Annotated in this window: 211 protein-coding genes and 1 other RNA gene (2 of these 212 running past the window's edge); 81 read left to right on the forward strand and 131 right to left on the reverse strand. The window is 48.5% G+C overall.

Annotated elements, in window-relative coordinates; all coding sequences use genetic code 11:
• From rsmE to AC5SV9_RS02220, 8 genes are all read left to right on the forward strand, one after another.
• Positions 1–81 carry the end of a 16S rRNA (uracil(1498)-N(3))-methyltransferase gene (gene rsmE, locus AC5SV9_RS02185; protein ID WP_475151616.1) on the forward strand. 648 nt of this gene lie to the left of the window's left edge, so 81 of the gene's 729 nt are visible here — the last part of the coding sequence; the start codon falls outside the window, past its left edge; it ends in the stop codon at positions 79–81.
• 10 nt (positions 82–91) lie between these two features.
• Positions 92–1054: a glutathione synthase gene (gshB, locus tag AC5SV9_RS02190; RefSeq protein WP_475151619.1), complete on the forward strand. Its 963-nt coding sequence runs from the start codon at positions 92–94 to the stop codon at positions 1052–1054.
• Positions 1055–1077: 23 nt separating this feature from the next.
• Positions 1078–1635, forward strand: a complete 558-nt coding sequence (locus tag AC5SV9_RS02195) for a YqgE/AlgH family protein (RefSeq protein ID WP_475151621.1) — start codon at positions 1078–1080, stop codon at positions 1633–1635.
• Positions 1635–2051, forward strand: coding sequence for a Holliday junction resolvase RuvX (gene ruvX / locus AC5SV9_RS02200; protein ID WP_226765648.1), 417 nt, complete (start codon positions 1635–1637; stop codon positions 2049–2051). The genes AC5SV9_RS02195 and ruvX overlap by 1 nt, the downstream gene beginning before the upstream one ends.
• A complete protein-coding gene (locus tag AC5SV9_RS02205; protein ID WP_475151623.1) occupies positions 2035–2289 on the forward strand; it encodes a DUF1653 domain-containing protein in 255 nt (84 codons plus the stop codon). Before ruvX ends, AC5SV9_RS02205 begins: the two co-directional genes overlap by 17 nt.
• 120 nt (positions 2290–2409) lie before the next feature.
• Positions 2410–2658: a superinfection immunity protein gene (locus tag AC5SV9_RS02210; protein ID WP_475151626.1), complete on the forward strand. Its 249-nt coding sequence runs from the start codon at positions 2410–2412 to the stop codon at positions 2656–2658.
• 42 nt (positions 2659–2700) lie between these two features.
• On the forward strand, positions 2701–3807 hold the full coding sequence (locus AC5SV9_RS02215; RefSeq protein WP_475151627.1) for a sensor histidine kinase: 1107 nt from the start codon (positions 2701–2703) through the stop codon (positions 3805–3807).
• Positions 3800–4513 (forward strand): LytR/AlgR family response regulator transcription factor, encoded by a 714-nt coding sequence (locus AC5SV9_RS02220; protein ID WP_475151629.1) that lies wholly within the window; start codon positions 3800–3802, stop codon positions 4511–4513. Before AC5SV9_RS02215 ends, AC5SV9_RS02220 begins: the two co-directional genes overlap by 8 nt.
• Before the next feature lie 11 nt (positions 4514–4524).
• Here the strand turns inward: AC5SV9_RS02220 and AC5SV9_RS02225 are convergent, their stop codons facing one another.
• Positions 4525–5409 carry a tRNA/rRNA methyltransferase gene (locus AC5SV9_RS02225; RefSeq protein WP_475151630.1) on the reverse strand — a complete coding sequence of 295 codons (885 nt, stop codon included), beginning with the start codon at positions 5407–5409 and terminating at the stop codon, positions 4525–4527.
• Between the two features lie 220 nt (positions 5410–5629).
• Between AC5SV9_RS02225 and AC5SV9_RS02230 the strand changes: the two genes are divergently transcribed.
• Positions 5630–6085: a hypothetical protein gene (locus AC5SV9_RS02230; protein WP_475151631.1), complete on the forward strand. Its 456-nt coding sequence runs from the start codon at positions 5630–5632 to the stop codon at positions 6083–6085.
• Positions 6082–6588, forward strand: coding sequence for a hypothetical protein (locus AC5SV9_RS02235; protein ID WP_475151633.1), 507 nt, complete (start codon positions 6082–6084; stop codon positions 6586–6588). The genes AC5SV9_RS02230 and AC5SV9_RS02235 overlap by 4 nt, the downstream gene beginning before the upstream one ends.
• 91 nt (positions 6589–6679) lie before the next feature.
• Here AC5SV9_RS02235 and AC5SV9_RS02240 read toward each other — a convergent pair whose 3' ends face one another.
• Positions 6680–8287, reverse strand: a complete 1608-nt coding sequence (locus AC5SV9_RS02240) for a serine hydrolase domain-containing protein (RefSeq protein WP_475151635.1) — start codon at positions 8285–8287, stop codon at positions 6680–6682.
• A gap of 255 nt (positions 8288–8542) precedes the next feature.
• Here AC5SV9_RS02240 and AC5SV9_RS02245 point away from each other — a divergent pair, with 255 nt between their 5' ends.
• From AC5SV9_RS02245 to AC5SV9_RS02255, 3 genes are all read left to right on the forward strand, one after another.
• On the forward strand, positions 8543–10153 hold the full coding sequence (locus tag AC5SV9_RS02245; protein WP_475151637.1) for a LytTR family DNA-binding domain-containing protein: 1611 nt from the start codon (positions 8543–8545) through the stop codon (positions 10151–10153).
• A gap of 176 nt (positions 10154–10329) precedes the next feature.
• Positions 10330–11166, forward strand: coding sequence for a 23S rRNA (adenine(2030)-N(6))-methyltransferase RlmJ (locus AC5SV9_RS02250; RefSeq protein ID WP_475151640.1), 837 nt, complete (start codon positions 10330–10332; stop codon positions 11164–11166).
• A gap of 3 nt (positions 11167–11169) precedes the next feature.
• Positions 11170–11946, forward strand: coding sequence for a S1/P1 nuclease (locus tag AC5SV9_RS02255; protein WP_475151641.1), 777 nt, complete (start codon positions 11170–11172; stop codon positions 11944–11946).
• Here the strand turns inward: AC5SV9_RS02255 and AC5SV9_RS02260 are convergent.
• From AC5SV9_RS02260 to imuA, 5 genes are read right to left on the reverse strand one after another with little or no spacing between them, the layout of a single operon-like run.
• On the reverse strand, positions 11925–13046 hold the full coding sequence (locus AC5SV9_RS02260) for a dienelactone hydrolase family protein (protein ID WP_475151643.1): 1122 nt from the start codon (positions 13044–13046) through the stop codon (positions 11925–11927). The genes AC5SV9_RS02255 and AC5SV9_RS02260 overlap by 22 nt on opposite strands.
• Complete coding sequence (locus tag AC5SV9_RS02265; protein WP_475151644.1) at positions 13046–13591, reverse strand: hydrolase; 546 nt, start codon at positions 13589–13591, stop codon at positions 13046–13048. The genes AC5SV9_RS02260 and AC5SV9_RS02265 overlap by 1 nt, the downstream gene beginning before the upstream one ends.
• Before the next feature lie 11 nt (positions 13592–13602).
• The gene (locus AC5SV9_RS02270; protein ID WP_475151647.1) at positions 13603–16674 is read right to left on the reverse strand and encodes an error-prone DNA polymerase; all 3072 of its coding nucleotides are present in this window, start codon (positions 16672–16674) and stop codon (positions 13603–13605) included.
• Positions 16675–16685: 11 nt separating this feature from the next.
• Complete coding sequence (locus AC5SV9_RS02275) at positions 16686–18083, reverse strand: Y-family DNA polymerase (protein ID WP_475151649.1); 1398 nt, start codon at positions 18081–18083, stop codon at positions 16686–16688.
• Position 18084: 1 nt separating this feature from the next.
• Positions 18085–18753, reverse strand: coding sequence for a translesion DNA synthesis-associated protein ImuA (imuA, locus tag AC5SV9_RS02280; RefSeq protein ID WP_475151651.1), 669 nt, complete (start codon positions 18751–18753; stop codon positions 18085–18087).
• Positions 18754–18890: 137 nt separating this feature from the next.
• Here imuA and AC5SV9_RS02285 point away from each other — a divergent pair, with 137 nt between their 5' ends.
• Complete coding sequence (locus AC5SV9_RS02285; RefSeq protein ID WP_475151654.1) at positions 18891–19199, forward strand: hypothetical protein; 309 nt, start codon at positions 18891–18893, stop codon at positions 19197–19199.
• On the opposite strand, the gene rlmC is transcribed toward AC5SV9_RS02285, so the two are convergent.
• Positions 19196–20341 (reverse strand): 23S rRNA (uracil(747)-C(5))-methyltransferase RlmC, encoded by a 1146-nt coding sequence (gene rlmC / locus AC5SV9_RS02290; RefSeq protein WP_475151657.1) that lies wholly within the window; start codon positions 20339–20341, stop codon positions 19196–19198. The two genes, AC5SV9_RS02285 and rlmC, sit on opposite strands and share 4 nt — an antisense overlap.
• A 136-nt stretch (positions 20342–20477) precedes the next feature.
• On the opposite strand from rlmC, the gene egtB reads away from it, so the two are divergent.
• Both egtB and egtD read left to right on the forward strand, forming a co-directional pair.
• Positions 20478–21722 carry an ergothioneine biosynthesis protein EgtB gene (gene egtB / locus AC5SV9_RS02295; RefSeq protein ID WP_475151662.1) on the forward strand — a complete coding sequence of 415 codons (1245 nt, stop codon included), beginning with the start codon at positions 20478–20480 and terminating at the stop codon, positions 21720–21722.
• On the forward strand, positions 21722–22702 hold the full coding sequence (gene egtD, locus AC5SV9_RS02300) for an L-histidine N(alpha)-methyltransferase (RefSeq protein WP_475151664.1): 981 nt from the start codon (positions 21722–21724) through the stop codon (positions 22700–22702). Before egtB ends, egtD begins: the two co-directional genes overlap by 1 nt.
• Positions 22703–22719: 17 nt before the next feature.
• On the opposite strand, the gene pbpC is transcribed toward egtD, so the two are convergent.
• Positions 22720–25089, reverse strand: a complete 2370-nt coding sequence (gene pbpC, locus AC5SV9_RS02305; protein ID WP_495473529.1) for a penicillin-binding protein 1C — start codon at positions 25087–25089, stop codon at positions 22720–22722.
• Between the two features lie 15 nt (positions 25090–25104).
• On the reverse strand, positions 25105–30951 hold the full coding sequence (locus tag AC5SV9_RS02310) for an alpha-2-macroglobulin (protein ID WP_475151668.1): 5847 nt from the start codon (positions 30949–30951) through the stop codon (positions 25105–25107).
• Between the two features lie 260 nt (positions 30952–31211).
• Here AC5SV9_RS02310 and AC5SV9_RS02315 point away from each other — a divergent pair, with 260 nt between their 5' ends.
• On the forward strand, positions 31212–31568 hold the full coding sequence (locus AC5SV9_RS02315; RefSeq protein WP_475151671.1) for a hypothetical protein: 357 nt from the start codon (positions 31212–31214) through the stop codon (positions 31566–31568).
• Between the two features lie 37 nt (positions 31569–31605).
• Here AC5SV9_RS02315 and thpR read toward each other — a convergent pair whose 3' ends face one another.
• Positions 31606–32154 carry an RNA 2',3'-cyclic phosphodiesterase gene (gene thpR, locus AC5SV9_RS02320; RefSeq protein ID WP_475151674.1) on the reverse strand — a complete coding sequence of 183 codons (549 nt, stop codon included), beginning with the start codon at positions 32152–32154 and terminating at the stop codon, positions 31606–31608.
• A gap of 93 nt (positions 32155–32247) precedes the next feature.
• Here thpR and AC5SV9_RS02325 point away from each other — a divergent pair, with 93 nt between their 5' ends.
• Positions 32248–34002 carry a PAS domain-containing protein gene (locus AC5SV9_RS02325; protein ID WP_475151676.1) on the forward strand — a complete coding sequence of 585 codons (1755 nt, stop codon included), beginning with the start codon at positions 32248–32250 and terminating at the stop codon, positions 34000–34002.
• Between the two features lie 17 nt (positions 34003–34019).
• On the opposite strand, the gene AC5SV9_RS02330 is transcribed toward AC5SV9_RS02325, so the two are convergent.
• The 10 genes from AC5SV9_RS02330 to AC5SV9_RS02375 all read right to left on the reverse strand — a co-directional run bounded on the left by AC5SV9_RS02330 (position 34020) and on the right by AC5SV9_RS02375 (position 45039).
• A complete protein-coding gene (locus AC5SV9_RS02330) occupies positions 34020–36260 on the reverse strand; it encodes a YgiQ family radical SAM protein (RefSeq protein ID WP_475151909.1) in 2241 nt (746 codons plus the stop codon).
• A gap of 150 nt (positions 36261–36410) precedes the next feature.
• Positions 36411–37175, reverse strand: coding sequence for a hypothetical protein (locus AC5SV9_RS02335; RefSeq protein ID WP_475151679.1), 765 nt, complete (start codon positions 37173–37175; stop codon positions 36411–36413).
• Positions 37176–37377: 202 nt separating this feature from the next.
• Positions 37378–37662, reverse strand: coding sequence for a NadS family protein (nadS, locus tag AC5SV9_RS02340; RefSeq protein WP_475151681.1), 285 nt, complete (start codon positions 37660–37662; stop codon positions 37378–37380).
• 177 nt (positions 37663–37839) lie between these two features.
• Entirely contained in the window at positions 37840–38415 is a 576-nt protein-coding gene (locus AC5SV9_RS02345) for a hypothetical protein (protein WP_475151683.1), read from the reverse strand.
• Positions 38416–38636: 221 nt separating this feature from the next.
• Positions 38637–38921, reverse strand: a complete 285-nt coding sequence (gene nadS, locus AC5SV9_RS02350; protein ID WP_475151687.1) for a NadS family protein — start codon at positions 38919–38921, stop codon at positions 38637–38639.
• Positions 38922–39051: 130 nt separating this feature from the next.
• Positions 39052–39663, reverse strand: coding sequence for a DUF1240 domain-containing protein (locus AC5SV9_RS02355; RefSeq protein ID WP_273023576.1), 612 nt, complete (start codon positions 39661–39663; stop codon positions 39052–39054).
• Complete coding sequence (locus AC5SV9_RS02360; RefSeq protein ID WP_475151695.1) at positions 39654–40580, reverse strand: hypothetical protein; 927 nt, start codon at positions 40578–40580, stop codon at positions 39654–39656. Before AC5SV9_RS02360 ends, AC5SV9_RS02355 begins: the two co-directional genes overlap by 10 nt.
• Before the next feature lie 316 nt (positions 40581–40896).
• The gene (locus AC5SV9_RS02365) at positions 40897–41409 is read right to left on the reverse strand and encodes a GNAT family N-acetyltransferase (RefSeq protein ID WP_475151699.1); all 513 of its coding nucleotides are present in this window, start codon (positions 41407–41409) and stop codon (positions 40897–40899) included.
• A gap of 181 nt (positions 41410–41590) precedes the next feature.
• On the reverse strand, positions 41591–44041 hold the full coding sequence (locus AC5SV9_RS02370) for a M1 family metallopeptidase (protein ID WP_475151704.1): 2451 nt from the start codon (positions 44039–44041) through the stop codon (positions 41591–41593).
• Between the two features lie 194 nt (positions 44042–44235).
• A complete protein-coding gene (locus AC5SV9_RS02375; protein WP_475151708.1) occupies positions 44236–45039 on the reverse strand; it encodes a TlpA family protein disulfide reductase in 804 nt (267 codons plus the stop codon).
• Positions 45040–45226: 187 nt separating this feature from the next.
• On the opposite strand from AC5SV9_RS02375, the gene AC5SV9_RS02380 reads away from it, so the two are divergent.
• Positions 45227–45541 (forward strand): DUF6172 family protein, encoded by a 315-nt coding sequence (locus AC5SV9_RS02380; protein ID WP_475151711.1) that lies wholly within the window; start codon positions 45227–45229, stop codon positions 45539–45541.
• A 45-nt stretch (positions 45542–45586) separates the two neighbouring features.
• Positions 45587–46855 (forward strand): DEAD/DEAH box helicase, encoded by a 1269-nt coding sequence (locus AC5SV9_RS02385; RefSeq protein ID WP_475151714.1) that lies wholly within the window; start codon positions 45587–45589, stop codon positions 46853–46855.
• Between the two features lie 51 nt (positions 46856–46906).
• Here AC5SV9_RS02385 and AC5SV9_RS02390 read toward each other — a convergent pair whose 3' ends face one another.
• Both AC5SV9_RS02390 and AC5SV9_RS02395 read right to left on the reverse strand, forming a co-directional pair.
• Entirely contained in the window at positions 46907–47491 is a 585-nt protein-coding gene (locus AC5SV9_RS02390) for a HutD/Ves family protein (protein ID WP_475151717.1), read from the reverse strand.
• A 43-nt stretch (positions 47492–47534) separates the two neighbouring features.
• Positions 47535–47924 (reverse strand): winged helix-turn-helix transcriptional regulator, encoded by a 390-nt coding sequence (locus AC5SV9_RS02395; RefSeq protein WP_475151722.1) that lies wholly within the window; start codon positions 47922–47924, stop codon positions 47535–47537.
• A gap of 120 nt (positions 47925–48044) precedes the next feature.
• Between AC5SV9_RS02395 and AC5SV9_RS02400 the strand changes: the two genes are divergently transcribed.
• Genes AC5SV9_RS02400 through AC5SV9_RS02410 form a run of 3 tightly spaced genes read left to right on the forward strand, consistent with a single transcriptional unit; the run spans position 48045 to position 49260 of the window.
• Positions 48045–48668 carry a glutathione binding-like protein gene (locus AC5SV9_RS02400; RefSeq protein ID WP_475151725.1) on the forward strand — a complete coding sequence of 208 codons (624 nt, stop codon included), beginning with the start codon at positions 48045–48047 and terminating at the stop codon, positions 48666–48668.
• Positions 48669–48670: 2 nt separating this feature from the next.
• Positions 48671–49048 (forward strand): nuclear transport factor 2 family protein, encoded by a 378-nt coding sequence (locus AC5SV9_RS02405; RefSeq protein WP_331925161.1) that lies wholly within the window; start codon positions 48671–48673, stop codon positions 49046–49048.
• Complete coding sequence (locus AC5SV9_RS02410) at positions 49048–49260, forward strand: tautomerase family protein (RefSeq protein ID WP_331925160.1); 213 nt, start codon at positions 49048–49050, stop codon at positions 49258–49260. Before AC5SV9_RS02405 ends, AC5SV9_RS02410 begins: the two co-directional genes overlap by 1 nt.
• Before the next feature lie 63 nt (positions 49261–49323).
• Here AC5SV9_RS02410 and AC5SV9_RS02415 read toward each other — a convergent pair whose 3' ends face one another.
• Both AC5SV9_RS02415 and AC5SV9_RS02420 read right to left on the reverse strand, forming a co-directional pair.
• Complete coding sequence (locus tag AC5SV9_RS02415) at positions 49324–50142, reverse strand: DUF417 family protein (protein WP_475151734.1); 819 nt, start codon at positions 50140–50142, stop codon at positions 49324–49326.
• Between the two features lie 91 nt (positions 50143–50233).
• Positions 50234–51127 carry a LysR family transcriptional regulator ArgP gene (locus tag AC5SV9_RS02420; protein WP_475151739.1) on the reverse strand — a complete coding sequence of 298 codons (894 nt, stop codon included), beginning with the start codon at positions 51125–51127 and terminating at the stop codon, positions 50234–50236.
• Positions 51128–51219: 92 nt separating this feature from the next.
• Here AC5SV9_RS02420 and AC5SV9_RS02425 point away from each other — a divergent pair, with 92 nt between their 5' ends.
• Positions 51220–51819: a LysE/ArgO family amino acid transporter gene (locus AC5SV9_RS02425; protein ID WP_475151742.1), complete on the forward strand. Its 600-nt coding sequence runs from the start codon at positions 51220–51222 to the stop codon at positions 51817–51819.
• A gap of 10 nt (positions 51820–51829) precedes the next feature.
• Here the strand turns inward: AC5SV9_RS02425 and AC5SV9_RS02430 are convergent, their stop codons facing one another.
• The 5 genes from AC5SV9_RS02430 to AC5SV9_RS02450 all read right to left on the reverse strand — a co-directional run bounded on the left by AC5SV9_RS02430 (position 51830) and on the right by AC5SV9_RS02450 (position 55566).
• On the reverse strand, positions 51830–52051 hold the full coding sequence (locus AC5SV9_RS02430) for a hypothetical protein (protein WP_475151745.1): 222 nt from the start codon (positions 52049–52051) through the stop codon (positions 51830–51832).
• On the reverse strand, positions 52051–52587 hold the full coding sequence (locus AC5SV9_RS02435) for an RNA polymerase sigma factor (protein ID WP_475151748.1): 537 nt from the start codon (positions 52585–52587) through the stop codon (positions 52051–52053). Before AC5SV9_RS02435 ends, AC5SV9_RS02430 begins: the two co-directional genes overlap by 1 nt.
• Positions 52588–52596: 9 nt before the next feature.
• Positions 52597–52989 carry a DUF6249 domain-containing protein gene (locus tag AC5SV9_RS02440; RefSeq protein WP_475151749.1) on the reverse strand — a complete coding sequence of 131 codons (393 nt, stop codon included), beginning with the start codon at positions 52987–52989 and terminating at the stop codon, positions 52597–52599.
• 10 nt (positions 52990–52999) lie between these two features.
• On the reverse strand, positions 53000–54502 hold the full coding sequence (locus tag AC5SV9_RS02445) for a serine hydrolase domain-containing protein (protein WP_475151752.1): 1503 nt from the start codon (positions 54500–54502) through the stop codon (positions 53000–53002).
• A 113-nt stretch (positions 54503–54615) separates the two neighbouring features.
• Positions 54616–55566 carry a helix-turn-helix transcriptional regulator gene (locus tag AC5SV9_RS02450; protein WP_475151755.1) on the reverse strand — a complete coding sequence of 317 codons (951 nt, stop codon included), beginning with the start codon at positions 55564–55566 and terminating at the stop codon, positions 54616–54618.
• A gap of 158 nt (positions 55567–55724) precedes the next feature.
• Here AC5SV9_RS02450 and AC5SV9_RS02455 point away from each other — a divergent pair, with 158 nt between their 5' ends.
• Positions 55725–56354 (forward strand): glutathione S-transferase family protein, encoded by a 630-nt coding sequence (locus tag AC5SV9_RS02455; protein WP_475151757.1) that lies wholly within the window; start codon positions 55725–55727, stop codon positions 56352–56354.
• Positions 56355–56410: 56 nt separating this feature from the next.
• Here the strand turns inward: AC5SV9_RS02455 and AC5SV9_RS02460 are convergent, their stop codons facing one another.
• Positions 56411–56890: a LabA-like NYN domain-containing protein gene (locus AC5SV9_RS02460; protein WP_226765683.1), complete on the reverse strand. Its 480-nt coding sequence runs from the start codon at positions 56888–56890 to the stop codon at positions 56411–56413.
• A gap of 258 nt (positions 56891–57148) precedes the next feature.
• Here AC5SV9_RS02460 and katG point away from each other — a divergent pair, with 258 nt between their 5' ends.
• Both katG and AC5SV9_RS02470 read left to right on the forward strand, forming a co-directional pair.
• Entirely contained in the window at positions 57149–59371 is a 2223-nt protein-coding gene (gene katG / locus AC5SV9_RS02465; protein WP_475151763.1) for a catalase/peroxidase HPI, read from the forward strand.
• A gap of 197 nt (positions 59372–59568) precedes the next feature.
• Positions 59569–61836 carry an EAL domain-containing protein gene (locus AC5SV9_RS02470; RefSeq protein WP_475151767.1) on the forward strand — a complete coding sequence of 756 codons (2268 nt, stop codon included), beginning with the start codon at positions 59569–59571 and terminating at the stop codon, positions 61834–61836.
• 21 nt (positions 61837–61857) lie between these two features.
• Here AC5SV9_RS02470 and ybaK read toward each other — a convergent pair whose 3' ends face one another.
• From ybaK to AC5SV9_RS02490, 4 genes are all read right to left on the reverse strand, one after another.
• Positions 61858–62325, reverse strand: a complete 468-nt coding sequence (ybaK, locus tag AC5SV9_RS02475) for a Cys-tRNA(Pro) deacylase (protein ID WP_475151770.1) — start codon at positions 62323–62325, stop codon at positions 61858–61860.
• A 127-nt stretch (positions 62326–62452) separates the two neighbouring features.
• Positions 62453–63400, reverse strand: a complete 948-nt coding sequence (gene secF, locus AC5SV9_RS02480) for a protein translocase subunit SecF (protein ID WP_475151776.1) — start codon at positions 63398–63400, stop codon at positions 62453–62455.
• Between the two features lie 10 nt (positions 63401–63410).
• Entirely contained in the window at positions 63411–65264 is a 1854-nt protein-coding gene (gene secD / locus AC5SV9_RS02485; RefSeq protein WP_475151781.1) for a protein translocase subunit SecD, read from the reverse strand.
• A 54-nt stretch (positions 65265–65318) separates the two neighbouring features.
• Complete coding sequence (locus AC5SV9_RS02490; protein WP_475151784.1) at positions 65319–65681, reverse strand: hypothetical protein; 363 nt, start codon at positions 65679–65681, stop codon at positions 65319–65321.
• Positions 65682–65889: 208 nt separating this feature from the next.
• On the opposite strand from AC5SV9_RS02490, the gene AC5SV9_RS02495 reads away from it, so the two are divergent.
• Complete coding sequence (locus AC5SV9_RS02495) at positions 65890–66702, forward strand: DODA-type extradiol aromatic ring-opening family dioxygenase (RefSeq protein WP_475151786.1); 813 nt, start codon at positions 65890–65892, stop codon at positions 66700–66702.
• A 73-nt stretch (positions 66703–66775) separates the two neighbouring features.
• On the opposite strand, the gene AC5SV9_RS02500 is transcribed toward AC5SV9_RS02495, so the two are convergent.
• The 3 genes from AC5SV9_RS02500 to AC5SV9_RS02510 all read right to left on the reverse strand — a co-directional run bounded on the left by AC5SV9_RS02500 (position 66776) and on the right by AC5SV9_RS02510 (position 69451).
• On the reverse strand, positions 66776–67975 hold the full coding sequence (locus tag AC5SV9_RS02500) for a M56 family metallopeptidase (protein ID WP_475151790.1): 1200 nt from the start codon (positions 67973–67975) through the stop codon (positions 66776–66778).
• Positions 67968–68342 carry a BlaI/MecI/CopY family transcriptional regulator gene (locus AC5SV9_RS02505; protein WP_475151793.1) on the reverse strand — a complete coding sequence of 125 codons (375 nt, stop codon included), beginning with the start codon at positions 68340–68342 and terminating at the stop codon, positions 67968–67970. The genes AC5SV9_RS02500 and AC5SV9_RS02505 overlap by 8 nt, the downstream gene beginning before the upstream one ends.
• An 80-nt stretch (positions 68343–68422) precedes the next feature.
• The gene (locus AC5SV9_RS02510) at positions 68423–69451 is read right to left on the reverse strand and encodes a GlxA family transcriptional regulator (RefSeq protein ID WP_475151796.1); all 1029 of its coding nucleotides are present in this window, start codon (positions 69449–69451) and stop codon (positions 68423–68425) included.
• A 131-nt stretch (positions 69452–69582) separates the two neighbouring features.
• Here AC5SV9_RS02510 and AC5SV9_RS02515 point away from each other — a divergent pair, with 131 nt between their 5' ends.
• Positions 69583–69777 (forward strand): hypothetical protein, encoded by a 195-nt coding sequence (locus AC5SV9_RS02515; protein WP_475151798.1) that lies wholly within the window; start codon positions 69583–69585, stop codon positions 69775–69777.
• Between the two features lie 53 nt (positions 69778–69830).
• On the forward strand, positions 69831–70478 hold the full coding sequence (locus AC5SV9_RS02520) for an energy-coupling factor ABC transporter permease (RefSeq protein WP_134054149.1): 648 nt from the start codon (positions 69831–69833) through the stop codon (positions 70476–70478).
• 40 nt (positions 70479–70518) lie between these two features.
• Here the strand turns inward: AC5SV9_RS02520 and AC5SV9_RS02525 are convergent, their stop codons facing one another.
• The 7 genes from AC5SV9_RS02525 to AC5SV9_RS02555 form a co-directional block, all read right to left on the reverse strand.
• Complete coding sequence (locus tag AC5SV9_RS02525) at positions 70519–72213, reverse strand: DUF8614 domain-containing protein (RefSeq protein WP_475151801.1); 1695 nt, start codon at positions 72211–72213, stop codon at positions 70519–70521.
• A 155-nt stretch (positions 72214–72368) separates the two neighbouring features.
• On the reverse strand, positions 72369–72719 hold the full coding sequence (locus AC5SV9_RS02530) for a DUF4870 family protein (RefSeq protein WP_475151804.1): 351 nt from the start codon (positions 72717–72719) through the stop codon (positions 72369–72371).
• A gap of 138 nt (positions 72720–72857) precedes the next feature.
• Positions 72858–73469: a TMEM165/GDT1 family protein gene (locus AC5SV9_RS02535; protein ID WP_475151807.1), complete on the reverse strand. Its 612-nt coding sequence runs from the start codon at positions 73467–73469 to the stop codon at positions 72858–72860.
• Positions 73470–73648: 179 nt separating this feature from the next.
• A complete protein-coding gene (locus AC5SV9_RS02540) occupies positions 73649–74512 on the reverse strand; it encodes an alpha/beta hydrolase (protein WP_475151809.1) in 864 nt (287 codons plus the stop codon).
• On the reverse strand, positions 74509–77580 hold the full coding sequence (locus AC5SV9_RS02545; RefSeq protein ID WP_475151812.1) for an efflux RND transporter permease subunit: 3072 nt from the start codon (positions 77578–77580) through the stop codon (positions 74509–74511). Before AC5SV9_RS02545 ends, AC5SV9_RS02540 begins: the two co-directional genes overlap by 4 nt.
• Positions 77577–80843: an efflux RND transporter permease subunit gene (locus AC5SV9_RS02550; RefSeq protein WP_475151813.1), complete on the reverse strand. Its 3267-nt coding sequence runs from the start codon at positions 80841–80843 to the stop codon at positions 77577–77579. Before AC5SV9_RS02550 ends, AC5SV9_RS02545 begins: the two co-directional genes overlap by 4 nt.
• A gap of 190 nt (positions 80844–81033) precedes the next feature.
• A complete protein-coding gene (locus AC5SV9_RS02555) occupies positions 81034–82104 on the reverse strand; it encodes an efflux RND transporter periplasmic adaptor subunit (RefSeq protein WP_134054137.1) in 1071 nt (356 codons plus the stop codon).
• Between the two features lie 305 nt (positions 82105–82409).
• On the opposite strand from AC5SV9_RS02555, the gene AC5SV9_RS02560 reads away from it, so the two are divergent.
• On the forward strand, positions 82410–83885 hold the full coding sequence (locus AC5SV9_RS02560) for an OmpP1/FadL family transporter (RefSeq protein WP_475151816.1): 1476 nt from the start codon (positions 82410–82412) through the stop codon (positions 83883–83885).
• Between the two features lie 121 nt (positions 83886–84006).
• Here AC5SV9_RS02560 and AC5SV9_RS02565 read toward each other — a convergent pair whose 3' ends face one another.
• The 5 genes from AC5SV9_RS02565 to AC5SV9_RS02585 form a co-directional block, all read right to left on the reverse strand.
• Positions 84007–85317 (reverse strand): DUF4397 domain-containing protein, encoded by a 1311-nt coding sequence (locus tag AC5SV9_RS02565; protein ID WP_475151817.1) that lies wholly within the window; start codon positions 85315–85317, stop codon positions 84007–84009.
• Positions 85318–85535: 218 nt separating this feature from the next.
• Positions 85536–86642, reverse strand: a complete 1107-nt coding sequence (locus tag AC5SV9_RS02570) for a phosphoribosylaminoimidazolesuccinocarboxamide synthase (protein WP_475151818.1) — start codon at positions 86640–86642, stop codon at positions 85536–85538.
• 110 nt (positions 86643–86752) lie between these two features.
• Complete coding sequence (locus AC5SV9_RS02575; RefSeq protein ID WP_475151821.1) at positions 86753–87727, reverse strand: DUF4097 family beta strand repeat-containing protein; 975 nt, start codon at positions 87725–87727, stop codon at positions 86753–86755.
• 9 nt (positions 87728–87736) lie between these two features.
• A complete protein-coding gene (locus AC5SV9_RS02580) occupies positions 87737–88222 on the reverse strand; it encodes a hypothetical protein (RefSeq protein WP_475151823.1) in 486 nt (161 codons plus the stop codon).
• Positions 88215–88739, reverse strand: a complete 525-nt coding sequence (locus AC5SV9_RS02585; protein ID WP_226765701.1) for an RNA polymerase sigma factor — start codon at positions 88737–88739, stop codon at positions 88215–88217. Before AC5SV9_RS02585 ends, AC5SV9_RS02580 begins: the two co-directional genes overlap by 8 nt.
• Before the next feature lie 405 nt (positions 88740–89144).
• On the opposite strand from AC5SV9_RS02585, the gene AC5SV9_RS02590 reads away from it, so the two are divergent.
• Positions 89145–89915 (forward strand): pseudouridine synthase, encoded by a 771-nt coding sequence (locus AC5SV9_RS02590; protein ID WP_475151827.1) that lies wholly within the window; start codon positions 89145–89147, stop codon positions 89913–89915.
• On the opposite strand, the gene AC5SV9_RS02595 is transcribed toward AC5SV9_RS02590, so the two are convergent.
• On the reverse strand, positions 89841–91031 hold the full coding sequence (locus AC5SV9_RS02595) for an MFS transporter (protein ID WP_475151829.1): 1191 nt from the start codon (positions 91029–91031) through the stop codon (positions 89841–89843). The two genes, AC5SV9_RS02590 and AC5SV9_RS02595, sit on opposite strands and share 75 nt — an antisense overlap.
• A 120-nt stretch (positions 91032–91151) precedes the next feature.
• Between AC5SV9_RS02595 and AC5SV9_RS02600 the strand changes: the two genes are divergently transcribed.
• Both AC5SV9_RS02600 and AC5SV9_RS02605 read left to right on the forward strand, forming a co-directional pair.
• Entirely contained in the window at positions 91152–92486 is a 1335-nt protein-coding gene (locus tag AC5SV9_RS02600) for an MATE family efflux transporter (protein ID WP_475151833.1), read from the forward strand.
• Between the two features lie 78 nt (positions 92487–92564).
• On the forward strand, positions 92565–93167 hold the full coding sequence (locus AC5SV9_RS02605) for a DUF5610 domain-containing protein (protein WP_475151835.1): 603 nt from the start codon (positions 92565–92567) through the stop codon (positions 93165–93167).
• 14 nt (positions 93168–93181) lie between these two features.
• On the opposite strand, the gene paeA is transcribed toward AC5SV9_RS02605, so the two are convergent.
• Positions 93182–94489, reverse strand: coding sequence for a polyamine export protein PaeA (paeA, locus tag AC5SV9_RS02610; RefSeq protein WP_475151838.1), 1308 nt, complete (start codon positions 94487–94489; stop codon positions 93182–93184).
• Positions 94490–94671: 182 nt separating this feature from the next.
• Between paeA and AC5SV9_RS02615 the strand changes: the two genes are divergently transcribed.
• Both AC5SV9_RS02615 and AC5SV9_RS02620 read left to right on the forward strand, forming a co-directional pair.
• Positions 94672–95031 (forward strand): DUF3718 domain-containing protein, encoded by a 360-nt coding sequence (locus AC5SV9_RS02615; protein WP_475151840.1) that lies wholly within the window; start codon positions 94672–94674, stop codon positions 95029–95031.
• Between the two features lie 123 nt (positions 95032–95154).
• Positions 95155–96096 (forward strand): sugar phosphate nucleotidyltransferase, encoded by a 942-nt coding sequence (locus AC5SV9_RS02620; protein ID WP_475151843.1) that lies wholly within the window; start codon positions 95155–95157, stop codon positions 96094–96096.
• Between the two features lie 19 nt (positions 96097–96115).
• On the opposite strand, the gene AC5SV9_RS02625 is transcribed toward AC5SV9_RS02620, so the two are convergent.
• The 7 genes from AC5SV9_RS02625 to AC5SV9_RS02655 form a co-directional block, all read right to left on the reverse strand.
• Complete coding sequence (locus tag AC5SV9_RS02625) at positions 96116–97381, reverse strand: Nramp family divalent metal transporter (protein WP_475151845.1); 1266 nt, start codon at positions 97379–97381, stop codon at positions 96116–96118.
• A 94-nt stretch (positions 97382–97475) separates the two neighbouring features.
• Entirely contained in the window at positions 97476–100649 is a 3174-nt protein-coding gene (locus AC5SV9_RS02630; RefSeq protein WP_475151848.1) for an efflux RND transporter permease subunit, read from the reverse strand.
• Between the two features lie 17 nt (positions 100650–100666).
• The gene (locus AC5SV9_RS02635; protein ID WP_273020650.1) at positions 100667–101854 is read right to left on the reverse strand and encodes an efflux RND transporter periplasmic adaptor subunit; all 1188 of its coding nucleotides are present in this window, start codon (positions 101852–101854) and stop codon (positions 100667–100669) included.
• 332 nt (positions 101855–102186) lie between these two features.
• Positions 102187–102645: a nuclear transport factor 2-like protein gene (locus AC5SV9_RS02640; RefSeq protein ID WP_475151854.1), complete on the reverse strand. Its 459-nt coding sequence runs from the start codon at positions 102643–102645 to the stop codon at positions 102187–102189.
• A 240-nt stretch (positions 102646–102885) separates the two neighbouring features.
• Entirely contained in the window at positions 102886–103467 is a 582-nt protein-coding gene (locus AC5SV9_RS02645) for a hypothetical protein (RefSeq protein WP_475151856.1), read from the reverse strand.
• Between the two features lie 76 nt (positions 103468–103543).
• A complete protein-coding gene (locus AC5SV9_RS02650) occupies positions 103544–104722 on the reverse strand; it encodes a ComEA family DNA-binding protein (protein ID WP_475151858.1) in 1179 nt (392 codons plus the stop codon).
• Between the two features lie 306 nt (positions 104723–105028).
• Complete coding sequence (locus tag AC5SV9_RS02655) at positions 105029–105712, reverse strand: tellurite resistance TerB family protein (RefSeq protein WP_475151862.1); 684 nt, start codon at positions 105710–105712, stop codon at positions 105029–105031.
• 153 nt (positions 105713–105865) lie between these two features.
• Between AC5SV9_RS02655 and AC5SV9_RS02660 the strand changes: the two genes are divergently transcribed.
• The gene (locus tag AC5SV9_RS02660; protein ID WP_475151864.1) at positions 105866–109123 is read left to right on the forward strand and encodes a S41 family peptidase; all 3258 of its coding nucleotides are present in this window, start codon (positions 105866–105868) and stop codon (positions 109121–109123) included.
• Between the two features lie 197 nt (positions 109124–109320).
• On the opposite strand, the gene AC5SV9_RS02665 is transcribed toward AC5SV9_RS02660, so the two are convergent.
• The 3 genes from AC5SV9_RS02665 to AC5SV9_RS02675 form a co-directional block, all read right to left on the reverse strand.
• Positions 109321–109782, reverse strand: a complete 462-nt coding sequence (locus AC5SV9_RS02665) for an MgtC/SapB family protein (protein ID WP_226765713.1) — start codon at positions 109780–109782, stop codon at positions 109321–109323.
• A gap of 144 nt (positions 109783–109926) precedes the next feature.
• Positions 109927–110478, reverse strand: coding sequence for an NADPH-dependent FMN reductase (locus AC5SV9_RS02670; protein ID WP_273020636.1), 552 nt, complete (start codon positions 110476–110478; stop codon positions 109927–109929).
• Positions 110475–110915, reverse strand: coding sequence for a VOC family protein (locus AC5SV9_RS02675; RefSeq protein WP_273020634.1), 441 nt, complete (start codon positions 110913–110915; stop codon positions 110475–110477). The genes AC5SV9_RS02670 and AC5SV9_RS02675 overlap by 4 nt, the downstream gene beginning before the upstream one ends.
• A gap of 110 nt (positions 110916–111025) precedes the next feature.
• Between AC5SV9_RS02675 and soxR the strand changes: the two genes are divergently transcribed.
• The 4 genes from soxR to AC5SV9_RS02695 all read left to right on the forward strand — a co-directional run bounded on the left by soxR (position 111026) and on the right by AC5SV9_RS02695 (position 115704).
• Positions 111026–111514: a redox-sensitive transcriptional activator SoxR gene (soxR, locus tag AC5SV9_RS02680; protein ID WP_475151868.1), complete on the forward strand. Its 489-nt coding sequence runs from the start codon at positions 111026–111028 to the stop codon at positions 111512–111514.
• 168 nt (positions 111515–111682) lie between these two features.
• Complete coding sequence (locus tag AC5SV9_RS02685; RefSeq protein ID WP_475151871.1) at positions 111683–112771, forward strand: flavin reductase family protein; 1089 nt, start codon at positions 111683–111685, stop codon at positions 112769–112771.
• Between the two features lie 12 nt (positions 112772–112783).
• Entirely contained in the window at positions 112784–113875 is a 1092-nt protein-coding gene (locus AC5SV9_RS02690) for a fatty acid desaturase family protein (RefSeq protein ID WP_475151873.1), read from the forward strand.
• An 83-nt stretch (positions 113876–113958) separates the two neighbouring features.
• Complete coding sequence (locus AC5SV9_RS02695; protein ID WP_475151875.1) at positions 113959–115704, forward strand: DUF885 domain-containing protein; 1746 nt, start codon at positions 113959–113961, stop codon at positions 115702–115704.
• 51 nt (positions 115705–115755) lie between these two features.
• Here AC5SV9_RS02695 and AC5SV9_RS02700 read toward each other — a convergent pair whose 3' ends face one another.
• The 8 genes from AC5SV9_RS02700 to AC5SV9_RS02735 form a co-directional block, all read right to left on the reverse strand.
• Positions 115756–117378 (reverse strand): methyl-accepting chemotaxis protein, encoded by a 1623-nt coding sequence (locus AC5SV9_RS02700; protein ID WP_475151877.1) that lies wholly within the window; start codon positions 117376–117378, stop codon positions 115756–115758.
• Positions 117379–117484: 106 nt separating this feature from the next.
• Positions 117485–118360 (reverse strand): DMT family transporter, encoded by an 876-nt coding sequence (locus tag AC5SV9_RS02705; RefSeq protein WP_475151880.1) that lies wholly within the window; start codon positions 118358–118360, stop codon positions 117485–117487.
• A gap of 377 nt (positions 118361–118737) precedes the next feature.
• On the reverse strand, positions 118738–119229 hold the full coding sequence (locus AC5SV9_RS02710; protein ID WP_273020625.1) for a DUF4199 domain-containing protein: 492 nt from the start codon (positions 119227–119229) through the stop codon (positions 118738–118740).
• A 111-nt stretch (positions 119230–119340) separates the two neighbouring features.
• Positions 119341–120594 (reverse strand): DUF2254 domain-containing protein, encoded by a 1254-nt coding sequence (locus AC5SV9_RS02715; protein ID WP_475151883.1) that lies wholly within the window; start codon positions 120592–120594, stop codon positions 119341–119343.
• Entirely contained in the window at positions 120594–121697 is a 1104-nt protein-coding gene (gene mnmH / locus AC5SV9_RS02720; protein WP_475151885.1) for a tRNA 2-selenouridine(34) synthase MnmH, read from the reverse strand. Before mnmH ends, AC5SV9_RS02715 begins: the two co-directional genes overlap by 1 nt.
• 8 nt (positions 121698–121705) lie before the next feature.
• Positions 121706–122746, reverse strand: coding sequence for a selenide, water dikinase SelD (gene selD, locus AC5SV9_RS02725; protein WP_475151888.1), 1041 nt, complete (start codon positions 122744–122746; stop codon positions 121706–121708).
• A 116-nt stretch (positions 122747–122862) separates the two neighbouring features.
• A complete protein-coding gene (locus AC5SV9_RS02730) occupies positions 122863–124572 on the reverse strand; it encodes a M28 family metallopeptidase (RefSeq protein WP_475151891.1) in 1710 nt (569 codons plus the stop codon).
• Positions 124573–124656: 84 nt separating this feature from the next.
• Positions 124657–125385: an SIMPL domain-containing protein gene (locus AC5SV9_RS02735; protein WP_475151893.1), complete on the reverse strand. Its 729-nt coding sequence runs from the start codon at positions 125383–125385 to the stop codon at positions 124657–124659.
• A gap of 150 nt (positions 125386–125535) precedes the next feature.
• On the opposite strand from AC5SV9_RS02735, the gene AC5SV9_RS02740 reads away from it, so the two are divergent.
• Positions 125536–127374 carry a M1 family metallopeptidase gene (locus tag AC5SV9_RS02740; RefSeq protein ID WP_475151896.1) on the forward strand — a complete coding sequence of 613 codons (1839 nt, stop codon included), beginning with the start codon at positions 125536–125538 and terminating at the stop codon, positions 127372–127374.
• A gap of 134 nt (positions 127375–127508) precedes the next feature.
• Positions 127509–127826 (forward strand): hypothetical protein, encoded by a 318-nt coding sequence (locus tag AC5SV9_RS02745; protein ID WP_495473530.1) that lies wholly within the window; start codon positions 127509–127511, stop codon positions 127824–127826.
• Between the two features lie 13 nt (positions 127827–127839).
• On the opposite strand, the gene AC5SV9_RS02750 is transcribed toward AC5SV9_RS02745, so the two are convergent.
• The gene (locus AC5SV9_RS02750) at positions 127840–128481 is read right to left on the reverse strand and encodes an NAD(P)-dependent oxidoreductase (RefSeq protein WP_495473531.1); all 642 of its coding nucleotides are present in this window, start codon (positions 128479–128481) and stop codon (positions 127840–127842) included.
• Positions 128482–128578: 97 nt separating this feature from the next.
• On the opposite strand from AC5SV9_RS02750, the gene AC5SV9_RS02755 reads away from it, so the two are divergent.
• From AC5SV9_RS02755 to AC5SV9_RS02785, 7 genes are all read left to right on the forward strand, one after another.
• On the forward strand, positions 128579–129475 hold the full coding sequence (locus tag AC5SV9_RS02755) for a LysR family transcriptional regulator (RefSeq protein WP_475151901.1): 897 nt from the start codon (positions 128579–128581) through the stop codon (positions 129473–129475).
• 346 nt (positions 129476–129821) lie between these two features.
• Complete coding sequence (locus AC5SV9_RS02760; RefSeq protein WP_475151903.1) at positions 129822–130280, forward strand: hypothetical protein; 459 nt, start codon at positions 129822–129824, stop codon at positions 130278–130280.
• A gap of 92 nt (positions 130281–130372) precedes the next feature.
• Entirely contained in the window at positions 130373–130870 is a 498-nt protein-coding gene (locus AC5SV9_RS02765) for a hypothetical protein (protein WP_475151906.1), read from the forward strand.
• An 82-nt stretch (positions 130871–130952) separates the two neighbouring features.
• Positions 130953–131348 (forward strand): hypothetical protein, encoded by a 396-nt coding sequence (locus tag AC5SV9_RS02770; RefSeq protein ID WP_475153364.1) that lies wholly within the window; start codon positions 130953–130955, stop codon positions 131346–131348.
• 102 nt (positions 131349–131450) lie between these two features.
• The gene (locus AC5SV9_RS02775; RefSeq protein ID WP_475152950.1) at positions 131451–132065 is read left to right on the forward strand and encodes a rhomboid family intramembrane serine protease; all 615 of its coding nucleotides are present in this window, start codon (positions 131451–131453) and stop codon (positions 132063–132065) included.
• A gap of 42 nt (positions 132066–132107) precedes the next feature.
• Positions 132108–132605 carry a GNAT family N-acetyltransferase gene (locus tag AC5SV9_RS02780; RefSeq protein ID WP_475152949.1) on the forward strand — a complete coding sequence of 166 codons (498 nt, stop codon included), beginning with the start codon at positions 132108–132110 and terminating at the stop codon, positions 132603–132605.
• A gap of 57 nt (positions 132606–132662) precedes the next feature.
• The gene (locus AC5SV9_RS02785; RefSeq protein ID WP_475152947.1) at positions 132663–133031 is read left to right on the forward strand and encodes an iron chaperone; all 369 of its coding nucleotides are present in this window, start codon (positions 132663–132665) and stop codon (positions 133029–133031) included.
• Positions 133032–133094: 63 nt separating this feature from the next.
• On the opposite strand, the gene AC5SV9_RS02790 is transcribed toward AC5SV9_RS02785, so the two are convergent.
• Both AC5SV9_RS02790 and AC5SV9_RS02795 read right to left on the reverse strand, forming a co-directional pair.
• Positions 133095–133583 (reverse strand): nucleoside deaminase, encoded by a 489-nt coding sequence (locus AC5SV9_RS02790; RefSeq protein ID WP_475152945.1) that lies wholly within the window; start codon positions 133581–133583, stop codon positions 133095–133097.
• Positions 133576–134280, reverse strand: coding sequence for an FMN-dependent NADH-azoreductase (locus AC5SV9_RS02795; protein WP_475152943.1), 705 nt, complete (start codon positions 134278–134280; stop codon positions 133576–133578). The genes AC5SV9_RS02790 and AC5SV9_RS02795 overlap by 8 nt, the downstream gene beginning before the upstream one ends.
• Before the next feature lie 138 nt (positions 134281–134418).
• Here AC5SV9_RS02795 and AC5SV9_RS02800 point away from each other — a divergent pair, with 138 nt between their 5' ends.
• Together AC5SV9_RS02800 and AC5SV9_RS02805 are read left to right on the forward strand one after the other, a co-directional pair.
• Entirely contained in the window at positions 134419–135270 is an 852-nt protein-coding gene (locus AC5SV9_RS02800; RefSeq protein WP_475152941.1) for a LysR family transcriptional regulator, read from the forward strand.
• 105 nt (positions 135271–135375) lie between these two features.
• Positions 135376–136173 carry a PhzF family phenazine biosynthesis protein gene (locus AC5SV9_RS02805; protein ID WP_475152939.1) on the forward strand — a complete coding sequence of 266 codons (798 nt, stop codon included), beginning with the start codon at positions 135376–135378 and terminating at the stop codon, positions 136171–136173.
• Positions 136174–136194: 21 nt separating this feature from the next.
• Here AC5SV9_RS02805 and AC5SV9_RS02810 read toward each other — a convergent pair whose 3' ends face one another.
• Complete coding sequence (locus AC5SV9_RS02810; RefSeq protein ID WP_475152938.1) at positions 136195–137676, reverse strand: SEL1-like repeat protein; 1482 nt, start codon at positions 137674–137676, stop codon at positions 136195–136197.
• Between the two features lie 359 nt (positions 137677–138035).
• On the opposite strand from AC5SV9_RS02810, the gene AC5SV9_RS02815 reads away from it, so the two are divergent.
• The gene (locus tag AC5SV9_RS02815; RefSeq protein ID WP_475152937.1) at positions 138036–140132 is read left to right on the forward strand and encodes a TonB-dependent receptor plug domain-containing protein; all 2097 of its coding nucleotides are present in this window, start codon (positions 138036–138038) and stop codon (positions 140130–140132) included.
• Positions 140133–140182: 50 nt separating this feature from the next.
• Here AC5SV9_RS02815 and AC5SV9_RS02820 read toward each other — a convergent pair whose 3' ends face one another.
• The gene (locus AC5SV9_RS02820) at positions 140183–140782 is read right to left on the reverse strand and encodes a CGNR zinc finger domain-containing protein (protein WP_475152935.1); all 600 of its coding nucleotides are present in this window, start codon (positions 140780–140782) and stop codon (positions 140183–140185) included.
• 124 nt (positions 140783–140906) lie between these two features.
• Here AC5SV9_RS02820 and AC5SV9_RS02825 point away from each other — a divergent pair, with 124 nt between their 5' ends.
• On the forward strand, positions 140907–141836 hold the full coding sequence (locus AC5SV9_RS02825; RefSeq protein WP_475152934.1) for an alpha/beta fold hydrolase: 930 nt from the start codon (positions 140907–140909) through the stop codon (positions 141834–141836).
• 30 nt (positions 141837–141866) lie between these two features.
• On the opposite strand, the gene AC5SV9_RS02830 is transcribed toward AC5SV9_RS02825, so the two are convergent.
• Both AC5SV9_RS02830 and AC5SV9_RS02835 read right to left on the reverse strand, forming a co-directional pair.
• Entirely contained in the window at positions 141867–144398 is a 2532-nt protein-coding gene (locus AC5SV9_RS02830; protein ID WP_475152932.1) for a bifunctional diguanylate cyclase/phosphodiesterase, read from the reverse strand.
• Between the two features lie 101 nt (positions 144399–144499).
• Positions 144500–146998, reverse strand: coding sequence for a tetratricopeptide repeat protein (locus AC5SV9_RS02835; RefSeq protein ID WP_475152931.1), 2499 nt, complete (start codon positions 146996–146998; stop codon positions 144500–144502).
• 112 nt (positions 146999–147110) lie between these two features.
• On the opposite strand from AC5SV9_RS02835, the gene AC5SV9_RS02840 reads away from it, so the two are divergent.
• Together AC5SV9_RS02840 and AC5SV9_RS02845 are read left to right on the forward strand one after the other, a co-directional pair.
• Positions 147111–147677: an ECF-type sigma factor gene (locus tag AC5SV9_RS02840; RefSeq protein WP_475152929.1), complete on the forward strand. Its 567-nt coding sequence runs from the start codon at positions 147111–147113 to the stop codon at positions 147675–147677.
• Positions 147678–147820: 143 nt separating this feature from the next.
• A complete protein-coding gene (locus AC5SV9_RS02845) occupies positions 147821–148744 on the forward strand; it encodes a universal stress protein (protein ID WP_475152927.1) in 924 nt (307 codons plus the stop codon).
• A gap of 20 nt (positions 148745–148764) precedes the next feature.
• Here AC5SV9_RS02845 and AC5SV9_RS02850 read toward each other — a convergent pair whose 3' ends face one another.
• Positions 148765–149817 (reverse strand): aldo/keto reductase, encoded by a 1053-nt coding sequence (locus AC5SV9_RS02850; RefSeq protein WP_475152926.1) that lies wholly within the window; start codon positions 149815–149817, stop codon positions 148765–148767.
• A gap of 325 nt (positions 149818–150142) precedes the next feature.
• Between AC5SV9_RS02850 and AC5SV9_RS02855 the strand changes: the two genes are divergently transcribed.
• Positions 150143–150595: a ferritin-like domain-containing protein gene (locus AC5SV9_RS02855; RefSeq protein WP_475152924.1), complete on the forward strand. Its 453-nt coding sequence runs from the start codon at positions 150143–150145 to the stop codon at positions 150593–150595.
• A 70-nt stretch (positions 150596–150665) separates the two neighbouring features.
• On the opposite strand, the gene AC5SV9_RS02860 is transcribed toward AC5SV9_RS02855, so the two are convergent.
• Positions 150666–152435 carry an N-acetylglutaminylglutamine amidotransferase gene (locus AC5SV9_RS02860; protein WP_475152922.1) on the reverse strand — a complete coding sequence of 590 codons (1770 nt, stop codon included), beginning with the start codon at positions 152433–152435 and terminating at the stop codon, positions 150666–150668.
• Between the two features lie 220 nt (positions 152436–152655).
• Here AC5SV9_RS02860 and AC5SV9_RS02865 point away from each other — a divergent pair, with 220 nt between their 5' ends.
• The 3 genes from AC5SV9_RS02865 (at position 152656) to AC5SV9_RS02875 (ending at position 154914) form a co-directional block, all read left to right on the forward strand.
• A complete protein-coding gene (locus AC5SV9_RS02865) occupies positions 152656–153609 on the forward strand; it encodes an ATP-grasp domain-containing protein (RefSeq protein ID WP_475152920.1) in 954 nt (317 codons plus the stop codon).
• Positions 153594–154424: a class II glutamine amidotransferase gene (locus AC5SV9_RS02870; protein ID WP_475152918.1), complete on the forward strand. Its 831-nt coding sequence runs from the start codon at positions 153594–153596 to the stop codon at positions 154422–154424. Before AC5SV9_RS02865 ends, AC5SV9_RS02870 begins: the two co-directional genes overlap by 16 nt.
• Positions 154425–154503: 79 nt before the next feature.
• Positions 154504–154914, forward strand: a complete 411-nt coding sequence (locus tag AC5SV9_RS02875; protein ID WP_475152917.1) for a hypothetical protein — start codon at positions 154504–154506, stop codon at positions 154912–154914.
• Positions 154915–154971: 57 nt separating this feature from the next.
• On the opposite strand, the gene AC5SV9_RS02880 is transcribed toward AC5SV9_RS02875, so the two are convergent.
• Entirely contained in the window at positions 154972–155493 is a 522-nt protein-coding gene (locus AC5SV9_RS02880; protein ID WP_475152916.1) for an OmpA family protein, read from the reverse strand.
• Positions 155494–155869: 376 nt separating this feature from the next.
• Between AC5SV9_RS02880 and AC5SV9_RS02885 the strand changes: the two genes are divergently transcribed.
• The 3 genes from AC5SV9_RS02885 (at position 155870) to AC5SV9_RS02895 (ending at position 157566) form a co-directional block, all read left to right on the forward strand.
• A complete protein-coding gene (locus AC5SV9_RS02885; RefSeq protein ID WP_475152915.1) occupies positions 155870–156292 on the forward strand; it encodes a GreA/GreB family elongation factor in 423 nt (140 codons plus the stop codon).
• A complete protein-coding gene (gene rnk, locus AC5SV9_RS02890) occupies positions 156279–156683 on the forward strand; it encodes a nucleoside diphosphate kinase regulator (protein WP_475152913.1) in 405 nt (134 codons plus the stop codon). Before AC5SV9_RS02885 ends, rnk begins: the two co-directional genes overlap by 14 nt.
• A gap of 136 nt (positions 156684–156819) precedes the next feature.
• Entirely contained in the window at positions 156820–157566 is a 747-nt protein-coding gene (locus AC5SV9_RS02895; protein WP_475152912.1) for a class I SAM-dependent DNA methyltransferase, read from the forward strand.
• A gap of 37 nt (positions 157567–157603) precedes the next feature.
• Here the strand turns inward: AC5SV9_RS02895 and AC5SV9_RS02900 are convergent, their stop codons facing one another.
• Entirely contained in the window at positions 157604–159226 is a 1623-nt protein-coding gene (locus tag AC5SV9_RS02900; protein ID WP_475152911.1) for a methyl-accepting chemotaxis protein, read from the reverse strand.
• Between the two features lie 181 nt (positions 159227–159407).
• On the opposite strand from AC5SV9_RS02900, the gene AC5SV9_RS02905 reads away from it, so the two are divergent.
• Positions 159408–160418, forward strand: a complete 1011-nt coding sequence (locus AC5SV9_RS02905) for a metal-dependent hydrolase (RefSeq protein WP_475152909.1) — start codon at positions 159408–159410, stop codon at positions 160416–160418.
• An 18-nt stretch (positions 160419–160436) separates the two neighbouring features.
• On the opposite strand, the gene norR is transcribed toward AC5SV9_RS02905, so the two are convergent.
• Entirely contained in the window at positions 160437–162002 is a 1566-nt protein-coding gene (norR, locus tag AC5SV9_RS02910; protein ID WP_475152907.1) for a nitric oxide reductase transcriptional regulator NorR, read from the reverse strand.
• Between the two features lie 170 nt (positions 162003–162172).
• Here norR and AC5SV9_RS02915 point away from each other — a divergent pair, with 170 nt between their 5' ends.
• From AC5SV9_RS02915 to hmpA, 3 genes are read left to right on the forward strand one after another with little or no spacing between them, the layout of a single operon-like run.
• Complete coding sequence (locus AC5SV9_RS02915; protein ID WP_475152905.1) at positions 162173–162424, forward strand: hypothetical protein; 252 nt, start codon at positions 162173–162175, stop codon at positions 162422–162424.
• Position 162425: 1 nt separating this feature from the next.
• Complete coding sequence (locus tag AC5SV9_RS02920) at positions 162426–163631, forward strand: NnrS family protein (RefSeq protein ID WP_475152903.1); 1206 nt, start codon at positions 162426–162428, stop codon at positions 163629–163631.
• A 25-nt stretch (positions 163632–163656) separates the two neighbouring features.
• Positions 163657–164847, forward strand: a complete 1191-nt coding sequence (gene hmpA / locus AC5SV9_RS02925) for an NO-inducible flavohemoprotein (protein WP_475152902.1) — start codon at positions 163657–163659, stop codon at positions 164845–164847.
• Between the two features lie 89 nt (positions 164848–164936).
• Here the strand turns inward: hmpA and AC5SV9_RS02930 are convergent, their stop codons facing one another.
• Together AC5SV9_RS02930 and AC5SV9_RS02935 are read right to left on the reverse strand one after the other, a co-directional pair.
• Positions 164937–165416, reverse strand: a complete 480-nt coding sequence (locus AC5SV9_RS02930; RefSeq protein WP_475152901.1) for a carboxymuconolactone decarboxylase family protein — start codon at positions 165414–165416, stop codon at positions 164937–164939.
• A 28-nt stretch (positions 165417–165444) separates the two neighbouring features.
• A complete protein-coding gene (locus AC5SV9_RS02935) occupies positions 165445–166065 on the reverse strand; it encodes an FMN-dependent NADH-azoreductase (protein ID WP_475152899.1) in 621 nt (206 codons plus the stop codon).
• A gap of 117 nt (positions 166066–166182) precedes the next feature.
• Here AC5SV9_RS02935 and pdxR point away from each other — a divergent pair, with 117 nt between their 5' ends.
• Entirely contained in the window at positions 166183–167574 is a 1392-nt protein-coding gene (gene pdxR / locus AC5SV9_RS02940; protein WP_475152898.1) for a MocR-like pyridoxine biosynthesis transcription factor PdxR, read from the forward strand.
• Between the two features lie 189 nt (positions 167575–167763).
• On the forward strand, positions 167764–168531 hold the full coding sequence (locus AC5SV9_RS02945; protein WP_475152897.1) for a substrate-binding periplasmic protein: 768 nt from the start codon (positions 167764–167766) through the stop codon (positions 168529–168531).
• A 36-nt stretch (positions 168532–168567) separates the two neighbouring features.
• On the opposite strand, the gene AC5SV9_RS02950 is transcribed toward AC5SV9_RS02945, so the two are convergent.
• From AC5SV9_RS02950 to AC5SV9_RS02965, 4 genes are all read right to left on the reverse strand, one after another.
• The gene (locus AC5SV9_RS02950; RefSeq protein WP_475152895.1) at positions 168568–169086 is read right to left on the reverse strand and encodes a SixA phosphatase family protein; all 519 of its coding nucleotides are present in this window, start codon (positions 169084–169086) and stop codon (positions 168568–168570) included.
• Positions 169087–169113: 27 nt separating this feature from the next.
• Positions 169114–171525: a zinc-dependent metalloprotease gene (locus AC5SV9_RS02955; protein ID WP_475152893.1), complete on the reverse strand. Its 2412-nt coding sequence runs from the start codon at positions 171523–171525 to the stop codon at positions 169114–169116.
• Positions 171526–171640: 115 nt separating this feature from the next.
• Entirely contained in the window at positions 171641–171991 is a 351-nt protein-coding gene (locus AC5SV9_RS02960) for a BON domain-containing protein (RefSeq protein WP_475152892.1), read from the reverse strand.
• A gap of 166 nt (positions 171992–172157) precedes the next feature.
• Positions 172158–172706, reverse strand: coding sequence for a cytochrome b (locus AC5SV9_RS02965; RefSeq protein ID WP_475152891.1), 549 nt, complete (start codon positions 172704–172706; stop codon positions 172158–172160).
• Positions 172707–172907: 201 nt separating this feature from the next.
• Between AC5SV9_RS02965 and AC5SV9_RS02970 the strand changes: the two genes are divergently transcribed.
• Positions 172908–173375 (forward strand): CreA family protein, encoded by a 468-nt coding sequence (locus tag AC5SV9_RS02970; protein ID WP_475152889.1) that lies wholly within the window; start codon positions 172908–172910, stop codon positions 173373–173375.
• An 11-nt stretch (positions 173376–173386) separates the two neighbouring features.
• Here AC5SV9_RS02970 and AC5SV9_RS02975 read toward each other — a convergent pair whose 3' ends face one another.
• From AC5SV9_RS02975 to AC5SV9_RS03025, 11 genes are all read right to left on the reverse strand, one after another.
• Positions 173387–173935 (reverse strand): GNAT family N-acetyltransferase, encoded by a 549-nt coding sequence (locus AC5SV9_RS02975; RefSeq protein WP_475152887.1) that lies wholly within the window; start codon positions 173933–173935, stop codon positions 173387–173389.
• A gap of 73 nt (positions 173936–174008) precedes the next feature.
• Positions 174009–174329, reverse strand: coding sequence for a type II toxin-antitoxin system RelE/ParE family toxin (locus AC5SV9_RS02980; protein ID WP_475152885.1), 321 nt, complete (start codon positions 174327–174329; stop codon positions 174009–174011).
• Between the two features lie 4 nt (positions 174330–174333).
• Entirely contained in the window at positions 174334–174591 is a 258-nt protein-coding gene (locus AC5SV9_RS02985) for a type II toxin-antitoxin system ParD family antitoxin (protein WP_475152884.1), read from the reverse strand.
• Between the two features lie 360 nt (positions 174592–174951).
• The gene (locus AC5SV9_RS02990; RefSeq protein WP_475152882.1) at positions 174952–177651 is read right to left on the reverse strand and encodes an ATP-dependent DNA helicase; all 2700 of its coding nucleotides are present in this window, start codon (positions 177649–177651) and stop codon (positions 174952–174954) included.
• Between the two features lie 66 nt (positions 177652–177717).
• On the reverse strand, positions 177718–178359 hold the full coding sequence (locus AC5SV9_RS02995) for a DUF2971 domain-containing protein (protein ID WP_475152880.1): 642 nt from the start codon (positions 178357–178359) through the stop codon (positions 177718–177720).
• A 47-nt stretch (positions 178360–178406) separates the two neighbouring features.
• Entirely contained in the window at positions 178407–178625 is a 219-nt protein-coding gene (locus AC5SV9_RS03000) for a hypothetical protein (RefSeq protein WP_475152879.1), read from the reverse strand.
• Between the two features lie 11 nt (positions 178626–178636).
• Complete coding sequence (locus AC5SV9_RS03005) at positions 178637–180220, reverse strand: TnsD family Tn7-like transposition protein (RefSeq protein WP_475152877.1); 1584 nt, start codon at positions 180218–180220, stop codon at positions 178637–178639.
• Between the two features lie 10 nt (positions 180221–180230).
• Positions 180231–181145, reverse strand: a complete 915-nt coding sequence (locus AC5SV9_RS03010) for a TniQ family protein (RefSeq protein WP_475152874.1) — start codon at positions 181143–181145, stop codon at positions 180231–180233.
• On the reverse strand, positions 181135–182421 hold the full coding sequence (locus tag AC5SV9_RS03015; RefSeq protein WP_475152873.1) for an ATP-binding protein: 1287 nt from the start codon (positions 182419–182421) through the stop codon (positions 181135–181137). The genes AC5SV9_RS03010 and AC5SV9_RS03015 overlap by 11 nt, the downstream gene beginning before the upstream one ends.
• Entirely contained in the window at positions 182408–184711 is a 2304-nt protein-coding gene (locus tag AC5SV9_RS03020; protein WP_475152870.1) for a TnsB C-terminal domain-containing protein, read from the reverse strand. The genes AC5SV9_RS03015 and AC5SV9_RS03020 overlap by 14 nt, the downstream gene beginning before the upstream one ends.
• Positions 184702–185616: a TnsA endonuclease N-terminal domain-containing protein gene (locus AC5SV9_RS03025; RefSeq protein WP_475152869.1), complete on the reverse strand. Its 915-nt coding sequence runs from the start codon at positions 185614–185616 to the stop codon at positions 184702–184704. Before AC5SV9_RS03025 ends, AC5SV9_RS03020 begins: the two co-directional genes overlap by 10 nt.
• 284 nt (positions 185617–185900) lie before the next feature.
• Here AC5SV9_RS03025 and AC5SV9_RS03030 point away from each other — a divergent pair, with 284 nt between their 5' ends.
• The 5 genes from AC5SV9_RS03030 to AC5SV9_RS03050 all read left to right on the forward strand — a co-directional run bounded on the left by AC5SV9_RS03030 (position 185901) and on the right by AC5SV9_RS03050 (position 190712).
• The gene (locus AC5SV9_RS03030) at positions 185901–186074 is read left to right on the forward strand and encodes a hypothetical protein (RefSeq protein ID WP_475152867.1); all 174 of its coding nucleotides are present in this window, start codon (positions 185901–185903) and stop codon (positions 186072–186074) included.
• Positions 186075–186254: 180 nt separating this feature from the next.
• Complete coding sequence (locus tag AC5SV9_RS03035) at positions 186255–187190, forward strand: restriction endonuclease (RefSeq protein ID WP_475152865.1); 936 nt, start codon at positions 186255–186257, stop codon at positions 187188–187190.
• A gap of 162 nt (positions 187191–187352) precedes the next feature.
• A complete protein-coding gene (locus AC5SV9_RS03040; RefSeq protein ID WP_475152864.1) occupies positions 187353–188264 on the forward strand; it encodes a hypothetical protein in 912 nt (303 codons plus the stop codon).
• Positions 188257–188715 carry a hypothetical protein gene (locus AC5SV9_RS03045; protein WP_475152863.1) on the forward strand — a complete coding sequence of 153 codons (459 nt, stop codon included), beginning with the start codon at positions 188257–188259 and terminating at the stop codon, positions 188713–188715. Before AC5SV9_RS03040 ends, AC5SV9_RS03045 begins: the two co-directional genes overlap by 8 nt.
• On the forward strand, positions 188715–190712 hold the full coding sequence (locus tag AC5SV9_RS03050; RefSeq protein WP_475152862.1) for a coiled-coil domain-containing protein: 1998 nt from the start codon (positions 188715–188717) through the stop codon (positions 190710–190712). The genes AC5SV9_RS03045 and AC5SV9_RS03050 overlap by 1 nt, the downstream gene beginning before the upstream one ends.
• 159 nt (positions 190713–190871) lie before the next feature.
• Here the strand turns inward: AC5SV9_RS03050 and gcvP are convergent, their stop codons facing one another.
• The 6 genes from gcvP to AC5SV9_RS03080 form a co-directional block, all read right to left on the reverse strand.
• Positions 190872–193763: an aminomethyl-transferring glycine dehydrogenase gene (gene gcvP / locus AC5SV9_RS03055; RefSeq protein WP_475152860.1), complete on the reverse strand. Its 2892-nt coding sequence runs from the start codon at positions 193761–193763 to the stop codon at positions 190872–190874.
• Between the two features lie 98 nt (positions 193764–193861).
• Positions 193862–194248 (reverse strand): glycine cleavage system protein GcvH, encoded by a 387-nt coding sequence (gene gcvH, locus AC5SV9_RS03060; RefSeq protein WP_134053978.1) that lies wholly within the window; start codon positions 194246–194248, stop codon positions 193862–193864.
• Positions 194249–194305: 57 nt separating this feature from the next.
• The gene (gene gcvT, locus AC5SV9_RS03065) at positions 194306–195385 is read right to left on the reverse strand and encodes a glycine cleavage system aminomethyltransferase GcvT (protein WP_475152858.1); all 1080 of its coding nucleotides are present in this window, start codon (positions 195383–195385) and stop codon (positions 194306–194308) included.
• Positions 195386–195572: 187 nt separating this feature from the next.
• A complete protein-coding gene (locus AC5SV9_RS03070; protein WP_475152855.1) occupies positions 195573–196796 on the reverse strand; it encodes an FAD-dependent oxidoreductase in 1224 nt (407 codons plus the stop codon).
• A complete protein-coding gene (gene ubiH / locus AC5SV9_RS03075) occupies positions 196797–197981 on the reverse strand; it encodes a 2-octaprenyl-6-methoxyphenyl hydroxylase (protein ID WP_475152854.1) in 1185 nt (394 codons plus the stop codon). It abuts the gene before it with no gap.
• Positions 197981–198562 carry a UPF0149 family protein gene (locus AC5SV9_RS03080; protein WP_475152852.1) on the reverse strand — a complete coding sequence of 194 codons (582 nt, stop codon included), beginning with the start codon at positions 198560–198562 and terminating at the stop codon, positions 197981–197983. The genes ubiH and AC5SV9_RS03080 overlap by 1 nt, the downstream gene beginning before the upstream one ends.
• Before the next feature lie 195 nt (positions 198563–198757).
• On the opposite strand from AC5SV9_RS03080, the gene ssrS reads away from it, so the two are divergent.
• The 4 genes from ssrS (at position 198758) to serA (ending at position 201821) form a co-directional block, all read left to right on the forward strand.
• Positions 198758–198942: non-coding RNA, 6S RNA (ssrS, locus tag AC5SV9_RS03085), on the forward strand.
• A gap of 47 nt (positions 198943–198989) precedes the next feature.
• The gene (locus AC5SV9_RS03090) at positions 198990–199598 is read left to right on the forward strand and encodes a 5-formyltetrahydrofolate cyclo-ligase (protein WP_475152849.1); all 609 of its coding nucleotides are present in this window, start codon (positions 198990–198992) and stop codon (positions 199596–199598) included.
• Between the two features lie 256 nt (positions 199599–199854).
• Entirely contained in the window at positions 199855–200511 is a 657-nt protein-coding gene (gene rpiA, locus AC5SV9_RS03095) for a ribose-5-phosphate isomerase RpiA (RefSeq protein WP_475152848.1), read from the forward strand.
• A gap of 83 nt (positions 200512–200594) precedes the next feature.
• Positions 200595–201821, forward strand: a complete 1227-nt coding sequence (gene serA, locus AC5SV9_RS03100; protein WP_475152845.1) for a phosphoglycerate dehydrogenase — start codon at positions 200595–200597, stop codon at positions 201819–201821.
• Positions 201822–201984: 163 nt separating this feature from the next.
• Here the strand turns inward: serA and AC5SV9_RS03105 are convergent, their stop codons facing one another.
• From AC5SV9_RS03105 to AC5SV9_RS03115, 3 genes are all read right to left on the reverse strand, one after another.
• Complete coding sequence (locus AC5SV9_RS03105) at positions 201985–202374, reverse strand: DUF2750 domain-containing protein (RefSeq protein WP_475152844.1); 390 nt, start codon at positions 202372–202374, stop codon at positions 201985–201987.
• Positions 202375–202441: 67 nt separating this feature from the next.
• A complete protein-coding gene (locus AC5SV9_RS03110; protein WP_475152843.1) occupies positions 202442–202873 on the reverse strand; it encodes a YqaA family protein in 432 nt (143 codons plus the stop codon).
• Positions 202874–202876: 3 nt separating this feature from the next.
• Positions 202877–203296, reverse strand: a complete 420-nt coding sequence (locus tag AC5SV9_RS03115) for an MAPEG family protein (protein WP_475152840.1) — start codon at positions 203294–203296, stop codon at positions 202877–202879.
• Between the two features lie 139 nt (positions 203297–203435).
• On the opposite strand from AC5SV9_RS03115, the gene AC5SV9_RS03120 reads away from it, so the two are divergent.
• Together AC5SV9_RS03120 and AC5SV9_RS03125 are read left to right on the forward strand one after the other, a co-directional pair.
• Entirely contained in the window at positions 203436–204029 is a 594-nt protein-coding gene (locus tag AC5SV9_RS03120; RefSeq protein WP_475152838.1) for a thymidine kinase, read from the forward strand.
• Between the two features lie 3 nt (positions 204030–204032).
• Positions 204033–205049 (forward strand): MJ1255/VC2487 family glycosyltransferase, encoded by a 1017-nt coding sequence (locus AC5SV9_RS03125; protein ID WP_475152837.1) that lies wholly within the window; start codon positions 204033–204035, stop codon positions 205047–205049.
• Positions 205050–205056: 7 nt separating this feature from the next.
• Here AC5SV9_RS03125 and AC5SV9_RS03130 read toward each other — a convergent pair whose 3' ends face one another.
• From AC5SV9_RS03130 to AC5SV9_RS03240, 23 genes are all read right to left on the reverse strand, one after another.
• Entirely contained in the window at positions 205057–206367 is a 1311-nt protein-coding gene (locus AC5SV9_RS03130; RefSeq protein WP_475152836.1) for a flippase, read from the reverse strand.
• Positions 206368–206504: 137 nt separating this feature from the next.
• A complete protein-coding gene (locus tag AC5SV9_RS03135; RefSeq protein ID WP_475152834.1) occupies positions 206505–208532 on the reverse strand; it encodes a YjbH domain-containing protein in 2028 nt (675 codons plus the stop codon).
• Between the two features lie 74 nt (positions 208533–208606).
• Complete coding sequence (locus tag AC5SV9_RS03140; protein ID WP_475152833.1) at positions 208607–209347, reverse strand: capsule biosynthesis GfcC family protein; 741 nt, start codon at positions 209345–209347, stop codon at positions 208607–208609.
• The gene (locus tag AC5SV9_RS03145) at positions 209347–210054 is read right to left on the reverse strand and encodes a YjbF family lipoprotein (RefSeq protein ID WP_475152831.1); all 708 of its coding nucleotides are present in this window, start codon (positions 210052–210054) and stop codon (positions 209347–209349) included. Before AC5SV9_RS03145 ends, AC5SV9_RS03140 begins: the two co-directional genes overlap by 1 nt.
• Before the next feature lie 85 nt (positions 210055–210139).
• The gene (locus tag AC5SV9_RS03150; protein WP_475152828.1) at positions 210140–210430 is read right to left on the reverse strand and encodes a hypothetical protein; all 291 of its coding nucleotides are present in this window, start codon (positions 210428–210430) and stop codon (positions 210140–210142) included.
• A gap of 123 nt (positions 210431–210553) precedes the next feature.
• Entirely contained in the window at positions 210554–212530 is a 1977-nt protein-coding gene (locus AC5SV9_RS03155) for a polysaccharide biosynthesis protein (RefSeq protein WP_475152825.1), read from the reverse strand.
• A 105-nt stretch (positions 212531–212635) separates the two neighbouring features.
• Positions 212636–213532: a UTP--glucose-1-phosphate uridylyltransferase GalU gene (gene galU / locus AC5SV9_RS03160; protein ID WP_475152823.1), complete on the reverse strand. Its 897-nt coding sequence runs from the start codon at positions 213530–213532 to the stop codon at positions 212636–212638.
• 39 nt (positions 213533–213571) lie between these two features.
• The gene (locus tag AC5SV9_RS03165; protein WP_475152821.1) at positions 213572–214747 is read right to left on the reverse strand and encodes a nucleotide sugar dehydrogenase; all 1176 of its coding nucleotides are present in this window, start codon (positions 214745–214747) and stop codon (positions 213572–213574) included.
• A gap of 765 nt (positions 214748–215512) precedes the next feature.
• Positions 215513–216070: a sugar transferase gene (locus AC5SV9_RS03170; RefSeq protein ID WP_475152819.1), complete on the reverse strand. Its 558-nt coding sequence runs from the start codon at positions 216068–216070 to the stop codon at positions 215513–215515.
• Positions 216064–217005 (reverse strand): UDP-glucose 4-epimerase family protein, encoded by a 942-nt coding sequence (locus AC5SV9_RS03175; RefSeq protein ID WP_475152818.1) that lies wholly within the window; start codon positions 217003–217005, stop codon positions 216064–216066. Before AC5SV9_RS03175 ends, AC5SV9_RS03170 begins: the two co-directional genes overlap by 7 nt.
• Before the next feature lie 2 nt (positions 217006–217007).
• Positions 217008–217781: a glycosyltransferase family 2 protein gene (locus AC5SV9_RS03180; RefSeq protein WP_475152815.1), complete on the reverse strand. Its 774-nt coding sequence runs from the start codon at positions 217779–217781 to the stop codon at positions 217008–217010.
• A 1-nt stretch (position 217782) separates the two neighbouring features.
• Positions 217783–218529 carry a glycosyltransferase gene (locus AC5SV9_RS03185; RefSeq protein WP_475152814.1) on the reverse strand — a complete coding sequence of 249 codons (747 nt, stop codon included), beginning with the start codon at positions 218527–218529 and terminating at the stop codon, positions 217783–217785.
• 66 nt (positions 218530–218595) lie between these two features.
• Entirely contained in the window at positions 218596–219846 is a 1251-nt protein-coding gene (locus tag AC5SV9_RS03190) for a hypothetical protein (protein ID WP_495473532.1), read from the reverse strand.
• Between the two features lie 39 nt (positions 219847–219885).
• Positions 219886–220803: a Wzz/FepE/Etk N-terminal domain-containing protein gene (locus tag AC5SV9_RS03195; protein WP_475152810.1), complete on the reverse strand. Its 918-nt coding sequence runs from the start codon at positions 220801–220803 to the stop codon at positions 219886–219888.
• Positions 220804–220858: 55 nt separating this feature from the next.
• Positions 220859–221728 carry a glycosyltransferase family 2 protein gene (locus tag AC5SV9_RS03200; RefSeq protein ID WP_475152809.1) on the reverse strand — a complete coding sequence of 290 codons (870 nt, stop codon included), beginning with the start codon at positions 221726–221728 and terminating at the stop codon, positions 220859–220861.
• Positions 221721–222686 (reverse strand): polysaccharide pyruvyl transferase family protein, encoded by a 966-nt coding sequence (locus tag AC5SV9_RS03205; protein WP_475152806.1) that lies wholly within the window; start codon positions 222684–222686, stop codon positions 221721–221723. The genes AC5SV9_RS03200 and AC5SV9_RS03205 overlap by 8 nt, the downstream gene beginning before the upstream one ends.
• Positions 222683–224035, reverse strand: a complete 1353-nt coding sequence (locus AC5SV9_RS03210) for a flippase (protein WP_475152805.1) — start codon at positions 224033–224035, stop codon at positions 222683–222685. Before AC5SV9_RS03210 ends, AC5SV9_RS03205 begins: the two co-directional genes overlap by 4 nt.
• A gap of 65 nt (positions 224036–224100) precedes the next feature.
• Entirely contained in the window at positions 224101–224832 is a 732-nt protein-coding gene (locus AC5SV9_RS03215; RefSeq protein ID WP_475152802.1) for a DsbA family protein, read from the reverse strand.
• A 64-nt stretch (positions 224833–224896) separates the two neighbouring features.
• Positions 224897–226621 (reverse strand): hypothetical protein, encoded by a 1725-nt coding sequence (locus AC5SV9_RS03220; protein WP_475152799.1) that lies wholly within the window; start codon positions 226619–226621, stop codon positions 224897–224899.
• A 261-nt stretch (positions 226622–226882) separates the two neighbouring features.
• Positions 226883–228907 (reverse strand): secretin GspD/PilQ domain-containing protein, encoded by a 2025-nt coding sequence (locus AC5SV9_RS03225; RefSeq protein ID WP_475152797.1) that lies wholly within the window; start codon positions 228905–228907, stop codon positions 226883–226885.
• A gap of 28 nt (positions 228908–228935) precedes the next feature.
• Positions 228936–229457, reverse strand: a complete 522-nt coding sequence (locus AC5SV9_RS03230; RefSeq protein WP_475152795.1) for a hypothetical protein — start codon at positions 229455–229457, stop codon at positions 228936–228938.
• Entirely contained in the window at positions 229444–229989 is a 546-nt protein-coding gene (locus AC5SV9_RS03235) for a hypothetical protein (protein ID WP_475152794.1), read from the reverse strand. The genes AC5SV9_RS03230 and AC5SV9_RS03235 overlap by 14 nt, the downstream gene beginning before the upstream one ends.
• On the reverse strand, positions 229986–230686 hold the 3' portion of the coding sequence (locus AC5SV9_RS03240) for a hypothetical protein (protein ID WP_475152791.1). Its footprint extends 373 nt past the window's final position; only the last 701 of its 1074 coding nucleotides appear in the window; the start codon falls outside the window, past its right edge — the gene reads right to left on this strand; its stop codon occupies positions 229986–229988. Before AC5SV9_RS03240 ends, AC5SV9_RS03235 begins: the two co-directional genes overlap by 4 nt.

Raw genomic sequence — 230686 nt, forward strand, 5'->3', positions numbered from 1 at the left:
GGCCCGCGAGTACTTCGTACAGAAACAGCCGCATTAACCGCAATCAGTGCCTTGCAGCTGCAGTTTGGTGATTTAGCATAAGGAACTTAACATGAGCAACGCGATAAAACTGGGTATCGTAATGGACCCAATCAGCGCCATTAACATAAAAAAAGACTCCAGTTTTGCCATGTTATTGCAGGCGCAGCAGCGCGGCTACGAAATTCACTATATGGAAATGGCCGACTTGTATCTGTTGGAAGGCCAGGCACGTGCCAGCACGAAATTACTCAGCGTTGAGCAAAATCCGGACAAATGGTTTAGTTTCTCCAGCCAGCAGGATATTGCGCTGAGTGAACTTGATGTCATACTGATGCGCAAAGACCCGCCGTTTGACACTGAGTATATTTACGCGACCTATATTCTGGAACGTGCGGAAGACGAAGGTACGCTGATCGTAAACAAGCCGCAAAGCCTGCGTGATGCCAACGAAAAACTCTATACCAGTTGGTTCAGCCAGTTCACACCTAAAACCCTGGTCAGCCGCGATGCCAAGCGCTTAAAAGCGTTTTACCAAACCGAACAGGATATTATTTTAAAACCACTGGATGGTATGGGTGGCGCCTCTATTTTCCGTTTAAAACCTAATGATGCCAATGTCAGTGTCATCATTGAAACCCTGACTGAACACGGCCAGCGTTATGCGATGGCTCAACGCTATATTCCGCAAATTACTGACGGTGACAAACGGATTTTAGTTGTAAATGGCAAACCCGTGCCATACTGTCTGGCAAGGATCCCTGCCAGTGGTGAAACCCGGGGTAATCTGGCGGCCGGTGGCCGAGGCGAAGCCAGACCACTATCTGAATCAGACTGGCAGATAGCCAATGCCATAGGGCCAACTCTGAAAGCTAAAGGGCTTATTTTTGTCGGGTTGGACGTTATTGGTGATAAGCTAACAGAAATCAATGTTACCAGCCCGACCTGTATCCGCGAAATTGAAGCGGCGTTTCCGGTCAGTATTACCGCTATGTTATTTGATGAAATTGAACAGCTGCTGGCCAGCCGCCAGTGACAACAAGATGTAGTGAGGTCACGATGCAGAATTTTCAGAACCACTTCTTAATAGCGATGCCAGCGTTGGATGATCCGCTGTTTAAACGCAGCGTGGCCTATATTTGCGAGCACAACGAAGAAGGCGCCATGGGCATCGTGATTAACCATCCACTGGATGTCAAAGTCGCCGATTTGCTGCAACAGCTGCAAATCGAGTACGACAGTAAAAGCCCGGCAGCCACTGCACATGTCTGCGCCGGTGGCCCGGTACAACATGACCGTGGCTTTGTATTACATACTGCCAAAGAAGGCTATGGTAGCAGCATGCGCCTGAGCGACGAGCTGATGGTAACCACCTCAAAAGATATTCTGTTCGATTTAACGACAGCGCAGGCTCCGGATAAATTTATTCTCGCACTGGGTTATGCTGGCTGGACTGCCGGCCAGTTGGAACAGGAAATTGCCGATAATGCCTGGCTGGTAATACCGGCAGACAGCGCCATTATCTTCGATTTAACACATGCTGAAAAATGGCAGTCAGCGACAGCAAAAATAGGCATTAAGCCATGGCAGCTGACCAATGAAGCCGGGCACGCCTGATGAGCCGCACTGTACTTACTTTTGACTACGGCACGAAAAGCATTGGCGTGGCCGTAGGCCAGGAGTTAACAGGCACAGCATCGCTGTTAAGTGCGTTAAAAGCGCAAGATGGTACACCAGACTGGAACCTGCTGGAGAAGCTGATCACAGACTGGCAACCGCAGTTACTGCTTGTAGGCTTACCGCTGAATATGGACGGTACAGAGCAGCCTTTTACCGCCAGAACACGTAAATTTGCCAACCGGCTGCACGGCCGTTTTGGTTTGCCGGTAGAATTACATGACGAACGGCTAACCACCACAGAAGCCCGCAGCCAGCTGTTTGCAGAAGGTGGCTACAAGAAGCTAACCAAAGACAAAGTAGACAGTCTGTCAGCGAAAATCATCTTCGAGAGCTGGTATGAACAACAATATTGAACCCCCTCTGAAACCGGGCTATTACCAGCACTACAAAGGGGCTTATTATCAGGTAATAGACTTAGCCCGCCACAGCGAAACTGAAGAGTGGCTGGTTATTTACCGCGCCCTGTATGGCGACTTTGGCCTGTGGGCAAGGCCGTTGACTATGTTTACCGAAAACGTCGAGATTGCTGGCGAGCTGCTGCCCCGCTTTCAGTATATCGGTGAGAAAAACCCACTTACCGCTGTAGATTAAACCACCGGATAACCCTAAACCGCCTTTTATCAGGCCTAAATACCGTTTATCACTTAACTTCCCCAATGATTATTGCTCCGGGATACTCTTGTTATTGTCAACCAACAAGAGGACTGCAGCATGTTTGAACAAACCGAGTTTTTCCATCAGTTAAGCCAGATTAATCCGTTACTGTGGGCTGTATTTATTCCATTGTTTTTGGCTTTTTATTTTCTGCCAAGTGTCATCGCAATATTTCGTAACCGCCGGCATCTGGGTAAGATTTTTTTAGCCAATATCCCGGCAGGTTTTTCCTGGATAGCCTGGATGGCACTGATTATCTGGGCCTTTACCGGAAAACAGAAAAGACCAGCTGAACAGACAGCCTGATCAATAGTAGACTGTATTTACTCAGTTTTTTTGCGACCTGATATGGCCTTACTTAACAGCTTTAAACAACATATTCCAACCAGGCATTGTAGCCGCGCCTATCTGTGGGCGCAGCTGGCTACTATGGGGGTATATACCAGCTATTTTATGGCGTACACCCTGCCTTTGCTGGACAACAAGCAGCTTAACCTGCACTTTCTGTTTATGCTGAAATACATCATAGAAAGCGCAAGCTTTGCACTTTTTGCTCATTGTTTTCTGCGTCCGGTGCTCAAAACCCAGTCGCAGCAGGCGGGACAGCGTTGGCTGCTGGTTATTTTATTTTTGATCGTTGCAGCTGCGCTACAAACCGCTGTCTCGTTCTTTTTATCGGAGCTAGAGCTGCTAAAAGCTACCGATATGAGCAAAATTACAGTGTTGTCAGATGAGCATAACTCACCGCTGCAGATGACTTTCAGTACCAGCTTTATGCTAATAACATTGTTCGCATCGTTTAGTGTTATGTTTGCAATGTGGACAGCTGCCTACATTGCCTGGCAAAACTGGCAACACCGTAAAACCCTGCAACTGCAGATGCAGCAGGCACAGCTGCAACAACTGACGAATCAGCTTAGCCCGCATTTTTTATTTAATGCCTTTAACAGTATCAGAGCATTGATTTTTGAGGATCAGCATAAAGCCGCAGATACAGTAACGCGGTTATCCGAGCTATTTCGCTTTCACCTGCAAGCGCATCTGCAGCCATCTGCAACACTGCAGCAAGAGTGGCAACTGTGTGAGCAATATCTGGCAATTGAGCAGGTGCGGCTGGAGCAACGGCTGCAATTTAGCTGCGATATAGACGCAGAATTGTGGCAGCAGAAGCTGCCTACACTCAGCCTGCTCACTTTAGTTGAAAATGCCATTAAACACGGTATTGCACCTAACTCCGGCAACGGCCAGCTGCATATCACCGCCTCAGCGCTATCGCATGGCTGGCAGTTGCAGGTAAGCAACAGCGTGCAGAATACGACCCAACAGGCTGGTACCGGTACCGGCCTGAGCAACCTGCGCCATCGCTTAAAACTGATGTATGCAGACAACGCCAACCTCAGCCTGGTACCACAGCAAAACAGCTACTGCGTAAAACTGGAGTTTACTGATGTATAACTGTTTACTGGTTGATGATGAGCGCCTGGCCCGGACAGAGCTAAAACGGCTGCTGAGCGCACATGCGCAGTGCGCAATTGTTGCTGAAGCGGCAAACGCCAGCGAAGCGTTAACATACCTGACGACGCAAAGTATTGACCTGGTATTTCTGGATATTCAAATGCCGGGGATCACCGGCCTGCAGCTGGCAGAACAAATACCCGCGTCAACCCAGTTTATTTTTTGCACTGCCTATAACAGCTTTGCACTTAATGCTTTTGAATTAAATGCTGTCGATTACCTGCTAAAACCGATAGCGCCAGAGCGGCTGGCCAAAGCATTACAAAAGCTGCGCCCCATTGGCAATGGCCCTGTGATGCATTATCTGGCAGAGCAACACGGTATCTTGCTTAAATTTGGCGACAGCCAGCGTGTAGTAAAGCTAAGTGAAATCAGCCGGTTTGAAAGTATTGGCAACCATGCTGCGGTATATACCCCTTATGGTAAAAGCTTTATACACAGCTCGTTGTCGAAAATAGAGCAGAAGCTAGACCCGGCGCTGTTTTTTAAAGCCAGCCGGGCAGACATAGTGCGGATAAGCGCAATCAGCCAGATAGAACCCGCTATTGCAGAAGGCAGCTTAATTGTGGTTTTGGATGATGGTCAGCAGGTCGATGTCAGCCGGCGCCAGGCGCAGCTGCTCAAACAGCAATTCAGTGCCTTTTGATGCAAAGTAGCTTACAGCTGCTGCCGGAACCACTCGCCAAGGATCAGGCTTGCAGCAACACTGACATTCAGTGATTCTACCTTGCCCGAGCCCGGAATTTGCAGCGCAATGTCGGCGCTTTGCGCGACGTTTTTAGAGACGCCAAACATCTCCTCACCAAAAACGATGACGACTTTGGCAGGCAGTTTGCTCTGATACAGTGAGGTGCCACCGTGGCTGGAGGTAGTAATAAGCGTATAACCGGCTTCTTTGCATAATTTCAGCGCCAGTGGCAGGTTGTCACAGGCCAGGCCATCGACAAACTCGCCCCCGCCTTCAGCAGTGCGCAGCGCCGCGCCCGATTGCAGTAACTCCGGCTGCTTAATAATAATGCCGCCGACATCAAAATGCGCGCAGCTGCGGGTAATAGCACCTAAATTATGCGCATTACCTACACCATCCAGCGCCAACAAGCAGTCTTGCCGCTTGCGGCTGTTGCTCTGTAAATACTGCGCCAAAGTCAGCACGGGCTTGCGCTTAACCAGCATCACAACACCGCCATGGTGGCCGCTGGCAGCCACTTTTTCCAGTTCGGCATCATCGACAATGTGATACGCCTTTTTTGTAGCTGCTAGATATTTCATTACATCAGCAAACTTTGGCGCCATTTTTTCCGATACATAAAGCCGGATCACAGATTCAGGCCGCTGCTGAAACAACACCCGGCAAGCGTTAGCACTGTATACCTTGGTCTCGTTGTCCTGCACCGCCTTAGCCGCTTTAGCGGGCTGGTTTTTTACCGGCTGCGCTTTAGCTGCTGTCGCCACACGGGCAGGTTTAGCGGCCTTGTCGGTTTTGGTCCACGGCTTTTGTAACGGGTTGGCGGCTTTGTTTTTATTCGGGCGGTTTTGCGACATCGATATTCCTGTATCAGCCTAAAGGCCAGCAATCATTATTGCGGCGAATTTTAGCAGCAACGCAGCAACATTACTTCTGTTTTACAGTAAGCGAATCTAGTCCATCACCAAGCGATCAGAAAGTAACTTAAAACCACAACTAAGTCACACTATGTTAACTTTTGTTTTATTGCCTGCTACTATGCGGGCATTAATGTTTAAGTTTACTTAGGCCTGCTACATGGATTTGTTTGCTGTTGTAAAACTGCTACTGTTTATCTTTCTTAACCCGCTGATAATCCTTGCCTATATTTTTGCTTTTAGTGAAGGCAGCCCGCTTCTTGGCCTAAAACTGCAACCGTTTTATGACGTTGGCGACAATTCCATGCGCATTAACCTGGGGCTGTATTTACTATTTTGCCCGCTGGCGTATGCCGGGTTTATTGCCCTGCAACTTGCCGTGGTATCACCGCTGGCGCTGCAGCCGCTTAGTGCCGTTGAACTGCTGCAGGTTCAGCTTAGCTGGAGCAATGTTATTGCACATCTGGCCAGCGTGTTTACTCTGGCAGCTTTGCTGTCACGTAGCGGGGTTGAGGGTAATGTCGCCGGCTTTATTTTTGCTCCTATTATCCTTGTCAGCTCAGCGCTGCTGTTTATCAACCATGTGTTTTGGCTAACCGGGAGGGTTCTGGCATGAGCGCAGCAGTAGAATGGTGGATGTATCTGGCGCATGCGTTTACCCCTATGATGCTGCTGTTGGGTATGCCGGCACTCATGCAGGCGCGCCAGGGTACTGCCAGTAACGGCGAAGCGGTTACAGCCTCTGAAACCACTGACACCGCCTTACCTGAAGTGCCGGTAAGCGCCGTGAATAGCAAATTCGCCGTATTTGCCAGCAGTGTAATTACGCAGCTGCTATTAACAGCCATTTTTTATGGGCTTTGGTTGGCGGCACATTGGCTGGTGTTCTGGTTTTTAAATAAACCTTTTAATGTTGATGCTTATTTTTACAAACCTGCGCACTTAGCCTATTGGTTTCCGTATCTGTTTGGCACAGTAGTCTATAGCTACTACGCTTTGGCTGGGCCGTTATTAAACAATCAACTACAGAAAAACCTGCTGCATGGCATTATTGTTACCGGCGCACTGGCCAGTACTTACATGGTGTTTGTCACCTATTTAGCCTGGTTATTGCGCTAAACCCGCAGCACCTCCTCCTTTCTTAATAATGAGAATAGGTGCTGATGCTCCAGGCCGAACTTAGCGAATTGCCTAAGACGAATTTTTCCACTTATTCGTTTTTATTTTCGCTAATTGCATGCAGTGCTTTTTCAAGCGCAGACTCTTCTGGATGAAAATGCAGCCCAAGTCGATAGAATGTGATTGCTTCATCAATATGACCAGCATCAGCTGATGCTTTGGCCAAGGTTTCAAACGTCTGAACTCTGAGCAAAAGCGTATTTGGATTGGTATCTACCCAAACTTGATAAGCTTTAAGCCCTAGCTCAAAACCCTTTTGTTTCGCAATTGTATACGGCGGTGTAAATTGGTTATCAAGCCGCAAGAGTACTTTTGCAGGCATCTGCGCATCAGCATGAAAAAACGCAATATCTGTTGCAATCAATCCGATGTCTGCTGAAACAAACTCATCAATTCGATACCTCCCTCCCCCAACAGAAATCAATTCATACGGCTTTCGGGTACCAAATGAGTTATCCAACATCAATTTGCCATGCTCTGCAAATATGGAAACCACTTCGTTAAATGGCGAAAAGAAACCTCTGTTGAAATTGTAATAGTGTCCCTGAAGTGCGTTTATAGAGGCTTCCAAAGCACGATCCGGAACAACCTTAATTGCACGTTTCCATCCGTAGTGGTGAATAATGTTCGCAATGGCTTCATCGATTGCCGGCACCCTTGCCTGATGCGCACCATTACCAAACACCGCAATGGCACGTCCATCTTGTAACGTGGCCATAACCTGACCGCCAATTCCTGCACCGTATCCGGAATGTGAAAACCAGTCCAAATTACCGTTAGCCATATAACGCATCCAACCCAGCCCCCATCCACCCGCTTTGTGAAGTGTCTGGATGCGGGTTAACTCCCGCGCAACCCCAGCAGATATGACTGTTTTTTTGTTACCCCGCAGCGCTTTCTGCATATCAATCATCAGCTTGGCCATATCTTTGGGTGTAGTCCACATACCAGCCGCGCCATACTGAGGATAAATCGGTAAACCGCCCGCTCCAGCAATAGCACCATTATGCTGGTGTGCTTTTGCCACATTAACCAAGAAACCGGCTTCGCCGCTTTGATACATGGTACTGTTTTGCATTCCCAACGGCTTGAAAAGCATTTCCTGCGCCAACTTGGACAAAGGCTGACCGGTTATATCTTCTATCGCTAACTGGACAATCGTGATACCACCACCGCTGTAGCTAAAACGACTTTCGGGCTCCCACATAACCTTAATCGGGTCAAGCGGACGCTTTAGCTTTTCCCCTTGCAGACTTTCAACCAGGCTGGGCATAGCGTCGCCCAGAAAATACGCTGCAAACCCGCTTTGGTTAATGCCCGCGGTATGCGTTAACAAATGCCGCAGCGTAATGGGTATATTTGTAGTGAACTCACTGGCTGGAAGCATCCAGCGTCGAAGGTAGGTGGTTACCGGTTTATCAAGATCAATCACGCCTTGCTCAGCAAGCATCGCAGCCACGACAGCCGTAACCACTTTGGAAACTGATGCCGCTGCAAAAGCGGTTTCCGTATCAACCCGCTGACCAGCTTCTTTTTCTCCAAACGCGCCGGTATAAACAATTTCATAGTTATCCACTATAGCAATGCTTATCCCAGGCAAGTTATGCTTCTCCAGCAAGTCAGCAAACTCCTGTGACATTTGGTCTGCCTGGCTATCTGCTGACACGGCAAACGGTACTAATACTAATATCCCCAATATCCGTTTCAAACACTTCAAGAACATACCTACTCCATCATTCGATACAACAATAAAAGCGTCACTTTTGCAGGTTTATCTTTGCCGGCTTTAACTGTGAAATCAGCATTTAATATTGCCCGGTATCAGTAGGTGGCTGTGGTATTAATTTGAAACCGAGATAAACTCTGCACATTTGAAAGTTTGAAAGTATCGGAAATGGTTATTTTTTCTATTTTTTTTCTACCAACGGTAGCCTTTATTCTGCAAATGGCATCGTTATCTGGAGTGTTGTACGAGCGTACTAAGCAATTCAGTTCAAACATACCGACGCTAACAACTTGGCTTTTGCTCTTAATCGCAGGTGGGGCAAACAACGTTTTTGCGGCATCTTCCGAGCTTGTCAATATAACGTCGTTTATCATCTGCGACGAACCATCATCGCTTGATGCACCACCGGATTTTAAGGGTGAGCAATGTAAAACTATCACGCCACAGGAACTAAACGTGGGCCGCCAGCTGATTTGGGGTAAAGCCTTACTTCAGTTAGAAGATGAGTTTAAACAGAACAAGCTTCCGCTTGGATTGTTTATCTCAGCAAAAGCGGCGAGCGAGGTGTATTTAAACGGCACGCTGCTTGGGCGAAACGGCCAGCCTTCAGATAATATTGCAAACGAACAACCAGGGCTTATGGACGCAGTATTTCACATTCCGGAACAGCTGCTAAAAACAGATCACAATGAGTTAGTTGTTAAAATGTCCGCTTTTCACGATTATTTAAACTTGGGGAACACTTTACAGCATGTGATTATTAGCCAATACAGCGCGCCGCAAGATATCGTTCTGCGCAACTATCTGCCGTCATTGCTGCCTTTGGGAGTACTGTTGGTCGGATTTTTTTATTCTGCAGCATTGGCTTTTTCACGGCCAAACCCTAAGCAAGACATACTGCTGCCTCTGGCGTCTTTTTTGATAATCGCTCAGCTACTTACTGAGATCTCCCGTGGAGTTGTCTTTTACAATTACCCCTTGCACGATATCAGAACAACCTTGATATTGATGTTTGGCATGCTAAGTGGCGGTTGTTTACTGACCTATATCGCCAATTACTTTTTATCACATAAAAAAGACGTAGTATTGGCAATTTCTTTCTTGGTAACGATTTTAGCAATCTTTAGTTATGACACAATGGAAGAGAAATCTGTGGTTGCCATTCAACTGCCGGCTATTTTTAGTTTACTTATCGCAACTTATGCCTCCTTTCACAGAAAAAGGAACGCCATAAATCATGCCATCGCATTGCTGATGTTTGTTGTTGTTACGATACTCAAACCCAACCAGTTTCTTGATGTCTATTTTTATTACTTTGTTGCTGCTCTTCTATTGTTTTTCTTATTCCAACAAGTGCTTGCTTTCAGACAAGAACAACATTTGCGCCGTATTGAGCAATCAAAAGCTGAACGCTTACAGCATGCTTTAGACGATTATCGTGAGCAGCAACAACCCAGTAAGCTTCAAATTACCCATGCAGGCAAAGTTGAATGGCTTTCGTCGGAACATATTTGTGTCTGTAAAGGCGCAAGAGACTATGTCGAGATCATTACGGTTGATAAACGTAGCATATTACACGCAGGAAGCCTGACAGCACTGGAAGAATGCCTGCCTAGCATGTTCTTGCGTGTTCACCGCTCATATATTGTAAATACGCGATATATTCAGTCGCTTAACAGCGAACCTTCCGGCACCGGTCGATTAATATTAACAACAGAAGATGAAATACCTGTTAGCCGCAGGATCATGCCTAAAGTTCGACAAACATTAACAAAATAACAGCTTTATACGCTTCGAGCTCAGATAAATAACTAGCGCAATTGTTTTGGTATATTGACCAGAACCTATGTAATAGATGTCGCTGAGTAAATCCGGTTTTCGAGGTAAATCACTTGTATTTTTTTGCCTGCGCAGTATGCTGACGGCCTTTTATTTTGCCGCTACAGGCCTTGTTTATGCTGAGTTATCGTCACAGTTATCATGCTGGTAATCATGCTGATGTGGTTAAACATCTGGTACAGGTTGCCATACTGCAGTACCTGCTGAAAAAAGATAAACCGTTCTGCTACCACGATAGCCATGCTGGCGCAGGCTTATACAGCTTGCTGGCTGAGCAGGCGCAAAAAACCGGTGAATACCAGGGCGGCATTGGCAAGCTGTGGCAGTATCAGGCGCAAAGCCCGGCACTGGCGGGCTATATTGATATTATTAAGCAGTTAAACCCGGATGGCGACCTGGCATTTTACCCGGGCTCGCCCAAAATCGCTGCTATGCTGGCGCGCGCAAGCGACAGCATTCAGGCCACCGAGCTGCACCCGACAGACTACCCGGTACTGGCAAGCCAGTTTGCCCGCCGCCGTCATAGCCGTATCGAAAACATGGACGCCTGGGCTGGCTTTAAAGCTATGCTGCCCCCTTTACATAAGCGCGGGCTGGTACTGATTGACCCACCGTACGAGCTGAAAACCGAGTATCAGGATGTTGTGCAAGGTTTGCAGTTGGCTTACAGCCGGTTCCCTCAGGCAACTTATGCAATCTGGTATCCGGTGATAGAGCGCGAAGCCGTTGAGGCTTTTATCGGCGCGATAGTGGCCACCGGGATCAAAGATCAGTTACGTATTGAGCTGTGCCCTCAAAGTGATAGCAGCGGCTTCGGTATGACCGGCAGTGGTATGCTGGTGATAAACCCACCTTATACACTGGCTAACGACATGCGTCAGGCGCTAAGTGAAGTGACGCTGCTGTTAAGTGCAGAAGGCGAGTTTCAGGTTCACCAATTGGTTGCCGAGTAAATTATGCGTTGTATTATTGCTGTCCTCTTACTGCTCATCACTAGCCCGCTGTATGCTTTTAGCCAGATGGGGCATCAGCTGGTATGTGAAATAGCTTACCAACAGGTAAGCGACACCACCCGCCAGCAACTGAACCTGATGATCAGCAAAAGCCCCTATTCTCACTTTACTAAAAGCTGTAGCTGGGCAGATGAAGTTCGTAACCAGCCTCAGTTTAGCTTCGCGTCAGCGCTGCATTACGTTAATTTCCCGCGCTCACATGCGCAGGTAACCCAGGCTGACTGCCCACAACAAGGTTGTATTTTGTCAGCCATCAGTCATATGCAGCTAAAACTTAAGCAAAACCGTGATGACTGGCAGGCACTTTTGTTTCTGGCGCATTTTATTGGTGATTTGCATCAGCCGCTGCATGTAAGTTATGCCGATGATTTAGGTGGCAACCGCACCGCTGTGTATTTTTATGGTTTGCCGAATAACCTGCATGGTGTGTGGGACTTTGCGCTGTTAAAACAATTAGGCTACGAAACAGATAACGCTAAAGCCGATGCGCTTAAAAGTGCGTTAACCCGCAGCGAAATACAACAGTGGCAACAAGGCGATGTGCTTAGCTGGGCGAATGAATCTGCTGCTTTGACACAGCAGATTTATCAGCAATATAAGCCTGGCATGTTGCTGGATGACGCTTATGTCAGCCAGTACAGCAGCACCGTTGAGCAAAGGCTGAAACAAGCGGGTGTGCGCCTGGCAATGGTATTAGATCAATTATTTTCCGCCAACTGAGTACGCAGCCAGTTATATACCTGTTGCTGCTGCTCAGCGTTAAACTCATGCCCAAGTTCAGGATACACTGTGGTGCTGAGATTATCTGCCGCGCCATAAGCTTGCCACACCTGTTGCATCTTACGATAAGAGGCTTCTACGCCAGCCAGCGGCATCAGTTTATCTTTTCCGCCGTTAATAAACAGCATCGCTTTTGGTGCCGCCAGGCTGGCGATATCCGGAATATCCATTTTGTCTGCAATACCCGGATGTAACATATAAAACGCTGACTGCCCTCTTAAAATATTATTCCCTGGCTGCATTAAATGCTGATAGTCATTCATCCACGACACCGCTACGGCAGCCTTGATATCATCCGTCAGCGCCGCCAGCTGCCAGGCTTTATAAGCCCCCATCGAGAACCCCAGTACCGCCAGGCGCGAGCTATCTGCTTCAGGTAACTGCTTTGCAAACTGTACCAGACGTAAATCTTCATATGCCGCCATACCGGCAAGTGAGCGACCAAGTAAAAACATATTGCTGGCAAGGGCCTGTTGTGCAGAAAACTCTATCGGGCCACGCTCACTCCAGCCAAAAGTGTCGGCGGCAATAACCAGATAGCCCTGCTTTGCCAGTGCATCACCGACAAAATGACCACTGAAATATTTATCGGCCCATTGCTGAGCAGAGGATAAACGGCTATCGCCGGCAAAAGGTTTAATCCATTTTTCTTTACCGATATCAAACCGTGCACCGTGATCATGCAGCAACAACACTGCAGGAGCAGGCTTAGCGGTATCAGGCTTTAACACCAGTATCGAAACACGGCTTTGCGCTGTCAGCTGAATAGACCAAAGCTGTGCGGTGTAACCATCACGCGCTTCTGTTTTCAGCAATTGCGGGGAAAATTCAACCGGCTCGTCCGGCCACAGTAACGCCTGACGCAATGTTTGCCTTGCATTACTGCGCCAGGTAGCGATATCGGCAAACTTACCGCTTTGCCAGCTAAGCGGGTAAGATTCCAGTTTAAGCTGCTGATAAAAATCAGGCAGTTGCTGATCAATCAGCGAATCGGCTTTAGCCGGCAAGGCTAACAAGAAGAATAACAAGTACCAACGCATCAACGGATCCACCCCTTGCTGATCTGACGAAAGGTATCAGTGCCACAGCACTGCAGCCATTCAAACGCCAGCATTTCTTTACTGATGATCTGTGCCCCGGCCTGTTGCATACGGCTAAGGGCCAATTGTTTGTTTTGCTCAGTGCGCGAACCCACCGCTTCAGTAACAACAAACACCTGATAACCTAAATCCAGTAAATCCATTACCGATTGCAGTACGCACACATGAGTTTCTGTGCCCAGCACCACGACTTGCCTGCGCTCGGCGCAGGCTAAACTGCTGGCAATATGTGGCTCTTTAAGCGCACTAAAATGCATTTTTTGCAGCATTTGTGCCGGCGGAACCAGTTCAGCTAACACTGGTAACGTCGGGCCAAGCCCTTGTGGGTATTGTTCAGTTGCCCATACCGGCACGTCCAACTGTATTGCCACCTGCAACACCCAGGCTGCTGCCTGCTCCACTTCTTTATGCTCAAAAATTGCCGGTGATAGCTTCTGCTGCATATCAATCAGCAACACCAGTGAGTGTTCAGCCTTTAGTAACATAAAGGTTCCTGTTAATGAAAATCGCGGGAAGAGGTACTAAGTTCAGCCAAAAGTGCTGATAAGTCAACCAGCTTACCGGCGATAACATGAGTTACCTCACCTTCACGCTCTAAAATGCCGTCTACCTGTAAAATGCGGGCGGTTAAAAAACTCTTTTGCTGCGCCTGCGCGGTGGCCAGCCACACCAGTACATTAGTAGTGCCGGTTTCATCTTCCAGTGACATAAAGGTTACCCCGGCAGCGGTACCGGGCCTTTGCCGCAATGTGACCAGACCACTTACCCTTACCGGGCTTTTATGCCGAACCTTGCCAAGCTCTGCAGCTGGTATGCTGCGCACCAGCTTGCCCGCCTGGCGCAGCAGCGCTACCGGATGCTGTAACAGGCTAAGTCCGGTGGCGGCGTAATCTTCCAGTACATTCTGCACTGGCCCTGGGGGCAATAAATAGGCAGCAGTACTTTCAGCCACCTCTGACCCGGCGCTAAACAACGGCAAACTGTACTGTGTATCCTGTAATTGCCAACGGCTGTTATAGCGATCGCCACTGATACTGCTAAGGGCGTTGGCACTGGCCAGCGCCTGCAAATCAGCCCGGCTAAGCCCTAACTGGCGTAGCTGCTGAACATGGCGGTAACCACCCACAGGGCGTAAGTTTATCAGCTGCGAGCCACCGGTTTCACTTAAGCCTTTTACCTGCCTAAGCCCCAGCCGGATAGCTTTACCCTGCTGCAGCGTAAAATCCCAGTCTGAGGCATTTATACACACCGGTAATATCGTCACGCCGTGGCGGCGGATATCCTGCAGCAACTGCGACGGGCTGTAAAACCCCATAGGGTAGCTGTTAAGCAGTGCGGCACAAAATGCAGCCGGATAATAATACTTCAGCCAGGCTGATACATAAGCCAGCACCGCAAAACTGGCTGAATGCGACTCGGGAAAACCATACTCCCCAAAACCGCAAATTTGCTGATAAATGCGCTCGGCATACTCTTTGGCGTAACCACGGCTTTGCATACCATCGATCAGCTTGTGCTTAAACTGCAACAGCTCACCGGTTTTTTTCCAGCTGGCCATCGCCCGGCGTAACTGGTCAGCTTCACCACCACTGAATCCGGCGGCGACCATCGCCAACTGAATCACCTGCTCCTGAAAAATCGGCACCCCAAGCGTTCGGCCAAGCACGCCCTTTACTTCTTCAGACGGATACTCAACTGCCTCCTCGCCATGTCTGCGCTTCAGGTACGGGTGCACCATATCGCCCTGAATAGGCCCCGGCCGCACTATTGCAATCTGGATCACTAAGTCATAATAATTTGCCGGGCGCAGCCTTGGCAGCATGCTCATTTGGGCCCGCGATTCAATCTGAAACAAGCCAACGGTATCCGCCCGCTGAATCATCTGATACACCGCCGGATCATCCCCCAAAATACTGATGCCAGCGATACTCAAGTCATGCTGAAAATGCTGCTTTACCAGCGCAAAACATTTACGGATAGCGGTCAACATGCCCAGTGCCAGCACATCTACTTTGAGCAGCTTCATCGTTTCCAGATCGTCTTTATCCCACTGGATCACGGTTCTGTCAGCCATAGCGGCGTTTTCTACCGGCACCAGCTCATACAAAGGCCCTTGCGAAATCACGAAGCCGCCAACATGCTGAGACAAATGCCGCGGAAAGCCGCGTAACTGCTCAACCAACTGCACCAGTTGCCGCGTAGTCTCGCTATCGCTATCCAACCCCAGTGGTGCAAGCTGTTGCTGCCAGCTCAGTGCCGGGTCACGCCGCTGAATATTTTTTACCAGAAAATCCAGCTGGCTCACCGGTAACCCCAGCGCTTTACCAACATCACGCAGCGCACTTTTAAAGCGGTAACTGATGACTGTCGCGGCCAGTGCTGCCCGCTCACGGCCATACTTACTGTAAAGATACTGAATCACTTCTTCGCGCCTTTCATGCTCAAAATCGACATCAATATCTGGTGGCTCTTTACGCTCTTTTGACAGAAAACGCTCAAACAGTACCTGAATTTTCTCCGGATCAACCGCGGTGATTTGCAGGCAGTAGCACACTACAGAATTGGCTGCAGAACCCCTGCCCTGGTACAAAATATGGTTTTGCCGGGCAAACTGCACCACATCATGGATAGTTAAAAAGAAATACTCGTATTTAAGAGCAGTGATAAGCGCCATTTCTTTATCAATAATCGCCTGTATCCGTTCAGGCACCCCACCGGGAAACCTGAGCTTTGCCCCGCTACTGACCAGCTTTGCCAGATAACTGCTGGCGGTTTCGCCTTCAGGCACCAGTTCACTGGGGTACTGGTATTTCAGCTCATCGAGGGAAAAAGTGCAGCGGTTGGCTATCTGGCAGCTTTGCTCCAGCCAGTCGGCAGCAAACAGTTTTTGTAATTTGCTGACAGGCCGCATTGCCCGCTCGGCGTTACTAAGCAAATGTCGCCCCAGCTCAGATATCGGTTTTGAGGCTTTAATTGCACTGACACAATGCTGCAATGCCAGCCGCTCTGGCGTATGCATCAGCACCGCCCCACAACACATAAGAGTTAATTGATACTGCTGCGCCAGTTGCTGACAATAAGTATGAAATGCCGCTTCGTTGTGGCTCAGCTCACGCCGCATGGCCAGCCATAAACGCCCTGTATGATATTTCTGCAGCCAGTTGGCCCAGTGCGCATCGCTGTCGGTATCACCATCCGGCAACCACAGCAGCAAACAATGCCGGATTGACATTAAATCCCACTCGGTCAGCTGATAACTGCCTTTACTGCTTCGCCGACGGGCATTAGTAATGACGCGGCACAGCTCACTGTAGGCCTGTTTATCCGGGCACAGCAGTACCAGTTGCAGTTTATCCAGCTGGAAATAACTGCCAATAATCAGTTTAAGCGCCAGTTGCTGCTCATCAATATGGCGATAAGCCCTGACCACACCGGCAACAGAGCACTCGTCTGTCAGCGCCAGCGCACTGTAACCCAGTTCAGCTGCCTGCTGCACCAGCTCTTGCGGGCTGGACGCCCCTTGCAGAAAACTAAAGTGGCTCTGACAAAACAACTCCGCGTAGTTCATGCATTACCCCGTCAGGAAAAGATGCCCTGCACAAACCAGCGCTGCTCTGCTGTACGGTATAACCATAGCCATTGCCCCTTACGGTTACGGCCAATAAAGTAATCCCGCTGTAGCTGTGGTTGCCAGCGATTGATACAAAACCGTTCCGGGCCGCTGTTCAGTTCAACCTGTTCGGTCAATGCGATGGCAGATTGAAATAAAAACGCCGGCCTGACAGCAAGGGCAGCAACCTCATTGTTGGCAGAGCTAAAAGGCAGAGGCCGGCCACTGGCCTGCTCGGGCAAATGCTGATTTTGCAACGACAAACCACTGACAGCAGCACGGCCCAGCCGGGCCTGCAGCACAGAAGTTAGCTGCAATGCAGACAAGCCGCCCTGTACCGGTTGGAACAAGGTATTATTATCCGGGCGCTGCGGTGCAAAGCGTGGCACGTCAAGCTTTATGCCGGATGCAGGCTCAGTCAGGCGCACAGTTTCCAGCTTAAGTTGGCACAACCTCAGCCACTGCGCGGCCCGGTATTCTCCCTGCACCGAACTGATGACTATCGTCAACGGCTTCTGAGCACGAAACCGTATTTCCAGCAGCAACTGATGGCACAGTGCATCAGCGCGCTGCAACTGCCGCTCAAGCTGCTGCAGCAGCAATTTAAGCGGTGTATTAAGCACGGCGGTGTCACTGATATCATAAAGCAGCTCAAGTGTGCTGCTAAAGCCCTGCTGCGGCTGAATATAATCCAGGGCATGATAAAACTCGCCGCGTAGCCGGCCAAGGTAACTGAGCAGACTATGTTCAAACCGCCGGCCAAGCTCTGCCTGTGACAACGCCATCACCTGCCCCAGTTGCTGCAAGCCCAAGCGCTGCAGTTGCTGTTGTATTTCAGTGCTTAAATCTGTAAATCTGAGCGGACTACGCTGTAATTGTGCCAGCAGAACTTCGCCATCGCTGCTGATAAGGTTCAGCTGTTGCCGGGCCAGACATTTAGCCGCCAAAGGTGTGTTGCCGGTTGCATAAAAGTAACGGTAAGGCAAAGCCGCCAGAGCACTTTGCACAGCCTGCCAGCAACCGTCCAGCCCCTGGTACAAACTTAGAATTTGGCATAATCGAAGGTACAGGCCCTCGGGCGGATCCAGCGCAATATCAGGGCTTAGCTGATACAGTTGCTGTGCTACAGCGTCTAACAACTCCAGTTGCCGGGCATGCTGATACGGAATAAGCTGCAGGTTATGACACAGCGCTGCTGCACTTCCCAGTGTCATACCAAACTTAATACCCCGCTCAGCACAGAGGCGGTCAAGCTGGACGATACGGTGCTGCTCATCAACCACCGCCAGTGGCAAAGCCGAAGTTGCCGCTATACTGGTGTTGTCCAGTTGTAATGCAGGAAACTGCAGATACAAATATAGCGCCATGTCAGCCAGCCTTGCGTTGTGCCTGCTTTAGCCCGTCATAGCGATAACTGAGCGCCGGCCAGCGGCTTTGCATATCGACCAGAAAAGGACCGGCAGGCCAACCTCCTTTTCGCTTATTCACATTCAGCAAGACACCATAAGGATGTGCAGCCAGTGTCAGGCTTAAATTCACCGGCAAGCTTAATGCAGCCTGAGGCCGGCGCAACAAGATCAGACTGGCATTACCTTGCTCAGCAGCCAGTTGTAAACGCCGTGCCTGAGCCAGCCGTAACAATACCTGCCACAGCAACACAGCGGCCACACAGCCGCTTTGCAAGCATTGCTCTGCCGCCCATAGCGCTTCTTTACTGTTTTTAACGCTAACAACCAACAACTGCGTCAGATTAATCCCCGCGCCCGCCAGCATATCGGCGCAGGGATCAGCCGGGGGAGAGATCATCACCAGCAAACGCCCATCCTGATGTTGCTGTTGCAAATAGGGTAGCAACAACCGCAGTTCACCTATGCCCTGCTCGGTCTGGATCTCAATCAGGCCGTTTGCCGGAAAGCCACCCGCCAGTTGCTTATCCAACTCAGCATAACCGGATGTGACCGCCTGATACGCGGCCTGCTGGCTATTGCCATGCCACAGCAGCTGACGCCGGGTTAATTGCTCAAGTAATGCAGACATACTCACCTCAAATACTGTATATCGATACAGTATATAGCAACAATATCCGGATGCAAGGCAAAGCCTGGCTGGCCAGTTAAGCTGCAGTTAAGCTGCAACTGTTACAACTTAGCCATACACACAAGAAGGTAAGCAATATGAACAAGATATTAGTAACCTGTAGCCTTGTTTTACTTATCAGTCAGCCGCTGATGGCTGCACCGGATAAAGATAAACCTCTGCCGCCTGGGCTGGCCAAAAAGCTGGAGCAGGGAAAGCCTCTGCCTCCTGGCTGGCAGAAAAAGCTGGCACCCGGCCAGTTTTTACCAGACGACTATTACCGCCGTGGTATTGTACTGGGCCAGCCTGATACAGACGGTATTATCAGTATTCAGATAGAGGGTACTGTGATTGAACTGTTTGAACACAGCCGGGAAATCGTGCGCATCCTTGAAGGCAGGCGCTAAGCCTGTTTCGCCAACAGAGTCAGTACTTCATAGTGGCTACTGTGAGCAAACATATCAAATAGCTGTACTTTTATTAACCGGTATTGGGAAAGCCTGGCTAAATCCTGCGCCAGGCTGTCAGCATTACAGCTTGAGTACAGCAGCCAGTCAGGTGCCAGCCGCTGTATATCCTGGCACAATCCAAGCCCCAAACCGCGTCTTGGCGGGTTTACCACCAGTAAATCCGGCGGTGCTGCTGCCGCCTGCGCAAAAGCGGCAGAATCCAGAGCCTGAAATTTCACATCAGTAAACCCCAGTTCTGCTGCCGATCTGGTCGCACTGGCAATGGCGGCGGGCGCAATTTCAATGCCTGTCAATTGCTGCGAGGGGCTCGCCACATGTAAACCAAAGCCGCCGACACCACAGAATAAATCCCAGATCTTTGTGAAACAACCATGTTGGTGCTGCAGTTGCGCCGCCCAGTCAGCCGCCGTCTGGTAAAGGCTGGCAGCCATCACCGGTTGAGTTTGAAAAAAGCTTTGCGGCTGTAAATACAATGGCACGGCGTTTAATTGCTCAGCCAGAACACTGTGCTCTGTCAGTACAATTTCTTCTTCCCCTTCCAGTATTGCTGCCGGTTTGGGTTGCAGATTAACGGAGCACACTTCCAACTCGGGTAATTGCTGTAGCAGCCAGGGTAAATGCTTTTGTATTGACGCCAGGCAATTTTTAGAACGCAGCACAAAACGCAGCATAAAGCGTCCGCTATGAAGGCTTTGGCTTAGCAAAATAAACTTCAGCTCACCACGGCGGCTTTCAATGTGATACGGCGTTAAACCGGCACGGCTGATAAAGGCTTTACACAGGCTAAAAACCCGCTGAAAAGCTGCCGGATACAGGGGGCAATCGGTTAAGTCGACGGTTTCTCCGCGGGTATTGACGATACCCAGTACCGGAGATTCAGCTGTACCAAGCGCAACCATTTTGGCTTTATGGCGAAAGCCCTGCTCACTGCTTGCCACTGCCGGTAACACCTCAAGCGGGGCAAAAGGTGCAAGTAGAGCCGTCAGTTGCTGCTGTTTTAACAGCAACTGTTCAGGGTAAGGTCTATCCAACCAGTGGCAGGAAACACAGCGCTTAGCATCAAAATGGGTGCAGTACATAGGTCACCGGCAGAAAATAAAGCGCCTTATTCTACCTGCTTCACTTCGTGAAAAATACCATACAGCCAATTTGTAACCCTGCGTTAACACATTTTCACTGCTAGACTGATATGACCGGACTAAATCAGGGAGTAAAATGACACCATCAGCTGAAAAGTGGTATCAACAGGTTCGCCAGCAAACACTGGCTCTGACAGAAGGCCTGTCAGCTGAGGATATGGTGGTGCAGTCGATGCCGGATGCCAGCCCGGCGAAGTGGCACCTGGCGCATACCAGCTGGTTTTTTGAACACTTCATTCTGCTGCCCTATTTTCAGGATTATCAATGCTTTAACCATCATTACCAATATCTGTTTAATTCCTATTACGACACAGTAGGCAGCCGTCATGCCAGGCCACAACGCGGCTTACTAAGCCGCCCGCCACTATCAGATATCATGCAGTATCGCCAACATGTAGACAGCCATATCAGCATATTATTGCGCCAGCAGCATCCTGATATAACCGACTTACTCACGATTGGCTTACACCATGAAATGCAGCACCAGGAGTTACTGCTAACAGATATTCTGCACCTGTTATCTCATAACCCGCTTGCTCCGGCGCTATTAGCTGCTCAAAGCCAGCCAAGCCTTAATGCTGCCGCTGCTGTCAGCATGATCTGTTTTGATGGCGGTATGGCTGAGATCGGTGCCGAAGCAGGGAGTTTTAGCTATGACTGTGAAAACCCCAGACATAGCGTGTATCTGGCACCTTTTAAGTTGGCACACCGGCCGGTGACTAACGCAGAGTGGCAGGATTTTATCAGTGATGGTGGTTATCAAAACCCTTTGCTTTGGCTTTCTGACGGCTGGCATTGCTGCCAGAGTGCCAACTGGCAAGCCCCCTTGTACTGGCACAACCTTGATCAGCAATGGCACAGCTTTGGTTTCAGTGGTGTCCAGCCTTTACTGCCGTCTGCACCGGTTTGCCATATCAGCTACTACGAAGCAGATGCCTATGCCCGCTGGGCCGGCAAACGGCTGCCGCGCGAACAGGAATGGGAATATGCCACCAACTTAACTCAGCCCCCTCTGCAGCAGGCTAACTTTCTTGAACAGCATATCTGGCAACCTACGGCCTGCAGCTCTAAGCCGAACATGGAAAAACTGTTTGGCGATGTGTGGGAGTGGTGTCAAAGCCCTTTTAGCGCTTACCCCGGTTTTAAACCGGCCCAGGGCGCTCTGGCTGAATACAACGGCAAGTTTATGGCCAATCAATTTGTATTACGTGGTGGTTCATGCGTCTCAGCACGGCAACAGCTGCGCAGCAGCTACCGTAATTTCTTTCACCCCCAACAGCGCTGGCAGTTTAGCGGCATCCGATTAGCGGAGGATCAATAATGCAAAATGCCTTACCTTTACCTGCTACTGAGCACAGCCTACCGGTGTTTAACTATCTGGTAGACCGGGACTTTGCCAGCGATGTTCTGGCGGGTTTATCGCAACAGCAAAAGCAGCTGCAGCCAAAATACTTTTACGATCAGCAAGGTTCACGCTATTTCGACCAGATCTGCGCGTTAAAAGAATATTACCCGTACCAGACAGAGCTGGCTTTACTGCCCAAAGTTGCGCGCGATCTGGCACAACGTTTTACCGGTGACAGTCTGATAGTTGAGTTTGGTGCCGGCTCGCTTGTCAAAGTTAAGCCATTGCTACAGGCTCTGCCGGGTATCCGTCAGTTTGTGCCAATCGATATCAGCGGAGAGCATCTGGCGCTGGCATGTCAGCAATTACAACGCGATTTTCCGGCGGTAGCTGTTACCCCTGTAGTTGGCGATTTCTGCACCACACTCACACTACCGGTCATGCCGTTGCAACACTGTATAGGTTTTTTCCCGGGTTCAACTATCGGTAACTTTACCCCGGCCCAGGCCCGGCAATTTTTATGTAATGCCCGCCAGACACTGGGGCCGAACGGTTGGCTACTAATTGGTGTAGATACAAAAAAATCGCCGGTATATCTGCATCAGGCCTATAACGATGCTGCCGGGATTACTGCCAGGTTTAACCGCAACATTCTGACCCGCATAAACCGCGAGCTGGACGCTGCATTTCGGCTCGAAACCTTTGAACACTACGCCTTTTATAACGCTGGACAAAGCCGGGTAGAAATGCATCTTGTCAGTACTGAAGAGCAGGTTGTAGATGTTTTTGGTACCGCAGTAGCCTTCAGTGTTGGCGAGAGCATTCATACTGAAAACTCATATAAATACAGCCCGGATGAATTTATGCAACTGGCGGCAACTGCCGGTTGGCACACCGAGCAACACTGGCTGGCAGATAAGAAATTGTTTGCGACCTACCTGCTGCGAAGCAGTTAAGGCGGCTTAACCGTGCCTTAGAGGCTGTCCCGAAGCTGCAGTGATATACTGGCTACCCCACCCAGATCGTCAACGACCCGAAGCTGGAAAGTGCCAGCTTCGCCTTGCCAGAACAAGGTCTCGCCCGGCGAAACAGCACCAAGATAGCGGTTATCAATAAACCAGTGTGCTCTGGTCACAGCACCGTCAAAACGGGCCTGCAATGCTATTTGCCGCTGCTTTGCCGTTTGACCAAGCTGATAAATCAAAGACGGTTGCGGCGAGCGGATTTGTGGCGGTTGAACGGACAGCATCGGTACACCGCTGCATGCTTGCTGATATCGCGGCGCAGTACTTAATACAATACCCGCCTGCGAGAAGGCAGAGGCAATATCCGACGGCCAAAACTCATACACCTTAAGCTCGGTTTGCGGCGGCTGATGCTGGCAGGCACGCAAGCCTGTTGCTTTATATACCGGTACTGCCCGATGTACGTCAGACATACGGATAGGCGACACACCAGGAATAAACCAGCCTTCACGCGTATGTGGACAGTATTTATTAGGCAAGTCGCCACTGCGGCTGCACAAAGCGACTTTTTTTAAATTAAGATCAGCTGCTGGCGTAAATAGCGCCGTCTCAGCGTCTGCTTGTTGCGGCAATAACGCGAGCAGTTCAAACAATAACGGCCCGGCGGCGCTGCGGCCGATTAAATTAGGATTGCTGCTGCCATCGAAATTACCCAGCCATACTGCCAGTACATAATCCCCGCGCAAAGCAATGGCCCAGGCATCCCGAAACGCATAGGAAGTACCGGTTTTCCACGCCACCGACGCAGTGTCGGTAAGCTGTTGCAGCAACACCGATTGTGGTTTTGGGTGCTGGCGCAGCATATCCAGCGTTAAAAAAGCCGCTTCCGGTGTCAGCACCGGTTTAGCGGGTTGGGGTTCGCTATTGGCAAGCCACTGCAGCGCTTGCCAGTTACCACCATTGCCCAGCATGGCGTATAGCTGTACCAATTGCTGCATACTCAGCTCCATGCCGCCAAGTACCAGTGCCAGGCCGTAATACTCGGCACTGTGTGGTAAAGGTACGCCCGCTGAAGAGAGCCAGTGATAAAAATCCGGCGCCGTTAAACCCGCCTGTAGCTGCACTGCCGGTAAATTACGGCTGTTGATTAGCGCTTCGGTTGCACTGACCGGGCCGGCAAACTGACGGTCAAAGTTTTCCGGATTAAAGCTGCCAAAACGTCTGGGCAAGTCGTTAACTAAGCTCAGTGGATGAATAAGCCCCTGCTGCAATGCCAGTGCGTACACAAAAGGCTTCAGTGCAGACCCCGGCGAGCGCGGCGCCGTCACACCATCAACCTGGCCGGCAATAGTAACGTCATTAAAATCCGCCGAACCAAGCCAGCCGATAATTTGCATAGTGCTACGTTTAATCAGCAATGCACTGGCGTTATTGAACCCTTTGTCGCTATTACGGCGTAGATAGCCGCTCAGCTGACGCTGCATCGCCTGCTGAGTATCTGCCTGCAGACTGGTGTAAAACCGGCCCTGTAGCTCGCCCTTTGCCTGCAGCTGATTAATAAAATGCGGCGCGGCAAAAGGTAGATCTGTGCGGTGTAAAAACGTCAGCGGCAGTGCCAGGCGTGCTGCGCTGACCTGCTGCTTAGGATATTGCTGTAACCACAATGCCAGCAAACGCTGACGGGCCACCTCAAGCTGCTGCTCGCCCTGCGTTGTCAGTGGGCTTCGCACGTTAGGGTTTTGCGGAATTACACTCAGTGCCAGCGCCTGCTGTACAGTTAGATCTTTGGCTTCTTTTCCGAAATAAATCAGGCTGGCGGCCGCTACACCCTCAATATTGCCGCCATAAGGTGCGTAATTAAAATAAGCCTCTAACAGCGCATCTTTGCTGTAATGCCACTCCAGATACAGCGCCAGTATCAACTGCTGCAACTTACCCGCGAAGTGGCTGGTATCAAGTGCAAAGCGCAGCCGGGCCAGCTGCATAGTTAACGTAGATGCACCCTGGCGTCTGCCGCCTTTTAGCACACTTTGCCAAAACGCCCGGCCTATGGCTGGCAAATCAACGCCTGGATGCTGGTAAAAGCGGCGGTCTTCATACAGCAGTGTGGCCTGTTGCATAGAGGGCGCGATGTCTGACAGCGGCACCTTTAAGCGATAACGCTGATCAGCAGCCAGCCGCAGGCTAAGCAAGGAGCCATCAGCAGCAAAATAGGCACCGGACTGCTGATATTGCGGATATAACGCCGGTGCTGGCAGCAAAGACAACAGCAAAAATGCAACCGTCAGCGTCAGTAACAGCGCCAGAGCGGCATACTTCAGCACTTTCTTTAGCGCTTTAGCGTTGAGCATAATATTTCTGCCGCTACGTTTTAACACTGCTTGCTTTATCCATTACGGCGAAGTGGCCTCAACCACAAAGCGCCCGGCTGCCGTGCTGGTAAATACAGTACGATCATACATAGACTCTGCAGACGCAGTTGGCAGTGTAAAATCACCGGCAGCCGTTACTTTTACCTTGTATTGCAGTTCCGTCAGCTGTGGGCCAAAGCCAGCATAGTAAACAATACGGTCTTCACGGATATCCACATAATCAGCCCGCCAACGTCCCTGCTGGCGTGGCACTGAGCTGCGTACCACCGAAAAACCTGCCGGTAACAAATCAACTACTGCGATATTGTTATGCCAGCTGTCGGTTAAACTGCGAAGGCGCAGTCGTACTGTCAGCTCATCGCCCTGTCTGGCCTGAGTTACCACCTTGCCTTCTGCACTGAGATAATCACGCACTATTTCCAGCTGATTCGCCACCGCTTGAGTAGCGGGTTGTTTGGCAAAGCCCGCTTCGCTTAATGCATAAAACAACTGCTCATTGCTTTCAATTAAGATTTTCTCAGCGGCTGCGGTAAAGTGAGCAACGGGCGTTGCGCTGCTGTTATCGGCCGGTGCCAGCTCTGTGCGGTTGCCCTGCCCGTCCAGTTGATAAAACGTCACCTGTCCTTCGCTGCTATCGCTTTGCAGCTGGCCGTAGGCAGACAACGCCAGCACAGAGTAAGCTGCGGCTATAGTGTTGTACTGCCCGCTGAACACTGGCTGCAGCAACTGTAAAATCTGTTCACCATCCAGTGCTTTAGCCCGCTGTGGAAAATGCTGCGATATCAAATAAACATATTGTGCGTCCAAACTCAGTTGCGACTGAAACGACGGGTTGGCAAATGCAGGTAGCGGTGCATTGCTGCGTGCCAGATAGCCTGATTGCAGCGCCGACACTTTACCCAGCCGGTAGCCGGATAACAGCCCCTGTGCCAGCTCTGGCTTTTGCAGCAACTGATAGCTGGCGGCCATATAAATAGCGGCCAGATCATTTTGCCACGCTTGCTTATGTTGTTTTTCTAACCGTTCATGCAGCTCGGTCAGATAATTGGTAGTCACTTCACCGCTACGGGTCAGCAGGTAAATAGCATTGGCCCTTAGCCGCGCCTGATACAGGTTAGCGCCACTTAATCGCGCCACCCCGCGCAAATACTCCAGCCCCTGCTGATACAGATAATCCGGCACGGCTAAGCCCTGCTCACGTGCGGCCAGTAAAAAGTGCATCACATAAATGCTGGGAAAATCAGCGCTACTGTACCCGCCGGGCCAAAAACTGAAGCCGCCGTCACTTTGCTGCCGCTGTGCCAGTTTCTGAATTAACACGGCAAATTTGTCGTTAAGTGCAGGCCACTGCGCCTGATAGCTTTTTTGCTGCACCAGGCCAATCCAGGGGAATACCTGAGACACAACCTGCTCGGTACAGCCATGCGGATATTGCTCCAGATAGCGGGTAAAGCTCTCTGCCAATACCAGCGGGTTAGCAGACGCACTGACAGATAGTTCAGCAAATTGCGGATATAGCGGATAACGGGTATTGAGCCGCACAGGGCCTTTGTCGGCAAAACCGGCCTGTAATGTACTCTCATAACTGCTGGCAGGGCGGATGCTCAGGCTTACACTGCGGTTGGCGACTTCCTGCAGGTTGCCCTGCTGATAACTCGCCGTAAAACTCATGCTGGCCTCGCCCGGTACTTCACCCGCTTTTACTCTGAAGCGGGCAATCTGTTCACTATTTTCACTGATGCTCAGTTGCTGCTGTAACGGGCTGACAGCGGTTATGGTATCAGGCAGCGCAAGTGCTACCTTGATGCTGGCATTGTTACCTGAACCCTTTACACCATTGGCCACTGCCACGCTGACATCAAACTCATCTCCCGGTGCTGCACTTTGCAACACATCCGGTGTAAGCACAAAGGGCCCGCGCACACGTAAGTCTTTACTTGTAGAGGCCAGGGCATCATCGCCAACTGCGATAGCCATCACTTTCACGTTACCGCTGAAGCTGGCAGGCAGAGTTACCTCGGTTGTGGCAAGCTCAGTGGACGCTTTCAGTTTGCCCAGCCAGAATACACCCGGCTGATCAGCACGGCGGGCAAAAGGGTTAAGGTTTTTATTCAGCATCATGGCTGCGGCCAGCGCTCGACGTTCAGTATCGCCACCGACACCGGCTAACTGGCGCTGCAGCGCACTGAACTCTGGCAGCAGTAAATCAAGCATTTGCATACTACGTACCTGCAGCGCACGTTTTTGTAAGTAATGCGACAGCGGGTCCGGTAAGTCATAAGCTGCTACCTGCAAAATGCCCTCGTCGACACCGTACAGCAATAAGTCTGCACCGCGGTCTGTCTTATACCCTAATGTAAAGGCTTTACCCGGCCGCACTTCCTCTGGCACTTGCAAGCTTATCTTTAGCTGGCGTTTACTGCGGTCGATATTAAACGGCACCACAGCATAGCTAAGCGGACTGACAAACAAGGCGTCAGAATCACTGCCGCGCACAAAGCTGACATTGATATAAGCATTGCCCTCAATGCCTTCTGGCAGCTTAATGCGCTGGATACTGCTGGTTGTACTGGCGGTAAACCAGCTAAAAGCATGTACCTTATTGCTTTCGATACTGATTAAACCGCTACCGGTGTATGGTGCGGTAATATTCAGCTCTATCCAGTCTCCGGCTTTATAATCTGTCTTATCCAGCTTTACGCTTAACGCGGCGTCTTTTTCCAGCATGGCGCTGATGTTACCGGCACCGGCGACGCTAAAGGCCACTTTACCCAGTAACTGATCGGCCTGGCTAAGCTGCAGTTCAAAATCACCGGCTTCTGTGGTTGGCACTGTATAACGGCTGCCGGTGGCATCAATTGCAAAAGGTGCTTCGTTTAACATCACTTCCTGCACGATACTTTGATACTGATAAGTGCCATCCTTTTGTTTTACCAGGCTTGAAACCGGCCGCTTTTCTACCAGTTTCAGTGTCAGCTGCGAAAGCCCGATTTGCTGCAAGCTGTTGTCAATGGCAATAAACTCCAGCTCACGGCTTTGTTGCTTTTTAAGATAATTAAGGCTGCCGTCCGCTTTTACCCCGACTAAAGCACTAAGCGGCGATAACAAGGCACTGCTGACACTTTGCACGCTGCGACCGCCGCCGCTGTCAAAACCTTCAGTGCGCAGCAATAAACGGTATGTACCGCCACTGTATTGCTCAAGCGGCAATGCAAAGCTGGCTTTGCCATCTGCGTCCGTTTGCTGTTCTGGCAGAGTCTGTTTTACGGCGCCAGTTTTTATCTGTTCATCCTGTGGCGCTAAAAAACGGTACTGCGGGTATTCATCAAAACTGAAGCTTACCGGCATCAATTCGAAACGGGCGGTTACCCGCCGCTGCTGTGCCGGTGTGCCGAACAAATTATCCAGCTGCACCCATGCCTGAAGGTTCTCCGGTGACAACCAGGCAGGCGCTTTGCCGGCACTTGTCTGGTTAAAGCGACTGCTTATTTTCAGCGTATCAGGCTGAAACTCTTCGACTGAAAAACTGACCGATCCCAGATAACGTGTAGTATTACCCTTGTTATCCAATAAACTAATGCTGGCATTGTAATCGCCGGTATCGCTGCTTGGCTGCGTATCTAGCGTAAAAGTATGCAGACCGCGGCCTGTTAAACTAAAGTTTTGCTGATAAAAAGTGCTGCCCCGCGTGCCCTGCACCTGAATTTTCAGCGGCAGCTTCTGCGGCGCTGCAGCTAAATCATTCTGACGGATAATAGCCGCCAGTTGCACCTGCTCTCCCGGGCGATAGATACCACGGTCACTGAACATATATGCACTGAGTGCGTTGCTGCTTTGCTCATCCTGATAGCGACCACTGGTGTTAAATTTAGAGTAATCCAGTTGGCGGCTGTATCTATCATACGGAATAAAACTGCTGTCTGTTTTACCATCACGGCTATGGCTCACAAGATACACGGTTGGCTGACGCTCACGCTGCATACCACGTGTTTTCGCAAGCTCTACAGTGCCTTCGTTGTTTGTTGTGCCCTCAAGCACAGCGACACCGTTTTTACCCAGTAGCTGTACTTTTGCACCTGCCACCGGTTTGCCACTTGCCAGTGACATCACAAATACCTGCTGGCTGCTGTCGCTGTTATGTTTAACTAACAACCCCAAATCACTCACCAATACAACGCGCTTATCCAGCTGTTCGCCTTCATCCTTTGGCCGCGCCGGATTAAACTCTGACAACTGAATAAAAAACATGCCCATACCGGCTTTTTCCAGATACGGCTTTAAATCCAGCGCCAGATAATTCGCCTGTTTGGCGTGGCTGTTGGCCAGCGTGAAGGTTTTCTCATACACGCTGCTGATATTACTTTCATCAAAGTTATAGTTCTGGAAATATGGCTGGCTAATATCGCCACCGGTCTGGCTGATAAAATGATTCAGCTGATCGGGTAACAGTTTAAACAACCTGGCTCTGACACCCTTTACTCCGCGGCTTAACAGCTGCAGCTTTTGCTCACCGCTTAGTGTCAACAGCGCGCCTTCACCGCTTAACCTGGCTTCTTTCGGGTATTGCGGCGCCTGCACGACAGCACGATATTCGCGGCCAAGTACAAAGTCACCAGCCGATTTCAGGCCCTCAGGCACACTGACAAACAGGCTGTGGCCCGGCGGTAAATCCAGTTTAATACTAAAGCTGTTATCTGCCGGTTCAGGAGTCGGCATCAGCTCAAATTGCAGCAGGTTACTACGTTGTAATGTATCGCTGGTTACTTCGCCAACTGACCAGTAATAAGAATTACGCCACGAGTGTTTTGGCAGTGCATAGAGTTTCAGCTTATTTTGCAGCTCAGTGCGGCTGATACGGTCAGTAAAGCTCAGCAGCAACATCTGCTCTGGTTCTAGCCCGGGCGAGCGGACAATATCGGCACGCAGCTCATCTACTTTTAAAAAACTGCGCTTGTCCGGTACCAGTAGCTGCTCAGTTAAAGTTTGCCCGGTTGAGGCGCCGCCAAAACGGGCTTTTACGCCATTTTTCAGCTCAAGCGTTAAATATTGTTCGTGCTCGGGTAAGGTTAACGCCTCTGACTGCACATACAGCTCGCGGCCGGTTTTATCGGCGGTAAGCGTAAATTCAAGCTGAGCAGGTTTAGCATCGTGGTCACTGCCATCTTCACGCATCACCATAGACAGCTTTTGCTTAGCCTGCGCCAAATCAACCGGATGGCTGAAGTTAATTGTAGCCACCACTTGCCGGGTGCCGGGTTCAGCCGGGTGCTGATAAAACCGCAGCCGGTTCACTTCCGCCGTCAACGGCTGACTGCTGAACTGATACTGCTGCTGTGCCAGCAGAATATCGCGGGCAAAAATGTCTTTACTGAACGTCACCTCATAGTGCTGGCCAGCCGGCCACGCTTGTTCTGGCATAAATACCAGACTGTTTTCATCCTGCCACAGCCATTTACCTTCAACCTGTGGCTCAAGGCTTACCCCCTCTGTAAGCACTTCACCGATAAGATCAAGCCGGGCGGCTGAAAGCTGGGGCGCCGGCATTATTTGCCGGTTATGCCGGCTAAAATCATAACTAAAGCGCAGCGTTACCGGCGTGGGCTGCTCAATATCATCCTGATAATGCCCAAGCTCTGGCCCTTCAATACTGGCTTGCACTTTAAGCGGCTTTGGTAATTGCTGGTAGTAATACACGCCCCCTGCTACACCCGCCAGTATTAACAGCAGCAACAGTGTTATACCGCTGAATTTTGCTGGTTCCGACCTGGCATAATTGCGTAATTGGCGCAGCCAGTGCGGCGCAGTCCAGTTTACCGAGCCGAACACGGCGCTTAGCAGTTTGCTAAAAGATGATGCAGAGGCAGACATAACCAGTCCTTGTTAACGGGGGTACCGCCGGCGAGTATAACCGGCGAAAATTAATCACTGATGAACTATAGCATTTTGATCTGGCACACTAAATCATCTGCTGCCGCCGCTTAGCAGATGACGACTACGGCTTTATAAAAGATAAAAAAATGATAAAAATGTTATCTGCATTTATCATTTGACCGCTTCTTCTTTCCAATGTTGACTGGGTGCGCTGTACGCAAAACAACCAAGGTTCACATAATATAAAAGGAAATACCATGAAGAAGATTATTGCTGCAGGTTTATTATTGTTATCCGGTTCGGCTTTTTCTGCACAAATGGAGTGCATGGTTGATACCGCTGCCTATGACGAGTGGTCTGTCGGCCAATGCATGTCGTTTGAGTACACTATGGACTACGCGTCTAATGACGCTATCTGGCGTATCACCAATCTGACTAAACCAGTATCGTCAGTTATCTGGTCAGAAAAAACAGCTGGCTGCGATTCAACAGCTACCTATTGTACCAAAGCAATAAAACCCTATATTTTCCACTTAGGTAAGGCCACTATTTTGTATACAGATGGCACCTATGAAGTGGTACAGGCAACAGCACAGTTTGAAACCGGTTTCTAACTAAATATCGGCAGCACTTCGAAACAAGCGGGTGCTGTCATCCTTCCCTGCTGCTAAAAGTATACAGCGGAAGATACCGCACTGCACCCTCAATATTTAAAGACTGATATAGCGCAAACTCGCTGACAGCGATGCTTAGCGGCAGTACCTGCTGCGTAAACTCTTGGGGTACCGATGCGTGACGCAACAGTGTGACGTGGGGCCGGTAACCATCGTGGATCTCGTGAAACCCCATCGCTTTACAGATATCCGCTACCTGTCGTTGTAACACCAGCAATTCGCGCGCTACTGCAGACGGCGCCAGATACAGTATTTTCGGTTTGCTAAAGCTGGCCACTGTATCTAATGTCAGCTCAAACGACGGCATTGCTATGCTTTTGGCAGCAGCAACTAGAAGTTGCTTTTGCTCTGCAGTGACCTGGCCTAAAAAAAACAGTGTTAAGTGCAGGTTATCTACCGCCACAGCTTTAGCTGCCGGATACTGCTGATGCAGCACTCGCTGATATGGCAATAACCACTGCTGCTGCCTTGCGGTAAATTTAAGGCTGAAAAACAGCCTTTGCGCAGTATCAAACTGATTAAACATTTTGTACCAACTTAAGAAATTATTTTAAAGAATTTGCTTTAATCACCTGCACTTACTAGCTTTATGATTGTCCCCAAACTAATGAGAGTAACTATGTTAGGTTTATCTTCAAGTGCCGATAATATTGTTGCTGCAATTAATGCAACTCAAGCCGTTATTCAGTTCTCACTCGATGGTGTTATTCAATCTGCCAATGATAACTTTTTAAGTGTCATGGGCTATAGCCGTAACGAGGTGGTTGGCAAGCATCACAGCATTTTTGTGGACCCCAAGGAAGCGCGTTCAGAGCAATACAAAATGTTCTGGCAAAAGCTGCGTGAAGGCCATTCTCAAACGGCAGAGTTTAAACGTATAACAAAATCAGGCCAGGATGTCTGGATCCTGGCCACATATACGCCAATAAAAAAACATGGCCGGGTTGAGCGGATAATAAAGTTTGCCACAGATATCACCGCGCAGGTGCTAATGCGCGCCAATCTAGAGTCTCAAATCAGTGCCATTCACAAAGCACAGGCGGTGATTGAATTTAATCTTGATGGCAGCATTATCACCGCCAATGATAACTTTCTTAATTTGATGGGGTACAACCTTGATGAAGTGGCAGGTAAACACCATCGCATTTTTGTCCCCGATGACGAAGCCACATCACAGGCATATCAGCAGTTCTGGCAGAAACTGCGCAGTGGTGAGTATCAGACAGCTGAATACCGCCGCCTTGCCAAAGGGGGTAAGGAAGTATGGATCCATGCGACCTACAACCCGATAAAAACCCCGGATGGTAAAGTGTTCAAGATCATTAAATTTGCCAGTGATATTACGGATGAAGTGCAGCAGCGAGCCGAGTTTCGTTTGCTGTCGATGGTGGCGAATGAAACGGATAATGCAGTGATTATTTCTGACAATAACCGGCTTATTCAATATGTTAACCGTGGTTTTCAGCGTATGACCGGCTTTAGTGCCAATGAAGTGCTTGGCCACAAAGCCAAAGAGTTTCTGATTGGCCCACGCACCAACGCTGAAACTTACAGCAGAATGGAAGCCGAACTTGACGCCCCTAATGCCTTTTATGATGAAATTGAAATTCACTGCAAAGACGATTCGACGCTGTGGATCTCGGTAACCAGCAACCCGGTAATGACGTCGCAGGGCAAACATACCGGCTATATCGCTATTCTGGCCGATATTACCGATGTCAAAACTGCGGCGATTGAATCTGAAACCCGGCTACAAACAATCAGCCAGTCACAGCTGATGATTGAATGGGATCTGGCTGGCAAAGTCATAGCGATAAACGACTACCCGAATAAAATTCCAGGTATTGCTGCAGCACAGTTCAATACCACGGTTCGAAGCTGGCGCGATTACCTGCCAGAGACTGGTGTGCAAAAGCTGCTGCAGGGCAGCAGCGTAACACAAGAGTTAAAATTCAACTGCGGGCAAAAAGCTATCTGGATCGGCGGCACCTTCAGTGCGGTAAAAGACCCCTATGGCAATATTGCTAAAATTATTCTGTACGGCACCGATATTACCGAACGCTTACTGGTGGTAAAGCAGTCAGATGAGGTGATGGCGGAGCTGATTAAATCGGGTGCCAGTATCAACAATATGGTTTCAGCAATTAATGCCATTGCTGATCAAACCAATTTACTGGCGCTAAATGCCGCTATTGAAGCCGCCCGTGCCGGTGATGCCGGCCGTGGTTTTTCAGTAGTAGCAGATGAAGTGCGTAACCTGGCAGCCAAAGCCGGTACCTCAGCCAGTGAAATAAATACTGTCGTCAGTAAAAATCAGACGCTGCTAAAAGATTTGGCAACGACATTAAATACACTAAACAGTAAGGCAAGCTAAACACGCTTGCCATAACATCAGTGGCTACGGCCCTTTGCAGCGGGTTTGCCCTTTGCACCGGCTGCACCGTTTTTAGTAAACGGTTTTTTGCCCTGCTTGTCACTTTGGCCACGATTGGCAATGGCTTTCGCTGCCGGGTTCAAGCCGGTATGACGGCTCAGTGCGGGCTTGCCACCTTTAAGTGTTTTTTTAAACTGCTCGTCTTTACCTTCTTCCGGCACTAAACAACCTTTACTGCGGCCAATTAAGTGTTTTAAGCCCATTTTAATCAGCGCTTCGCGGATCATCGGCCAGCCTTTAGGGTCATGATAGCGCAGTATGGCTTTATGTAAGCGGCGCTGGCGCTCGCCTTTAGGCACCGCCACAACTTCGTCATTAGCTTTGTTGATGTTCTTCAGCGAGTTCATTTCGGTATGGTAAATGGTGGTCGCGTTGGCCATTGGGCTGGGGTAAAAGTTTTGTACCTGGTCCAGTTTAAAATCACGCTCTTTTAACCACAGCGCCAGGTTAACCATATCCAGATCCGTAGTGCCCGGGTGCGCAGCGATAAAGTACGGAATTAAATACTGCTGTTTGCCGGCTTCTTTACTAAAGCGGTCGAACATTTCTTTAAATTTATCGTAAGCCCCCATGCCCGGCTTCATCATTTTCGACAGTGGGCCGCTTTCGGTATGCTCCGGCGCGATTTTTAAATAGCCGCCAACGTGATGCTGCACCAGCTCACGCACATAGTTCGGATCTTCCACTGCTAAATCGTAACGTACACCTGATGCCACCAATACTTTTTTAATGCCGGGTAAATTGCGCGCTTCGCGGTACAGCTCTACCGTCGGGCTTTGGTCAGTATCCATATGCTCACAAATGGTAGGATATACACAGCTTGGCCGGCGGCACGTCTGCTCGGCTTTTGGGTTTTTACAATTTAAGCGGTACATATTGGCAGTGGGGCCACCAAGATCGGATATCACGCCCGTAAAACCCGGTACTTTGTCGCGAATATCCTTGATTTCCTGCATAATCGACTCTTTCGAGCGGCTTTGAATAATACGGCCTTCATGCTCGGTAATGGAGCAGAACGAGCAGCCGCCAAAGCAGCCACGCATAATATTGACCGAGGTTTTAATCATCTCATAGGCAGGAATTTTCTCCTTGCCATATACCGGGTGCGGCACGCGCTGATACGGCAGGCCAAACACTAAGTCCATCTCTTCTGTACTAAGCGGAAATGCCGGCGGATTCACCCAGATGTGCCGGTCACCATGGCGCTGCATGATCGCGCGCGCACAGCCTGGGTTGGTTTCCTGGTGCAAAATGCGCGACGCATGGGCATACAATGGTTTGTTCACGCTAACCTGTTCAAAGGCTGGCAGCTTAACGTAGGTTAGCTCCCACGGCTTCTGCCGTGGTGGTTGCACCATAATCGGTTTAGCTTCCACTTCCGCAGGTTTGGTTAAATCAATACCGGCTTTGGCAAATTCAGAATAGCTGCTGCAGCCGACATCATCGGCGCCATAAGGGTTGGGGATCGGGTCAATTTTACCGATTTTATCAATGGCGGTGGAATCTACCCCGCGCCAGCCAGGCAGCGGCTCTTTGCGGATAACCGCAGTGCCGCGCACGTCCTGAATCTCGCTTACCGGCACGCCAGAGGCAATACGGTGCGCCACTTCCACCAAAGGCCGCTCGGCATTGCCGTAAATTAAAATGTCAGCCTTAGCATCGAAAATGACCGAGCGGCGCACTTTTTCTGACCAGTAATCATAATGCGCAATACGGCGTAAACTGGCTTCAATACCGCCGATAATCACCGGTACGTCTTTAAAGGCTTCTTTACAACGCTGGGTGTATACGGTGACCGCGCGGTCCGGCCGTTTGCCGCCAATATCACCGGCAGTATAGGCATCGTCATGGCGCAGCTTTTTATCCGCGGTGTAACGGTTAATCATCGAGTCCATGTTGCCGGCGGAGACGCCAAAAAACAGGTTCGGCTTACCCAGGCGCATAAAGTCGTCTTTGCTGTGCCAATCCGGCTGGCAAATCAGGCCAACGCGGTAACCCTGTGCTTCTAACATGCGCCCGACTACCGCCATACCAAAGCTTGGGTGGTCAACATAGGCATCGCCTACTACCAGAATAACGTCGCAGCTATCCCAGCCCAGCTTGTCCATCTCGGCGCGTGACATCGGTAAAAATGGCGCTGTGCCATAGCACTCGGCCCAGTACTTCGGGTAAGAAAATAAATCGCGCTCAGGCGCCATGCGTGCTACAGGGGCAGATTTGCGGGAAACGGGAGTAGCAACAGTGGACATAAATTAAGCACCTGAGTGTAACAAGGGCGCGTATTATACAAGGAGTAAAAGGGAAAGGCGAATGGTGGCTAAAGCATGTAATTCCCGCAAAGTTTGTTGCTAGAGTGAAAAATCTGCATTAACGAGTTTCATATGAATTCCAGAGATTTCAGAAATTTCTCCACAAACCCAAAAAGGTGTATATTCATCCATAACTTTAAAGCGGCTTATATCTTTCGATGTATCAAGAACAAGCTCCACGATATGAAGGACCTTCTCTGTTTCCACTAATACAGTATAATTATTTTCATTTTCTCGAATCCCTGAGAAAGCACATTTCCATTGGACTTTCATACCTATATAGCTATTAATCCTGTTTTCCTTTTCAAAAGGTTTGGCATTATTTATCTCTCGCTTTATATCTGTACAACTAGGTGTTAAACCGTACACATCAATATTAAATGGAGGTGGCTTGCTGAAACGTTCAATGGAAGCCAAAGCAGGAAAGACATCGTGAAATAAATGCGGTTTTTCGTGCCCAAAAACTTCTCTTTCACTTGACGGGATAGAATTTAATTTTTCATCGAACTCTTTAGTTGAATAGATCATCTTTTGCTCCAAGCCATCAACTCTAGTCTCTAATTCTGATAGCTGTTGGCTGGTATCGAAGCTGTTCTTTTTGAGACCGAAAACAGAATAAAAAAGCGCTACTACACAAATGGCAATTTCACCAATCAATCCTTTAACTAACAGTTCTCTTTCACTTTCATTAGGAGTGCCAAACCCAAGAAAAACAACACCTAAAGTACCCAAGACACTCAATACAAAAAGAGTAAGAAAAACCCAAAAAAGTATCCACTTCATTTTTTCATTCGAAGCATTCATAAGTTCCGCTTATTATTTTCAAAGACAATCAGGGCTAAACTTTGTATTTTATTACCCTCTTTCAACTACTTACTAAAGAGGTTTTTTAGATTAAACGTGTTCATACATTTACCGAAAAAATGAACTGGGTCAAGGCTTTATTTGCTGCAAAAGCTAAGAGCGCAAAAATGCGCCCTTATTGTGGTTTGGTGTACCTGCCAGATTAATGCGCGGCCAATTGATGGTAGAACTCGGGGTTATCCTGAATCGTCGCCAGCACTTTGGCAGCCAGGCCGGTTGGGTTACGCCGCTTGCTCTCCCAGCTTTTAATGGTATCAACACTGGTACCCAGTGCTTGTGCTAACTGGGCCTGAGTAATGGCTAAACTTTCGCGTAGGGCTTTAACATCAGCGACTTCATAGCGGATAACCCGGCTTGCTGTTTTCTGGCCTTGCTTAATCTGCACTGCTTCGGTCAGAGAATCCTTTAACTCGTTAAAGATACTCATACCACACCCCACTTTAGCTTCCTAAGTTAAAAAAATACGCCTACTGCTACGACGCCTATGATTTTAAGCCCTGAAACCAGCCATTTGACACATTCCAAAATCAACCCAGCGTACCTACATTGACTCCATACCAAGCTATTACCTCAGTTGTTACAGTCACCTTTAGCTCTAATTAAACTAAATTACTGGACATTGCTTATTTAACTCTTGTAAGAAGCCACTATCGGTTAACAGCATACTCACTGACTTACGCGAAGCTTTGGCAAGAAAACGGTCTAACCTATTTGTCTCAAACATTCCGTTGTCATGATAGCCCCGTATTCTTTTAATAGATTTAATATCGCCATCTTTGAGTAAGGTGTAGGTTAAATCAACAATAGAATCACCATTTATTGCGTCCCAGCCGGCCATATGTATAGTCGCACTCAACTGACATTGAGTTTGTTGCGATGGCAACATAACCTCCTTAAACGCATTACTGACTTCGCTCTGAACAATCTCTGCAATGGTGTTTGAAAAAACGACTCCAGGTGTACTGCCATCTGACTGACAGGGCAGACAATCAAGCTGAGACATCGAATTCTGGCTAATTCGAACATGTGGCTCGTATTTAAAGTCGACTATTTCAAGATTAGGAAGATTCTGCCGCGACTGTATTGGCTCATATGTGCCCGAAGTCGAAAGATCATAATGTTGCGGCTGAACGGCACAGCCTGAGAGAAGCGCAATTAATGGTAAGAACAGCTTTTTCATGTTTTAAAATTCCCTTTACTGCTGAGAGAAAAATAGAGATAGCGAATTTATTGGCGTACAAAGCATTTATTATCACTTATATATAGCAATAACGTGCCACCTGATTTTGTTGCTAAACGACGCTACATTTACCGAAAATATCAACTTGGTCAAGGCTTTATTTGCTGCAAAATAAAGGGCGCGATAATGCCCTCCTACTTTGGTTTGGTGTATTAACTGGATTAATGCGCGGCCAAGTGATGGTAGAACTCGGGGTTGTCCTGAATAGTGGCTAACACTTTGGCGGCCAGGCCGGTTGGGTTACGCCGCTTGCTCTCCCAGCTTTTAATGGTATCAACACTGGTACCCAGTGCTTGTGCTAATTGTGCTTGGGTAATGGCCAGGTTTTCACGAAGAGCTTTCACATCGGCGACCTCGCAACGGGTCACCCTACTTGGCGTTTTCTGGCCTTGCTTAATCTGCACTGTTTCGGTCAGAGAATCCTTTAACTTGTTAAAGATACTCATACTACACCTCGCGTATTAACCACAAAGGCGTACATAGTACACCTCGCAATTCAATCGTCCAAGCTAATGCTATCTGCCAAAAAAGCGAAGGCGCAATAATGAGACTTCAAGTTGAGTTAGCTATGCTGTGTTACTGGGTCTTAGCCGCTCGTTGCTGTTTTATTTGCTCTTCCTGCAGCAAAAACTGTCGCCGAGCTTGCTGCTGTTTTTCCCGGCGCTGAAGCATTTGTTCAACGTCTTTTGACTCATTCCAGCCACCGCGTTGCACGATATGTCTTACGTCTGTGTCATAGCAAAGTGATGGATTCAAAGTCCAAACACTATAAGTAACGCGCGCGAACAGTAGCGCTGAGGCCGGGCATGGCTGATACCCATTGTCCGCAGCTTCAGACTCTAAATAGCTGTTAATCAGATAGTTGCCCAGAAAAACAAAAGCAAAGCTAATGAGCAACGCTATTGAAAAGGTTTTAACAAACCTTTGTCCCTGCACTGACGGCTGTTGGTGACGAATTAAGTAAAATGTGGCTTTGATAGAAAATAAAAGCAAAACCACCAGAAACAAGATAACACCCGGAGCATAAGCATCAGAGCCACTGATAACAATAAGTTGTCTGCCACTGTAGATAGCTTCGAACTGATTTTCGAATTGTAATGGGAAAAGCCAAAGCATTAACGCAATCAGCAGTAATGAAAAGCCAGCTAGTCCCATTGAAGCCATGATTGCTTTATTTTTCAATTCCATAGCTGAAAAGGCTGTTTAGTTAGATCGTTGAGTTTCCTAATCGCTGAACGCACTAGCTGCCGCCTTACTGATTCGGTGGTAGAACGAATAATGTAATAAATGCCGTCTGACGCAATACGTTTAACTTCACGCTCTTTCTGCTCCAAGTGTCGAACCAGACTTTGGGTAATCTGAAAGTGGTTATCAATAGCATTCAAAGCAAAACCAACGCCAATGCACACCGCAATACCCACAGCTAAAGGAACTACTGCTATCGTTGCGCCGGTAAGAGCAGTCATAATTGCTGCAGTACCAATACTTGCTATATAACCAGCTGTGCTGGCAATAGCTATCTTTATCAAATCCGTTGAAATTCCGGCTAACCAATTTGTCCAACGATACTCATCTTCAAACAACCATTGGATACTGTGTAAAGTGGTTGAAAAGACCACAGATACCAAAAAGCCGGTCTTCGCTGATTTCTTTAGTCCTTCGCTACCGATAGCCATTTTCAGCATCACGGTATGAGTTGACAAGTAACGCGTCCCTTTAATAATCAAACGAGCGCGATGGTTACCTTTAAAAATAATGTAAGTGCGCCCATTCTGAGTTACCGTTCGGTAAGTCTCAAAAAACCGGCTGCCACGTTTTAGATCTGCACCTAACACCGCCACCACAGCTACATCATTTGCAGCTGCGCCATAGTCGCGCCCAGAAGCCAACAACTGTCGTGCTAAATCTAAGCCAGTTAGTGCTTTATATGTAGTCTCAATTTGTGGTTGTGATTTTCCTTCATGTCGCTGCACTGTGAGCCAGAACTCAGTCAGTTCGCGCGCACTTAACACGTATATATCCGCTTGGCTTTCGGAAAGATCTTTTTCCAGCTGCTGTTGAAGTTGTATATGCTGCGCTTGCTGTGGTGCCAAATAAGCCGCCATAAACGTTCCTTGTAAAGTGAAAGAATTTGACATTTTAAAAAGGCACGCGGCAATTGCAACTTATTTGTTACTTTACGGTAAAGTTAAATACTGAAAATAAATACAGAAACACTCTGGGCGGTAAGAACAACATTGTGTCTGCGCCACTCCAATAACAATAAACCAGATTACTCAGCCTCCAACTTACAGTTGAATTTTCCGAAAATCTCAACTTAGTCAAAGCTTTATTTACAGCAAAAACAAATGGCGCGATAGTGCGCCCAAGTCCCGGTTTCAATTGGTTGCCAAGCCTCACGCTTCTAGCTGGCTTGAATTATCAAACCGCGTCCAAATGGTAAATGTGATCAGTGTAACGTTTACCGCCAATACTGTGTGCATCGGGCACCGTTTCGACCAGTTGAAAGCCTATTTTTTGCAACACCCGCTCCGATGCAATATTGCCCTCTGTAACCACTGCTTTAAAACGGCGAATATCCTGCATATTTACCGCCCAACTGATCAAGGCTTGTAATGACTCGGTGCCATAGCCCTGACCATAAAAAGCTGGCAGCAGTAAATAACCCGCCTCAGCCCTGCCCTGCGATAAACACATACCAGTAACACCTATGGCCTGGCCAGTATCATGCTGGCGTATCACCAGACATTGCCAGTGTTCAGCCTCTTTATGCCAGGGCACTAAACGTTGCTGAAACTTTTGCTGTAAAACGGCATCATCAACAGGGTCAAAACACTGCGCTATTACTTCTGGAGTGTTGTGTAGTGTGTAAAACAACGGCCAGTCGTGTTGTGTAAGTGGCGTCATCACAAGCCGTTCAGAGCAAATGTTCATGGAGTAAATTCTTACCTGATTAAATTACATACAAATAATGCTATTACAGTTAGCTATAAACCTATACGGGTCAAGACTTTAATTGCTGCAGCACAAAGGGCGCAAAAATGCGCCCCTACCTTGAATTGCTGTAGCGGCCAGACCGCTTAGGTTGCGCCGCTTGCTGCTATGTCGATTTATATCACTTTGACGGCTGTAAACGCCTGTTAATGCTAGCCTGGCTGTTCGCTGAGTTTTTGCTACACTGTTGAATTTTCTCAATGACAGTTGAGAGCTTTTCTTTAAGGTTGGGAACAGTCGTCCAGCCGGAAAACGTGCGCTTGACTAATTCCGCTTCCTGAAATGAACAAGCCGTCAGAAAGTTATATGGAAACCATTGCAATTTATCATCAGCAATACGGTTACTTATCCTGGCTTTATTGGAGCGGAAAAACTCAGCGGCAAATTCCCGATGTTTCGGCTGAAATGCCGGAAACTGAAACCGGTAGTCAATAACAAACTCATTGGTAACATCGGAGAGCAAGAACTGATAAAACGCACTCACCTGCTCAGGCGTTGATACGTAGCCCAGCGCATCTAACAGGTCGTCTTTGACACTGCTATCTGCAGTAGCAAACATATCCAATAATGCGCTGTACTGTTGCATCGTGGCTATTGAAACGATGACACGCAAAACAGCCAGACGATGCTTTAACTGTGTCAGCTTTGTTGTGCTATAGGCTTTTTTTGCAGCTTTGATGGCTTCATCCTGCTGCAGATACACGCCGTAAAACTCCAGCCATTGCCCACCATTTGCCTGCTGCAGCAAGATATCCCACTGCAGCGCCTTCGGTAATCTAGCAACCAAATATTCTGCATAGTCGGCAATAAGCTCTTGGGGTAGCAATTCAATAAAAGCGTTTTGCAACGCTGACAGCGCTTTGCTCGCCTCCTCGCTGTGTTGAGGCAGTGTATTCAGAATATGCACCAAGCCATCGGCATACTCCATATAATCGAGGTAGGACGCGGTTGCTAACGCCTCCTGGTTGTTCATATATGACATTTTCTCCGGTTTTGACAATAAGCTGACGGGAAACGGTGCATTGCCTGTTTTATCATAAGACAGGTAATAACCAGCCCCGGATGTATCAATGAAAAAACTGTTGTCAGGGTTCATGCTGTTAAGCTGCAAGCGTTTCCCCTGCAACACAACCGGAGTTTGTTTCACAATATGACCATCCCACTCTTTTATCATAAGCGGTATCGTCCATAACTTATCTTTTTCCTGTTGAAAGCTCTGTTGCTGTAAATACAGCCGATTGTCTTGCTTGGTTATCGATACTAACGGATAGCCTGATTGCTCTGTGAACGACTGCAATAAAGCCGGAGCAAATGAATAAGATGAAAAATAATCAGAAAAAATCTCAGATGACGTATTTCCGCCTGCAACCTGTTTAATATATTCACGCATATGTTTTTTAAAATCTGCAGCGCCTATAGCTTGCTCTAACATTTCCAGAATCGTACGGCCTTTTGTATAGGCTAGCTCACCGATCCCTTCGTTATCACTACGATGCCTTACCAAAGAGCGAAGAGGCCTGGAACGGGTATTATCATCGGCAAACGCGCTAAACTGCGGCGTATAAATGCAGCGGTCTGTATCCGGATAGTGCTGTTGAATAATTTTGGCGGCGAAAAATTCCGCGAACGATTCATTCATCCAATAATCGTTATACCACTGCATGGTGATATGGTTGCCAAACCACATATGAACGATTTCATGAGCAATTAATTTACGAAAATGGCAGATGTCATTTTTGTCGGAACCGGCCTCCGGCAGCTGATTAGAATGCAGTGCGATTAAACCAACATTCTCCATTGCGGCCAGGGTAGAGATTGGCGCAGCAAAAAAATCCAGCTTGTCGTACGGAAACGGCAACTGAAGATAGTCCGCCATGTAACTTACAGAGTTATTAATCAGGGCATCAATATCATCCGGCAGAGCTATATTCTGGCCTTCAGGTGAATAGAACGACGAGTTATAAGCAGTATTTGTTAATGTCACTTTGCTGAATTTGCCCACAGCCAAAGCCAGAACATCTGTATATAATCTCGCTGTCTTCGCAAATTTGATAATTTTTCGCTTACCTGACACGGCAATAGAAACAGGATGGGTGTTATGTAAAGCGTCAAGCTCTGCCGGTAAATTAACCGTAAATTCAAACACTGCTTTTTTACTGGGGTCATCAAAAGCCGGAAATACGCTACGCGCTTCCATTTCCTGAAACTGAGAAAATATATAGGCTGAGCCGGTGTTTTTCCCCTGTACAAATAACCCCTGAACATTGTCATTTATCTTGCCGGAGTAACTTATGTTAAGTGTGACCGGTCCGGAAATAGCCTTCTTAAGCTGATGGTGGACAATGTCGTATTCATCAGGGGCGACAACAGGCAGCCTTATTTTTTTATCCCCTTTAACCAGTTCTACCGATTTTATGGTTAAGTCACGGCTGTGATAAGAAATAACATCCGTTGCCGAATCTATTGAAATATCTAAGCTTGTTTCACCAAGAAACGTTGCTTCCAGCGGGTCGAGGGAAAGGCTCACCTTCTGCTGATTAAGCGTTACGCCTTCAGGTAAACGATATCCCACAGCGGCACAATTAAGAGAAAGCAGCAGTAAAAAGAGGCTGAAGAAAGCAGCGGTAGGCAATGTTATATTCCAAATTTGCAGCGTCGGAAAAATACAGCCTGCTACATTTACTGAAAAACAGAACATGGTCAAGGCTTTACTTGCCTAAAAAGCTATGACTTTGGCAACGATACCCCGGGATGGTCGCCAATTTTTCAATTAAGCGCTGTATCAATTCCCTGCTGCAGGGTGGCTTGGGATAGCTCGCCAAAATGCACACTACTAAGTGAGCCGTCGGCACGAAAAAACAACGTTGCCGGTACGCCCAGCGCGCCGTAGTAGCGGGCAACGTCACCCTGTTTGTCCAGTAATACCTGTTGAAAATCCAACTGATGGTTACGCAGATATTTCGCTACCGTCGTGCGGCTTTCCTGCAGATTTAGCATTATTACGCTGATATCAGGCGCTTGCTGCTGGGTGTTAAGCAGCAGCGGCATTTCCCGGCGGCACGGCGGGCACCAGCTTGCCCAGATGTTGAGCACTACAGGCTTGCCCTGCGCCATGTCGGCTAGCACTGCTTGATCACCCGACAAAGTTTCTAGCTGAATATCGGCCAGCACCTGCTGTTGCTGTTGGCTATAAAGCCAGGCCGAGCCGGCTGCATAACAAATCAGGGTACAGGCAGCACCACTTACCAGGGCAGTTTTTAGTTCAGGTAAGCGCTTTAACTGAATAAACAATAACGCCATCGCAGCCATTATGGTTGTGCTGATATCAATCCCACGATCCCGAATATCCAACATCTGCCACATGGTCTGATAGCTGTCAGCAAAGCGCAGTACGAATACCAGCCTGCCAAACAGTAGCGCAACAACCAAAATCATTAACAGCACATCGCTGGCGCTTTGCTGTTGGCCGCGACTGACAATACGCGCAACGCCCAGCCCCAACACGACAGCAACAAACAACAGTAGCATTGGTATGGGTAAAGATAACGGACCGATTGAAATACTTAGCATGAACATTCCGAATAAACAGACAGCAGCTTGGCGCTATACTGTAATGTTGCCACCAAATAGCAAGGTAATTCAGCATATTGCAACAAAATAGCAGATAGTGCCGGTTATCTTGCATTTAACCATGTAGAATGCGCGGTTTACAGCACACTGACAGTGTGCAGCTAAACGTATATTTGTAGGACTGCTGATGAAAAAGACAATAGCGTTAACCCACCCCAAGCATAAAACCGAGCGTTGGGTTGAACTTGTTAAGCATGATATTAAGAAGTATCTGGGCCGTGAGCGACGTAAAGCGCTGCCACCAGGCATGGACTACTGGAGCTTTGATTGCCGCTTTGGCGCGACGGAAGAAACAGCAGAGAAAGTATTCACCTCTGAAATTAATAAGCGCATTGATGCCGCAGCGGCAGCACAACAAGAAGCTGTGTATGTCGAAATTCTGGCCCGCGCCTGCAAGCACAAGCCTCGCCCGGATGCTATGCAGAATGATGGTGAAGAGTAATTCTGCCACAGCTTTTACTGGTAGCGCCGCTACAAAGGACACTTTATGCAATTTTCATCATTAGATTTAGCTTCCGATCTGCAGCGCGCACTGGACGCCTGTGGCTACAGCAGCATGACACCGGTACAACAGCAGGCGATAGCGCCAGCCCGCCGCGGTAAAGACTTGCAGGTTACTGCGCAAACCGGTACCGGTAAAACCGCGGCCTTTGCTATTCCACTGCTGCAACGCATGCTGGATAAGCCTAAAGCCGCCGTGGCCAGCCGGCCGCGGGCGCTAGTGCTAACCCCAACCCGTGAACTGGCTGAGCAAATTGCCGATGCTTTTGCAGACTACGCACAGTTTCTGCCACTTAGCTGCACAGCTTTGTACGGCGGCGTAAAACTGGGCCTGCAGGCGAACAAACTGAAGGCCGGCGTTGACACTGTTATCAGCACCCCGGGCCGTTTGCTGGAGCATATGGCGCTGGGTAACGTGATTTTATCCGATGTGGAGTTTGTCGTGCTGGATGAAGCAGACCGCATGCTGGATATGGGTTTTGTCACTGACGTACTGAAAATTGTCGCCATGACAGCGAACTCACGCCAAACCCTGCTGTTTTCAGCTACCACCTCACCTGCGGTGAATGAGCTTTCACATAAAATACTGAAAAATCATCAGCATATTCGTGTGGCAAAAGTAAACAGCACAGCAGACACCGTGCAGCATGTGGTGTATCCGGTAGAGGAAAGCCGCAAGATAGAACTGTTTGAGCAGCTGCTGAGCGAGCAAAACTGGTTTCAGGTGCTGGTATTTACCAGTACAAAAGAACAGGCCGACCAGCTGTTAGCCGGTTTGCAACAACGCAAAATCGACGCTGCAGTATGTCATGGCGATAAAAGCCAGGGCGCCCGCCGCCGCGCGATTGCCGATTTTAAATCAGCAAAATTACAGGTACTGATTGCCACCGAGGTAGCTGCGCGCGGTTTGGATATTCAGGGGCTTGACCATGTGGTTAACTTTAACCTGCCTTACCTGCCGGAAGACTATGTGCACCGCATTGGCCGTACCGGCCGTGCCGGCGCCAAAGGTAATGCGATATCCTTTGTCAGCCGCGAAGAAGAGCAAACCCTCAAGCGTATTCAAAAACTGATTGGCAATGATATTGCCCGTGTGGTGAAGCCGGGTTTTGAAGTCAGCAACCGCGAGTCACTGCTAAAGAGTATTTCACGTAAGGTATTAACCGGCCGCGCTAACAAGGCCAGTGAAACCCAGATTGAACTAAAACGCAGTAACAAAGCAGCGCCGAAGGCCAAACCGCGTCGGGCAAAATAGGCGCTTAAAGCGTATCCGGATACGGCGTTGGCAACAGCGCCGTTGTCTTGCTTAGCCCTCAGCAGTTGCATCCAATCGAATAAATACCACCTTCGCACTGCTGCCAGCACTTAGCTGCAAAGTACCGCTTTCATTGCTTAGCAGCAGACTGTGCTCTGTGTCTAAACAGTAGTTTTGGCCGTTATAAGCGGCATCAACCTGACCTTTTACTACAAAAAGTATTGTTTGCCCACCCATTGGTAATACTTGCGCATCGCTGTTTAGCGTCAGCACTTCAAGCGCTGCGGTTAACGCATGGCGACGTGTCATCAGGTTAAAATCACGCACAGTACCATTTATCAAACTGCAATGAATGGGCGTTTCACCGGCAAAAGCAAAAGGCCCAAGCGGTTTATCCAGCACTTGCGGGTTGGCTCCCACGCCATGTAAGCTAAAACCTGCGCCATTCAGCAGCATAATAATGCGATCGGTATTGTCAAAACGCGAAAAAGGCCCGTCACTGGCCACTTCAGCTACCGATACCCGCCATAACATGCCATGTTCATCGTCCTGCCGGCACAGCTGATGGGTAATGCCTCCGCCATTTTGCCAGCGCTGGGTTTGCCACTGCTGCGGTGTAATAATTTGAATACTCAAGTTACGTCCTTAAACCACTCAGGCTCTTCAATTGTTACAGGTGTCATATACCCGCCGTAACATCGTTATTGCGGTTACTGCTTCGCAGCTTACCGCTGGCTTTAAGCTTGTGGCCAATACAGACAATAGTATCCAGCGCAGGGATAAATTCATGCCCAAGCTCAGTGAGTTCATATTCTACTGATGGCGGCGAGGTTTCACGAACATGACGGCAAATCACACCGCGCTCTGTCAGCTCGGCCAAACGGGTCGACAGTACCTTGGCTGAAATTGGCGGAATATCGATACGCAATTCGTTAAACCGGCGCGGACCAGCCCGTAAACACCAAATCACATTCGGCGCCCAGGCTCCGGCAAATACCGCCAGACACTCGGTTAGCATACAGGGCTCTGGCGGCGTGGGGCTTTTATTCTTTCTCACTTTCAGTGACATAGTAGTTACCAGGTTTCTTGGCGGTAACCCGATTTTACCCGCAGAACGAAGTTACTTCTAGTAATCTACTTTCCTATGGTTATCATAATTATGCTTTCAGTCAACTTCAGGAACTTCAATATGAAACTGTATTACAAACCGGGCGCTTGCTCATTAGCAAGCCATATTGTGCTGCACAAACTGGCTATTCCGTTTACGTTAGACCGTACTGATACTGCAAAGGGATTAACTGAGCATGGTCAACAGTATGCAAACATTAATCCCAAGGGCTATGTCCCGGCGCTGGAAGTTAAGCCTGGAGTGGTGATCACCGAAAACACCGCCATTTTGGAATATCTGGCCGATATCAAGCCTGAAGCGAAACTGGCTCCGGCGCAAGGCACCCTTGAACGGGTGCGCTTAAGAGAGTGGTTGTCGTTTTTATCGTCTGAGCTGCATAAATGCTTCAGCCCGTTTTTTAGTGGTACAACATTAGATGGCGATGCGCGTAAGCTAGCCCTGCAAAAACTGGCACGCCGGGTAGATTATCTGGAGCAACATCTGGCGCATACTTCCCCCTACCTGTTAGGCGAGCAGATGAGCGTGGCCGATATTTACGCTTTCGTTATTTTAAGTTGGGCTAAATATATTGGCGTATCACTCGAGCAGTGGCCCAATGTGCAGGCGTTTTGTCAGTTATTCAACGCCGATCCAAACGTAGAACAGGCGTTGATTGTCGAAGGTTTGTTAAAGCAGGAGGCGTAACAATGGCCGCCTTTGCTGAGATACAGCAGTTACTGCAGCGTTATTTCGATTTACTGTACAGCTGCGATATGCGCCTGTTTGACGAGGTATTTCACCCCGGTGCAGTGTATGCCACCGCAGATGAAACGCCGTTGCTGCAGCGGGATATGGCAACGTATCGTGATGTGTTGTCAAAACGGGAGAGCGGCGCAGCGCGCGGCGATAACAGGCATGATGTTATTGATGCCATCGAATTTGCCGGAGATAACACAGCTTTTGCCCGCGTGCGCTGTAGCATTGGTCAGCGACACTTTGTTGATTTGCTAAGCATGGTGCGCACTAATGGCCGCTGGCAAATTATCAGCAAGATTTTTCATATCGAAAAAAATAAGGACGAGTAATGCCATATGTAAATATAAAGGTAACGCGTGAAGGCGTAACCGCCGAGCAAAAAGCGGCGTTAATTCAGGGCGTAACGCAGTTGTTGGTGGACGTACTCAATAAATCTCCCGCGACCACGGTTGTCGTCATTGACGAGGTAGCATTAGACAACTGGGGTATTGGTGGTTTGCCTGTCGAGCAATACCGTAACAGCTTGTCAGGCTCAGCTTAGTTTTACCACTGGCAGTAACATCAGACCGTATAGTGTCTGTTGTTACTGCCTCTGTTTCACTGCTCAGTGCGATGCCAGAATTGTCCTTGTGTTAAACGCCTGTGTAATAAGCAGCATATTGGCGATAAACCACAGATCTTTAACTAAAAACACTCCACTGCTGCTGAGTACAGTAAAAGCCTGCCACGCCGGTGTAAAAGTAAATAAAAAGCTTTGTGTAGTAAGGAACACAGCTAAACACATGGCGAAGCCAAGATAAAATGCCCCACGCCAGTAATATCCTGCGGCCAGTAGCAGCAACGCCAGCCAGTCGAAGACACCGATAATATTTGATACCGTTTGCACCGACCACAGCTGATACATCCAGCTCATCAGCGGTGAGCTTTCAACCAACGGCACTATACCCTCGGCTTCAAACGTTAAAAACTTCATGCCGCCAATCCACATCAGCACTAAGGCCACAGGCACATAGTTCAGCCAGAAACGTTCAGTGGCTCCGGCGTGCTGCCAGCGCCACAATGATGACGCCAACACCAACAATGCTGCGAACTTAATTACGCCCTGACCTGAGCCAAGAATTGGAAAACCGCCCAGCGCAGCCATATATTGATGGCTGCCAAACAATGACACTAAAGCAATAAACGAGGGAACAAGCAGCAAGAGTGCGGCAGCCTTCTGTAAACGAACTTCACGTAGCGCTGCCAAACATACCAAAGCACATAGCAGCATATATGCTCCGGTTAATTTTGCAAACAGCAGCAGCTGTGGCGTTGGCGTATAAAAGCTGGCAATCGCTTTAATTGAACCTGTTTCACCGGATAATAGCGCTACCGCTATTAAAACCAGAGAAGCACTGATAAGCAGTAATATAGCCGGTCGCATAGTATCCTCATCGTCAGGCCGTTAAAACCGACGGATAAGAACGGCACAAGCACCGTTTTATTTCAGCTACTGCAGTAATACTTTGCGTGACTTACCCTTGCACCAGATATTTTGCAGCGACTTTAAGTGCATGTTGGCGCAAGGCTTTTAATTGCGGGCTTTCGGTTTGCCAGTAGTGCCAGTACAGTGGTGTATCCAGCGCATAACCGGGTTTAAACAGCGCCAGCTCACCTTTGGCTATCGAATCCCCCAGTTGAATTTGCGGTAACAAGCCGTAGCCGAGGCCAGCAATCATGGCTTGTTTAAAGCCCTCAGGGGATGGGCAATAATGGACAAACTCTGGCTCACACTGTGCTAATTCGTGTAAAAACTGGTGTTGCAGTTTGTCGTGTTCATCAAACACCAGACAAGGTACTTTTGCTAACTCAGTGCCCACGGCAGAACCATAGCGCTGAATAAACACCGGGCTGGCTATAGCCTGATAACGCAAAGCGCCCAGCGGGCTTACCAACCCACCGTTTACCGGTTCGGCAGTGGATGAAATACACACCATGACCTCGCCGGCTTTCATCCGTTTTAAAATAACCGACTGGTCTTCCACCACCAGTTCAAACCGCAGTGTACCGTCAATATCAGCGTGTGGCAGTGCCAAAGCTTCTGGCAGCCAGGTCGCGAGTGAGTCGGCATTGGTTGCCAGTCGCACGGTCAGCGGCGCATCATCACTATAATGTGCGTTTAACGCATTGATCCCCAGGGCGACTTCTAACTGCATGACCTGCTGCAAGTGGTTTAGCAAACGCTGCCCTGCAGCAGTGGCTTTGGGCGGTTGGCTGCGCACCAATACCGGTTCACCCAGCAATAATTCCAGCTGCTGAATACGACGACTAACTGCTGATTGGGTAATAAATAATTTTGCCGCCGCTTTTTCAAAACCGGCTTCGCTGATAACGGCATGCAGCGCTTCCAGTTGCTGATAGTTAATCATGATTTTTTCTCATGATGCCAATTTATTATTCATTAGATTAATGCAAACACTGCACTAAAATGCAAGACGTTCATCACAGCAGCGGAGCAACAGTGGAATCATTTGTCAGTGGGTTACTGCTAGGGTTAAGCCTAATCATTGCAATAGGCGCGCAGAATATCTGGGTGCTCAGCCAAAGCATGGCCGGCGCTAACCGTCTGGCTATAGCATTCTCCTGTATGCTGTGTGATGCCGCCCTCATTATGCTCGGAGTATACGCTGCTACAGAGGTAAAACAGTTGTTGCCGAATTTGATGCCTTACCTGACGTATGGCGGCGTTGCCATGCTGCTATATCTGGCTTTTGCTGCCGCAAAACGTGCGGCAAACGGTAGCTCGGGCCTGAATACGCAACAGGTCGTAAAGCGCAGCTGGCAAATAACAGCACTACAAGCTATTGCGATAAGCTTGTTAAATCCGCATGTTTATCTGGATACTGTGGTGCTGCTGGGCAGCATAGGCGCGGTACAAAACACGCCTGTTATGTTTGCTTTAGGGGCCTGCCTTGGCTCAGTTTTGTGGTTTGGCAGTTTAACAGCCTTTGCCCCCAGGCTTCGGCGGTTACTCAGTTCAGCGCGTCGCTGGCGTATTTTTGATGCCGCTATTGCCGCAATACTCACACTAATGGCCTGGCAGTTAGTTACGCTGGCCTGAATCCGTTTTATTAGTCGCTTAGAATAATCACCAGCAAAACAAACACTATGCCAATCCCTAACTGAAACAGGGTTAGCAAAGAAATCAACCCGTTGTGCTGGCTAATTTGGGCGTTGTATACCAGTGTCAACGCCAGTGCCGTAACACCAGTACCGGTTAACACCAGGCTTCTTCGATGCCGGCCCAGCCATAATGTTATTTTTTGCCGCAATGTTAGTTTCAGTTTCAGCATCAGATATCGCTCCTGTTCAGCATGTTGCGGGCCTGCATCATATAGGTTTTAACGCTGCCAAGCGGGATCTGCAGCTTATCGGCAATTTCACTTTGTGAATAACCATAAAACTCTGTATAAACGAACACCTGCTGTTGAATTGTTGAAAGCTGTGCAATAAGTGATTCAGCGTCAATGTGCGCCGCCGTATTGTCGCGGTGCGACATTGAGTCAGGTTCTGTAGCCAACCAGCGCTCTTTAAAGCGGGCAAAAAAATTACCCGAGCGTTTAGCTTGCAGCATTTCATTGATGGCAATGCGTAGTAACCAGGTGGCAAACTGCGATTGCTGCTGAAACTGGCGAATATTCAGAAACGCTTTAACATAGGTTTCCTGCACCATATCATCAACGTCCTGGCGTTGCCCGGCCGATTTAAATGCCAAAAAAGCGCGCAATTTACTGTCAAAACGGCCAAAAAGCTCGTTAAAAGCCGCCGTATCAGCTGACACCTGAACAATGGCAACCAACTGCTCAACGGACGCCTGTTTTAATGACACTGTATCGTCTTAGCGGTTCTGCTGCCGGTCAAGCCGGGCCAGCAGTATAAACGCCAGCCCCAACAAGCCGGGCAGAAAAGCAATACCGGTTAGCGCGTCATTCAAATCCAGATTGCCACTTTTCTTAAAGTCAGCGAAGTATGAAAATGCCAGAACGCTGGCACTGAGCACCAGCAAAAAAATGCCTTTACGTAAATCACGGTTAGCAGAGAAAAAATGCAATGCTATCTCGCGTATGGTCTCGGGCGGTAACACAGCCTGGCGTTGCAGTGAACGTTCAATCATCTGCAGAAATAGCCGCTTTTTCTTATACTTATACAGCAGTATTAACCCCATCAGCGCGACCAGTGCGCTGAAGACGATAAGCGGTACCAAAATTTCTGCCCATTCTTGTCCGTTCATGCTTATCTACTTAATTTCGTTGCCACAATTCTGCACCAAGGTACAGCTGGGGCAGCAGTTGTTCAAGTACCGCCGAGGCATTATCACCATTCATAAAAATAACATAGCCATTCTGGCTTTGCGGCGAAAACGCCGCCAAAGTAGACACCCCAGGGTCTCGGCCGCTATGCAGCAATAGCGACTGCTGGTTGGAAAAACCACTGAAAATCTCCCAACCCAGGCCAAAATAATGCTGTGGCCCGATGTTGACATGATGCGCTTGCATATCCTGATACACTGCTGGCATTGCCTGCTGCTGTGCCATGACAAACACGATAAATTTGCTGTAATCCTCTATCGTGCTTATCAGGTTAGCTGCAGCGTTTGCCTTGTAGTATTTCTCTGTTTCAAACGCCCTACCATTGCTGTCGTGGTTGCGCGCATAGCGTGCTTCATCAACCCCTTGTGACCACCAGAAATAGGTGTCACTCATACCTGCCGGTTCAAACACATACTGCTGTGCAAGAGCTTCAAGCGATTGGCCAAACTTATGTTCCAGCGCACGGCGCAAATATTCAAACCCTTCCCCGGAATACTGATGTTGCGTACCAGGCTTAAATTGGAACCGCAAGGTGTTATCGTCTTCCAGATAACGCCAGTTGGCAAAGCCGGTTTGGTGCGTCAGTACAATACGCGGTGTCAGTAATAAATGATTCGGATCAGCTTTAATATCCGGGTCGACCCAATAAGCTGCCAGAGGTTCGTCAAGCTGCAACTTGCCTGCTGCGACCAACCGTAATGTCAGCATGGTTACAACAGGTTTGGTTAACGAGGCAACTTTAAATAACGTATTTTGTGGCGCTACCGTACCCGGTGTCAGCTCGCCGTACACCTGCGCTGATACCAGTTTGCCATGCTCAATAATACCAAGGCCCAGCGCCGGCACTTTATGTTGTTTTAACAGTTCCGTTATCACTGCTGACTGCTTCTGGGCTGCCTGTTGGCGCTTTGTTGTAGCAGGCTGATGGTCATAACTAAGCACGTCACTTAGCTGCCAGGCATCCCCCTGTTTTAACCAGACCGAGGTAAAACGCGCAGTGCCCGTCAGCTGGTCCGGCTTGCCGGGTTCACGCAAGTAAAACTGATGCTCTCCGTGTTGCACAGCGCCATACAGCACGCCATCATTGTATAGCGGAAATGCGGTTAAACTGCCTTCAGTCAGGGCCCGGATTGGTTTATGAGCCGGATCGCCACAAATGTATTTTTTGGTGTTTTGCATAAAAGCGGTTTTGTCCTGAAAACCGCCCTTATCATGATAAAACTTCAGCTGCGGGCTGATAGTGGCATCCAGATAAGCCATATCGCACTCGTTAAATCCGCGCTGAAAAAACTCAGCGTCCTTTATCTTAAGTTCGTCTTGCAATGAAAGTTGCTCAGAAGCAGCAGGCCGTTCAGCAGCACAGAGACTTGCTGAAACAAGGACGCTGCAACACAGCAGCGAAAAGTTTTGTAAAGCAGATAGTTTAAGCATCATATTGGTTCCAGTGAGTTAATCTGAAACTTAGATGCCTGGCGATATTCGTTTGGATTTAGTGCGAGAAAATATTTTTTTGCAAACATCCGCCCGGGTTTTATTTATTAAAGCTATTATCTGGCAGCTATGGCTATCAGCCGCCCTGCCTGCTGTTTTAACGCCTGTTTCAGCTCTGGCGGTTCGATAATACTGAAATCGAAAGGTAACTGACTAAGCCACTGCGCCAGATGCAGGCAGCTGTCGGTGCGGCTATTTAGCAGTAAACCATCAACATGGGGTTTTAGCATAGAAGCGGTAAGGCCTATTACCTGCGCGGCGGTCTGTTTGTCGGTATGAAATACTATCTGCACTTCAAGATTACCCGGCATATCAAATAAACTGCGGTTAAAGTGCTCGGCAGAGTCAAAACCTGTCGGCCGCTGGAACTGGTGCGGGTGCAGTTCAATATGTTGTAACCGGTCTAGCCTGAATGTGCGAAGTTCATGACGTAAATGGCAGTAGCCGCACAGATACCAGCGGCCAAGACGAAACAGCAATCCGTAAGGGTCAACCTGCCGTGCAACAACAGGTTGCTGATAAGCCGCGTACTCAATAGTGACCGAACATTGCTGCTCCATTGCCTCTAACAGCGGCGCCAGATGTTGACCTGAACTTTCTGTTTCTGCCGCCGGTATTATCACTTTGATATTATCGGCTATAGCTCTGGTGCGCGACTTTAACTTAGCCGGCATAACGCGCTCCAGTTTAGCCTGAATGCTGCTGATGGCGATATCGGTATCAGGCAGTTGCAAATTTTTAGCCGCCAGCAAGCCCAATGACAACGCCAGCGTTTCATCATTGGTAAACATCATCGGTGGTAACTTAAAGCCCGCGACCAGCATATAGCCGCCATCACGCCCCTGCTCTGTTGTCACGGGGATGCCAAGATCTTCCAACGCGCGGATATAGCGACGCACCGTGCGCTTATCAACGCCTAGCCGCACCGCTATTTCGCTGCCACTTAAACGCCCATGCGATTGCAACAGCTCCAGCAAGCTAAGTACACGAATGGTTGGGCCGCTCATACTGATCTCCGGTTAAACATAGGCTGCTACGGCTACAACACTAAAGTGAACACTATAACTGATAATTAGGACGCATTCTGTCCTATTTAGGTTTTATGCTGTCTCTGTAGCACAAAAAACACTATTGATACTCACCTCTACCTGTAAGGATCAGCTGAATGAAACCATTAACTTTTTATACCAACCCTAACTCACGCGGCCGTATTGTCCGCTGGATGCTGGAAGAGCTAAACCAACCGTATCACGTTGAGCTGATGCATTTTGGCGGCAATATCAAATCGGCTGAATTCCTCGCGCTTAACCCTATGGGCAAAGTTCCCGCTATCAAGCATGGCGATACTGTAGTAACTGAAGGCGCTGCTATTTGTGTCTATCTGGCCGACCAGTTTGCAGATAAAGACCTGGCACCGGCACCTGACAGCCCGGAACGTGGCACTTACTACCGTTGGTTATTTTTTGCTGCCGGCCCGCTGGAAATGGCTACTACCGCCAAGGCATATAACTGGCGCCTCGACAGCGACAACTGCACTTCGGCAGGTTGTGGTTTGTACAACGATACACTGAGTGCATTGGAAGCAGCACTGGCTAAGGGGCCCTATTTGTGTGGTGAGCAATTTACCGCCGCTGATATTTATGTTGGCAGCCATATCAGCTGGGGTATGCTGTTTGGCACTTTAGAACAACGACCCGCTTTTACTGATTATGTGCATCGATTACAAGCGCGCAAAGCATACACCCGCGCCACAGAGCTGGATGATGCGTTGGCCAAAACGATGGAACACCAATAAGCCGGCACGTTGAAGCACCCGGCAGCAGCAAAGCTGTCGGGACTATGTTGGTACGGTTACTTTGGTAATAGCAAAGGCTCCTCAACAGCAATAAAACGGCTGGCAGCGTTGCTTAGCGCCTGTGCTGTTAACCCTGCTACGCCGTATATCTCGACTTCAGTGTGGTACTTAGTAATGAGGGTTTCGGCCAACAAAGCAAAATCGCCATCGCCGGACGCCAGCACCAATATATCGCTATGCTGGCCATATTCAATCGCATCAAGTGTTATACCGACATCCCAGTCCCCCTTCGCAGAGCCGTCAGCGCGCTGAATAAAAGGCTTTAGTTTTACTTCAAAACCAATGGCACGCAGGATATTTTGAAACTGCCGCTGTTTTTCATCACCCCGATCTATCGCGTAAGCAATCGCTTTTACCACGGTACGTTCAGCGCTAACCTGACGCCAAAATGCGTTGTAATCAAAATTGCGCTGATACGCTTCGCGGCAGGTGTAGTAGATATTTTGGACATCGACCAGAATAGTCACGCTGTGCATGGTAAGCCTTACGTTAACAAGAGACCGCTAAGCTAACCGGCAAAGCCCACAGAGGCAACCTTTTATTCCGTATGTATGCCGCTATACGGTTCCCCTTAAGACAAGCGCTAAGGCTATAAATTTTAATCACAAAAAGCGATTAGCACGATAGTCAAAACTGGCTTTCGCACTGTTCTCTGCCGGTCTATAGTCTATGCATTAACAAAAGCGGGTACATGCAATGGGCCCAGTGAAAACCAAGGTTGCAAGGAGTAATATATGGACAATAACAACAGCTCGGCCGGTAAATGCCCGGTTATGCATGGCGGTAACACCAAAGTGGGAGGCCGGGGTACCAAGAATATCGACTGGTGGCCAAATCAGCTGAATATCAAAATACTGCATCAGAATGACAAGAAGTCTAACCCTTTGGGAGAAGACTTTAACTATGCAGAAGCGTTTAAAAAGCTGGATTTAGCCGCCGTCAAACAAGATTTAGCTACGTTGATGACCGACTCACAGGACTGGTGGCCGGCAGACTATGGCCACTATGGTCCTTTTATGATCCGCATGGCCTGGCACGCAGCCGGCACGTACCGCACTGCAGATGGCCGCGGTGGTGCATCTACTGGCAATCAACGCTTCGCGCCTCTGAACAGTTGGCCGGATAACGGTAATCTGGACAAAGCCCGGCGCTTGTTGTGGCCGGTTAAACAAAAATACGGCAGCAGTTTATCCTGGGCCGATCTGTTCGTTCTTGCCGGTAATGTAGCACTGGAAACCATGGGTTTTAAAACCTTCGGTTTTGGTGGTGGCCGGGCCGATATCTGGGAGCCGGAAGAAGACGTATACTGGGGCGCTGAAAAAGAGTGGCTGGCTACCAGCGACCGTGAAAACAGCCGTTACTCCGGTGACAGAGAGTTGGAAAACCCATTAGCCGCGGTACAAATGGGGCTGATTTATGTCAACCCGGAAGGGCCGGACGGTAAGCCTGACCCTATTGCATCAGGGCGCGATATACGCGATACATTTGAGCGTATGGCCATGAATGACTATGAAACCGTGGCGCTAACAGCTGGCGGCCACACTTTTGGTAAAGCACATGGTGCCGGCGATGCCAGCCATGTGGGCGTTGAGCCGGAAGGCGGCGCCTTGCACGATATGGGCTTTGGTTGGTTAAGCAGCTTTAACAGCGGTAAAGGCCGTGACACTATTACCAGTGGTATCGAAGGCGCCTGGACCCCCACACCAACACAGTGGGATAACAGCTATTTTGACGTGCTGTTCGGTTATGAGTGGGAGCTGACGAAAAGCCCTGCCGGAGCCCATCAGTGGGCGGCAAAGAACCTGGCAGAAAAAGACCACGCGCCGGATGCAGAAATCGCCGGCAAAAAAGTCGGCATCATGATGACCACGGCTGACATGGCGATGCGTGAAGACCCGGCCTATCGTAAAATATCGCAGCACTTTCACCAGAACCCTGACGAGTTTGCTGATGCCTTCGCCCGCGCCTGGTTTAAGTTAACGCACCGTGATATGGGGCCTAAAGCACGCTACTTGGGGCCTGAAGTGCCGGCGGAAGATTTAATCTGGCAAGACCCGGTGCCTGCGGTTGATCACGAACTGGTAAATACCGCCGATATAGCCAGTTTGAAACACGCCATACTGGCATCGGGTTTAACGGTGTCTGAATTGGTCTATACCGCCTGGTCGTCAGCATCAACCTTTCGCGGCTCGGATTGTCGTGGTGGTGCTAACGGCGCCAGGATCCGGCTGGCACCGCAAAAAGATTGGCAAGTTAACCAGCCTGAGCAGCTGAAAAAAGTGTTGCACATTCTTACTGACATTCAGCACAAGTTTAATGGCAGTCAAAGTGGTAACAAGAAAATCTCGCTGGCAGACCTGATTGTGCTTGGCGGCAATGCAGCGATAGAAAAAGCGGCAGCCGACGCCGGTACCACAATAACAGTGCCGTTTGCTCCGGGCCGCACAGATGCAACCGATGAACAGACTGATGCAGATTCGTTCGATGTGCTTGAGCCGATAGCTGATGGTTTTCGCAATTACAGTAAAAAGTCTTACAGTTTTCCGGCAGAAGAGTTGCTGCTGGATAAAGCGCAGCTGCTGACGCTGAGCGCTCCGGAGATGACAGTACTGGTGGGCGGTATGCGGGTACTGGATGCGAACTATGGCCAGACACAACACGGCGTGCTAACACACAGGCCCGGTATGCTGAGCAATGATTTTTTCGTTAACCTGGTCGATATGACTACGCAGTGGCAGCCTACCTCTGCAGCTGCCGAGCTGTTTGAAGGCCGCGATCGCAAAACCGGTAAACTTAAATGGACCGCAACCCGGGTCGACCTGGTGTTTGGTTCTAACTCGCAGCTGCGGGCACTGGCTGAAGTCTATGCCGCTAACGACGCTAAAGAGAAGTTTGTACGCGATTTTGTCAAGGCCTGGACTAAAGTGATGAATGCTGACCGCTTTGACTTGAAATAATCGGCATAACCGTTGAAAGCCCGCCCGCAGTGCGGGCTTTTATTTTTCTATATCATAGTATTAGCAACAGATAGCGGTTGTATCCATTGAGTTTATTGATTAGCATGAACAGGCTTTAACAGGGAGTTAAAATTGTGTGCCGGTATTTTATTCAGGCACAGTAAGGATGTCGTATTTATCTTTACCATGGAAGTGCCATGCTTAGCCGTATCAAGCAGCTGCTGCTATTAACCGAAACAGATCTTAACTCCAGCTCTGTGACGCTGTTGCAACAAAGTGTGTTAAGAATCATCCTCAGCTCAGGTTTATTACTGGTGCTGAGCATCGTGCTGCACAGCTCATGGCAGGCTTATCAGATAAGTGCCTGGTATATTATTGCTATTACGACCGTTTTTTATATCGCGCTGTTACTTGCGCTGTACTTTTCCAGCCGTCTGCTGTCCGTCAGTAAAACCCTGCTGTTAGTTATCATCTTTGGCGCTGGCCTTTGCATGTTGTTTTTTATTGATAACTTTGAATTATCAAAACTCGGGTTATTGTTTGTTTATACTGCGCCGCTGATTGCGTTATTATTTTTCAATGCCCGTGTCACGCTGGCTGTAATGCTGCTGAACTTTATTCCATACTTGTTTTTACTCTATAGTACAGCCCCCATTAACCTGTTTAATTTTTCCATTACCTTACCTGCAACCCCTATTTATTTGCACAGCCTGCTGTTTTTGTTTTTTAACCTGTGTATTCCGCTGGCAGTAATGAGGGTGTTCAGTACATTAAAACGTAACGCCCTCACGCTGGGGCAACAAAATCAGCTTATCAGCCAAAGTAATCAGCTATATCAGGATATCTTTAATCAGCGCAGTAAAGCCTCACTGCTGCTTAGCGTTAACGGCGATATTATAAAGGCGAATAATAAAGCCCGTCAGGTACTGCGTAGCATCACTGCAGAGCAGCGCCATATTACTGATCTGCTGCACACCTCTTCTGCCACCCAGGCAGCGTTCTGGCAAGGTCATGATATTGAATGCATGCTAATCGCGGATCCGAATATACATGTGCTGTTAAATCATATGTGTACTATTGAACAGCAGCACCATCTGGTGCAACTGGACGATATTACCCCGCTAAAACAGCTGCACCAAAAGCTGGCCAGCAACCACCAGAAAGAAGATTTGTGGCGCAATTACGATGATTTAACCAACCTGCCCAACCCCAGCTTTTTCCTGCAACTGGTAAAACAACATTCTACAGACAGCGGCGGCCTGATGGTCATTGTCCGCTTATGCCATATCAAAGCGTTTAACCAGCAACATGGCTATCATACCGGTGATGAGCTGCTGGCAGCTTTTGCTTCGCAGCTAAAAGCAGCCTTGCCGGAAGACGTTATCGCAGCAAGGCTGCGCGGTGTTAAATTCGCGCTGTGGCGGCCACTATCCGGCGGCAGTACATCATTAACAACGGAGGCCAGCCGTTTAGTCAGTATTCTGCCACAACAGCTGACGCTGTCTGTCGGCGCAATTAACCCGGTGTTTGAGGCTGGCATCAGCATCAGTGGCCGCCAGCATGCATCAGCCGAGCAAACACTGGAGCAGTGTGAATCTGCGCTGGAGCAGGCCGATGCTTACAACAGCCCGCTGTCATTTTTTCAGCCTGATACGTTGCAGCAACGCAACGCTGAACTACAGCTACTAAGCGAATTTAAAACTGCACTGCAACATAACACCCCCGAGCTTTGGCTACAGCCCAAAGTGAAACCTGATGGCGTTATTGAGAGCTTTGAAGCGCTGCTGCGCTGGCAGCAATCCGATGGCAGCTATGCTGCGCCTGAAAAAGTGGTAGCGCTGGCCGAGCAGTATGGCCTGATTGCGCAGTTGTCATCACATGTGCTTAATAAGGCTATAGCGATCATTAAGCGGTTTCGTCAGCACAAGCTGCATTATGCCATTGCCATTAATCTGACCGGCAGTGATCTGCTGGCAGCACCGTTTTACAATGAGTTGGTGCATATCGCCACTCATCAGCCTGCTCTGCTGCAACAACTGACACTTGAGCTGACCGAAAACAGCATCGCTAAACACCAACAACCGTTGTTTGATAAGCTGCATGCGCTAAAACGGCTGGGGTATACGCTGGCACTGGATGATTTCGGTACCGGACAGGCATCACTCAGTATGCTGAATAAGCTGCCGGTAGATACCGTAAAACTCGATCGTAGTTTTTTGCTCAATGTACCGGCAGATCCGCGCCAGACACAGCTGGTGCAATCGGTGATATTAATGACCAAAGCGCTGAAATTACGCCTGGTAATTGAAGGTGTAGAAACTGAAGTTCAGCAACGCTTTTTGTCCAGCCTCGGCGCAGAGCAATTGCAAGGTTACTGGTTTTCAAAACCTATGCCGGTAGCGCACTGGCTGGTACATTTCAGCCAGCAGAAAAATAAAGCAAGCGCGGCTGAAAATGCCACCTGACAGCCCGGCTGGCGCAGCGGCTTAATGCCCGATTAACGCAAAACAGCCGCCAAGCAGCTGGCATAAGTCGCCGGCACTTAGCTCTATCTCCAGGCCGCGTCGCCCTGCACTGACATAAATGCTGCTAAATTGCTGTGCTGAACTGTCAATAACCGTAGGCAAACGTTTTTTCTGCCCAAGCGGGCTTACACCGCCAAGTACATAGCCGGTGCTGCGCATCACGTCGTTGGCATTGGCCATTTCCGCTTTTTTGGCGCCGAGTGCCTTAGCCATCAGTTTCATATTCAGCTGCTGATTTACCGGCAGCACTGCCACAGCTAATTGTTTGGCATCGAGCTGCACGACCAGAGTTTTAAAGACCCGTTCTGGTGGCAGAGCCAACTTTTCTGCGGCTTCCAGACCATAAGATGCTGCAGCCGCATCATGCTGATACTGATGCACGCGGTAATGAATACCCTGCTGTTTGGCCAAATCAATTGCTGGTGTCATCAGTTGCCCTGCTATGCATGAAAATATGACTATACTGCCAGACGAATTCTGTCGTCAAAATAACATACCGGCAGCAGGTTCAACCAGCCTGCGCCGGTATTCATCACCAGCCTGTGACGCTCTGGCGTTATAACACGGCTCCGCCTGGCTCCCCTTCTGTTGGCGGCACTGGTGGTGGCAGCATGTCTTCGCGGCTGATGCCAAAAATCTCAGCGATGGCACTGGCAACGTAAATAGACGAATAAGTGCCTACCGCGATACCAAACAGCAGCGCAGTGGCAAAACCATGGATCAGCGCGCCGCCCATGTAAAACAATACGATCAGCACCAGTACTGTCGTCAGCGAAGTGATAACAGTACAGTTCAACGTCGATGTTATGGCGAAATTAATCACATCAGCCGCAGCGGTATCGCGCAGTTTACGAAAACTCTCACGAATACGGTCAAACACCACTATGGTATCGTTAATGGAATAGCCTATCAGCGCCAGTATCGCCGCCAGCACTGTCAGATCGAACTCGATTTGCAGCCAGGAAAACAACCCCAAGGTTAAAATAACATCATGTATCAGTGCGGCTACCGCCCCAACCGATAAGCGCCACTCAAAGCGCATTGCTACATACAGTAAAATACCAAGCAGCGCCACCAGCATGGCCATGCCGCCATCCTGCTTTAGCTCCTCACCAACGCTTGGGCCAACAAACTCTGCCCGGCGCAGCGTAATCTGCTGCTTTGCCGCGGTATTTAATACTGAAACGACTGTTTCGCCTACCGTTGCCTGTGCCATGTCATCACGCAGCGGTATACGCACCAGCACATCTCGGCTGGTGCCAAACAGCTGCACCACAGCATCATCAAAGCCGGCTTTGCTTAAGGTGCGGCGAATTTCAGCTAAATCGGCTGCCTGGCTAAAACCCAACTCCACCACAGTGCCGCCGGTAAAATCCAGCCCCCAATTAATCCCCCGTGTTGCTAAACCAGCTACCGAGGCGACAAGCAGTAAAGTCGATAACCCCACCGCTAACCATTTAAGCCGCATAAAATTAACTGCTGATGTAAATTGAAAAATTTGCATATCGTGCTCCTTAAACCGGTAACGACTGTAAACGCCGGCCACCCCAGCACAGGTTTACCAACAATCGCGTGCCTACCACCGCAGTGAAAATAGAGGTGATAATGCCAATGGCCAGTGTTACGGCGAAGCCTTTTACCGGCCCGGTTCCCACTGAAAATAAAATAAGGGCCACCAGCAAGGTGGTGATATTTGAATCGGCAATAGTGGCAAAAGCACGGTCATAGCCAAGATGAATAGCCTGCTGTACAGAACGCCCTTCAGCCAGTTCCTCGCGGATCCGCTCGAAAATCAGCACGTTTGCATCCACAGCCATACCTACTGTCAGCACTATGCCTGCCATCCCCGGCAGCGTCAGCGTTGCCCCCGGGATCATCGACATGACTCCAATGATCAGCACCAGGTTGGCAACAAGCGCTAAATTGGCGACCAGACCAAAGGCCTTGTAATACACCAGCATAAACAGCAACACGGCTGCCATGCCCCAGACAATAGCGGTGATACCAAGCGAAATGTTTTCCAACCCGAGGCTTGGGCCTATAGTGCGTTCCTCTATGATCTGAACCGGTGCAATCAAAGCCCCGGCCCGTAACAGCGTTGCCAGATTCTGCGCTTCAGAAGGTGAACTCAGGCCAGTTATTACAAAGTCGCGGCCAAGCCGCTGCGAAATAGTGGCATCATTTATCACTTCCTGCTGTTTAATCAGGACAGGGTTACCATCAGGGCCCCGTTCAGTGCCGGGCTTGTATTCAATAAACACCGATGCCATGCGCCGGCCGACTGCATCTTTACTTCCGGCAGACATCAGCAACCCGCCTTTGCTATCGAGTTTGATATTCACCTGCGGCCGGCCATATTCGTCATAACCACTACTGGCACCGGTAATATGCTCCCCGGTCAGCATAATTGTTTTCTCAAGCAACATGGCCCGGCCGTCACGACTATGATAAAGCCCGGTATCAGCCGGTAAACGTCCCGCCTGTGCAGCTGTAACATCGCTTTGCTCGTCTACCAGACGAAACTCCAGTGTTGCCGTTGCACCCAATATTTCTTTAGCCTTGGCGGTATCCTGCACGCCGGGTAATTGCACCACAATACGGTCAGCGCCCTGACGCTGCACCAAAGGTTCAGCAACGCCAAGCTCATTAACACGATTGCGGATAATGGTAATGTTCTGCGCCAGGGCGTATTCACGAATTTGTTTTAGCTGCTGCTCACTTAAGGCTACCTGCACAGCTAAACCATCGCTTTGCATGCTTAACAGTAAATTGTGGTCATACTGCTTAAGTGCAGCCTGCACCGCCGACAGATCTTCTGTACTGCGCAAGTTTACGACAACCTGCTGCCGGGCTAAATCCAGCTGCACACTGCGATAACGCAGCTTGTTATCGCGAAGCTCGCTGCGTAGCGTCTGAGCCAAGTCTGTCAGGTTTTTATCGATAGCGGCGTTCATATCAACCGCCATCAAAAAATGTACACCGCCACGCAAATCCAGCCCCAGCTTCATCGGCTTTGCCCCGATTGCACGTAACCAGGCCGGTGTAGCGGGTGCCAAATCCAAGGCTACGACAAACTTGTCGCCAAGCACCCGGCTGGCAATTTCACGCGCCTTGAGCTGTGCATCAGTGTTGGCAAAGCGTATCAGCAGTTTATTGTCGGTTAAGGTTTGTGCTTTTATGGCGATGTTAGCGGATAAAAACTGCTGATTTAACATGTGACTGGTTTCATTGCTGATGGCACTGCCACGGGTTGCACTGATGTTCAGTGCCGGATCTTCAGGGTATAAATTGGGTAAGGCATACAGCAGCGCAAGCAGCAGCATGCCAAGCACGGCGACATAGCGCCACGCCGGGTTTTTGTTCAACATGGATAATTGTCCTCACTGCCAGTGCCCGAAAGACGGCTGGCTTAGCAAAATAACTCAGGCCAGCGCAGTGGCTGGCAGCAAATATTCAGCGTGAGAAAAAGCCGGCGGTGCACGCGGCGGATGACTTAACAACACGACAGCGCTATAGCACTGGCCGGCTGCAGGTAAAATACAATGCCGGTATAAACAACGAACTTTAACAATTAACGTTGTTGGTAATACAGGCGGGTCGTTATCGTCGGTCTGGCTATTGTCGGCAAGGTGAAGCGGCAGCGCTGGCATAACAGCCTGCAGCTGGGTATCAGCCAACGGTGACAGCCGTAAATCGTGCACAGCAAAAGCTTGCGGCGTACACAATAAACTTAAATAAAACAGTATGGCAAAACGGCTAAGCCAGCGCATAACACCCCAATGCACACTGCAGCCCCGACTGCTGCAGCAAAACTGCACATATAATGCGGCCTGTGCTTAATAAAAACAATACACGGCGTTGGCTCACCTTAGTGCCGCGGCATTCAACCTATTATTTAGATAAATAAGCAGCAAAAATGTCAACTTTATCGTAGTTGTGCAGAAAGGTTATACTACGTAAGCTAAAGCCCGTGTGTTTCTAAAGGATATTGCAATGCAAACTGCTCTGGCGCCTGTGCTGTTCTTACCCCATGGCGGCGGCCCTCTGCCGTTACTCGGTGATCCAGGCCATGCCGGACTGACCCGCTTTATCGGTGGCCTCGGAACACAGCTGCAACAGACGCTTAGCAAACCTGCGGCAATTGTAGTCGTCAGCGCCCACTGGGAAGAGAGTGCGCCGGCGTTGACAGCCAATGATAAAACTCACTTACTGTATGATTATTATGGCTTTCCTGCTGAGAGCTATCGGCTGACTTACCCGGCGCCAGGTGCTGCACAGCTGGCCGTAAACATTGCCCAACAGCTCACTGACGCAGGTTTTACGCCACAGCTTGATAAAAACCGTGGCCTTGATCATGGTGTCTTTGTTCCGCTATTGATGCTGCGTCCTGACGCTGACATTCCGGTTTTACAGCTATCCTTAATCAAAGGGCTGGACCCGGCGCAACATATTGCGCTGGGTGAAGCGCTGGCCTTTTTACGCCGGCAAAATGTCTGGATTATCGGTTCAGGCATGAGCTTTCATAATATGCAGGCATTCTTTAACCCGGACCTGGTAAGCAAAATGCAGATTGACGAGTTTAATCAATATCTGATTCAGAGCTTGTCGCCAGAGCGGGATTATCAGGAGCAAGCAGAAAAACTCAAGCGCTGGTTGGATGCGCCTTATGCCCGTTTAATGCAGCCCCGCGAAGAGCATTTACTGCCGCTGCATGTCTGTTTCGGTGCCGCCAAAGGCAGCCCTGCCGAACTGTTATTTAACGATGACGTGCTAAGTAAAACTGTCCTGGCGTTTGGCTGGTTCTGACTATAGATAATGCACAAAAGCAGCACCATCAAATGGCGCTGCTAATGCTGCTTTTATACATTGAGCCGTTTATTTAGCCATGATCAGCCGTGGCAGCTTTCACACTGATCCTTTCCATCTCAGGCGGCACAATATCCAGTTCGAAATCAAGTTGTACCAGCTGCCCTTTATGCTCCTGCCCGGTTGCATTATATTGCCACTCTTTCAGTGCCCTAACGGCTTCTTTATCAAAAATATCAGACGGGCTCGATTTTATTACGTTGACATTGCTAACCTTGCCGTCGGCACTGACATCAAATTTCAGCTGTACAAAGCCAGCAATGCCTTCTTCTGCTGCCTTAACCGGGTAACGCGGCTCTATGCGCATAACAGGTGCCAACTGTGTCGCGTCTTTTGCACCGGCTAAGGCAGGTTGTTGCAATAACAAAGTTGAACCAAGTACCAGTGCCATGGCCGTCAAAACCAGTGGTTTGCTCAGCCCTTTTTGTTGTTGTAGCTGAGTAATGCGTTGTTTCATCATATTAAAATCTCCGTAGTAATGAGAAAGCGGCCACCACAGACTGGATGGCTGCTGCGTACTGCTTAGTAAAGCATGACCATAAGCAATTTTTTCTGCCTTGCCCGCGTGTTCAGTCACGACTGCGTCACAAGACAGTTCCTGCGCCTGACGATATTTGCGGTACGCCAGCCAGCAAAGTGGATTAAACCAGCACAAACACAGTATCAGCAGCGCAAAGTAGTTCAGATGTAAGTCCCCCCGCCGCCAGTGTGTCAGCTCATGCATCAGGACAAGGTGTTGCTGTGTCGCATCAAAGCGGGTGAAAAAATCAGCTGGTAATAGAATGAGTGGCGCGAACAGCCCGCTAATACAGGGGCCGCTGCAATCTGCTGCCTGCCGGCACTGAATAGCATGCCTGGCCAGCTTTACAGGAATAGCTTTGTGATACTGAGCGCGGCTGCTTAAATAACTTAGCAGCAAATAGGCTGAACATAATACGCTACCAAGCAACCACAAGCTGAACAAAGCACTACTATCACTGACACTGGCCGAGATCTGCTGTACTCCGACCTGGTAACGTTTTATCGGTTCAGAGTGAAAACTTACCGGCAGAAATGGCAGTAGAACAGACATCAATAAAAAGAGTGGTACAGCAAACCAGATCGCATAGATACTGCGTGCTCCTAAGGGCTTTAACAGCACTTTCTGCGCCAGTATCAAGAGCAGTAACAGCAGTGATAAGGGTGCACAGAGCTGCAATAAAAACTCAGTCATGCTTTTGCTCCCAATCAGCGATCAACTGTTTTAACTGCTCGACATCATCGGCATTGAGTTTGTTCTGACTGGCAAAACCGGCTACCAGCGGCGCAACCCTGCCGGCGAATAAGCGCTCGACAAAAGACCGGCTCTGCTGCAGCTGATAGTCCTGCTCGGCGATCAGTGGATAATATAAGTAGGCGCGGCCATCTTTTTCAAAGCCCAGTGCACCTTTGCTGACCAGACGGTTTAACAGTGTTTTGACTGTTTTTTCATGCCAGTCTTTATCATCAGCCAGCGCTGCGACAACATCGTTGGCCGACAAAGGCTGACGTTGCCAGAGGATTTGCATAACTTTTAATTCGGCATTGCTGATTTCAATCATAGTTACACCATCGATTACACCTGTAATACATTTAATATTACAAACGTAATCAATAAGCGCAAGTCATTTTTGAAAATTATTTATCCAACCTTTTCTATCGCTGTTGCCGGACAACAATCAAAGTCTTCTTGCTGCATAAATTTCTGCCGGTACTGGCTTGGACTTAATTCGGTGTAGTTAAGAAACAGTTTACGAAATGAGCTCATGTCTTCGTAGCCGACCTGTAACACTATTTGCTCTATTGGCATGCTGGTAGTTTCCAGCAGGCGCTTAGCCTGCTCTACCCGTAGCCGCTGCAGATAATTTAGCGGTGTATCGTTCAGTGCTGCTTTAAAGCGGCGCAGTAAAGTCCGTTTGGTTAAATGAAACTGTGCAGCCAGTGCTTCCAGCGCAAAAGGCTCTGCCAGTGAGTTAAGCAGGTGCTTTTGCACCTGGGCGACCAGTAAGTCTTTATGCGGCTGCCCGACGGACAAATCCATATAAGGTATTTGCGAGCTACGGTTAGGATCTGTCAGCATGATTTTGCCAATTTGCCGGGCAAACTGCTCGCCAACCAAACGTTCTGTTAACGCCAGGCACAAATTCATAAAAGCGGTAGTCGCACCGGCAGTTAACAGATTGCCGTCCTGCACCAGCAGCTTATTCAGCTGTAAATGCACATTGGGGTACAGGCTTTGAAATACGTCTTTGAAAAACCAGCTCGATGTCGCGCTTTTATGCTCAAGCAAACCACTACCTGCCAGGATAAAGGTACCGGTGCAGTGTGCAGCTATCAGGCTACCCTTCGCCTGAGCCTGCGCTAAACCGGCAAAGTAAACCGAAGATTGCTGAGCCAAAGCGCTCAGCTGCGCCCGGTTGTAAGCATAGGCCGCAGGCAGAATAAGCACATCAGCACTTTGCCAGTTGTGCGGTTGTACATTAAGCGTAACGCCCTGCTTTAATATCAGCGGCTTACCGTCAGGTGATACCAGATAACAGTGAAATAACGGTGTAGCCTGCTCACCTTGCTGATAACGCCACAGCACGTTGCAATACTCAAAAAAATCCAGCAAACCGAACAGATCACTGCTGATACTGCTGTTTGTCGCCAGGACGGCTATTTGTTTCATGGTTTTCCTGCTCACGCTGACTACATCAGTTTTGTCACTATTCACCTTATTTTTATCAATAGTGACACTGCTGTCAGGATTTAGCAAGTTTTACACTGCAACCGTGGTACAAACATAACGCAGGAGGCAGTATGAGTAAGCTAAACAAAAAATGGCCGGCAATCGGTGTCTGGCTTAGCAGTTGGCTGGTGATTTTCTGGATAAACTTTGCGGCAGAATTGTCATTAATGATGCATTTATTTGCCGTACCGGTGCTACTGATCTGCACGGCAATAGGTGCAGGGCAAATACTGGAAGGCTCGGATCCCCGCCACAGCGGTGACTGAACGGCAAGACACCGTTATACTGGCGCCAAACTGACGGCATAAGATGAACCATCATGACAAGCTGGCAAATCTGCGGAGCGCTTATCACGCTGGCGCTGCTGTGGTATTACTTTCCGCGTGAGTTTATTCCTAAATTGCTGGCTGAGCCGGGCTATCAGCATCTGGTGCTGGCATCCGCTGTCGCGCTCAGTTTATTCTGGAGTGTGCAGGCAGGTATAAAAGAGGGCCTTAACCTGCATTTTCTGCTGGTTACTACGGTAGTATTGTGCCACGGCTGGCGTATTGCTATCTGGCTCTGTTTGCTGCCTATGTTGCTGCTGATTGGTTTTGGCAAGCTGGCATGGCAGGACAGTGGTTTATATGCACTGTGCAGTTTTATCTTGCCGGGCCTGTTTAGCTATACGCTGTTTCTGGCCAGTTACCGCTACCTGAGCCGGCATTTATTCATCTATATTTTTGTCGCGGGTTTTATTACTGCGGCACTTACTATCGTATTGCAAATCAGCCTGACATCGCTCTGGTTTGGCTTGGAAGGCCGCTATAGCTGGCAAATTATTATTGATAACTACTGGCAGCTGGCACTGCTGATCTGGTTTCCCGAGGCGCTGCTTAACGGCAGTGCTATCACCTTGATGGCCATTTACCGCCCGCACTGGTTGCGCACTTTCTATGACAGGGAATACTTATCTCCCGACAGATAAATGCGTAACGGGCAGCACACATGCTGCCCGTACACTGTGCTTATTTTAACCCCAGGATCTCTTTCCCCTGGTTAAACACCACATCAACCGGTATATCGGCAGCCGCCAAACGAGCCAGATCTGCAGAGAGTTGCGGTTTAATCACGCCTTTATCCGCTACCAGTGCGGCAACGCCGTCGTAATTACCATCGCCTTGCAGTGTTAGGATCAGCTCAGATAACGACGCCATAGCCGCCTGCATTTTCGGATAATCCACCTGATAGGTGCCATCGTCGTTACGGACAAAAGCGCCCTGTTCGGCAAAATAATTAAAGCGGATCATATTGGCTTTACCGTGCGCGCTGGAGGCACCAAAACGCACCGAACGGAAAATACCTGCCATAAAGGTGGTGTAATAATCTTCCAGCTCACCCTCATCCAGCATACCCTGCTGTTTTAGCTGGGTAATCATATACAGGCCTAGAATATCGGCTTTGCCTTCTTCCAACGCTGAAGCATGTTCTTTTAACGCCTGACGTACAGAGCCTTTATCATTAATGGTATTTTTAATGCCCAGCCCATGTGCTACTTCATGGAACATAGTGTTGTTAAAAAACGCGTTAAAGGTGACATGCCTGCGCTGCTCAGGTGCGATCAGTAAATCTGCAATAGGCAGCATAATATGGTCAAATTTGGCCTGCATAGCGTTTTTAAGCTGTAAACGGCGGGTGCCTTTTTCCAGCTGTACCTGCTCATCATTTGGCAGGTTTATCGCAATCGTTTTAGAGCCGGCATTCGAGTGGCCCGCGTAGTAAATGACATCATAAGCATTTAAGTCGGCATCTGAACCCGGTGTTTCAGCTTTATACGCTTCTGCTACCGGTAACCCCTTTTGCAGCGCCGGTAAAGTGGCTGCATACTTCGCCAGTTTTTCGCTCCAGCTTAAATCTTTTACCAGTACATAGGCTTCAAACGCGGCACGATAACCAAACAGCTGATCTTCATAGGTTTCTATCGGGCCAATCACCAGCTCGATCGGGTTGTTTTTCATCGCCATCCAGGCAAAATCTGATGGCTGATAGTTGTCTGTCAGTAACGCCTGCGCCCGCAGTTTAAGATATTCGGCAAACTCTTTGTCTTCGGCCAGTACTGAGGCTTCTGTCAGCAGTTTCGCAGCGGCTTCCAGCTCTGCTTTGTATTGCACGGAATAAGGTATGGTATGCAGCTTACCTTCGCTGTCGCGGCGTATTACCGAATACAGCCCGGTTTTGTCGCTAAGCTCTGCTGTTTCAAACTCCTGTTTGGTCATATCAGCAGGATAAAACTGTGCCCCGGCAGGTTTTTCAGCATAGCCGCTAAGAAACGGCTCATCGCCTTTTAATCTGTCCCAGGGACCATAATTAATATCAGCAAAAGTGCGTACTTTACCTTCTGGCAGTTTCGCCAGAAAAGCCGCTTTCTCTTCAGCAAAAGCCTGTTGCCAGAACAGCTCATCCATAATTTTACTGGCATCAATCAGCTTGCTCAGCATAGCGCGCTGATTATCGCTAAGCGCGGATAAATCCGCCGTTAAATCAACACTGCGGTATATATCCAGCCGCTTTTCAAATGCCGGCAACAAGCTTACCGTTGCCGTTGTTTCAGCTGTTTTAGCGTCAGAATTTGCTGATGTTGTAGAAGACGTGTTGTCTGCCGGAGAGCAGGCACTTAGCACACCGGCAAAAGCCAGTGCCAGATAAAGGGCGTTATAACGCATAGTGGGATCCTGTTTTAGTTGTGCAACATTTTGCTGAACGGATACAGGGTAGAAAAAGCACGCCGGCAGTTCAATAGCACTGTGACGGAAATACGTAAGAAAGCTGCCATAAACAAAAAAGCGAAGCCTGAGCTTCGCTTTTTATGAAAAACAGTTTAGAACATCCAGGTTTTTTCGTCCTGCACGGGCTGTTGCAGTTCAAGCTGCTTCAGGCCTTTTACGCAGCGGATAATCAACCAGACGATCCAGAACAGATAGACCAGCCAGCCAATCATGACGACCAGTAAAATACCGCCAACGATCATGAACAGCAGCCCCATCCAGAACGTGCGGATCTGAAAGCGATAATGGCTTTGCAACCACTCCGGGCCATCATCTTTATTCACATAAGCGACAATAACACCAATAATACCGGTGATACCAAACACCAAACCAACCAAGTACAGAATATACACCAACTTTGCGGTAGAGCTGTTTACTACCGGTGTCGCATTAATGTCATTCATGACGCATTCTCCTTTACTACTATTATTGTTTTATTAAAACGGCTGTCGATTCAATGTTACGCTGACACAACAGTTTCATTGAGCAACATAACTGCAAAGTAAATAACAATCAATGGCTTCGGGCACCGGTCTTGTAATTTAGCTCAGTGCAGCAAGCTGGTCAGAGCAGATAATGTAAATTCCTAACACAATAAACAGCGCACAGGCTGACCATCTGGCCCATTTTAGTGAGATTTTTTGCATCAGCCAGCTACCCGCATAAACCACAGGGACATTCGCGGCCAACATGCCCAACGTCGTGCCAACGATGACCCACCATACGGCCTGTTCAAAGCTAGCGGCAAGAATAACGGTTGCAATCTGGGTTTTGTCACCAATCTCAGCCAGGAAAAACAACATGCAACTGGCAGCAAAAGCACCATAACGCAGCATACCATTGTCTTCACTGTCATCTTTGTCCGGGATCAGTAACCAAAGCGCTACCGCGATAAAACTGCCGCCAAGCAGCAGATTGTGCCAACCGTGGGGAATAAACTGCGCTACCCAGACACCCAGCCAGGCTGACGCCGCATGATTGAGTAAGGTAGCCACCAGAATGCCTGCAATTATAGCGCCTCTGGCGCGAAATCTGGCGGCCAGAAATAACGACAATAATTGGGTTTTATCGCCAATTTCGGCAACAGCGACAGCAGTAAAAGAAGAGATAAACGCGTCCATAATACAACCTTGGCGGGAATAAACATAAGACATAACACGGCTCCCGCTATGGACCGGTATTATGTCTTAAGTCTCATCAATTCAGCGGGCGCTGAACGATACGGCCATGTGCAATGCGGCACAAGTATGTTGACCGTAGCGCGGCTGCATCAAACAGCCGCAGATTACTCCCTTAAGGACGGCGGGCAGTCTAGCGTAAAACCTTGCGCAGCTCAAGGACGCCTTAAATAGAATGCTGCAGGATTAAACAGATATAGTACAGCGTCAGCAAACTCGCGCCGCCAGAACGCTTCGTTATGCTCACCCGCGACAACCTTAGTTGCAAGCTGTTGTGGCTCCAGGCCTTGCTGTTGCAGCAGATGAGCCATTTTCAGCATATTGCCAACCATCTCACTGCCTTCCTGCCGCCCCATCAGCAACATAATTCGGCTGTCTGCAGGCAGAGTGCTGCTGTTAGTTTGCTCAAACACTTGTTCGGCATACCAGTATGACGGCGAGAAGATACCTGCCCGGCCAAAAGTACCGGGCTGATTAAACACCGCATAATGGCTGATTAAACCGCCCATACTGCTACCCATAATGCCAGTGAAGGCTGCCCCTGGCAGGGTACGGTAGTGTGAGTCAATGTAAGGCTTTACCACGCTACGGATAAAACCGGTGTACTCGTGTCCCTCTGCACGCCCGAAGCGGGGGTTATCCCAGCCACTGTATTCCGTCATCCGGTGACGGCCATCGTTATCTATTGCTACCACTATCAGGTCCAGCCAACCTTGCTCTGATAGCAAATTAAGGGTTTCATCTACCCCCCACTCGCCGGCATAGGCAGTAGCATCATCAAAGATGTTCTGACCATCATGCATATACAGCACAGGATAATGCTTGGTACTGTGCTGATAATGTGGCGGCAGGTACAGCCGGATTTGGCGGTCCCGGTTAAGCCCGGCTATTGTGAAGTGCTGCGGTAACAGCCTGACATTAGCCTGTGCAGTAGACGGTTTTCCCGGCTCAAGTAATACTGCCCAGGCCGGACAGCTGCTCAGCAATGCCAGTAATAATCCCAGCAGGTGATAGCTCATACTGAACCACCTCTTGTTTTTAGTACTTTGTCAGCATAACGCACCGACTGCTGCCGCCAGTTGGTCCAGCCACTAATCAGGTTAACCAGGCCCCAGTAAGTCAGCGGCACCAATACCAAGCTGGTCAGGGTAGAAAACAACAGGCCACCGATAATAGCAATGGCCATAGGTGCATAGCTTGGGCCGTCACCGCCAATTTGCGTACCGCCTAATGCCAGTGGCAGCAGCCCCAGCACGGTTGTCGCAACCGTCATCAGAATTGGCCGCAGCCGCGACTCACTGGCATGGATAATCAATTCGCGCAGTGACGCATCGGGCTGTTCCTGCCGGTCCTGATTAATCCGGTCAACCAACACTATGCCGTTGTTTACCACTATGCCCATCAACACCAGCATGCCTATCATGCCCATAATCCCCATGCTGGTGCCGGTTAACATAAAGGTCCAGAACACCCCAACCAGCGAGAACAGCAAAGAACCTATAACCGCCGTTGGCAGCAATAATGATTCAAACAACGCCGCCATAACGATATAAATCATTGCCACAGCAAGCAGCATATTTACCATCATCACCTGCTGAGACTCGTCCTGGCGCTGAAAACTGCCCTGAAATGACCAGCGATAACCTGACGGTAATGCCAACTGATCCATCACTTTTTTAATGTCTTCCCGCGCACTGTCCATGGTGTAATCTTTTGCCAGATTCATGCGTATCGCGATACCAGTCTGACGGTCAAAACGGCGGATCTGATCCAGCCTTGGCGCTGTTTTAATGTCGGCCAGCTGCTGCAGGCTGATCACGATCCCATCTTTATTCAGTATCGGCAGGGCTGACAACTCTGCCAGCGAATGACTGACTTTTTCATCGTACAGTACCCGCATTAACAGCTCGCCCTGCTCTAAAGTTCTGAAAGTGCGTAAGTTGGTGCCACGCAATGCCAGCGATACAGCGCCGGCAACCTGCTGTGCAGATAACCCCTGCCGCTGCAGTTGATCCAGTTTTAATGTGATTTGGATCTCCTGCTGACCATGAGCAATTTCTGAACTAACATCCTCCAGCCCGGTAATGGCAGATAGCATAGGCTCAATTTCAGTAGCCAAATCCAGCAGCACTTCAGTAGAACTGCCCAGTAAATGTACCTGTAAGCCGCCATTATTTCCCCAGCCAAAAGACGGTTTTGAACGCACCAGTGCCGGCCAGTCCTTACGGATGGCTTCTTTCAGCTGCACCATCGGCTGACTCAGTTGCTCTTTTAAAATAATGATAGAAATAGCATGACCGGAGCGGTAATAACTGTATACCGACTCTATGTCGAACTTATCTTTGTTCGCGTACAGATAGTGCTCCATCGCACTGACTTCTTCTTCAACTTCGGCAATAGCATAGTTACCCTGCACATTGTAATTAAGAAAAATCCGGTCCCGGTCCTCATTGTCTTCGTCACCGCCCGACACAGCGCCCATCGGAATGACAATACTGCCAAGCAGCAGCACAGCAACAAAAGCTGACCAACGCGGGTGATACATCACCCAACCTAAAACACGGCGATAGTTGGCTTCAAACACGCCTGATTTCTGCTCTTTTACCGGCTGCACCTTCAATCCGGTAGTTAGCAGGGGGATTAGCGTCAGCGCCATTAACAGACTGACCGCCAGACACAGACAAATTGCGATCGCGACATGCTCAAGAAAAATAGTCAACTCCATCTTCTGGCCAACTATATTAGGTAAAAACACTATCGCTGTAGTCGCAGTACCTGCAACAACCGCCAGACTGACGCGGCGTACACCACGGGCCGTGGCGGCCTTCACATCCCCACCCAGCGCGCGCTCACGGAAAATACTTTCCGTCACCACCACAGCGTTATCTACCAGCATACCGATGGCCAGCATCAGCCCCATCATGCTGAGGATATTCAGGCTGTAATTCATAAAGTACATCAGCCCCAATGCTATGCAGATTGACACAGGCACAGCCAGCACCACCACCATAGTGGTGCCAAAATGGCGTAAGAACAGATACAACACGGCAAAAGATAACAAGGCCCCGATACCTCCGGCGCTCAGTAAGTCGGCCAGTGAGGTGGTAACGCCTTTGGCTGTGTCGTCCATGATATACAGGCTGATACCGTTAAACGCCGGATCATTGTCGGCAGCCTCAACTACCGCCAGTGCAGCACGGGCAACCTCAACCAGGTTCGCACCTGATTCTTTAAATACGTTCATGCCCACTGCGTAGCTTTGATCCAGATGACGGCCATCTTCACGTTTGGGCAGTTCAAGCTGCACGGTTGCAACTTCACGCAGGCTTAATCCAGGCCGGATAGGCAGCGATGCTATCTCTTCCAGCTCTCGATACTCACCAACCGGTTTTACCAGTATGCTGTTCTGATTATTACGCAGCTCCCCCGCTGTCATAGCAAAATTATTACTTTGCAACATACTAACGATGGTGGTGGCGTCAATGTTCAGGGCGCGCATTTTATCCGGGTCCAGCCGGATCACAACCTGGCGCTTTTCAACACCATACAGCTCAACTTTTGATACACCGGCTACCCGTTCCAGCGGACGTTTAATCTGGCGCTCCAGCAAGTCGTACGCCATTGCTAAATCGCGCTCGCTGGAGATCCTAAGCTGAAATATCGGCATATCATTGGTGTTGAACTGAAACACCAGCACGCGTTCCACATCTTTAGGTAACAGATGGCGGATGCTGTCCAGCCGCTCACGTACTTCGATACTCTTGCTATTAATGTTCTCTTCCCAGTTGAACTCCAGCGAGATTTCCGCACTGTTCTCATTTGACCAGGAGCGCATTTCCTTCACACCGGTGACGGTTGCCAGTGCCTCTTCTACCGGACGGGTGATCAAGCGCTCAATTTCAGTCGGTGTCGCGTTGTTATAGGGCACATTAATGAAAATCTGCGGTATATCAATGCCGGGGAATTTCTCCAGTGGCAGCATGCGGCTGGCAATAATGCCAAACACCAGCATCGATAAAAACATCATGCAGATAGTCACAGGCCGCGTTAAAGCAAACCGGGTAAGTGCCAGAGGTTGCTGACTCATACACCCACCTCCTGTGCGTTGTCTGCGACAGGCTGCACTGTGCTATCACGGCTAAACAGCGCATATAACACCGGAATAAACAGCAAGGTCAGCATAGTGGCCAACGCCAGACCGAAGATCACGGTAATAGCCATCGGCGCACGAATTTCGCTACCATCACCGCCTCCGATTGCCATAGGTAACAAGCCAAGAATGGTGGTCAGTGTCGTCATCAGAACCGGCCGCAACCGGCTGCTACCGGCATCTAACACGGCCTGTGTTAATGCAACACCTTCGCCACGCAGCTGGTTTATACGATCGATCAGCACTATCGCATTGTTTACCACTATACCGGCCAGCATGATAAGACCGATAAATACTATGACAGACAAGCGGGTGTCGGTTAGCCACAATCCCAGCACAGCACCGGCACCGGCCAGAGGTACAGTAAACAGGATCAGAAGCGGCTGCAGCAGGTTCTCAAACTGTGACGCCATTACTAAGTACACCAGAAAAACCGCCAGTAACAGTGCCATCGTCAGCGAGGTATAAGCACGTTCCATTTCCTCACTTTGTCCCATTACAGCAGCACTGACGCCATACGGCAGACGCTGAGCCGATAATATTGTCTGGGCGCGTTGGGTTGCCTGCTCTAAATCACCGTAAGCCAGGTTGGCACTAACCACAGCCACCCGCTGCTGGCCGATACGGGTAATTTCACTCGGGCCGGTTTCACGTTTTATCTCTGCCACAGCAGACAGTGGTAACGGCTTATCGCTGCCCGGATTAATGATCAGTTGTGCCAGTTGCTGCTCAGACTGACGGTACTGCTCTTCCAGCCTGACGCGGATATCTACTTTACGGTCATTCACTGAATATTGCCCCGCCAGCTCGCCACCGACATAAGCGGCAACCCTTTTGGCCACATCATGTGATGTCATACCCAGTTGCGATAACAAACCATGATTAAAATACAATGTAATTTCCGGCTGGCCGCGGCGCAGACTGGTTTTAACATCAGTAAAACGATCGTCGGCTTCCAGTGCAGCAACCAGGTTATCTGCCGCAGTTTTTAGTTGTGGTAGCTCATAACCGGATAGCTCCACTTCAAGAGGCGTACTGAAGCTAAACAGCTGCGGCCGGTCAATTTTCACCATAATATCAGGCTGCAGGGCCAGATAATCACGCAGTGTCGTGATAACCTGCTGCTCCTGCTCAGCGTTGGTACCCGGCTCTAACACTATGCTCAGCCGTCCCCAGTGGCTGCCGCCTATACTGGGATCAACCGTCATCTGGGCACCAGTACCGGCCTGCGCATAGCTACGCTTAACCACGGTTTGCTCAGCGGCAATAGCTGCCAGGCTGGTGAGTACTTTATCGGTCTGTTCAATAGCACTGCCTACCGGCAACTGTACTTCAACAAAAAATTCGCCCTGGCTCATCGCCGGTATTACATCGGCGCCTAAGCGCGGCAGTAACGCAAAACAGCCTGCGGCTACCGCTAACGTAATCGCTATAGTTAACGCTTTGAAATTAAGCGCAGCCTGTAACGCACGGCGATACACCCGCTCCAGCTGCACCAGCAACCACTGCACTACCGCCAGCAGCGGTTTAAAGGCGAAGGCCAGCGCCCGGCCAACCAGACGAAATACCAACGTTAGCAACATCATCACCAGCAGCATCAGGCCACGCAGAGCCTTGCCCAGCATCCGCAGCGGCCAGGTTGGCCAGTAGTACCAGCGGCGCACCGGCTCAGCGCTTGCTGCGGCGGCAACAGGTGAATCAGCACTGTTACTACGGCTACGTTCGCGCGCGGCCATGGTGGGGATCAGCGTCAGCGCTACCACCAGCGATGCCAGCAGCGCAAAAGTAACCGTCAAAGCCTGATCCCGGAATAACTGCCCGGCGATACCTTCAACAAATACCAGCGGGAAGAACACCGCAACTGTCGTCAGTGTTGATGCGGTTATGGCCATTGCCACTTCGCGGGTACCGGTTCTGGCGGCAGTAAAAGCATCTTTACCCTGCTCCTTGTGCCGGGCAATGTTCTCCAGCACAACGATAGCGTTATCGACCAGTAAGCCAACGGCCAGCGCTATACCGCCCAGGCTCATCATGTTCAGCGTAATACCCTGACCGTACATCAGATTAAAGGTAGCGATTACCGATACCGGTATCGAAACCGAAATAATCAGTGTTGCCCAAACATTGCGTAAAAACAGATACAGCACCAGCATCGCCAGCAGACCGCCGACGATGGCTGAAGATTTAACCTCTTCAATCGCCTGTTTAATAAATTCAGACTGGTCATACACCAGGGTTAGCCGGTAACCGGCTGGCAAAGATTTTTCTAACTGTGGTAACTGTGCCAGCAGTGTTTCTGCAACTTGTACCGTATTCGCATCACCCTCTTTGTATACGGCCACTTCAATGGCTTCTTTGCCATTAATATAAGTAATACTCTGACGGTCAACAAAGCTGTCCCGCACTTGGGCAATATCTTTTAAGCGGATCTGGCTGCCTGCCACTTCGGCTACGTACAGATCTTCAATCTGGCTTAGGTTTGCAAACTGGTTGATGGTACGCACCAGATAGTCGTAGCTCGGCGTTTCCAGCCTGCCACCTGCCTGATTCAGGTTTTCTTCACGTAACCGCTCACTGATTTGACTGATATCCAGCTGCAGCTGACTGAGCTTTTCCGGATCGACCAGAATTTGAATTTCCTGACTCAGACCACCGTCAGGTCTTACGGCGGCAACACCGGGCAACGACTCCAGTGCACGGCGCAAATCTTCTTCAGCAAAGGTGCGTAAACTAACCAGCTGCGCCGGGCTTAGCGCTTCCGCTTCGGTATCCCGGCTCAGGGCAAGGCGCACTATCGGGTCTAAGTTCGGGTTAAACCGCAGCAGCAAAGGTTTTTCAATTTCCAAAGGCAGGAATAATACATCCAGTTTTTCGCGTACTTCCAGTGCAGCCAGGTCCATATCAGTGCCCCAGTCAAACTCCATCACCACATCTGAGCGGCCAGAGCGTGACACCGACTGCACCTTGCGCACCCCTTTAACAATGCCGACGGCTTCTTCAATAGGTTTACTGACCAGCTGCTCGACTTCAGCCGGCGCAGCGCCGACAAATTCGGTGCGCACTGTCAGTGACGGGTAAGATAAATCAGGCAATAAATTCACCGCCAGGCGGCCTGCAGCAACCAGACCGAAAAGTAAAATACCTAGTGTGAACATCCAGATAGTGACGGGGCGGCTTACCGCGGTATCAACCAGCTTCATAGCATCATGTCCTGTGAGCTTAAATTATTGTTGTATTTATTCAATGAAAGGCAGTACTTCTAGTTAATCTGCAAAACCGGCTTACCTACGCCAACACGCCGTAAACCCATCCCTGGGGGCTCGTTTCCGCCCGTCCAGGGCTCCAACGGTTGGCTTAAGATAAGCCGGTTTTTACTCCATTTGAGCGGTCTTAAAACTCGCGTACCGTTACCACATTTACCAGGGCTTCGTCTTTTAACGCTGACTGCCCGGCAATCACCACCTGGTCGCCCAGCGCCAGGCCTGATAACACTTCAACAGTATTGTCGGCCTGATAGCCCAGATGTACCTGCTTACGACTGACTTTATTTTCACTGTCGATAACAAACACGGTCTGGGTATTGTCAGTGCTCATCAGCGCGCGCTTAGGCAGCAGTAAAGCATCGGCTTTTACATCAAACTGCAGTTGTACCTGAGCAAACATGCCTGGTTTTAATATCTGCTGTTCATTAGCCACTTTCAGCACTGCACGGACAGTACCCGATTGCGCGTCAACTACCGGTGAAATACGCACCAGCTCGGCTTTTACCGGCTGCATACCGGCAAACTGCAACACCGCATTCTGGCCAACATGGGCCTGCGCTAATTGCTGCTCAGGTAAATGCACCACGGCCTCCAACTGCTGATTCGATACGATATGAAACAGCGACTGCGTAGCATGTTGATTCACCAGCTGTCCGACTTTGGCATAACGGCGGGATACTACACCCGCGATAGGAGCACGAATTTCGGTTTCTTTCAGCGCCAGCTCTGCCAGGTTGACAGAAGCTTGCAGTGCATCAAACTGCCACTGCAGTTTTTCAAACACATCGGCACTTATCAGCTTGCGCTGATACATCTCTTCCATCCGCTTTAATTCGCTACCCAGACGGTTTAATTCGGCTTTCTCTTTGTTCAGACTGTACTGCTGGCGCTCGTTATCCAGCTGTGCCAGTAATTGGCCGGCAACCACTTTATCCCCCTCTTCCACCAGGATTTGCTGCACTATGCCGGTGGCTTTGCTGATCACTTCCGCTTCACCGCGCGCCTCCAAGGTGGCTGTCGTGCGATAGCTGCTGCTGATTTCACCCTGACGGGTCAGTGCAGACTCTACCGGAATAGCAACTACAGCCTCTGCTGTAGTAGTCGCCGTAGTACTGTTCGCCTGATTACAGCCAGTCAGTAATACGCTGGCCAGTACAGCAGCGGCGGCAGTAAGTTTAAAAGTGTTTGACGTTTTCATGATTCATCCTTTGGAAAACAAAATACTGAACAAGTTAATACCAATAATGCAGCTGCTGTGCCAGCGCCATAAAAAATAAATTCGTGAATATTTTCAATAAGATAAAATATATTCATCTCAATTAACCACTCGTCGCGTTCGTTTGTGTTAGTTAAAAACACTAACTATTAGTCATAAATACCATGTAGCTGCAGCACAGAACGCCAATTTCAACGACCAAGCCACAACTTTTTGCGGGCTGATGCCTGTACTCTATGGTCTGACCTCTTTATACTGCCGGTTTTTACATTCAACCGGGTATGTATATGATTAGAAAAACCGCCGTTTCTGTTGCCGTTCTCTCCGCCCTGTTCAGTCTGTCGGCGCAGTCTGAAGGCTATAAACTGTTTGAACAGTCCGTCAGCAGTATGGGTAATGCCTACGCTGGCCGTGGCGCACAAATTACCGATGCCAGCCTGGTGTACTCAAACCCTGCAGCATTAACCCAACTTGATGGCGCCCAGTTAAGTGGCGGCCTGAACCTTATTACGGCCAAAACCCGTTACCGCAACGCACAAGCACAAAGCGCTAACGGTCAGCCGCTATCAGATGATAGTCGTACCGAGGGCTCAAATAGTTTGAATGAGTTAGTACCTTTTGTGTTTTACAGCGATAAAGTGTCAGATTCATTAAGCTGGGGTATAGGGTTTTATGTGCCGTTTGGTTTGTCGTCAGACTACGACAACGATTTTGTCGGCCGTTACTTTGCTGATGAAACGAAAATTGAAGTGCTGAGCTTGCAGCCGAGTGTTGGCTATAAGTTAAACGAGCAATGGTCTGTAGGTATGGGTATTTCAGTTAACCGCGCAGAAGGCACGCTGTCTAAGTATAAAGACCACAGTGGCCTGTGTGAGCTCGGTGAATCAGAAACAAATCGGATGTTTGGCGCGCCGGTATATAACGCCGTCTATTGCGACAGCCACTATGAAGTTGAAGGCGATGACGTGGCCTTCGGTTATACGCTGGGTATCCATGGTGAGCCGGTTCAAGGTACACGGTTAGCTCTGACGTACCACTCTGCTATTCATTTCAGATTGTCCGGTGACTCCGTCATTACCAATACGCCAATAACCGGTGCCAATGTGGCAGGAAATCCTAACTATCTGGTTGTCGCGCCTAACCTGCCGGCAATTGATTTATCTACCGGCAAACTGGCCGCAAACAGCCAGCTGACCGAAGCCAGCAAAGTGGCGTTAACTACTCCTGCTACCGCGGCATTCAGCCTTGACCAACAGTTGAGTAAAGCTCTGTCTGTGCAATTTAGTGCAGCCTGGACTGAGTGGAGTGCATTTGAAAGTATTGATATTGTAAGTGCCGATGCTAACCCAAGTATTTCACTTAGCACCCAGCTCCCGTCGAATCTGAATAATCCGGGGCAGATTGGTTACATTCCGGAATACTGGCACAACAGCTGGTCGTTCGCAGTAGGTGCAACCTACGTGCTGCAAAGCGATGTCACGTTAAAAGCCGGCGTAGCTTATGACGAGAACCCTATCGGACAATCACACAAAACCGCGCGTATTCCAACCGACGATCGGGTTTGGGCCTCGCTGGGCGCCAACTGGCAGTTAACTGACAAGCTGAGCCTGGATTTCGCTTACGGTTACCTGTTTACCGGCGATGTCTCTGTAAATGAGCGTGAATATAACGTGCAGGACGTACCACTGTATAACAGCGGTTATCAGGGTGATTACAGCAATAAGAGCCAGTTATTTGCTGTGGGTGCAAACTACAGCTTCTGATAAAACATGCTGTTCGTTATCACAGCTCACTGACGGTAGTGATAAACAGACAACAAAAAAGGCGATCTTAAGATCGCCTTTTTTATGCCGCCAGAACCTTCAACCGGCATTAACTAAGCTGTTAGTGCACCAGCTTTAACTTGTAACCAGAAGGTGCTGCATCGTCTTTTTCTGCCAGCAGAGTGTAGTGCTTGCCACTTTCCAGCATCATACTGGCAGTTTTATCCAGCAAAGTGGTACTGCCATTATCGGCCACCTGCACCAGCGAAATGGCGTAGTAGTCTTTTGGCAGGTTGATAGCTTGCTGCTTTTTAAACTCCAGGTTTTTCACGTTATAGCGTGCGTTGCTGATGGTTTCGTTCTGGCGAACAAAGTAAAACTGCAGTTTTTCAAAGTCCGGTACCAGGTTTGCTACGACCACATCATGCGCCTGCAGCTGCGGTGTGTCTTTTTCAACTACGGTCAGTGCTTCTGCCTGTTCATCAGCATTATTGTAAAGCAATACCGCTTTACTCTCGCCAGCTGCCAGGCTCAGCAGCGCGCTGTTCAGTAGCAAATTACCGCTTGCGTCACGTACCGACAGACTAAAGTCGCCTTTAGCTCCTGCAACATAGCTACTCATGCTGCCTGCAGGTACCGTAGCAACCTCAGTATTATCCAGCGCCAGTGTTACCGGCTGCGTCAGGCTGTTGTACATACGGAACTGCGCACTGGCATCAACATTGTTATAAGCGGTCACTGACGACGAGTTCAGCACCAAATCAAGCGATAGCTGGTTTTCCAGTGCACCATGTTTGTCACGGATAATCATGACGTAGGTATTTTCATAAGCAAAGTTCACGCCCTGAGCTGTGAAAACAGGTGTGTTTTGGCCAGCCTGAGTCAAGTAAAGGTTATACTTGCCCAGATCCTGTGTTTTTACTTCTGTGGTTACCTCAAGCAGGCTCAGGCTATCCAGCAACTCTGCATCAGTAAAACCTTTGCCTTCTGGCGCAATATGCACGTCAAGCTGTGGATATTGCTCAGATAAATTCACCATATGTAAATTAAATTTATCGTCAAGCTCTGGCTCACGGACAAAACTCAGGCTTAGCTGATCATACTGGCCGTCCTGCTGGGTCAAAATGTACAGGGTTTTGTTGTCCTTCGTTAACGTAATATCGTCGTTCAGCAAATTGGCTGACGATGCTACATCAATCAGTTGCAGCTCATAAGCATCAGCTTTTAATGCCACAACAGAGCTAACATCACCGTAGGCTGCAGAACCAATGCTGGTATCACCGGCTTTTAACTGAGTATTACCTGCGACAGAGGCGCCGTTATAAAATTGCAGATAGCTGTCTGCCGTGGTTTCATCACCACCGCTGCTGCCACCACACCCGGCAAGTGCCGCCGATAACAAGAGCATTGAAGATAAATAAACTGATTTCATGAAGTCCTTCCGAAGGGTAATTATAACCGGCTCAGAGTAAGGACTTCATGCTGATAACACCATGTGAATTAACCAAAATAAACAGTTGGTTACGTTTGATTACAAACCGGAAGAATTAATTACATCCGTTGCGGTAAAAGCAAATTTGCCAGGCTGAAAATACAGATGCCAGCAGGTGGGGCTACTGGCATCTGGCAATGACAACGCAGCCGACCCGCTTATTTGGCGATAAGGCCGTACTGCTGATCTAATACCGCGATAATTTCTGTCTTCGGATCGGCTGACAAGGTAATTTTGTGACCGACTACGCGCTCGGCAATTCCCAGGTAGGTGCGGGAAATATCCATCATCACCTCTGTTGGCAAGGCGTTATCGCGGGCCAATGCGGCGCGCTCTGGCATACGATCTTTGTTCAGCAGAATATCCGGCTCAGGGAAATGATTCAGCAGCCACTGACGAAAGCCTTCTTTAGACTGCTCAACAATTTTGCCATCGCGCCAGCTGGCGCCATCCCAAATTCTGGAACTATCAGGTGTTCCCACCTCATCCATATAAATCAGTTTGCTGTTGCCTTGTGCATCTTTGACGTAACCAAATTCAAACTTGGTGTCGACAAACATTTGGTCCAGCGCGGACAGCGCGTCACTGATCACACTAAAGCCCTGTTTCAGCAACGTTTCATACAGGTCAATATCTGCTACCTGTTCAAAGCCAAACGCCTGACTGTGCCGCTCAATATCAGCGCGGGAAATATTGACGTCATCTGCCTCTGGCACACCGTCCAGTCCGGTTAATATCCCTTTGGTAGAAGGCGTGATCAGAATGTCAGGCAATTTCTGATCCTTTTGCAGCCCTTCCGGCAGCGTTATACCGCAGAATTCGCGTTCACCTTTACTGTAAGCACGCCACATAGAGCCGGTGATGTACTGGCGGGCAATGGCCTCGATTTTAACCGGCCGGGCTTTTTGTACTATCCACACCAACGGGTGCGGAATATCCAGAATATGGCTGTCAGCCAGGCCGTGCTGTTTAAACAGCGAAAACCAGTGATTGGATATCGCATTTAATGCCGCGCCTTTACCCGGTACCCCGTTCAGGCCATTTTCACCATGCCAGATACAGTCAAAAGCCGATATACGGTCGCTGATTACCATAATCGCAAGCGGCGTATCTAACGCTACAGGATAATTTTTCTCACGGATAAGCCGTGCACTGTCTTCGGCTGTCAGCCAGTAAACACTGCGCACTTTGCCGGAGTGCACCGGTAAATCTGTACGAATTGGCAGATCGTCATTGACCGCCAGAACCTGAGTTGCAAGAGTCATCTTCACTTCTTCTGAGGCTGGTAAAAGGCGCGCAGAGTTTAGCAGATTAACGCGCTTAACTGAATCGCCACAGCACACCCGCAGCGATTCAGTTAACGGTGTTTTTATACTTACAGCTTATCCAGCTCGATATCGCCGCTTACCGTGCTCAGCTCCACACTGCCATCACCACTACCGGTGCTGAATTGCAGGCTGCGTGCCGGGCCATATTTAGCTTTACTGGCTTTGTCGCTGGTAAGTTTATTATCAATATCACCACCGGCTGATGCTTTGATATCAAAGCGGGCACTGACTTTGGTTTCCAGTTTTAACTCGATATCACCGCTGACACTGCTGCCGCTGATGCGCGGGCTAACTGAGTTAGCCAGTTCAGCGTCAATTTCGCCGTTTACTGTACTTAACTTAAGGCGCTGTGTGCTGGTCATTTTTAGTTTGGCGTCACCATTCACTGTGCTGACACTGATTTCTTCTGCACCGGTTCTGGCTTCAATTTTGCCGTTTACTACGCTGTAATCCAACCGGCCGGTTGAACCAACATCAGTAATCTCACCGTTTACCGAACTCAGTTCAATTTGACCGCTGTTGTCTTTGCTGCCTATTTCGCCGTTCACCGTGCTTAACTGCACCAGTGTTGACAGATTGACCGCAGCAATTTTGCCATTCACAGTGCTTATTTTACTGCCTCCGCTGATACCACTAAGGCTTACATCGCTGTTTACACCTTTAAACTCCAGGGTGCTGCCGATGGGCACTTCAACACGTAAATCAGCGCCACTGGATTTCTCATTACCACGGTAATTTACCTGGCGAGGCATGGTCATTTCAAACCGGGTAAAACCGTCTTTTGAATCCAGCGTATAGCCGGTGGCCTTTTCGTCCAATTTGCCAACAATTTTAAACTGGTTGCTGTCAACAGCTTTAATCGTTACTTCACCACTCATCACTTCAATGTAAATTTTTTCATTGGTACTGACGCTGCGGTTTTCATTGACGCTTTGCCTATCGTCAGCCAACGCCAACTGGCTGATACCTAATAACAATACTGCTGCCAGGCCGCTAACCCAGGTTTTGCTTACTGTTTGCATAATACTCTCCTAACTCATGGCTAAAGGTTGTTGCAAAGTGGCGCGCTGAATGTACGCCAGTTGCTGTTGATATAAGCTTTGCAATTGCGCTAACAACTGCGGTTCATCCGGATAAAACTGTAAGGCGTGACGAACCTGAGCAATTGCCTGATCCCACACCTGTAACTGTTGCTGCCAGTTATCAAACCCTTCTGCAATAGCAACGGTCTGACTAAGTTGATTGGCCTTTTGCGTTTCATATACCTGAAGCAGCATCAACTCAGCAGTCGGCATACTGGCCTGGGTACTGCCTGATGTCCCCGGCAACAGTGCCAGCTGCCAGCTAACCAGACACGCCAGGCCGAGCATGGCGGCCGTGGCCCAATGCCACAACACCGGTTTAGCTTTCGGCGACCGCTCAGCCAGTTGCGGCTCTATACCTGCCCACAGATCACGCTCTGGCATTATGTCTGGTGCTAAGGCGCTGATTGCTTTGTCTAATAGTTGCTCATTCATCTGCTAGCCACTCCTGTAACAGTTGTCTGGCACGAAAATACTGTGCTTTGGATGTCCCCTCGGCAATTCCGAGCATGGTAGCAATCTCCTGATGCTGATAGCCTTCCAGCGCGAATAACACAAATACGGCTCTGGCCTGAGCGGGCAATCGCTGTATTGCCTGCTCCAGCGGCGCAGCGCTGCTGCTGCACTCTGTTGCCACGTCGGCCAGCTCCGGCTGCTCGTCACTACTGTCGGTTAGCCGCAAGTGCTTATCCTGGCGCCATAAATCTATTGCGGTACGCGTCGCTATGGTATGTAACCAGGTGCCAAAACTGCTGTCGCCGCGAAACGCCGGTAATTGCTGCCACACTTTGATAAAAATCTCCTGGCTGGCATCTTCGGCTTTTTGCTTATTCCCCAGCAATCGCCAACATATGGCATACACCCTGCCGACAAACTGCTGATAAAGCTGATAAAACGCTTTTTTATCACCTTCTTTTGCCGCCGCGACTGCCTGTGCAATCTCCATTGCCATAAACGCCCTTACATCGTTTAATAACTATCTGATTTGTGTGGTTAGTCGACAGGGTAAAACGAAAGGTTTAAATGCGCTGTGAATTTTTTTGCGGGAAAATAAAGCGGGAGCAAACTCCCGCGCCACTAAATAGTGTCAATAATCCAGGAAGGAAGGTATAACGCGGAGCATTGTGCCGGCTTTTTGCGTCATTTGTATGACAGCACAGCGATACTTTTATGAAAGCATCTGTATAAAAAGAAGTAAAAAAAAACCGGGCAACAAGGCCCGGTATAAACAAAGAACGAGGAGGAACAGATTTGCCTTAGCAGGCACAAACATCATGCCGCAGTTGTGTTACAAGCTGATGATTATTCTGCGCCTTATCGGTTATTATTGGCGTTTTAACGAAACAGACCTCTAAATATGTCATCAGATACTCCCCGACACCGTTTAGCTAAATGGATTGCACAAAGCGGCTACTGCTCGCGCCGCGCAGCTGAGCGCCTGATCAGCGCCGGGCAAGTACACTGTAATGGCAAAGCCGCGCTACATACTGACATGGTCAACCAGAGCGATGAAATTCTGATAAATGACCTGCCTTTACCGGCGCTGCCACCACGCCAATATTGGCTGTACCACAAACCTGTCGGCATAGATTGCAATAATCGCCCGCAGGATCCGGCCAGCCTGTATCAGCTGCTGACAACCCTGCCAGAGCGCGTATTTGCGGTAGGACGGTTAGACAAAGACTCCAGCGGCTTATTGCTGTTAACTAACGATGGCGGGCTTAGCCAGCAGCTGATGCACCCCGACTTTTATCACGAAAAAACCTATCTGGTAGATACTGATAAGCCTATCAGCGAAGCCTTTATTACGGCGATGGCGTCAGGTGTCAGTTGGCAACTGGGCACGACACAATATCATTCGCGTCCATGTAGGGTCAGCCGCAACAGCCAGCAGCAGTTTACCATCACCCTGACACAGGGCCTGCACCGGCAGATACGCTATATGTGTAAAACTCAAGGCTACCACGTTGTAGCACTAAAGCGTATCCGCCTGCATAACCTGAGCCTTGGCCAGCTTGCGCCAGGACAGCTACGCCAGCTAACCGCAATTGAACTAACACAACTGCAGACGCTTGGCGCGTCGCCACAACCAAAAACACAGACCCAATGTCAGGCTGTACATCAGTAAGGCCCCTATCACCACACCAGACCATTGCAGCCACTGCCAGAATGGCTGCAAATAAATACCGCCGGTACTGGCGCCAACATAATAAAACACCAGATAAAGTGCGCTGGCACTGGCTTTAGCCCGGGTCGCGCACTGGTTAACCCAGCTACTGGCCAGTGAATGGGTCAGAAAAAAACCAAAGGCGTTGACAAAGAAACCTGCCACTATCAGCCATAACTGGTTGCTGAGGGTAAGCAAGGTACCCAGCATCACAATCAGCACGCCAAGACCCATCGCCAAAGGCGCGGCCAGTTTTGTTGCCACTTTTCCGGAAATGGCAGAGCCGACAGTACCGGTGAAATAGGTTACAAATAGCAACCCAATCCAGAAACTGGATAAATGATAAGGCGCATCGGATAACACAAAGGCAATATAGGTATATTGATTGAGGAAAATGAAAAAGCTGAGCCCGCCAATCAGGTAAGTCAGCAATAATAAAGGCTGACGTAAATGATACAGGTTGTCTGCCAGCGCCTGACGCAGCACAAAAGGTTTAGCGACAAACTGCTTTGCCGGCGGCAAGTTCCGCCAGACTAACACACAGCTTATTGCCCCAAGCAGAGCAACCGGCCAGAACACCCACTGCCAGTGACCAATGTCGGCCAGCGCCCCCGCCATCAGCCGCCCGCTGATACCGCCTAAGGAGTTCGCACTGATATAAAACCCTACCGCAGCGACCAGCGCCGGCTTACTGAACTCTTCACCCATATACGCTATCGCCACAGCAGGCAGGCCACCGAGAAAAATACCCTGCACTGCCCGCCAGAACAATAAAGCGCTAAAACTTTCAACCTGAGTCAGTGCAAGGGTGCTTAAAGTCATACCAAAAAGCGTAACTAGCAGCAGTTTTTTACGCCCCCAGGCATCTGACAACGCAGCATAGACCAGTAAAGACAATCCCAGACACAAAGTGCCGATGGCATAAGCCCAGCTGGTTTGCAGCGGGCTTAGCATAAACTGCCGGCTTAATACCGGCAGCAATGGCTGCAGCAGATGCAAATTAGCAAATACCACTACGGCTGCCAGGCAAAGCGCAAAGGTTGCCCGGTAAAAAGCGGCACTTTTATATTCAATCACCCGGCGGCTTCCGCTAAACTCAATTGCGATTATTATACCGGCGCCGCGTTATACAAACGAGGTCGCCGCACATTAATACAGCGTGTATTATCAGCGTTTTAGCGGTAACGGATTAAATATATGCTTAAGCGCAGCGTCCTTTGGCAAAAACAGCGACAAATAGCGTTAATCGCGCTGCCTATGGTGCTATCAAACTTATGTGTGCCTTTGCTGGGTTTAATTGATACCGCTGTGGTTGGTCACTTACCTGAGCCACATTATCTGGGCGGTGTCGCATTGGGTGGCAGCATTATCAGCCTGCTGTACTTTTTACTGGGCTTTTTGCGTATGAGTACCACAGGACTAACAGCACAAGCCTACGGCCGGGGCGGCGATGCAGCTACAGTGCCGGGCCTGCAACAGGGCATACTACTGGCGCTGCTGTTAAGTGCGTTGCTGCTGTTGCTGCAATGGCCGGTAATTACACTCAGTTTTTATTTCAGTGATGCCAGCACTGCAGTACTACAACAAACTAAGCTCTACTTCAGCGTCCGGATCTGGAGCGCCCCGGCAACACTGGTCAATTTAGTGTTGATGGGCTGGTTTCTGGGCCGGCAAAATGCCCGTGCACCGATGTGGCTTTTGCTGTTTGGTAATGCGGTAAATATCGTACTCGATCTGGTGTTTGTGCTGATTTTTGGCTGGTATACCGCCGGTGTTGCGGCCGCGTCAGTCATTGCCGACTACGCAGCATTAGCGCTGGGGCTTTATTTGTTACGACAAAGTGCCGGCTACGACATTTTTAAACAACTACGGCAGCTCAAGTTAAGCCTGAGCAGCGCCCTGCCACTACTGTCTCTTAACCGCGATATCTTTCTGCGCAGCTTATGCCTGCAGGCGGTCTTTGTATTTATTGCGTTTCAGGGAGCCGCCTTTGGTGATGATACTCTTGCCGCCAATGCGGTACTGCTTGGCTTTCTGATGCTGGTTTCCTATGCGCTTGATGGTCTGGCTTATGCCGCCGAGAGCCTGGTGGGCAATGCCATCGGCAGCAGAAATAATGCGGATCTGAACATCTCCCTGAGCCTGCTGTCATGCTGGTGTCTGCTGCTTTCAGTGCTTTTCAGTCTGGGCTATGCCACTTTTGACACCCAGTTAGTGGCATTACTTACCAGCATAGATACGGTGCAACAAGAAGCGGCACGCTATCTGCCATGGATGATAGTTATTCCATTGATTGCCAGCTGGGCCTTTTTGCTCGATGGTATTTTTATCGGAGCGACTCAAGGCGCATTGCTGCGTAACAGCATGTTTATTGCTCTCTTAGGGTTTGCAGGCTGCTTTTGGCTGCTGCAACAGCATGAAAACCACGCGCTTTGGGCAGCAATGACGCTGTTTATGGCGTTGCGTGCCGGAACGCTGGCGTACCATTTATACCGGGGTAAATTAAAACAGGCTATTTATGCTGAAAAATGATTAAAGTTTAAGCGCACACGGCCGATAACCGGCTACGGGTTATACTAAATCTACTGATAACGAAACAGGAGCTGCATTATGTCTATTACCTCCGGCAGCAATTCGCCACTGAGTGGCGTAGCAAAACAGCCGTCCAGCAATACTAAAGCCTCTGAGCAACTGACAGGAAAAGATCGTGCAGAGCAGGCCCGCCAGGCACAGAACACCGCCATACTGCGTGCCAACGAGCAGGTGTCGCTGCGCAGTAACAATGATTCGTTAAGTTTATTGTATAAAACGGCACTGGAAGGCATTAACGCAGAACTGGAGCCGGTGCTGGGCGAAAATGCCGCCCAGAAAATTTATGACTCAGGAATTGATACTTCCCCGGAAGCCACTGCCGAGCGCATAGTAGCCTTCGCTACCGGTTTTTACAGCCGTTACAAAGAGCTGACCCCGGGTAAATCAGAAGAGGAAACCCTCGATAGCTTTTTAAAAGTAATAGGGGGTGGCATCGAAAAAGGCTTTACCGATGCTAAGGACATTCTGAAAGGCCTGAAAGTCTACGAGGGTGAAGTAGAAGGTGGTGTCAATAAAACCTACGATCTGGTGATGCAGGGGCTAAGCAGCTTCCGTGAAAAAATGCTGGAGCTTGCCACTACCCCGGTACAATCTGACAACGACGATAGCCAGCAGCCTTAAGCTGCTGGCAGTGTTCAGGCTTTTTCAGTGTTATCCTGCGCGGCAACCCGTGTAACCAAAAGCTGGTCAATTTTATAACTGTCGATATCAACCACTTCAAACTTGTAACCGCCATGCAGTACAAAGTCGGTTCGTTTGGGGATCTTACGCAGCGTGTACATCATAAAACCGGCAATAGTTTCATAGTTTTCCGGGTTGGGAAAACTGTCTATATCCAGCACCCGCATCACATCCTGCAACGGCGTCAGGCCTTCTACCAGCCAGGAGTTCGTGTCGCGGGCAACAATTTGCTCCTCCTCTGAGCTAACCAACTCGCCCATCACAATACTCATCACATCCTTAAGCGTAATGATGCCAACCACCAATGCATACTCATTCATGATGATAGCAAAGTCGACACCGGCAGACTTAAAGTGCTCCAGTACTTCATACAACGACAACGTATCGGGAATAATCAGCGGCGAGCGTACAATGCCCTCTTTTTTTAACGAAATAGGTTGCTCATGCAACACCTGCATTAAAATATCGCGCGTATCCACATAGCCCACTACTCTGTCCAGCACACCGTCAACCACTATAAACTTTGCATGGGGATGCTCGGCTATCTTGGCTTTAATATTGTCTTGTGACTCATCGGTGGTAAAAAAAATCAGGCTTTCGCGCGCAGTCATTGCCGACGTAACAGTGCGGGATTCCATATCAAATACGTTTTCCAGTAGCTGGTGCTCATGCTCCTGCAGCACACCGGCCTGGGCACCGGCTTCCATCATCGCAATAATGTCATCCGGCGTGATGTCATCTTTACGCATCGTCGGGACATTAAACAAACTGAAACAGGCATTGGCCAGGCTGTTAAACAGCCAGACAAAGGGTTTAAGCAGTGTGATAAGCCACAACATCGGGCTCACCACCCGGATGGCAATCTGCTCAGGTGAAATCATCGCCAGCCTTTTGGGCATTAAATCAGCAAACAGGATAAACAGTGAAGTAACAAAGAATACTGACAGCGCAAAGGCCGCATTTGCCACCCAATGTCCGCTGAAAAACATTGCCAGCACAGAGCTGAAATAAGGTGTAAATGCAGACTCCCCCAGAATACCGCCCAAAATGGCCACCGCGTTAAGACCAATCTGCACTATGGTGAAGAAGTTACCCGGGTGTTCCTGCAAGGCCAGCACTTTTTCCGCGTTAATATTGCCCTCTGTTGCCATCAGCCGCAGACGCATTTTGCGCGAAGCCGCCAACGCTATCTCCGAAATTGAAAAAAAAGCACTGCTTGCCACCAGTAAGAACATTAACAACATATATTCCAGCGTAGACATCTTATCTCCTGCTACCCGCGCCCGGCACACCGGGCTACCGCTTTGCGTAGTATAACGCTGTTATATGACTAAACCTGCTAAGCAACTGAAAATATTCAGCCATAATTTTGCAGCTGAGTTAACCCTGTGATGAAAGCCACACTATACTTGTGCAGATCTTAATCCATACCCTGGGAGGGGTTATGAAAAAACTGTTAGTTTCTTTTATAGCATTAACGCTAAGCCATACTGTTTGTGCAAACGATGATCAACTGGCTGCCAGTATGTGTGGCTACCTGAAAGAAGATAACCGCAACCAGTTACGTAAAATGCTGACCGACAATAAAATAAACGTTCGCAATATTTATGACGGTGTGAAATGTAATAACGAAAATATGTTGCAGTTTGCTATCCGTAACGATGCTTACGAGTCTGGCACTTTTATCGTTAAACAAATGCCGTCTAAAACCCTGGCTGAATTTGATTATGTGGATTGGGCCAAGTCGAATGGCTTTGAAGCCTCTCCTCTGGTGAATGAAATACGCACCCGTATTGGCCAGTAATAGTCCTGCTAGCGCCTGTTCAGGCGCTTTTACCCGATATCATAATTTCGTTTGATACATATCAAGCTTGTTTTTTTATCATACTGTACATTTTATGTTCAACCTTGATTGCAGGTAACGAACATGTGCCGAGTACTCAGCATCGTTCTGGCCGGCGGTGCCGGTAAACGTTTGCAACCGCTGACATTAAAGCAGGCCAAACCGGCCCTGCCCTTTGTACGTCAACGCCGTATCATCGATTTTGCCCTGAGCAATCTGTACCACTCAGGTTTTAGCCAGGTGTTAGTGCTGACACAGTATCAGCCTGACAGCTTGCACCGTCATCTGCAGCAATACTGGCAACCGTTATTTGCCAGATCAGGCGCTTTGCAGCTGTGCAGGGCTCCAGCTGATGCCGATCAGGGGACTGCAGGCGCAGTAGCGCATCAGCTTAGTGTTATTCGTGATTACCGCCCGGATGTGATTGCGGTATTAAGTGCTGATCATGTGTACAAAATGGATTACCGGCAGATGCTGGCGTTTCATCTGAACCAGCGGGCTGCCGTTACGGTTTGCGCCGCAACCATACCGGTTAGCCAGGCACGGCAATTTGGTATTTTCAGCACCGATGCTAAGCATCACATCGTTAAATTTTGTGAAAAACCGCAAGCCGACATTCCAACCATACCGGGGCATCCTGGCTACGTACTGGCATCAATGGGTAATTATCTGTTTGATGCCCGCTACCTGTGCCAGCAGTTAGAACAGCTTGACCTATCCTGCCATCACGACTTTGGCCATCACCTGCTGCCAAAAATATGCGAACAGAAGCTGGCCTGCGTCTACGATTTCAGCACGAACCAGTTGCCAGGCGAGCAAAGCCTGCCACATTACTGGCGTGACGTCGGCACGCTGTCAGCGTATTTTCACAGCAAGCTGGATATGATGCAGCACCCTGACTGGTTAGATGGCCCCAAACAGCACTGGCCTATACTGGCAGCGAACAAACAACCTTTACGCTATCGCATAGCGTCTGCGGCATTCAGGCGTTTACCATTACAGGCACACCAACCCCTGTACAGTTAAGTGTATAGTTAAGCTGTCGTTAAAGCAGCGCAAACGCCAGCGCCAGGCTTCGGCCGCTTAACAGCAAACTAACCAGCAGCACAATAATACCCAGCGCATTTTGCCAACGGTTATTGCGATAAGCCCCTAATACTTTGTGGTTCATCGCTAAAAGCAAACACAGACAAATCAGCGGCAGTAATATGCCATTGGCTACCTGAGCAAACCAGATAACGTTAACCGGCCTGATCCCAAGCGATGACAGCATAACCCCGCATAGCACGATAAAAATCCAGGTCGCACGAAACACTGGCTGCTTTAAATCCAGTGGTTTATTCAGCACGCCGGCCAGTGCATAGGCAGCAGCAAGTGGCGCCGTAATTGCTGATGACAAGCCAGCAGCCACCAACCCCAATGCCAGACACCAGGTCGCGGCGCTGCCAAACAACGGCGTTAGGGCCTGCGCCAGCTGAGCAACATTATCCAGCTGCTGTTCACGGCCAAAAAACGCCGTCGCCGCGGTTGATACGATAGCAATAGAGATGAGACCGCCAAGCGGTATCGCAACAGCAATATCCTGCCGTGCCGCCCGGATGGCTGCCTGCGGCGCTACATTAGTATGCGGCCATTTCTGCGCTGCTGCCGCAGCATGTAAAAACAGTGAATACGGCACCACCGTAGTACCAATTAATGCCACCACACTGAGTACAGCTCCTGCTGGAATAGCCGGCCAAAGCGCGCCTTTAATCAGCGCCGCCAGATCGGGGCGGGTAAGCAGCATAGTGCCAATAAAGGCCAGACTCATCAGGATCACCAGCGCGATAAGGCAGCGCTCAATCAGCTTATACTGACCAAACCACAACACCACCGCAGCCACTAAGCCAAGCAACAATGCCCAGGGGTTAACCGAGGTATAATTTTTCCATTGCAGTGCAAGGGCGCTGTCAGCAAACAGCGCATCAGCACCCAGGGCTGCACCGCTGATATTACCGCCCTGATAGGCGCTGTTGCCAATCACAATAGCCACGACAACCAATAACAACAACGGCCAGCGTAGCAGCGGGTTCTGCACCAGCTGACGCAGGTTCTCACCCAGGCCCCGTCCGGTAACAATACCAAGCCTGGCCGCCATCTCCTGTAGGATCATGGTGGCCGCAACAGAAAATACCAGCGCCCAGATCAGCGCATAACCAAAGTTGGCACCCGCCAGAGAGGCGGTCACCACAGTGCCAGGACCAATAAAGGCAGCAGTAACTAAGGTTGCCGGGCCAAACAGAGATTTTTTATTATTGTCAGAGGTTTGCATAAACAGGCAACAACAGAAAAAACAATGCCGCTACCTTAGCATAAGGCAGCGGCATCTGGTCAAACAAAGTACCTTTGCTATTTAGCTTACCCGCTTACAGTAAGCCCTCTTTGGTATCGAGGTGTTCCTGGCGGTGATGCTCAGCAATCTCTGCTGCCAGCTCTTGCTTAGAGCGCGACTCCCGTATGCGTCGCTCTGACAGCCAGAAGAAGAACAGTGGCACAAAAAATACAGCCAGGAAGGTTGCCGCCATCATGCCCCCCATTACACCTGTGCCTACACTATGACGGGCGCCGGCGCCTGCACCACTGCTAAATGCCAGCGGTACTACACCAAGAATAAAAGCCAAGGACGTCATGATAATTGGCCTGAATCTTAGCCGCGCTGCTTCCAGCGCAGCAGTACCGGTAGACCAGCCCTGCTGCGACTTCATCAGCGCATACTCGACAATTAATATGGCATTCTTCGCGGCCAGGCCCAGTAAGGTGACCAGGCCTATCTGGAAGTAAACGTCATTGGTTAACCCGGCTATCCACACCGCGACCAGCGCACCAAAAATACCAAACGGCATTGCCAGCAGCACCGACAGTGGCAGTGACCATTTCTCATACAGCGCCGCCAGAATTAAAAACACCATCACCACCGCCATACCCAAAGCAATGCCGGTGGTACCGCCACTACGTTTCTCCTGGAAGGCACTGCCGGTCCAATCGTAACTGATATCAGGCGGCAGCATGGTATTGGCAATACGTTCAACTTCAGCAATCGCCTGCCCGGAACTGTAACCAGGTGCCGCATTGCCCAATAGTTTTACTGCCGGCAGGTTGTTATAACGCTCCATATTGTCCGGGCCAGAACTGTACTGAATATTCGCCAGCGCTGACATCGGGATCATTTCGCCACTGCTGCTTTTAACGTAAATGTGGTTAATGTCTTCCGGCTTCATCCGAAACTGTGCATCCGCCGACATCAGTACCTGCCAGGCACGGCCGTACTTATTAAAGTCATTGACGTAGTAAGTACCTAAAGTACCTGCCAGCGTGTTAAAGGCATCGTTTACCGGCACACCAAGCGCTTTGGCACGCTCCCGGTCTAAATCCACTTTCAGTTGAGGTGTATTAGGCCGCCACAATGTTTGTACACCGGCCAGCACCGGGCTTTGACTGGCTGCCCCCTGCATAATGCCCATCGCCTGCGCCAGCTTTTCCGGGCCGCCATCACCACGGTTTTGCAGATAAAACTCAAAGCCACCAGTATTGCCAAGGCCAAAGATCGGTGGCGGGTTAAACGCCAGCACCAACGCTTCATTAATACCGGCTGTTTTCATAAACAACTCGTTTACCAGGTCGCTGGCACTAACGTCGCGTTCGCTCCAGTCTTTTTGCGTGACAAAAATCGTTGCTGCGCTGTTTTTATAGCCGCCACCGATAAAGTCAAAGCCGGCAAAGCTGATAATGTCTTTATTTGCGCTGTTTGAACGTATAGCCGCCACCACTTCATCAGTAACCTTCTGGGTTCTTTCCAGCGAGGCACCATCGGGCAGGAAAATGGCGGCAATATAAAAGCCCTGATCTTCATCCGGCACCAGTGAGCCCGGTGTCGCTTTCCAAAGCCCGGCGGTGATAAAAATCATGCCGCCGACCAGCACTAACGCCAGCAAGCCACGGCGCAGGAAAAAGCCTACCGTCGACACATAACGGCCGGTAATGCGCTGAAAGAAATCATTAAACCAGAGAAAGAACTTCGCTGTTTGCTTGTGCTCATGGCGTAAAATCGCCACACACAGCGCTGGCGTCATCACCAATGCCACTACGCCGGACAAACTGACGGCAATCGAGATTGTGACCGCAAACTGACGGAACAGCTCGCCGGTTAAGCCGCCTAAGAACGCAATCGGCACAAACACCGCACACAGTACCATCACGATGGCGACTACCGGGCCGGAAACCTCCTGCATGGCTTTAATGGCCGCATCACGTGCTGATACATGCTCTTCGTGCATGATACGCTCTACGTTTTCCAGCACCACTATCGCATCATCTACCACAATACCAATCGACAGCACCATACCGAACAGCGTCAGCGTGTTGATGGAATAGCCCAACATATACAAACCGGCAAAGGTACCAAGCAGTGAAATAGGTACCGCCAGAATAGGAATAAGCGTAGCGCGCCAGTTCTGTAAGAACAGATACACCACCAGAAACACCAGCAACATTGCTTCGGCCAGAGTTTTGATAACCTCACGAATTGACACTTCAACAAAGCGCGTGGTGTCGTAAGGTGTCGCCTGCGCCAAGCCGCTGGGGAAGCGTTGTTTCAGCTCGGCGATAGTGGCATTAACTTCTGCCGCAACATCCAGTGCATTGGCACCCGGCTGCAGAAAAATACCCACCAGCGTAGCAGACTGGCCGTTGTACTGGCCGAGGAAGTCGTAATCGCGTGAACCCAGCTCAACCCGGGCAATATCTTTGACTCTTAGTGTGCTGCCATCAGGGTTAGCGCGTATGATAACATTTTCAAACTCTTCTACCGTGGAAAAACGCCCCTGCGCTGTTACCGTGTACACCATTTCCTGCGCATCAGCCGCCGTTGGTGTCGCACCAATTTTACCGGCCGCAAACTGGGCATTTTGCTCGCTCAAAGCAGCGGCAATTTCCGGCACGGTGACTTTGAGCTGGCTCATCTGATCCGGGCGCAGCCAGATACGCATAGCGTAATCTTTGGCACCGAAAATCTGCACGTTAGTGGTGCCCGGTATCCGTTTTAACCTGTCCAGTACGTTTAACGTCACATAGTTAGAGGTCCATAAATCATCGCGGCTGCCATCAGGCGAGTAAAACGCCAGTACCTGTAAAAAGCTCGAAGAGCCCTTTTCTACCGTAATACCCTGCCGGCGTACTTCCTCCGGCAAGCGGGCCTCGACTTTACTGACGCGGTTATTAACATTTACCGCCGCCTGATCAACATCTGTACCTATTTCAAATGTAATAAAAATAGTGGTAATGCCAGAGCTGGTTGAGGTTGATGACATATACATCATACCTTCCACACCGGTAATGGCATTTTCCAGCGGCGCGGCGACGGTTTGCTCTAACACTTCAGATGACGCACCGGGGTATACCGCCATAACCTGCACCACCGGCGGGGCAATTTCCGGGTACTGCGCAACCGGCAAGCTGCGCATTGCAGCAAGCCCGGCCAGGCAGATAAAAATACCGATAACAAAAGCAAAGATCGGCCTGTCGATAAAATAGCGTGAAAACATAAACTTATCCTTGCCTGTTAGCCTTTAGTTGCTGGCTCTTGTGCCAGCTGTACCGGCATGCCAGGGAAGAAAATACGCGCCATGCCTTCAACAATAACCACGTCACCGTCTTTCAAGCCGCTTTTAATTACCCAGCCGTTTTCACCGTTTAGTTTTACCCACTCGCCCACTTCAACCGGTGCCGGCATAGCCACCTTGCCGCCATGCTCGCCATCGGCCATTACATAAACAAACTTGCCGGTACCGCCATCCAGCACGGCTTTTTGCGGTACCACTATCGCGTTGTGGCGCACTGCGCCTTCCAGCTGAATACGCACAAACTGCCCCGGGCGCAGCAAGGCGTCAGGGTTAGCAATTTCGGCTTTCATTTCGCTGGTACCGGTTTGGGTGTTAATACGTACATCAGAAAAGTCGACAATACCGGTTTGGTTATACACATCACCATTGGCCAGCAGCACTTTAACCTGCCACTGCTCGGGCAAATCTACTTTGCCGCTTTGTGCCTCGGCTCTAAGCCGCAGCTGATCGCGCTCGGCTACAGAAAACCGCACATACATAGGGTCCAGCTGGGTAACGTAGGTTAGCAGTACCTCGGGCCCCGGCAACAGGCTGCCTTCAGACACCAGTTCACGGCTTACCACGCCGCTAATCGGCGAGCGTACTTCAGTGTAATTTAGCTGTACCTGTGCCTGCTGCAATATGGCTTCGGCGGTTTTAACATCGGCTTTGGCCACGTCAACTGCAGACAACGCATCATCCAGGCTCTGCTGCGACACCGCACCGTCTTTACGAAGTTTATCCAGCCGCTTTAAGGTGCGCTCAGCCTGAGTCTGGCGCGCCTGTGCCGCGGCCAGCTCAGCTTTATTGCGGTTAACTGTCGCTTCAAAAGTGGCCGCATCCAGGCTAAACAGTGATTGTTCGGCCTCAACTTTCGCACCTTCATTAAAGTTGCGTTTCTCAACAATGCCTGACACCCGCGCCCGAATTTCAACTTCGCGCGAACCAGCCAGTAACGCTGGCGTTTCAATCAGTAAAGGCACGCTTTGCGGTTTAACTGTCAGCACATTAACCGACGCTGGCGGCATGCCACCGGCAGCAGCCCCTTCAGCATTGGCAGACGGGTCGGAGCAAGCGGTTAATGCTGACACTGACAATAGCAAGGCAGAGGTTAACGCTGCGCGGGAATAAAATGACGTTCTTGTCATAAAAGCACCTTTAGCTGACCGGCGCCCATCGCATCAGCACAGCTGAAGCACGATCGCACGGTAAATTGAGCAATAAAATGAGCGATATAAGTAGCGGATTTACGATATAACCGCAGTAAAATAGCACATTTTTTACCAATCGGAATAAAACTTAGATAAAACTTATATGAAGATTTGTAAAAAAGTATTGCGAAGCCATGACACACAGATAACTGTGCAGTGCATGTGTAAAAGAGGATTATTCGCGGGCAATGCCGCCGTGCTCTGCACCGCGTGTTTCAGGCAACCAGCCAGCATCGTGTACTGGCAGTTGCACTGGCTTGTTGTTGCAGTTACTCACTGTAGCGGCGGATAACAGATACCTTGCCGTTTTCAAGTTCAAGTACATCCAGCGCGACTTTGCTGTAGCTAAATTCCGAGCCATCTGAGCGCTTACCCCTGGCTGAAAACTTATGTTTTAATGCAACAGCGTTATAACCGTACTGGTAGTCGATAAGTTCAGCCTTATATTCACTGTGCACACCAAGATAGCGGCTCATGCCTTTACGCATCAGGGCTTTACCGCCCGGCTCACGCGAATCATCGGGCGCATTGGGAAAATGCTGATTACCAACATCATCGGTAAGAAAAGATAAATAGTGTTCCAGGTCTTCTGCAGTCGCATCCGGCTGCTGCGTCTTTAAATGTGCGTCGTAATACGCTTTAACGAACGCATCGTAGTTAAAATCATCAGCTAACATACCGGGGCTGAACAATACCAGCCCTATTAAAGCAATAATCAACTTTTTCATTAAAACTCCTTTTTTTAATATTCAGCCATATAACGGCAGTTTTTTTCTCCGGGTCAACCGCCCGACTAATTACTTCATCGCTGCACAGATCAGCACAAGCCGAAAGCAAAATGGATATTAATGATAAAAATAGCACTCGCATGATCACCTAATGCTCAAATTTAGCGCCGAAAGCCGCGCAGGGGTTGAAGTCCAGGGCACACAGTGGGCGCTTTGGAGTACGTTTGTTATAAGACATGATTAAATATACAAACCATTTTTCTCTAAAACATCTCTGATTTTATCGCCATCTTGCAAAACGGTTTTATAAATCCATTTGTAGAAATACTGGCCGTTTTTAGCGACTACGTCTCTAGCTTTTTCTTGTCCAACAAGTGTGGTAAGTGCATCTAATTCCATTAAACAAACCGCCAAATGAAGATAAGTTGAAAATTCACTTCTGGCCCCTTCTGGGTAGCCTACTGGTACCTTTGGATAGAGTTTTTTTAGTGCTGATATTGTATTTTTAACCTGCTCTGTCCTAGAGTCTTCATACCAATGAATTTGTTCATGCAGCAATTGAGACAAGCCAGAAAGATCGGCATGTGGTCTGGAAGTTCCAAGCGTTAAAACAGGATGACTAAAAGGACTTGTTGTAGCCTCATCTATGACTATTTTTTCGGTGAACCACCATTTTTCCAGATCGTACTGCTCAATTAATCGCAATATCTGCGCTTTCTTTTCTTGCTCGGCCGCAGAATTATTTGCAAGTGAAATACTGACATCTTCCATTGCATGTAAATGGCAGCACCACATCAGAAAAATCCAAACTATGTATTTCAAAATCACCTCCTTGTTCTATCGCCCGCGTAATAGTCGCGAGCTTGCGAGCGTCCTAATTGGCGCGTTTGTTATACGCTTACTCATCAATAATAAACTCTTCTTTAGCTTTATTAATGGTCTTTGGACCCACACCGTTAATTTTGGAAAGAGACTTTATGTCTAAAGCGCCTTCTTTAATTCTATATTTGAAGATCTCTTTAGCTGTATTGCGGCTTATGGAAAGCAATGCTTCTAGCTCATCAATTGTAGCTGTATTGATATCTGGTTTTTCTGTGGCACCTGATACATCTCCTAAGTATTCCAGAATGTCAGCTATTACCAAGTAAGTATGAAAAACCGCCTTTGTCGCTTCTAACTGTCCAAGTTCAGCATGTACACCTTTATTGTTTAGCTTGTTAATTTTTTCCAACCATGAACCCAAGAAATCTACATGAGTTTTAGCTAAGGCTTTATTGCTATCAGATTCAATCGCTACATCCATAAAAGCCCAGATTCTGTTCACATACTGATTTTGGCCCAGAACTCTTCCATTTATTTTCTGCTCAGACGCTGGCTGCAATTTATCAGCGATACCTTCGAGGAGTCTTCTGCAAGTGGTTAGAGCCTGTGACCATTCTTCTTCCTTCGCAGAAGAAACAGATTTAAAGGCAAGCATTAACTGTTCCGCCAGAACAGGATCTAAATCTAGTAATTTGTCATCAACTTCGTTTTTGAGTAAGTCAAAACAATTACTAACGGTGCCAGAGAATTTTAATTGGTTAAACAGTCCCGATGCTAGCTGGTGCGCTTTTTTACGGACGTAGTTTATGTGGTTATTAAGATTATTTTTATAATAAGTTCCGTCATTTCCTCTCTTTGCTCGTACCAGATCAGCATATCGCTCTTCTACAAAGCCGATATTAACGTAACCACCACCACTTTCTGGATATTTTGCCGTTAGCTCTTCGGTTGTATAGTGAACTTCGGCTTTCAACCCGAGATTATCAATTTCTTTTTGATACTCCGCGAGTTCTTCTTGAACCTCTCTGGAATCATCTTCTACCATTACTACTAAAGTATCTACAAACCTTCTAAGTGCAGTTGCATACTTTTGCTCTCCTAATTGAATCAAGCACCAGAGCTGTATTTCTGCATTGTCCATGATCACAGAAGCCCTTGATATTTTTTGAATCGCGGAAAGTACAGATCCTTTCGGTGATTCAAGTTCTTTCAATGCTTCCTCTAGTAGGCGAAGAGATTCTTTCTGTTGTTTCATATTTCAATTCTCAGAAATAATGCGCTCGTATAGTAACTTTTTCAAAGTAGCTATCCCCGCAAGTTGCGTTTAACAGATCCCGCAAGTTCCAAAATTGAAACCAGTCTATGCCGCCAGTTAAATGTAAATCAACAATTTTTATTCTGTAGCGAAATTGATACTTGAGAATTGCGGGTATTGCACCCGCAAGTTGTTGTGGAAAAACTCAGGCTTAGCTACTGGCTGTTTAAACAGCGGCTAAGCCTGTTGTTAACGTGATAAGGATGGGAAAGAGTACAGCCATCGGTGAACCGGGTGTTTCTTTTGTCAAACAGCTGCTGCTTGTTTGGCTTGCTGCTCCAGCTCGGCTTTTAACGCCGGGTCCAGTTTTAACTGCCGCGCCAGTTCCGTGAGGTAACTGCGCTCCATAAAGTTCTCTTCATCCACCACCAGCACACTGGCCAGATACATCTCTGCTGCCATTTCAGGCGTGGCCGCGCTGCTGGCTATCTCTGCTGGGTCCAATGGCTTTTTCAGTTCGGCATCAAACCAGTGTTGCAGCGCATCGTCACTGGTAAGGCGGGCAATTTCATTGTCTATCAGTTGCCGCTCTTTGTCATCAATATGGCCGTCGGCTTTAGCGGCACCAATAATGGCGCGCAAAATAGCGTGGCTGTGCTGCTCCGCCTCCGGGGCCGGTAGCTGGTCTATAGTTTGCGGTTCACGCTGCGGCTCACGCTGCACAGCAGCACTGTTCTGTTGCTGCTGCCAGTTACTGTAAGCCTTATACGCCACTACGCCAAGTGCCGCTAAGCCGCCATAGGTCAATACTTTGCCACCGACTTTGCGGCCTTTTTTACTGCCCAGTAGCAGCCCCAGCGCACCGCCGGCCAGGGCGGCGCCCCCTTTGCCGGATAAAAAGCCCTTGGCTGCGCCAGTGTTGCTGCCCTGCCCTGATAACAACTCAGAACCTTGCTTAAACAACTGATCTAATAAACCTTTAGTATTCATTATTATCTCCGGTATTTTATATCTGGCTTTGAGACCCCTGGTGCAAAGAAAAATTCCACACTGACACGCTCTGTTACAACATCGCATTTTCCCCAGCTATAGCAATGTGCTTTACTTGTTCTCGATTCAGAACCATAACAACAGGGATCTTTTATGTTTAAACCACGTTACCTTGCCCTATTCTGTGCGCTGGCGACAGCGCCATTAATGGCTGCCGAGGGCACCGCCCTGCTGCGCCAGCCCGATTTATCAGCTAATCATTTAGCCTTTGTATACGGCGGTGATATCTGGCTGGCGGACAAAGATGGCAAAAACCCACGCCAGCTCACCAGCCATCCGGCCAGCGAGTTTGCGCCGCATTTCTCACCCGATGGCAAATGGATTGCTTACTCTGCCAGCTATGACAACAATACCGATGTCTATGTGATGCCTACTGCCGGCGGCGCAGCCACCCGGCTGACATTCCACCCCGGTGCCGACACAGTTAACGGCTGGAGCCCGGATGGTAAAAGCGTCATTTTTGCCTCTAACCGTGAAGTAGCTAACAGCCGCAGTAATCAGCTGTTCAGTGTGCCGGTAACGGGCGGTTTTGCTGAAAAACTGATGGAAGCCGTTGCCTTCGAAGGCGAGCTTAACAATGGCGGTAACAAACTGGCGTACCGGCCGAATAATATGGCCTACAGCGGCCCGAGTGGCTGGCGCCTGCATCGCGGCGGCAGTACACCACCGGTGTGGATTATCGATCTGGAAAAACAACAACTGGAGAAGATCCCGCACCCTAATGCCAATGAATTTAACCCATTCTGGCTGGATGACACGGTGTACTTTTTATCTGACCGCGATAACCAGGCGGTTAATTTATTTCGTTACCGTAACAAACAGGTGGAGCAACTGACACAAAGTAAAGACTGGGACTTACGCAGCGCAGCAGGCCATGGCGACAGCATAGTGTACGAAGCTGGCGGCTATTTACACCGCTATGATGTTGGCAGTGGTAAAAGCACACCTATTGTTGTCGATATAAAAATGCAATCAGCGCAAAAGCGGCCACAGTGGAAAGATGCCAGCAAAACCTTAACCCGCGCCGGTTTATCAGCCACCGGCCAACGTATCGTTGTCAGTGCCCGCGGTGATATTTTCACTGTACCGGTAAAAGATGGCAGCAGCCGCAACCTGACACAAAGCAGCGGCGTACGCGAGTTCGACGGCTTATGGAGCCCGGATGGCAGCAAAGTAGCCTATATATCCGATGCCGGCAATAAACACCAATTGGTGCTGGAGGCACAGGACGGCTTAAGCAAGCCACAAAGCTATGACTTGTCTGACAGTGGCTATTTTAACCTGCTGAGTTTCTCGCCGGACGGCAACCTGATTGCTTACCACGACAACCACCTGAACCTGTATGTGTTTAATTTAAGCACCAAGCGCAGCCAGAAAATCGACAGCTCGCAGCGCCGTGATGGCTTTAGCGTATCGTTTTCACCGGACAGCCGCTATCTGGCTTATACCGTAGCAGGCGCCAATTATTTTAGCCAAATCCGCTTGTTCGACTTCGCCAGCAATAAAGCCGTCAGTATTACCGATGGCATGAGCCACGCAGGTGACCCGGTGTTCACCCAGGACTACCTGTATTTTACCGCCTCGGTGAATACCGGCCCGTCTCAGGTTGGCCTGGATTTATCTACCCGCGAAAGGCCGGTGCGTAAAGCGATTTATGCCTATGTACTGTCAAGCGGGGGTAAGTCGCCGCTGTTGCCAAAAACGGGTGACGAGCCGGTGAAAAAAGCCGACAGCAAAGACAAAAAAGACAGTAAAGAAAAAGATGCCGACAAAACAGTTAAAGCAGTCGATATTGATTTAGCAGGCTTACAACAGCGTATTATTGCCCTGCCCGTTGCCGAGCGTAACTACGACACTTTGGCCGTAGCTGAAGATGGCGCACTGTTTTATCTGGAACATCCGCAGCCGGGCAGCAGCAATGAGCCACCAGGCAGGGATGAAGATAACAGCAGCACCTTGTATCGCTTTGACTTTGAAGAAAAAGAAGCTGAAGTGGTGAAACAGGGTATTGCCAACTACAACCTCAGCAGTGACGGCAAAAAACTGCTGTTGGTAAGTATGCCGAATAAACTGGAAGTGGGTGATGCGAAAACCAAGCCAGAAGCCAAAGCCGTATCGCTGGCAGAAGTGCGCAGCTTTATCGACCCGGCTCAGGAGTGGCAACAGATATTTAATGATGCCTGGCGTATGCAGAAAGAATATTTCTACGATGCCAATATGCACGGCATTGACTGGCAGGCAATATACGATAAGTACCAGCCACTGCTCAAACATGTACAACGGCGCGAAGACTTAAACGATGTACTGGTAGAAATGATTGCCGAACTGCAGGTTGGCCACAACCGTATTGGCGGTGGCGATGTGCACCAGGAAGGTTCGAGCAAAGCGGGTTTGCTGGGTGCCGATTTTACCATCAGCAATGGTAAGTATCAGTTTAAAACAGTGTATCAGGGGGACCGCTGGAGCCCGTTTTTACAGGCACCGTTAAATGTACCCGGTGCCAGTGCAAAAGCCGGCGACTACCTGCTGGCAGTGAACGGCAAGCCGCTTAGCAGCAACGATAACGTTTATGCGCTGCTGGATAACACCCTGGGTAAACAGGTTGTGCTGACTATCGCCGATGATGCCCGCGGTAAAAACCAGCGCAATATTGTGGTTGAGCCGGTAGCTAACGAGCGTGAACTGCGGCTGTGGCACTGGGTTGAACATAACCGTAAGCTGGTAAACGAAAAGACCGATGGCAAAGTCGCTTACGTTTACCTGCCGAACACCGCAGATGGCGGCTTTTACTTCTTCAACCGTATGTTCTTCGCCCAAACTGATAAACCGGCCGTCATTCTGGACGAGCGCAAAAACGGCGGTGGCCAGGCAGCGAATTACATCACCGAAATTCTTGGCCGACAGTTCCTGTCAGGCTGGAAAGACCGTGACGGTTTAGTGTTTACCACGCCGGGTGGTGGTATTTACGGCCCGAAAACCATGCTGATCGATCAGGATGCCGGCTCAGGCGGCGACTTCCTGCCGTGGGCGTTCAAACGCTTGAAGTTGGGTAAAACTATAGGTACCCGTACCTGGGGTGGCTTAATTGGTATTTCAGCTAACCCGCCGATGATTGACGGTGGTTTCCACGTTGTGCCGTTCTTCCGTTTTTATACACCGGATGGTGAATGGCGGGTAGAAAACGAAGGCGTAGCACCGGATATCGAGGTAGAACTGGATCCGATAGCGGTAAATAAAGGCATAGATGTACAGTTAGAACGCGCCATTACCCATACGCTGAACGAGCTTAAGGCCAATCCGCCAACTGACCACAGCAAAGCACCGGCCATGCCGAGCAAACTGGGGTTGTAAGCAGGTAACGAAGGACAAAACCGCTGCTATGCAGTAATGCTGTTCATTTAAGCAGAATCGGTTTGCCCTAAGCCAACCCTCTCAGCCCTGGACGGGCTGAGAGGAGTCCCCAGGGATTGGGTTTAAGGCGTGTTGGCGTGGGCAAACCGATGGCAGCAAGAAGCTTAACTGACTGCCATTATGTCAGGCAGCGGTTTTTATTTGTCCTCTGGCGGGCGGATCAAACTTTTCGCCGGCGTCATAATTCTGAGCGTGAAAAACGTTAACATACTTAAGATTAACGCTATCTCAAGCCGCCCGGTCGCGACAGACATACCGATAGCACCGGTTAACCATAATGCCGCCGCCGTTGCGGTACCAGAGACAAAACTTTCGCCTTTGACCATATTTTTTAAAATGGCGCCACCGCCGATAAAACCAATACCGGTAATGATCCCCTCCATTACCCGGGCTTCCGCATCGGTTGATGTCAGTACCTGCAGCCCCACCAGCATATAGCCACAGGCCGCAACAGCAACCAGCGGAAAGGTACGCAAACCTGCGGTGCGCTCGTGCTTTTCACGATCCCAGCCGATGGGCAATGCCAGCACAAACGCAATAATTAAATCGCGGATATGCAGCACGACGATGTTCCAGTCCAGATCAGGTATCAGTTCCATTTATACAGGCTACCGGTTTTCAATTGTCAGTAAAGCCAGCCTAACTGCCAGCAAGTGCATTTTCAAATATCATTTACCCGAGTATTAATGGCTTTATCAATCACCCATATTTATGTGCAGTTTTAAAAAGCCCAAACGCCGCTGTTAAGCGGCTTTGGCTTGTAAAATCTGTTGCTGTAAATTTAGCGCAGCGGTTTGCAGCTGGATAAATAGCGTTGCGTCTTTCAGTTGCTGATATTGGGTATCAAACACCTGGTAAAAATTCGCCACCGACACTGCCCCGCTAAGCTCTGCGCCCATAAAAGGTGCGGCTTTTACTGCTGCCTGTAGCACACTTTGCGCGCCCCCCGGGCCCGGGGCTGCCGCCAGAAACAGCGCTGGTTTATGCTGAAAAATACGTTTTTGGCTGCGCGAGGCCCAGTCATACAGGTTTTTAAAAGCCGCGGTAAAAGTACCGTTATGTTCGGCAAATGAGACGATAAGGCCATCTGCTGCCGCTATTTGCTGTAAAAATGCCTGCACCTGGGGCGGCGAACCAAGCTCAGCTTCACGCCGCTCACTGTATAGCGGTAACTCGTAGTCATCAATATTGAGTGTTGTCACCTGCGCTTGTGGCAGCAACTGCGCAACGCTAACGGCCAACTGCTGATTTATTGATTGCGGGTTATTGCTGGCAGCAAAAGCAAGAATTCTCATAGTACCTCCTGACGGGCTTTATCCTGATTTAAATTGCGCTGGGCGGGGATATCACTTAAATACTCAACAAACTCCACTTCGAAACCCGCCGGGTCGACAAAATAAATATTCTTCCGAAAAGGGTCATCAGCACCATTTTTAGCAATGCTAAAACCGGCGGCCTGCAAGCGGCTGATAACCGCATCCAGATTATTTGTCACATAGGCAAAGTGCGCAAAACCAACGCTGTGCCCGGCTAATTCGCGGTTAGCACCCTCACCGTGATCGCTTAGCGCTATGTAGTGATAGTCATCACCAAAATGCAGCCAGTTCCTCGGCTTACCATACCACTCGCCCTTGCCTTCATCGCGGATGCGCCAGTGCGGAAAAGCGGCGCGGTAAAATTTAAGCATGGCATCAAGATCGGACACCACCAGGTTTACATGCTCCAAATACATAAAAGTCTCCTCAGGCTTGCTTGAATTAGTTCGACAGGCAGGGTAAAACCTTAACCTAAGTTAAGGTAAAGTGTTTTTTACTAAAAAATTCAAAATACTGTGGAGAGCTTATGTCGGAAGCAACGTGGAGTGTCGGTCGGGTGGCTGAGCGCTGTGGCGTGAATGTCAGTACACTGCATTTTTATGAACAAAAAGGCTTAATAAAAAGCTGGCGCAATGCCGGTAACCAGCGCCGTTATAAACCTGATGTCTTGCGCCGTATTGCCGTAATTAAAGCGGCTCAGAAAGTGGGCATCAGCCTGGAAGACGTAAAACAGGCTTTTCTGTCGTTACCCGATAGCCGCACCCCAACCGTTGAAGACTGGCAACAGCTGTCACAGAACTGGCACACGATGCTTGATGCGCGTATTGCCTACATGCAAAAACTGCGCGACTACCTGACAGGCTGCATTGGCTGTGGCTGCCTGAGTATGACGAAGTGCCCGCTGTACAACCCGGATGACAAACTGGCCGCCGAAGGCACAGGTGCAGTGGTGCTGGATAATGAAGAAAAGCGGGTCCTGGCGCTGGCCTCAAACCTAACCAGCCAGAAAAAATAAACAACTGTTCGCTTAACCAAAGAATAACTACAACTGAGATTAATAATTTAACCATATTCTTCAAATAGATAAATAAGACGCCTTGAGCAGCATATTAATTTAACTGGCCATACCAGATATTTTAGTGTACAACTGTACGCTGAAATTAACCAAGCGGATTAATATGTAGTGAAAGCGTTATTAGCACGGTCATGGCGTGCGTTTTGTCTGATGCTGGGTAATCAGCCCAGCCTGACACGGTATTTGTTCCCCCTAATGCAATGGTTAAAACCGGGCTTTTTGCCCGGCCAATACCGTGCACAAATTGTCGCAATCGCATGGCAAACGGCTGACATGATTGAGCTGACACTGCAGCTGTCAAAGCGCTGGCCGGGCTTTGTGCCGGGGCAGCATATTAATATCACCTTAAAGCATAATGGCCGTTACCTGACCCGCCCTTTCAGTATTTGCTCAAGCTTTTCTTTGTGGCAAAGTCAGGGCCAGATTAGCTTGTGTTGCAAGCTAAGCCGGGAGGGTGAATTTACGCCACTACTGCCAGGGTTGACGAAAGGCCAGTGGCTCAGTATCAGCGCAGCACAAGGTGACTTTGTCTGGCAACAACCGGCACTGAGTACGGTTTTTATCGCTGCGGGCTCTGGCATTACGCCTGTCGCCTCGATGCTGCTTAGTCAGCGTCACTGGTTGTCAGCAGTGACATTGCACTACAGGGTGCGCGGCAATGAAAATGCGGCCTTGCTTGCCCCGCTGCAACAGCTGGCACAGCGCAACCCGCTGTTTAACCTGCAGCTATCAGACAGCCGGGTTGAAACAGCAGCCGAATTCAGTACCAGGCTGATGCAACAGCCGTTACAACGCGAATTTTATCTTTGCGGCCCGGCCATGTTTATGCAGCACATTACTACCAACCTGACTGCGCATGGCGTAAGCAGAGCACAGATCCACTGCGAACAGTTTGCGCCCTTATTGCAAAACGCCGCCCATGGCAGTGCAGAGGATGAAATTAACAGCACCTTTATTGTCGCAGGCCTTCCTAAGATGATGGCGCTGCCCCGTATGTTAAGCCTGTTACAAAGCGCTGAGCAGCAAGGGTTAGCCCCTGCTTTTGGCTGCCGCATGGGAGTGTGTTTCCAATGTGTGTGCGAAAAGGTGTCCGGCCAGGTGCGTGACATGCGCAGCGGCCAGTTAAGCGGCCATGGCCGTGAACAAATCCAGTTATGTATCAGCCAGCCCGTTACTGAGCTGGTGATTAAGCTTTAGCAGGCCTCCTAAATGAAACTGACAACCGAACAATTTGATGCATTAGCGCTTGAGTTGGATACGCTGAAATTGCAGGTAAAACAACAGATAGGCGAAGCCGATGCGCGCTATATCCGCCGTGTCTTGTTGTGCCAGCGCTTAGCTGCCATCAGTGGCCGCATATTAATGGTGCTGGGCTTTATCACGCCGTGGCTCTGGCTGGCGGGCGTGGTGCTTTTGGCATTGGCGAAAATTCTCGACAATATGGAAATTGGCCACAATGTGCTGCACGGCCAATATGACTGGATGAACGATCCGGTTTTACACTCTAAACGCTTTGAATGGGACATAGCCTGCGACGCTGGCTCGTGGCAACGTACCCATAACTTTGAGCACCACACCTACACCAATATCATCGGCAAAGACCGTGATTTTGGTTACGGCTTATTGCGCCTGAGTAACGACTTTCGCTGGCGGCTGCGTAACCTGTGGCAAGGTGGCACTTATCTGTTGCTAAGCATGCTGTTTCAATGGGGCGTGTCCTACCATGAGCTGGCGGCACAGCGGGTGTTTTTTGGCAAGAAAAAAGCCGGCCGCCATAGCCAGGTAACCGATAGCGAGCTAAAAAAAGCTTTTTTCGGTAAAGGCGCACGTCAGCTGATTAAAGACTACCTGTTTTTTCCGCTTATTGCTGGCCCGATGTGGTTATGGGTACTGGCCGGCAACGCTCTGGCTAACCTGATAAGAAACCTGTGGACATCGACCGTCATTTTCTGTGGCCACTTTACCCGCGATATCCATACCTTTAGTGCAGAAGCATGCGAAAACGAAAGCCGTGGCCAGTGGTATTACCGCCAGATGCTGGGTTCATCCAACTTTACCGGCCCAACCTGGCTGCATATACTGACCGGCCACTTAAGCTGCCAGATTGAACATCACCTGTTTCCGGATATTCCCGCAAGACACTACCCGGCCCTGGCAACCCAGGTGCAGGCGATTGCTGCGCGCTTTAACATTCCTTACAACACCGGCAGTTTTTTGCGCCAGTACGGCACAGTGTTCTGGCGTATCCTGCGCTACTCACTGCCAGGGGGCAAAGCCAGTACCCGCCCGGCTTATTTATAACAACACTTTACCTGCAAACATGGCCGGGACTTACCCGGCTGTGATATAACAGCCCACAATCTGTAACCCACTGTGGCCTGACGATGAACCTGACAATAACACCTACCCTACGATTAAGCCTTACAGTTTTACTGTTTGGCCTGAGCCAGCAAAATGCCTTCGCCGAAAGTGCCGGACAACAGCTGGATAGTCTGCTTAGCGAGCACTGGCAACAAGCCAATAAAGAACAAATCTTCTTTCGCAAAGACCCGGACACCTTTCGCATGAATGGCAAATTGCCGGATGTGTCTGCCGCGGGGCGTGAAAGACGTGAGCAGTTTAACCTGCAAATGCTAAAGCGGCTTGAAGGAATTAATGAGCGCGAACTGTCTGAAGCGGATAAAGTCACGCTGCGGTTATTCCGCTACGAGCGGCAAACCGAAGCGCAAAGCTACAAGCAATTTGATCATCTGTTTCCTATGCAGGCGTACGCTGGCTATCACAGCTATTTTGCCGCGGCACCGGACAATATGTCGTTTTTAACCCAGGCAGATTACGACAACTACCTTATCAGCCTGGCCGACTTCCCACGCTACAACCAGCAGCATATGGATGATCTGAAACAAGCCATCGCTAAAGGCTACACCCACTATTGTGAAAGCTTTAAAAGTTACGATAAAACCATTAGCCAGCACATCGTCGACAACGTCAGCGACAGCGTGTTTTATGCACCACTGTCACGCCAACCGGCGCAGTTTAGCCCACAGCAACAACGCTATTACACCGAGCAAGGCAGCAAACTGATTAAAGACACCGTGATCCCAGAATACAAAAAGCTGTATCAGTTTTTTACCCAGCAATACATGCCGGCTTGCCGTAAGCAGGTTGGTATTACCCAACTGGAAGATGGCGCGGCGTACTATCAGTACCTGATTAACTTTTATACCACCACCAGTATGACGCCGGAGCAAATTCATCAACTGGGGCTTAATGAAGTAAAACGCATCCGCAGCGAAATGGACACCATTATTAAGCAGGTTGGTTTTGACGGCAGCTTTGCTGAATTTGTCAGTTTTTTACGCACCGACCCGCAATTTTACGCCAGCTCAGGCCAGCAACTGATGGAAAAAGCCGCCTTTATCACACGTAAAATGGCCGGCCAGCTGCCCAAATGGTTTAACACCCTGCCCCGCAACACTTTTGACATTAAAGCCAGCCCCAGCGGCGGTGCTTACTACGTGGCGTCTGATGGTAGCGGCACCACATCAGGCACCTATTTTATCGGCGCCAATGATGTCAGAAGCGAGCCGCTGTACAATTTAGAAGCGCTGACCTTTCATGAAGCCGAACCCGGGCATCATCTGCAAAGCGCACTGGCACAGGAGATGGACATACCAGAGTTTCGTAAAACCCTGTACCACAGCGCTTATGGTGAAGGTTGGGGGCTGTACGCCGAAAGTCTGGGTAAAGAAATGGGCTTTTATCAGGACCCTTACAGCGATTTCGGCCGTTTAACTTATGAAGCCTGGCGGGCTTGCCGTTTAGTGGTAGATACCGGTATGCATGCACTGGGCTGGAGCCGCCAGCAGGCGATAGATTATCTGGCAGCCAATACGGCGTTGACCATGGTTGAGGTTGAAGCGCAGATAGACCGCTACATTACCTGGCCGGCACAGGCGTTATCGTACAAAATTGGTGAGATAAAAATCCGTCAGCTACGCACCCAGGCTGAGCAGCAGTTAGGTGATAAATTTGATATCCGCGCCTTTCATGATCAGGTTCTGAAAAATGGCAGCCTGCCGCTGGACCTACTGGAGCAGTTGACGCTGGAGTGGATAGCCGGACAATAAAAGCGCAAACCGCAGCCAGTGCTTCACTGGCTGCGGTAACGCTATAAGATGTCAAACCCGGAACTTACTTACCAACTCATTTAATTGTTCTGCCAGGCGCGCTAACTCGGCGCTCGACGCTTGGGTTTCATTTGCCCCTTCCGCCGTTTGTAGGGATAACTCACGGATATTCAGTAAGCCTCTGTCGACTTCCCTGGCAACCGTCGCCTGTTGCTCGGCAGCACTGGCAACAGTAAGGTTCTGTCCGTTAATTTGCCCCAGCGCGCTCGCAATTTCAGTGAAGGCATTGCCTGCAGCATCAGAATCCTGCCGGGTTTTCGTAGCAACATTACTACTGCTGGCCATTGACTCAACAGTTTGCTTCGTTTCTGCCTGCACTGACAGAATCATTTTCTCAATTTCTTTGGTTGAGTCTTGAGTGCGGTGTGCCAAAGCCCGCACTTCATCTGCTACAACTGCAAACCCTCTGCCGCTTTCGCCCGCCCGTGCAGCTTCAATAGCGGCATTCAGTGCCAATAAATTGGTTTGATCTGCAATAGCACGAATGACATCCAACACCGTCCCTATGCTGCTAACCCGTTCTACCAGATGAGCTACACCTTGTTGCGCTTGTTGTAAATCACTTTCAAGCGTACGAATTGACCCCACTGCAACATCTACCCGCTGTTTCCCCTGTTTTGCTTCATCATCCGCCATTGATGAATTGCGTGATGTTTCAAGTGCATTGCGGGCAACATCCTCTATCGCCGTCGTGAGCTCAGTCACGGCGGTAACGGCCATATCCAGCTCGGTGCTTTGCTGATGCAACGTACGGGAGGATTGCTCGGTTACAACACTAAGCTCTTCCGATGTTGCCGCCAACTGCGAAGAGGAATGACTAATTTCATGGATCGTCTGACGTAGTTGTTTCTGCATTCTGGCCATAGCGCGAATCATTTCGCCGGCTTCATCGGGTTCCTGATCATCGAACTGCTGAGTCAAATCCCCCTCAGCGATTCGCTGGCTAATCAGCACGGCATTGTTCATTGGTTGCGTAAGGCTGCGACTAAAGAAAAATGCTAAAACAGCACCAAACACAATCGCCAGAATAATGACAGTAATCATGCTGGTATTTGCCAGTAAGATACTTTTTTGGGCGCTATCAGCTTGGGTTTCTGCGGTGTTTTTCTGATATAGCGCCAGCTCTGCTAATGCTTGGGTCATATTTGCCGAAAGCTGTTCAAACCCCTGTTCACGGAATTGTAATGCTTCGTCAAGATTTCCGTCACGGATTAGCTGCAATAACTGTTTATGTAAATTGTCATAGGCCTGACGGGCAGCCACAACTTTGTCGAAAACTGCTTTTCCGGCTGCTGTTTTATGGAATTCTGATGCTTTTTCAGAAAGCTGTAGATAATCATTTTGCACTGACGCTAACGCTTGTTCGAGATTGTGACGCTCTGCACTGGTCTTCGCAATCAACATGCTGAGTGTTGTTAGACGGATAGACATAAATTCACGATTCATTTCCGCGACTAACATTGTCGCAGGTAATCGTCGGTCTGCGATGTTATCAATGTTGCTTTGAGTTTCAGCAAATCTTACCATAGCTACCACGCCAACAATGACGCTAACCAGAACCAGTATGCCGAAAGAAAGCGATAGTCTTTTTCCTACTTTTAATTTGCGTAACATCTGCTGCGACTCTCCCAATTACCATCACCGTTAAACTTTGATATCCAGTATAGCGACCATATATTAGAAAAACTTAAATTTCACTATTCAGATTATGGGAATATTTTTAACTTCTATGCTGCCACAACAGATATAAGCCACTTAACATGATGACACCCGCACCAATTAAGGTAGAAAGTTGTGGGTAAAGCTGCCACAACACTATGTCAAAACCAATCCCCCATAGCAGTGCCAGATATTCAAATGGTGCAACGATGGCCGCAGGTGCCACTTTAAACGCTTCGGTAACGGCCAGCTGGCCACCAAAGCCGGTGACGCCAATCAGTACGAAACTCAGCCATAACTCACTGCGAAGTGGCTGCCAGTCAGGCCAGGCTAACACGCCGGCGCCAATCGACAATAACGTCATCAACCAGAACACCATATTGCCGGTGCCTTCGCGCCGACCAAGAATACGCACGGTAATCGCTGACACGGCATAACAAAATGCCGCCAGCAGCGCCATCAGTGCGCCAAGGCTTAGCAGCTTATCGCTATCGGGCTTTAGCATATAAGTTACGGTCAAAAGGCCAAGTGCAATGGCCACCCAATGCCTGGGCGCGACATATTCTTTCAGCCAGAAAGCCGACATCGCTGTAATTAGCAGCGGGGCGGTAAAAAAGATAGTGTAGGCTTCTGCCAGTGCCAGGCTTTGCAGGCTGAACACAAAAGCCCATAACATGGTAACCCCAAGCACAGCGCGCAATAAATGTAAGCTCCAGCGTGTATTGAGCAGGGTTTTATGTCGCCCGGTGCTCAGTAGCCACGCCACCACCAAAGGCCAGGCCAAAGCGCCGCGCAAGCAGGCTATTTGCATGGCGCTGTAATACGGGGTTAACGACTTCATTGCCGCATCCATCGCAGCAAACAGCGCCACGGCCAGCACCATACACAAAATACCGCGTAGCGGTTTATCAGCCGAAGAGACAGAAGGTAAAGACATTGAGCGAAAGCACCAGCGATAAGGGTGCGCTATTGTACAGCCGGCAACAGCATCCGGCAGCAGTAAAATGCATCTTATGCTGCAAAATAGCCAGCACTGGCAATTGTGCTATTCAAGAAAACATTTTTCAGATATCACTTTGTAAATGATTACGGTAATAAAACAGACTGAAACCGGGTGCGTCACAAAAGCCACGGCACTTAGCGCATCGGGTTCGCATTGAGTTCTTATTACTGAACAGGAAACGAAATCAAGCACGAATGTTGAACACACCGACAGGGTAGCAATCAGCAGATAGTTATAGGGGGATTTCAGCTTAACTGCAAAGGCGACAAACAATATAACAACCACTGGTATACCAAGGGTTATTAATAACATCATCCGGCGGCCTGGCTCTTAGTTCGCAGGAAAAATGCCACTATCACAGAAGTCAGAATGCCCATAATGGCAGCGCCAATCATGCTTTGCAGGATATAGTTACCTAAGCTGAAATATTCCGCAGCTTGTTCTGCTGTCATCATGTTTTGGGAAACCGCATAAGCCTGCACGTTTAGAAAATACTCCGGCGTAATCACCTTGTGGGTAAGCCACTGTGCCAGCGGGCTTAGCAATACCACCACCAGTGTGATCAGCAGGCCCGCACGCATACCCTGTTTCCAGTCCATGTTGCCTTTGTAATCGCGCTGCTTTTTTTGCCTCAGTGCCAGCACATAAATAAGTATTGCCGGTATCGCAAACAGGTTAGTGTAAGTAGCATGCTGTGCGATGTGCCGGCCATGTAAACCTGCTAATTGCTCACCCCACATCCACAGCAGCATTACGGCAGTAAAAATAATACCCCAGCGTATTTCGGTCAGATATTTATTCATAAGGTGTTGATGTTATTAGCTCAGATAACGAAATACTATAGCCGGTTTATCCGGCTTTGCCAGCCCTTCTACCCGGGTGATAACAGCCCTTACTGCAGCGTCAGCCCAATGTTAACTGTCTTGCAATTGCTGGTGCAGTTTCACCAGGATCTTAATATCTTCGCTGTAGGCCATAGCATGTTCTGCTCTGGCCAGGGCTGCTGCAGAGTGACGCTGGCAATGTGGTTTAAAATCGGTATTTATCTGGCTAAGGGCAATAAAACTTTTTTGCAGCCGGATTTGAATTTCCAGCATTGCTGCCCCGTCACGCGCAATAGGTGTGTAAAAGTCATCAAATAAATCCGTCAGGCTTAGGCCAAGCTGCCATACATGAGGATAATCTATCTGGGCTTTATCATCTTGCGGGCTTTGCCAGTTGGTCAGCACCCGGGTGCCACGGCCGATAATTTCAATAGCCGTACCGGGGTCATTCACTGCCGGTGACAGCGCTTTTGACGCTATCTCTGCTAACACCAGTAAACCAAAGCGCGGGTCCTGATCAAAGGTACGAAAGTCTTCGATAGTAAAAGCCGCCAACAGCTCATTGTAACCAAGGTTAGCATCTGCGCCGTCAACCCATAACAGCGGCCGGTGTGGGTCAATAAAAACGCCCGCCCGCACGACCACATACACCTTGCAGCTGTGTTGCTCAGCCCATTTATTAATCGCTTTTATATCAATATGCTGGATATAACCAATACGTTCTGTTTGCACCGCTTTGGCGCCATCAGGGATCTGGCTCAGGCTTCTCAGCGGGTTAGCATTTAACCACGGGCATTTAGTAAAAGCGGTTAATGCCGCGTAGGCTTCGTCTTCTACTTTACGTGCAGTCTCCCCCACCCGGCCAAGCCCGGATAAATGATTGATCCACACTAATATGGTAACGACGATCAGTACGATCACCAGGATAGTGGTCAAAAACAGTACCACTTTGCCCTGCTTGTTATAAAGCTCAGTGTTAAGCAAAATAATACTGACAATGCTGAATAAAAATGAGCCGACAAAGGTAGCCAGAGCATTATGCGTGGTGGTGTCTTCCATAAGCAGCCGGGTAGCCCGTGGCGACACGCTATTGGTAGAGGCACTAAACGCCGCTATCATCACGCTGAGCGAAAAGGTGGTAACGGTCAGCATGCTGGAGGCCAGTATGGTCAGAATTTTCTCTGCCGCGCCGGCGCCGATAATATCGGACAGCGATTCCGGGATAAACGGCTGTACAGCGATAGCCACCATCGCCGAAATCAGCGCCAGCACGGCAAATGAAACCGTCCGCACCCACAACTTACGGCTCAGTTTTAACAATTGCCAGCCCCACTTCGATACCATCAGTCTATCCTTTTATTGTTGCTGTACCACCAGTCTGCCAGCGCCGGTGCACTGCCCTGCATCAATACCGGCAAAGCCCTTTTCTGCAGTTGATAGCGGTACATAGGGTCATAGTAATCCGTTAGCAAAGCGCTGATCCACACCCGGTGTAAACTGGTATCGCCACTGCATTGCTGTTCGGCCAATGCCTGCAGCAGCAGTGCCCGTAACTCACTGTACAAAGCCCCGCCAAGGCGTTTACTGATGCGCGCCAACCCCTGTTGCAGCATAGCACTTAGCACGCTGAATGCCGTTTCAGCATGGTGTTTGCTGGCTTTTGCCAAAACATCAGTGACGTAGTCATGCAGTATAACTTCGATGCGTTTTTCCAACGGTTCTTCAAGTAATAGCGCCGGGCTTTGCTGCATGGCCTGATATAAGCGATGCGGAATACTGCGCTGACCGATCAGCAGGCTTTCATCTTCCAGTAACAGATAATCTGCCTTCAGCTCACGCACCTGCAAAATAGCCGCGGCCAGCTCATTTTCAAACTGCACCTGAGGCGGCTGTGGTGTCAATTGCTGGCCAAAAGCAGAACCGCGATGATTCGCTAACCCTTCCAGATCAAGCATTTTCAACTGCTGCAACAAGCGGGTTTTACCACTGCCTGCCGGCCCCGCCAGCAATAGCAAGGGCTGCGACGCTGCCTGGTCAATGACCTGCAGCGCGGCATGGCGCAGTGCTTTAAAGCCGCCCTTAACTCGCGGATATACCACCCCCTGCTCTGCCAGCCATTGCTGCACAATTTGCGAGCGCAGGCCACCACGGGCGCAGTACAAAATGCCGTCAGGGTGCTGCAGTGTAAAATCCAGCCAGGCTTCAATACGTTGCTGCTTTAGCATACCGCTGACCAGCTGATGCCCAAGGGCAATAGCGGATTGCTGCCCGTGTTGTTTGTAACAGGTGCCGACCGCTGCGCGCTCGGCGTCGTTCATCAGTGGCAAATTGACGGTGCGGTTAAATGCGCCCTTGCCAAACTCGACGGGGGCACGCACATCAAGCAGCGGCAACTGCAGCCGCAGAATGTGCTGATAATCGTCAACTAACGGAAAATGCTCTGCCATAAAGTGCGTTAACGCACCCTGACCAGATGGCCTTTGCGTGCAGCTTTCAGCTCACCAATGGGCGCTAAGGTTAAATCGTACGCAACGGCCAGATGAATAAGTGCATCTTCCGCCTTAGCATTAACCGCAATCAGCAAGCCGCCGCTGGTTTGCGGATCGCATAATAATGCCTGCTGCGCCTCGGTTAATGGCGATACTTTGCCACCATAACTGGCAAAATTACGCGCACTGCCTCCCGGCACACAACCCCTGGCAATATAATCGCTGACATATGGCAGCACCGGTATTGTCTGGCTGTCCAGATCAGCACTCAGCCCACTGCCTTCACACATTTCAATCAAGTGCCCAAGCAAGCCAAAACCGGTAACATCCGTCATGGCGTTTACACCATCCAGCCGGGCAATATCGGCACCAATACGGTTAAGCTGCACCATGGTGTCACGCGCTATGTCGCTGTGGTTGTGCTGTAACTTCTTCTGTTTTTGCGCGGTCGTTAAAATACCAATGCCGAGCGGCTTGGTCAGATATAACCTGTCACCGGCTTTGGCCGTGTTATTACGTTTTAAATAGTTGATATCTACCCGCCCGGTGACCGCCAGGCCAAATATCGGTTCAGGGGTATCAATGCTGTGGCCACCGGCCAGCACAATGCCAGCGTCTTTGCAGGTATGGCGCGCACCTTCAAGCACCTGTTGTGCTAACTCAGGCGGTAACCTGTTAACAGGCCAACCCAAAATAGCGATCGCCAGCAAAGGCTTGCCGCCCATGGCATAAATATCGCTAATAGCATTGGTAGCCGCAATACGGCCAAAATCGAAGGCATCATCAACGATAGGCATAAAGAAATCGGTGGTACTGAGAATGGCTGTGCCATCGCCTAAATCATAAGCTGCAGCATCATCTTTGCTGCTATTGCCTATCAGCAAACCGGGGTCTGAAAATGTCAGGCTGGATTGCAGAATTTTATCCAGCACCTGAGGTGATATTTTACAGCCACAGCCTGCGCCGTGGCTGTATTCAGTTAACTTAATGGCAGAAAGATCAATCATAGTCACGCTTAGCGAACACCTAATAGCGCCAACATAACCAAAGCACTGCCAGATAACAAGTGTTGTTCAGATAAGCCAAACTACACGCCACGGTACAACTGTGGCGTAAAACGCAATTAAGGTTTTGAGCTCAGCGACTTATCGCGCACCGCTTTAAATTCTTTCCCTTCAAGCCAGTTTGGCCAGCTATTGTTGTTCGCCAGTTCATTACCTACCTGAAAATACAGAAACAGGTCCTGCTGGGCGCCACGTAAGTCCCAGGCCGGGTCAAACTCATCCGTCACCTTATGGTAATAATCACTGACATAGCGCTGGCGCTGCTTCAGCCCCCAGTCTTTACCATGCTCAAAGCTATCGATGCCGCCGCGGGCATACAGCATAGGCACACCTTTTTTCGCCAGGTTAAAGTGATCAGAGCGGTAGTAAAAACCATCCTGCGGTGTGGGTTCCGGTGCTATATAGCGGTTTTGCGCTTTAGCGTAACGGCTAAGTACAGGTTCAAGCTCTGAGCTGCCGTAACCAAATACCATCACATCGCGCATCGGGCCATAGACGTTAATCACATCCATATTAATGCCGGCTACGGTTTTATTTAAATCAAACAGTGGGTTATTGGCATACCAGGCAGAACCTAACAAACCACGCTCTTCCACCGTTACCGCTAAAAACGCTACCGAGCGTTTTGGAGCCGGGCCGGCTTTAAACTGCTCTGCCAGTGCTAACAGGGCGGCAACACCACCGGCGTTATCCTGGGCGCCGTTAAAAATTTTGTCGTCAGGCCGGCTGAAATCGAGGCCGAAATGATCCCAGTGCGCCATATAGATCACGGCTTCATCTGGCTGCTCTGTGCCTTCGATATAACCAATGACGTTGTTCGACGTCAGCTGGCGCAGGTTATTACTAATGCTGATAGAAGCGCGCTGTTTAAACCTGATCGGCTGAAACTCTTTGCTCAGCGCCTGCTGCCGCAGCTTCGCCAGCGAAGTGCCGTTTTGTGCAAACAGCTGTTCTGCCGCCTGCAGCGACAACCAGCCTTCTACCTGAGCTTTGTGCATATTTTTGTGCTCGGCAGCCAGTTCAAACCGGATCGGCGATGTACCGGCGACGACATTCCAGCCGTAGCTGGCCGCATCGGTTTCGTGCACGATAAGCGCCATAGCCGCGCCCTGACGCGCCGCCTCTTCGTATTTGTACGTCCAGCGGCCGTAGTACGTCATGGCGTTGCCGGTAAACAGTGCCGGGTCTTGCGTGGCATACCCCGGATCGTTCACCAGGATCACCACCGTTTTACCTTTTACGTCCAGGCCGGCGTAGTCGTTCCAGTTATACTCCGGTGCGACAATACCGTAACCGACAAACACCACCTCGCTGTCAGCTACATCAATTTGCTTTTGCATGCGGGTAGACCAGGCCATCATATCGGTTTTATACGTCAGACTACTGCTGGCGCCTTTGCTGTCAGTCAGCGTTAACGCCGATACCTTAACCGGGTCAATTTGCATCACCGGCACTGGCTGGCGGTAACTGCCGTCTTTATACGGCGTTAAGCCGATACGGGCAAACTGCTGCTCCAGATAGCGTACGGTGTTTTCTTCCCCCTGAGTCGCAGGTGCCCGCCCCTGCATTTCATCTGAGGCAATGCGCTGAAAGTATGTGGAGAAATTACGGCTAAATTCGGTTTGTACCAGGTCCGTCTGCGCGGCAGATTGATTAGCACTGCTATCTGCCGGCGCAGCGGCTTGGTGATTAACACAAGATGCCAGCAGCAAACTGGCGGCAACTGAAGCCGTCGCTGCTGCAAAGCGGTAAGTAAATTGTCGTCTCATCAGGTTTCCTTGCTACAACAGGGTAGCATTTACCTTACCTGATATAGCCTGCGCAAACGACAGGCTTGAGACAGATAACCGGGATCAGGGTTTAATTTTATAAATCACATTGACGGATTTTTGCAGCGTAATGTGCCTTGGCAGCACCAGGTTTGCACCGCCATCTGCCATTTCTGCTTTGCTGCGCATAGCACCAAAACTGACCACGTTGCCGCTAAAGCCAAAATCACCGGCCAGTTGACCCCAACCGCCGGCTTCGGTTATTGCAAATACCGTGGAAATTTTTACGCCCTGCGCACCGGCCAGCCGGTCTGCCCGACGACGGGCATCTTCACCGGCTTGCTGGCTTAATTTTATTTCCAGCTCTTCGCGTTGGCTGCTGTCAAAACTGCCCTGGATCGAAAACACATTTGGCTGTTTAAACAGATAATCCATCACATCGATATAATGTGTCAGCTGATTTAGCGTAACGGTTATCGGCTGGCTGGCTTCGTAACCGGTGATGGCTCTGTCGTTATAATCTTTGTACAATGCTTCTTTATTAATCTGCGCAGCATCAATATCGGCCTCACTCACGCCCACAGAGGCCAGAAACTGCATTAAATCACGGCCTTGTTTATACACGGCTTCGGTTGCGGCATCTGCACGTTCGGCAGTATGACGGATCATAAACTGAATACGGGCTTTGTCCGGCGCAACGTCCAGCTTGGCTTCACCTGTTACATTAATAAACGGAAAGTCCGGTAGCGGGCTGGCGGCAACACTGCTACTGATAAGTAAAACTGCACTGCTGATACGGGTTGCTAATTTCATAGATACCTCACTGTTAAATTTATTCTGCACCTGGCGTAATGGCTTTATTACAACAGAGCCGGCCTGGCAGAATTGTCAATATTTGTAGCCTTGTGTTCATGCGGGCTTTGCCTTTACACTGCATTTTTGTCTGTTTTTAGGAAAACTCTGATGTCTGCCCCTGTGTTTCCCCTTGCTGCCATGTTGCTTTGCAGCAGCTCTGTGCTTGCCGCAACCGACAGTTACACCTACGCCAATATTGACGATGTTGTCGTTAAACATTTGCACCTGGACCTTAGCGTCGATTTTGCACACAAAGCACTATCCGGCTTTGCCGATTTGCAGCTGAACTGGCTGGATGCAAACAGTACCACCTTGTATCTTGATACCCGCGATCTGCAGATAGACCGCATTTATGCCAAACGTGCCGATGGCAGCTGGCAAAAAGTGCCTTTTACGCTGGGTAAGCGCGACGATGTACTGGGCAGCAAACTCACAGTAAGCCCAAGTTTTCAGGCACAGACAATCCGGGTGTACTACAGCTCGACCGATAAAGCCTCTGGCCTGCAATGGTTAACTCCAGAGCAAACCGCCGGTAAAACTACGCCCTTTATGTTTAGCCAGAACCAGGCTATTCATGCCCGTAGCTGGATCCCGATTCAGGACACCCCGGCTGTGCGCATGACGTACAGCGCCCGCATTCATACCAGCGACGATGTTCTGGCCATTATGAGTGCCAATAATGAACCGGGCATGATTCGTGACGGCGACTATCAGTTCACTATGCCAAAAGCCATTCCGGCTTATTTAATCGCCATCGCCGCAGGCGATTTGCAATTCAAAGCTATGAGTGACCAAACCGGTGTTTATGCAGAGCCTTATATTTTAAATGCCGCAGCAGAAGAATTCGCCAGCACCCAAGCGATGATTGACGCTACTGAAAAGCTGTATGGCGACTACCGCTGGGGCCGTTATGACCTGTTAATGTTACCGCCAAGCTTTCCGTTTGGCGGCATGGAAAACCCTGAACTGTCGTTCATTACACCAACAGTGGTGGCAGGTGATCGCAGCCTGGTCAGCCTGATTGCACACGAGCTGGCACACTCCTGGTCGGGTAATCTGGTAACCAACGCCAGCTGGCGCGATCTTTGGTTAAACGAGGGCTTCACCTCTTATGTTGAAAACCGCATTATGGAGCAGGTATTTGGTGTTGATCGCGCCGTGATGGAACAGGCCTTGTCGGTACAGGGCTTAAAAGAAGAGCTGCAAAGTTTAAGCGCTAACGACAGCGTGTTGCACATTGACCTGCAGGGACGTGACCCGGACGATGCCTTCAGCGGAGTGCCATACACCAAGGGCCAGTTATTCTTAATGTTTTTAGAGCAGAAGTTTGGCCGCGACAAATTTGACCCTTTTGTACGCCAGTACTTTGACGACCACGCTTTTGAAAGCATCACCACCGCCGACTTTGAGCAATACCTGCAGCAGAATTTGCTAAGCAAATACCCGGGCATAGTGTCAAACGACGAAGCCAAAACCTGGATTTACGGTACCGGCTTACCACAGGGCACACCACAGCCACAATCTGATGCATTTAATAAAGTACAACAGCAACTTGATAGCTGGCTGACAGGTGCTGCAAGTTTAGACTCGCTGCCAACGGCTGACTGGACAGTGCATGAGTGGCTGTATTTTATTAATAACCTGCCGCTGTCTATCAGCGCCGAGCAAATGGCGCAGCTTGATGCCGCCTTTAACCTGACACAGTCAACCAATGCGGAGATCGCGCACGCCTGGTACTTGCTGGCGCTGAAAACCGGCTATCAGGAGATCGCCGCACCACTTGAGCGCTACCTGATCAATATCGGCCGGCGCAAACTGATCATTCCTTTGTATAAGCAACTGGCCACAACACCGGAAGGTCTGGCTTTTGCCCGTGCCGTATACGAAAAAGCCCGGCCGGGTTACCATCCTCTGTCGCAGGGTTCAGTTGATGAGCTGTTAAAATAAGCCCGGTAAAACAGCCTTAAAACGGCGGCAGCCCTGGTAACAGTGCTGCCGTTTTTTATCGTCTGGTATACAGCATTGATGTCATTAGGGAGCAACGCAAGCGAATGTCACAACGGGGTGTACGAAAACGCAGCGTGAGTAAGCCAACCGCAGCCGACCAGCATATTCTGCAATTGCATAAGGTGATGGCAGAGAAGCTACTGGCAGAGCCCTGGCGCATCGCTGATGTGCGCCAGCGACTTGAGCAGCGTTATCAGGCCGGGCAAATCAGGCACAGCGGTTATATTCACTGGCACAGTATTCTGGACTGCATTGATGACCCTGTGTTATTTCGCCGTGAGCTGTTGGACAGTGGCGAGCGCATGACAAAGCTGCGCCGGCGCACTGTGCTGGTGGGGATCCTTACCGAAGAAGAACGCAGCGCCGCTTTGCAGGCGGTCACTGCCGGCTAACTGCGCTGACCGTTTAGTAAGCGATGCTAAAGCGCTTGTTCTGATGCTGCGGTTGCTCGGCTTCATTGAGCATCGCAACAGCATAATCGCCGGTGGAAATACGGCTTTTGCCCTCTTTATCTGTCAGCAGGTAATCCTGCCCCAAGCGGTACTGCCCCGTTTTGTCACCGGGAAAAATCTCCGCCGCTGGCGATAAAAAGCTCCAGCTGATATCGCTTTGCTGCTGCAGTTGTTGCAGTACTTCTGCTGCGCCCTCTGCTGTAGCACGATACTCAGCCGGAAAATCCGGGCTATCGAGCAACCGGCTGTCATCGGGCAATTTTAATGTTGCCGCACCGCCCACAACAAGCAAACGTGGTGTGTTAGCTGCAACTGCAGCTTTATACACAGAGTTAAACGCCGCGACATAATAGCCTTTTACATCCTGCTGGGCATGGCCGCTAAAAGCACTGATCACAACCGCTTTATTACTTAACAGTTCAGTTAATGCTGCGGTGTCGTTAATATCCAGCCCGATAACCGTCAAGCCCGGCTGCGGTGTAACACGCTCGGGGCGGCTGACCACAGCCGTAACCTTGTGACCACGGTTTAATGCTTCAGCCGTAATGGCTGAGCCGATAAAACCTGACGCGCCTAAGATAACTAATTCCATCATGTATTCCTCAATTGAAAACCGGCGTTATTATCGCCACTCGATTAACAATGAAAAATGGCCTAATATAAAAATCACTGTTTTAAAAAATAAAACAATCATGCAAAACCAACCCGATTTGAATAGCTTACAACTGGTGCAACGCTTACAGCAGGCCGGTAGTTTTACCGCCGCAGCCGAGCAGCTTGGCTGCAGTAAAACCACACTTAGCCTGCAGTTAAAAGCGTTGGAGCAACAGCTGGGCACAGCACTGTTTCGTCGTACCACACGCCAGCTCAGCTTAACCCGCGCCGGCGAGCAACTGTTGCAAAGCTGTATGCCGCTGCTGGAGCAATTGCAGCAGGCGCTGCAAAGCGTGCAAAGTGGCGACAAGGTACTGCAGGGTAAACTGGTTATCAGCGCGCCCGAAGATTACACCAACCGTAAACTGGCACCGGCGGCAGTTGCCTTTCGTGAGCTACATCCGGCGCTGGAGTTTGAGTTTCGTAGCAGTGATCAGGTAAAAGACGCGGTAAAAGAAAACATCGATTTATCAATACGCATCGGCTGGCTGCGCGACTCTAGCCAGACAGCACGCAAACTGGCTGACTTTGAGCAGTGGCTGCTGGCAGCGCCTACTTACTTGCAGCAGGCAGGCATCCCCACTGCCCCCTCGCAGCTACGCCAGCACGAATTTATCGCCTTTACCGCCCTGCGCCAGCCCCTGACCTGGCAACTTCAGCAGAATACGCAGCAAGTTGAAGTGCAGCTAATCGCCGCCTATAAAAGTAGCTCTACGCAAACCATTACCGCGCTAATGCTGGCGGGTGCCGGCATTGGTGTATTACCCGATTACAGCGCTAAGGATCTGGTGCAGCAAGGTGCGCTGACAAGGGTACTGCCTGAGTGGTCGTTAAGCAGCGGCGGTATTTATGCGGTGTATCCACCAGGGCGCTTCCGCCCGGCTCGGGTAACCGCTTTTGTCGATTTTTTGCAGCAGTATCAGCAGGTGATTTAGCCAGTAACCTGTGACCTTGTAAGCCAGGCGGTTAGCTCTGACTTTAGCGCTAATCATCACCTTTAGTAACAGCGGTGTTTTATGTTGTTATATACAGTGTTATCTGAAAGATGAGACATTTCAGGTCAGATATCCCGTTAACATTGCTCATAAGCTAATTGCTGATTTTATTTACATGCTATAAATTAGGTACTTACGTAGCAGGGTTCAGAAATATAACGCACAGCCCTGGAAATATAATGCATGCTCGTTTTTCCGAAATGCGAAAGTGAAGCGGTTGAAATTACTTTTAATTTACAAAGGCATACTGAAGGTTGTTTCCTCTATTGGAAATGAGGAAACGAGCATGCACAATAATAAAATGTTATACATCCAGGGGGCATTTGTGCCAGATCTAGCATCAATTAGTGCCGCTTTAGCGAGCATAAAAACAGCTACAGAGATTGCTAAGCTGATTAAGGATAGCGGTGCTTCGCTGGAACAAGCCGAGGTAAAGCTACAAATAGCCAATTTAATAAGTAGCCTCGCAGATGCAAAAATTGAGCTGGCAGAACTTCAAACCGAAATGAATCAGCTCAAGGATAAACTGAGCCAAAGGGCTTCAGTCAAATGGGTTAAGCCTTATTATATGATTCAAGCTGGCAACGATATGGAAGGCCCATTTTGCCCAACCTGTTACGATAATAGTGAAAAAATGATAAGACTTCAGGGCTCTGGACACAAAGGGTGGTCTTGCTTCACTTGCAAAGGATTTTTTAAAGACTCTGAATATGTTGAACCACCACCAATAAGGGTTGGCAGGTAAATGTATAACAAGCGCAGTCACAAACGGCCACTTTGTGGCCTGGACCTCAACCGCTGCGCGGGTTTCGGCCTGTGCTGCGAGCGTTATAACTCATGAGCACTGAAGCACTATCAAAGAAGGAAGAAGAGCTGCTGTCAAAAATGCCAACTAAAGGCAGCTTTGAGGAGATGCACAATTTTCTTCTGGAGAACGACCTCTATGAACAATGGAGGTCAGTCTTTGATGAATATGTAGAATTAGCCACTAGTGGTGACAGCGAGGCCCTAAAACGAGCAATATTCTTTCTTTGGTATGAAACGTGTGAGCCTTATCAACTAAGTGGGCTACTTGACCTGAATAGAACTAAAGTAATAAAAACAGTAGAGTGCCTCAATGCTCAATTGGGCAGTGGTGCAACAGACGAAGAGCTAATCTGGATGCTTCCCTACTATTACCAAATTTCTGATTGGTATCTGCCTAAAGAAGCATCGTCCGAATTGATATTGGCTGTAAGCAAAGAAAACATAAATGCTTGGCAAAAAAGCCTAAGTAAGGACAATTTTAATAATAGAGGTCAGCTTGGTGTCTACTGGCAATCTATTCAGTTATAACAAAGCAAGCCAAAATCGCGCCTTCGGCGCTGGACTCGCTAACGCTCGCCTTTGCTTGCGGCGTTAGTGGTCAAGGAGAGCTATGAACCAAGCCATACATTTTAAGACATCAATGTTTGATGTTTCTAAAGAGAGGGATAACCCAATAAATCCGATCTACGGAATATCCCTGCTCGAATGGCTTAGGTCAGAGCTAGATGGAAAGATCGAGATTACTGAGCCAGATGCCGAAGATTGGGGTTGGTATAGTGAGTTAGAGTTCGAAGGTAACAATTACCTGATCGGGGCTTGTGCCTACTTCGAAGAAGGCGATAATCCACAAGAACCAATAGAATGGGTGTTCCAAGTAGATAAATACCGAAGTTTTAAAGAAAAGCTCTTCGGCAAGAACAAAATGACCACTTCAGACAGCTGCTTCGTATTTTTCAAAAAGCTACTAGAAGAAAACCCGAATTTCAAAGAGGTCCAGGTTGCGTAAACCACTAACAAGGCCAAGCACAATCGTGCAATGCAAAAATCGCATTGCACTGGACCTCGCTTCGCTCGGCCTGTGTTGGCGGCGTTAGTTTCAGGAAGAAGCATGAATTCTAATTACAAACCTTTTTTTACTATTGCTATATGCATTTTAACGGTGTGCGTTTCTTTTTTTGTGGCTTACCAGATATCAGGTTCAATACTCGGCAGATCCAGAATTATTTATCTTGCTGACTATGGCGGCCTAACAGTAGAAAGCATCAAAAAATTTGAAATATGGAGATTTATAACTTCACAGTTTGTTCATGTTCATCAGAAGCACATGATATATAACGTTTTATCGATAATGTTTTTAGGCGTTCTTCTGGAACGTAAAATTGGGTTCAAATATACGCTTGCCATTTGGCTATTCGCGGGAGCTATTGGAACTCTGTTTACTACACAATTTGGATCGCCCCCGTGGAATACGGGTACAGGTGCATCGCAAGCCGCATTAGGTTTTGCGGGGTTTGCGCTAGTTTTTTACACGGTAAAGTTTAGACAGCAACACATACTTTTAGGCGCTATCCTCTTTGCTATTTTGCCTGCACTCTATTTAGATATTCAAACGGCAGATTGCCCTAAGCCGGGACATTCATTAAGTTTCATTATTGGTTCCGCTATGGCTGTTTGGTATTTATATAAATCTTATCAAAAAGAATCAGTTACGAATTATGAATGAAGCTGACAAGCTAAAGCGTTATACGCCTCTAGGAATTCGTCAATGATTAGAAAAGCATTGCCAAGCGATTGCTTAAATCTGGCAGCTTTGTCACTTCAGGTTTGGTTACACACCTACGCCCCGCAAGGTATTCGCTCTTCGCTATCACAGTACGCTTTGTCTACGTTTACTGAAGCATACTTCATTAAGTTACTCGAAACAGAGTCGGTTGATATCAGGGTATTCGAACAGGACTCGCACCTTATCGGTTTTATCGTCGCTGACTTAAATTCAACATTTGAAGGATGCTCAGGCTACGAAATCGTCACGCTGTATGTGTCTCCACATTTTCATAGTAAAGGTGTGGGCCGCCAGTTGCTAAAAGAAATAGAAAATGCACATGGCTTGCCTTATTGGTTATCTGCTTGGGTTAATAACCACGATGCTATTGGCTTTTACCATAAATTAGGCTTTAACATTATTGGCGAGCTTACTTTCAACCTCGAAGGTGAGTTGCACCGAAACCATGTGTTTGCGTACACCGACACTTCATGCGGCTGAGAACAGCCAGCTAACCAGATAATTCGAGGGTTTAGCAAAAAAGGAGCGTAACTAAATATGCAGAAACAGACTTACCAAAGCGTAGATGAATACATTGCCGACCAGCCAAAAGAGGTAGCCGCGGCGCTGGAGCAAGTTAGGGCCCTGATCCTTAAGGCGCTGCCAAACACCGAACAGCTGCTGAACTACAACATACCCGCTTTTACGCTGACTGCTGGCGGTAAGCGCGAGCAACAAATCATGATCGCAGGTTACGCCAGGCATATTGGGTTTTATCCCCACCCCACTACCATAGAAGCCTTTGCTGATGAGTTAGTCGATTATAAATATGCGAAGGGCTCGGTGCAGTTTCCGCTTAACAAAGCCATGCCTGAAGATTTGATAATGCGAATGGTACTGTGGCGAAAACAGCATCTTAATGCATAAAAACAGGCACCCGCCGGATGCCTGTTACCGTTGTACGGTGAGATATGGATTAATTAAGCTTTACTACAAGCCAATATCTTCCATCCGAACCTGGCTGAGCTTAAACGGCAGGCTTGTTCTGTCGCTGTCTAACTTCAGCACCGTTAGCTGCCCCAGTGAATTGCTGTTTAGAAGCTCGTAAGTCCACAGATAGTCAAACCCATGCGCTTTGGCTTCATGCCTGTTAGCTAAGATAACCAACCGGCTTATTTTCGCCAGCAGAATGGCCATATAGCACAGTGCGCAAGGTTCGCCTGATGCAATTAATGTTGCCCCCTGCAACGAGATGCTTTGCTCGTGTTGTGACGCATGCCGTATTGCCTGAATTTCAGCATGTGCGGTGCAATCAAGCTGTGCGGCTACCTGATTTACGCCTTCGCCGATAACCTGCCCCTGCTGATTAATAATCACAGCGGAAAACGGCAAACCACCGGCTTTTACATTATTGATTGCCAAATCAATGGCCCGCTCTGCCCACTTAATATCCGCTTGCGTCAGCTTAGCATTACCCATTAGCAGCCTCCGGTTGCAGCGATGTTGCTGCGGCAGTATCTGCCAGTTCTGCTGCCAGCGTTTCTGCAAGGCTTAGTGCATTGCTAACCGAGGTTCTGTGCCGATCATCGCCAAACTCCTGATACTCGGCGGCTATTTCATAGATTGTCTCTGCCCCCAGGTATTTACTCAGCGTGCGCAGGTGCGGTTGTAAATGGCTGGCACTCTGCCGTATACCGCCTTTTTCAAAACCGAATTCACCACTGGAGGTAATGGTAATCAGCGTTTTACCTGACAATAAGGGTTGCAGCGGAAAGTCGCCGCGGGCCAGGTCAAAATCAAAGGTTTTGTTAATACGCACCACTTGATCGAACCAGGATTTTAACTGCGCCGGCATACCGTAGTTATACATAGGCGTAGAAATAACAATAATATCCGCCTTGGCGACTTCGGCAATTAACCTGTCTGACAGCGCCAAAATATCGTGCTGCGCCGGGGTTCTTTTCTGTTCAGGTGTGAACACGGCGCCTATCCAGTCCTGGGTAATAAAACCCGGCGGGTTCATACCAACATCACGATAAATATACTCATCTGTATGGCGCTTTTCACGCCAGGTATTGATAAACCGCAGCGCGATATTTTTCGAAATAGAATTATGGTTTGGGTTCGGGTTAGTAATAGCTCTTACGCTGGAATCTATGTGCAATATAGTGCTCATTTGTAATACCTCTGGTAGTTGATAACGAACGTAATCTTGTCGCTATCAGTGGTTAATCACAAACGAGAAAAACACATTAACAGGTGAGTTTAAATCATCTATAGTAGCGCTAAGCCGCCCCAGTTCAGGAGAGCACAATTGCAGGTATCGTTACAGGCATTAAAAGCATTTGAGGCTGCGGCGCGCCAGGGGAGCTTTAAACTGGCAGCAGAAGAGCTGTCACTTACCCCGACGGCAGTGTCGCATCACATCAGCAATCTGGAAAACCGGTTAAATGTTAATCTTTTTCATCGGCAAACAAGGCAGATAGTACTGACCGAGCCAGGCAAAATTCTGGCCCGGGCCACCTCTGACGGTTTTCGAAAAATTGAGCACGCGCTGGCAGAACTAAAAACCGCTGGTAGCGTGCTGAAAGTAACCACAACATCATCATTCGCCGCTATGTTGCTGATACCAGCCCTGCAGGAGTTCTCGCACGCTTATCCGGATATTGCAGTTGAAGTAGCAACAGGTGAAGCCATAGATAACCACCCCTTTATCATCCCAATTCGCTACGGCGATGTCACAACCGCTGCGCCTGACGATATCATCGGCCATGAGCAGTTCGATGTATTTGGCCGCCACGGCATGCAGCCGCCTTGCTGGTCGGCCAAACCTGTTACCCTCTATACCACGGAGTGGAAAAATACCGCCTTGCCCCAGGCCCCGTTGACAGCCTGGCTGGCCGCAAACGGTATAGATGGCAAAAACATTATTGTGAAAAAATTTGACCAGGAGCTGTTCGGTATACAGCAGGCGATGGCAGAAAACGCACTGGTATTTTGCTCTACTACCCTGACCAGGCGGCTACTAAAAATGAACCTCTTGCAGCAGTTTGGCACCCGGCCTGTTGCGTCAGACTTGTGCTACTACGTACCTGATAAACCAGGTTTTGACAGCAGAAATAGCCATACCTTTTTAAAATGGCTTGAAACAGTTCTGAACGGCTAAAGTCATTACGGTGCCGGTACAATAAATGACAGCGGAAAATCTATACCCTGCAGTGCCCATAGCGTTGGCAATAAGGCCTGTACCATTCTTAATCAGGAAGCATTAATGGACGTAAATATTTATCAGGTTGACGCCTTTACCAATACAGTATTTAAGGGCAACCCTGCCGCGGTGTGTATTACAGAGCAAGGCCTTGACGAAAGCATGATGCAGGCGATTGCCGCTGAAATGGCGGTGTCTGAAACCGCTTTTTTGGCGCTGGATACCATGCGGCTGCGCTGGTTTACACCGGAGGTAGAAGTACGTTTGTGCGGCCACGGCACCCTGGCAACAGCGCATATTTTAAGGCAGTTAGGCCATTATAGCCGCGGCGACAGCATTGCCTTTCATACCCTGTCCGGTGTACTAACCGCAGAGTTAGACCACTATTGCATCCATATCGTCCTGCCTGCGCCTGAGCTGAATATGAGCGCTGAAATGAACTCGGAGCTACTGCAGCTATTAGGCATAGCCCAACAGCATATCGTAGATTACGCCAGCTTTGACAATAAACAACTGATCGTCATTGATAGTGAAGAACAGCTGATGCAGCTTAAGCCGGATTTTAGCGGCATGGCCAAATTAGCAGGCCGTGGCGTACTGGTTACAGCTAAAGCGGCAACGGTAGATGTAGTATCGCGCTATTTTGCGCCCTGGGTTGGCGTAAATGAAGACCCGGTAACCGGCTCGGCGCATTGTGCTTTGGCAGTGTACTGGGCAGAAAAGCTTAACAAAACCCGGCTACAGGCGTTTCAATGCTCGCGCCGTGGTGGTTTTGTTGATGTCGAGTTGTTGCAAAGCGGTGCAGTTAAACTAACAGGCCAGGCTGTTACGGTATTGCAAGGCAAAATGACCATTGCCTGAGCAACAGCCTTTTGTACAAACTTAGCCACACGCTTTCAGGTTTCGGCTTAAGCCAATCTCTTTTTGCTGCTCACGTGCAATATTGCTGCCCAGTTCTGCAGCTTTTTTCAGCCAGGCCAGCCCTTCCATTTTTCTATTCTGGCAATACAGTACTCTGCCGAGAAGTGCTGCAGCTTCGATATGGCTCTGTTTGGCGGCCAGCTCTAAAAAGAACTCTGCCTTCTCGCTATTACGCTTTGTCAGTATTTTAAATACCTTATAAGACGCCTCAGCGTTTTGAAACTTAACAGCCATAACGTTTAGAATGTCCGCCGCTTTGTCTTCATCAATATCAACCTGAATACTACCTGTGTAGTACCCTGTATTCGGATAGCGTTCATTAAAGTCATGGATATTATAGTGAAACTCAGCGTTCTCAACGGCATACAATAGATTATCTAACTCATCGAATGACAAGGAATCAAGGTCAGCCAGTTGTCTACGATAGCGTTGCACGATATCACTTTGAGTAATGATGTTATTGGCTGCCGTTACCAGCTCAGCCGCCCCGGCTATTTTTGCGGAAGCAAGCTGTTTTGAGAATACTATTGCTTGTTGTTTAAACGCTTCAGCTCTTAGGTGTTGCTCAAGGGAAGAATAGATAGCTAGTTCTTTTTCAACTGCAGGGCGATGACCAAGTAACGCCGCTTTATGCCGCCAATATCTGGCGTCATTTTCATATTTATCGCTGCCGGAGAGCTGCTTAGCATCCGGCCCTCGACGATACGCTTCATCAACAATTGACCACCAAAGAATTTGAAACTGTGCATCACCCGATTCTGCTTTAGTCCGTATTAGCACGGCTTCTTTTGTTGGTGAGTAATAGGATCCAAACTTGTGATTTGATGCCGGATGTCCGCCAGCGAACCAATTGCCAATCGAGCCAGCTTTACCTACAGCACATTTTTCAGCGATGGATGAGTAGTCGCCCTGCTCAATGGTCTTCAGACAAGCATTATCAGGCAACATAAAATACAAATATGCCAACGTAGGCAGTAATAGCAACACCAGCAAAGGTTGTACTACTTTGCCAAAGCCAGATGTTTCCTCAAGCTGAAAAGGCTTAATTGAATGTTCACTGATAGCTTGCCATTCGAGCTCTGTCAGAGACTTTTTACTTGTTAAAAATACTACTCCAAATGGTATCGGTGCAACCAGAAACCAAATCACTTTAGCTTGCAACAGAATTCCTAAAGCAATGTATGCCAACCCAATGACCAACATTACCGGAATTCGGGCAGCCGGAGAAAATAAACGCCCTACATATCTTGCAAAAAGCCCGGCGATAGTTGGAAACACTAAGCAGGCAGAAATTAGATTCAGAACGAAATATTGCCCGAACAGGATCACAATCAGTGTTGCTGGAGCTAATCCAATAATAGAAGCAAGAAGAGCTAATATTGGTCTCTCTTGCTGAACAAGGCGGATATAAGCTTGTTCCATTTCTGGTCTTTCATACTTCATTGCAGGATTTGCTCTCAAAAAAATTCAATATCAATTTGCGGAACACGCTTACTAAGATTAAGCAAAAAAGAAAAGCTAATATCTCCTTAAAAGACAACAAATTTCGTGGTAACGACCAGCCCACTTAGAAAGCACGACGCACGTCAAAGGTGGTATGGAATATACCTAAAACACATAACTAAACTGAACAACTGTATTTTCTGACTGTACCCTAATATTTAGATGCTGCCAACGTTATGCCTTAGCGGTACTAGCTCGCTGTGGTCACCGATGCGCCACAGCTGCGGCAATTTGTCACAGCGGCTTAAGGCTATGTATTTATTACAATAGCATCCTGATGTTATGTTTAGGATGCTGTTATGCAAACCCAGTCTGTTTTCTTTTTAGGCCAAAGTGGCCGCTGCTTTCGTTATTCAGCCTTAAGCGCGATGATTTTGTCCTGCTGTTCGGCTTACGCCGATGCGCCACTTGAAATTATTGAAGTGAAAGGCCTGAGCTGGCCAAAAACAGCCGCTCAGGATACTTACCAGCAACTGCAAAGTGCAGGGGTGGATTTTTCTGCCGCAGGCGGTGTGTCGGCGTTGCCGGTATTAAATGGCATGATGGGCGGGCGCATTAAAGTACTGATTGATGGCAGTGATATCAGCGCTGCCTGCGCCAATGAAATGAACCCGCCTCTGTCTTATATTTCTGCTAATCAAATAAACCAGGTTAATGTGGTAGCCGGCATATCACCGGTAAGTATGGGCAGCGACAATATTGCCGGTGTTATCAGCATTAACAGTATTAATCCGACATTTTCAGATACATCAACGCTGTCGCATCACAAAAGCTACATTGGCACTGACTATCGCAGCAATGGCGACATTTTTAAAACCAGTGCCGGTACAGAGTTTTCGGCAAAAAATGTCAGCCTGAAATACGATGGCGCCTTTGAAGATGCCAACAGTTACCATGATGGTAATGGTGCAAAAGTACCGGATACGTTATACCGGGCGCAAAACCACCAACTGACCGCTGCCTGGAAAGATAGTACACAACAACTGGCGGTTAAATTAAGCCATCAGCACATTCCGTTTCAGGGTTTTGCCAACCAGTATATGGATATGACCGACAACACCAGCTACGGCATCACGTTGCAATACCAGCGCACATTAGCAGAGGGTGATTTACTGGCCAGGCTGAACTGGCATGGCATTAAACATAAAATGGGATTCTTTACTGACGAAAAGCCCGGCACCATGCCAATGCTGACAGATAGCGATGACTACAGTTACCAGCTGCATTGGAGCAAACCCCTGACCAAACACAGTACGCTGAAGTTGGGACACGAGTTTTATCAGCTTACGCTGGATGACATCTGGCCTGCGGTAGCGGATTCAATGATGATGGGGCCAAATGACTACATCAATATTAATGACGGCAAGCGCCGCCGCATCGCTGCTTTTACTGAGCTTAGCCAACAAGTTACAGAGCAGTTGGAGCTTAATTATGGTATCCGGCTGGAACAGGTTACTACCAATACCGGCGATGTGCAGGCATACAACAATATGACGATGGGCATGATGGCGGCAGATGCAATTGCCGCGCAAGCGTTTAACCTGCGCGATCGCAAACAGCAAGATACCCTGACTGACATCACCTTTGTCGCCAGTTATCAGCCAGGCAGCAACCAGCTATTACAATTTGGTCTGGCGCAGAAAAACCGTGCGCCAAACCTATACGAGCGTTACAGCTGGGGCCAGGGGACTATGGCCATCACCATGATAGGCTGGTTTGGTGATGCTAACGGCTACATAGGCGATATAGCATTAAAACCAGAAACAGCCCGTACCTTAAGCGTTAGCTATCAGTACAGTAATGATAACTGGCAATTTCAGCTTCGGCCATTTTACACCCGTGTCAGCGATTATATCGACGTTGAATTAGCAGGCAGTTTTAACAGCGCAGAGATGAGCCGCAACCGGCTGCAATTTACTAACCTTGACGCCACTCTGTACGGTGCAGAAGCCAGCGCATTGTGGCTGTTAAGTGACACGCAGTCAGCCGGGCAATGGCGATTACTGGGCGGGTTAAACCTGAACCGCGGTAAACGGGATGACAGTAACGAGCCGTTGTACCAGCAACGCCCTCTGCATAGCTCTGTTAGCGTGCAGCATCAGCAAGGGGCCTGGCAAACACAACTGACGTGGCAATGGCAGGACAGCAAACGCCGGGTCGATCCGCGCCGGCTGGAAAATACAACCGGCAGTTATGCTGTGCTCGATATCAGCACCCAGTGGCAACATAGCAACCTTACGTTGAACCTGGGTGTCAGTAACCTGCTGGATAAAGATTATGATCTGCCACTGGGCGGCGTTAATATTGCTCAGTACCGGCTGGATAACAGCAACGGTTTTATGCCCATTAAAGCTGCAGGCCGCTCTGTTAACGCCGGGCTGCGCTATAACTTCTGATACCGGTGAGTAGCTACAGCCTTCACCTGGCAACGAAGGCTGTATCGCCGCTAACTGCTGCTTCTTTTTCTGAACTGCGCAGCTTTATAGCGGTTGCCACATAGCGCCATACTGCACCAGCGGCGTTTATGCGCCTTGGTGCGATCATAAAACCACAAGATACAGTCCGGGTGTTCACATTGTTTTACCAGCGTCGCATCTCCTTCAACCAGCAACTGCGCTACGGCTTCAGCCACAGGCCCAAGCAAGGATGCGATGGTTCCGCCACTGGCGACCCGATTAAGTGTTAGTGTGTTGCTTTCACTGTTGTACTGCAAATGCAGCACACTATGGTAGGCATGCAGATATTCATTCAGGCCGCTGACGTCCCGCACTGTACCCGACCTGAACTCATTGATCAGACGCTGCGCCAGTAAGCGCAGTGCTTTGGCCTGCGTCAGCAACTCCCCTGCTTTGAAAGCCCCGCCGCCGGCAGCAGGTGTAATATCGTATCTGGCCAGCCAGTGCAGCACATCGGCGTCACTGTGCCAGTATTCCACCGCACTGCCATTATCAATAGCCTGGGTATTTAGCAAATCCATAGCCAGATGATCTCCCAGCATGGGTGCATCACTTAGGTTGTTATCGCTTTTAATTTCACTGATCTGCATACAGTAACCCTTAAAAATAAATTTGACAGGTTACCAAAGATCAGTAACACTGCACTCAAGTAACCATTTAAATTGAATTATACAGGTTACAAAATATCATTCCAATCACTTTTACGGAGTAATCATGAACACCACAAAACTACTTGCAGCTTCTGCCCTGGCTGCATCTTTATCAGTACAGAGTGCGGATTATCCGCCTGCTGTGCATCACCACACGCTGGATATTCAGGATGTTAAACTATTCTACCGTGAGGCGGGTCCCGCCGAGGCGCCAACAGTATTACTATTACACGGCTTTGCAGCATCCTCGTATATGTTCAGAGATCTGATGCCGCAACTGGCAACTAAGTTCCATGTCATTGCACCTGATTTGCCGGGCTTTGGCCAGACAACAGTACAAAATACAGAGTTCCGCTACACTTTTGATAACCTGTCAGCCATTATCGACGCCTTCACTGTGGCAAAGGGTCTGAAACAATATGCAATCTACGTGTTTGACTACGGTGCACCGGTTGGCTGGCGTTTGGCCGTAAATAACTCGGAAAAGATAACGGCGATAGTCAGCCAGAACGGCAATGCCTACGAAGAAGGCTTAAGCGATGGCTGGGCCGATATGCGTAAAGCCTGGGCTGAGCCAACTGCAGAGAACCGGGCGGCACTGCGCCACTTCAACACTGCAGATATGATCAAATGGCAGTATCTTGAAGGCGTATCAGACACATCGCTGATAGCCCCCGAAACTTACCAGCTGGCTTATGCGGCGATAGATCGCATCGGCGTTGAACCACAAGTCGATTTACTGGTTGACTATGGTCAGAACATTAAGCAGTACAACCAGTTGCACGACTATTTCCGCCGCTATCAGCCGCCGTTGCTGGCGATCTGGGGTGATAAAGATCCATTCTTTTTACCGGCCGGTGCCCACGCTTTTAAGCGTGATAACCCCAAAGCAGAAGTACGTTTTGTCGACAGTGGCCACTTTGCTATCGAAACGCATGGCAACGATATTGCACAGGCAATGCTGGCATTTTTACAACAAAACCTGAAGCACTAGCCTGGCAGCCGCCCGCAGTTGTCAGTGCAGTTAACTGGTTGCCTGCTGCTGCAGATACTGACGGATCCAGAGTTCAGTATCTGCAGCAGGCGCCGGTTTGGCATATAAATAGCCCTGATAACAGCGGCAGCCACTCTTGCGCAGCAAAGCCTGTTGCGCCGCTGTTTCTACGCCCTCCGCCACCAGTTTCATACCATAAGTATTGGCAATACCAACAATTGCATCAACTATCGCCCAGTCTCTTGGCTGGCCGGTACTGCCACTGCGGACAAAATACTGGTCAATTTTCACTTCATCAAACGGCAGTCGCGACAGATAAGATAACGATGAGTAGCCGGTGCCAAAGTCATCCATAGAAAACTTAACGCCCAGCTGCTTAATTTGCTGCATCCTTGCGACGGCGTCTTCCAGATCGGCCAGGATCAAACTTTCGGTCAGTTCAAGCATCAGGCATTGAGGTGAGAACTTATATTTTTCAATACATTGCTGCACAATGCTGACAAATTCTGGCAAATAGAACTGCCGGGCGCTGATATTGACTGACATCGTTACCGTCGCCAGCAGCGGGTCGGCTTGCCACTGCTGCAACTGCTGACAGGCCTGATGCAGCACCCAAAAGCCGATATCCTCAATCAGGCCGGTTTCCTCGGCCAGCGGGATAAACTCGGCCGGCGACACCAGGCCCAGCTCCGGACAATGCCAGCGCAGCAACGCCTCGACGCCCACCACTCTGCCAGTATCGGTCAACTGCGGCTGATAATGCAGGCTAAGCTGATTAAGCGCTACCGCTTTTGCCAGCGCGTTCTCCATCGCAAAGCGCTGCTGAATTTGCTGGTACATTTCGTCTTCAAACATCACCTGGCAATTGCCACCGGCAGCTTTGGCATGCGACACCGCTATGTCGGCCCGCTTCAATAGTTCATCAGCGCTGACTGACGTATCGTTGAATACGCAATATCCCAGGCTGACGCTGCTACTGTAATAATGTCCGCTTATCGCATAAGGCTGTGCCAGAGCTTTGAGCAACTCATCTGCAAACTGCTGTAGCTGATGTTGGGTTAGCGGCAGCTCTGCCGGCAGATCAATCACCAGTAACGCAAATTCATCACTGCTAAGGCGGCCACAGATGCTGCCAGGCGGTGCAAACTGCTCCAGCCGCAGTGCAACCTGCTTTAACAGCTCGTCCCCGGCTTTATGGCCCTGGGTATCATTTATTCGTTTAAAATTATCAACATCAACCAGAATAACTGCCCCACTTTGCTTTCTGGCGTCAAACTGGGTGCATAAGTCCTGCAGGCTTTGCTGCACTTTGCGTCTGTTATAAAGCCCGGTAAGGCTGTCAAAAAAAGCCAGTTGATGAATATGCTGCTCAGTCGCTTTACGCTGGGAAATATCAGTAATAAAACCGCTCCAGCGCACACCGCTGGCATCGCGCTCTGGCATGGCATTACCAAACAACCAACGCACTTCATTCTGTTCAGTCAGTACACGGTATTCCAGCTGCCAGGGTGATAAATGCTGTGCAGAATGATAAATTGACTGCCGCATACTCTCTCTGTCATCCGGATGCAGTACCAGCATCACCGGCATTGCATCAATACTTGCCTGCTCAGGGCTAATGCGGTAAATATCGCGGATAGCATCGCTGGCATAGGGAAAGGTAAAACTGCCATCGTCACCAAGACGAAACTCATACACCAGGCCAGGCACGCGCGAGGCGATGCGCTCTAACCGGGTAGACAGTATTCTGGCCTGTTCGTTTGCCACATTGCTGCTGCGCTCTGCAGCACTGATACGCTGACGCATCATCACGGCTACCGTCGCCAGCATCAGAATACCGACTGCCACAACAACGGCCAGGGTGCCCAGTGTCTGTTTGCTCATCACCATTGCATCTGGCGCAGCTAAACTGGCAGGCAAAAACACCGTCGCATGCATAGCAACATAATGCATGCTGGCAATGGCCATTCCCATTACTATCGAGCTTATGCATTCCAGCAGCGGCTTACTGGCGACTTTATTTGTCAGCCAGGGCCAGATGCCCAGAGCCAGTGTGGCCATCACTACCGCAACCACGATAGACAACCCGAACATAGCCGGGTTATACAGCCGCTCGGCTTGCAGCACCATGGCCGCCATGCCGATGTAATGCATACAGCCAATACCTGCGCCCATTAACACACCGCCGGCGACAATACGTTCAATACTCTGGCCGGAAGAGGCGACAACCCGAAGCGTAACATAGGCAGCAGCAATAGCAGGCAGCACTGACAGCAGCGTCACATCCAGCCGGTAGCCCACATCAACGGGTAACTGCAGTGACATCATGCCGGTAAAATGCATGGCCCACACGCCGAGCCCCATCGCCACTGCCCCACTGGCGTGCCACAGCCGGGCAGTTTGCAGGTTTTCTGCGCCACGCATCAGATGGCGGTGACTGAAGCTGGTGTAGGCGGCCAGTATGGCGATTAACAGTGACAGGATCACCAGAGCCATTGCATGATGCCCGTGATAGGCCGCAGACAAATCAGTAGTCGGATTGGTAAAAGCTAACAACGACATAACAAGGCTCATAAAGGTAACTGCAAACTAGTATTACGCAGCCTTAAGCGCACCACAAGCAGGAAACTGCTAACAGTGCGCAAACTGAGACCAGCATCAATTCAGGGCGCGTCCTGTTGCTGCAAAGCGGCAATGGCCAGCCTCAGGTTAGCGCTTTGGCTGTCAGGAAACCGCACAGCAATGGCCCCGGCCTGTTCCAGATAATGTGCTGCCTGCGTCGGCTCAGCCATTTGCAGATACACCCGTGCTATACCTGCAAGCACATCTATAGTGTCAGGATGTTCTGCGCTTTTATCTTTTCGCAGGCTCAGTATGTGCTGATAAAGCGCCAGCGCAGCCTGGTATTTTTGCTGCTCAAGATAGGTATCAGCCAGTAGCTGTGCAGATGTCAGCACCGAAGGATGGCGCTCTCCCAGCTGAAGTTTCATCTGTTGATAGGCATCAGTCAGCATCGTCTCTGCTTCTGCGTGTTGATGTTGTAACAGCAGCACCCTGCCAAGTTTCATCCGGCTTTGCAGGGTTTCGATATTACCACGCCCTAACACCTCAGAACGCTGCTTCAGCACCTGTCTAAACAGCATTTCGGCCTCAGCGTATCGTTGCTGTCCGCGATAGGTATCGGCCAGGTTATGCTGTGAGCGCAACGTATCAGGGTGTGATGGCCCCAGCACTTTTGTGGCAAGTTCAATATGTCTGATAATAACGGGTTCAGCCTCGTTGAAACGGCCAGAAGACTCATAAACTGAACCCAGCGTACTCATACACTGTAAGGTATCAGGATGAAACTCACCCCAGAGTTTCCGCGCCTGCTGCAGGCAGCGCTGATAATAGTCTGCGGCCAGCTGATACTTACCCAGCCAGTGACTGATAATCCCCAGATGCACCAGAGACTGAATAATGTGCGGGTGATCATTGCCAAGCAACTGCAGCCGCTGCTGATACAGCCTGAACCAAATCGTTTCGGCCTTTGTCAGTTCTCCGGCGGTATGATACGCGCTGGCAAGGTCGCTAAGTGCTGCCAGTGTTTCCATACTATTAACCCCATATAGCCGCTCCGTCAGTTCAAGCGCCTGATATGCCAGCGTCAATACGTCAGCGGTTTTATACTGGTCTTTATATACGCCAGCCAGCGTGCGGATAATTGATAAGAATAAGGCCGTATCGGTAAAACGGTTTTGTTCTGCCAGCCATTTCGCCTGCTCCAGGTGGCTCTGAGCATCAAACAACTGGCCAAGAGAAAAATAAGTTTGCCCAATCACCTGACGCACAGCGGCTTCAACCTCTGGTTGTTGTGCCAATGCATGCTGCGTATTCTGCTGCAACTGCATGCTGGCTTGGTCAAGCAATTGCTGTACTGTCGGCTTTTGTCCCTGTGCAACAAAAGGGTCCACCGCCGATAACATATCACTGACAAACTGGCTGACCGCCTGCGCCTTATCACGCTGCAACCTGGCCTGATCCCGTTCGTGGGCAACATGCAGTGACTGCAACCAGATGGCGATACTAAAACTAATAACAGCAAACATTACAGTGGCAAAAAGCAGGCTACTGACCTGGTTACGCCGCACCAGCATACAACTGCGGTACCACCAGCTTTCCTGTCGGGCCAGTACAGGATGACGGCCTAAAAAACGCTTTACATCGTCTGTAAAAGCCGCAACTGAGCTATAACGTTTATCTGGTTCGCTTTGTAAAGCCTTACTGAGAATACAACGCATATCTTCAGGCAAAGCAGCGGAAACAGCGCCGTTGGTTTCTGGCAGTTGCCCGCTTAACAGCTCATGCAACGTCACCCCAAGGGAGTATACATCGCTTAACGCAGACGGTGTCTTTCCCAGTTGCTGCTCAGGGCTGGCATAGCTTATGGTCAGCCGTTTATTGCCATTTTCAGCACCATACTGACTGGCTTTGGTCAACAGATGAGCAATACCAAAATCCAGCAGCTTGGGCTCACTGTCAGCGGTTACCAGAATATTTGCCGGTTTAATATCGCAATGCACAATCATGTTCTGGTGTGCATACGTCACGGCATTGGCGACTTTGACAAACAGCTGCAACCTGGCAGTTTGTGACAGTTCACGCGCGGCGCAGTAGCGATCAACAGGCTCACCTTTGACGTACTCCATGACCAGATAAGGTAAGCCTTGCTCTGTCGTGCCACCATCAAGTAAGCGGGATATGGCAGGATGCTCTAAATCTGCAAGAATTTGTCTTTCAGTTTTAAAGGCATGCAAAAGCACAGGTTTCGCCAAACGGGTATGGCTGATTTTAATGGCAACCTGTTTGGTAAATTGCTTGTCGGCGCGCTCTGCCAGATAGACCGCTCCCATGCCGCCGTGTCCTAGCGCGCGGACAATTTTGTATTGCCCAATCACTGTGCCGGTTAAATCTGCTGATTGAAGCAACTGAGTAGCTTCCTGCTGTAACAGCCCGGTGATATTAAGCGTTGCGTTATCAGACGCCAGTAACGCTAACACTGAGTCAGCAAGCTCTGGCTCAGTTGCACATTCAGCCTGTAAGAAACGGCTCCGCTCGGGTTCTGCTAACTCTGAAGCCAGGAAAAATAACCTTTCGATCTGCTGCCAGCGTTCCTTATCCATAGGGTATTTGGTCCGTGTCTGGTCTTGCTGCAGTGTTAAAAACCTGCCAATGCGCTAATTAGCTGGGAAGAAACTATACTGTTGCAACTAAAAGCTAGCAGAAAAAGCCAGTATGTCTAAAAATCCAGCATCGCAGCAGTTCACGATCTTGCTTGAACGGTGGCACAGCGGAGATGCTGCTGCTCTTAATCGCCTGAGTGAACAAATCCATAATGAATTGCACCGGTTAGCGCTGAAATTGATGTACAACGAGCGTGCGGGGCATACGCTACAGCCTACTGCGCTGGTCAATGAAGCCTATCTGAACTTGCTCAATTGTGATGTCAGTTACCATAACCGTGTGCATTTTTTTAACCTGGCCGGGCGCATGATGCGGCGCATCCTGGTTGATCACGCCCGTGCCCGCTATAGTGCTAAACGTGGCGATGGCATAAAATGTATCACGTTAGAAGAACAGCATCTTGGTGAAACAGAGAATATCGATATCCTGGCGCTGAATGATGCTATGGAAGCGCTGGCAGAATTTGACCAGCCCAAAGCGGAAATGCTTGAACTGCATTTTTTCGCCGGGTTAACCACCGCTGAAATAGCAGATTTGTATCAGGTATCGGCCAAAACGATTGAACGCAATACCCGGCTGGCAAAAGCCTGGCTGCGGCAAACTCTGCAACCGGTTTAAGTAATTTCCAGCTGCCTGAAAAAAAATGTCGTATTTCTACCCGCTTTTACGCTTATAGCAATATCAGACTGGCAACCGCCTGGCTGAACTACAGCGCAGTTAATGTCGTCGCGCTTTTCTCACATTAAAAGCGGGATACTATTATGCATAGCGCCTTTTATCATTTACTTGTTATTCAGCAACAGCAGAGCAACGATGAGCTGGCATTACACCGGGCTATCGCTCTGGCGGAGCAATATGGCAGCCGGGTTACCGTGTTTCAGTCGTTTTATAAGCGTTTGCAGCCGATACATCATAATTCGGTCAGTGCTGATAACGAACTGGCCGGTTTTATTGGGCAGTTCCGCCAGGATATTCTGCAACGTGCTGGCCGCCTGACGGCGAAAGAGCTGCAGATAGATGTTGTTGTGTCCTGGCGTGAAAGCGAGAAACACGCCATCAGCCAACTGATAGAACAACGTGACATCAGTATGGTTATAACGCCGCAGCACTGTAAACGGAACCTGTTGCCGTTATTAGCCAACAGCCTGGAGCATTATCTTATCAGTGATTGTGAGTTACCGGTCTGGCTGGTAAAACCCGGCCAGATAAATGGTGAGATCAATGTTCTGGCCTGCCTGGATCTGGAAGACAATGCCGGCAATAACAGCCAGATGAATGAGGTCATTTTAGATATTAGTGGCGAGCTGAGCCATAATGAGCAGCAACTGCACGTTATAAATTGTTACAGTGCACAGCACTGCACCATGAGCCTGCCCTACTCTAGTCAATCGGGTTTTGAGCCTTTGCCAGACATAGCAAAACAGCATAGTGATAAACTGCAGCATGTTACCCGTCGCTGTGGCATACCGGCTGATTGCCTGCATTTGCAAGATGGCTTACCCGACGATGAAATTCCTAAGACAGTGCAGTCGCTACACAGTCAGCTGGCGATAATAGGTAACAATCATATGCATGAGATCAGCTCAGCGTTACTGGGCGATACCGCCCATTACCTTAGCCAGCATATGCCATGTGATGTCTTAGTGATCAAGCCGACACCCGGTTTCGCTGCAGCCGGCAGATAAACAGCCGGCTGAGCTTCTTGCTAAAATGGCGCAGGAAATTGTCTTAAAAAGGCAGCGATGTCATCCAGCATCGCTGATGGCAGTGGTTCAGAGAATGCCGCTATATTCTGCTGCAGCTGCTCCATGCTGGTCGCCCCGATAATCGTTGATGTCACGCCTTCGACCTGAGCCACCCAACCTAGCGCAGCAGTAACAGGCGACACACCATGACCACGAGCCAGTTCAGTAAAAACAGTAATGGCCTGATTTGACTCAGGTGTATCGCGAAACAGACCATTACGTTGCAACATGCTCCAGCGTGTTCCGGCAGGGCGCGCACCAGCCAGATATTTGCCGGTCAACGCTCCGCCAGCCAGCGGTGACCAGGGCAGATAAGCCACCTGTTCATGTACACATTGCTCTATCAGATAGGGCCAGTCTTTGCTGTGCAACACGCTGAATTCGTTTTGAATAGAAACGATGCGAGGTACTTTATGCTCACGGCTTAACTGTAAATACTGACTGATACCCCAGGGTGTTTCATTCGACAAACCGCAATAGCGGATTTTACCCGCATCGACACAACGCTGCAGTGCCTCCAGCAAGCCCAGGATCTGCGCAGTTTGCTGTTCGCTATCCACTGCAGAAAAGCCGATATGCCCTACCGCGTGCTTACCAAAATGCGGTGACACCCGGTTTGGCCAATGCAACTGATACAGATCGATATAATCGGTTTGTAAGCGGCTAAGCGAGTCATCTACTGCCTGCAACAACGCTTCGGGCGTCATTTCAGTGCCATTACGCACATGCGCAAGGCCAGGGCCGGCCATTTTGGTAGCCAGCACAATATCCTGTCGCTTAGCACTGTGCCGGCTAAGCCAATTGCCGATAATTCGCTCGGTTGCGCCGTACGTCTGTGCAGAGGGCGGCACGGCGTACATTTCAGCGGTATCAATAAAGTTCATGCCCTGGGCCAATGCGTAGTCAAGCTGTGCATCAGCATCTGCCTGCGTATTCTGACAGCCCCAGGTCATAGTCCCCAGGCATACCCTTGACACGTTAACAGGTGAAGATCCTAAACGGGCATACTGCATAACCATCTCCAGACAAACAATTTGTGTGCACCATAGCGAAATCAGTTACGCCAGGCAACACAGCGGTAAAAATTACAGACATGTAAATGAAAATATGAAGTTACTGCAGTGTGCGTTGACAGCAATGTACCTTACTTACCTGGCGACACCATGTAAAAAACCTCATTAAAACCTTTTAAAATCATAAACATAAAAATAAAAACTAAAAAGCGGCTCAGGCTGGCCCGCAAGCTGCAATCACTACTGGTGTTCTGTCATGCAATAAATCACGCATGACCTCTCATAGTGCTAAGGCGCTACAGCTTTTAAAACGGAGACTGACATTATGGCAAATCTACATACCCAAGAAGTAAAACATGTTACTGATATTGTTCAGGTATTAAACAGTGGCATTGATTTTTACACTGACGCTAAAGAGAAAGTGGATGACAAACGTCTGGCTCAGTTTTTTGACCGCATGATTAATGCCCGTCGTATGGTAAAAGAGCGTTTACAGCCGTTTGCTGTGCAGGAAGAAGGAAAACGCGAGGAAGGCTCTGCCTTTACCGTTGAAGCACGAAAAGTGTATACCAACGTAATAGGTGCAATGAGTTCAGATAAAGAAGCTACCTATATTGCCCAGCTTGAAGAAGTGGAAGACAAGACGCTGGAAGAAATCCGTATTGCACTGAAAGAAAAGCAGCCACCACAGTATGAATCAGCGTTACTGCAATCACTGGCGACGATGCAGGAGTGCCATGACGAAATGCGGGCGCTGAAAAAGGCAACCAAACACTAACAGATAACGGCCCCCAAACCGTTATGTTGCCACCAGCGTTGCCCCAAGGCTGGTGGCCTTTTTCTGCCTGTTATTCAATATTATGTTGCTGCAACCATAGTTCCAATAATGTTGCCTGCCATAATTTAGAGCCGAACCGACCACTGAATTTATCCGGAGCGGCCAGCATCGTATCAATGTAATCCAGGTTAAACAGCTGACGCTGACGTGCTGCTTTCTGACTGAATACCTCTTTGGCCAGCTGCAGATACTCGCCGTGCATTTTTCTCAGCGCCGGTACCGGAAAGTAGCCCTTTGGCCGGTCAATAACAGCCGCAGGGATCACCTCTCTGGCTACCTGTTTTAACAGATATTTACCGCCATCGCGTAGTTTCAGCTGATGCGGGATTTTAAACGCCAGCTCAACCAATTCATGGTCCAGAAACGGTACCCTGGCTTCAAGCCCGAAGGCCATTGTCATGTTATCAACCCGTTTTAACGGATCGTCCACCAGCATAACGGCAGTATCAAGATGCAGCGCTTTGTCTACCGCTAAACGCGCACCACAGTTTGCAAAATACTGCTGTATATAGCTGAAAGAATAGTTATGTAAACAGTATTGCGGCGCCAGCACCTGTGCCAGCTGTGATTCATCCCAGGAGAAATAAGCGTCGGCATAACGCTGGGCCGCTTCATGTTCAGTCGCTTCTGTCATCGGCGGGTACCAGTGGTAACCGGCAAATACTTCATCGGCGCCCTGACCACTTTGCACCACTTTGACATGTTGGCTTACTGCCTGCGCTAACAGGTAAAAGCCAATAACATCGTGGCTGACCATAGGCTCAGACATGGCTTCAATACAAGGCCGCAAGTGGCCGAGTAACGTATCGTGTCTGGCGAAAATTTTGTTGTGCTGTGTATCATAGTGCCGGGCTATGATGTCGGAATATTTAAATTCATTGCCCTCCTCATCTGCCACATCGTCAAAGCCAATCGAAAAAGTATGTAATTGTTTCTGCCCGAGCTCGCTTAACATCCCTACTAATAAGGACGAGTCGAGCCCGCCGGACAATAGCACGCCCACCGGCACATCGGCTTCAAGCCGGCGCTTGGCACTGTCAAATAAAGCGGCTTTCAGCGCTTGCTGCCAGTCGGCCTCACTGCGTATTTCACTGTAATCGGTATCCGTATGCAGTTGCCAGTAACAGCCTTGTTTTACCTCCCCGTCAGCACTAACACGCATCCATTGGCCGGGCTGCAGTTTGTAGACATTGGAAAACAGCGTATCAGCGCCGACAATAGCGCGAAACGCCATATATTGATGCACGCCCGCCGGGTTAAGCTGCTGCGGCACTTCTGCACAACGTAGCAAAGAAGGTAACGTAGAGGAAAACCACAGGCCGTTGCGGTTTTGGTGATAATACAGCGGTTTGATCCCCAGGCGGTCGCGGGCAAAGAACGTGCTGTTACTGTCCCGGTGCCAGATAGCAAAAGCAAACATGCCATTAAAACGTGCCATGCACTGCTCTTGCCACTGCGCATAAGCTTTTAGAATAACTTCAGTATCACTGGTAGAAAAAAAACGGTGGCCTAACTGTTCCAGCTCTGCACGCAGCGCTTTGTAATTATAAATACAGCCGTTAAATACGATACTCAGCCCCAAAGCTGAGTCATGCATCGGTTGCGCGCCGGCAGCCGTTAAATCTATGACCTTCAGTCGCTGGTGACCAAAACAGACATTGCCCTGAGCTGAAACACCCCAGCCATCCGGTCCGCGCGGCGCCAATTTTTCCAACATTTTTTCAACATAAAGCGTTGATGCCTTACCGGCAAAACTGATTTCTCCTGCTATTCCACACATACCGTTCCTCTTGTATTCATTTCGCCAGGTGGTACTACTGACCGGCCTGGCGGCCTCGATTTTCCGGCACTTTAAACACCTCCACTAGAGAAGATTACTTAGTTACGACCAGATTGTGAGCTTTTAGTTTAGCCCGAGCTTGCTTTTCACTCTGACCTGCTACTATTAGACCCTATGCTAGACTTAACGTATTTTCAACAAATGACAAGGTTAGACCAGTATGAATATTTGTATTTTATCTACTGACCAGGTCAAGGACGATCACCGCCTGCTGGAGGCAGCAAAAGCAAGAGGTCATACTGCAGAGCTTTATAACATTCGGGATATCAGCATGGTGCTATCGACCGAAAAGCCAATGATTTACTGGCGTGACAAAAACATCACCAAAGCCTTTGATGCCATTATCCCGCGGCTGAACGTCAATTTTACTGACTACGGCACCAACGTACTGCAGCAGTTTATCTGCAGCCAGACCTATGTTAGCGAATCGCCAGCCGCACTGCGTCTGGGGCGGGATAAATTAAAATGTCTGCAGTATCTGCTGGCCCGAGGCCTGCCTTTCCCTGCAACCGGTATTGCCTACAATCCACAGGGCTTTCGGGAACTTGCAAATGTCATAGGTTTGCCAATGATCGTTAAATTGATTGAGAGCACTGAAGGTACCGGCATATTTCTGGTACACAGCTTAAAAGAAATGGACAACATTGTTAAAACATTCAGCCAGTTAGGCGCATCATACATTATTCAACGTTTTGTTAAAGAAGCGTCAGGTACAGACATTCGCGCTTTTGTTGTCGGTGGTAAAGTGGTTGCCAGTATGTGTCGTCGCTCGCAAGATGGCGACTTCAGATCAAATGTGTCTCTTGGCGGACATTCTGAACCTTATCAGCTTAGCGCTGACGAAGAAGAGATGGTGTTATCTGCTACGGCCTCTATCGGTATGAATGTGGCAGGTGTGGACTTTGTGTGTTCAGATGAGGGACCTCTGCTACTGGAAATTAATGTGTCGCCCGACTTTACCGGCGAGCAGGGTATCGAAAGTATTACCGGTGTCGATATCGCAGGGGCCATTATTGACTATGCCGTATCACAGGTGCACCGTTTTTATGAGCAGCGCTACAGTAGCGCAAAGGTATTAGAATCTCAGCGGGGTATTTTATGTGCCGATGGATAGCCTATACCGGTAAACCCATATATCTGGATACACTGGTCACGAAACCGGACCACTCTCTGGTGGTGCAAAGCCGCCACAGTCAAATGAATTACACCAAAAACGGGCAGCTGCTAAGTACTAACGGTGACGGCTTCGGCATTGGCTGGTACGACAAACGCAAAGAGCCGGGATTATTTAAAGACGACCTGCCAGCCTGGCACAATACTAACCTGAATAATTTATGCCATCAGGTCAAAGCCCATACTTTTATGGCGCATATCCGCGCGACGACAACCGGTGATATTCAGCGCGCTAACTGTCATCCTTTTCGCTACAAAAACTGGCTGTTTCAGCATAACGGCCATGTCAGCCACTTTCCTAAAATCAGGCGTGAGCTGCAGCTAAGTATTGCGCCTGAATTGTATCCACTGCTGCAGGGCACCACAGACAGCGAAACCTTTTTTTACCTGGCCATTACGCTGGGCCTGCTGGACCAGCCCAAAGCAGCAATGCAAAAGATGGTCGAAAAGGTGCTGCAGGCACTGCTGAAGATCGATCAGGAAGGCGTACTTAATTTATCCTGCGCCATCTCTGACGGTGAAAAGCTGTATACCATCCGTTACTCGCATAACGAGGCTCCAATGACACAGTTTGTGTCAACCGACACCGCCTGCATGGCTGAATTTGCACAGGCCAGACCGCGCATTCCATCAGGCAGTACTGTTGTGGTTTCTGAGCCCCTGGACAATATCAGCAGTAAGTGGCGTAAAATAGCCAATAACTCCTTTACGACAATCAACAACTGCAACGTGCAAAGTGAAACCTTTTTGCCGTAACCCTTACAGCAGGCTGGCACACAAGCAATATTTTGTATCATAATCGCTAGCCTGATTTTCTACTGACAAAGAGTATTGTATGACGATGTTGCGTTTATTGGTTGTCGCCCTGATGGTGTTTACTGTAACAGCTTGCTCTGACAAGCCGGGTGATACCAGACTGAAGCAGTTATTGCAGCAGCAATTTGACGCCAAATATGAAGGACTGGTTGACATTAGCAATGTAAAAAAGCTGAATGGTTGGTCAGACAACGATAGCCATTATGCTGCAGACGTCTCTTATGACGTCGAATTTAAACAATCGTTTAAAGAGTACATGGACAAACAAACCGCAAAACCTGGCAACCCGTTGGAGAAAATGGCCAGTGGTATGGCAGCCGGCATGTTGAAACTACAGTATGGCGATTTCAAAGCTGGTGACCAGTATCAGGTAAAACAACAGACACTGACGCTGCGCAAAACAGACAACGGCTGGGTACTGACCGACTAAGGTAAGACACTCAAAGAACCGGTTAGCAAAGTGACCGGTTCTATAGCTGTATCAATATCAAAACGCCAGCACAAGCTCTACCCGACGGTTTGCTGCTCTGCCCTGCGCAGTTTTATTATCCGCCACAGGCTCTGCCGGGCCACGACCTTCTGCCGTTACCTGCTCAGCGGTTAAGCCCTGTTGTAGTAAAAATGCTTTTACCTGTTCAGCCCGTTGCTGTGACAAGGTGTTGTTATACGCCAGCTTGCCTGAACCATCGGTATGGCCGACTACCGTCAATTTCTGGTATTCAATATGTTCCAGAGATTCAACCACGCTACTGAGCACACTTTGTTGCTCGTCGCTTATTCTGGCACCATCATGCGAAAATGCGGTAATGCCGGGAAAAGCAACCTTTATGCTGCCATCGGCCAGTTCTGATGTCTGTGCCGCGGTGCGCTGCTGCAGCCGGGCCAGAAATACAGACTGCGGCTTGGCAACGTCTGCTTTTACGGCGTCGGCTTTATTGCCTGAGGTGCTGGCACAACCGGTATGCAAAAATGTAAATAAAGCAACTGACAGAAACAATACTGCGCGCAAAATAGATACTCCATAAATAAGTTATCAATAATGGCGCACACTTTAATCTTTTCACAGCAGCAAATAAACACCAAAACTTAACAATAAATAAATATATTTAATCAAAGTGAAACCAGAGTAATAACACTGCCATGTAGTGTGCATTCATTATCAGTAGTATCCGCACAGTTTTATGGGATTGCACTTTGGCGTCAGATACTCTATGGTGCAGCCATGCCATACTCAAAATTCTTTGCGCTCACCACCACGGTGAGCGGCCAGCATTACACCGCTATCGCCTTCCATTCCTAGGCCGGTTTTGCCCTGCGCGAAACCGGCCTGACACTTTTTCGTTAAACCATTTTGTTCATTTTTGCTTCTGTAATGCGGAGCTATAATGTATTTCTGTTATCCCAAAGCGTCACATAAGACTATCGCCAGCGTCGTTGCAGCGTTGGCCTGCCGGCAGTTTTTGCCGTTTACAGCGTTGCAACTAAACCACATTGTGCATTCACTGGCGGACAATCACCGTCAGTGCAAACTCAACTATGACAGCAGTGCAATCCGGCTAGGCAGCTCAGTTGAACTGAAAAATCTCGATACTCACGAGCGGGGCTGGCTGCAGCTGGTGACACCGTCGCAAGCGAGCTATCGTCGAAACCGTATTTCAATACTCTCGCCGCTTGGCGCTGATCTGCTGGATAAAACGACTGATCATGATATTCAGTTAACGCTGTTACGCCATCAACTTAACCTGCGTGTACTCACTGTGATGAGTATTACGCCAAATAAGATAAGGAGCTTTAATGAAAACCCCTGACATCACGCTTTCCACCACTGATTTTGACAGGCTGGATAATTTGCTGGCCAGTCTGGGCCAGGACACCGTTGGCTACGATACATTAAGCCAGGAGTTGCAGCGCGCAATTATTGTATCGCCGCAACAGCTACCGGCAGACGTCGTTAGTATGAATTCGACTGTACGCTTTAGCCTTGCTAACGGTAAGTCCAGCACCCTGACGCTGGTATACCCCAAAGACGCAGACCCAAGTGGCGACAAAATATCGATACTCGCGCCAGTAGGCAGTGCTTTACTCGGGCTAAAATGTGGTGACAGCATCAACTGGCCATTACCGGGTGGCGAAATGTCGGTGATAACCGTTGACGAAGTTGTCTACCAGCCTGAACGTGAAGGTGCCTACCACCGCTGAGTGTTTTTAACAGGCACGCCCGGCCACTATAAGAGCCGGGCATAGCCGGTTTGCTTTCAGTAAAAATGCTGCTTCGCGAAATGCTTATTCTGCTATAGAATGCGCCACCGAAATCCAGCCTGAAGTGCTGTTAGTTATGCAGTCTTCCAATGCGTTATACACTGATCTCTCCATTTATTACGACCTGATGTGTTGCGATATCGACTATCATGCGCAAAGCCAGGCCGTGCACCGGCTGCACCAGTTGCTGGGCAACGCTGGCCGCACTCATCTGGATCTGGCGTGTGGTACGGGCCCGCATATCTATCATTTTCTAAGCTTGGGCTACCAATGCACAGGAATTGACCTGAACCAGCCAATGCTGACACTGGCGCAGGCCCGCTGCCCGCAAGCGCGTTTTGTGCTGCAGAATATGTGCAATTTCACACTGGACCAACCGGTCGATCTTATTACCTGTTTTTTGTATTCCATTCATTATAATTCCGGCATAACGCAGCTACAGCAGTGCATCAGCAGCGTATTTAATGCTTTAACTACAGGCGGTGTATTCTGCTTTAATGCGGTGGATAAAGATAAAATCTGTAACAGCAGTATGGTGCGCCACAGCACTCATCACCTGGACAGCCAGTTTGTGTTTGAGTCGGGCTGGCATTATGCCGGTGCTGGCGAACAGCAATCTCTTAAACTGCGCATTGCTAAAATCAATGCCGCCGCCACTGAACTGTGGCACGACGAACATCCGATGGTAGCTGTCAGTTTTGCAGAATTACAGGCGTTACTAAGCCCGTTGTTTGAAGTGCATATTCTGGCTCATCAGTACGACAACATAGTGCCATGGGATCAGGTATCAGGTAACGCACTGTTCGTTTGTATTAAGCGCTGATAATACCGGCACCGCCACACAGCAGTGCCGGTATTCGTTACAAGCGGAATTTACTAATCAGACTATTCAGTTGCTCAGCCAACCGTGCCAGCTCTGCACTTGATGCCTGCGTTTCATTGGCACCAGCCGCGGTTTGCACAGCCAGGTCGCGAATATTTACCAGGTTGCGGTCAACATCTCGCGCCACGGTAGCCTGCTGTTCTGCCGCACTGGCGATAGTCAGGTTCTGGTTATTGATCTGCGATATCGCCTCTGCAATCAGTTGCAAGGCCTCGCCGGCCTGATGCGCTACCTGCAAGGTTTCTGCGGCTCTTGCACTGCTGCTGCTCATAGCACTTACTGTGGTGGCCGTTTCAGCGTCAATCGCCCCCATCATACGTTCTATTTCTTTAGTAGATTCCTGGGTCCGGTGCGCCAGCGCCCTGACCTCATCCGCTACTACCGCAAAGCCACGGCCGCTGTCTCCGGCTCTGGCGGCTTCGATAGCGGCATTTAAAGCCAGCAGGTTAGTCTGATCAGCAATAGCGCGGATAACATCCAGCACCGAGGCAATATCACGGATCCGCGTTGCCAGATTACCGACGCTGTTACCGGTATGCTGCAGCTCAGTTTCCAGATCGCGGATATTCTTAATGGTATGTTCTACCTGGTTCTTACCCAGACGGGTTTTCTCATCAGCCAGTTCAGAGTCGCGAGATGTTGTAACAGCGCTACGGGCAACCTCTTCAATCGCTGTTGTTAGCTCAGTCACAGCGGTAGCGGCCTGGTCCAGCTCGTCACTTTGCTGATGCATAGTCTGGGTAGACTGCTCGGTTACCACGCTCAGCTCTTCTGACGTGGCTGCCAATTGCGATGATGATTTATTAATTTCATCAAGTGTCTGGCGCAGCTGCTGCTGCATCTGTGCCATGGCTCTGACCATATCACCGGCTTCATCCGGTTCATCATCATGAATAGCTGCGGTTAAATCAGCTGACGCAATACGCTGCGAAACCGTAACCGCATTACGCATTGGAACAATCAAACTGCGGCTGAATAACCAGGCCAAAACGGCACCAAACAAGGTGGCGATAACAATGACCACTGTGGTAACCGTTTTGCCTTGCTTTACACTGTGATGAGCGGCATCTGCCGCAGTGTCTGATGTACTTTTTTGGTATTCGAACATCTGTGTCAGTGCATTATTAAATTCAACCGATGCCTGGCTAAAGTTTTGCTGCGCAAACGCGCGTGCTTCATGCTGACTGCCCGCGTCAATCATTTGCAGTAACTGCTTATGCAACTGGTCATAATGCTTACGCGCCCGGTCTACATTTTCAAACACCGCCCGACCTTGCGGCGTTTTATGAAATTCTGCCAGCTTGCGCTCGGTTTCGTCATAGCTGCTTAGCTGGTTATTCATCAGGTTGCGGTTGTCTTCACGCTCCTGCGGGCTTTGCGCATTTAACATGCCCAGGATATAAATACGTATCAGCAGAAAATCCCGGTTTAGCTCGCCTGCCAGTATTGATGCCGGTAAACGCCGCTCTGCAATGTTGTCAAAATGCCGCTCCGTCTCGTTAAGACTCAGTATGGCCATTACCCCGACAAACAGCGTTGACAGGCCCATCAGCACGAAAGCGATGGATAATCGTTTGGTAATACGTATTTTTCTTAGCATGGTATGACATCTCAATACGGCTGATGTGGCAGGTTTAGCTGTCTTTGTCAGTAAAAGCGACCTGACATGGCTACAGCTGAATATTTATACCAGCTCATATTAGAGTAATATTTCGCAAACTGCCAACTGCATGACTTTTAACGTAAACTGACAACCTCTAGTTTCAGGCGGGCATACCAGTATGGATTCAGTAACACAGTTAACCCTTGGCGCAGCTGTTGCCGTTGCAGCACTAGGCCAAAAGCCGGGTAGTAAAGTAAAAGTGGCATTTGCCGGCGCAGTGCTCGGTACCCTGCCCGATTTAGATGTACTTATTGATTATGGCGATGTCGTCAGCAATATGGTGCTGCACCGCACCGAAAGCCATGCCTTATTTTACCAAACGCTGGCATCGCCACTGCTGGCCTGGCTGGCGGCGTTATGTTGCAACCAAAGGCACTATTACCGCCACTGGTTAGTAACAACCTGGCTTATCCTTATTACCCACACAGGTATTGACGCCATGACGGTATACGGCACCCAGTTTGGTTTGCCTTTTACCAACACGCCCTTTGCTGTCGGCAGCATGTTTATTATCGACCCGCTGTATACCCTGCCACTGCTGGCCGGGGTTTTGTGGTATTTATTCTCCCGGCGTGACAAGGGCTACCGGGCCAATGCTGCCGGCATTTTATTATCGTCCGCCTACCTGGTTTGGAGTTTTGCTGCCCAGCAATATGTAACCAGCGTAGCGATACTCAATGCCCAGCAGCAACTGCGTGCCCCCCAACAGATACTGGTAACGCCTGCCCCTTTGAACACCATATTGTGGCGCATTGTTGTGATGACAGAAGAAGGTTATGCCGAAGGGTTTTACTCGCTGTTTGACAGCAGCGATCAAATTGAATTTACGCAGATAGCACAGGATACCAGCCTGAAACAACGTTATGCCGATGTCAAAGCAGTACAGCAACTGGCCTGGTTCAGCCGGGGCTTTTACACGCTGGCGCAGCAAGGTGATGCGCTGCTATTGACGGATTTACGTATGGGTCAGGAAGGCAGCTATGCGTTTCAGTTTGAAGTGGACCCGGCAAATAACAGGGCTGTAGTCCAGCAGCCGACGCGCCGCGATGCCGCCACCGCCTTGCCATGGCTTTGGCAACGCATGTGGGGCACTCAACTGCCCCCACCCTATGTAAAGGCCCAGTTGTAGCAACACTACAAGCTACAGTTAAAACTGTATGCTTTTGCTGATGCTGATCCCCAACCGTTTGGCCAGGCGGGCCAGGTTGGCCCTGTCTTGCCCCAGCTGCCTGGCTGCCAGGCTCCAGTTACCATTAGCCTGTTGCAGCGCCTGCAAAATCAGCTGGCGCTGAAACTGCTCGGTTGCCTCTTTCAGATCAGTCAGATGCTGCTCAGCAACACTTTGTTGCAGCGCCTGCTCAACCGGCAACACGCCGTTGCTTAGCGCCAGTAACGCAGCACTGATACTCACAATACCTGAGCGGCCTTTCTGGCCGGCTGCTTTTAATGCAGCGCGACTAATAACATGTTCCAGCTCACGCACATTGCCCGGCCATTGATACTGTAGCAATGCCGAAACAGCATCGGACGACAATTTCAGTTGCCTGATGCCCAGTTTACGGCTGGTTTGTTCGAGAAAATACCCCGCCAGCAGTAACACATCCTCGCCACGCTGACGCAGCGGCGGCACCGTTAGCGGATACACCGTCAACCTGTGATACAAATCAGCCCTAAAGCGGCCTTGCTGCACTTCGTGCTGCAAATCGCGGTTGGTTGCAGCAATAATACGCACATCAACGCTTTGTACCTCATCTTTACCCACCGGCTGAATTTCGCCGCTTTGCAGTACCCGCAGCAGCTTGCTTTGCATACTGAGCGGCAACTCGCCCACTTCATCCAGAAAAATGGTACCGCCATCCGACAGCAGAAACTTACCTGGCCGCTCGCGATCCGCGCCGGTAAAAGCACCTTTGGCATGACCGAATAACTCCGCTTCGGCCAGGCTTTCCGGCAAAGACGCACAATTTAAGTACACCAAAGGTGCACTGTTACGGCCGGACAATTGATGCAGGGTGCGGGCAACCAGCTCTTTGCCGACGCCCGTTTCGCCCTGAATAAGCACGGTGTAATCTGAACCCGCTACCAGCTGAATATCACTGCGTAGCGCCTGCATTGCAGTGCTCTGCCCTATCAGCTCCCCGCCATCACGCAGCAGAGCTTCCTGCGTCAGTTCCTGCACCAATTGCTGCGCATGGCGCGCGCTCATGGTCAGCTGTGTCATGGCAAAGGCGGTTTTAAGCGTTGCGGCAGACAAGGCAGCCATTAACTCAAGCGTTTTATCGGCTATCTGGGTAAAGGCATCCGGTTCCAGGCTGTCGATGGTTAACAGACCCAGTAATTGCTTATCAGAATATAGCGGCAGCCCCATACAGGAATGCACCGGCAAGTCGCCGCTACGGGCCAACAGCAGGCCATCGTAAGGATCAGGCAGTGGGCAATCCGACGGAAAACGGTGCGGCCCGCTACTTAAACATAACTGCTGCAGCCTCGGATGCTCGGCCAATGCAAAACGTCGGCCCATGGTATCGGCTGACAAGCCCTGCGCGGCCAACGGCGTCAGAACGTCCTGATGCAAACCCAACAGCACAACAGCATCACAGCGAATGGCCTTGCGCACGGATGTCAGCAAGCGGTCAAACCTGTCTTCATTGTTCAGGCTATTGGCTAAATCCAGCGCAACTTCCAGCAATAGCCTGTTGTTTTGATCTGACATACCCCACCCAAGTCAAAATGACTTCAAAGAATCAAAATAACTACGCAAAAGAATAAGTCATTATGACTCATAATTAAAAGATAAAAAACTTAAACAATTGAAAATAATAAAAATAAAATTATGGCACAACTTCTGCTGTAGTAAGACGAAATCAGTAAGCGGAGGTGTTTATGCACGCACTAGTCTCTCTACCCCGGCAAGCCAAATATGAAAGATTATTGTACTGGGCAAACGGCTTTTTAGCCGCTTCAGCAGCGGTGTTACTGGCAACAGTATTGATGTGTTATCCGTTCGAGCAATGGTTTTCTCTGCCGCAGCTGATTGTTGGCCACCTGAGTATGCTGGCCAGCGCGACGATGGTGAAAATAAGCTATGTCGGGCGCTGCATTGCGCTGTATGCGTTAAAGCGTGAGGTGCGCTAACGTGGCGGTGCAACCCATAAATCTTACGCCACCGGCCAGCGCAGATACGCCCGCGGTACTGGCACTGGCATTTAGGCCATTTTTTCTGCTGGCAGCTATTTGGGCGCTGGTATCAGTTGCACTGTGGCTTGGTCAGCTATCCGGTTGGCGGAGCACCCAGCAGCTGCTGCCTGCTACGCTATGGCATGCCCACGAAATGCTATTTGGCTTCGGCGCTTTAGTTGCCGCAGGTTTTTTACTCACCGCCGCACAGAACTGGACTAATGTACCGGCACTGCGTGGCACTAAGCTGGCGTTGTTATCCCTGTGCTGGCTGGCCGCACGTTTAGTGCCGCTGCTTACCTCTGAGCTAACCGGTATAACGCTACTTGTCGTTCTGCAAAGCCTGTGGTGGCTTGGCGTACTGGCCGCATTTTCCCGTCAGTTATGGCTGGCTAAAAGCCGGCGTAACTATCAGTTTGTTGCCATTTTGCTGGTGATGATGCTGTTTAACCTAAGCTTTCTGCTGCTGGTGTATAACGGCCAGCCAGATTATGCCGCGCATTTAAGCCACTGCATGATCCTGATGTTTTGTCTGTTAATGGGCATCGTCGGTGCAAGGGTTATTCCGTTTTTTACCGCCAGAGCCACAGCAACTGTGCAGATCAGTACACCAGGGTTAGACAAAACCGTGCTGTTTGTTTCGCTGCCCGCGACAGCACTTTTTGTTAGCAGCGGCTTTTACCCGCCGCTGTTTTCACCCGGTTATCTGATGCTGCTAAGCGCAGTACTGCACCTGCTGCGCCTTGGCTTCTGGTTTACCCCTAAGCTGCTACGGCATCCATTACTGTGGTCACTGCACCTGTCATATCTGGCGATGGCTCTTGGTTTGCTGCTAATGGCGCTCAGCCTGCTGACTAAACTGCTGTACTTCAAAGATATGCTGCACCTGGTAGCGATAAGTGCCATGGCCGCGATGATGCTGTCGATGATGGCCCGGGTGTCACTTGGCCATACCGGCCGGCCACTGCTGGTTAGCAACGTGCTGGCACTCAGCTTCGCTGCAGTATTGCTGTCTGGCGTGCTCCGCGCATTGGCATTACTACTGGCCAAACCGTTATTGCTGTGGCAGCTGAGCGCGGCGCTCTGGCTGGTCGCATTTCTGATTTTTATCCGGGTGTACTTACCCATTCTTACATCACCGCGGCTGGATGGCCGGTCGGGCTGATGTGTTTACCATTAATGAGGTTGTTATGTTATCTGCAAAAACCATCAGTTTAGTAAAAAGTACAGTACCACTGCTTGAAAACGCCGGCGTGGCGATAACCAACTATTTTTATGAGCGTATGTTTACCGCAAACCCGGAGCTGAAAAACATCTTTAATATGAGCAATCAGCTAAATGGCAAACAACAATTTGCCTTGTTCAGTGCGGTAGCCTCATACGCCAAGCATATTGATAACCCAAGCGTGCTGGGCGCTGTAGTAGAAAGGGTAGCCAATAAGCATACCAGTTTCTTTATACTGCCAGAGCACTATGACATTGTTGGCCATCACCTGATTTGCACTTTAAAGGAGTTGGCACCAGAGCAATTTACTGACGAGGTAGCCAGTGCCTGGACAGAAGCTTATCAGCTACTGGCCAATATTCTGATTGGCCGTGAAAAGCAGCTTTACCAGCAAACGGCGCAGGCCAATGGTGGCTGGACCGGTGCCAGACGCTTTGTGGTTGCCGCCAAAACAGAAGAGTCTGAACTGGTAACCAGTTTCGTGCTGGTGCCGGAAGATGGCGGCGCTGTGATGTCTTACCAGAGCGGCCAGTATCTGGGCGTAAAAGTAAAACCACCGCATGCCGGTTATGTTGAGATCCGCCAGTACTCATTATCAGACAAACCTAATGGCAAAAGTTACCGTATCAGCGTCAAACGTGAAGACTTACCCCAGCCTGGCCTGGTGTCCAACTACCTGCACCAACAGGTTCAGGTCGGCGATGTGATTGAAGCAATGCCACCGGCAGGTGACTTTTATCTTAAGTCAGTGTTTGTGCCAACAGTACTGATTTCTGCCGGTGTCGGCCTGACACCGATGATGTCAATGCTGGAAACCTTAGCCGCCCGGGAAGAACCCACACCAATCTGGTACCTGCACGCCTGTGAAAACCCGCAGCAACATTCATTTAAGGCGCGGCTGGCTCAACTGCAGCAAAAACTGCCACAGCTGCGCTGCTACACCTGGTATAACCAGCCGCAGCCACAAAACAGCGGTTTACTAAATGGCCTGATGCAGTTGTCACCGTTAGCTGACGAGCTGCCGCTGCAAACCGGGCAGTTTTATATCTGCGGCCCAACTGGCTTTATGAAGTTTGCCAAAGATCAGTTAATCGCCCTTGGTGTCGCACCCGAGTGTATTCACTACGAAGTGTTTGGCCCGCACAGCGATTTATAATAGTAAAACCGGAGGTGCTGTGGCACCTCCGGTTTTTTTTAATTGTCAGCCTTAAACCACCTCCTATGGAGGTGGATTGTTACTCGGAGTTAATTCAGGCCAGCTTTATTCAGGCCAAAAGCAGTATCCTGTGAGCCAGGCTCTACCAACGCCGTAATTTGCATCCGGTTCCAGAAGTTAATCAGGCCAATACCGTACGCCAGTTCAGAGATCTCTACATCAGTGAAATGCTCTTTAGTCGCCTGATACAGCTCGTTACTGATGCCGGTATCTGACAGTTTGGTCAGCGCTTCGGTCAGTGCCAATGCCGCTTTTTCTTTGGCATTAAACAGCGGTGATTCACGCCAGATAGCCACATGGTAAATGCGTAACTCTCGTTCGCCTTTAATTTTCGCTTGCTTGATATGCATATCCAGACAAAATGCACAGCTGTTTAACTGTGATGCGCGGATATCGATCAGGCTTTTAATCAGCGGATCAATTGAGGTTTTGTATGAGGCCATACTGGCATCCATCAGGGCTTTAGTCAGCGCCGGTACAGTTTCAAAGTGGTTTAAACGTGCAGTCATACTAGTTGCTCCAATATTTAAGGTTAAGTTAGTCAGTTAACAGGTCGACGAGTAGATCGGCCGCGGCAATAGCGTCAGGTACCGCGGCGTCCCGGGTTTGCGGGTGATGGGTACCATCGGCCCGGATAAAACGTACATCGGTAATACCGATATAGCGCAATGCAGTGCGGATATAAGGGGTGAACTGATCGTCAGCTTCAGTTGGCCTGCCGATTAAAGGCGTACCGTTAGCCATCACCACAAAAACTTTCTTGCCGCTGACCAGGCCGATTTTTTCGCCACGGTCGGTAAACGCAAAGGTGCGTCCGGCGCGGGTAATATGGTCGAACCAGGCTTTTAACACTGACGGTAAACCCAGGTTCCACATGGGTGACGAAATCAGCAGAGTGTCATGTGTCAGCAACTGATCAACCAGACGCTCTGATAACGCTATGGCATTTTGCTGCGCAACGGTGCGAAGATCGGGTTTGGTTAAAAATGCACTGACTGTCAACGCATCCAGATGCGGCAAATATTGCTGACCTAAATCCAGTACTGTTTCAGTCAGCGCCGGGTAACGTTGCTGCAGCCTGCTCAACAGATGGCTGCCAACCTCTCTGGATGCGGAGCCGGTTAAGTTTGGGCTGACTTTAATATGTAGCAGTTTCATAAGTTCTCCTGGCGACGCCGGTATTTAATTAAATTGCTGTAATGTTCTGATAGGCAAAGTCTAGCGCTTTATGCCATATTAAAAAGATACAAAAACAATGTATTTAGGTAGGACATAATGACGGGCTATCAGGCCATTTATCAGCGCTATAAGCAGCAAATTTTAAGCGGTAACCTGAAACCCGGCGAAAAAGTACCGGCTATCAGGGTGCTGGCGGCTGATTTAGGTGTAGCGAAAAAAACCGTAGAAACGGCTTATAACATATTGATTGGTGAAGGTTATCTTGTCAGTAAAGGCGCTCGCGGTACAGTTGTAAACCCGGATTTAAAGCTAAAAGTCGAGCCGGAAAAGCCAACATCTAAGGTTGAAGACGTTAAGCTACAACACCTGATAGACCTGCGCGACAATCCCGGCTTTTTCCGCCTTGGTATACCGGCGCTGGATGAGTTCCCATACAAAAAATGGTTGCTGCTGTCCGGTAAAGATATCCGGGCTATGCGGCCTGAACATATGCTAACGCCGCCGGTAATGGGCCATCCGCCACTACGTGAAGCCATTGCCAATTATGTCAATATTTCGCGCGGCCTGAATTGCAGTGCTAGCCAGGTGTGCATAACCAGTGGCTACAAACACAGTATCGCGTTAATTTTGCAAGCGCTGGCTACAAGACAAGATAAGGTAGTTTATGAAGACCCGGGGTATTTTTTCGGCCAAAAGCTGTTAAAGCGGATTGCGGAAAACCTGCATTATGTTCCTGTTGACAGCCAGGGCCTGAACGTCGATTACCTGCTGAATTATCAGCGCGATGCCCGCTTTGTTATCACTACACCGGCGCACCACAGCCCGCTGGCAGTGACGTTATCGCTGCCAAGACGCCAGCAGCTGTTGCATTGGGCACAAGAGCAGCAAGCCTGGATAGTAGAAGATGATTATGATGGCGAATTCCATTACACCAAAAAAGTGCTGCCGGCACTGAAAAGTCAGGACAGCGCCGACAGAGTGATTTATGTCGGTACGTTCAGTAAAACCATTATGCCGGCCATGCGCATCAGTTACATCGTGCTGCCCAAAGCGCTGGTTAACCGCTTTCATGAAGCCGCAGAAATTGTCGAAACCAGCTTGCCGCTGCTGCCGCAGCAAATTCTCAGCCGTTTTATTTCTGAGGGGCATTTTTTCAAACACTTAAAAAAAATGCGCGCCCTGTATCAGGCACGCCGCCAGATGGTACTAAACGCCTTGCAGCGCGTTTACCCGACCCAGTTTTATGTTGAACTGACCGACGGCGGCATGCATATAGTCGCATTTTTAAAAACCGGCAATCAGGATGAACAACTGGCCAATATCTGGCAACAGCACCAGTTGCTGGTATTTCCGCTATCGGCCTGGTACGCCGGTAAGACTAAGCGTTACGGCCTGGTTATTGGTTATACCAATATTCAGTCAGAACAACAGGCAACAGAAGCGCTGCGCCTGCCGTATGAGCAGACACTGGAAATACTCGGGCGGTAGCTTAGTTAGCTAAAACAGGTGTGTCCGGTTAGGCTGAATAACATCAATGCACAACTCAGATGCTGACAACAATGCAACACAGGTGCTAACGTCATATACTGATATACCGTATTTTCCAGGTGTGAACATCTGTGCCGCTTGCAAGATATCTTTACCTGCAATTAGACACATTACGGAGACGCATACACCATGTTGAGATTACTGCTCTTGCCAGCTTATTTCATTGCAGCACTGCCGCTGTATGCCAGCCCGCAGCTGAAATGGTGCGCCTGGGAGTTTCCCGGCAGCGTCAGCTTTGATAACCCCGCCAGGGAGGCCGAAGGGGTCACTGTAGATTTTATGCGCGAACTGGCCAGGCGCGCCGGGTTTGAGCTGGCAATCAGCAAAGCCACGCCACCGGGGCGCTGTATAAAAGAGCTTGGCGATGGCCGCAGCGATTTGGTGGTTGGCCTCATCAAAACCGGCGAAGGCCGGAAAGACATAGACTATATCCCCTACGGTGCCCGCCATCCTGACCGGGTGTATTTAGCGGCGGATGATAATCGTAAGCTGGAGCAGGTAGCAGAATTATCGACAATGACTCTGGCTGCAATCCGTAATTTTGGTTTTCACCCAGACGTTACTGTGGTGATAGATGCTATGCCGCCACAACAAATTATCCGGGTTAACTCGGTATATTCTGCGCTGGAAGTGGTGGCAAAAAAACGGGTGACAGCGGCGCTGCTGCCCTCTACGTTAGTCAGTGCTGTGCTGCAGGAGCACCCGCAACTTAGAGAGAAAATTCGCGAAGTCAGCTTTCCGGTCAGCATTGTTAAACCACAGCGCACCTATATCGGTCTGAGTAAACACTGCCAGTGCCCACAGCTAACTACCGCCATACAAACCAGCCTGCAGCAGATGACGGCAGATGGCAGCATTAAGGCGATTTATGGCGACAGAATTATTCCGCTGTTTTAACCCCTTAAAACCGGTATTTGCCTGCGCTGGCTATATTCAAAGCAGCTTTGTCTGTTCAACGCTTTTACAGCTAAACGCCTGGCGAAGTAACGTAACCGTTGGGCTTTGGGCGCTGTTATCCACGCGGTACAACATGCTGTAATCCTGCTCATCCAGCGGCGCCATTGTGATATCGCTCAACCGGGTAACCAAAGCCGGTATGGTATTGCTATGTCCGACTATCAATACCGGTTGCGAATGGCCCGCCAGTTGTTGCAACAATGCGTCGGTATCACGCGGATCGTATAGCGATACCTTTAATTGCTGGCTTTGCGCAACTGCCGCCGCAGTTTGTTGGGTGCGGTGATAGCCGGTTGCATAAACGGCTTCAAGCTTAACCTCAGCCAGGTAAGCCGCTAGCGCTTGAGCGCGGGCCTGGCCACACTCAGTCAGCGCAGGGTCGGCACCGACAGGCTGTTTTTCAGCGTGCCGGACCAGATAAAACGTATTGGCAGATGCCCCCAGTGCCCAAACGCACAGCATAGTTGCCACCATACTGCGCCGATGAAAAAGCATACTCACTCCTTGTTTATTTCTAAAAATTTATATCGGCGAACCAGGGGGTAACGCCTTAGGTACAAACAGCGGCTGCCACTGGCTGTGCTGAAGATAACTTTGCCACTGGCTGTATATTAACTGTTGCCCGGTATCATCCTGTTTACGTAACCATGCGGCTAATGTTGTCAGCTGGGCCTGCAGCTCTGCTCTGGCTTCCGGTGCCAGCTCTTTAGCGGTAAAACTCTGCATCAGCTGATAAAACGCTACATGTGCTACCCGCTGTTGCAGCTGTAGCTTATTTTTAGCCGCCTTGTATTTAATGGTTGTGTTAAGTACTGCCTGCAATACCGCTTTAAACTGGCCTGAAGCACTGATACGGTTTAACCGCTGCGGATGCAACACAAACTGCAAGGTATGGTTGGCAGAGGCCTCTGCCGCCGATAAAGGGTCAAATGCCAGACCGAAGCGGCCTTTAAAGCTTTCCCGGCCATCGCTATCGCCAAAAACTTTCGGTGGAATAAGTGCCAACAAACTATCTGGCAACCCAAGGTACTCTGGCGTCAAGGTATCAAGCAAAGCGCCAAGAGCCTGTTGCTGAGTGCTGTTATCTACCCAGCGTAGCCCTTTGGGCGTGGCGTAGTCGCCTTTTAGCTCGTACTCGTAATAAGCGCCACCGAGCAGCTTACTGACCGCTTCAACCTGATAGCGCTGTAGTAAGTAAATCGGCACCAGTGCTTCCTGTAACGAAGACAACGGCTGGCCGCTATCAATATTGGCCAGGCCAAAGTTGGCAAGTGCGGCTTTACGCACTTCTCCAAGCCGCGTTAACTCAGCCACCGCATCAGCACCATTGTCCCACAAGTGACCTACAGCGCTTAAACCACCTGCTGGCCGGGCATCCTGATCAGCCATAAACTGCAGCCCGCTTGCATGCGCCTGTTGTACCAGCTGCGCCAACTGTTGTGAATTGTAGTCGCCATAACCATAAGCAATGGCATAGTTGTCCCACTCGCCCAGCCCTTCACGGTAAGCGTTATCGAGACTGATTTTGCCATCACGTAAATCAACCTGCGGGTGCGGATAATCCATCACTGTAGAGCGGCCGTTACCACTGCCGGCAAAATTATGAATAAGCCCCAGCGTATGGCCAACTTCATGCGCCGATAACTGACGGATACGCGCCAGTGCCATGGCTTTTTGCTTACTGACATCGGCTGTGTCAGCGCGATAGGGTGCAGTTAAACCGGTCGCAATTAAAAAGTCCTGTCGCACCCGCAATGAGCCCAGCGTAACGTGGCCTTTAATGATTTCGCCGGTGCGGGGATCCGTAACACTGGCACCATAAGACCAGCCACGGGTAGCCCGGTGCACCCATTGAATCACGTTGTAGCGCACATCCATGGGGTCAGCATCTGCCGGTAAATCTTTGACTTGAAATGCGTTTTTATAACCAATTTGCTCAAAGGCACTGTTCCACCACATTGCACCGTCAATCAGCGCCGTGCGCACCGGTTCAGGTACGCCCGGGTCAAGGTAATAAACTATCGGTTCCACCGCTTCGCTAAGCGCGGCGGACGGGTCTTTCTTTTGTAGCCTGTGGCGTGGCAGTAAGCGCTTAACAATAGGCGCACCGAAGTCTGCGCCATAATCACGGTATTCGGTATTCCAGTAGCCGGAATACGGATGAAAGGCCCGGCTCTGGTAACCAGCCTCGGGTAAGGCAATCAATGAATGATGCAGGTGCACAGTAATCGCATCGGCTGAAGGTGCTACCTGGCGGACAAATTCGCCGGCATTGTCACCTGTGTATGTGACTAAAGCTTCAAGTTCGGTGTTGCGCTCAAAGGCTTTACTGCGGGGTAAATATACGCCGCTACGGTTGCTGTCTGCTTTAAAATTACCCTGCTTTTGCTTCGCCAGGCTTGCGCTTATCTGATGAATATCACTTTGCAAAAACGCGGTGTAATCTACCAGGACAGTGCCCTGCGCTGACGCCACCACCGGCAGACCGGCGATAACTGAACTGGCAAAGGCTTCCTCTGCGCTGGCGCGCTCGGCAGCGTTGTCAGACTCAGCACGGTAATAGGTGTTTAGCTGCTTTAGCATCACTTTACTGCCAAAGCGCTCAAACTGCACCAACCGGGTTTCGCCCAGTTGGCCACGATCCAAACCAATGTCGTTTGACCCTAAACCCCGTGGCAGCGAGCTTTGAAAAATAAAAGGCTGTTCAAGTTTATCTATCAGCAGGTATAACTTGTCGCTGCTGGCATCATAATAAAAGTCGAAGTAGCCACGCTGATGCGTCATACCCCGGGTAAAATCGGTCACAGTAACGGCTGGTTTTGCCGCTTTTGCACCGGCGCTGGCACTACTAGGGGTGTCAGCGGCCTGTACAGCATTGGTTAACGGAACGACCAGCGCCAGGCACAACAGCAGCTGCAAAGAATAGGTTTTCATCGGCTTTCCTGTTATCTGTTTCGCAGATTAGCTTTTAGCTAACATGCTAAGCTACAAAGGAAAACCACTATATAACGTTCGCTGCTGCCTGCAAAGCAATCAGTAAAACCAAGGGTTATTGTCTGACTTTTATCTCATTGTTAACCGCATGGGCGCCAGCCGTATTAAGTGCGGTCTTTTCCGCCAGCATACGCTGCTCTTCGGTATCCACCTCGCCTTTTAACGTGACGTCCCCTTTACGGGTTTCAACATGAAAGTTGAACGCTCTTAGCTTATCTTCCTGCTGCAGTGCCTGTTGCACGGCACTTGATACCTCAATATCATCTGCTACACCATCTTCAATCATCACACGCTTTTCCGGCATACCGGTTTTCTCGTTGATGACATCTTTTTCACAGCCAGCTAAAGCACCGCTTAATGCCAAAAGCGCCGCCAGGGCCATTACAGGTTTTGCTAACGTATTCATAATCTGCTCCTCAGTGAAGGTAATTGTGATACTGCTATAACCGCTTTAAGCATGACACAGAACACTGAACAAGACCTGACTCACCGCTACCAACTTTGATGCCAAAGAAAAACCCGGCACGACAAAACCGGGTTCTGTTATTGATATTTCTCTGGATATGAAAGGCTTATTTACCCGGTAGCATACGCTTGAGTGTACTATCCCGCCGGATATAGTGATGAAACAAAGCGGCAACGGCATGCAGACCAATCAGCACATAACCAACTTTACCCGCCGTTTCATGGACTTCTTTCACGGTTTTCGCAAGCTCTGGGTTTTCACCGGCTAAAGCCGGTAATTCCAGGCCGAAAAATGGGATTGGTTTGCCGCTCAGGCTCAGAATAAACCAGCCTGCAATTGGCAGGCACAGCATCAACGCGTACAAAGCCAAATGCACTACTTTTGCCAGCATGGCCTGCCAGTTGGCAATTGCCGGTGTGATAACAGGTGCTTTGCCACTGCTAAAACGGACAAAAACTCTTATCAGCACCAGTAACAGCACCGACAGCCCAAGCATAAAGTGCCACATTTTCATCGCTTCGCGCGGTTCACTGCCACGCGGGTAAATACCTTTTAGTTCAATCACAGCGTAAACTGCGGCTATCAGCAGCACCATTAACCAGTGTAAAGTGATAGATAACCGGTTATAGCGCTCCTTTGTGTTTTTAAGCCCCATAGCATCCTCGCAACAATGATATTGTAATTATCGTCTGGCTCACATTACAGCTACCTGCAACACTGCAGCCGCCGTAGGTATCGCCAGATTATTCTGACACAATGATGTGTTGTTAACCTTAAAGATTTCTTAAGCAAGCACTGCCGACAATGTTATGCTGCTTTGGCAGGATTGAAATAAATAGTTTAAGGAGGTTTTATCATGCGCGCGCTTTACTGCATTTTCGTACTATTGATGCTTACCGGTTGCGACAAAAATGAAGTGGGTGATGTATCGTTGGGCATTTTTACTACCAAGGATATTAAACTTGATGCCGTTGCCGACCCGGTGGTCACCGGGGTTACCTGTCATGTCGCAAGCATTGAAGCTAACCTCGATTTATCAGACCCTTCAGACAGCTCGCTTGCCTGCCGCCAGACCGGCCCAATTACCTCTGACATGATTGCGCAAATAGATAAAAGTAAAAATGGTGAGGTACTGTTTACCAAATCCAAAAGCATCTTTTTTAAAACCATGAAAATACGGCGTATTTTTGATGCCGAAAACCAGACGCTGATGTACTTGTCTTACTCAACCAAAGAAACCTCTGGCAGCTTTAAGCACAGCTTGTCTACCGTGCCGCTGTGGGGAACCGAGGCTTACAGCACGGCGCAAAGGCCACACAATTAATGCAAACGGTGTTATTGAGCCAGTTTTTTCTGGTACAACACCGCATCAACATCGCCCAGGGCATCGCGATGCATAAAGCGTTTGATAAACTGCATGCCCAGTTTGCGCATTACGCCGATAGAGCCAGCATTGTCTGGCATCGCTATCGCAGATAAGAACTGCACATTTGCATTGTTCGCCAGCACCGCCTGCGCCACGGCACCGGCCGCTTCACTGGCATAGCCCTGCCCCCAGTACTCACGTTTTAAGCGCCAGCCAATTTCAACATCATCGCTGCTGGGTGTTGCAGTATTAAACCCCATCGACCGTATTAATACCCAGCCTAAATAGGCATTGTCATCACTGCGCCGCACCTGCCAGATACCATAACCCCGCTCTGCATCACGGTACTGCGCCATACGCGGCAACATCACCTCAACAATGGTTTGCATGCTGGTGAGCTTACCACCATTGATATAGCGCATTACTTCAGCATCTTGATCTACTTCAAACAATAACTGTGCATCCTGTTCTGATAACAAGGCGAAGTGCAAACGTTCAGTTGCGGGGATCTGTAACATGAGGTTTTACCTGCGTTTTAGTTAAATATATGATTGTTGTTATAAATTGCAAAACCTATCAAACACTGCCGTTCTACCGCGTCTCGGTGGGGGACTGAAGCATATGCCGCAGAGGGTCTTGACGGCCGTGCAGCACGCGAATAATTTCAACGTGGTTGGCAGCAACGCGGTAAAACAAAATATGGCTTTGAATGGGTAAGCTTCTGACCTGAGGCAGAAGTTCTGAACGCTCTACGCCGATTAACGGTTGTTCGGTTAGTAACCAAAGCTGATTTTTAATGACCGACATATAGCTATCTGATTGGGCTTGCCCCCACTGCCTGAGTCCGTACTGGTAGATATCTTTCAAGTCATTTGTAGCAGCAGGCGCAATAACAAGCTTGTAAGCTGGCATCTGTTTAGCTTTTTATATCGTCAAACAGTGCATCCAGCGCAGCCTTTGATTCAATCGCAATACCTTCGCCACGGTCCAATTGATCGGTGCCTAATTTTAGTTGCTCACGCAGGCGGGCCAGTTTCACTTCATGGATCCAGTCTTCGTGAGTATCCATAAAGCGCAAAGCCTCGCGGATAACTTCACTGGCATTGTTATAAAGGCCACTATCAACTTTAGCTTTAATGCGCGACTCTAATTCGGGCGTCAGGGATACATGCATAATGGCCACCAAGGGTAAACACCAATAGCAATAATGCTATGCGCCACTACAAAGATTGTCAATCTTTGTAGTTTTACATCGACAGTTTTCAGCTAGACGCTTAAGTCTAGTAGTTGACCTTCCCCAAACTTTATTACTCTACACAAAGAAAAAGGGCCAGCCTTTTTGGCTAGCCCTGGTTCCTATCCAGATGTTACTTAATCAACTGTTTGTAGTTGATAAGTTGTTTAATAAAGTCCACGGATTTAAAGCACTACTATCACCCCAAAGTAGTAAATAAGATGCTTAGAAACTCACTTTATGTCGCAACTTGATCACAATATATTTCGGTACATTCATTAGATCCTAGATGTTCATATATCAGATTTTCCGAACACCTCTTCGGCTTTTCAATATATGAACATCTTTCGAGTTCGTTGCTCTAGAAAGCTTCTCAAGAACCCTTTGTTGAGTCTCCGGTGTCCAATATATCCTCAGGCGCTCGCGAGTTCTCGTTATTGCGGTATAAAAAATGCTATGGGTTATGTCCTCTTCATTTGCATCTGTAATAACAATTTTAACTGACTCATACTCCAATCCCTGTGCTTTATGAATTGAAACTGCATATGCAACCTGAAACGGAACTGTCGTATTAAAGCTGTCATCATCATCATCGCTCGTACCGGGATGATCATAAACAGTGAACCTTACAGTAGAGTCTGATACCCACTCAAGTTCATCACACTCATCAACATCAAACTCATTGAGAGGCCTATCGAGCCTAATGTCAAATTGTATCCATCCCGGCGAGGATATTATATTAACTATCCACCCTTTCAGATTGTTATAAATAACTGGTCTAAACCTTTCGCCATCGGTAAACAAAACCGGATCACCGACTTTGTAGCTAGATTCTCGCCATATTTTTTCCGCACCGTTGTTCCCGCTTTGTAAAAAGCGGTTTATGTTATTAATTCCGTAAAGACCATCATAATTTAAACAAAGAATAATCTCGTCGTCTGACTGCTTGTAAAACAATGAACTATCTAAGTTCGTAGTGTAATTATTTTTCACTAAAATCTCAGAAACGTCATCATCAGATGAACGCACACTATTCCAAAGCTTCAATAGGCTCTGGCTTTTAGCACGAAATGGTGTAGTTAATTCGAAGACGGAGGTACTTGGTATAAATTCTGAAATGATACTAAACCAATTACCGAACTGTATTGATTCAATTTGGTATGTATCCCCCACTAAAACAATGAGCTTGAATGAATTAGATTCGAGTAAGGCGATAAAGTCCTTGTTACTAACTGTACTACACTCATCTACAATTAGAAGGTCAAAATCCTCACCAAACCGAGATGAACTAACTTGCTTTCTGATTGTTCGGAACACCGAGTTCTGAGCGCTGACCCTGCGCTTAAGATTATCTATAGCTGGATTAGTATGGGCGACAAACAGCTTTTTCTTATCATTAAAATATTGAGCTATGTGCTGAACCATTGTTGACTTTCCTGTACCCGCTGCACCATATATTGTTGCTACACATGAATGTGCAAACAGATTCTTTAATGCTTCAGCCTTGATATAGTCGTCTATCGAGCTTGTACCTTCAGCCAGCCACTTACTCACGGATTGAGAGTAGCCAGCGATTCCAATTTTTGCTATTTCTTGAAGCTTTTCTATTATCGAAACAACATCATCCTCATAACCACATTCGAAAATATGGCCTTTGTCTGAATAGAGTTTTCGCTGTGTATGCTTGTGATAAAGCTTCTGATTATACTTAGAAATCAATAAATCAACATCTTTGAAGCCATCCAGATCCCGAACTGGCGTGTATAACATCCCTTTCTGTTCAATGTTAGCCTTGACTTTTCGAGCTAAGACCTCATGCTCTCTGCCCGACACGTCTATACTTTCTACTACGTCCAAAAAGCGTGGATTGTGCCCCCTTAGTGAGGTACAGAACGGCATTTGATCGAAAGGTCTACACCCGAGCCCTAAATTTAAGTTTGAGAGCCAATCACACTGGGTACGGTCATATTGCAATTTAATGATCGCGTTATTCATCCGCAACAACAAATACCGTAGCACATTATAACCCGGCTTTTTAGCTTGGATTATTTTTCGAGCTTCATCGAGGATTGGAAAAACTTTTGAGCTTTTTGCATTTTGTAATGCCGCTGTTTTGATGGCTTCATAATGTTGAATTGGCAAATCCACAATATCAAGAAGGCTCTCATAGTTAGATGTAAGGCAACTCATCAAGTGATTATACTCTGTTGAGTTTGCGCTTACTTTAGTATTGATCCCCATTATTTTTGCAAAGTTGTCAAACTCACAAGGTCTGATTGAGACATTCCAATACCTAATAATAGTTATAGGCATTGTCTTCCCAAGAACTTGAATTGAATCTGGGTGTATTGACAGCATTACGGAGTGCTTTATAGAGATATCAATATCTGTAAATGCAATTATTCGGTCGAACTTATTAGCATTGTTAATAGCTCGATAAAAAGTAACCTCATAATATATATTTCCACTATAGAAGAACGGTTTAGTTTTATGAACGTAGTACCTGTCTGATATGACTTCCTCTCTTGCCTCGCTACGTCTTGACTCGATCCGCTCGGAAATTTTTTGATGATACTCCTTTAATGATGGGTCTAGATCGACAGGGAATTTTTCTAGGTTATTTAGAAAATTTATGTTGTATGATGTTCTAAGTAAACTTCTAATACGGTGCAGATACTCATAGTATTTGAGCATTAATCGCTCTGAACTATTACCATCTACCGTGTAATGTGAAACGCTAATTTGAAGTAAACGATGGAATTTGGTTAGGAAGTTTAATCTCGCGTTTCCCTTGATTGCAGTGCAGCTAGGGTTTACATTCTGATAATGAAATTCGTTATCAAGAGCCCCGCCCGCACATAAAACAATAACACCCTCAACTAGGTTTCTCAGTTGACTCAGAATGTTTTGAGCTAGCAAATCCCTTTGGTCTGCAAGGTTGTCGATATTGCCGCAAATTACACTATTGGCGCTCAGTATTTGATCTCTGATAGTAGACATCAGCCATAGACTCCTTTCTTTTTATAAGCTTTAAAGCCCATTTTTATGATTCACAACGTAAACCTTTTATATGCGCATGCTTTTTTTACTTTGGTCCCATACGATTCGAAAATCTCGGAAAGCTGGCCGAGTACATTTCACAATAACACTGTCGTCACCACTAGTGTATGCTAAAGCAATGTCTTCGTATTTCAGTAATGACTTGTACCCAATATAGACTTCTCTCAGAGAGAGGGTTTCATCAAACGATTTGAATCGCAAACCATCGCTATCCTTAGTATGGCCTGAAAGCTGAATTAAGAGCCTGCGCTCTTTTTCATACTTCCAGTGATCAAATTTAGTGATGAGCAATTTTTCCTTACCATGAGGCTTATCTAAAGTGTTTTTATGTAAACGCTCCGATATGTATTCAACCTTCCGAACAAGTTTCTCGGGGACTTCAAACCCAAGACATAGTCCATGGTGCTTATCAGCATAATTTGCCCACTGAACTGGGTTGTATTTATCTTCAGAAAAACACACCAACCCAGTCGATTTTGAAAATTTATTCTTTTGAAATGTAAGAGTGTGTCTAACAGATTTATCCCCTAACTGGACTCCTAGCAGCTCAAAAGGGTCATTGACACTAGAGAAATCTGATATCTTTAATCTTCGATTCTTTAGGTTCTCTAGCCCGTATTTAGCGCAAGTAAAATAGTATAAAAGCATGGCACCCTTACCTAATGAGCCGAGTTGCCGACATGTTGGTGAGTTTTTTACGTATCCGATTCTTTAATACACAATTTGCCCGTTCCAGACATTAATATCAACTGCTCCTGCTCGGTCAGCTGCTTGGCAACCGCCATACCTAAGTATGTCCACTGCTCAATTACCTCAGAGGGCGTCTTTGGCAGCTTCTCAAGGTATGCTTCCGCTGATTTTATCAAATAACTGTCAATTGCAATTTTGATTGTTGTCTCGTCTTTTTGTGGCATCTCGTAATCTCCTATTTTTGCGGTAGCTTTGCCCGCACCCGTCTGTAGTATCGCCAACAAAGTGGCATCTTCTCAATTGAACTTGTGAACCAACCTCGGCCACCGAGGACGTGGTCAATGTGTTTTAGTGATGGCAATATGCCTTGCATGCGAAGACTTCGACGCATTTCTTCCTTCAATTTTGGAAGCAATACTTGGTCACGACTCAACCATTGCTTATAACCTTGATATTGACGCTTAGCGTTTGCTGGTAAGGTAACGAAAAGCCACTCTCTGTCGTATTTATAGAGCAGCGCATACTCTTGAGGAATGAGCTTTCGTATTTCTGTTCTCGATAACGTTGGATGCAACTCGACGGCTCTTTCCAGTCGCTTACGGGCCTCATTGCGCTTGGTCAGGATTCGAAGATATTGACGCCAAGTTGACAGTGCCTTCACAGATTGAATCAGTTGCTCCACAGCACCTGTTGAAACAGCGAATCGCGAAGCTATAACCTTCCTATCGATTCCAGCAATAGCACTATCTATGATGTGTCTCTGCATCTCAGCGGTAATAAACTTTCTTCGTTCATCAACTGCTATCCCCTCGCGTTTTGCGAGCTGCTTGATAAACCCCACGCTTACCTTCATTCGTCGGCTAATCTCTCGCATACTAAATTTGTAAGTGCGTAAGAGCGCCTCTGTCTGCTCTGCTGTATCATCTGTTATTTCTCGCTCTGGTAACGCGCACAGCATGACTGGTGAAGTACTTGGCAGTTGTTCTAGAGCGAAACGTAGAATGATTGGCTTGATGGGGTGAATGCTCAAATGAGGACTATTTGCGAGTGATCGGACGCTTCCTTGGTTGAGGACACTAGGAAGCCCCAAGGCACTCTCAAGTTTTTTCACTATTCTCAACACATGCTTCATACGAATTCGGTCATACGCTGTCACGAACCCTTTAAGCACAAGTAGGTCTCTTACTTTTTGTTCACAGGCTTTGCTATGTGATTCGTAACTACAGAGCAGACTGTGTATATACGCGGCGAAATCTGACTGCTCTGCCCTTGCCCAATTGACTGGCATCGTTTTGCTTGCTGCCTTATCTTCCGGCAAAACATAGCGCCGAGAATTATAAGACTGCTCGTTCAGTAAACATCGGTGCTTCCAACAAGCCTTCACGCCCGTTATCTGATGTGGTAAGTGCCAATATGCCACACCGAGCAGTTCCATATCTTCATCGCGGCAAATAGGGCAATATTTTGCAATGTTAAGCTTTGCCTCGGCTAAATGTGATACGCAAGATAGGTTAGCAATACTCGGACTGTAATCATCAAGCATTACCTGCTTCAGCGCCTCATGACGACAATTAAAAATCTGATGCAATGGATAGGCTGTATGGTTTAAAAGTAACGAAGAACATTCGCACAGAATGTGCCTTGAAATAGCTTTTACATGCGTTGGAATACACTGGTCAATACACACACCCTGTTTGCCAAACCAATCAAGTGATGTACTCCTGTGATCGGTAACTCCCCACAGAAACTGGCAGCGAGCAATATACGAGTACAACGTTTCATCAGGCTGGATTCGCGGTGTATTCAACGTCGTACTCATTGCTCTTCCCTCACGCTCTATACTGGAACATATAAAAAGTTTTGAACAGGAGCAGAAGCAAAGGATGTACAGGCTTCGATATATCCATTATCGACTTCACACTTACTTTCTCCGCTTGAAGTTGGCACCAGATCTCATCACGTTGATGCGGAAACAGTAGGGATAAGTATTGCTTCAGCGCTTTTGACCATTGAGCGGTTAATCTTTTACCCGCAGGCGACGTTGCTCCCTCAAAAAATGAACTTTCAAGGAAAACACTGCGAAAGATGGCTAGCATTCCATGTCCATGTCGGCACTCAGACTTTGCAATCAGATTGGACTCAAATTCCAGCCAGCGATGGAATGTTGTGATCGCAGGCTGAATTCCTCCAGTCTGTTCAAAAGCCTCGGTCGATTTGCCATCAGGAATAGGAAGGTACTTTGATTGTTTGTGGTGCAGTACGTCACCGTGTTTCTGACACGTAAAAACCGTCGCCAATTGGTGATGACTTTGCCAAATACAAAAACCTAGTCGGTTTATCTCCTCATCACGGCACCTCGCACAGTATTTAAGAGGGGCAAACTTGGTCAGCGGCTTTTCGCCTGCGAATAAAACTCGCATCGTTCCTTTGCCATTGAGCTGGTGCTTTGTATGAAGATCGAACCCATCTTTGCCAATAAATGGTCGCCAGAAACTCCCCCCTAAATGCTCATTGATTACTGCATTACAATCTTTGTTGAGTAACGATGAGTTAGCCATCAGAAGCGCCCATCGCGGTAGGAAGCCATCTGAAGTTTTCGGAACAGCCGAACCAAAATAGCTAAACAGTTCCTGCGGGGAAATAAAGTTAGCAAACGTGAGTAATCGAGCTACATAAGCAGGCAAGTACTCACCAGCCCGCAACGGGTACATTTCCAAAATGTGTGGAATTGAATTATCGACCATTTGCCCCTCCGCTTCCATGCTGCTTCATAGCCTCCTTAGCATGCTCAAGCAATGATTTTTGCTGGTCGGTTAAAACCCGTGCAGGCTTACTTGTCTTATTAGCCTGAGTCCTGTCTGGAGCTGTTTGAGAAGCCTCCTGCGCAATTGGTGCAGCGAAAGGAATTTTTAGTCCTTCGAGTTGATCCTTTGTGTTTCGATAAGCCACATCGATAGATTGAAAAAGTGATGCACGATTGGGACGCCCCTTTTGCAGAAAATCGGCAACAATTCGTTTCAAATTACTAAGGTTTCCTTCAGTATAATAATGAACACACTGAAAAAACTCCTTTCCCATAGACGAATCAGGCAAGGACAAAAACTTTGTAAAATAGACCCTAACCAGTCCTTGCCAAAAGGTATCATCTACTTGGTAAGGAGGCTCCTCATAATTGCCATTATGGCTAATGCGTCGAGTTGTCGTTCGATGTGAGTTTTTGAGTATGTCTTGCTCTGGCGTAATAACAAAAACCATAGGGACACCGAGCTGATTGAATAGTTGCTCGATAAAGGCATTGGATACTTTCTTGTCATCTGTCGCGCTATGTTGTTTTAGTGCCCACTGCGCATCATCAATAACCAGCAGTCCCAGACAAGCCATTCTGCAATACTTAATCAACGCTAGGCGCTTTAAAGTCAAGGTGGGCTGCTTATTGACTCTGGGAGCGAATCGATTACCAAGCAACCGATCTAACTCTTCAGCAATTGCTGCAAACAAGCCTGCCCGAGTACCCAAAACCTCCATATCAATTTTTATCCAAAGAACTTGCTTCAGTGCTCGGAACCCAGTCTCTTTAGATGGCTCATGATCAATCACGCTCGGTACAGCGGTTAATAAGAGGTTTATGAGCTTTGTTTTACCCATTCCAGATTGCCCACGATAGAGCATCGCAGTGCCCGAATCTTTGAGCGACTCTGGCATCGGAGCCTCTAGCCCTGCTGTATGCAAATATTTATCGTAATCATCAGTAGCAGGGTTTCTGTTAATGTAGCCCATTCGAATAAGTTGCATAATTCTGGTATACAGTGCATATCCGTGAGGGGGAAGCTTAAAGAACCCCTTTTCTAATAACGCTTCTCTATACCAATTGGGCTTGCCATCTAGTTCCTCTAACTGCTCAACGGGTGTATTTAAGGATTCACACAACTGTTCCTCGTTAAGGCTGTACTCGTTCAACCTTGAGACAAATGGGTTCCCATCGAACAAGAAGTCTTCAGATTCTGATTTAATACTGGGCATTGGCTCCTCCCGTAACTTGAGGTAAGGCCGCCGTTTCGAATAGTGACTTAATCAGGCTGGACTCTCTGACGGTCTCCGTAACCGCAGCGTCCGAGAAGTTTTCATCAAGATCCTTTGCTATACCTTTGCGAGTGGGCTTTCTCGATTTCGCTGCCTTGTTAGTTTCTAGTACTTTGAGTACTTCGCTATACATATCAACTTGTTCGAATTCTTTGTGCTGTTTAGCTACAGCCCGAATAGCTGTCTCATACAGCACGCGATTCTCGATTTCTTTTTCGTGCAGATTATCAAAGCGACGATCTTCTGAGGTCAGCTCAAACCTGACTATTTTCCCGTCAAGATCTGGCACAGCAGACCATATATATCGGGGATCATCAGGGTTATATCTTACAGAAAGCTGAAAGTTGGCTTTCTCATCGCGAAGCTTTTCTTGTAGCTGTTGGAAAGCTCTATCATCAGTGCGATAAGTCAAGCTATAACTTTCTGTTCGCAACGTAACTTCGTCCCTCGCAACTTTAGCGTCACCACGATGCAGCATCGCATATTGAACCTGCTCTCTGGGCTTTATAACCCCTCCCCCCATTTTCTGCCCGATATGCTGATTCCAAATATTCAGAGGAGTAGCAGTGGTATCACACTCGATATCGAAACTATTCAAGCGATTTAAATTCATGCGAGAGCGGTTAAAAATTAATATTGCTTTGATGATTAGCTGGTTTAGCTCGGTCAAGTTCATCCGCGCGAAATTGGAAGGGTGTACAGCATCTTTTGCTGGGTTCGGCTTCACCCTGCCGGGTAGTCTTTGTATTAAAAGACCATCCACGGCATTAAAATTGACTTCAACCGTTCCCTTACCTCGGCTTAAATACGCTGGGGTGTACGATATCCCCTCCCAACCTAAATCTGCCTCCAATGCGTCCGAAAATAGACCTTTGTAATATTCGCCGCCTCGGTCACAAATCAATCTCAGGCATACATGGTGGCACGGCCATTCTTCCTGAGAAATTTGTATACCGAACTTTGCACAATGCTCTACCTTGTTAGTAAATGCGTTATAAAGTGCTCGCTTAGCCGCCATAGCATTGCGGCGAAAGGTAATACAGTATCCCATGACCATTCCGCTATATACGTCCACAATAAAGTACAAGTAAGGTCTTCCCAACGGCTTAGTCGTAATTTTCAGGTTCTTCAACAAGACGCGAGATACAACGTAAATATTTAGTGTTGTCGAGTCTATCTCGTACAAGTCAGACGGACCGATGGCGCTTTGTTGTGCCGTTCCCAACTTCCTTGAGCGATCATTATGAGCTTGCTTTACACTCGTTTTAAGCTGTGCAAGATAGTTATGATCAACACGTCTATTGTAATGGTGCCTGAACTGATTATATGTCATGTACTTTGAAAGATTTAAGTAGCTAATCGGCTTATCAAGCCCAAGACAATCAGACTCGTCATAACAATACTCCACTGTGTAATGGGCGTGCACGGAGGTGGTCTTGTAATCTTCACAGTCTTTCAATGAGCGAGCTAAGAAAGTATCAAGCCTTAAGATGTCTTGCTGATTGGTGTCGCGACGATAGACTAGATGCTGCAACTCTTTACGGATACGCCGTCCAACATACCTGCCGCCACGTTCTCGCTGTCTTTGAAGAGCACGTTCGTGATCCTCAGGCAATGTTCTAGATTTACCGCAAACACTATAGTTAGGTAATAAACTTGCTTTACCACCACCGTAAGCCAATAGTCTGTTAAGCCATGCATATATAGACTGGATGCTGACACCGGGCTTTTTAGACTCAGCCCTAACTCTGGCTGATTTACTATTTTGCTTACTCTTCTGGGTTGGGGCAGCAGCAGCCACTAGCTCAATGAATTCAGTTGAGAGGTAGCCCCGTATATAGGCCTCCACTTGAGACTCCATGCCTTGTTCCCGTGAACCAATAATTGGCTTAACCGCCTCATAACGCTCTTCTGCTATCTCCCAAGATTTCTCATTAGCTCTGAGAAACCAGTCTTGCAGGCTGAATTGATTAGGCTTGCGCCTGAAGTTAACCCAATCTAAACCTTCAATACCTTCTGCAAAGTTGATTATTACGGGTTTGGTTGGACGCTTCTTGTGTAACGAGACTGCTAGCTGACCCTGATTAGGGTAGATCTGGACCACGGTAAAAGTCATGCCTTTACCAATAATAAGACAGTTCACGCTAAGGTCATCTAAGCTGGTAATAGGTAGACCTGAATCTTCGGCTTCAGCGGCCTGTCGAGGAGAATCTTGAATAACTAGGCCCATGCAAATTCTTCCCCGATGAAAAGATATTCGCCGTTATTAATTGGCCTAAATAAATCCAGTTTAATTCTCTTCGTCCACACAAAGTGCCAAAAAACGGCATACAACCGATCTGTTGAAAGGTTTGTTTTCTGTGATATCTGATGAACTAAGTCGATTAAACGCGGGCGCACTATACGGTCATGTCGTAGTGCCTCATGAAACTCAACAAGCAGAGACGTTTTTAGCGTTGGGGGAATCTCCATTTGGCGATGTACCCGAGCAACGGATAAATTTTCGATCAGATGCTTGTTGAACACCCAATGCTCAGAAGTGATTACGAGGTATTTTCGCCCTTGAACTTGCTCCCAATATCGTTTTTCAATTTCGAACTTGTCGTGAGTTCTTTGAATTACACGATCATTACCGTGAGAGCAAATTACATCGCCCTTATACTTAATTGAGACCGCAAAAAATATCACTTCACCTGTCGCTGTCACGACGTAATCAAATAAAAAGTCAGTTGTCATAACCGCTGCTTGAAAGCCAGAGTTTGCCTCCGAAACATTTGTTCGTGGCTCATATCTTGGGTGCATGACGTTAAGCTCCGACGCAATATCAATAGTCGTTTGAACGTCTAATATGGGAACTTGTGTCTTTACGTTTGAGACATTAGACATAAATGCCAAAACCAGCCCAAACTTGCGTTCTAGCTCCGAAAAGTACTCGTGACGTTGCTCGGAAATTGACAACTGCTCGCTCGTCGCCAGCCCAATAGATGAAAATTGACGTGCACTTTTAAATGGGACATGCCCACCGATAAGTATTTGTTTATCGATGTGCTCTTTAATGTGCTTGTAGGTTAGGTCTGTAAGTTCAGGCTGTTTCAGCCCTCGCTTCAGCAACCCACCTGTCGTTGTGGTGTTCATAGCTATCTCTCCAATACATCAAACTCAACAAGCGTTGATATTTGACAGAACCTAAAGAAGATAGCAGACTTCAACTTAAAATATTATTGATAAAACCAATAATATCAGCCACTTATAGTAACAAAAAAGCAATCGAAAGTAAATATAGCGACCTTTTTTAATGACTTAAAACAATGACTTAGTAAAAAGGATTTCTACATATTGGTGAAGGGCTAAACTCCCTCACACCAGCAACCGATTAAATAAAAAATTATACTTTTCATATGGTTATGATTGATTCACAAATGAAAGTAACAGAAGACAAATTAATTTGGTTTGAAGCCTTTCTACATGCCTTTAAAAAGCCGAGCCGAGAGGCATTTCTGGCGTTCACCAAAGCACTCGACGATGATGAGACTCAGGACCAAAGTAAAACTGGAAGTGATGGAGAATCCTCACAGAAGAATTATCTTGAATGAGTTCCGTTACCAAACTCAAGAGCAGTCGCTTAACGTACTAAACTCGCGCCGAGGGTATTGTCACTTGCGCGGCAATCCTTTAACTTGGAGCTATAAAAATTATAAATCTCGCTGCTAACTAACTGTATTTAGCGCAAAGCTGATGACCTGTGAGCAAAAAACAGATCACAAGGACAAGGAATGATCCCCAATTACCAGCAATTCATGCGACCAATGTTAGAGATCGTCCAAGAGCAAAATGGTCAAGAAGTTAAGCTCCGTGATATTATCAATGAGCTGGCCGATAGGTTCGATCTCACGGAAAAAGAGCGCAGTGAGACACTGCCTAGCGGACGACAAAGCATTCTCGATAACAGAGTTGGATGGGCAAGAACTTACCTCACTAAAGCGGGGTTGTTGAAGGCAACTAAGCGAGCACATTTTGTTATTACCGCACGAGGCGCTAAAGCACTTCTAGAAACCAATGAAAGCATCAATAATGACTATCTAAAACAGTTTGACGAGTTTATTGCTTTCAAAGAGCATAAGAATGAGTCTAACGATCCACCAGAACAAACTGGAACCGAACGGAGCTTCGCGTCGAGCACTAACGAAATCACCCCCGACGAAGCGCTACGGGAAGCGTACAAGACAATCAATGAAGCACTCGCCACTGAACTTTTAAATCGTACACGCGATGTTACCCCTGCCTTTTTTGAAGATCTCTTGATCGAGCTACTCTTAGCCATGGGCTATGGTGGGACCGGAGAGGGCGCAGCTCACGCTTTAGGTAAAACAGGCGATAACGGAATAGACGGTGTGATTGATCAAGACCCACTAGGCGTAGACCAAATTTATATTCAGGCAAAACGCTATGCTGAAGGAAACAATGTAAGTGCAGGCAATATTCGTGATTTTTTTGGTGCACTGAATTTGAAGAAGGCACAAAAGGGAATTTTTATAACCACTTCTACTTTTACAGGATCAGCCATTCAAACCGCAAAAAATTTAGGTACACGAATAGTACTTATTGATGGCAACGAACTGGCCAAGCTTATGTTGCGATACAACATAGGGTGCAGGGATGAACAGGTCTTGCACTTGAAGAAAATCGACGAAGAGTATTTTGATAGCTAAAATGCAACTTCATTAGATAATAATAACTACTTTAAGTTGAAGACTATAATCGCCTTATCGCTCGTAGTTTTCAATCAAACAAGAAAAAGGCAAATCGAAGTAGAAATACTTGGTTTTATTTTTTCTTAAGGATTATGAAAGAAGTTTTAAAGGCAAGTAAAAATGAGTTCATTTACGGACAGGATGACAGACAAAGAGTGGGAGAAACTCTGCGAGGTGATGCTACGTTATCATTACGGGCAGCCCTATTTTTGGGTCGTTCCCGACGATGATGGCGGTGATTACGGAATAGAGTTTTACGCTGCAGATGGAACCATTTATCAATGCTATTACCCTGATCCGTTGGCTGATATGCCCAGCTATAAGAAAAAGATTCAGGGGAAAATTAATAAAGATCTGAATAAACTCAAAGAGTATGAAACTGAAATTGCACAAATGCTGGATGGCATGATAATAAAGCAATGGGTGTTACTTACACCGAGAAACAGATCGAAGAGTCTCATCGCATATTGCAACAAAAAAAAGAATGAAACGGTGGCAAAGGATATATGCTTCATCGATAAAGAAAAATTCAAAGTAAAAATAGAGACCGCAGACAGTTTCCCTGACGCACAACTATACGCAAAAAACGTTTATTTAAAGTTAATCGACATACCAATAGCTGAAGTTAGTGAATTTGATAGAGAGACTTGGAAACAAGCCAACAGTGATTTTTCAAATAATATAGAGAGAAAATCTAGCGCTCTATTCAAAGGTAATTCAGAAAGCTTTCAAGATCGCATTGTCACAAAATATATCCAAATAAATAAATTTCTCGATCAGCTGCGAGATGACCACCCTGACTTATACGATAGGATAGAGGGTAGCGCACGAGCTCAATTGGAAAAAATGCAAGACGACTCTACATTAGAGACCAATATTGACAGAGATTTTATAAGAAAAATAGTTGATAGTAATGATGAGGCTTTTGTTAAGTACAAAAATTTACTATCAGATCGAAGCAGCCAGCCCTTGTCATATGGATACCTTTCGAAATGGATAGCGGAGTGCTATATGGATTTTGTTAATGAATGAAAACGCAAGAACTAAACCAGTAGTAACTAATAAACCTTACTCAGTCCCAATCGAGATGCGACCACTTTGGCGAATTAGTTTGTTGATTGCAGCCATTGCTAAAGTGGGAGGAGATAAAGGTTACCTGAGTATTAAGAAGGCAAATTTACTAGTTTGGATGTTAATCAGAAAAGGACGTTGGGAGGAGTACGAAAATTTTTTGAATGAGCGATCTATGAATATTCCTCTTGTTTCGACCGACACAGCAACCTACAAGGCCATCGAGTTTGCTTTAGCGAAAGGTATGATACGCCTTGATTCAAGCAGGCTGTTTATTACAGAAGCTGGTTCGGAGCTAAACCGACTTCTTATAGAAAATGACATCATGAGCAATGAAATATTATTTCTTGAAGAAGTAGGAAAAAAGCTCACTGACAAAAAAGTAAAGGCTATTACAGAGGGGCTTATTTGATGCTTGGTATGACAATTAACAATCTTAGAATTGCTGCCAATACGAATAAAGGCATTTTTTCGGTTGATATCCCCTTTAAAGACGGGCTGAATCTTATTCGAGCAGAAAACTCTTCTGGAAAATCGACATGCATAAACGCAATAGCATACGGTCTAGGTTTAGAAGCTATTCTAGGTCCTAAAAGTAAACGGCCATTTCCAAAGTCCCTTTATGAAGAGATTTATAAGAGTAAAGATGACGAAGTAAGCGCTTCTGTAAAATCATCATATATCTCAATTACGGCGACAAATAGTAAGGATGAGTCAGTTAAGATAACTAGAGATGTCCTTGGTGACGATAACAAAGTAACGATAGTGCAAAATAATCTTTCTAGGGATTACTTTCTCGGATCTTCTGGCAACGTAGGCTCTGCTAAAAGCGAACGCGGATTCCATCGCTGGCTTGCAAATTTCCTAGGTTGGGATTTGCCCAATGTCGTTACCTACGAGGGCCATGAGTCAAAGCTATATATTGAGTGTATATTTCCTCTTTTTTTCATTGAGCAAAAAAGAGGTTGGTCTGAGATCCAAGCTAACATTCCGACTAGTTATGGTATTAAAAACGTCAAAAAATCCGCGATTGAATTTTGCTTAGGTATAGATACCTTTGAGTATGAAAAGAAAATCACTGTACTAAAGAATCGTGTCGATTCTTTAGAAAGGGAATGGCAGCAAATGATTAATGCTGCAGAAGGGATCGCTGATTTTAATTCTATTATTTTAAAGCGAATTCCCGACCTCAAGAACTTTAAAGATACTTACGATATTCAGTTTATGTATCAGGTTGGTAAAGCGACCTTGACGGTTTCTGAAAAAAAGAAAGCTTTGATTTCACTGAACGAAAGCCTTTCACAGCAAATCGATGCTGTTCGACCAGATAGCGAGAAGTTAAACGCTCAGCAAGCTGTAGTTCGCCAGTTACGGCGAGAATCAGATGATGTTAACTCTAAGATTGAAGCAGTGATGCTTTCAATCGCAGATGTTGATGTGAAGGCCGCATCGTTAAGTAATGAACTCGATAAATATCAGCAACTTCGTCGTTTAAAAACAGTCGGAAGTTCAATTGATTCTGAATTAGAAACAGAAACGTGCCCTATTTGTGAGTCTGAATTATACGATACCCTTGGGAACAGAAATGTAAAAGCGGAACCTATGACCTTAGAAGAAAATATTGATTTCTTAAAGAGTCAGTTAGACTTCTATGTGAGTATAAAAGTACGTAATATTGAAACGTTGGAAAATTTACGGTCTAAGAGCAAACTGATAGCTGTGAGACTAAAAGAAGGCGAGAATACTCTAAATGACTTACGAAAAGACCTAAATGATATCGATGGTGATACAAAATCTCTCTTAAGAGAAAAGATAGAGACGGATATAGCCCTAAGGGAAGCTCAAAAAATCGAGAGTGCATTACACGAATTAAAAGAACAAGCATTTAGGATTCACTCTGGTTGGACTACAGCAAATGCATCATTGAAAAAATTACGTGAAGATTCAAGGAATGCTAATGGAGCCAAGATTCTCACGAACTTATCATCCTTAGTTAAAGATAACTTGATCGCATTTAACTTTTCAGGCGCATCAATAAATCAGATTAATATCTCTCAACAAACACTAAGGCCTGAGCAAGAAGGCTATAACATAGTCGCCGAAACTTCTGCAAGCGATTATATCCGCATAATTTGGGCTTATACTCTCGCATTACTTCAGCTAGCCGGGAAATCTGATGATGTACTTCATGGAGGGTTTGTAGTATTTGATGAGCCTAGACAGCATGAAGCAAGTTCTCTAAGTTTCTCTAACCTTATTCAGAAGGCTGCTGAAGCACGCGAATACAAAGGACAAGTTATTTTTGCTACAAGTATAAATAAGTCGGAGCTAGAAGAAGCCTGCAAAAACGAAGAGGTTAATTTACTTTGCTTTGACGATTATATCTTAAAGCTTGAAGATGATAGTTAGCTGAAAGGACTACGACTAAATTGAGGCATACAGGTCAAGATGAAAAAAGCCCACCTTAAAGGCGGGCTTTGGCTCTCAGTTAAACATCTTATTAACTCTAAACATCTTATTTAAAGCCATTAAGCATCTTATTAACTACAAACATCAACAGCTAAACGCCTAGCGATACGCTTCCGGGCTTGGGCATGAACAGATCAGGTTACGATCGCCGTATACGTCATCGATACGGGTTACCGTTGGCCAGAATTTGTTTTCTGCAACAAACTTTGCCGGGAAAGCGGCGTACTGACGCTCGTAAGCACGATCCCATGCCGGGTCGAAGATATCTTCCATCGTATGAGGGGCATACGCCAGCGGGTTGTTATCTACCGTCCACTCACCAGCTTCAACTTTGCCGATTTCAGCGCGGATGGTGGTCATGGCTTCGATAAACTTATCCAGCTCAGCTTTGCTTTCAGATTCAGTCGGCTCAATCATCAGCGTGCCGGCAACCGGGAAGCTCATGGTGGGTGAGTGATAACCAAAGTCCATTAAACGCTTGGCGATATCCATTTCGGTAATGCCGCTGGCTTCTTTTAACGGGCGGATGTCGATAATACATTCGTGCGCAACCCGGCCATTGGTGCCACGGTATAGTACCGGGAACAGCGGGTCGAGTTTTTTCGCCATGTAGTTTGCGTTCAGGATGGCGTATTCAGTAGCTTGTTTTAAGCCTTCACCGCCCATCATGGCAATGTACATCCAACTGATTGGCAAAATACCAGCACTGCCAAACGGTGCGGCAGATACGGCGCCGTTATCGCTGCCGGTACCGTCGATACTAACCACAGTGTGGTTAGGCAAGAACGGGGCTAAATGGCTTTTCACGCCGATTGGGCCCATGCCCGGGCCGCCACCGCCGTGTGGAATACAGAAGGTTTTGTGCAGGTTTAAGTGCGATACGTCTGAGCCGATAAAGCCAGGAGCAGTTAAGCCTACCTGAGCATTCATGTTGGCGCCGTCCATATACACCTGGCCGCCGTAGCTGTGAATAATGTCGCACAGCTCACGGATACTTTCTTCAAACACACCGTGGGTAGATGGGTAAGTTACCATGATGGCGGCTAAACGATCGCCGACTTCGGCTGCTTTGGCTTTTAAATCGTTCATGTCGATATTGCCGCGCTTGTCACACTCAACCAATACCACGTCGTAGCTGGTCATCGCAGCAGTGGCCGGGTTAGTACCGTGCGCTGATACCGGAATTAAACAGATATTGCGGTGACCTTCGCCACGGCTTTCATGGTACTTACGAATTGCCACCATACCGGCATACTCACCCTGTGCACCTGAGTTAGGCTGCATAGAGATATTGTCGTAACCGGTGATATTCACCAGCCAGTTGCCAAGCTCGGTGATCATCTCGTAGTAACCTTCAGCCTGATCGCGTGGCACGAACGGGTGCAAGGAGCCAAATTCCGGCCAGGTTACCGGGATCATCTCGGCTGTGGCGTTTAGCTTCATGGTGCATGAACCTAACGAAATCATCGAGTGGTTCAGTGACAAGTCTTTGTTTTCCAGCTTTTTGATATAACGCAGCATCTCAGTCTCACTGTGATACTGGTTAAATACCGGGTGGCCCAATACGCTGTCGTTACGCAGTAAATCAGCCGGAATCGACTTGCTGCCCTCTGCAACAATGTTGTTGTCCAGCTGCTCAACGCTTAAGCCGTGGTTTGCACCCAGTACGATATCAAACAACTCGGCAATATCGCTGCTACTGGTGGCTTCGTTAAAGCTCACCGCTAAGCTGTCTGCTACGTCGGTACGCAGGTTTACACCTGCTGCCAGCGCGCGGCTGATAACACCAGCGCGGTCTGCAACTTTAAAGGTAATGGTATCGAACCAATGGGCATTAACAATGCTAACGGCTTTAGCTTTTAAACCGGCGGCAAAAATATCGGTACTGCGGTGAATACGCTGGGCGATATTTTTAAGCCCCTGTGGGCCATGATATACCGCATAGAATGAGGCCATATTAGCCAGCAGAACCTGTGCCGTACAAATGTTAGAGTTGGCTTTTTCGCGGCGGATATGCTGCTCGCGGGTTTGCATTGCCATACGCAGCGCCTGATTACCACGGCGGTCTTTTGATACGCCGATAATACGGCCCGGCATAGAACGCTTGTACGCGTCGCGGGTAGCAAAAAATGCTGCATGCGGGCCGCCGTACGCCATAGGTACACCAAAACGCTGGGCGCTGCCTAACACCACATCAGCCCCTAACTGGCCTGGTGCTTTCAACAACATCAGCGCCATTGGGTCTGTTGCCACTGCAACAATCGCCTTTTTCGCTTGTAACTGGGCAATCAGCTCGCTGTCATTACGTACATCGCCGTTGGTCGCCGGATACTGGATCAGAGCGCCAAACACATCCTGGTTTACAGCATCAGCAGCTTTACCTACCACTACGTCAAAACCAAACATTTCAGCACGGGTTTTCACCACGTCGACAGTTTGCGGGTGCACGTCGTCGCTAATAAAGTACAGGTTAGACTTGCTCTTTGTCACGCGCTTGGCCAGTGCCATTGCTTCGGCAGCGGCTGTTGCTTCATCCAGCAAAGAAGCGCTGGCCAGTTCCATGCCGGTTAAGTCCAGCGTCAGTTGCTGGAAGTTCAGCAGTGATTCCAGACGGCCTTGCGCAATTTCCGGCTGGTAAGGTGTATAAGCCGTGTACCAGCCCGGGTTTTCCAGCACATTACGCAGGATCACATTCGGCGTTAACGTCGGGTGATAGCCCATACCAATGTAAGACTTGAACATCTTGTTCTTGCTGGCAGCCTGCTTTAGCTTTGCCAGTGCATCGGCTTCAGTCATTGCCGGGCCGGTCGCCAACGGGGTTTTCAACCGGATATCAGCCGGTACGGTTTGAGCGATCAGCGCTTCAACGCTGTCTACACCCAGCTCGCTTAACATGGCAGCGGTTTCTGCTGCGTCCGGGCCGATATGGCGCTGAATAAATTCGTCGTGGTTCGCAAGTTGCGACAGGGTTTTCACAGCGGAGTTGGTCATGCCTGGAATGTCCTGGTAATGGTTTTGGTTGTTACTAAAGTTAAGCCCCGTGGCTTTTAGTATTTGGCACGGGGCTTAAATGGCGTACTGCGCTTTATTTACTCGTCAATCGAGTTTTTATAGCCTTCTGCATCTAGCAGCGCTGACAGCTCAGCGTCGTCAGATACTTTAATTTTAAACATCCAGCCATCTTCGTACGGGCTGCTGTTTACCAGCTCTGGTGAATCAGCCAGCGCATCGTTAACTTCTACTATTTCGCCAGACAGCGGTGCATAGATATCAGATGCAGCTTTAACCGACTCAGCTACTGCGCAGTCATCGCCCTGCGTCACGCTGTCGCCGACTTCCGGTAACTCAACAAACACCATATCGCCTAACAGGCCCTGCGCGTGTTCAGTGATACCTACAGTGTAAATACCGTTACCGTCGTCACGTGCCCACTCGTGGCTGCTGGCATATTTTAAACCTTTAGGAATTGAGCTCATTGTTTAATCCTTAGCTGGTATTTTTAATTAATCTAGTTAGTGCTTAATAGTGACAGTTTAGATGACTTTTTTACCCATGCGCACAAACGCAGGTTTAACCACTTTTACCGGCACCATCTTACCGCGAATATCAACTTCTGCCGTGTCGCCTGCCGTAGCCGGCACCCGAGCCATCGCAATACTAAAGCCTAGCGTTGGCGAAAACGTGCCAGAGGTAATTTCGCCCTCGCCGCCTTCTACTACTACGCGCTGGCCATGACGCAACACACCCTTAGCTTCCATCACCAGGCCAACCAGTTTGTGGGTGCCTTGCGTTTTATGCTGCTCAAGCGCTTTGCGGCCGATAAAATTACGCTCTTCCGGTGCCCAGGCAATAGTCCAGCCCATATTAGCCGCCAGTGGCGATACGGTTTCATCCATATCCTGGCCATATAAATTCATACCGGCTTCCAGGCGCAACGTATCGCGGGCGCCTAAACCTGCCGGTGCCACACCGGCTTCCAGCAGTTTTTGCCAGAAATCTGCGGCCTGCTCATTTGGCAGCGCAATTTCATAGCCATCTTCACCGGTGTAACCTGTGGTCGCGATAAATAAATTACCGGCCTGAGTGCCAAAAAATGGCTTCATGCCCGCTACAGCGGCTTGCTGCTCCGGCGTTAATAAAGTAGCAACTTTAGCTTTTGCATTCGGGCCCTGTACCGCGATCATCGCAAACTCAGGGCGCTCGGTTACGCTAACGTCAAAGGCTTTCGCCTGGGCATTGATGTGTGCTAAGTCTTTTTCGCGGGTGGCGGAGTTCACCACCAGACGGAAGAAATCTTCCTGCAGGAAATACACAATTAAATCATCAATTACGCCGCCGGCTTCGTTTAGCATGCCGCTGTAAAGTGCTTTGCCCGGCGTGGTTAATTTAGCCACATCGTTAGCCAGTAAATAGCGTAAGAATTCGCGGGTACGGCTGCCGTGTAAATCAACAATTGTCATGTGAGAAACGTCAAACATGCCAGCGTCGCGACGCACAGCGTGATGTTCTTCAATTTGAGAGCCGTAATTGATGGGCATATCCCAGCCGAAGAAGTCGACCATTTTGGCACCGGCTTCGAGGTGTTTGCCATGTAACGCAGTTTGATTAGCCATTGTTATGTCCTGCTTATAGTAAGGCCCGCTTACGTTTTATTAAACGCGACTGCCGGACAATAGTAATATCCATACAGTTAAAGCGGATAAAAAGGCGACCGGATTATAACGCAAGCATGTGACGGCAAACAGCCCCTGATTAATTAGTTTTTGTAATGCGACAGTTGCTATTACTAAAAAAACTAACTCAGGCGCGCTGCTGGGTTTTTAGCAATGGCTGAGCGAGTTTAGGCAAGTCGCCATTATTACCAAGGGCTGCAGCGATGATCTTACTTTTAAGCCACGGGATCTGATTTACGCCATTCATACCAACAGCTCTTACCAGCTTAAGTAACGGTTGTTTATTACTGAAACCCCGCTTAAAAGCTTCCATTGCAGCAATCAGTGTCTGTGCTTCAGCCTTGCGCCAGCGCTCATAGCGCCGCAGCAGACGGGTTTCGCTAAAGTCCTGATTATCGGCGACAGCCTCACTGATTAGTTCTGCTAATGAAGCTACGTCCATCAGGCCTAAATTCATCCCCTGCCCGGCCAGCGGATGTATGCTGTGTGCGGCGTCAGCCACCAGTACAGCACGACCACTGGCCCAATCGCTGGCATAACGCATTTTAAGCGCAAATGCTTGTGGCTGTGTTTGCCGGGCCAAAACACCAAGTACACTGTTGCTGGCAGCAGTCAGCGCCTGATTAAACGCCGTTTCGTCCATGCCCAAAAGCTCTGCAGCACGCTCGGGGTTGCAACTCCAGACAATAGAGCACAGCTGTGGATCCGGCAGTGGCAACAGCGCCAGCGGTCCGGTTGGTAAAAATACCTGTCGCGCCGTTGCCTGGTGCGGTAATTGAGTGCGGATTGTTGCCACTATTGCCTGATGTTCATAATCCCAGTGCGCCAGTGGCAGCTGCATTTGCCGGCGTACCATTGAATTCACGCCATCGGCGCCGACTAACAGGCGGCTTAATAACAACTGTTGCTGATTAATATTGATCAGCACATCACGTTCACTTTGCACCATACTGTTGATAGTGCAGTTAAATAACAGTTCGACATTACTATGCTGTTGTAGCTGCTTATACAGCGCCACGCGGATTTGCTCGTTGTCACAAATCCAGCCCAGCTGAGCTAACCGCTCTTGCTCTGCACTAAACGTAATACTGCCAAAACTGTCTGCATCCCACACTTGCATCTGATCATACATAGCAGCAGTTGCCGCTATTGCCGGCCAGGCGCCGACATGCTCAAGCACCCGCTTTGATGCCAGATTAAGCGCACTGACACGTTGATGCGTAACCTGCTGCTGTGTCGGCGCGTCTCCCCGTTCCAGCACAGTAATTTTCAGGCCCGCCGGTGCCAGTAACAGCGCCAGTGTCAGCCCGGCGCTACCCGCGCCAACAATCGTAATATCGTTATTGTGCATTTAACTGCGATACCCCATAGCCTGTTCGGCCAAAGGCCGCTTTAATTCATCACATAACGTCATGGCCAGTAAACCAGCATTGCGGGCCAGTGCTAAGGTGCGGGAACGGTTGGAAAACAGTCGTACCAGGGCATCGGTAGCGGTACTCACTACTGCGATATCACGCTGTCTTGCCTGCTGATAGCACTTTAACATGGCGTAGCCACCTATATCTGAAGGTGTTGCGGTTATCTGAGTCACCAGTTCGGCAATGTCGCGCATAGCCAGGTTAAAACCCTGCCCGGCTATCGGATGCACACTGTGCAAACTGTTACCCAGCAACGCCACACGGTGGCGTACTACATCAGTACTCAGGCGTAAACTCAGTGGGTAGCATGCCCGTTTACCGGCAGTGCTGAATATACCGGCACGATAACCAAAAGCCTGCTGAATATGCGCAGTAAAAGCGGCATCATCCAGTTGCAATACCTGCTGTACCATCTCATCTGCAACCGTATACACCAGTGAATACCGCTTGCCTGGTAACGGTAGTAAAGCTATCGGGCCATGCTCGGTAAAACGCTCCCAGGCGGTATGCTGATGGTTTTGTGGTAGCGCCAGGTTGGCAATAACAGCATGCTGCTGATACGGCTTTTCTGCTGTGTTAAATCCAGCCAAGGTTCGGCTGGCAGATAAGCCTCCTTCGGCAATGACCAACAGTTTACAAGCCAGCTGACGCCCGTCAGACAATTGAATATTCTGCTGCTCCCGTTGCGGCGTAATCTCGCTTATCGTGGCGGGTGCGAAGCGGCTAAGGCCGCCCTGGCCAGTAAGTTTGTCGCTTAGGACAGCACCAAGGTGCTCTACTTCAAGCACATACCCCAGAGCATCCTGTTGGTATTCCTGCGCCGTCAGTCGGGTTTTACCAAAATGACCGCGATCAGAAACGTTGATAGTTTCAATGGCACAGGCATGTTTTTCAAGCTGTTGCCACAAGCCCCACTGACGCAACAAATCAACACTGGCTGCTGCTAAAGCAATGCTTCGGCTGTCAAAGCTTACGCTACTTACCTGCTCTTGCTGCTGTTCAACAATAGCAAGTTTCAGATCAGGCTTTGCCTGTAACAGTGCATGGGCCAGTGTACTGCCAGCCATACCCCCACCGGCGATAATCAGGTCAAATAATTCAGTGGTCTTGTCTTTCATTAATGTAACGTCTTGTTACTAACCGTTTTGGCACTGAATTTCTGCCCCACCTCGGTGTAGCAGGCCAGTACCATAATGCGGATATGTTCCAGCACCAGAAAATATGCTTCGTCGTTTTCTTCCGCGCTGCCATCATCAGTGGTGTGAATATCTATCCGGGTCACTTCCGTCAACTGATCCAGTGCTTCGCGTACATCATCAGATACCAGCGATAAATCTGTTTGCTGCACAGCAAAACCGACTAAAAATGCCTGGGTCCACTCCACCATTGCATCCAGCCGCTCCGGCAGGCTGTCATCGTCGCTTGGTAGCAACATACTGAAGCTAAAGTCATTTTTGGCCAGCTCTTTCGCCGTCTGCTCAATTAAGCTGACAACATGCTGCTTAACCTCCTGGTTAAGTTCCTGGCCATCATTAAGAAAATCCTGCAACACCGGCAGCAGCAGTTTAGGTTCAGGCTCGACACCGGCACTGAGTAACCCGGCAACCAAACCGTGAACTTCAGCGGCAGACGCCATAACATAAGCCTGATCCAGCTTGTACATCCACTCATCGTATGTCAGTAAAAATGGGCTGCTCATATAACTATTCGTGCTGTTGTTAACTGCCTTTATGCTACCACTGCTGCTTCAAAGCGCCAACTTTCCTGCCACAGTTTTAGCAACGGCATAAAGTGTAAACAAAAGTTGCTGCAAAACCATGCAACTAGCACCAATGCAGGCAAAACTGCGATGAATTACCTTATAAGGTGATGGTAGCAGTGTTATACTCAGCTCAGTTCTCTGGGTTGTTGGTGATCAGGTGGATGTCCCTGAGCCGATAATTGTTTTTACCAAGGGATTCTTCTGCACCACCAGTGTGCAAGCCCGGCCCGTACCGGGAAGCCTGAGGTGGTCATCTGACTCCCGCCTTGAACCTATGGTTCAAGGGCTAACACCAGACACGGCAATCTGGAGAACCCCTTTCATTCTGTTGCCATTGAGGCATACTGCAACTATGCATCTGTAAATGTGTTTCACCGCCGTGCCCGATAATCAAAACCAGCGTCTGCAATTACGCAAACTTATCCGCCAAAGGCGCCAGCAGCTTAGCCCTGAACAGCAACAACAGGCTGCCAGTAATTTAGTCAGCCAGGCTTTAGCCTTACCAGCGCTTAGCAGCAGCCAGCATATTGCTTTATATCTGGCCAACGATAGCGAGCTGGACACTTTCCCACTAATACAAACACTGTGGCAGCAGGGTAAACAACTGTACCTGCCAGTACTGCACCCTTTTGCCGCCGGCTACCTGCTGTTTGTGCGCTATGACCAAGACACATTGCTGTACCCTAACCGCTTTGGCATTCCCGAGCCGTTAGCAGAATGCCACCGGCTGCTGCCGGTGGACCAGCTGGATATTATTTTTTCGCCTTTAGTGGCGTTTGATCTAAAAGGTAATCGCCTTGGCATGGGTGGCGGTTTTTACGATCGCACTTTGTCACAGCTACCAGCAAAAAGCCTAAGTCAGGTTATCGGACTGGCGCATAGCTGCCAGCAGGTTGATGCAGTACCGACCGATAGCTGGGATGTGCCGCTACAGCGGATTATTACGCCGGCAAAACATTGGGTGTTTAGCTGAAACTCAGCGCTTAGGTTTTAAAAATCCGGCCACAATACCCGCTCTGGCTCGCCACAGCAACTCGCCTTACTGCCTACGGCAGGGCTCAGACACTCTGTGACGACCAGATCGGGTTTCTGGCCTCCTTCTTTGGCCGGCGCAGACGAACCGCAACATCGGCAAAAACTGTTTTCGCCTTTTTCCGTTTTTACCCTTTTGTCAGCAGGGTCTTTCGATATAATATCCATCTGTATGGCTAAATGACTGCGGACCTGTAATGACCCAAGATGAAATGAAAAAAAATGCTGCCTGGGCAGCGCTGGAGTATATTCCCCGCCACACTGTGGTTGGCGTTGGCACCGGCTCAACGGTGAATCATTTTATCGATGCACTGGCCAGTATTAAAACCGAGATAAAAGGCGCAGTATCAAGCTCGGAGCAGTCAACCATCAGGCTAAAAGCGCTTGGCATAGCGGTGCTGGACCTTAATGACATCGACAGTTTCAGCGTATATGTGGATGGTGCCGACGAAATTAACGCACAAAAGCATATGATTAAAGGCGGCGGTGCGGCGCTGACACGCGAGAAAATAGTCGCGGCCGTGGCAGAAAAGTTTATTTGCATTGTGGATAGCACTAAACAGGTTGGGGTACTGGGTAAATTTCCTCTGCCGGTAGAAGTTATTCCGATGGCAGCGAGCCATGTTGCAAGGCAACTGAGTAAATTAGGCGGTAAGCCGGTATTACGCCAGGGCGTGACCACCGATAATGGTAATGTGATCTTAGATGTACATCAGCTTGCCATTACCGACCCTTTTCAGCTTGAGCAACAAATAAATAATATCGTTGGTGTGGTGTGTAACGGCATTTTTGCCCACCGCGCCGCTGATATGGTACTGGTTGGTACTGCCAGCGGTACCCAGGTTATCCGCTAACAGCGGGTTAAGAGGCCCACGAAAATACAATAATAATAACGATATCAATCTGATTTTATTTTAATTTACTGAAGAGAAGTGACATGGAAAAATTTTCGCTGGCCAAAGACAAAATCAAAATACTGCTGCTGGAAGGCTTGCACCAGAGTGCGGTGCAAACCTTTAAAAACCAGGGCTATAGCAATATCGAATATTTGAAAACGTCGCTGCCGGAAGATGAGCTGATTGAGCGGATCAAGGACGCGCATTTTATCGGTATCCGCTCACGCACCCAGTTAACCGAAAAAGTACTGGATGCCGCCGGTAAGCTAGTCGCCGTTGGCTGTTTTTGCATCGGTACTAATCAGGTTGATTTAACCGCAGCGTTAAAACGCGCCATTCCGGTGTTCAATGCGCCGTTTTCCAACACCCGTTCGGTTGCTGAGCTGGTACTGGGGCAAATTATTATGTTGCTGCGCGGTATTCCACAACGTAACGCTGCGGCACATCGCGGTGAATGGCAAAAAACAGCCAATAACTCTTTTGAAGCCCGCGGCAAAACACTGGGTATTATCGGTTACGGCCATATCGGCACTCAGCTTAGTATCATGGCCGAGAATATCGGCATGCGGGTACAGTTTTATGATATCGAAGACAAACTGGTGTTGGGTAACGCAACCCAGGTAGATTTCGGTACCCTGCTGAAAACCTCTGATGTGATAAGCCTGCATGTGCCCGAGACGCCACAAACGCAAAATATGATTGGCGAAGCTGAACTGGCACTGATGAAACAAGGCAGCATTCTAATAAATGCCTCACGCGGTACCGTGGTAGATATCGATGCCCTGACCGGCGCGTTACAAAGCAATAAACTGTCAGGCGCGGCAATAGATGTGTTCCCGGTAGAGCCTAAAGGCAATGATGAAGAGTTTATCTCGCCGCTGCGTGCCTTTGATAACGTGATCCTGACACCGCATATTGGCGGTTCAACTCAGGAAGCGCAGGAAAATATCGGCTTTGAAGTGGCCGGCAAACTGGTGAAATACAGTGACAACGGTTCAACACTGTCGGCGGTTAATTTCCCGGAAGTATCCCTGCCTGAGCACAAAGGCCGTTCACGCTTGCTGCATATCCACAAGAACCAGCCAGGCGTACTGACCAAAATTAACGATGCATTTGCCAAGCACAACATCAACATTGCCGGTCAGTACCTGCAAACCAATGCTGATATTGGCTATGTGGTCATTGATATCGACTCAGACGATGTCGAGCAGGCACTGAATGAGCTAAGAGCCATACCCGGTACGCTGCGCGCCCGCGTACTGCACTAAGCATCGCCTGCAGATAATAAAAAAGCCCGCGTTGCGGGCTTTTTGTCAATCGCTTTAGAACCACAATGTTCACACTGACACGCCGTGAACCCATCCATGGGGGCTCGTTTCCGCCCGTCCAGGGCTCCAACGGTCAGTTTAGAACATTCTGGTTCTTAGTCAGTTAATCTTCCTGCATTTCGTTAATCAGCGTCTCGGCCAGTTCATCCGGCAGTACCACTACGCCCGGGCCATCGGTATCCGGCAACACCGCAATTGCCAGCTCGTCGCCATTTAAGCCAGATGTCCATTTATCAAGCCAGGTGTCTACGTCAACCGCCTGTGCTGTACAGTGTGACCATTCGCCCTCTATCCACTGCTCTGCCAGTTCTGCATGTGGCCATACCGGAATGCAACGCTCATCTTCAGCGCTTACCAGTACAAAACCTTCGTCATCTGTCAGGATCCAGATTTTTTCTAAATCGGCCACAGCCTGAATAAAGTAAGCGTAACGCTGTTCTGCATCTAACGCAGTGATACGGTTTAATTCTTCAGCAGTGAGTTTGTATTCCATGGTAGCTTCCCGTTATTCAGTCTTAATTGCGCTAATGATGACGGATCCGCAGCACTTTTACCAATAATTATTCGGCAAATACTGCTACGCTAAACCACAGTAACAGCGCATAACGCAATGCTTTTCCGGTTGTGACCAGCAGTAAAAACAGCGTGAAACGCACTTTCAGTACGCCAGCGACCAGTGTCAGCGGGTCACCAATTATTGGCAGCCAGGACAATAACAAGCTCCAGACACCGAAACGCTGAAACTGCCGCCGGGCTTTTTCCAGTGCACCAGGCGAAACCGGAAACCAGCGTTTATGCTGCAACTGTGCTATACGTGTTCCCAGATACCAGTTAACACAAGCGCCTAAAGTGTTGCCGCAGGTAGCGGCAATAAACAAGCCCCAAGCGGTATAGCCTTTCGCCTGTAAGGTTAATAATAACGCCTCACTGGAGGCCGGAAATAATGTAGCGGCGATAAAGCCGCTGACAAAGAGTAAAAGATAGGCCGACACCGCTTACGCCAAAAGCGCCTGTATTATCAGCCGGATCCAGATAGCCCATAGCACGGCGCAGCTGATTAAGAACACATTAAAGCGTAGCCGCACTTTATTGCTGCCGGTATGAATAACGGTATGAGCAATGCGCAGCAGCACATAGAGACACCCTAAAACCACGTAAGCCAGATCAGCCAGTCCCAATTGCAATGTAAACAGCACGCTGAACATATACAGCATCGGCATTTGGAACTGATTGTCGAAGTTGCGGCTGGTGGCGATAACCTGCTCGTTCGCACCGGTCAGGTTCATGGTTTTAAAAGCAGAAATGCTGATTTCTTTATTTTTAGCAGAGCGGATCCGCCGACGCCCCATCAATACCATCACAACACTGGTTAGCAGCACCTGTACAAATACCGGTATAAGTATAAATTTTTCCATTATCAGCTCCTTATTCAACCCGGCGAAGCTTAAAGCAGTGCAGCAAAAGATGCCAGCGTCTTAATTTTGTCATATCCGGCCTTTATATTTTGCCTTGTGATGTTGTTATACTGCGTCGTCTTTATTATCAGGTGACGCCATGGCGCAATTATATTTTTACTACTCGGCAATGAATGCCGGTAAATCGACCTCTTTGCTGCAAAGTGCTTATAACTATCAGGAAAGAGGCATGACAGTGGCCATTTATACCGCAGCGCTGGATAACCGGTTTGGTATAGGTAAAGTCAGCTCGCGTATTGGTCTGGCAATGGATGCACATATATTTGACCCCGGTTTTGATTTTGTTGCTCATATTACACAGCTCAAAACACAAGGCCGGTTAGACTGTGTACTGATTGACGAAGCGCAGTTTTTATCTAAAGCGCAGGTACGACAGCTGACCGATGTGGTGGATGAATTACGAGTGCCGGTGCTGGCATTTGGCCTGCGCACTGATTTTCTCGGTGAAACCTTTGGCGGCAGCGAAGCGCTATTGGCCTGGGCCGATAAACTGATAGAGCTGAAAACCATTTGTCATTGCGGCCGTAAAGCGAACTTTGTCGTCAGGTTGGATGAAAATGGCCAGGCTGCAACGGCTGGCTCACAAGTACAGATCGGCGGCAACGAAAGTTATGTATCAATGTGCCGTGCGCATTTTAAAGCGCTGGTATGGCAGGACAAACAAACGGAGTAGCTTATGAAAATTCTCTATGGCGTGCAGGCAACCGGTAATGGGCATATCAGCAGAGCGCGCGCTATGGGGAAGTATCTGGCGACCGCTGGCGTGCAAACAGATTACCTGTTTTCCGGCCGGCCGGCGGATCAACTGTTTGATATGCAGCAGTTTGGCCAGTATCAGGTCAAGCGCGGGTTAACCTTTGTCACCCAATCCGGTAAGGTCAACTACTGGCAAACCTTCTGGCAGGCATCCATCCGAACGCTGCAACAGGATATCAAAGCACTGGATTTAAGCAGCTATGACCTGGTGCTGACCGATTTTGAACCCATCACTGCACATGCCGCCCGGTTGCAACAAAAACGCAGTATCGCATTTGGTCATCAGTATGCCTTTTTGCACAGTATACCAATGGAGCACGCCACTCCCATGACCCGGCTGGTGTTTAAACACTTTGCTCCGGCGCAATATCAGCTTGGCCTGCACTGGCATCATTTTAACCAGCCAATATTGCCACCTATTATCGATGAAGAACCCTTTGATATTGCGCTTAACAAACAACAGGTACTGGTCTATCTGCCGTTTGAAGATCAAAGCCAGGTCGTCAATATGTTAAAGCCCCTTACCGACTATCAGTTCAGTGTATATGGCCCGGGCCTTAGCAAGGCCACACTGGGGCATATCAACACGCACCCACTGGCACTGAAACCCTTTAAAGCCGATTTAGCCAGCTGCAGCTTTGTGCTGAGTAATGCCGGTTTTGAACTGATAAGCGAAGCGCTGCAACTGAAAAAACGTATCATGGTAAAACCGCTGCAAGGCCAGATGGAACAGCAATCTAATGCCCTCGCCTTACAACAATTGCACCTGGCTGCACGCGCTGACACGCTAAACAGCAGTATTGTGGCCAGCTGGCTTGGCAGCCAGAGTGAGCAAAAGTTTGTGCAGTATCCTAATGTTGCTAAAGCCATCTGCGACTGGCTGCTGGTAGACACGCCGACAGATGTGGCCGCTTTAAGTAAACAGTTGTGGCAATAAGTACCCGCTAAGCCCGGGTACGTATTAACTGCCAAAGCTGCTGACGGGTGCTGCGGGCAAACAGTAAAAAGAAAAATGATGCATAGGCATAAGAAATCAGCGTAGCCCAGGCTGCCCCTACTATGCCCATCTTGGGTATTAACCAAAAGTTAAGCCCTACATTCAGCACTGCCCCCACGCTGTGGCTAAGCAGTGAAAGAGGCTCCTGCTCGGTGATCAGTAAATGCTGGCTGATAAGGTAACGCACAAACACAAAACAGCCGGCCCAGATATGAATACGCAGCACATCCACCGCCGCGGCAAAATCCTGACCGAACAGTAAACTGATAATCCACGGTGAGGTAAGCGACATCACTACAGCAATCGCTACTGCAGCACTGAAAAACATCAAAGCATAGCGGCGCAATTTTAAATAATACGGCGTCCAGCCCTGCTGATGCGCTTTAATCATGTCAGGGTAATAACGCGCAGCCAATGTTGCCGGAAACACATACCAAAGTTCAGATAAACGACTGGCGGCGGCATAAATACCGGCCTGCTCGGTGCCTGCCATAGCGCCCAGCATCACGATATCAATTTTCAGGTAAATAACCGACACTATGCCCGACAGCCATAACCAGGATGAGCGTTTCAGCAGTAACTTGGCATGTTGCCAGCTAAAATGCCCGGGATGATATCCCGGCCAGCGTGATTCCCCGTCTTTATAAGGCTGATGTTTCTGGCGGTATAGAAAGTACTGCGCCAGGCCGACAACCAGAAACTCAATACCGGTAAGCAGTAATAAACTGGCTATACCAAAGCCCCGGTACAGTAAGGTCAGCTTAACCACAAAGCTAACCAGCGAAATAATAGATTTGGCATAGGCCGGGCTTCTAAACGTGCCCTGATAATTCAGATAAAACTCAAACAATAAAAAGCCAAAAAAAGCCTGCAGTAAAAACAGAGTAGGTATAGCAATGGCCGTATTACCGGCAAACATATCCGGATATAGAAAATAAAATGCCAGCAGCATAACGCCGCCACCGACAATTCCCAGCAGTAGCCTTAATGTCACCGCACTGTACAACATGGTCATCGCCGCATGGCCGTTGTCATGTTTAACCATCTGGCGCACTACAATGTTGTTTAGCCCAAGGCTGGTAATAGGCACTAAAAAAGCGCTCCAGGCCATAACAATAGAATAAATACCTAACTCACTGGCGCCCAGCATACGGGCAACAAATACCGTTAATATGGCGCCAGAAGCCAGCTTCACCAGCTTGTCACCCAGCATAGCGGTAGCACGTGCATACAGTAGTTTCTTAATCAATTTCAACACTGACCTTTTATCGTAATTCCGTAGCAAAACAGGGTAAGCAATATAGCACAGCAAACTGAACACCGGTCTTACCGGCAAAAAAATGCCAGCAGGTTTACCCGGCTGGCATTTTACTCAGCATGTACCTTGCTTAACGTTTAATCATAAAACGGCGAGCGCTGCTCAGTCGCATCTATCAGCGTCGATGGCCGGTTCAGCGGCTGACCACCGTCACGGGCAATCGGGACCCACGGTAAACGGCCTCTGCCTTTAGACGGCCGAAGCGAGAACAAATCAAACGGAATAGACAGATAGAAACCTTTAGTAAAGCTGCCTTCACCGTATTCTTCTGACGACACATTGGTAAAGGCGGCATAAGCACCAACAACAATACCACTGTCAAAGCGTTTGGCAAAATCCACATTTACCCCTTTGTCTTTTGCCAAAAACTGACCAATGTTAAATGTCAGCTGCGCATCAGGCAAAAACTCCGGCTTCCAGTAGATATTAACGTGGCCGGTAAAGGTGTTATAGTCAAAAAAGTCGAAGTCGTTCTCGTAAGAGCGCTGACGCACATAGTTAACGTCAAAACCTACCGCCAGGTTAGAATCCACCGGCCGGTAAAGCACCTCTCCGCCGACACCACCAAACATTGTCTCAAGATAACCACCATATGCCTGAGCGTATAAATCGGGTAGCAGTTGATCCTGCCATTGTAAATACAGGTTTTCCATAGTCACCTTACTACGAGTTACGTATTCACGTACATAAGTGCGTACACGAGGTAAAGGTGTATTTTGCGAGTCAACTTTAAAATTGAACTTATCAAAGTTTTCCAGTAAGGTTATTTTAGCTGTGCCGTTGACGCTAAAGTTACTGCTTAAGTGGTAACCGGCACTAGCAAATATTCCGCCCTGATACATATAAAAGGCTTCCGGATTACCAAAAGTTTGAACCCAGAATGTTTCCAAACCGGTATATCCCCCTCTGGAATCAGGCCGAGAGGCAAGCCCAAGTGTGCGAACCTCGGGGCGTTGCCGTATATAGGTCGATTTAATATCCGTTTGCTGTGTATCATAGCGGGCAACATTAATAAACTGATTTGCATCGACTACAGTTTCAACTAATGGCAGATTGCCTGAGTAGTCAATAATGCGATACGTTTTAATGCTCGCCGGAACTTCTGTTGCAAGAATACGAGCGATGCGCTCAATCGCTTCGTCCTGATTGCGGTAGGCAATTTGCTGACCATAAATAACAAACTCATCATCTATTATGCTGGACGATTGAAGAACAAAACCAGCCTCTGTGAACAAGGCCGAGGGCAAAGCGTTACGATCCATAATTTCGGTTCGTTTTAACTCATCAGGCACAAGACGTGGAGCAGGGTGAATTTTAGGCTGTTTAACTGTGTGTAAATTCAGAGCATAATGCACACCAAAACCTAAGGTATTACCACGTTGATAGTTTAAGTCAAAATCAAAATTACCCCATTGATATACAGCGCCGATATTCCAGTTGCTATCCTGTTTCAGCTCGCCTGCTCTATCATTGCGATAGTCGTTTCCTTCATACTCCAATTTTAATCTCAGTGGCTGCCACGGTGTCTGGTACTCAATACCGCCGAATAACGAAGCGGGCCCCTTAAAAAACTTATCATAGTCGACTTTACCACCACGACCACCAAAACCTGTTGGCCGACCACAGAAGCTATCTTTTAACTCACAAAACGGGTTTTTAATGTTGCCATCATTACCGAGATAGCCCCAGCCAATACCAAGGTGGAAATCAAAATCGCCCCACTTTTTACTCAGGCTTATAAATTCACTTTCAAAGAAACCAGTACCACCAAAGTCTCTGAAACCAACTGCGACCTGTGGTAAGTAGGTGCCTTCCTGCAACAAGCGAAACTTAACATCTATACCTTTATCTTTAAGGGTTTGATCGCCACTGAAACCTGGGTATGGGCTATATAATCGTGTGCGCACATCAGTATAACGCACCGTTGACTCCATCCAGTCAAACAGCTGGATACTAACCGACCACAGTCGATATTCTTCATTGTCGCTATAGTTAATTGATAAGTCCCCGGCAGGCGCCATACGGGCAGTCGGCGTTTGAATCAGGCCTACACCGCCGTGTGCCATCTGAGACACTCCAGCAGCGCTTTGTTGCCAGCCACTCATGCTATCTGCGTATAACAGACCTGGGTATAATGAAACCGTAATGATAGATAATACAAAAGGGATACGAACAACGGTCATGGTAACACCCTATGAGTAGCCAACTCAGGCAAGGCTTTATTCAGCTGTTGCAACTGCGTGCCAAACAGCTTCGTTTTCAATGGTATAAATAGCTGAGCACCTGGCATTGCCTCTACATGTTCCCGGTTCCAATACTCAGTTCCGACAGTACGCACAGTGCCATCTGCTTGCAGCAGTGTTAACTGCTCTGTGTCTGCAGCCGCATTAACAACTACTGCACTAAGATAATCGGCTATCGGCACTGCCCCTCTATGCGTAACGTTACTGGCATGGCTAACTGCACCAAAAACATGAATACTGCTGGGGCGTAGTTTTAACTGCAACAAGTAATGCCCATCGTCGAATCTCGGATTATGTTGTGGTTGAATGCGCGCCAGATCATAATCTACCGGCGTTAAAATACGCTTCGCCAGGTGCCAGCCAACCACCTGTCGCTCTATAGATTGCAGAGTCGCAAACAAGTCTTCATCAGCCTGATAATGCTGTTTAAGCTCAGCTAGCTGCTGCAGTATTTTCTGCCGCAGCTGCTCTGGCTCTGTACTGTCTAACTTATACAAAGAACTAGCCGGCCAATACCAGTGCTGCTGCAGTGCAACAGGCGCCACCACTTCATTCATCCTGGGATTACCGTCAAACTGCAAACGCTCACCATTAACATCTACTTTTACGGTTGCACAAACTGGCACAGTAGCACTCAAAACACCACACACCAGATATGCCAATACTTTACTAGCCATCACTGTTCTCCACCGACACGGCTGGTATCTTCCGGTAATAACCGGGCAATCCGGCTGATATAGGTCATTGTTAACAATTGCCCAAAAGGTGCCAAACGCTGTTCGCTTTTAATTAAAGTTCCGGTGCGGCTATCAAACCAGAATCTGTTCTGCCAGTCGCTGTCAAAACGCAGGTAGTTCGGCTTGTCTTCGTACTGCACATATTCCACAACAACTGTTACCGGTAAAGCCTGCTGAAAAAAGACCAACTCTTCAGACCTGTCGATTTCAAATGAAGACCGCAGCTGGTAGCCATACTCGCCATGTTGCCAATCAGCTAAACGCAACCAACTGGTATAAGGCCTGATACTTTTAATATCCCGTAACGGATCGGACGCGGTGTTGGTTAAAAACAATAAATTGTCAGCAAAACCCACAGTGCGCACCACACGCCCTTTTTCTTCCACCAGCATGGCGTTATCAGCCGAAATCCACTTGTGCTGCCCGGCTTCAATTTTATATAGCGCCATAGCGGCCACAGGCCTTTCACCGTGTTTAACATAAACTAAATCTGATGGTGCTTTTTTTACGTCTTTCAGGCTAAGCTCAACATCAGCCGTTGTAGTAAATGCAAGTTTAAGAGTGTCTACATAGGAGTGGTAAGTACCGGCACAAGCAGTAAGAGTTAGCAGCAACACACTGCCGACAAAACATTTAACCGATGTCATTCAATTTATACCTACAAAATAAAACGCAGATAAACTTTCAGCAATAAAAAAGCCGCCTGCTGGCGGCCTATTTATTGATGCGAACTTAGAAAGTTGCAGTTACAGTTGAAGTTACAGTATTAGTGCTTGTCACTGGGGGCTGTGGGCAAACACCGTTAACTGGAGCACTGCCATCGTCACATAACACAGGAGGTTGAGTGACTGATGAACCACGATTGTTAGAAATAATAGCAGCAGCAACAGCAATGCCTACAACGCCTGCAGCGATTGTAGTATTGTCTACACCGCCGATAGTACCATCACCACCTTCTTTTTCCTGAGCATTAACACCAATGCTTAACGCCATAACGGCTGCAGCGATAATTAATTTTTTCATGATAATTCCTTAACAAGTTCAGCGTATATTACAGATACCTTTCAGCTTAAACCAAAGCTCAACCGGACTCAATAATTAAATTTAACTTTATACATATTTCAACACTTTAACCAAAGTTTGGCCTCACGCAATATTAACTTTACCTAATGAATGCACTTCAGCAGTCGCAGCCAAAGCTGTCGCCCCCTTTGAAAGCGGATTCAGCACCGGTATCAGACCAATGTCCCTGTTAGCTACCAAATCACTGCACTCAGTACCATAATTGAAACCTGTCGGTGCATTCCGGATAAGCTCTATAATATCGTTAACAGCAAAAGCGTCACAGTGCCCTTCTAACTGCTGCAATAACACCATCATATCCTGCCAATCCATACTCAACTCATCTGCAGCCATAATGCGCGGATGAGCCGTCTCACGCACATTTTCACCAATCAGTAGTTCTTCATACAGCTTTTCCCCGGGTCGCAAACCGGAATATCGGATCTCAATATCCCCGTTAGGGTGAATGTCATCTTTTACTTCTAGCCCCATCAGGTGAATCATCCGTTTGGCCAAATCAGCAATTTTTACAGGCTCCCCCATATCCAGCACAAATACATCACCGCCATGCCCCATAGCTCCAGCCTGGATTACTAATTGCGCTGCTTCAGGTATCATCATAAAATAACGAATAATATCTTTATGCGTTACCGTCACCGGCCCACCTCGGCGTATTTGCTCACGAAACAGCGGCACAACCGAACCGCTCGACCCCAACACGTTACCAAAGCGCACCATACAAAAGCGTGTTGTTTGCTGCCGTTTTGACAATGCCTGCAGTACCAGTTCTGCCAACCGTTTTGACGCCCCCATAATATTGGTTGGCCTTACCGCTTTGTCTGTAGAAATCAGAACAAAGGTTTCTACCTTTGCCGCTATTGCTGCTTCTGCAGCATACCAGGTGCCATAAACATTATTGCGCACCCCCTCCACTACATTATACTCTACCAATGGTACATGCTTGTAAGCCGCTGCATGATAGACCGTTTGCACATTAAATGACTTCATCACCGACTCAAGTCGGCTTTGCCGCTGCACAGACCCCATTATCGGAATTAACTTAATATCTAGCCCACGCTGGTTTATTAACGTACTTAGCTCTTGCTCTACGCTGTACAGACTAAACTCAGACAGCTCAAATAACACCAGCATTTTGGGCTCGCTGACAATGATTTGCCGGCATAGCTCTGAACCAATAGACCCCCCAGCGCCGGTGACCATGACGATCTTGCCTTGAATATTGGCCTGCATTAGCTTTTTCTTAGGCTCTACCAAATCACGCCCGAGCAAATCTTCTATCTTAACGTCCTGTAACTCGTCAATGCGCATTGACCCATCCACAAGATCACTCATACCAGGAATGGACTGCACAGGTATTGGCAGTTCTTCCAATGCATCCAGTACTTCGCGGCGACGTGAGCGACTAACCGAAGGTAAGGCCAATAAAATTCGGCTGATATTATGAAGTTTAATAAGGCTAACTATTTGTGCCGGCGCGCCAACAGGCACGCCGAGTATGGTTGAGCGATGCAAAGTTGTGTCATCGTCGACAAAGACCACCGGGTGATACTGTTCGCCATTTATGAGCGCCTGAGCTAACTGACGCCCCGATGAACCTGCGCCATATATTAATACCCGTTCTTTATGACCATTATTACGCTGCACCAAAAACATTCTCGCTAACAGTCTTAAACCACCAGAAGTCACTAACGCCATTATGGCATATACGAAAATCAGGTTGCCTTTGTCAGTAACCTTCAGTACACCAAACAATAGTGCGAGTACAAAAGCACTGCTGACAATACCTGCCAGTACAGCCCCCAGAGCATGCTGTCCTATATAACGTATTACGGCACGATATAAACCCAATTTGGTAAAAATAAATAAGGTCACCGGTAAAGTAATAGCAAAAGACACCGCAATTTCAGCAATAGCACTATGCTCTTCGTGTTGCGTCAGAAAATATGCGGCAAACAACGAGCAGATTAGAAAAAATACGTCAGCAAAAACCGAAATTAACCGTTTAATTGAGCGGGGTAATCCCAATAACCAGGCCAACATTTATGACTCCGTATCCAGAACAGCCAGACTACGGCCTATTTTTGTCAGGGTTAGATATTGCAATGTGCACAGCATCGATCTTTTTTTATCACAATCCATGCCTCCTTATTGTGTAGCAAGTAATTTTAGCAGCCACTCTTTAAAATCAGGGCCCAGATATTTATCACGCAGCCCATGTTCAACAAATGCCTGCATGTAACCCAGCTTATTACCACAGTCATGGCTGCGACCAATAATATGGTATGCATTTACTATTTCAGTCTCCATCAGTAACGCAATCGCATCTGTTAGCTGAATTTCATCGCCTGCCCCCACGGGAGTACGCTTAAGGTACTGCCATATGGTACTACTAAACACATAACGCCCCACAACAGCCAGATTTGAAGGCGCGGCATCTACTGCAGGTTTTTCAACTATTGCACCCATTTTTATGGATTCGCCAGTGGCCAGTTGATGTCCGGCAACATCTACAACTCCATAACTGCTAACCATATGCTGTGGTACCGGCTCTACCATCACCTGACTGGTGCCGGTTTGCTCAAATAAACGCACCATCTTTGCAAGATTATCTTTATGCAAATCACTGTCACAAGCGTCTATCAGCACATCCGGCAACAGCACGGCAAAAGGCGCTTCGCCAATAACCGGCAACGCGCATAATACAGCATGGCCCAACCCTTTAGCTTCACCTTGCCGAACATGCATAATGGTAACATCTTTAGGACAAATTGCTTGAACTTCTTCCAGCAGCTGTCGCTTGACTCGTTTCTCTAACATCGATTCAAGTTCAAAGCTTTTATCAAAGTGGTTTTCAATTGAGTTTTTTGACGAATGTGTTACCAGCACAATTTGTTTTATGCCTGCGGCAATGCACTCGTTTACCACATACTGAATTAAAGGTTTATCAACCACGGGCAACATTTCTTTCGGGATCGCCTTCGTTGCCGGTAACATCCTGGTTCCTAGCCCAGCAACGGGTATAACTGCTTTTAATACTTTCATTAAAACTCCATGTTCATATCCTGATCTTGGAAGCTAAGTTTAATCGCTGCCAAATAAATCCCGTGTATATACTTTTTCAGCTACGTCAGACAGAGCATCACTACGCCGGTTAGCAATAATAACATCTGAAATACGTTTAAACTCCGCGAAGTCTTTAACTACCCTGGAATGGTAAAAGTCGTCCTGTTTTAACTCTGGCTCATACACCACAACCTGTATCCCCTTCGCTTTAATACGTTTCATGATGCCTTGTATTGCAGACGCACGGAAATTATCTGAGCCGGTTTTCATCACCAGCCGATACACTCCAACAACCTCAGGGTTACGCTTCAGCACAGATTCGGCAATGAAATCTTTGCGGGTGCGGTTCGCATCGACAATGGCTTGAATAATATTGTTCGGTACATCCTGATAATTTGCCAGCAGTTGTTTGGTATCTTTTGGCAAACAATAACCACCATAGCCAAAACTAGGGTTGTTATAGTGATTACCAATACGCGGGTCCAGACCAACGCCTTCTATAATTTGGCGCGAATTTAAACCATGGCTTTCAGCATAACTATCAAGCTCATTAAAATAGGCAACTCTCAGCGCCAGATAGGTATTAGAAAACAGTTTAATTGCTTCTGCTTCTGTGCTGTCAGTAAACAATTTAGGCACATCCTGTTTTATTGCCCCCTGCTGCAATAAATCAGCAAAACACTCCGCACGATCACTTTGCTCGCCGACAATAATCCGTGATGGATATAAATTGTCATACAGAGCGCGGCCTTCACGCAAAAATTCAGGCGAAAATATAATATTGTCAGTACCGAATTTCTGCCGGGCATTCTTAGTGTAACCTACAGGCACAGTAGATTTAATTACCATCACTGCCGCTTGGTTTATTGCCAGCACATCACGAATGACAGCTTCAACACTGCTGGTATTAAAATAATTAGTCTGCGGATCATAGTCTGTCGGTGTGGCAATAATCACAAAATCAGCGTCGGCATAAGCCTGCTTCTTATCCAAGGTAGCGGTAAACTGTAGTGCCTTGTGTGCCAGAAAATCTGTAATCTCTTTATCGTCTATCGGCGACGTTTTATCGTTTAACAACGCCACCTTGTGCGGCATTATATCTACTGCCACGACCTGATTATGCTGGGCCAGCAGCATTGCATTTGACAAACCCACATATCCGGTGCCGGCAATCGCAATTTTTAAAACTGGCATATTAGTCCTTACGCTCACAACCTTGAACCACGATTGTTTCTAAAACCCACAAAATCAGCTGACTATAATAGCATTAATCCAACGTCTCGAAAAAGCCTGCGTCAGCGCTTGTTTTGCTGCACCATTGCCTTACACTATGCGAATTGTATCGGGTTTTCGCTGTGTGCATGCAACAAATTGCCTTATCCAGTTTTGTCAGCATGAGCTGAATAGCCGCTTAATGGGATAGTTTATGTAGCAAGGTGAACACGCCCAGCACTAATATCAACATTTATCAACATTTCTCTTTTCAGTGCGGCTAGGTAATTGCCCCCCAAACACCTTTGCACATGCCGCTGCCAGTTGGCAAAATTAAAAGAGATTAGCCAACTACGTACTTTATCAAAAATGTGTAAATAAGTTCTTCAGCGCGAGTAACGCCTACCTTAATCGCATCTTCCGACACCAGCAGAAATAAAGTGACAAATGCTGAAGTTGTATAATGTGGGCTGTTAATACCGATGGCTAACAAGTAACGAATGCGACCAACATGATCAATATGCTCAAGGGTAACTGTTAAAACCCGAATAGGCGTGAAGGAAAAGTAAATCTGCGGCGGGAGCACAACTGTGGACCTAGGCAATTCAGCTCTCTGAAACAGCATGCTGTCAGTTTACAGGCTTTAGCCATCATAAATAAGTTATTCTTGGCGGAAGCCGGAAACACTGTTCTTCGCAGTAGGGTAAAAAAACAGTTTTTTTATAAAGCAGGCATCCCATCTTTTTTTTACTTTTTTCTTACACGGTCTCCGCTGCCCTTACCTGCAACCGTCATAACAATATACTTAAAATAATTAGCCAGTGTAAGGTTTTGTAGCATTTTAGCATCCGTTTCAGCCAGCAACGCCGGCGTCGACATATCTATCTCGTTTACTTGCGCCAACCCGGTAATACCGGGGCGAGCATTTAATACGCCACGCTGCTCACGTTCGGCAATTAATTCTTCCTGATTAAATAAACACGGTCGCGGCCCGACCAGGCTCATATGCCCGCATAACACATTCCACAACTGTGGTAATTCATCCAGCTTAGTTTTGCGCAAGAAACCACCAAAGGGCGTAATTGCATTGCTGCTGGCCAGATGACTAGCCACATGAGCAGTGTCTTTTTGCATGGTACGAAACTTAATCAGCGTAAACGGCTTTTTGTTACGCCCTACCCGCTGTTGGCAAAAGATCGGCGAGCCGGTATCAAACAAGCCGGTAAGGGTTAGTAAAACCAATACCGGGAAACCAAGCACTAGGCCACAAAGCGCAAAAATAATGTCTAATAACCGAATTAACATAATTCCTCTTTTAAAAAGCAGCGCAAAATCCCTTCTTCCACTGTAATGGGTGGTGCCCAGCTCAGAGTGTGTTTGGTATGGCTTATATCTACCTGCAAATTACCGCATAAGCGGTCAATAACAGGTTCTTTGCCGGTTAGTTTTGCGGCCAACCGCAGCCAACTTACCGGTACAGGTAATAACCGCGGTGTTTTACCAGCAGCCTGGGTCATCAGTTGCAACAGCTCTGTAGTTGATACATCGCTGTCATCACTGACTAGAAACGTCTGGTTGGCCGCTTTGGGATGATCAATACAGGTAACGATTAGATCCACCAGATTATCCAGCGCCACTAGGCTGCGTTTATTATGTATCGCACCGAATGGCAACGGCAGGTTTTTCTGCGCCAAATGCAGCATAGCAGCAAAATTAGCCTTCACACCTGGCCCATACACCAATGGCGGCCGAATAATCACAATCTGCATTTCGGTTTCAGCCGCCAGCCGCAAAAGTTGTTGCTCGGCTTCAGCTTTTGACTGGCCATAAGGGTCTTGTGGCGCTGGTATATCAGTATGCTTAAATTGCTGATTTTGTTCGGTTGATTCACCGTTTACCTTTATAGAGCTGATAAAAATAAACCGTTTTACCCCGGCCAAGGCCGCCTGACGCGCCAGATTCAGGCTTGCCAAACAATTAACCTCGCGAAATGCTGCCTGAGGGTCTGCCGTAGTGTCCCGCATCATATGCACTCTAGCCGCAGCATGAACCACCACAGCTGCGCCGCTAAGCGCCAGGGTATAATCAGTGTCCGTGCTAAGTTCGGCCTGGTAAAAATCAATACTCGGCTCGGCAGGCTTACGGCGGCCGATAGCGCTAAGCTGGCAACCAGTCAATGCTTTCGCAACCGCTGCGCCTACAAATCCGGTTGCCCCCGTTAAAACAATTTTTCGCACCATGATTATTTTCGCTTACGCCTGACATATCTGAAGTGCTGTATAAGGTGCCAACAAGACGGCACTATACCCAGCTGCTGCTCTTTACGATATATATCAAAAACATCGAGCAACTTCTTCCACTTATTTTTCGACAATGAGGTTTTCACCATCCGGTACCGCGCCAAGCAGCCTGGATACTTCCTGGCAACAACATTCTGTTTAGTAATCGCCAGCCACAATCCCCAATCCTGTCCCCGCCTAACTAATGGCATATAACGCTTTCCAAGCGCTTGCTGGTTGTACGCTACCGTTAGACAGCCTATTGGGCAGCCATTTAACAACTGCCGGTAATTTAATGAGTCCGGCAACTGGTAGCGGTGTAATAACTGCTCTGTCAGCCCATCAATCTCTTCATAGTCACCATAGGACAGCAATACATGGGCGTTTTCCATAAAGCCAATTTGTTGCTCCAGCTTCGTCGGCGCCCAGCTGTCATCGCTATCAAGAAAAGCTATATATTTGCCTGTTGCATGACTGATGCCCAAGTTTCTTGCAACTCCAGCTCCGCTGTTAATCTGAGACAACACCACCAGATGCGGATAACGCTGTTTTAGTTCATTTAACAGTTGTAAGCTGTTATCCGCTGAGCCGTCGTCAATAATAATATGTTCTTTCACTTTAATAGTTTGCTGAGCCACGCATTCAACAGTATGCCGGATAAACTGTTCACAGTTGTATGCCGGAGTTATTACCGAAACCAGCTCGTTAAGGTCTTGCAAAATAACGTCTTTCTCCATATTAAACAAAGTCCCAAAAAGCAATCATTGTCAGCTTCAACGCTTGTCTTAAAGGCAGCTTTTTAGAAATAGTTTTCGAGTGTTTAGCGAAGAATAGCAGCAACATTCCAATACCTTTGATGCCAAACACCCGGCGAAATAACGCCCCTCTGGCCCGTAGGTAACGCTCATCCCAATTAGCACCAGACGTCTCATTCGGGTGTATGGCAATATCAGCTGGTAGATAAGTAATTGTACCGCCACTTTGCAATATATCTGAAAGCAATATGTTTTCTTCTGAAACCGGATACTCAGCCCCTAAGCCAAATTTAGGATCAAATTTAATGTGATAACGTGCAATAAAGTCACGGCGCAGGCAAACTTCAATCGATGAGACTTTAAAAACATTCCACCAACGCCGTCTGCCAGCGACTAACGGGTAAGACTTGCGGTACTGCCCATTAGCATCACAATAACGAAACGTTATTGCAGCAGCATCGGCCTGCTGCGCCATTGCAGTAATAATGGTGTTAAATGCATCACTGGTAAACTGAATATCGTCATCAGCCAGCAATAAATAAGGGGCATCAGCCAGGCCAAGCGCTATATTGCGGCTAACACTCAACCCTCTGCTGGCTGACACTGTCAGCTGAACATCAGGCCGGCTCTGCAAATAAGCAGTCGCGTCAGTCAACGCAGCACCAGATGTCTCAGAGAAGAGTTGATGTACGACTATATAGCTTACATCTTCACGCTGTGCGTGTAACATCCCCGGAACAGCCGCCAAACGGTCATTACATGTGCTAATAAGTACCTGCAACTTTACTGTCATTTATTAGGGCCTCACCACATGCTCTTGGTTTACATCAAATTCAGCTTTACCGGCAACAGCAAGGCGGGTACGCTCATTGCATAGCGCGCTGACAACAGTGTGTGTAAAAAAAGCCAGCAGCCACAGAATTGGCGTAAATACAATACTTGATACTAATAAAGCCAGTGCTAAAGGCAGCTGCGCCATCATATAGCGGGCTTTAAACAGCGATATATGCATTGCAAACACAAAAGCACCTCCACCGATTAGACCTGCTGATGCAAAGGCTTCCAAGTAAGCATTTTGAATAGACAGGTTTTCGCTAAAGAAACGGTTGATAAGTTTCAATGTCTCTGCCGGCCCTGCGCCAAGAAAAGAGGTGTAATGTAATATGAACCAGGCTTTATCTGCGCTGGCAAAAACTCTGGCATTAACGGAGCTATCATTACCACTTGCAATTAAGTAGATACGATGTGCTAAATAGTCATTGGTTAACATAACCCAGACCAATAAGGCAATAATTGCCGGAATCACTATTACCAGCCGGATCGGCTTTTTAACATCAAAAAACCGATAGCAATATGCCATCACCAATAAAGCTGCGGCGGTAAACGACAACGTCGTTACAAAAGCGGATATTATCAGTATGTCGCGTTTTACACTGAAACGGTCGTCACTTTGCTTCATCAGATAAAAGTACATCAGCATAAAGAAGCCAAAAAACATCGAATACCAGGACGGCTCTATAAACAAACCACCGAAACGATATATACCAGCAAAGGGTACAGTAAAAACATTGATCTTAAACCCAGCATCTTCCCGGCCTTCGTTTCCAGGCAACACCACGTTAAACAATGTATCCGCGATGCCAGAGTAAAAAATAACTACCACAATGAGCTGTGACCAGACGCCAAAAAAAAGAATACGCCGGGCAAGCAGACGGATATCATTCACACAAAGCCGTGACGCCAGCTTGCTAAACGCCAGTATGGCGAAAAACGGCACAAACAGTTTTACCGACGACATCATGCCATCCAGGCTTCCCTGCATGATCGACAGGGCCAAACACACGGTGAAAAAAAACAGCATTAACAATGCGTACATAGGCACACGCAGTTCACCGGTTTTAACAAAAGCCACACCAGCTAACATCAGTACTAAGCAGTCAGCAAGGGGAATGCCCACCAAGCGGAACTTCATCAGTGACAACACGATAAACAGCAAGAATAACAATGTCATTGCCGACGAAGAACTTCGGCTTACGGTAGTATTCAATTGGCGCAACCTAATACCAGCAGGCAATAATGGCTATGCTTAATTACGCTGAGCAAAATATCTTACCAGCACAATAAAACAGCTTAGAAAGCCCCCCAACAACATACCAAGAATGCATATTAACGGCCGGTTAGGTTTTGACTTTTGCTCCGCGACCACTGCAGGATCTATCGTTTTAAATACATACTCTTTATTGACCTGTGTCAACATGAGTGTTTTGGTTTGTTCTTCTATCAATTGATATAACGCTTTGCGCAACTCTTCAATCTGGGTTTTAGCCAGTTCACGCTCCAGATAACTTAGGCTGTCTTTAGCTTCCTGCATGTCTTTGTGTTTCATGTACAGGTTTAAATCTGCCACTAGGGCTTCAGCCCACTGCTGCGCCACGTAAGGAGAATAATGCTCTACCTCCAGAGTTACTATGCCGTTGTCTTTGTTCTTAGTTACAGTGAACAGCTCTATAAACTCGTCATATGCTTCCTGCATAGACGGCTCAGGTTTGCGTGGCGGTTCAACATCCCGCACCCACCTACCATTTTGGTATATCTGCTGATCGAGCAGTAAAGTATTATCCTGCCACTGCCAGCCTTTAGCCGCTATCAGCGGTACCAGCACATTATGCTCGGCAATAAAACGGGAAATAAAGTCTCTGGAACGCACCACCTCTAAAGCCAGTGCCGCATTACTAATACTGTTGTCTTTAACATTTATGCCAGCAAGTGACGCTAGACCGCCAAACTGTCCCGCCAGGCCCCCTAATGCATCACTACCTGCCGAAGCCGAAGGCGCCAGCAAGACAGACGCAGTGTATTTATTCGGCAAACTCAGCGCCAGCACTAACGCTGCTATGGTCAACACCGATGTAACAGCCAAAATTAACCACTTTCCCTGCCACAGCACCGATACTAACTCAGACAAGCGCATATCTTCTGACTGATTGATCATTTTTTCAGACACTTTTATTCCTTATCAGCACTTATTTACTTCAGCTTACCCAACAGATAAACACCGTTTATCGCAACATATTTCGCAGTAGATAGATCAGCGCTATACCCCGGCTAAAAGGTGCTTTACGATGTCGAACTACATTGCAGAACGCTACCATTTGCTGCCACCAACACGCCACATTATACCGCAGCAACACAGCAGCACTGTCTGCCAGTTTCTGTGTATTAGTATCACTAAGGTAAAGATGTGCCAGCTGCGCTTTAATCACTGACTGTCTTTGCTCTTTGGCATACCGTCTGGAAATGCTTTGAGGCAGTACGCGATAATCAAGACAAATGGCTGCCAAATTAGCCAGCTTATACTTAAGCGACAATCGTAACCAAAGCTCGTAATCCTCAGCATGGATATAGTCTTTATCGTAGAATAGATCCGCTTCTGCCAGCTTTTTATTCAACATCACAGCCGGATGTGCCATTGGTGAACCAAATATAAACATTGGCGTAATTAAACAGTGCCAACGCGGCGGATGGCGGACGCCAGTGCGCTCATCATTGCTGTTAATGATATTATAAGCTGTTCCCACCACCGCAACATCCGGATGACGCTGTAAAAAGGCAACTTGCCGGCTTAAACGGGTACTATGTGCGATATCATCTGCGTCCATACGCGCAATGTAGTCACCTTTTGCCAGTGCGATCCCTTCATTTAACGTTGCAATCAACCCCTTATTTTCCCGACTGACATAACGCACACGCGGCTCATTTAACAGCTGTTGTTTTATTAAGGTGTCCGTATCGTCAGTTGAACCATCGTTAATGATCAGCAGCTCGAAGCTACGGTAATCCTGGCGCAAAATGCTGTCAGCTGCAGAAATGATATACTGCTGTCCATTGTAAACCGGCAATAATACTGTTACCAAAGGCGCATTAGTCACTATCAGACCCTACAAACTTGGTATCAACTATATCACTCTGACCTGTCCACAACGCCATATATCGACTGTTCTTACCGTAGCTATTGTCCATAACCTGATGCGGGATATCCAGCAGACAAGACAATATATGGCCGTGCAATCTGTCGGTTTTCACATACTGATACTGTGAGAACAGTTTAATTGCCCGCCGGACCAAAGTATTGGCCATCTGTATACCAATATTGGTGCCTGTAGAGCCCGGCAAACGATTTAAACCAGCCATCGCACCCAAGCGCATGACACGCATGGCAAATACCAAAGCTCTGCTGCTGTTATTGAACAAAATATTCCAGTCAGTCATCTTATCGGCTTGCATAAGCTGGCGGCCAGCCTGGGCTTCTTTATCTATGCGCATTAATGCCAGCGTCCCCTCTGCAACGGCTGCAGTTCTTGTTAACGGATACAACTGGTGCGCCATATCAGGCATTAAATACACGTTATCTGTCATACCTCTGGCAAGCACCAAAGACGCTTCATCACGCACAAATAAATGCAAGTCGGGGTGCTGACGAAAAATGGCGCAGCAACGCTGGTAGTTCTCTTCCTGCTCGAAATGAATTGATTGCGGCAGAATAACAACCCTTTGTTGCCTTAGCAGCGGGATCAATGTCTCTCTGACAACCTGGCAGCCGCCGTATAAGTCACCTAAATTGCCGCCGCCCTGAAAAACCACGACATCGTGTGGCGGGATGCAATTTCTGGCCACGTTAAACCAATTAGCCTTATAGCTGACAGAAATATTGTAACGCTGAAAAAAGGCCAGTGAGCCTTGCATTATGAGTAAATCGCCCACGTTTCTGTACAACGGCACATCAATATAACTCACCGCTTTGTCTCCGATCACGTCGGCAATTAGCTGATGCTTTTCAAGCAACGATTCCATCAGTTTTTTATGTTCAACAGAAACGTTGTTGCTCATGAATTCATACCTTTACTAACCAATTTATAAAACTCTTTCATGTTCGACGGCAGTTGAATGAGTAACAAGGCCTTAGTTTTTTGCCCGAACATTACTCGCGTTGCCGGATGGAAAATATCAAATATATAATTAACACATATCATTGAAGCCAGACTGGCTGAAGCTGCGCCAACAGCACCGTAACGTGGAATTAGCCAAAAATTCAGCGGTACATTCAGCAGCAGCCCCAATAAATTTCTCTGCATAAGCACCGTCTGCAGACCGATGTTTATTAAATGCCTGCTGCTGACCACTGCAAGGGCGCTAAAAATACCACACCAGACATGAATTACCAGTACTTCTGCAGCGCCCTGGTACACAACACCAAACAGCAACGGAATAATCCAGTGAGCAAGTAAGGTTACCACCAGAGCAAAGCACAACATCAGCAGCACAGATACGTCAAACAACTGTTGCAAGCGGCGCTGATAATGTCGCGGGTCTTGCTGTAACAGCGGTAGAATAGCGGGCATGACAGAAAAAGCGATGATACCAGGGATAAAGTTACTTACCTCGCTTAAACGCACTGCAGCAGAATAAATGCCGACATCTTTATCACCGGCCAATTGCGCCAGCATAATCTGATCTATCCGTACATACAGGATCCACGCCGCGGCGGAAATAACCAACGGCCAGCTTTGCAAAATTAAGCGTTTGGTGGTTTCGGGGCAAAAATGCCAGTCAGGGCTGGTGACAAAAATTTTTTTGAACAGTAGTCTTAAGAACAGTGCCGTACATAATGATTCTATCGTCGCCAACCAGACAAACGCTATCAACGGCGCCTGTAAATACACCATTGCCAGCTTGGCACAAACGACCATAGCAAACACGATATTCTCTGCCCATACCACATACTTTGACCGGATCTGGGATTCAAACCAATACTTATAAGCTTCGCTACACCTGAAAATCAATGTAGTTCCCAGAAAAGCAACAAACACACGACTTGCATCGCCGGACGGGCGCAATATCCATATGGTAGCTAATAGCAATCCATACATCAAAACGGCCGCTGACAGCTTTATAACTAAAGCACCGGCTAATATTTTGCCGGTATCAGCCGGGCTTTGCACCAAGTCGCGCACCACTGTGCCCTGCAGGCCAAAAGCGGCAACGACCGCAAACACCGCAACCAACGCCAGCACAAAATTTAATACACCGAACTGTTCCGGGCCAAGGTAACGCGCTACAAACACTGTGACGATAAGGGTTAAGCCCAGTCTGAGCACTTTATCCGCCAATAACCAGGCAATATTTCCACCGATACGGTGTAATACTTTGCGGTTGGCGGGTAAATCGGCTGGCGGCATATTTTCACTACCTAACAAGAGAGAGCTCGCTTTTAATAGCGAGCCTGTTTCGACAAGCACATAATTTAGTTGGCAATAAACTTATTCAGAACAGCGCTGAACTCAGCAACTGAGCCACTGCCTGTGATTATTTCATAATCTACTACCGTATTACCCCGTTTTTTGCCAATAACAAATACCGGGGTACCATTAAAGCCCAGCGCAGTGCCATAATTCAGCGACGCAGACACAGCATTATGTACGTTCATATTTTTCAGACAACTGTTCATTTTATCTGAATCAAGCGACAACTCTGTCATTAATGACGCTAAAAACGCATTGTCAAACGCCGCAGCGTTATTAAACAATTTGTCTTTTGCAACACCATACCTGTCTTGCTGCGCAGCGCAGCGAAGCGTTACTGCGGCATAACCAGCGTTAGGATGCAGTTTTAGCAACGGCATATCACGGCCAACGAAAAGTACTTTATTGGTGTCGACATAATCGGCTTTTAGCTCTGGCCATATCTCAGTATGAAACTTGGCACAAAACGGGCAGTGCAAATCAGTAAACTCGATAATAGCAACCTCCGCTTGTGGGTTGCCTAGCAAATGGCCGTCGCCAAACTCGATTGCGTCTGGTCGTACTAAGGCCCCTAAACCAACACGCTGTGCTACCGTAGTTTGAATTTGCTCAAGCTTTGCCACTCTGGCCTGTAACTGCTTAATCTCGTCATTGCTGGCTTGCTGCTGTGTCGTATGGCTGCAAGACGCCAATAATACTGCCAGCAACCCAGCTGACACTAGCTGTTTAATCATGTTGAACTCCTAATAAAAAAGCCCTCGCAAGCGAGGGCTCTATCAAGCTAATAACGTAATGTTATTACTGGTTCCAGTTGTTCTGATCCAGAACTGGCATTACACGGTCAACACCACCAGGGATCTTCTGTACAGTAACACCGTGAACAGTGTCACGTGGAGAAGTTACTGCGAAGGTCAGAGTGTGACGGTTAGGAGCTGCTTGCTGGTTAGAGCCAAAAGCACCTTTAGTGTAACCGCCGTCAGCACCAGTGTAACCTTTCTGATCTTGTGCTGCTTTAATTACGTCTTCTACGAAGTAAACAACAGAAGATTTAGCAGGTACAGTACCCAGAGTTACAGCAGTAGCAAAACGCTTACCTGCAGTACCGTCAGCTGATTCGCTGAATACGTCTACAGTAACTTCTGCATCTTGGTTGTGCTCGTTAGTTACACGTACAAAGTTACCCGCGCCAGATACAGCGTAAGGAACTTTTAATACTGCGCCGTTAATACCAATATTGTGAGTATTAGTCGTTTGAGGGCAGTGATCTAACAGAGGCGCACCGTCAAAGTTCAAAGTGCTTGTTACGTTAACTGCGTAGTTAAAGCCCATTGGCACTTCGTCATCTAACTGAGAAACAGTGAAGAAATGGGTATTAGAGGTAGCGCCAACACCATAGTCTGCGTCAGCAGCTGCTTCAGCGCCAGTTGCTAATACAGCAAATACTGAGTCAGCTTCCAGAGCATAAGGAGTATCGGCATAACCATAAGCATCGTCAGCATCTAAAGTGACTTGGTTAGCTAAAACACCACCAGGGTTAGTTTGAGTATTGAAAATACCAAAGGCTACAGACTCACCAGTATCACCGGTAGTAGAGAAAGTCAGCTCTAATTCATCATCAGCAGTTAATGTATGTGCTAAATCAAGCGCAAGTTCACGGTCAACAAACGCGAACGGAGCAATGATATCAGTGCGTTGCAGAGTTAAGCTGCCAGCTTCAAATACAAACTCAGTACGCGCAACAATTTCTGCATCAGCAGAGTTAGTGCTTTGAGCATTAACTTCTGCAGAAGTAGCAGTACCTAAGAACGTAACATACTGTGGAGAAATATCGATCAGTGTTTCAGCACGTGATACACCACCGATGATGCTAGAGCCACCATCTGTCTTGGCTGAAGTTGCCGCAATAGAGATTACTGCACTTGAACTGCTGTCAGTACAAGTAGTATTTTGAGTCAAAATACCTACTGGCTCTTGGGTTGCTAAAGTATTGCCTTTAGAGAAAACCATACGAGTACCAGCTGGGATAGTAGTACCAGACTGAGTTAAGAACTCAATTTCGCCCTGGCCATCAACTACGCCGTCTGAAGTAGCCAGAACGTCATCAGTAGAACCTAACAGGAAGATCTGGTTAGCGTTGCCACTAAATACTGCATTAGTCAGCTTCACTTTGATACGTGACGCGCCTGGAATATCAGTAGTTGGAATGTAAACAATTTGCAAACCATCATTTAAACCAGTAGCGCCTGCTTCAAAAGCAGCCTGACCTAACTCGATAGGATAGCCATTAGCGCCGCCTTTGGTCAGTTCATAAGCAACAGAACCTTCTTCCAAAGCTGCTAAAGCTCCATCACGCATTGCTGGAGTACCAGTGTAACATTGAGCTGCAGAGAACAGTACATTGTGGTCTACAATGGTGTCACCTTTGTAGATCTCGAAACATGCTTCTGTACCAGCAAACACATTAGTAGACGCTAAACCTGCTAACACAGCAGATGAAATAAGCGCTTTTTTAAGTAATTTCATTCCGTTTTTCTCCGTTAAATTTTACAAGCAGTTCTTAGCCGCTTGTTGGAACACGTGTCCCTGTGGCTGAATAAATTCAGCCTTAGGTATTAAATACCACTGCGACTTTAGTACAGCAGCCGGCGCTTGCATGCGTTCACCACCTGCAAAAGTCACCGAAGAGTATTTAATGCCCGAATCATAGCTAGCTTGCCTTAGTGTAGTCAACAGCTAAATTTTAAAAAATCTTTGTAATTGTTCGTTTTTTAGCTACTTAAATTATTAAGGTTGTACTGGAAAGCTATACAATTCTGTAAGCTTACGGCTAAACTCATCTAACTCTGTAGTATCGCTGATTATTCTCGGGGTAATCAGCACCATTAGCTCGGTACGCTTAAAATTATTGCTGTTAGTCTGGAACAGTTTACCAAATAAAGGAATGTCACCTAAAAGTGGCACTTTTGAATCATTGCCTTCCATGTTTTCCTGAATTAATCCGCCTAAAACGACTGTTTGGCCGTTAGCTGCCAGTACATTGGTACTTATACTGCGTGACGTTATGGTAGGTGAAGATATATCTGACGTAGTGTTAGGTGCGCTTTTAGACGTTTCCTGCGCTATTTGCAGGCTTACCAAGCCATCGGCGTTAATAGTCGGTGTAACACTTAAAGAAACACCTGTAGAGCGATACTGCACGCTGGTTCGAATCGAATCAGTATTATCAGAGTCACGAAACTCGGTAATAATAGGAACCTGCTCGCCTGAATTAATGCTGGCACTTTCACCGTCCCGAACTACTAAGTACGGGCGAGATAGCACTCGGGTATTGGTTTTAGTGGCTAACATTTGCAAAACAACACGCCAGTCACCATTGAAGCCGGTAAAAGAAATACTACCGGTGCTGGATTTCAAATCCAAGCTGGCCGACCTGCTGTAATTGTTATTAGAGCTATAAAACCAGTCGATACCAGAGGATACATTGTCCGTCAGCTCCACCTCTGCAACGACCACCTGCATAGCGACTTGGCCAGGCAGACGGTCAAGCTGCTCTATGAGTGCTAAAACTTCCTGATATTTACTTGGCGAGGCATTGATAATCAGTGCATTTTGCGCTTCATCGGCATTTATTCTGATACCGGGTGCGCTTACCCCGGCACTACCACGCCGACCACCTGCTGCACCATTGCTAGTTTCTGTTGAGTCTGAACTGGCTGAAGTGCTCAATGGCTGGATCACCATCTGCATGCTTTTCATTAACTCTTCAGCTTTGGCATACTGTGGCCGGTACACATAAAAACGCTCCGTCTCGCCACCAGTTGGCACATCCAGCGTTTTTGCCCACATTGATACCCTATCCCCCAGCGTACGGTTGCTAGAATACACGACTACCGCATTCAGCCGGTTTATGGACACCAGGGCAATATCATCGCCAATGTTAATACCTTCAGCTGCCATTAATGTTTGCAATTGAGCAATCAGCGCTTCGGGTGAAAGATAAACCAACGACAACATACGAATATCACGCCCTTTTGCATGTGGGACATCCAGCATGTTAACGATCTGCAGTGCACGTTCTATATCAGCTCTTTTACCTTCCAGCACCAGTAAACGGTTACTTTGGTCCGGATATGCCTGCGCGTTGGTCAGTTTCGACACTATGCTGATGATAGAACGGGATGAGTTATAAACATAAGGCACCAGCTGAATAATATCGTCACCTGCGTCAGGTAAATCTTCCATTTCGCGGCCTATGCCAATAGCACGGTCTACTACTCTATCGCTGGATTTACCAACATATAAAATATTGTCTTTGGTATACACCTCTACCTTTTGCTGCGCCAAAATTTGCCGGCTAATTTGAAATAACTCAGCGGGTGAAACATCCTGCTTGATACTCAGCGCGACTTTCTCTTTCATTCGTTCTACGTCAGGCGCAATCACATAACTTAACGCCAGCAATTCGCCAAACACATAGTGTGCCAGCTGCGGCACTGTCATTTCGTTAACCGCTACCTTAACCGGTGTATCTGAAGCAAATTGTGGCGCCTGGCTTAATAATGGTGAGCCACGCTTTAAACTGCCCATTGAGGCCAACTGAGTCTGCTGATGCACGTCTGATTTTTCTTCCGGCTGCACCTGCTGGCTTTCCCGGGCCTTTTGCTCTTGCTTTAAAAACGAACCCGGTACAGAAAAATTATCTGTCATCTCCTTTTTATGCGCAGAGGAATCAGTACTGGCACATGACACGGTAAGTAACGCTATTGCGCAAGCGGTAATGGTTAACTTAATGCTGGGGGTAGTCTTCATTAACTCTATACACCTATAATCCGGTTATTTAATTCTGCACCGCAACGCTGTCAAAAAGACGTAACGTTAACGATGGCTTTAGTGCTGTATTCTGTTGTTGGCTATCCGCGGCTATAGCATCGAACTTTATCTCGGCCATATTAATGGCTACGACCTGATAACCCAGCAAAGTATCGCCGCTTACCACACTGACGAAAACCGGCTTATTGTCCAATATATAAGTAAGGTAGGCGGTTAACTGCGCAGAACGTTCATCTATTGCCAGCACTTTTGGCTGTAAATCAAGTAACGTCTGAGCTTGTTGCTGTGTTGCCGCATCGTCAGTGATCTGTAGCTCAGCTTCAACACCAAAACGTTGACTAAACAGCACTGCAGACTCTTTTGCTGCAGCATTCTGGCGCAAAAATGATGTTGTATTTTGCTGTTCGGCTGAATCGTTACTAACTTTGCGCTGTACATTTAGTTTACCCGTCAACCATATCAGATGGAGGCCAACAACCAGCAAAGGTAATACAACCAGCAACAAACTACTGCGACTAAGCTTTAACATCGATCAGGGCCTCCGGCTTTATCAGCACTACTAAATCGAAGTTTGCGGTGACGGTATCAGAGGCTCGGCTACCTTTTACAATACGTACTGATGACAGTAACGAATAGGGTGGCGTAGATTCCAATGCTGTTAAAAAATTGAACATATGCTGGGGCTTACCCTGCACAAAAATGCTCATAGTCATTACCGTTGCGCCCTCTGAAGAAATTCCACCCGGATTGCGGGTATTCAACTCTACAGTATGCTGCTTCGCCAGTTGCTCTATATGCCGCATAATTGCTACCTGAGCGTCATCGCCTCCCCGCTTGTACCATAAGGAGTCTAATTCGGCAAAGCGTTGCTGTATTAACTGCTGCTGGCTTTCTAACTGCGCGGCCCGCTGCTGAATATTGGCAAAACGCTGCTCGTTATTCTTAAGCTGTGCTATCACTTCTGCTTTTTGCTCAACCCATTGCTGCCATGGGAGAAAGATCAAACGGGCTATAAGCAAAACGGCAATAACGATTAGACCAATACGTTGATTTCGGGTCACATCCCCTCCCCGACTGTCTGTACTTGCGGTATCACCAGGCTAATAGTAAAAAACTCCCTGCCTTTGTTACGCCGAACATTACTGTCAAACTTCACTTCCCGCCATTTAGCGCCCACATTCAAACTAGCCAGCACTTCTGTTGCTGAATCAGCTGAACCACTAAGCTGCAACAAAGCACCACTCATGGCAATGTTCTCCAACACCACATTGTCGGGTATTTGCTGAATAATCGTTGCTATCGTGCTGTTGACCTGAGGATAACGGTCAAACAACTGGCTGTAATCTGCCTGCGTCCTAGCCAGGTTTTCTAATGTTTGTTGGCGGTCGAACAATTTTGACGCGGCTTGTTGCAACTGAGCAACGTTATCCCGCAAACGATTCTCCTGCCAGCTAAGGTAAGCAGATGTACCTGCCATATAAACGCAGGTTACTGCCGCTACAGCAAACATGAACTTTCGCCATGGCACTGAAATACCGGATGACGCCGGCCTGGCGAAACATAAAATGCCCGGTAAATCGCGCCAGTGAATAATTTTGTTTAGGCTCACTGCCTCATTGCGGATAGATAAATTTTCGGCAACAGCCTGAACTTTGGATTGCCCTAATGCATCAAGGAAAAATCGGGGATTAGTCATCAAGCCACCCACTGCAGTGGTATGCAAAGTAGAATCCTTAGCCAGCCAGGCCCAATACTGTG

The sequence above is a fragment of the Rheinheimera sp. ATLC3 genome (genome assembly GCF_059429535.1).

Bases quoted from the DNA above. Each gene is read 5' to 3' on its own strand.
- gshB (WP_475151619.1), top strand. From the start codon at position 92: ATGAGCAACGCGATAAAACTGGGTATCGTAATGGACCCAATCAGCGCC.
- AC5SV9_RS02195 (WP_475151621.1), top strand. From the start codon at position 1,078: ATGCAGAATTTTCAGAACCACTTCTTAATAGCGATGCCAGCGTTGGAT.
- ruvX (WP_226765648.1), top strand. From the start codon at position 1,635: ATGAGCCGCACTGTACTTACTTTTGACTACGGCACGAAAAGCATTGGC.
- AC5SV9_RS02205 (WP_475151623.1), top strand. From the start codon at position 2,035: ATGAACAACAATATTGAACCCCCTCTGAAACCGGGCTATTACCAGCAC.
- AC5SV9_RS02210 (WP_475151626.1), top strand. From the start codon at position 2,410: ATGTTTGAACAAACCGAGTTTTTCCATCAGTTAAGCCAGATTAATCCG.
- AC5SV9_RS02215 (WP_475151627.1), top strand. From the start codon at position 2,701: ATGGCCTTACTTAACAGCTTTAAACAACATATTCCAACCAGGCATTGT.
- AC5SV9_RS02220 (WP_475151629.1), top strand. From the start codon at position 3,800: ATGTATAACTGTTTACTGGTTGATGATGAGCGCCTGGCCCGGACAGAG.
- AC5SV9_RS02225 (WP_475151630.1), bottom strand. From the start codon at position 5,409: ATGTCGCAAAACCGCCCGAATAAAAACAAAGCCGCCAACCCGTTACAA.
- AC5SV9_RS02230 (WP_475151631.1), top strand. From the start codon at position 5,630: ATGGATTTGTTTGCTGTTGTAAAACTGCTACTGTTTATCTTTCTTAAC.
- AC5SV9_RS02235 (WP_475151633.1), top strand. From the start codon at position 6,082: ATGAGCGCAGCAGTAGAATGGTGGATGTATCTGGCGCATGCGTTTACC.
- AC5SV9_RS02240 (WP_475151635.1), bottom strand. From the start codon at position 8,287: ATGTCACAGGAGTTTGCTGACTTGCTGGAGAAGCATAACTTGCCTGGG.
- AC5SV9_RS02245 (WP_475151637.1), top strand. From the start codon at position 8,543: ATGGTTATTTTTTCTATTTTTTTTCTACCAACGGTAGCCTTTATTCTG.
- AC5SV9_RS02250 (WP_475151640.1), top strand. From the start codon at position 10,330: ATGCTGAGTTATCGTCACAGTTATCATGCTGGTAATCATGCTGATGTG.
- AC5SV9_RS02255 (WP_475151641.1), top strand. From the start codon at position 11,170: ATGCGTTGTATTATTGCTGTCCTCTTACTGCTCATCACTAGCCCGCTG.
- AC5SV9_RS02260 (WP_475151643.1), bottom strand. From the start codon at position 13,046: ATGCGTTGGTACTTGTTATTCTTCTTGTTAGCCTTGCCGGCTAAAGCC.
- AC5SV9_RS02265 (WP_475151644.1), bottom strand. From the start codon at position 13,591: ATGTTACTAAAGGCTGAACACTCACTGGTGTTGCTGATTGATATGCAG.
- AC5SV9_RS02270 (WP_475151647.1), bottom strand. From the start codon at position 16,674: ATGAACTACGCGGAGTTGTTTTGTCAGAGCCACTTTAGTTTTCTGCAA.
- AC5SV9_RS02275 (WP_475151649.1), bottom strand. From the start codon at position 18,083: ATGGCGCTATATTTGTATCTGCAGTTTCCTGCATTACAACTGGACAAC.
- imuA (WP_475151651.1), bottom strand. From the start codon at position 18,753: ATGTCTGCATTACTTGAGCAATTAACCCGGCGTCAGCTGCTGTGGCAT.
- AC5SV9_RS02285 (WP_475151654.1), top strand. From the start codon at position 18,891: ATGAACAAGATATTAGTAACCTGTAGCCTTGTTTTACTTATCAGTCAG.
- rlmC (WP_475151657.1), bottom strand. From the start codon at position 20,341: ATGTACTGCACCCATTTTGATGCTAAGCGCTGTGTTTCCTGCCACTGG.
- egtB (WP_475151662.1), top strand. From the start codon at position 20,478: ATGACACCATCAGCTGAAAAGTGGTATCAACAGGTTCGCCAGCAAACA.
- egtD (WP_475151664.1), top strand. From the start codon at position 21,722: ATGCAAAATGCCTTACCTTTACCTGCTACTGAGCACAGCCTACCGGTG.
- AC5SV9_RS02310 (WP_475151668.1), bottom strand. From the start codon at position 30,951: ATGTCTGCCTCTGCATCATCTTTTAGCAAACTGCTAAGCGCCGTGTTC.
- AC5SV9_RS02315 (WP_475151671.1), top strand. From the start codon at position 31,212: ATGAAGAAGATTATTGCTGCAGGTTTATTATTGTTATCCGGTTCGGCT.
- thpR (WP_475151674.1), bottom strand. From the start codon at position 32,154: ATGTTTAATCAGTTTGATACTGCGCAAAGGCTGTTTTTCAGCCTTAAA.
- AC5SV9_RS02325 (WP_475151676.1), top strand. From the start codon at position 32,248: ATGTTAGGTTTATCTTCAAGTGCCGATAATATTGTTGCTGCAATTAAT.
- AC5SV9_RS02330 (WP_475151909.1), bottom strand. From the start codon at position 36,260: ATGGCGCCTGAGCGCGATTTATTTTCTTACCCGAAGTACTGGGCCGAG.
- AC5SV9_RS02335 (WP_475151679.1), bottom strand. From the start codon at position 37,175: ATGAATGCTTCGAATGAAAAAATGAAGTGGATACTTTTTTGGGTTTTT.
- nadS (WP_475151681.1), bottom strand. From the start codon at position 37,662: ATGAGTATCTTTAACGAGTTAAAGGATTCTCTGACCGAAGCAGTGCAG.
- AC5SV9_RS02345 (WP_475151683.1), bottom strand. From the start codon at position 38,415: ATGAAAAAGCTGTTCTTACCATTAATTGCGCTTCTCTCAGGCTGTGCC.
- nadS (WP_475151687.1), bottom strand. From the start codon at position 38,921: ATGAGTATCTTTAACAAGTTAAAGGATTCTCTGACCGAAACAGTGCAG.
- AC5SV9_RS02355 (WP_273023576.1), bottom strand. From the start codon at position 39,663: ATGGAATTGAAAAATAAAGCAATCATGGCTTCAATGGGACTAGCTGGC.
- AC5SV9_RS02360 (WP_475151695.1), bottom strand. From the start codon at position 40,580: ATGGCGGCTTATTTGGCACCACAGCAAGCGCAGCATATACAACTTCAA.
- AC5SV9_RS02365 (WP_475151699.1), bottom strand. From the start codon at position 41,409: ATGAACATTTGCTCTGAACGGCTTGTGATGACGCCACTTACACAACAC.
- AC5SV9_RS02375 (WP_475151708.1), bottom strand. From the start codon at position 45,039: ATGCTAAGTATTTCAATCGGTCCGTTATCTTTACCCATACCAATGCTA.
- AC5SV9_RS02380 (WP_475151711.1), top strand. From the start codon at position 45,227: ATGAAAAAGACAATAGCGTTAACCCACCCCAAGCATAAAACCGAGCGT.
- AC5SV9_RS02385 (WP_475151714.1), top strand. From the start codon at position 45,587: ATGCAATTTTCATCATTAGATTTAGCTTCCGATCTGCAGCGCGCACTG.
- AC5SV9_RS02395 (WP_475151722.1), bottom strand. From the start codon at position 47,924: ATGTCACTGAAAGTGAGAAAGAATAAAAGCCCCACGCCGCCAGAGCCC.
- AC5SV9_RS02400 (WP_475151725.1), top strand. From the start codon at position 48,045: ATGAAACTGTATTACAAACCGGGCGCTTGCTCATTAGCAAGCCATATT.
- AC5SV9_RS02405 (WP_331925161.1), top strand. From the start codon at position 48,671: ATGGCCGCCTTTGCTGAGATACAGCAGTTACTGCAGCGTTATTTCGAT.
- AC5SV9_RS02410 (WP_331925160.1), top strand. From the start codon at position 49,048: ATGCCATATGTAAATATAAAGGTAACGCGTGAAGGCGTAACCGCCGAG.
- AC5SV9_RS02415 (WP_475151734.1), bottom strand. From the start codon at position 50,142: ATGCGACCGGCTATATTACTGCTTATCAGTGCTTCTCTGGTTTTAATA.
- AC5SV9_RS02420 (WP_475151739.1), bottom strand. From the start codon at position 51,127: ATGATTAACTATCAGCAACTGGAAGCGCTGCATGCCGTTATCAGCGAA.
- AC5SV9_RS02430 (WP_475151745.1), bottom strand. From the start codon at position 52,051: ATGCTGAAACTGAAACTAACATTGCGGCAAAAAATAACATTATGGCTG.
- AC5SV9_RS02440 (WP_475151749.1), bottom strand. From the start codon at position 52,989: ATGAACGGACAAGAATGGGCAGAAATTTTGGTACCGCTTATCGTCTTC.
- AC5SV9_RS02445 (WP_475151752.1), bottom strand. From the start codon at position 54,502: ATGATGCTTAAACTATCTGCTTTACAAAACTTTTCGCTGCTGTGTTGC.
- AC5SV9_RS02450 (WP_475151755.1), bottom strand. From the start codon at position 55,566: ATGAGCGGCCCAACCATTCGTGTACTTAGCTTGCTGGAGCTGTTGCAA.
- AC5SV9_RS02455 (WP_475151757.1), top strand. From the start codon at position 55,725: ATGAAACCATTAACTTTTTATACCAACCCTAACTCACGCGGCCGTATT.
- AC5SV9_RS02460 (WP_226765683.1), bottom strand. From the start codon at position 56,890: ATGCACAGCGTGACTATTCTGGTCGATGTCCAAAATATCTACTACACC.
- katG (WP_475151763.1), top strand. From the start codon at position 57,149: ATGGACAATAACAACAGCTCGGCCGGTAAATGCCCGGTTATGCATGGC.
- AC5SV9_RS02470 (WP_475151767.1), top strand. From the start codon at position 59,569: ATGCTTAGCCGTATCAAGCAGCTGCTGCTATTAACCGAAACAGATCTT.
- ybaK (WP_475151770.1), bottom strand. From the start codon at position 62,325: ATGACACCAGCAATTGATTTGGCCAAACAGCAGGGTATTCATTACCGC.
- secF (WP_475151776.1), bottom strand. From the start codon at position 63,400: ATGCAAATTTTTCAATTTACATCAGCAGTTAATTTTATGCGGCTTAAA.
- secD (WP_475151781.1), bottom strand. From the start codon at position 65,264: ATGTTGAACAAAAACCCGGCGTGGCGCTATGTCGCCGTGCTTGGCATG.
- AC5SV9_RS02495 (WP_475151786.1), top strand. From the start codon at position 65,890: ATGCAAACTGCTCTGGCGCCTGTGCTGTTCTTACCCCATGGCGGCGGC.
- AC5SV9_RS02500 (WP_475151790.1), bottom strand. From the start codon at position 67,975: ATGACTGAGTTTTTATTGCAGCTCTGTGCACCCTTATCACTGCTGTTA.
- AC5SV9_RS02505 (WP_475151793.1), bottom strand. From the start codon at position 68,342: ATGATTGAAATCAGCAATGCCGAATTAAAAGTTATGCAAATCCTCTGG.
- AC5SV9_RS02510 (WP_475151796.1), bottom strand. From the start codon at position 69,451: ATGAAACAAATAGCCGTCCTGGCGACAAACAGCAGTATCAGCAGTGAT.
- AC5SV9_RS02515 (WP_475151798.1), top strand. From the start codon at position 69,583: ATGAGTAAGCTAAACAAAAAATGGCCGGCAATCGGTGTCTGGCTTAGC.
- AC5SV9_RS02520 (WP_134054149.1), top strand. From the start codon at position 69,831: ATGACAAGCTGGCAAATCTGCGGAGCGCTTATCACGCTGGCGCTGCTG.
- AC5SV9_RS02525 (WP_475151801.1), bottom strand. From the start codon at position 72,213: ATGCGTTATAACGCCCTTTATCTGGCACTGGCTTTTGCCGGTGTGCTA.
- AC5SV9_RS02530 (WP_475151804.1), bottom strand. From the start codon at position 72,719: ATGAATGACATTAATGCGACACCGGTAGTAAACAGCTCTACCGCAAAG.
- AC5SV9_RS02535 (WP_475151807.1), bottom strand. From the start codon at position 73,469: ATGTCTTATGTTTATTCCCGCCAAGGTTGTATTATGGACGCGTTTATC.
- AC5SV9_RS02540 (WP_475151809.1), bottom strand. From the start codon at position 74,512: ATGAGCTATCACCTGCTGGGATTATTACTGGCATTGCTGAGCAGCTGT.
- AC5SV9_RS02545 (WP_475151812.1), bottom strand. From the start codon at position 77,580: ATGAGTCAGCAACCTCTGGCACTTACCCGGTTTGCTTTAACGCGGCCT.
- AC5SV9_RS02550 (WP_475151813.1), bottom strand. From the start codon at position 80,843: ATGAAGCTGGTTGATACCGCGGTAAGCCGCCCCGTCACTATCTGGATG.
- AC5SV9_RS02555 (WP_134054137.1), bottom strand. From the start codon at position 82,104: ATGAAAACGTCAAACACTTTTAAACTTACTGCCGCCGCTGCTGTACTG.
- AC5SV9_RS02560 (WP_475151816.1), top strand. From the start codon at position 82,410: ATGATTAGAAAAACCGCCGTTTCTGTTGCCGTTCTCTCCGCCCTGTTC.
- AC5SV9_RS02565 (WP_475151817.1), bottom strand. From the start codon at position 85,317: ATGAAATCAGTTTATTTATCTTCAATGCTCTTGTTATCGGCGGCACTT.
- AC5SV9_RS02570 (WP_475151818.1), bottom strand. From the start codon at position 86,642: ATGACTCTTGCAACTCAGGTTCTGGCGGTCAATGACGATCTGCCAATT.
- AC5SV9_RS02575 (WP_475151821.1), bottom strand. From the start codon at position 87,727: ATGCAAACAGTAAGCAAAACCTGGGTTAGCGGCCTGGCAGCAGTATTG.
- AC5SV9_RS02580 (WP_475151823.1), bottom strand. From the start codon at position 88,222: ATGAATGAGCAACTATTAGACAAAGCAATCAGCGCCTTAGCACCAGAC.
- AC5SV9_RS02585 (WP_226765701.1), bottom strand. From the start codon at position 88,739: ATGGCAATGGAGATTGCACAGGCAGTCGCGGCGGCAAAAGAAGGTGAT.
- AC5SV9_RS02590 (WP_475151827.1), top strand. From the start codon at position 89,145: ATGTCATCAGATACTCCCCGACACCGTTTAGCTAAATGGATTGCACAA.
- AC5SV9_RS02600 (WP_475151833.1), top strand. From the start codon at position 91,152: ATGCTTAAGCGCAGCGTCCTTTGGCAAAAACAGCGACAAATAGCGTTA.
- AC5SV9_RS02605 (WP_475151835.1), top strand. From the start codon at position 92,565: ATGTCTATTACCTCCGGCAGCAATTCGCCACTGAGTGGCGTAGCAAAA.
- paeA (WP_475151838.1), bottom strand. From the start codon at position 94,489: ATGTCTACGCTGGAATATATGTTGTTAATGTTCTTACTGGTGGCAAGC.
- AC5SV9_RS02615 (WP_475151840.1), top strand. From the start codon at position 94,672: ATGAAAAAACTGTTAGTTTCTTTTATAGCATTAACGCTAAGCCATACT.
- AC5SV9_RS02620 (WP_475151843.1), top strand. From the start codon at position 95,155: ATGTGCCGAGTACTCAGCATCGTTCTGGCCGGCGGTGCCGGTAAACGT.
- AC5SV9_RS02625 (WP_475151845.1), bottom strand. From the start codon at position 97,381: ATGCAAACCTCTGACAATAATAAAAAATCTCTGTTTGGCCCGGCAACC.
- AC5SV9_RS02630 (WP_475151848.1), bottom strand. From the start codon at position 100,649: ATGTTTTCACGCTATTTTATCGACAGGCCGATCTTTGCTTTTGTTATC.
- AC5SV9_RS02635 (WP_273020650.1), bottom strand. From the start codon at position 101,854: ATGACAAGAACGTCATTTTATTCCCGCGCAGCGTTAACCTCTGCCTTG.
- AC5SV9_RS02640 (WP_475151854.1), bottom strand. From the start codon at position 102,645: ATGAAAAAGTTGATTATTGCTTTAATAGGGCTGGTATTGTTCAGCCCC.
- AC5SV9_RS02650 (WP_475151858.1), bottom strand. From the start codon at position 104,722: ATGAAACAACAGAAAGAATCTCTTCGCCTACTAGAGGAAGCATTGAAA.
- AC5SV9_RS02655 (WP_475151862.1), bottom strand. From the start codon at position 105,712: ATGAATACTAAAGGTTTATTAGATCAGTTGTTTAAGCAAGGTTCTGAG.
- AC5SV9_RS02660 (WP_475151864.1), top strand. From the start codon at position 105,866: ATGTTTAAACCACGTTACCTTGCCCTATTCTGTGCGCTGGCGACAGCG.
- AC5SV9_RS02665 (WP_226765713.1), bottom strand. From the start codon at position 109,782: ATGGAACTGATACCTGATCTGGACTGGAACATCGTCGTGCTGCATATC.
- AC5SV9_RS02670 (WP_273020636.1), bottom strand. From the start codon at position 110,478: ATGAGAATTCTTGCTTTTGCTGCCAGCAATAACCCGCAATCAATAAAT.
- AC5SV9_RS02675 (WP_273020634.1), bottom strand. From the start codon at position 110,915: ATGTATTTGGAGCATGTAAACCTGGTGGTGTCCGATCTTGATGCCATG.
- soxR (WP_475151868.1), top strand. From the start codon at position 111,026: ATGTCGGAAGCAACGTGGAGTGTCGGTCGGGTGGCTGAGCGCTGTGGC.
- AC5SV9_RS02690 (WP_475151873.1), top strand. From the start codon at position 112,784: ATGAAACTGACAACCGAACAATTTGATGCATTAGCGCTTGAGTTGGAT.
- AC5SV9_RS02695 (WP_475151875.1), top strand. From the start codon at position 113,959: ATGAACCTGACAATAACACCTACCCTACGATTAAGCCTTACAGTTTTA.
- AC5SV9_RS02700 (WP_475151877.1), bottom strand. From the start codon at position 117,378: ATGTTACGCAAATTAAAAGTAGGAAAAAGACTATCGCTTTCTTTCGGC.
- AC5SV9_RS02705 (WP_475151880.1), bottom strand. From the start codon at position 118,360: ATGTCTTTACCTTCTGTCTCTTCGGCTGATAAACCGCTACGCGGTATT.
- AC5SV9_RS02710 (WP_273020625.1), bottom strand. From the start codon at position 119,229: ATGAATAAATATCTGACCGAAATACGCTGGGGTATTATTTTTACTGCC.
- AC5SV9_RS02715 (WP_475151883.1), bottom strand. From the start codon at position 120,594: ATGGTATCGAAGTGGGGCTGGCAATTGTTAAAACTGAGCCGTAAGTTG.
- mnmH (WP_475151885.1), bottom strand. From the start codon at position 121,697: ATGGCAGAGCATTTTCCGTTAGTTGACGATTATCAGCACATTCTGCGG.
- selD (WP_475151888.1), bottom strand. From the start codon at position 122,746: ATGATTGATCTTTCTGCCATTAAGTTAACTGAATACAGCCACGGCGCA.
- AC5SV9_RS02730 (WP_475151891.1), bottom strand. From the start codon at position 124,572: ATGAGACGACAATTTACTTACCGCTTTGCAGCAGCGACGGCTTCAGTT.
- AC5SV9_RS02735 (WP_475151893.1), bottom strand. From the start codon at position 125,385: ATGAAATTAGCAACCCGTATCAGCAGTGCAGTTTTACTTATCAGTAGC.
- AC5SV9_RS02740 (WP_475151896.1), top strand. From the start codon at position 125,536: ATGTCTGCCCCTGTGTTTCCCCTTGCTGCCATGTTGCTTTGCAGCAGC.
- AC5SV9_RS02750 (WP_495473531.1), bottom strand. From the start codon at position 128,481: ATGATGGAATTAGTTATCTTAGGCGCGTCAGGTTTTATCGGCTCAGCC.
- AC5SV9_RS02755 (WP_475151901.1), top strand. From the start codon at position 128,579: ATGCAAAACCAACCCGATTTGAATAGCTTACAACTGGTGCAACGCTTA.
- AC5SV9_RS02760 (WP_475151903.1), top strand. From the start codon at position 129,822: ATGCACAATAATAAAATGTTATACATCCAGGGGGCATTTGTGCCAGAT.
- AC5SV9_RS02765 (WP_475151906.1), top strand. From the start codon at position 130,373: ATGAGCACTGAAGCACTATCAAAGAAGGAAGAAGAGCTGCTGTCAAAA.
- AC5SV9_RS02770 (WP_475153364.1), top strand. From the start codon at position 130,953: ATGAACCAAGCCATACATTTTAAGACATCAATGTTTGATGTTTCTAAA.
- AC5SV9_RS02775 (WP_475152950.1), top strand. From the start codon at position 131,451: ATGAATTCTAATTACAAACCTTTTTTTACTATTGCTATATGCATTTTA.
- AC5SV9_RS02780 (WP_475152949.1), top strand. From the start codon at position 132,108: ATGATTAGAAAAGCATTGCCAAGCGATTGCTTAAATCTGGCAGCTTTG.
- AC5SV9_RS02785 (WP_475152947.1), top strand. From the start codon at position 132,663: ATGCAGAAACAGACTTACCAAAGCGTAGATGAATACATTGCCGACCAG.
- AC5SV9_RS02790 (WP_475152945.1), bottom strand. From the start codon at position 133,583: ATGGGTAATGCTAAGCTGACGCAAGCGGATATTAAGTGGGCAGAGCGG.
- AC5SV9_RS02795 (WP_475152943.1), bottom strand. From the start codon at position 134,280: ATGAGCACTATATTGCACATAGATTCCAGCGTAAGAGCTATTACTAAC.
- AC5SV9_RS02805 (WP_475152939.1), top strand. From the start codon at position 135,376: ATGGACGTAAATATTTATCAGGTTGACGCCTTTACCAATACAGTATTT.
- AC5SV9_RS02810 (WP_475152938.1), bottom strand. From the start codon at position 137,676: ATGAAGTATGAAAGACCAGAAATGGAACAAGCTTATATCCGCCTTGTT.
- AC5SV9_RS02815 (WP_475152937.1), top strand. From the start codon at position 138,036: ATGCAAACCCAGTCTGTTTTCTTTTTAGGCCAAAGTGGCCGCTGCTTT.
- AC5SV9_RS02820 (WP_475152935.1), bottom strand. From the start codon at position 140,782: ATGCAGATCAGTGAAATTAAAAGCGATAACAACCTAAGTGATGCACCC.
- AC5SV9_RS02825 (WP_475152934.1), top strand. From the start codon at position 140,907: ATGAACACCACAAAACTACTTGCAGCTTCTGCCCTGGCTGCATCTTTA.
- AC5SV9_RS02830 (WP_475152932.1), bottom strand. From the start codon at position 144,398: ATGTCGTTGTTAGCTTTTACCAATCCGACTACTGATTTGTCTGCGGCC.
- AC5SV9_RS02835 (WP_475152931.1), bottom strand. From the start codon at position 146,998: ATGGATAAGGAACGCTGGCAGCAGATCGAAAGGTTATTTTTCCTGGCT.
- AC5SV9_RS02840 (WP_475152929.1), top strand. From the start codon at position 147,111: ATGTCTAAAAATCCAGCATCGCAGCAGTTCACGATCTTGCTTGAACGG.
- AC5SV9_RS02845 (WP_475152927.1), top strand. From the start codon at position 147,821: ATGCATAGCGCCTTTTATCATTTACTTGTTATTCAGCAACAGCAGAGC.
- AC5SV9_RS02850 (WP_475152926.1), bottom strand. From the start codon at position 149,817: ATGCAGTATGCCCGTTTAGGATCTTCACCTGTTAACGTGTCAAGGGTA.
- AC5SV9_RS02855 (WP_475152924.1), top strand. From the start codon at position 150,143: ATGGCAAATCTACATACCCAAGAAGTAAAACATGTTACTGATATTGTT.
- AC5SV9_RS02860 (WP_475152922.1), bottom strand. From the start codon at position 152,435: ATGTGTGGAATAGCAGGAGAAATCAGTTTTGCCGGTAAGGCATCAACG.
- AC5SV9_RS02865 (WP_475152920.1), top strand. From the start codon at position 152,656: ATGAATATTTGTATTTTATCTACTGACCAGGTCAAGGACGATCACCGC.
- AC5SV9_RS02870 (WP_475152918.1), top strand. From the start codon at position 153,594: ATGTGCCGATGGATAGCCTATACCGGTAAACCCATATATCTGGATACA.
- AC5SV9_RS02875 (WP_475152917.1), top strand. From the start codon at position 154,504: ATGACGATGTTGCGTTTATTGGTTGTCGCCCTGATGGTGTTTACTGTA.
- AC5SV9_RS02885 (WP_475152915.1), top strand. From the start codon at position 155,870: ATGTATTTCTGTTATCCCAAAGCGTCACATAAGACTATCGCCAGCGTC.
- rnk (WP_475152913.1), top strand. From the start codon at position 156,279: ATGAAAACCCCTGACATCACGCTTTCCACCACTGATTTTGACAGGCTG.
- AC5SV9_RS02895 (WP_475152912.1), top strand. From the start codon at position 156,820: ATGCAGTCTTCCAATGCGTTATACACTGATCTCTCCATTTATTACGAC.
- AC5SV9_RS02900 (WP_475152911.1), bottom strand. From the start codon at position 159,226: ATGCTAAGAAAAATACGTATTACCAAACGATTATCCATCGCTTTCGTG.
- AC5SV9_RS02905 (WP_475152909.1), top strand. From the start codon at position 159,408: ATGGATTCAGTAACACAGTTAACCCTTGGCGCAGCTGTTGCCGTTGCA.
- norR (WP_475152907.1), bottom strand. From the start codon at position 162,002: ATGTCAGATCAAAACAACAGGCTATTGCTGGAAGTTGCGCTGGATTTA.
- AC5SV9_RS02915 (WP_475152905.1), top strand. From the start codon at position 162,173: ATGCACGCACTAGTCTCTCTACCCCGGCAAGCCAAATATGAAAGATTA.
- hmpA (WP_475152902.1), top strand. From the start codon at position 163,657: ATGTTATCTGCAAAAACCATCAGTTTAGTAAAAAGTACAGTACCACTG.
- AC5SV9_RS02930 (WP_475152901.1), bottom strand. From the start codon at position 165,416: ATGACTGCACGTTTAAACCACTTTGAAACTGTACCGGCGCTGACTAAA.
- AC5SV9_RS02935 (WP_475152899.1), bottom strand. From the start codon at position 166,065: ATGAAACTGCTACATATTAAAGTCAGCCCAAACTTAACCGGCTCCGCA.
- pdxR (WP_475152898.1), top strand. From the start codon at position 166,183: ATGACGGGCTATCAGGCCATTTATCAGCGCTATAAGCAGCAAATTTTA.
- AC5SV9_RS02945 (WP_475152897.1), top strand. From the start codon at position 167,764: ATGTTGAGATTACTGCTCTTGCCAGCTTATTTCATTGCAGCACTGCCG.
- AC5SV9_RS02950 (WP_475152895.1), bottom strand. From the start codon at position 169,086: ATGCTTTTTCATCGGCGCAGTATGGTGGCAACTATGCTGTGCGTTTGG.
- AC5SV9_RS02955 (WP_475152893.1), bottom strand. From the start codon at position 171,525: ATGAAAACCTATTCTTTGCAGCTGCTGTTGTGCCTGGCGCTGGTCGTT.
- AC5SV9_RS02960 (WP_475152892.1), bottom strand. From the start codon at position 171,991: ATGAATACGTTAGCAAAACCTGTAATGGCCCTGGCGGCGCTTTTGGCA.
- AC5SV9_RS02965 (WP_475152891.1), bottom strand. From the start codon at position 172,706: ATGGGGCTTAAAAACACAAAGGAGCGCTATAACCGGTTATCTATCACT.
- AC5SV9_RS02970 (WP_475152889.1), top strand. From the start codon at position 172,908: ATGCGCGCGCTTTACTGCATTTTCGTACTATTGATGCTTACCGGTTGC.
- AC5SV9_RS02975 (WP_475152887.1), bottom strand. From the start codon at position 173,935: ATGTTACAGATCCCCGCAACTGAACGTTTGCACTTCGCCTTGTTATCA.
- AC5SV9_RS02980 (WP_475152885.1), bottom strand. From the start codon at position 174,329: ATGCCAGCTTACAAGCTTGTTATTGCGCCTGCTGCTACAAATGACTTG.
- AC5SV9_RS02985 (WP_475152884.1), bottom strand. From the start codon at position 174,591: ATGCATGTATCCCTGACGCCCGAATTAGAGTCGCGCATTAAAGCTAAA.
- AC5SV9_RS02990 (WP_475152882.1), bottom strand. From the start codon at position 177,651: ATGTCTACTATCAGAGATCAAATACTGAGCGCCAATAGTGTAATTTGC.
- AC5SV9_RS02995 (WP_475152880.1), bottom strand. From the start codon at position 178,359: ATGCTTTTATACTATTTTACTTGCGCTAAATACGGGCTAGAGAACCTA.
- AC5SV9_RS03000 (WP_475152879.1), bottom strand. From the start codon at position 178,625: ATGCCACAAAAAGACGAGACAACAATCAAAATTGCAATTGACAGTTAT.
- AC5SV9_RS03005 (WP_475152877.1), bottom strand. From the start codon at position 180,220: ATGAGTACGACGTTGAATACACCGCGAATCCAGCCTGATGAAACGTTG.
- AC5SV9_RS03010 (WP_475152874.1), bottom strand. From the start codon at position 181,145: ATGGTCGATAATTCAATTCCACACATTTTGGAAATGTACCCGTTGCGG.
- AC5SV9_RS03015 (WP_475152873.1), bottom strand. From the start codon at position 182,421: ATGCCCAGTATTAAATCAGAATCTGAAGACTTCTTGTTCGATGGGAAC.
- AC5SV9_RS03020 (WP_475152870.1), bottom strand. From the start codon at position 184,711: ATGGGCCTAGTTATTCAAGATTCTCCTCGACAGGCCGCTGAAGCCGAA.
- AC5SV9_RS03025 (WP_475152869.1), bottom strand. From the start codon at position 185,616: ATGAACACCACAACGACAGGTGGGTTGCTGAAGCGAGGGCTGAAACAG.
- AC5SV9_RS03030 (WP_475152867.1), top strand. From the start codon at position 185,901: ATGAAAGTAACAGAAGACAAATTAATTTGGTTTGAAGCCTTTCTACAT.
- AC5SV9_RS03035 (WP_475152865.1), top strand. From the start codon at position 186,255: ATGATCCCCAATTACCAGCAATTCATGCGACCAATGTTAGAGATCGTC.
- AC5SV9_RS03040 (WP_475152864.1), top strand. From the start codon at position 187,353: ATGAGTTCATTTACGGACAGGATGACAGACAAAGAGTGGGAGAAACTC.
- AC5SV9_RS03045 (WP_475152863.1), top strand. From the start codon at position 188,257: ATGAATGAAAACGCAAGAACTAAACCAGTAGTAACTAATAAACCTTAC.
- AC5SV9_RS03050 (WP_475152862.1), top strand. From the start codon at position 188,715: ATGCTTGGTATGACAATTAACAATCTTAGAATTGCTGCCAATACGAAT.
- gcvP (WP_475152860.1), bottom strand. From the start codon at position 193,763: ATGACCAACTCCGCTGTGAAAACCCTGTCGCAACTTGCGAACCACGAC.
- gcvH (WP_134053978.1), bottom strand. From the start codon at position 194,248: ATGAGCTCAATTCCTAAAGGTTTAAAATATGCCAGCAGCCACGAGTGG.
- gcvT (WP_475152858.1), bottom strand. From the start codon at position 195,385: ATGGCTAATCAAACTGCGTTACATGGCAAACACCTCGAAGCCGGTGCC.
- AC5SV9_RS03070 (WP_475152855.1), bottom strand. From the start codon at position 196,796: ATGCACAATAACGATATTACGATTGTTGGCGCGGGTAGCGCCGGGCTG.
- ubiH (WP_475152854.1), bottom strand. From the start codon at position 197,981: ATGAAAGACAAGACCACTGAATTATTTGACCTGATTATCGCCGGTGGG.
- AC5SV9_RS03080 (WP_475152852.1), bottom strand. From the start codon at position 198,562: ATGAGCAGCCCATTTTTACTGACATACGATGAGTGGATGTACAAGCTG.
- AC5SV9_RS03090 (WP_475152849.1), top strand. From the start codon at position 198,990: ATGTGTTTCACCGCCGTGCCCGATAATCAAAACCAGCGTCTGCAATTA.
- rpiA (WP_475152848.1), top strand. From the start codon at position 199,855: ATGACCCAAGATGAAATGAAAAAAAATGCTGCCTGGGCAGCGCTGGAG.
- serA (WP_475152845.1), top strand. From the start codon at position 200,595: ATGGAAAAATTTTCGCTGGCCAAAGACAAAATCAAAATACTGCTGCTG.
- AC5SV9_RS03105 (WP_475152844.1), bottom strand. From the start codon at position 202,374: ATGGAATACAAACTCACTGCTGAAGAATTAAACCGTATCACTGCGTTA.
- AC5SV9_RS03115 (WP_475152840.1), bottom strand. From the start codon at position 203,296: ATGGAAAAATTTATACTTATACCGGTATTTGTACAGGTGCTGCTAACC.
- AC5SV9_RS03120 (WP_475152838.1), top strand. From the start codon at position 203,436: ATGGCGCAATTATATTTTTACTACTCGGCAATGAATGCCGGTAAATCG.
- AC5SV9_RS03125 (WP_475152837.1), top strand. From the start codon at position 204,033: ATGAAAATTCTCTATGGCGTGCAGGCAACCGGTAATGGGCATATCAGC.
- AC5SV9_RS03135 (WP_475152834.1), bottom strand. From the start codon at position 208,532: ATGAGTGGCTGGCAACAAAGCGCTGCTGGAGTGTCTCAGATGGCACAC.
- AC5SV9_RS03140 (WP_475152833.1), bottom strand. From the start codon at position 209,347: ATGGCTAGTAAAGTATTGGCATATCTGGTGTGTGGTGTTTTGAGTGCT.
- AC5SV9_RS03145 (WP_475152831.1), bottom strand. From the start codon at position 210,054: ATGACATCGGTTAAATGTTTTGTCGGCAGTGTGTTGCTGCTAACTCTT.
- AC5SV9_RS03150 (WP_475152828.1), bottom strand. From the start codon at position 210,430: ATGAAAAAATTAATTATCGCTGCAGCCGTTATGGCGTTAAGCATTGGT.
- AC5SV9_RS03155 (WP_475152825.1), bottom strand. From the start codon at position 212,530: ATGTTGGCCTGGTTATTGGGATTACCCCGCTCAATTAAACGGTTAATT.
- galU (WP_475152823.1), bottom strand. From the start codon at position 213,532: ATGAAAGTATTAAAAGCAGTTATACCCGTTGCTGGGCTAGGAACCAGG.
- AC5SV9_RS03165 (WP_475152821.1), bottom strand. From the start codon at position 214,747: ATGCCAGTTTTAAAAATTGCGATTGCCGGCACCGGATATGTGGGTTTG.
- AC5SV9_RS03170 (WP_475152819.1), bottom strand. From the start codon at position 216,070: ATGTTAATTCGGTTATTAGACATTATTTTTGCGCTTTGTGGCCTAGTG.
- AC5SV9_RS03175 (WP_475152818.1), bottom strand. From the start codon at position 217,005: ATGGTGCGAAAAATTGTTTTAACGGGGGCAACCGGATTTGTAGGCGCA.
- AC5SV9_RS03180 (WP_475152815.1), bottom strand. From the start codon at position 217,781: ATGGAGAAAGACGTTATTTTGCAAGACCTTAACGAGCTGGTTTCGGTA.
- AC5SV9_RS03185 (WP_475152814.1), bottom strand. From the start codon at position 218,529: ATGTTACACGCACAGCGTGAAGATGTAAGCTATATAGTCGTACATCAA.
- AC5SV9_RS03205 (WP_475152806.1), bottom strand. From the start codon at position 222,686: ATGAGCAACAACGTTTCTGTTGAACATAAAAAACTGATGGAATCGTTG.
- AC5SV9_RS03210 (WP_475152805.1), bottom strand. From the start codon at position 224,035: ATGCCGCCAGCCGATTTACCCGCCAACCGCAAAGTATTACACCGTATC.
- AC5SV9_RS03215 (WP_475152802.1), bottom strand. From the start codon at position 224,832: ATGATTAAACAGCTAGTGTCAGCTGGGTTGCTGGCAGTATTATTGGCG.
- AC5SV9_RS03220 (WP_475152799.1), bottom strand. From the start codon at position 226,621: ATGAAATTACTTAAAAAAGCGCTTATTTCATCTGCTGTGTTAGCAGGT.
- AC5SV9_RS03225 (WP_475152797.1), bottom strand. From the start codon at position 228,907: ATGAAGACTACCCCCAGCATTAAGTTAACCATTACCGCTTGCGCAATA.
- AC5SV9_RS03230 (WP_475152795.1), bottom strand. From the start codon at position 229,457: ATGTTAAAGCTTAGTCGCAGTAGTTTGTTGCTGGTTGTATTACCTTTG.